Origin of the sequence: Ruania albidiflava DSM 18029 (genome assembly GCF_000421225.1) — a bacterium.
GTDB classification, from domain to species: Bacteria; Actinomycetota; Actinomycetes; order Actinomycetales; family Beutenbergiaceae; genus Ruania; species Ruania albidiflava.
In genome coordinates, this window is record NZ_ATWL01000010.1 from 1 (window position 1) to 166,069 (window position 166,069).

General features: G+C 70.1%; 170 protein-coding genes, 1 pseudogene and 1 riboswitch. Of the genes and pseudogenes, 79 read left to right on the top strand and 92 right to left on the bottom strand.

Annotated features, from left to right (window positions below; genetic code table 11):
- Nucleotides 1-71 precede the first annotated feature (71 nt).
- Nucleotides 72-923, bottom strand: a complete 852-nt coding sequence (locus K338_RS22375) for a biotin--[acetyl-CoA-carboxylase] ligase (protein ID WP_022918441.1) — start codon at nucleotides 921-923, stop codon at nucleotides 72-74.
- A 135-nt stretch (nucleotides 924-1,058) separates the two neighbouring features.
- Between K338_RS22375 and K338_RS0112135 the strand changes: the two genes are divergently transcribed.
- Nucleotides 1,059-2,654, top strand: a complete 1,596-nt coding sequence (locus K338_RS0112135) for an acyl-CoA carboxylase subunit beta (protein ID WP_022918442.1) — start codon at nucleotides 1,059-1,061, stop codon at nucleotides 2,652-2,654.
- Entirely contained in the window at nucleotides 2,651-2,962 is a 312-nt protein-coding gene (locus K338_RS26230; protein ID WP_022918443.1) for an acyl-CoA carboxylase subunit epsilon, read from the top strand. The genes K338_RS0112135 and K338_RS26230 overlap by 4 nt, the downstream gene beginning before the upstream one ends.
- Before the next feature lie 92 nt (nucleotides 2,963-3,054).
- On the opposite strand, the gene K338_RS0112145 is transcribed toward K338_RS26230, so the two are convergent.
- Nucleotides 3,055-3,915 carry a sugar phosphate isomerase/epimerase family protein gene (locus K338_RS0112145; RefSeq protein WP_022918444.1) on the bottom strand — a complete coding sequence of 287 codons (861 nt, stop codon included), beginning with the start codon at nucleotides 3,913-3,915 and terminating at the stop codon, nucleotides 3,055-3,057.
- Nucleotides 3,916-4,175: 260 nt separating this feature from the next.
- On the opposite strand from K338_RS0112145, the gene K338_RS0112150 reads away from it, so the two are divergent.
- The 6 genes from K338_RS0112150 (at nucleotide 4,176) to K338_RS0112175 (ending at nucleotide 14,541) form a co-directional block, all read left to right on the top strand.
- Complete coding sequence (locus tag K338_RS0112150) at nucleotides 4,176-5,855, top strand: DUF885 domain-containing protein (RefSeq protein WP_022918445.1); 1,680 nt, start codon at nucleotides 4,176-4,178, stop codon at nucleotides 5,853-5,855.
- Nucleotides 5,856-5,883: 28 nt separating this feature from the next.
- Nucleotides 5,884-6,648, top strand: a complete 765-nt coding sequence (locus K338_RS0112155; protein WP_342662724.1) for a Maf family protein — start codon at nucleotides 5,884-5,886, stop codon at nucleotides 6,646-6,648.
- A gap of 190 nt (nucleotides 6,649-6,838) precedes the next feature.
- Nucleotides 6,839-10,123 (top strand): S41 family peptidase, encoded by a 3,285-nt coding sequence (locus tag K338_RS22380; protein ID WP_022918447.1) that lies wholly within the window; start codon nucleotides 6,839-6,841, stop codon nucleotides 10,121-10,123.
- Between the two features lie 250 nt (nucleotides 10,124-10,373).
- Nucleotides 10,374-12,203, top strand: a complete 1,830-nt coding sequence (locus K338_RS0112165; protein WP_022918448.1) for an acetyl/propionyl/methylcrotonyl-CoA carboxylase subunit alpha — start codon at nucleotides 10,374-10,376, stop codon at nucleotides 12,201-12,203.
- Nucleotides 12,204-12,291: 88 nt separating this feature from the next.
- Nucleotides 12,292-13,542: a glycosyltransferase gene (locus K338_RS0112170; protein WP_022918449.1), complete on the top strand. Its 1,251-nt coding sequence runs from the start codon at nucleotides 12,292-12,294 to the stop codon at nucleotides 13,540-13,542.
- A 123-nt stretch (nucleotides 13,543-13,665) separates the two neighbouring features.
- Nucleotides 13,666-14,541 carry an NUDIX domain-containing protein gene (locus K338_RS0112175; protein ID WP_245542957.1) on the top strand — a complete coding sequence of 292 codons (876 nt, stop codon included), beginning with the start codon at nucleotides 13,666-13,668 and terminating at the stop codon, nucleotides 14,539-14,541.
- A 12-nt stretch (nucleotides 14,542-14,553) separates the two neighbouring features.
- Here the strand turns inward: K338_RS0112175 and K338_RS0112180 are convergent, their stop codons facing one another.
- Nucleotides 14,554-15,234, bottom strand: coding sequence for a PepSY domain-containing protein (locus K338_RS0112180; protein ID WP_022918451.1), 681 nt, complete (start codon nucleotides 15,232-15,234; stop codon nucleotides 14,554-14,556).
- Between the two features lie 140 nt (nucleotides 15,235-15,374).
- Here K338_RS0112180 and dapD point away from each other — a divergent pair, with 140 nt between their 5' ends.
- Together dapD and K338_RS22385 are read left to right on the top strand one after the other, a co-directional pair.
- Nucleotides 15,375-16,331, top strand: coding sequence for a 2,3,4,5-tetrahydropyridine-2,6-dicarboxylate N-succinyltransferase (gene dapD, locus K338_RS0112185; protein WP_022918452.1), 957 nt, complete (start codon nucleotides 15,375-15,377; stop codon nucleotides 16,329-16,331).
- Nucleotides 16,321-17,214: a hypothetical protein gene (locus K338_RS22385; protein WP_051154802.1), complete on the top strand. Its 894-nt coding sequence runs from the start codon at nucleotides 16,321-16,323 to the stop codon at nucleotides 17,212-17,214. The genes dapD and K338_RS22385 overlap by 11 nt, the downstream gene beginning before the upstream one ends.
- 33 nt (nucleotides 17,215-17,247) lie before the next feature.
- On the opposite strand, the gene K338_RS0112195 is transcribed toward K338_RS22385, so the two are convergent.
- From K338_RS0112195 to fdxA, 4 genes are all read right to left on the bottom strand, one after another.
- Nucleotides 17,248-17,679 (bottom strand): hypothetical protein, encoded by a 432-nt coding sequence (locus K338_RS0112195; RefSeq protein WP_157612388.1) that lies wholly within the window; start codon nucleotides 17,677-17,679, stop codon nucleotides 17,248-17,250.
- Between the two features lie 28 nt (nucleotides 17,680-17,707).
- Complete coding sequence (locus K338_RS0112200) at nucleotides 17,708-19,003, bottom strand: citrate synthase (protein ID WP_022918453.1); 1,296 nt, start codon at nucleotides 19,001-19,003, stop codon at nucleotides 17,708-17,710.
- A gap of 134 nt (nucleotides 19,004-19,137) precedes the next feature.
- Complete coding sequence (dapC, locus tag K338_RS0112205) at nucleotides 19,138-20,295, bottom strand: succinyldiaminopimelate transaminase (protein ID WP_022918454.1); 1,158 nt, start codon at nucleotides 20,293-20,295, stop codon at nucleotides 19,138-19,140.
- Between the two features lies 1 nt (nucleotide 20,296).
- Nucleotides 20,297-20,614, bottom strand: a complete 318-nt coding sequence (gene fdxA / locus K338_RS0112210) for a ferredoxin (RefSeq protein ID WP_022918455.1) — start codon at nucleotides 20,612-20,614, stop codon at nucleotides 20,297-20,299.
- A gap of 160 nt (nucleotides 20,615-20,774) precedes the next feature.
- On the opposite strand from fdxA, the gene K338_RS0112215 reads away from it, so the two are divergent.
- Nucleotides 20,775-20,993: a putative acetyltransferase gene (locus tag K338_RS0112215; protein WP_027286774.1), complete on the top strand. Its 219-nt coding sequence runs from the start codon at nucleotides 20,775-20,777 to the stop codon at nucleotides 20,991-20,993.
- Nucleotides 20,994-21,079: 86 nt separating this feature from the next.
- On the opposite strand, the gene K338_RS22390 is transcribed toward K338_RS0112215, so the two are convergent.
- The 5 genes from K338_RS22390 to K338_RS22400 form a co-directional block, all read right to left on the bottom strand.
- Nucleotides 21,080-23,023, bottom strand: a complete 1,944-nt coding sequence (locus K338_RS22390) for a VanW family protein (protein ID WP_022918457.1) — start codon at nucleotides 23,021-23,023, stop codon at nucleotides 21,080-21,082.
- A 140-nt stretch (nucleotides 23,024-23,163) separates the two neighbouring features.
- Nucleotides 23,164-23,658, bottom strand: coding sequence for a flavin reductase family protein (locus K338_RS0112225; protein ID WP_022918458.1), 495 nt, complete (start codon nucleotides 23,656-23,658; stop codon nucleotides 23,164-23,166).
- Nucleotides 23,645-25,141, bottom strand: coding sequence for a PIG-L family deacetylase (locus K338_RS24535; protein ID WP_022918459.1), 1,497 nt, complete (start codon nucleotides 25,139-25,141; stop codon nucleotides 23,645-23,647). Before K338_RS24535 ends, K338_RS0112225 begins: the two co-directional genes overlap by 14 nt.
- A 58-nt stretch (nucleotides 25,142-25,199) precedes the next feature.
- Nucleotides 25,200-27,122, bottom strand: coding sequence for a translational GTPase TypA (gene typA / locus K338_RS0112235; RefSeq protein ID WP_022918460.1), 1,923 nt, complete (start codon nucleotides 27,120-27,122; stop codon nucleotides 25,200-25,202).
- Nucleotides 27,123-27,349: 227 nt separating this feature from the next.
- A complete protein-coding gene (locus tag K338_RS22400; RefSeq protein WP_022918461.1) occupies nucleotides 27,350-29,191 on the bottom strand; it encodes an ABC transporter ATP-binding protein in 1,842 nt (613 codons plus the stop codon).
- 71 nt (nucleotides 29,192-29,262) lie between these two features.
- Here K338_RS22400 and K338_RS24540 point away from each other — a divergent pair, with 71 nt between their 5' ends.
- Entirely contained in the window at nucleotides 29,263-29,844 is a 582-nt protein-coding gene (locus K338_RS24540) for a PH domain-containing protein (RefSeq protein ID WP_022918462.1), read from the top strand.
- Nucleotides 29,845-29,897: 53 nt separating this feature from the next.
- Here the strand turns inward: K338_RS24540 and K338_RS0112250 are convergent, their stop codons facing one another.
- From K338_RS0112250 to K338_RS0112260, 3 genes are all read right to left on the bottom strand, one after another.
- Nucleotides 29,898-30,968, bottom strand: a complete 1,071-nt coding sequence (locus tag K338_RS0112250) for an ABC transporter permease (protein WP_022918463.1) — start codon at nucleotides 30,966-30,968, stop codon at nucleotides 29,898-29,900.
- Complete coding sequence (locus tag K338_RS0112255; protein ID WP_022918464.1) at nucleotides 30,965-32,497, bottom strand: ABC transporter permease; 1,533 nt, start codon at nucleotides 32,495-32,497, stop codon at nucleotides 30,965-30,967. The genes K338_RS0112250 and K338_RS0112255 overlap by 4 nt, the downstream gene beginning before the upstream one ends.
- A gap of 166 nt (nucleotides 32,498-32,663) precedes the next feature.
- On the bottom strand, nucleotides 32,664-34,550 hold the full coding sequence (locus tag K338_RS0112260) for an ABC transporter family substrate-binding protein (RefSeq protein ID WP_022918465.1): 1,887 nt from the start codon (nucleotides 34,548-34,550) through the stop codon (nucleotides 32,664-32,666).
- A 612-nt stretch (nucleotides 34,551-35,162) separates the two neighbouring features.
- Here K338_RS0112260 and K338_RS0112265 point away from each other — a divergent pair.
- Complete coding sequence (locus K338_RS0112265; RefSeq protein ID WP_022918466.1) at nucleotides 35,163-37,382, top strand: NADP-dependent isocitrate dehydrogenase; 2,220 nt, start codon at nucleotides 35,163-35,165, stop codon at nucleotides 37,380-37,382.
- A gap of 106 nt (nucleotides 37,383-37,488) precedes the next feature.
- On the opposite strand, the gene K338_RS0112270 is transcribed toward K338_RS0112265, so the two are convergent.
- The 7 genes from K338_RS0112270 to K338_RS0112300 all read right to left on the bottom strand — a co-directional run bounded on the left by K338_RS0112270 (nucleotide 37,489) and on the right by K338_RS0112300 (nucleotide 42,585).
- On the bottom strand, nucleotides 37,489-38,082 hold the full coding sequence (locus K338_RS0112270; RefSeq protein WP_022918467.1) for a DinB family protein: 594 nt from the start codon (nucleotides 38,080-38,082) through the stop codon (nucleotides 37,489-37,491).
- 42 nt (nucleotides 38,083-38,124) lie between these two features.
- The gene (locus K338_RS0112275; protein WP_027286776.1) at nucleotides 38,125-38,508 is read right to left on the bottom strand and encodes a type II toxin-antitoxin system death-on-curing family toxin; all 384 of its coding nucleotides are present in this window, start codon (nucleotides 38,506-38,508) and stop codon (nucleotides 38,125-38,127) included.
- The gene (locus tag K338_RS0112280) at nucleotides 38,505-38,702 is read right to left on the bottom strand and encodes a CopG family transcriptional regulator (RefSeq protein WP_245542958.1); all 198 of its coding nucleotides are present in this window, start codon (nucleotides 38,700-38,702) and stop codon (nucleotides 38,505-38,507) included. The genes K338_RS0112275 and K338_RS0112280 overlap by 4 nt, the downstream gene beginning before the upstream one ends.
- Nucleotides 38,703-38,761: 59 nt before the next feature.
- On the bottom strand, nucleotides 38,762-39,895 hold the full coding sequence (locus tag K338_RS0112285; protein ID WP_022918469.1) for a methyltransferase domain-containing protein: 1,134 nt from the start codon (nucleotides 39,893-39,895) through the stop codon (nucleotides 38,762-38,764).
- A gap of 72 nt (nucleotides 39,896-39,967) precedes the next feature.
- Nucleotides 39,968-40,900, bottom strand: coding sequence for an aldo/keto reductase (locus K338_RS0112290; RefSeq protein ID WP_027286778.1), 933 nt, complete (start codon nucleotides 40,898-40,900; stop codon nucleotides 39,968-39,970).
- On the bottom strand, nucleotides 40,897-41,463 hold the full coding sequence (locus tag K338_RS24545; RefSeq protein ID WP_051154803.1) for a methyltransferase family protein: 567 nt from the start codon (nucleotides 41,461-41,463) through the stop codon (nucleotides 40,897-40,899). Before K338_RS24545 ends, K338_RS0112290 begins: the two co-directional genes overlap by 4 nt.
- Before the next feature lie 30 nt (nucleotides 41,464-41,493).
- On the bottom strand, nucleotides 41,494-42,585 hold the full coding sequence (locus K338_RS0112300; protein WP_245542959.1) for a tellurite resistance/C4-dicarboxylate transporter family protein: 1,092 nt from the start codon (nucleotides 42,583-42,585) through the stop codon (nucleotides 41,494-41,496).
- Between the two features lie 119 nt (nucleotides 42,586-42,704).
- Between K338_RS0112300 and K338_RS0112305 the strand changes: the two genes are divergently transcribed.
- From K338_RS0112305 to K338_RS0112315, 3 genes are all read left to right on the top strand, one after another.
- Complete coding sequence (locus K338_RS0112305) at nucleotides 42,705-43,937, top strand: NAD(P)-binding domain-containing protein (protein WP_084481111.1); 1,233 nt, start codon at nucleotides 42,705-42,707, stop codon at nucleotides 43,935-43,937.
- 121 nt (nucleotides 43,938-44,058) lie between these two features.
- Nucleotides 44,059-45,357 (top strand): MFS transporter, encoded by a 1,299-nt coding sequence (locus K338_RS22415; RefSeq protein ID WP_022918473.1) that lies wholly within the window; start codon nucleotides 44,059-44,061, stop codon nucleotides 45,355-45,357.
- A complete protein-coding gene (locus K338_RS0112315; RefSeq protein WP_022918474.1) occupies nucleotides 45,354-45,752 on the top strand; it encodes a VOC family protein in 399 nt (132 codons plus the stop codon). The genes K338_RS22415 and K338_RS0112315 overlap by 4 nt, the downstream gene beginning before the upstream one ends.
- On the opposite strand, the gene K338_RS0112320 is transcribed toward K338_RS0112315, so the two are convergent.
- From K338_RS0112320 to K338_RS0112335, 4 genes are read right to left on the bottom strand one after another with little or no spacing between them, the layout of a single operon-like run.
- Complete coding sequence (locus K338_RS0112320; protein WP_027286780.1) at nucleotides 45,745-46,203, bottom strand: hypothetical protein; 459 nt, start codon at nucleotides 46,201-46,203, stop codon at nucleotides 45,745-45,747. The genes K338_RS0112315 and K338_RS0112320 overlap by 8 nt on opposite strands.
- Nucleotides 46,203-46,604 carry a cupredoxin domain-containing protein gene (locus K338_RS22420; RefSeq protein ID WP_084481114.1) on the bottom strand — a complete coding sequence of 134 codons (402 nt, stop codon included), beginning with the start codon at nucleotides 46,602-46,604 and terminating at the stop codon, nucleotides 46,203-46,205. Before K338_RS22420 ends, K338_RS0112320 begins: the two co-directional genes overlap by 1 nt.
- Nucleotides 46,605-46,664: 60 nt before the next feature.
- Complete coding sequence (locus tag K338_RS0112330) at nucleotides 46,665-47,354, bottom strand: hypothetical protein (RefSeq protein ID WP_022918477.1); 690 nt, start codon at nucleotides 47,352-47,354, stop codon at nucleotides 46,665-46,667.
- Nucleotides 47,347-47,925: an RNA polymerase sigma factor gene (locus K338_RS0112335; RefSeq protein WP_022918478.1), complete on the bottom strand. Its 579-nt coding sequence runs from the start codon at nucleotides 47,923-47,925 to the stop codon at nucleotides 47,347-47,349. Before K338_RS0112335 ends, K338_RS0112330 begins: the two co-directional genes overlap by 8 nt.
- A gap of 165 nt (nucleotides 47,926-48,090) precedes the next feature.
- Between K338_RS0112335 and K338_RS0112340 the strand changes: the two genes are divergently transcribed.
- Entirely contained in the window at nucleotides 48,091-48,561 is a 471-nt protein-coding gene (locus tag K338_RS0112340) for a COG4315 family predicted lipoprotein (RefSeq protein WP_027286781.1), read from the top strand.
- Nucleotides 48,562-48,577: 16 nt separating this feature from the next.
- On the opposite strand, the gene K338_RS0112345 is transcribed toward K338_RS0112340, so the two are convergent.
- The gene (locus K338_RS0112345; protein ID WP_022918479.1) at nucleotides 48,578-49,534 is read right to left on the bottom strand and encodes an RNA polymerase subunit sigma-70; all 957 of its coding nucleotides are present in this window, start codon (nucleotides 49,532-49,534) and stop codon (nucleotides 48,578-48,580) included.
- Between the two features lie 162 nt (nucleotides 49,535-49,696).
- On the opposite strand from K338_RS0112345, the gene K338_RS0112350 reads away from it, so the two are divergent.
- Entirely contained in the window at nucleotides 49,697-50,407 is a 711-nt protein-coding gene (locus K338_RS0112350) for a GNAT family N-acetyltransferase (RefSeq protein WP_022918480.1), read from the top strand.
- A gap of 28 nt (nucleotides 50,408-50,435) precedes the next feature.
- Entirely contained in the window at nucleotides 50,436-51,170 is a 735-nt protein-coding gene (locus tag K338_RS0112355; protein WP_022918481.1) for a PIG-L deacetylase family protein, read from the top strand.
- 98 nt (nucleotides 51,171-51,268) lie between these two features.
- Here K338_RS0112355 and K338_RS25590 read toward each other — a convergent pair whose 3' ends face one another.
- The gene (locus K338_RS25590) at nucleotides 51,269-51,424 is read right to left on the bottom strand and encodes a hypothetical protein (RefSeq protein WP_022918483.1); all 156 of its coding nucleotides are present in this window, start codon (nucleotides 51,422-51,424) and stop codon (nucleotides 51,269-51,271) included.
- Nucleotides 51,424-52,032 carry a maleylpyruvate isomerase family mycothiol-dependent enzyme gene (locus tag K338_RS0112370; RefSeq protein ID WP_022918484.1) on the bottom strand — a complete coding sequence of 203 codons (609 nt, stop codon included), beginning with the start codon at nucleotides 52,030-52,032 and terminating at the stop codon, nucleotides 51,424-51,426. The genes K338_RS25590 and K338_RS0112370 overlap by 1 nt, the downstream gene beginning before the upstream one ends.
- Before the next feature lie 158 nt (nucleotides 52,033-52,190).
- Between K338_RS0112370 and K338_RS0112375 the strand changes: the two genes are divergently transcribed.
- The gene (locus tag K338_RS0112375) at nucleotides 52,191-52,874 is read left to right on the top strand and encodes a M23 family metallopeptidase (protein WP_022918485.1); all 684 of its coding nucleotides are present in this window, start codon (nucleotides 52,191-52,193) and stop codon (nucleotides 52,872-52,874) included.
- Nucleotides 52,875-52,882: 8 nt separating this feature from the next.
- On the opposite strand, the gene K338_RS22425 is transcribed toward K338_RS0112375, so the two are convergent.
- Nucleotides 52,883-53,341: a MarR family winged helix-turn-helix transcriptional regulator gene (locus K338_RS22425; protein ID WP_022918486.1), complete on the bottom strand. Its 459-nt coding sequence runs from the start codon at nucleotides 53,339-53,341 to the stop codon at nucleotides 52,883-52,885.
- 108 nt (nucleotides 53,342-53,449) lie between these two features.
- On the opposite strand from K338_RS22425, the gene K338_RS22430 reads away from it, so the two are divergent.
- The 5 genes from K338_RS22430 to K338_RS0112405 all read left to right on the top strand — a co-directional run bounded on the left by K338_RS22430 (nucleotide 53,450) and on the right by K338_RS0112405 (nucleotide 58,600).
- Nucleotides 53,450-54,898 carry an MFS transporter gene (locus K338_RS22430; protein ID WP_211218228.1) on the top strand — a complete coding sequence of 483 codons (1,449 nt, stop codon included), beginning with the start codon at nucleotides 53,450-53,452 and terminating at the stop codon, nucleotides 54,896-54,898.
- 48 nt (nucleotides 54,899-54,946) lie between these two features.
- A complete protein-coding gene (locus K338_RS0112390; protein ID WP_022918488.1) occupies nucleotides 54,947-55,399 on the top strand; it encodes a VOC family protein in 453 nt (150 codons plus the stop codon).
- Between the two features lie 364 nt (nucleotides 55,400-55,763).
- Complete coding sequence (locus K338_RS26005; protein WP_211218229.1) at nucleotides 55,764-56,246, top strand: hypothetical protein; 483 nt, start codon at nucleotides 55,764-55,766, stop codon at nucleotides 56,244-56,246.
- Between the two features lie 66 nt (nucleotides 56,247-56,312).
- Complete coding sequence (locus tag K338_RS0112400; protein WP_022918489.1) at nucleotides 56,313-57,557, top strand: MFS transporter; 1,245 nt, start codon at nucleotides 56,313-56,315, stop codon at nucleotides 57,555-57,557.
- Between the two features lie 41 nt (nucleotides 57,558-57,598).
- The gene (locus K338_RS0112405; RefSeq protein WP_022918490.1) at nucleotides 57,599-58,600 is read left to right on the top strand and encodes a LacI family DNA-binding transcriptional regulator; all 1,002 of its coding nucleotides are present in this window, start codon (nucleotides 57,599-57,601) and stop codon (nucleotides 58,598-58,600) included.
- A gap of 12 nt (nucleotides 58,601-58,612) precedes the next feature.
- On the opposite strand, the gene K338_RS0112410 is transcribed toward K338_RS0112405, so the two are convergent.
- From K338_RS0112410 to K338_RS0112430, 5 genes are all read right to left on the bottom strand, one after another.
- Nucleotides 58,613-59,848 carry an endo-1,4-beta-xylanase gene (locus K338_RS0112410; RefSeq protein ID WP_022918491.1) on the bottom strand — a complete coding sequence of 412 codons (1,236 nt, stop codon included), beginning with the start codon at nucleotides 59,846-59,848 and terminating at the stop codon, nucleotides 58,613-58,615.
- Nucleotides 59,845-60,699 (bottom strand): carbohydrate ABC transporter permease, encoded by an 855-nt coding sequence (locus K338_RS0112415; RefSeq protein WP_022918492.1) that lies wholly within the window; start codon nucleotides 60,697-60,699, stop codon nucleotides 59,845-59,847. Before K338_RS0112415 ends, K338_RS0112410 begins: the two co-directional genes overlap by 4 nt.
- 1 nt (nucleotide 60,700) lies before the next feature.
- Complete coding sequence (locus K338_RS22440) at nucleotides 60,701-61,672, bottom strand: carbohydrate ABC transporter permease (RefSeq protein ID WP_051154806.1); 972 nt, start codon at nucleotides 61,670-61,672, stop codon at nucleotides 60,701-60,703.
- A 3-nt stretch (nucleotides 61,673-61,675) separates the two neighbouring features.
- Complete coding sequence (locus K338_RS0112425) at nucleotides 61,676-62,983, bottom strand: ABC transporter substrate-binding protein (RefSeq protein WP_022918494.1); 1,308 nt, start codon at nucleotides 62,981-62,983, stop codon at nucleotides 61,676-61,678.
- Between the two features lie 304 nt (nucleotides 62,984-63,287).
- The gene (locus K338_RS0112430; RefSeq protein WP_022918495.1) at nucleotides 63,288-63,659 is read right to left on the bottom strand and encodes a cupin domain-containing protein; all 372 of its coding nucleotides are present in this window, start codon (nucleotides 63,657-63,659) and stop codon (nucleotides 63,288-63,290) included.
- Nucleotides 63,660-63,732: 73 nt separating this feature from the next.
- Between K338_RS0112430 and K338_RS0112435 the strand changes: the two genes are divergently transcribed.
- From K338_RS0112435 to K338_RS0112445, 3 genes are all read left to right on the top strand, one after another.
- Nucleotides 63,733-64,173 carry a MarR family transcriptional regulator gene (locus K338_RS0112435; protein ID WP_022918496.1) on the top strand — a complete coding sequence of 147 codons (441 nt, stop codon included), beginning with the start codon at nucleotides 63,733-63,735 and terminating at the stop codon, nucleotides 64,171-64,173.
- Nucleotides 64,174-64,256: 83 nt separating this feature from the next.
- A complete protein-coding gene (locus tag K338_RS0112440) occupies nucleotides 64,257-64,463 on the top strand; it encodes a helix-turn-helix domain-containing protein (RefSeq protein WP_022918497.1) in 207 nt (68 codons plus the stop codon).
- The gene (locus K338_RS0112445; protein ID WP_022918498.1) at nucleotides 64,463-64,978 is read left to right on the top strand and encodes a Clp protease N-terminal domain-containing protein; all 516 of its coding nucleotides are present in this window, start codon (nucleotides 64,463-64,465) and stop codon (nucleotides 64,976-64,978) included. The genes K338_RS0112440 and K338_RS0112445 overlap by 1 nt, the downstream gene beginning before the upstream one ends.
- 78 nt (nucleotides 64,979-65,056) lie before the next feature.
- Here the strand turns inward: K338_RS0112445 and K338_RS0112450 are convergent, their stop codons facing one another.
- Nucleotides 65,057-66,466, bottom strand: coding sequence for a NupC/NupG family nucleoside CNT transporter (locus K338_RS0112450; RefSeq protein ID WP_027286784.1), 1,410 nt, complete (start codon nucleotides 66,464-66,466; stop codon nucleotides 65,057-65,059).
- Nucleotides 66,467-66,573: 107 nt separating this feature from the next.
- Between K338_RS0112450 and K338_RS22445 the strand changes: the two genes are divergently transcribed.
- The 3 genes from K338_RS22445 to K338_RS0112465 all read left to right on the top strand — a co-directional run bounded on the left by K338_RS22445 (nucleotide 66,574) and on the right by K338_RS0112465 (nucleotide 68,084).
- A complete protein-coding gene (locus K338_RS22445; RefSeq protein WP_040653864.1) occupies nucleotides 66,574-67,275 on the top strand; it encodes a cyclase family protein in 702 nt (233 codons plus the stop codon).
- Between the two features lie 139 nt (nucleotides 67,276-67,414).
- Complete coding sequence (locus K338_RS0112460; protein ID WP_022918501.1) at nucleotides 67,415-67,633, top strand: hypothetical protein; 219 nt, start codon at nucleotides 67,415-67,417, stop codon at nucleotides 67,631-67,633.
- A 43-nt stretch (nucleotides 67,634-67,676) separates the two neighbouring features.
- Nucleotides 67,677-68,084 (top strand): hypothetical protein, encoded by a 408-nt coding sequence (locus tag K338_RS0112465; protein ID WP_157612390.1) that lies wholly within the window; start codon nucleotides 67,677-67,679, stop codon nucleotides 68,082-68,084.
- Nucleotides 68,085-68,130: 46 nt separating this feature from the next.
- Here K338_RS0112465 and K338_RS0112470 read toward each other — a convergent pair whose 3' ends face one another.
- The 4 genes from K338_RS0112470 to K338_RS0112485 all read right to left on the bottom strand — a co-directional run bounded on the left by K338_RS0112470 (nucleotide 68,131) and on the right by K338_RS0112485 (nucleotide 69,787).
- The gene (locus K338_RS0112470; RefSeq protein ID WP_022918503.1) at nucleotides 68,131-68,616 is read right to left on the bottom strand and encodes an SRPBCC family protein; all 486 of its coding nucleotides are present in this window, start codon (nucleotides 68,614-68,616) and stop codon (nucleotides 68,131-68,133) included.
- Between the two features lie 20 nt (nucleotides 68,617-68,636).
- The gene (locus K338_RS22450) at nucleotides 68,637-68,945 is read right to left on the bottom strand and encodes a hypothetical protein (protein WP_022918504.1); all 309 of its coding nucleotides are present in this window, start codon (nucleotides 68,943-68,945) and stop codon (nucleotides 68,637-68,639) included.
- Between the two features lie 12 nt (nucleotides 68,946-68,957).
- Nucleotides 68,958-69,326, bottom strand: coding sequence for a DoxX family protein (locus K338_RS0112480; RefSeq protein WP_022918505.1), 369 nt, complete (start codon nucleotides 69,324-69,326; stop codon nucleotides 68,958-68,960).
- A 191-nt stretch (nucleotides 69,327-69,517) separates the two neighbouring features.
- Complete coding sequence (locus K338_RS0112485; RefSeq protein ID WP_022918506.1) at nucleotides 69,518-69,787, bottom strand: hypothetical protein; 270 nt, start codon at nucleotides 69,785-69,787, stop codon at nucleotides 69,518-69,520.
- 384 nt (nucleotides 69,788-70,171) lie between these two features.
- Between K338_RS0112485 and K338_RS0112490 the strand changes: the two genes are divergently transcribed.
- Entirely contained in the window at nucleotides 70,172-70,837 is a 666-nt protein-coding gene (locus K338_RS0112490) for a mismatch-specific DNA-glycosylase (protein WP_342662725.1), read from the top strand.
- 94 nt (nucleotides 70,838-70,931) lie between these two features.
- Here the strand turns inward: K338_RS0112490 and K338_RS0112495 are convergent, their stop codons facing one another.
- The 4 genes from K338_RS0112495 to K338_RS26435 form a co-directional block, all read right to left on the bottom strand.
- The gene (locus tag K338_RS0112495; RefSeq protein WP_040653833.1) at nucleotides 70,932-71,723 is read right to left on the bottom strand and encodes an alpha/beta fold hydrolase; all 792 of its coding nucleotides are present in this window, start codon (nucleotides 71,721-71,723) and stop codon (nucleotides 70,932-70,934) included.
- Between the two features lie 73 nt (nucleotides 71,724-71,796).
- A complete protein-coding gene (locus tag K338_RS0112500; protein ID WP_022918508.1) occupies nucleotides 71,797-72,168 on the bottom strand; it encodes a carboxymuconolactone decarboxylase family protein in 372 nt (123 codons plus the stop codon).
- A gap of 73 nt (nucleotides 72,169-72,241) precedes the next feature.
- Nucleotides 72,242-72,775 (bottom strand): GNAT family N-acetyltransferase, encoded by a 534-nt coding sequence (locus K338_RS0112505; RefSeq protein WP_022918509.1) that lies wholly within the window; start codon nucleotides 72,773-72,775, stop codon nucleotides 72,242-72,244.
- A complete protein-coding gene (locus K338_RS26435) occupies nucleotides 72,772-72,903 on the bottom strand; it encodes a hypothetical protein (RefSeq protein WP_022918510.1) in 132 nt (43 codons plus the stop codon). Before K338_RS26435 ends, K338_RS0112505 begins: the two co-directional genes overlap by 4 nt.
- Nucleotides 72,904-72,930: 27 nt before the next feature.
- Between K338_RS26435 and K338_RS22455 the strand changes: the two genes are divergently transcribed.
- Nucleotides 72,931-73,302: a helix-turn-helix domain-containing protein gene (locus tag K338_RS22455; RefSeq protein ID WP_022918511.1), complete on the top strand. Its 372-nt coding sequence runs from the start codon at nucleotides 72,931-72,933 to the stop codon at nucleotides 73,300-73,302.
- Here K338_RS22455 and K338_RS0112520 read toward each other — a convergent pair.
- The 3 genes from K338_RS0112520 to K338_RS22460 form a co-directional block, all read right to left on the bottom strand.
- Complete coding sequence (locus K338_RS0112520; RefSeq protein ID WP_211218231.1) at nucleotides 73,286-73,879, bottom strand: GNAT family N-acetyltransferase; 594 nt, start codon at nucleotides 73,877-73,879, stop codon at nucleotides 73,286-73,288. The genes K338_RS22455 and K338_RS0112520 overlap by 17 nt on opposite strands.
- 118 nt (nucleotides 73,880-73,997) lie before the next feature.
- The gene (locus K338_RS0112525; RefSeq protein WP_022918513.1) at nucleotides 73,998-74,927 is read right to left on the bottom strand and encodes an RluA family pseudouridine synthase; all 930 of its coding nucleotides are present in this window, start codon (nucleotides 74,925-74,927) and stop codon (nucleotides 73,998-74,000) included.
- Between the two features lie 200 nt (nucleotides 74,928-75,127).
- Nucleotides 75,128-75,922 carry an alpha/beta fold hydrolase gene (locus tag K338_RS22460; protein ID WP_022918514.1) on the bottom strand — a complete coding sequence of 265 codons (795 nt, stop codon included), beginning with the start codon at nucleotides 75,920-75,922 and terminating at the stop codon, nucleotides 75,128-75,130.
- Nucleotides 75,923-77,262: 1,340 nt separating this feature from the next.
- On the opposite strand from K338_RS22460, the gene K338_RS24550 reads away from it, so the two are divergent.
- Entirely contained in the window at nucleotides 77,263-77,718 is a 456-nt protein-coding gene (locus tag K338_RS24550; RefSeq protein WP_022918516.1) for an excisionase, read from the top strand.
- A 40-nt stretch (nucleotides 77,719-77,758) separates the two neighbouring features.
- On the opposite strand, the gene K338_RS0112545 is transcribed toward K338_RS24550, so the two are convergent.
- The 6 genes and pseudogenes from K338_RS0112545 to K338_RS22475 all read right to left on the bottom strand — a co-directional run bounded on the left by K338_RS0112545 (nucleotide 77,759) and on the right by K338_RS22475 (nucleotide 82,925).
- Nucleotides 77,759-78,151, bottom strand: a complete 393-nt coding sequence (locus tag K338_RS0112545; RefSeq protein ID WP_157612392.1) for a hypothetical protein — start codon at nucleotides 78,149-78,151, stop codon at nucleotides 77,759-77,761.
- Nucleotides 78,152-78,356: 205 nt separating this feature from the next.
- Nucleotides 78,357-78,554 carry an abortive infection family protein gene (locus K338_RS26620; protein ID WP_425413844.1) on the bottom strand — a complete coding sequence of 66 codons (198 nt, stop codon included), beginning with the start codon at nucleotides 78,552-78,554 and terminating at the stop codon, nucleotides 78,357-78,359.
- A 645-nt stretch (nucleotides 78,555-79,199) separates the two neighbouring features.
- Nucleotides 79,200-79,832, bottom strand: coding sequence for a class I SAM-dependent methyltransferase (locus tag K338_RS0112555; RefSeq protein WP_022918519.1), 633 nt, complete (start codon nucleotides 79,830-79,832; stop codon nucleotides 79,200-79,202).
- 527 nt (nucleotides 79,833-80,359) lie between these two features.
- On the bottom strand, nucleotides 80,360-81,103 hold the full coding sequence (locus K338_RS0112560; RefSeq protein WP_211218232.1) for an SDR family oxidoreductase: 744 nt from the start codon (nucleotides 81,101-81,103) through the stop codon (nucleotides 80,360-80,362).
- 23 nt (nucleotides 81,104-81,126) lie between these two features.
- Nucleotides 81,127-81,903, bottom strand: a complete 777-nt coding sequence (locus K338_RS22470; RefSeq protein WP_157612394.1) for a dihydrofolate reductase family protein — start codon at nucleotides 81,901-81,903, stop codon at nucleotides 81,127-81,129.
- A pseudogene (locus tag K338_RS22475) lies at nucleotides 81,900-82,925 on the bottom strand (zinc-dependent alcohol dehydrogenase family protein). Before K338_RS22475 ends, K338_RS22470 begins: the two are co-directional and overlap by 4 nt.
- Before the next feature lie 138 nt (nucleotides 82,926-83,063).
- Between K338_RS22475 and K338_RS0112575 the strand changes: the two are divergent.
- Entirely contained in the window at nucleotides 83,064-83,990 is a 927-nt protein-coding gene (locus K338_RS0112575) for a helix-turn-helix transcriptional regulator (protein ID WP_022918521.1), read from the top strand.
- Between the two features lie 191 nt (nucleotides 83,991-84,181).
- Here the strand turns inward: K338_RS0112575 and K338_RS0112580 are convergent, their stop codons facing one another.
- The 4 genes from K338_RS0112580 to K338_RS0112595 all read right to left on the bottom strand — a co-directional run bounded on the left by K338_RS0112580 (nucleotide 84,182) and on the right by K338_RS0112595 (nucleotide 85,473).
- Nucleotides 84,182-84,601, bottom strand: coding sequence for a PIN domain nuclease (locus tag K338_RS0112580; RefSeq protein WP_022918522.1), 420 nt, complete (start codon nucleotides 84,599-84,601; stop codon nucleotides 84,182-84,184).
- Entirely contained in the window at nucleotides 84,592-84,813 is a 222-nt protein-coding gene (gene vapB / locus K338_RS0112585; protein WP_027286789.1) for a type II toxin-antitoxin system VapB family antitoxin, read from the bottom strand. The genes K338_RS0112580 and vapB overlap by 10 nt, the downstream gene beginning before the upstream one ends.
- A gap of 151 nt (nucleotides 84,814-84,964) precedes the next feature.
- Nucleotides 84,965-85,108, bottom strand: a complete 144-nt coding sequence (locus K338_RS25170; RefSeq protein WP_022918524.1) for a type II toxin-antitoxin system YoeB family toxin — start codon at nucleotides 85,106-85,108, stop codon at nucleotides 84,965-84,967.
- Nucleotides 85,109-85,131: 23 nt separating this feature from the next.
- A complete protein-coding gene (locus K338_RS0112595) occupies nucleotides 85,132-85,473 on the bottom strand; it encodes a winged helix-turn-helix transcriptional regulator (RefSeq protein WP_027286790.1) in 342 nt (113 codons plus the stop codon).
- Nucleotides 85,474-85,543: 70 nt separating this feature from the next.
- On the opposite strand from K338_RS0112595, the gene K338_RS0112600 reads away from it, so the two are divergent.
- On the top strand, nucleotides 85,544-86,554 hold the full coding sequence (locus tag K338_RS0112600) for a zinc-binding alcohol dehydrogenase family protein (protein WP_022918526.1): 1,011 nt from the start codon (nucleotides 85,544-85,546) through the stop codon (nucleotides 86,552-86,554).
- A 150-nt stretch (nucleotides 86,555-86,704) separates the two neighbouring features.
- On the opposite strand, the gene K338_RS22480 is transcribed toward K338_RS0112600, so the two are convergent.
- From K338_RS22480 to K338_RS0112625, 5 genes are all read right to left on the bottom strand, one after another.
- Nucleotides 86,705-86,953, bottom strand: a complete 249-nt coding sequence (locus K338_RS22480; protein WP_211218233.1) for a nucleotidyltransferase family protein — start codon at nucleotides 86,951-86,953, stop codon at nucleotides 86,705-86,707.
- A 7-nt stretch (nucleotides 86,954-86,960) separates the two neighbouring features.
- Nucleotides 86,961-88,046 carry a redox-regulated ATPase YchF gene (gene ychF / locus K338_RS0112610; RefSeq protein ID WP_022918527.1) on the bottom strand — a complete coding sequence of 362 codons (1,086 nt, stop codon included), beginning with the start codon at nucleotides 88,044-88,046 and terminating at the stop codon, nucleotides 86,961-86,963.
- Between the two features lie 66 nt (nucleotides 88,047-88,112).
- Complete coding sequence (locus tag K338_RS0112615) at nucleotides 88,113-88,400, bottom strand: DUF1905 domain-containing protein (protein WP_022918528.1); 288 nt, start codon at nucleotides 88,398-88,400, stop codon at nucleotides 88,113-88,115.
- A gap of 36 nt (nucleotides 88,401-88,436) precedes the next feature.
- Complete coding sequence (locus K338_RS0112620) at nucleotides 88,437-90,038, bottom strand: hypothetical protein (protein WP_022918529.1); 1,602 nt, start codon at nucleotides 90,036-90,038, stop codon at nucleotides 88,437-88,439.
- Entirely contained in the window at nucleotides 90,008-90,859 is an 852-nt protein-coding gene (locus K338_RS0112625; RefSeq protein WP_040653837.1) for an ABC transporter ATP-binding protein, read from the bottom strand. The genes K338_RS0112620 and K338_RS0112625 overlap by 31 nt, the downstream gene beginning before the upstream one ends.
- A 221-nt stretch (nucleotides 90,860-91,080) precedes the next feature.
- On the opposite strand from K338_RS0112625, the gene K338_RS22485 reads away from it, so the two are divergent.
- The 5 genes from K338_RS22485 to K338_RS0112650 all read left to right on the top strand — a co-directional run bounded on the left by K338_RS22485 (nucleotide 91,081) and on the right by K338_RS0112650 (nucleotide 96,801).
- Entirely contained in the window at nucleotides 91,081-92,589 is a 1,509-nt protein-coding gene (locus K338_RS22485; RefSeq protein WP_157612396.1) for a DNA recombination protein RmuC, read from the top strand.
- A 187-nt stretch (nucleotides 92,590-92,776) separates the two neighbouring features.
- A complete protein-coding gene (locus K338_RS0112635) occupies nucleotides 92,777-93,709 on the top strand; it encodes a carbohydrate ABC transporter permease (protein WP_022918532.1) in 933 nt (310 codons plus the stop codon).
- Nucleotides 93,709-94,623, top strand: coding sequence for a carbohydrate ABC transporter permease (locus K338_RS0112640; RefSeq protein ID WP_022918533.1), 915 nt, complete (start codon nucleotides 93,709-93,711; stop codon nucleotides 94,621-94,623). Before K338_RS0112635 ends, K338_RS0112640 begins: the two co-directional genes overlap by 1 nt.
- Nucleotides 94,624-94,679: 56 nt before the next feature.
- Nucleotides 94,680-96,059, top strand: coding sequence for an ABC transporter substrate-binding protein (locus tag K338_RS0112645; RefSeq protein ID WP_022918534.1), 1,380 nt, complete (start codon nucleotides 94,680-94,682; stop codon nucleotides 96,057-96,059).
- A 1-nt stretch (nucleotide 96,060) separates the two neighbouring features.
- Nucleotides 96,061-96,801 (top strand): glycerophosphodiester phosphodiesterase, encoded by a 741-nt coding sequence (locus K338_RS0112650; protein ID WP_022918535.1) that lies wholly within the window; start codon nucleotides 96,061-96,063, stop codon nucleotides 96,799-96,801.
- A gap of 101 nt (nucleotides 96,802-96,902) precedes the next feature.
- Here K338_RS0112650 and K338_RS0112655 read toward each other — a convergent pair whose 3' ends face one another.
- Entirely contained in the window at nucleotides 96,903-97,616 is a 714-nt protein-coding gene (locus K338_RS0112655) for an HAD family hydrolase (protein WP_157612398.1), read from the bottom strand.
- A 126-nt stretch (nucleotides 97,617-97,742) separates the two neighbouring features.
- Between K338_RS0112655 and K338_RS0112660 the strand changes: the two genes are divergently transcribed.
- From K338_RS0112660 to K338_RS0112670, 3 genes are all read left to right on the top strand, one after another.
- Nucleotides 97,743-98,696, top strand: a complete 954-nt coding sequence (locus K338_RS0112660; protein WP_157612400.1) for a sugar-binding transcriptional regulator — start codon at nucleotides 97,743-97,745, stop codon at nucleotides 98,694-98,696.
- Between the two features lie 132 nt (nucleotides 98,697-98,828).
- Nucleotides 98,829-99,776, top strand: a complete 948-nt coding sequence (locus K338_RS0112665; RefSeq protein WP_022918538.1) for a phage baseplate protein — start codon at nucleotides 98,829-98,831, stop codon at nucleotides 99,774-99,776.
- A 160-nt stretch (nucleotides 99,777-99,936) separates the two neighbouring features.
- Nucleotides 99,937-102,432: a S8 family peptidase gene (locus K338_RS0112670; RefSeq protein ID WP_022918539.1), complete on the top strand. Its 2,496-nt coding sequence runs from the start codon at nucleotides 99,937-99,939 to the stop codon at nucleotides 102,430-102,432.
- Nucleotide 102,433: 1 nt separating this feature from the next.
- Here K338_RS0112670 and K338_RS22490 read toward each other — a convergent pair whose 3' ends face one another.
- From K338_RS22490 to K338_RS22495, 3 genes are all read right to left on the bottom strand, one after another.
- Nucleotides 102,434-103,441 carry a 4-hydroxy-3-methylbut-2-enyl diphosphate reductase gene (locus K338_RS22490; protein ID WP_022918540.1) on the bottom strand — a complete coding sequence of 336 codons (1,008 nt, stop codon included), beginning with the start codon at nucleotides 103,439-103,441 and terminating at the stop codon, nucleotides 102,434-102,436.
- Nucleotides 103,442-103,489: 48 nt separating this feature from the next.
- Nucleotides 103,490-103,879, bottom strand: coding sequence for a hypothetical protein (locus tag K338_RS26010; protein ID WP_211218234.1), 390 nt, complete (start codon nucleotides 103,877-103,879; stop codon nucleotides 103,490-103,492).
- An 85-nt stretch (nucleotides 103,880-103,964) separates the two neighbouring features.
- The gene (locus tag K338_RS22495; protein WP_245542960.1) at nucleotides 103,965-106,007 is read right to left on the bottom strand and encodes an AAA family ATPase; all 2,043 of its coding nucleotides are present in this window, start codon (nucleotides 106,005-106,007) and stop codon (nucleotides 103,965-103,967) included.
- Here K338_RS22495 and xseA point away from each other — a divergent pair.
- The 4 genes from xseA to K338_RS0112700 are packed head-to-tail and all read left to right on the top strand — an operon-like array spanning nucleotide 106,006 to nucleotide 109,146.
- Nucleotides 106,006-107,277, top strand: a complete 1,272-nt coding sequence (gene xseA, locus K338_RS22500) for an exodeoxyribonuclease VII large subunit (RefSeq protein ID WP_084481162.1) — start codon at nucleotides 106,006-106,008, stop codon at nucleotides 107,275-107,277. The two genes, K338_RS22495 and xseA, sit on opposite strands and share 2 nt — an antisense overlap.
- Entirely contained in the window at nucleotides 107,274-107,558 is a 285-nt protein-coding gene (locus K338_RS22505) for an exodeoxyribonuclease VII small subunit (protein ID WP_022918542.1), read from the top strand. Before xseA ends, K338_RS22505 begins: the two co-directional genes overlap by 4 nt.
- Nucleotides 107,555-108,478, top strand: a complete 924-nt coding sequence (locus K338_RS0112695) for a carbohydrate kinase family protein (RefSeq protein ID WP_022918543.1) — start codon at nucleotides 107,555-107,557, stop codon at nucleotides 108,476-108,478. The genes K338_RS22505 and K338_RS0112695 overlap by 4 nt, the downstream gene beginning before the upstream one ends.
- A 38-nt stretch (nucleotides 108,479-108,516) precedes the next feature.
- Nucleotides 108,517-109,146, top strand: coding sequence for a carbonic anhydrase (locus tag K338_RS0112700; RefSeq protein ID WP_051154818.1), 630 nt, complete (start codon nucleotides 108,517-108,519; stop codon nucleotides 109,144-109,146).
- Nucleotides 109,147-109,295: 149 nt separating this feature from the next.
- Here K338_RS0112700 and K338_RS0112705 read toward each other — a convergent pair whose 3' ends face one another.
- From K338_RS0112705 to K338_RS0112715, 3 genes are all read right to left on the bottom strand, one after another.
- On the bottom strand, nucleotides 109,296-110,840 hold the full coding sequence (locus K338_RS0112705; RefSeq protein ID WP_022918545.1) for a UDP-N-acetylglucosamine 1-carboxyvinyltransferase: 1,545 nt from the start codon (nucleotides 110,838-110,840) through the stop codon (nucleotides 109,296-109,298).
- 112 nt (nucleotides 110,841-110,952) lie between these two features.
- Nucleotides 110,953-112,197, bottom strand: coding sequence for an RNA 5'-3' helicase PhoH2 (phoH2, locus tag K338_RS0112710; RefSeq protein ID WP_245542965.1), 1,245 nt, complete (start codon nucleotides 112,195-112,197; stop codon nucleotides 110,953-110,955).
- 439 nt (nucleotides 112,198-112,636) lie between these two features.
- Entirely contained in the window at nucleotides 112,637-113,398 is a 762-nt protein-coding gene (locus K338_RS0112715; protein WP_022918547.1) for an isoprenyl transferase, read from the bottom strand.
- A gap of 232 nt (nucleotides 113,399-113,630) precedes the next feature.
- Here K338_RS0112715 and trhA point away from each other — a divergent pair, with 232 nt between their 5' ends.
- On the top strand, nucleotides 113,631-114,332 hold the full coding sequence (trhA, locus tag K338_RS22510) for a PAQR family membrane homeostasis protein TrhA (RefSeq protein ID WP_022918548.1): 702 nt from the start codon (nucleotides 113,631-113,633) through the stop codon (nucleotides 114,330-114,332).
- Nucleotides 114,333-114,357: 25 nt separating this feature from the next.
- Here trhA and K338_RS0112725 read toward each other — a convergent pair whose 3' ends face one another.
- From K338_RS0112725 to mca, 3 genes are read right to left on the bottom strand one after another with little or no spacing between them, the layout of a single operon-like run.
- Entirely contained in the window at nucleotides 114,358-115,188 is an 831-nt protein-coding gene (locus tag K338_RS0112725) for a nitrilase-related carbon-nitrogen hydrolase (RefSeq protein WP_022918549.1), read from the bottom strand.
- Nucleotides 115,185-115,526 carry a hypothetical protein gene (locus K338_RS0112730; RefSeq protein ID WP_022918550.1) on the bottom strand — a complete coding sequence of 114 codons (342 nt, stop codon included), beginning with the start codon at nucleotides 115,524-115,526 and terminating at the stop codon, nucleotides 115,185-115,187. The genes K338_RS0112725 and K338_RS0112730 overlap by 4 nt, the downstream gene beginning before the upstream one ends.
- A complete protein-coding gene (gene mca / locus K338_RS0112735) occupies nucleotides 115,523-116,368 on the bottom strand; it encodes a mycothiol conjugate amidase Mca (protein ID WP_027286796.1) in 846 nt (281 codons plus the stop codon). The genes K338_RS0112730 and mca overlap by 4 nt, the downstream gene beginning before the upstream one ends.
- Nucleotides 116,369-116,497: 129 nt before the next feature.
- Here mca and K338_RS22515 point away from each other — a divergent pair, with 129 nt between their 5' ends.
- The gene (locus K338_RS22515) at nucleotides 116,498-116,923 is read left to right on the top strand and encodes a DUF4307 domain-containing protein (RefSeq protein ID WP_022918552.1); all 426 of its coding nucleotides are present in this window, start codon (nucleotides 116,498-116,500) and stop codon (nucleotides 116,921-116,923) included.
- Nucleotides 116,924-116,999: 76 nt separating this feature from the next.
- Here K338_RS22515 and K338_RS0112745 read toward each other — a convergent pair whose 3' ends face one another.
- Nucleotides 117,000-118,418: a hypothetical protein gene (locus K338_RS0112745; protein WP_022918553.1), complete on the bottom strand. Its 1,419-nt coding sequence runs from the start codon at nucleotides 118,416-118,418 to the stop codon at nucleotides 117,000-117,002.
- Between the two features lie 236 nt (nucleotides 118,419-118,654).
- On the opposite strand from K338_RS0112745, the gene greA reads away from it, so the two are divergent.
- The gene (greA, locus tag K338_RS0112750; protein WP_022918554.1) at nucleotides 118,655-119,134 is read left to right on the top strand and encodes a transcription elongation factor GreA; all 480 of its coding nucleotides are present in this window, start codon (nucleotides 118,655-118,657) and stop codon (nucleotides 119,132-119,134) included.
- A gap of 78 nt (nucleotides 119,135-119,212) precedes the next feature.
- On the opposite strand, the gene ilvA is transcribed toward greA, so the two are convergent.
- Nucleotides 119,213-120,421, bottom strand: coding sequence for a threonine ammonia-lyase (gene ilvA, locus K338_RS0112755; RefSeq protein WP_022918555.1), 1,209 nt, complete (start codon nucleotides 120,419-120,421; stop codon nucleotides 119,213-119,215).
- The gene (locus K338_RS0112760; protein ID WP_022918556.1) at nucleotides 120,418-121,764 is read right to left on the bottom strand and encodes an AI-2E family transporter; all 1,347 of its coding nucleotides are present in this window, start codon (nucleotides 121,762-121,764) and stop codon (nucleotides 120,418-120,420) included. Before K338_RS0112760 ends, ilvA begins: the two co-directional genes overlap by 4 nt.
- Before the next feature lie 153 nt (nucleotides 121,765-121,917).
- Here K338_RS0112760 and K338_RS0112765 point away from each other — a divergent pair, with 153 nt between their 5' ends.
- From K338_RS0112765 to msrA, 3 genes are all read left to right on the top strand, one after another.
- Nucleotides 121,918-122,937: an LLM class flavin-dependent oxidoreductase gene (locus tag K338_RS0112765; protein ID WP_022918557.1), complete on the top strand. Its 1,020-nt coding sequence runs from the start codon at nucleotides 121,918-121,920 to the stop codon at nucleotides 122,935-122,937.
- An 83-nt stretch (nucleotides 122,938-123,020) separates the two neighbouring features.
- On the top strand, nucleotides 123,021-123,275 hold the full coding sequence (locus K338_RS0112770; RefSeq protein ID WP_022918558.1) for a hypothetical protein: 255 nt from the start codon (nucleotides 123,021-123,023) through the stop codon (nucleotides 123,273-123,275).
- Between the two features lie 110 nt (nucleotides 123,276-123,385).
- Entirely contained in the window at nucleotides 123,386-124,075 is a 690-nt protein-coding gene (gene msrA / locus K338_RS0112775) for a peptide-methionine (S)-S-oxide reductase MsrA (RefSeq protein ID WP_084481130.1), read from the top strand.
- Between the two features lie 106 nt (nucleotides 124,076-124,181).
- Here the strand turns inward: msrA and soxR are convergent, their stop codons facing one another.
- Nucleotides 124,182-124,631, bottom strand: coding sequence for a redox-sensitive transcriptional activator SoxR (gene soxR, locus K338_RS0112780; protein WP_022918560.1), 450 nt, complete (start codon nucleotides 124,629-124,631; stop codon nucleotides 124,182-124,184).
- Nucleotides 124,632-124,721: 90 nt separating this feature from the next.
- Here soxR and K338_RS24555 point away from each other — a divergent pair, with 90 nt between their 5' ends.
- From K338_RS24555 to K338_RS25600, 4 genes are all read left to right on the top strand, one after another.
- A complete protein-coding gene (locus tag K338_RS24555; protein WP_084481133.1) occupies nucleotides 124,722-125,357 on the top strand; it encodes a DsbA family oxidoreductase in 636 nt (211 codons plus the stop codon).
- A gap of 98 nt (nucleotides 125,358-125,455) precedes the next feature.
- Nucleotides 125,456-126,286 (top strand): NADP-dependent oxidoreductase, encoded by an 831-nt coding sequence (locus tag K338_RS0112790; RefSeq protein WP_245542961.1) that lies wholly within the window; start codon nucleotides 125,456-125,458, stop codon nucleotides 126,284-126,286.
- Between the two features lie 77 nt (nucleotides 126,287-126,363).
- The gene (locus K338_RS25595) at nucleotides 126,364-127,179 is read left to right on the top strand and encodes an MFS transporter (protein WP_157612402.1); all 816 of its coding nucleotides are present in this window, start codon (nucleotides 126,364-126,366) and stop codon (nucleotides 127,177-127,179) included.
- Nucleotides 127,121-127,675 carry an MFS transporter gene (locus tag K338_RS25600; protein ID WP_342662728.1) on the top strand — a complete coding sequence of 185 codons (555 nt, stop codon included), beginning with the start codon at nucleotides 127,121-127,123 and terminating at the stop codon, nucleotides 127,673-127,675. The genes K338_RS25595 and K338_RS25600 overlap by 59 nt, the downstream gene beginning before the upstream one ends.
- A 140-nt stretch (nucleotides 127,676-127,815) precedes the next feature.
- On the opposite strand, the gene K338_RS0112805 is transcribed toward K338_RS25600, so the two are convergent.
- Nucleotides 127,816-128,067, bottom strand: a complete 252-nt coding sequence (locus tag K338_RS0112805) for a hypothetical protein (RefSeq protein ID WP_022918565.1) — start codon at nucleotides 128,065-128,067, stop codon at nucleotides 127,816-127,818.
- Between the two features lie 161 nt (nucleotides 128,068-128,228).
- Between K338_RS0112805 and K338_RS24560 the strand changes: the two genes are divergently transcribed.
- Together K338_RS24560 and thiD are read left to right on the top strand one after the other, a co-directional pair.
- A complete protein-coding gene (locus K338_RS24560) occupies nucleotides 128,229-128,426 on the top strand; it encodes a hypothetical protein (RefSeq protein WP_022918567.1) in 198 nt (65 codons plus the stop codon).
- 187 nt (nucleotides 128,427-128,613) lie between these two features.
- Nucleotides 128,614-129,429, top strand: coding sequence for a bifunctional hydroxymethylpyrimidine kinase/phosphomethylpyrimidine kinase (gene thiD, locus K338_RS0112815; RefSeq protein WP_022918568.1), 816 nt, complete (start codon nucleotides 128,614-128,616; stop codon nucleotides 129,427-129,429).
- Between the two features lie 9 nt (nucleotides 129,430-129,438).
- On the opposite strand, the gene K338_RS0112820 is transcribed toward thiD, so the two are convergent.
- The 8 genes from K338_RS0112820 to K338_RS0112855 form a co-directional block, all read right to left on the bottom strand.
- Nucleotides 129,439-130,749: an NtaA/DmoA family FMN-dependent monooxygenase gene (locus K338_RS0112820; RefSeq protein WP_022918569.1), complete on the bottom strand. Its 1,311-nt coding sequence runs from the start codon at nucleotides 130,747-130,749 to the stop codon at nucleotides 129,439-129,441.
- Nucleotides 130,749-131,573 carry a 3-oxoacyl-ACP reductase gene (locus K338_RS0112825; RefSeq protein ID WP_022918570.1) on the bottom strand — a complete coding sequence of 275 codons (825 nt, stop codon included), beginning with the start codon at nucleotides 131,571-131,573 and terminating at the stop codon, nucleotides 130,749-130,751. Before K338_RS0112825 ends, K338_RS0112820 begins: the two co-directional genes overlap by 1 nt.
- The gene (thiE, locus tag K338_RS22530) at nucleotides 131,570-132,250 is read right to left on the bottom strand and encodes a thiamine phosphate synthase (protein ID WP_022918571.1); all 681 of its coding nucleotides are present in this window, start codon (nucleotides 132,248-132,250) and stop codon (nucleotides 131,570-131,572) included. Before thiE ends, K338_RS0112825 begins: the two co-directional genes overlap by 4 nt.
- Nucleotides 132,247-133,071, bottom strand: coding sequence for a hydroxyethylthiazole kinase (gene thiM / locus K338_RS0112835; RefSeq protein ID WP_022918572.1), 825 nt, complete (start codon nucleotides 133,069-133,071; stop codon nucleotides 132,247-132,249). The genes thiE and thiM overlap by 4 nt, the downstream gene beginning before the upstream one ends.
- A 78-nt stretch (nucleotides 133,072-133,149) precedes the next feature.
- A riboswitch (TPP riboswitch) is annotated at nucleotides 133,150-133,244 on the bottom strand.
- 55 nt (nucleotides 133,245-133,299) lie between these two features.
- On the bottom strand, nucleotides 133,300-133,953 hold the full coding sequence (locus K338_RS0112840; protein ID WP_022918573.1) for a hypothetical protein: 654 nt from the start codon (nucleotides 133,951-133,953) through the stop codon (nucleotides 133,300-133,302).
- A 32-nt stretch (nucleotides 133,954-133,985) separates the two neighbouring features.
- The gene (locus tag K338_RS0112845) at nucleotides 133,986-136,676 is read right to left on the bottom strand and encodes a multicopper oxidase domain-containing protein (RefSeq protein WP_022918574.1); all 2,691 of its coding nucleotides are present in this window, start codon (nucleotides 136,674-136,676) and stop codon (nucleotides 133,986-133,988) included.
- Nucleotides 136,673-137,806, bottom strand: a complete 1,134-nt coding sequence (locus K338_RS22535; RefSeq protein ID WP_022918575.1) for a hypothetical protein — start codon at nucleotides 137,804-137,806, stop codon at nucleotides 136,673-136,675. Before K338_RS22535 ends, K338_RS0112845 begins: the two co-directional genes overlap by 4 nt.
- Nucleotides 137,807-137,852: 46 nt before the next feature.
- Nucleotides 137,853-138,167, bottom strand: coding sequence for a DUF2249 domain-containing protein (locus tag K338_RS0112855; RefSeq protein ID WP_022918576.1), 315 nt, complete (start codon nucleotides 138,165-138,167; stop codon nucleotides 137,853-137,855).
- Between the two features lie 137 nt (nucleotides 138,168-138,304).
- Between K338_RS0112855 and K338_RS22540 the strand changes: the two genes are divergently transcribed.
- The 6 genes from K338_RS22540 (at nucleotide 138,305) to mobA (ending at nucleotide 147,109) form a co-directional block, all read left to right on the top strand.
- Nucleotides 138,305-139,165 carry a helix-turn-helix transcriptional regulator gene (locus K338_RS22540; protein WP_022918577.1) on the top strand — a complete coding sequence of 287 codons (861 nt, stop codon included), beginning with the start codon at nucleotides 138,305-138,307 and terminating at the stop codon, nucleotides 139,163-139,165.
- A 280-nt stretch (nucleotides 139,166-139,445) separates the two neighbouring features.
- Entirely contained in the window at nucleotides 139,446-143,141 is a 3,696-nt protein-coding gene (locus K338_RS0112865) for a nitrate reductase subunit alpha (protein ID WP_022918578.1), read from the top strand.
- 30 nt (nucleotides 143,142-143,171) lie between these two features.
- Entirely contained in the window at nucleotides 143,172-144,866 is a 1,695-nt protein-coding gene (gene narH, locus K338_RS0112870) for a nitrate reductase subunit beta (RefSeq protein WP_022918579.1), read from the top strand.
- Entirely contained in the window at nucleotides 144,863-145,651 is a 789-nt protein-coding gene (gene narJ / locus K338_RS0112875) for a nitrate reductase molybdenum cofactor assembly chaperone (RefSeq protein WP_245542962.1), read from the top strand. Before narH ends, narJ begins: the two co-directional genes overlap by 4 nt.
- Nucleotides 145,652-145,739: 88 nt before the next feature.
- Nucleotides 145,740-146,477: a respiratory nitrate reductase subunit gamma gene (narI, locus tag K338_RS0112880; protein ID WP_027286799.1), complete on the top strand. Its 738-nt coding sequence runs from the start codon at nucleotides 145,740-145,742 to the stop codon at nucleotides 146,475-146,477.
- Nucleotides 146,474-147,109, top strand: a complete 636-nt coding sequence (gene mobA, locus K338_RS22545; protein ID WP_084481138.1) for a molybdenum cofactor guanylyltransferase — start codon at nucleotides 146,474-146,476, stop codon at nucleotides 147,107-147,109. Before narI ends, mobA begins: the two co-directional genes overlap by 4 nt.
- 140 nt (nucleotides 147,110-147,249) lie before the next feature.
- Here mobA and K338_RS0112890 read toward each other — a convergent pair whose 3' ends face one another.
- Both K338_RS0112890 and K338_RS0112895 read right to left on the bottom strand, forming a co-directional pair.
- Complete coding sequence (locus K338_RS0112890) at nucleotides 147,250-147,651, bottom strand: FKBP-type peptidyl-prolyl cis-trans isomerase (protein ID WP_022918584.1); 402 nt, start codon at nucleotides 147,649-147,651, stop codon at nucleotides 147,250-147,252.
- Nucleotides 147,652-147,854: 203 nt separating this feature from the next.
- Nucleotides 147,855-148,754 (bottom strand): Bax inhibitor-1/YccA family protein, encoded by a 900-nt coding sequence (locus tag K338_RS0112895; RefSeq protein ID WP_022918585.1) that lies wholly within the window; start codon nucleotides 148,752-148,754, stop codon nucleotides 147,855-147,857.
- Between the two features lie 356 nt (nucleotides 148,755-149,110).
- On the opposite strand from K338_RS0112895, the gene K338_RS0112900 reads away from it, so the two are divergent.
- From K338_RS0112900 to K338_RS22555, 5 genes are read left to right on the top strand one after another with little or no spacing between them, the layout of a single operon-like run.
- The gene (locus K338_RS0112900; RefSeq protein WP_022918586.1) at nucleotides 149,111-150,043 is read left to right on the top strand and encodes an ABC transporter ATP-binding protein; all 933 of its coding nucleotides are present in this window, start codon (nucleotides 149,111-149,113) and stop codon (nucleotides 150,041-150,043) included.
- A complete protein-coding gene (locus K338_RS0112905) occupies nucleotides 150,040-150,891 on the top strand; it encodes an ABC transporter permease subunit (RefSeq protein ID WP_022918587.1) in 852 nt (283 codons plus the stop codon). The genes K338_RS0112900 and K338_RS0112905 overlap by 4 nt, the downstream gene beginning before the upstream one ends.
- Nucleotides 150,892-150,941: 50 nt before the next feature.
- Nucleotides 150,942-152,306 carry a sensor histidine kinase gene (locus K338_RS22550; protein ID WP_022918588.1) on the top strand — a complete coding sequence of 455 codons (1,365 nt, stop codon included), beginning with the start codon at nucleotides 150,942-150,944 and terminating at the stop codon, nucleotides 152,304-152,306.
- Nucleotides 152,306-152,980 (top strand): response regulator, encoded by a 675-nt coding sequence (locus K338_RS0112915; RefSeq protein ID WP_022918589.1) that lies wholly within the window; start codon nucleotides 152,306-152,308, stop codon nucleotides 152,978-152,980. The genes K338_RS22550 and K338_RS0112915 overlap by 1 nt, the downstream gene beginning before the upstream one ends.
- Nucleotides 152,981-153,014: 34 nt before the next feature.
- Nucleotides 153,015-153,566 (top strand): GNAT family N-acetyltransferase, encoded by a 552-nt coding sequence (locus K338_RS22555; RefSeq protein ID WP_040653881.1) that lies wholly within the window; start codon nucleotides 153,015-153,017, stop codon nucleotides 153,564-153,566.
- Nucleotides 153,567-153,615: 49 nt separating this feature from the next.
- Here K338_RS22555 and K338_RS0112925 read toward each other — a convergent pair whose 3' ends face one another.
- On the bottom strand, nucleotides 153,616-154,452 hold the full coding sequence (locus K338_RS0112925; RefSeq protein ID WP_022918591.1) for a hypothetical protein: 837 nt from the start codon (nucleotides 154,450-154,452) through the stop codon (nucleotides 153,616-153,618).
- A gap of 86 nt (nucleotides 154,453-154,538) precedes the next feature.
- On the opposite strand from K338_RS0112925, the gene K338_RS22560 reads away from it, so the two are divergent.
- Entirely contained in the window at nucleotides 154,539-156,332 is a 1,794-nt protein-coding gene (locus K338_RS22560) for a serine/threonine-protein kinase (RefSeq protein ID WP_022918592.1), read from the top strand.
- Between the two features lie 40 nt (nucleotides 156,333-156,372).
- Here the strand turns inward: K338_RS22560 and K338_RS0112935 are convergent, their stop codons facing one another.
- Genes K338_RS0112935 through K338_RS22565 form a run of 3 tightly spaced genes read right to left on the bottom strand, consistent with a single transcriptional unit; the run spans nucleotide 156,373 to nucleotide 158,296 of the window.
- Entirely contained in the window at nucleotides 156,373-157,344 is a 972-nt protein-coding gene (locus K338_RS0112935; RefSeq protein ID WP_022918593.1) for a M56 family metallopeptidase, read from the bottom strand.
- Nucleotides 157,341-157,751 carry a BlaI/MecI/CopY family transcriptional regulator gene (locus K338_RS0112940; protein ID WP_022918594.1) on the bottom strand — a complete coding sequence of 137 codons (411 nt, stop codon included), beginning with the start codon at nucleotides 157,749-157,751 and terminating at the stop codon, nucleotides 157,341-157,343. The genes K338_RS0112935 and K338_RS0112940 overlap by 4 nt, the downstream gene beginning before the upstream one ends.
- Entirely contained in the window at nucleotides 157,748-158,296 is a 549-nt protein-coding gene (locus K338_RS22565) for a hypothetical protein (protein ID WP_022918595.1), read from the bottom strand. Before K338_RS22565 ends, K338_RS0112940 begins: the two co-directional genes overlap by 4 nt.
- Nucleotides 158,297-158,365: 69 nt before the next feature.
- On the opposite strand from K338_RS22565, the gene K338_RS0112950 reads away from it, so the two are divergent.
- Genes K338_RS0112950 through K338_RS26440 form a run of 3 tightly spaced genes read left to right on the top strand, consistent with a single transcriptional unit; the run spans nucleotide 158,366 to nucleotide 161,249 of the window.
- Nucleotides 158,366-159,118 (top strand): DsbA family protein, encoded by a 753-nt coding sequence (locus K338_RS0112950; protein WP_022918596.1) that lies wholly within the window; start codon nucleotides 158,366-158,368, stop codon nucleotides 159,116-159,118.
- Nucleotides 159,118-160,011, top strand: coding sequence for a cytochrome c biogenesis CcdA family protein (locus tag K338_RS0112955; RefSeq protein WP_022918597.1), 894 nt, complete (start codon nucleotides 159,118-159,120; stop codon nucleotides 160,009-160,011). The genes K338_RS0112950 and K338_RS0112955 overlap by 1 nt, the downstream gene beginning before the upstream one ends.
- Nucleotides 160,011-161,249 (top strand): hypothetical protein, encoded by a 1,239-nt coding sequence (locus K338_RS26440; protein ID WP_157612408.1) that lies wholly within the window; start codon nucleotides 160,011-160,013, stop codon nucleotides 161,247-161,249. The genes K338_RS0112955 and K338_RS26440 overlap by 1 nt, the downstream gene beginning before the upstream one ends.
- A 40-nt stretch (nucleotides 161,250-161,289) precedes the next feature.
- Here the strand turns inward: K338_RS26440 and lnt are convergent, their stop codons facing one another.
- Nucleotides 161,290-162,852, bottom strand: coding sequence for an apolipoprotein N-acyltransferase (gene lnt, locus K338_RS0112965; RefSeq protein ID WP_022918599.1), 1,563 nt, complete (start codon nucleotides 162,850-162,852; stop codon nucleotides 161,290-161,292).
- A 58-nt stretch (nucleotides 162,853-162,910) separates the two neighbouring features.
- Here lnt and K338_RS25855 point away from each other — a divergent pair, with 58 nt between their 5' ends.
- The 4 genes from K338_RS25855 to K338_RS0112985 form a co-directional block, all read left to right on the top strand.
- Nucleotides 162,911-163,240 carry an FAD-dependent oxidoreductase gene (locus K338_RS25855; RefSeq protein ID WP_022918600.1) on the top strand — a complete coding sequence of 110 codons (330 nt, stop codon included), beginning with the start codon at nucleotides 162,911-162,913 and terminating at the stop codon, nucleotides 163,238-163,240.
- 87 nt (nucleotides 163,241-163,327) lie between these two features.
- The gene (locus K338_RS0112975; protein WP_022918601.1) at nucleotides 163,328-163,903 is read left to right on the top strand and encodes a TetR/AcrR family transcriptional regulator; all 576 of its coding nucleotides are present in this window, start codon (nucleotides 163,328-163,330) and stop codon (nucleotides 163,901-163,903) included.
- On the top strand, nucleotides 163,900-164,841 hold the full coding sequence (locus K338_RS22570) for a DMT family transporter (protein WP_022918602.1): 942 nt from the start codon (nucleotides 163,900-163,902) through the stop codon (nucleotides 164,839-164,841). Before K338_RS0112975 ends, K338_RS22570 begins: the two co-directional genes overlap by 4 nt.
- A gap of 126 nt (nucleotides 164,842-164,967) precedes the next feature.
- Nucleotides 164,968-166,069 (top strand): cytochrome c oxidase subunit I (locus K338_RS0112985; protein WP_022918603.1); only part of this gene is annotated, 1,102 nt, incomplete at its 3' end.

A 166,069-nucleotide genomic window follows, 5' to 3' on the forward strand; every position in this document is an offset into this window, starting at 1 on the left:
GTTCAACGCCAAGCTCGTCGAGGAGATGGGCGAGGGCAAGCACGAGGGGCAGACCGCCTGACCGGCACTGGTCAGGCGGGCCGGAGGTGGGTGACGTCGCCGGCGTGCACCACCCGGTCGGTGCCGTCGGCCAGCCGGACCACGAGCGCACCGTCGTCGGCCAGGTCGACCGCCTCACCCTCCAGGGCGCTGCCGTCCGGTCGACCCACCCGTACGGCGGTACCGAGGGTCAGGCACAGCGGGGCGACGATCTCCTGCGGCCGCGTGCCGCTGTCCCAGTCGGTCAGCACGGCACTCAGCCGGCCGCGGACCGCCCGGGCGAGCCGGACCGGGTCGGTGCGCACCCCGAGCTCGGCAGCGGTGCCCGCCCAGGGCACCGGCAGCTGGTCACCGACCAGGTTGACGCCGATGCCCACGACCAGCGCACGACCATCAGGCAGCACCTCGGCGAGGATACCGCCGACCTTCCGCAGGCAGCCCCAGTCGGCGAGCACCTCCTCGCCACCGAGGTGGACCACGTCGTTGGGCCACTTCAGGCCGACCGCCACCTCGTGTCCCGGACCACCCCCCTGACCCGGTGCACCCGCCGGAGACCGGGGAGCTACGCCGTCACCGGCTGGCATGGCCGCACGCAGCGCCTGCACCACCGCCACCCCGGCGAGCAGCGGGAACCAGCCCCACTGCTCCCGCCCGCGGGTGGGGCGCAGCACGATGGAGAACGTCAGCGCCGCGTGCTCGTCGGTGTTCCAGCTGCGCCCGGACCGGCCTCGGCCGGCCAGCTGCTGGCGGGCCAGCAGTGCGGACAGGTGTGGCCAGGCGTCCGGATCGCTGCCGGCAGCCCGCGCCAGGTCAGCGTTCGTGGAGCCGGTCTCCTCCACGATCTCCAGCCGGGGTTCTTCCCGGTGCGACGGACCCGTTCCCATAGCACCTAGCCTGCCACCAGCACCGCAGCAGCGCCGAGCGGCGCGCCCAGTTGTGGACTTCCTACAACATCAGCGGCAACGCGCGCGGGACTGTCGCGCAGGAGATTGGTGGGTGGACACAACTACAGTGCCTGTGTGACCTCCGAGACCTCTATCGACACGTCGACCACTGCGGGCAAGCTCGCCGACCTGGCGCAGCGTACGGACACCGGCCCGCGCCAGCTCGCCGAGACCGCGGTGCAGAAGCAGGGCGCGCGCGGCAAGCTCTCCGCGCGGGCCAGGATCGACCAGCTCCTGGACGAGGGATCGTTCACAGAGCTGGACGCCTTCGCCACCCACCGGTCGGTGAACTTCGGCCTGGACGCCAAGCACGTCCCCGGGGACGGGGTGGTGGTCGGCTACGGCACCATCGACGGGCGGCAGGTGTGCGTCTACTCCCAGGACTTCACCGTGTTCGGCGGGTCTTTGGGCGAGGTGCACGGGGAGAAGATCACCAAGGTGATGGACCTGGCGCTGCGCACCGGGGTGCCGCTGATCGGCATCAGCGACGGCGGTGGGGCCCGGATCCAGGAGGGTGTGGCCGCGCTGACCCAGTTCGCGGAGATCTTCCGCCGGAACGTGGCCGCCTCCGGGGTGATCCCGCAGATCTCGCTGATCCTGGGCCCCAGTGCCGGTGGTGCGGTGTACTCCCCTGCGCTGACCGACTTCATCGTGATGGCCGACCAGACCTCGAACATGTTCATCACCGGACCGGACGTGATCCGCTCCGTCACCGGGGAAGACGTCGGGTTCGAGGAGCTCGGCGGCGGGCGCACGCACAACGAACGCTCCGGGGTGGCGCACTACCTGGCCGCCGACGAGGAGGACGCACTCGACTACGTCAAGGCCCTGCTGCACTACCTGCCCTCGAACAACCTGTCCGACCCGGAGACCTACGAGGCGCCAGCGGAGCTGGAGATCACCGAGGCGGACGCTGCGCTGGACGAGCTGGTGCCGGACTCGGACAACCAGCCCTACGACATGCACACCGTGATCGAGCAGGTCCTCGACGACGGCGACTTCCTCGAGGTGCAGGGGCTGTACGCGCAGAACGTGATCGTCGGCTTCGGGCACGTGGAGGGGCACCCGGTGGGCGTGGTGGCCAACCAGCCGCAGTCGATGGCCGGCACCCTGGACATCGCAGCCTCGGAGAAGGCGGCCCGGTTCGTGCGCACCTGCGACGCGTTCAACATCCCCGTCCTCACCTTCGTGGACGTACCCGGGTTCCTGCCCGGCACCGACCAGGAGTGGAACGGGATCATCCGCCGCGGGGCGAAGCTGATCTTCGCCTACGCCGAGGCCACGGTGCCGTTGATCACCGTGATCACCCGCAAGGCCTACGGCGGGGCATACATCGTGATGGCCTCCAAACAGCTCGGCGCGGACCTGAACCTGGCCTGGCCCACCGCACAGATCGCGGTGATGGGCTCCGGTGGGGCGGTGAACATCCTGCAGCGGCGCACGCTGAAGAAGGTCGCCGAGGACGGCGGAGACGTGGAGGCCGAGCGGGCCCGGCTGGTCGCCGAGTACGAGGAGGCGATCGTGAACCCCTGGGACGCCGCCCAGCGCGGCTACGTGGACGGTGTGATCCGGCCGGCGGAGACGCGGGTGCAGATCGTCAAGGGGCTGCGCGCGCTGCGCACCAAGCGGGCCTCGCTGCCGGCGAAGAAGCACGGGAACATCCCGCTGTGAACCCGGCCAGCGAGTACTCCGGGCACGGTGAGGTGCCGCCGGGCCAAGGGCGCCCGGGCACGAGCGGTTCCGGCGCCAGCGAGGCTGGTGCGGGCGACGGTGTCGCCGGGCTGGTCCGGGTCGTCAAGGGGACCCCGGACGAGGCGGAGCTGGCGGCGCTGGTCGCCGGGATCGTGGCGGCCCGGGCGGCGGACCCCGCGGACGCCGAGGAGCCGGCCGTCTCGGCCTGGTCCGACCGGGGCCGGCGGCTCGGGCTGCCCACCCAGCCAGGGCCAGACGCGTGGCGGTGGAGCGCCCGGCCGTACTGACCACCGCCCCCCTGTCGGCGAAACTGCTCGTCGAACCTGCTACGAATCGTGACCAGATCGACGAGCAGTTTCGGCGCTCGCGGGATGGCAGGTCAGAGCAGGTGCTCGTAGCCGAGGTCCGCCAGGGCCGCGCGCGAGGCCGCGAGCGCTTCGAACGGGTCCCGGCCGTAGGTGTCGTCCTGCTCGATGAACAGGTACTGCGCACCGGCAGCCAGCCCAGCCTCGATGATCGGGCCCCACTGAAGGTTGCCGGTGCCGACCTCGGCGAACTGCACCGGGTTGGACGAGAACTGTCCCCAGGCCTGCCGGTCCCCGGCTGCCACGGCGTCGAGCACCTCTAACGGTGGCAGGCTGACCCGGAAGTCCTTCAGGTGCACCAGGTCCACCTTCGGGGCGAACCGCTGCAGCGTGCGTACCGGGTCCGCCCCACCACGGGCCACCCAGTGCACGTCGATCTCCCACGCCAGCGACGGTGCCTCGGAGTTGATCATGTCCATCACCTGGCGGCCGTCCACCCGCGCGAACTCCAGATGGTGGTGGTGGTAGGAGAGCTGGATGCCGTCGTCGGCGAGGCGCTGTGCGACCTGCTCGGCCTGGGCACAGAAGGCGAGGATGGACTCCGCGTCGCGCATCGCCTGCAGCGGCATCATGCCGATCCGCACCCGGGAGGCGCCCAGCCGGCGACACTGGCTGACGACGTCGTCGTAGTCGTCCAGCAGGGACGGGTTCCCACCGGGCCGGGCTGGCTCCATCGTGCCGGACAGTGCGCCATACTCGATGCCGAGCTCGCCGCGGGCCCGCTCCATGGCGGCCACGTTCTCCTCGGTCATCGCCACCTGCGAGACCTCCATGACCGGTAGGCCCGCATCTGCGAGGCGGCGCAGCACCTCGGTCACGCCGAGCTCGCGGACCTGCTCGCGTACGGTCATCAGCTGCACACCGATCCTGGCCATCTCGTCTCCTTCGCGTGCGGGCGTCGTCTGCCAGTGTGCCGGGGCGGACGGCGGAGCGTGCGGGGTTGCGTCCAGTTGCCGTCCGTAGCCCTCGGGTGGCTGCCCGCGCCGGCCACCTCACCCGTGCCCTCGCACGCCCACCCCGCTGCGAGGCAGGTTCGTGCCACGGAGCCAGGTTGGCGCGCGCTGCAGCCCCACTCCGAGGCACCAACGTGCCTCCAACGCGAGCCAGCACGCCTCACAGCACGCATACTGGGCTCGTGACTGACGCACCCCGCACCCCCACGCCCACCGACGTGCTGGCCGACGAGTACGTGGCCACCCTCACCCGGCTGAGCCCGATGCTGGCCACCGAGATGGGGCTCCCCGGCGCCGAGGAGAGCCTGGACGACCTCTCCCCCGCCGGGCACCAGGCGATGACCGACGCCGGTCGCGCAGTACTCGCTGACCTGGACCAGGTGGAACCGGTCGACGACGTCGACCGGATCACCCAGCACGCGATGCGGGAGCGGATCGGGCTGGAGATCGAGCTCGCGGAGGCCGGTGAGGACCTGGCCGACCTGAACGTCATCGCCTCACCGGTGCAGGACCTCCGGGACATCTTCGACCTGATGCCCACCGACACCCCGCAGGACTGGGAGACGATCGCCGCCCGGATGCAGGCGGTACCGGAAGCCGTGGCGGGCTACATCGACTCGTTGCGGTACGCGGCCGGGCGCGGGCAGGTGGCCCCGATCCGACAGGTGGAGGCATGTATCACCGAGGCCGAGGGGCTGGCCGGGGAGACCTCCTTCTGGCGCACGTTCGCCGCCGGGGCGAGCGTGGACGGCAAACCGGTAGACAAGTCGCTCGCCGCGGCGCTGCGCGAGGGAGCCGAGGCTGCTGCGGGTGCGTACGCCACCCTTGCCGAGGCGCTGCGTGAGGTCGCCCCGCAGGCACCGACCGAGGACGCCGCCGGCCGGGAGCGGTACACCCGCTTCTCCCGGCTGTTCCTCGGCGCGGAGGTGGACCTGGACGAGACCTACGAGTGGGGTCTGGCCGAGCTGGCTGCGATCACCGCTGAGCAGGAGGCCGTCGCCGCGCAGATCTCCGGACCCGGCGCTACTGTGCAGCAGGCGATGGCCGACCTGGACGCCGACCCGGCACGCAGGCTGCACGGCACCCAGGCGCTGCAGGAGTGGATGCAGACCACGGCGGACGCCGCAGTCGCCGCCCTGGCCGGCACCCACTTCGACATCCCGGACCCGGTGCGCACCATCGAGTGCAAGATCGCCCCGACCACCAGTGGCGGCATCTACTACACCGGTCCGAGCGCAGACTTTTCCCGGCCAGGCCGGATGTGGTGGGCGGTGCCGGAGGAAGTCACCGAGTTCAACACCTGGCGGGAGACCACCACCGTGTACCACGAGGGCGTGCCGGGCCACCACCTGCAGGTCGGGCAGACGGTGTACCGCGCCGACCTGCTGAACACCTGGCGCCGGATGGCCTGCTGGGTGAGCGGCCACGGGGAGGGTTGGGCGCTGTATGCCGAGCGGCTGATGAAGGACCTGGGCTTCCTGGACGACCCCGGTGACCTGATGGGCATGCTGGACGGGCAGCGGCTGCGTGCCGCCCGTGTGGTGATCGACATCGGCGTGCACCTGGGCAAGCCGTGCCCTGCCGAGTGGGGTGGTGGCACCTGGGATGCGCAGAAGGCGTGGCCGTTCCTGAAGGCGAACGCGAACATGGCCGACGGGTTCTTGCGCTTCGAGCTGAACCGCTACCTCGGCTGGCCCGGGCAGGCGCCGTCCTACAAGGTGGGCCAGCGGCTGTGGGAGCAGCTCCGGGAGGAGACTCGGGCCCGGGAGGCAGCGGACTTCGACCTGCCCGCCTTCCACCGCCGCGCCCTGGACGTCGGCTCGGTGGGCCTGGACACGCTGCGCGCTGCGCTCCTGCCATGATCACCCGACCACCCCGCACCTTGATCCCGTGAATCCATTCAGACGTGAGCCGGTGAGCGTGGTGGAGCCGGCACCCAGACCGCCCGCCCGGCCGCGGCTGCTGCTCGCCTCCGCCTCCCCGTCGCGGGCGGCGCTGCTGCGCGCGGCCGGGGTGGAACCCCTGGTGCAGCCGGCAGACGTGGACGAAGACGCCGTGCTGGCCCGGCACACCGCCGCGCACGGGCCTGCGTCGGTCGCCGAGACCGTGCAGCTGCTGGCCACGGCGAAGGCAGAGGCGGTCGCCGCCCAGCTGTGGCCAGCCGGCGCCGATCCCAGCGAGATGCCGCCACCCACCGCAGCAGGCACCGGCCTCCGCCCCGAGACCGCCGCAGTGGACATCCCAGCCAGGGTGGTGCTCGGGTGCGACTCGCTGCTCGAGGTCGACGGTGCCGCACTCGGCAAACCGCACACCCCCGACCGGGCCCGGGAACGGTGGCGGCACATCCGTGGGCGCAGTGGTGTGCTGCACACCGGGCACCAGCTGATCAGCAGCACCGACCGCGCCGCCGGCACATCCAGCACGACCGTGTACTTCGCCGAGATCAGCGATACGGAGATCGAGGCCTACGTGGCCACCGGTGAGCCGCTGGAGGTGGCCGGTGCGTTCACCATCGAGGGCTATGGGTCCGCGTTCATCACCGGCATCGAGGGCGACCACCACGGCGTGCTGGGCCTCAGCCTGCCGCTGCTGCGCAACCTGCTGCCCGCTGTCGGGCTGTCCTGGACCGACCTCTGGCAGCCGCCGGCGCGCTGATGCCACCTGTGCGTGAGCGCGACTCGCCGGGACCCCTCTGTGAGTGATGAAAGTACCCGTGCAGCAGCGCGTAGACCTCCTCCACGTGCCACCTCGTCCTCAGATCCTCCAGCACGTCCAAGGCGCCGTTCGGCGGACTCTTGCGTCGCTTCAGCCAGATTCCGGTGGACACCCGGGCTAGCGTGGCCGCGTGACCTCTGCCTACCTGCGTGACCCCGATGTCCGTGCCGATCTGCTCACCTTCGTCGCCGCCGACGATGTGTGGCTCGCTCCCACCACCGGCGGCCGCGCCTGGCGGCTGACCCGGGACGCCGCCCCGGCGCGGACCCCACGGTTCTCCCCGGACGGGCGCCACCTGGCCTTCATCTCCTACGCCGACGGGCATCCGGAGGTGAGGCTCGCCGACGTGGACACCGGGCAGAGCCGGCGGCTGACCTGGTGGGCCGGGCAGACCACGCTGCTGCTTGGCTGGGCGGATGCGAGCACTCTCCTGGTCGCCACGAACGCCGGCGAGGCAAGCATCCGGCACACCGTGGTCCGCTCCCTGCGCACCGACGGCACCTGGCAGCGGCTGCGGATCGGCGCCGCAGGCGGGCTCGCAGTGCGCGCGGACGGAGCGATGGCGCTGAGCACCTACAACGCCCGCCCACCAGCGCACTGGAAGCGTTACCGCGGCGGCACCGCCTCCCGGCTGTGGCTGGACGCCGACGGCACCAGGGACTGGCAGCGGCTGCTGCCGACCGAGACCGCCGCGCTGGTCGACCCGCTGTGGCTGGGGGACTCGCTGGCGTTCGTCTCCGACCGGGCCGCCCGCTTCCCCGACCGCGCCGACGAGCAGGCGAACCTGTGGCTGTGGGAGACGCCGGGCCTCGGCGAGCCGCGCCAGCTCACCCACCAGGGCCCCGAGGAGGGCTACGTGCGCAGCGCGACCACCGACGGCACCCGGATCACCTGGCACTCCCGCGGGCAGATCTGGCTGCTGGAGGACCTCGAGGCCCAGCCGCGCCGGCTCGAGCTGACCCTGCCGGCCACGGACCCGGCCCCGGTCGCGCTCGAGCCGACCGAGCACCTGGAGGCCTTCGCCCCGGACCACACCGGCACCGCCAGCACCGTCAGCTGGCGCGGCAAGACCTTCCACCTGACCCATCGCGACGGCCCGGCCCGGGCACTGGTGGCCGACTCGGGGGTGCGCACCCGGGAGCCCGTGGCCCTCGGCCGCACCGGGCGGGTCGCACTGGCCACCGACGCGGAGGGCGCCGACGCCCTGGAGATCCACTCCACCGACGGCACCGCACCGCCCCGGCGTCTGCTGGCCGGCCGGCTGGGCCGGGTGCTGCACCTGGCGGCCGATCCGGCGGGCGAGCGTCTCGCCGTGGTCAGTCATGATGGCTGGCTGCGGTTGGTCGGTGTTGCCGACGACGGCGCAGCCCCCTCGGTCCGGGACGTCACCCGGTCCGGGCGTGGGGAGGTCCTCGGTCCGAGGTTCTCCCCGGACGGGCGGTACCTGCTCTGGTCCGAGCCCACCGGCACCGAGGGGCAGGCGCACCGGATCCTGATCCTGGACACGCGCGGCGGGCACGAACCGGTCGCCCTGACCAGCGGGCAGTTCCACGACCGGTGCCCGGCGGTGACCGACGACGGCAAGTTCGTGGTGTTCCTCTCCGACCGCACGCTCGACCCGCAGTACGACACCCAGGCGTTCGACCTGTCTTTCACCGGCGCCACCCGCCCCTGGCTGATCCCGATCGCCGCCGACGAACCGGCCCCGTTCGGGCCGAGCGTGACCGGATGGGCACCCCCTGCGGCCAAGGCGACCACCGACAAGGGCGAGACCGCCCCTGCCCCGGGGAGCTCCGCCGTCACCAGCCCAGACCTGGACGCCCAGGACGCCGAGCAGCGGATCACCCCGTTCCCGGTGCCCTCGGCTGGCTACCGGGACCTACGCGTGGCTGCGGGCGGCGTGCTGTGGATCCGGTGCGCGGAGGAGGTCGGGGTGCTCGGCACGCGGCGGGCCGGTGTGACCGGTGACGCCGCCACCGACAGCCTGCAGCGCTGGTCGTTGGCGGACCGGTCGGTGAGCACGATCGTGGACAAGGTGGACTCCTACGCCGTCTCCGGGGACGGGCAGCAGCTGGTGGTGCGGCACGAGAAGGCGGTCACGCTGACACCGGCCACCCGCAAACCCGAGGAGAAGGACCCGGCCGTGGTCAGCATCGACCTGAGCCGGTTGCGTTTCGAGCTGGACCCGGCAGCGGAGTGGCGGCAGATGTTCGCCGAGACCACCCGGTTGATGGCGGAGAACTTCTGGCGCGCGGACACCGACGGGGTGGACCTTGCCGCGGTGACCGACCGGTGGCGCCCGGTGGTGGAGCAGGTGCGCAGCCACGACGACCTGGTGGACGTGCTCTGGGAGACCGTCGCGGAGCTGAACACCTCGCACGCCTACGTGCTGCCGGCCGACCCGCCCGGCAACGCCGACCGTCGGCTCGGGCTGCTCGGTGCCGACCTGGTGCCGACCGAGGCGGGATGGCAGATCGAGCGGATCCTGCCCGGAGAGTCCAGCGACCCCGGTGCCCGTTCCCCGCTGCTGGCAGCCGGTGTGGGCGCACGTCCGGGCGACCTGGTGGTGGCGGTGGACGGTGCGCCGGTGGATCCGGTCGCCGGGCCGGCGCGGCACCTGGTGGGCGCGGCGGACAAACCGGTGGAGCTCACCCTGCGCACCGGCGGGACCGACCGGCGCGTGGTGGTGGTGCCGTTGGCCGACGAGGAGGCGTTGCGGTACCAGGACTGGGTGCGCTCCCGGCGCGAGTACACCCGCGAGCGCTCCGGTGGGCGGCTGGGCTACCTGCACGTACCGGACATGATGAGCGCTGGCTGGGCACAGCTGCACCGGGACCTGCGCTGGGCCAGCCGCGCCGAGGGGGTGATCGCCGACGTGCGCTACAACCGCGGCGGGCACACCTCCCAGCTGGTGGTCGCCAAGCTCGCCGCCCGGGTGGTCGGGTGGAGCCTGGCCCGGCACGAGGACCATCCCGCCACCTACCCGGACAGCGCCCCGCGTGGACCGGTGGTGCTGGTGGCCAACGAGTACTCCGGCTCCGACGGGGACATCGTGAACGCGGCCGCGCAGGCGCTGGGTGTGGGACCGGTGGTCGGTGTGCGCACCTGGGGAGGTGTGGTCGGCATCGACGGCCGGTTCGACCTGGTGGACGGCACCTCGGTGACCCAGCCGCGGTACGCCACCTGGTTGGCCGGCAAGGGCTGGGGTGTGGAGAACTACGGGGTGGACCCGGACATCGAGGTGGCGCACACCCCGGCGGACCTGTTCGCCGAGGACGACCCGCAGCTCGACCGGGCGATCGCCGAGGCGCTGGCGGCGCTGGAGGACGCGCCTGCAACGACTCCACCCCCACTGCCGGAACCCAAGGTCCGCCAACCCTCGCAGGACCGGTCACCTGCGCCCGGTCCTTCGTGACCTTGCCGGCGAGGCTTTGTGTGACCTGGACTACCTGCGGTCGGTCTGCGGTGACATCTGTCCGCCCGTCGTTGTAGGAACCCTACAACTCGCAGCGTGTGAGGTTGCCAGGCTGAACAGACTTGTCTGGCACCCGGTGCGGTGGTTGGGCGGGAAGGGTGTTGCGGTACTAGCGTGAACTGACGCCGGTGCGTCACCACCCGGGTCCACCCCAGCACCGGGCGGCCCCAGTGAGATTCGAGGAGAGTGCATGTCGACGAGCGCGGCGCCGCAACCAGCCCTCACCCCCGTGCGCAAAGTGCTCATCGCCAACCGCGGCGAGATCGCCGTACGGATCGTGCGCGCCTGCCGGGACGCCGGCATCGCATCCGTGAGCATCTACGCCGACCCGGACCGGGAGGCGCTGCACGCGGCGCTGGCCGACGAGGCCTACGCGCTGCACGGCTCCCGCGCCGCCGAGACCTACCTGGACATCGCCAAGGTCCTCGACGTGGCCCGCCGCTCCGGTGCGGACGCTGTGCACCCCGGTTACGGGTTCCTCGCCGAGAACGCGGAGTTCGCCCGTGCGGTGATCGGCGCCGGGCTCACCTGGGTGGGTCCGCCTCCGGAGGCGATCGACGCGCTCGGGGACAAGGTCAGCGCCCGACACATCGCCGAGCGCGCCGGTGCACCGCTGGTGGCGGGCACCGCCGACCCGGTCACCGGTGCCGAGGAGGTGCACGCCTTCGCCGCCGAGCACGGGCTGCCGGTGGCGATCAAGGCCGCCTTCGGCGGTGGCGGGCGCGGGTTGAAGGTGGCCCGCAGCACCGAGGAGATCGACTCGCTGTACGAGTCGGCCGTACGGGAGGCCACGGCAGCCTTCGGCCGCGGCGAGTGCTTCGTGGAACGGTTCCTGGACCGGCCCCGGCACGTGGAGACCCAGTGCCTGGCCGACGACCACGGCACCGTGGTGGTCGTCTCCACCCGGGACTGCTCGCTGCAGCGGCGGCACCAGAAGCTCGTGGAGGAGGCACCGGCGCCGTTCCTCACCAAGGAGCAGGACGCCCAGCTGCGGGAGGCGTCCAAGGCGATCCTGGCCGAGGCTGGCTACCGCGGTGCGGGCACCTGCGAGTTCCTCATCGGCGCTGACGGCACCATCTCCTTCCTGGAGGTGAACACCCGGCTGCAGGTGGAGCACTGCGTGACCGAGGAGATCTCCGGTATCGACCTGGTGCGCGAGCAGTTCCGGATCGCTGCCGGTGAGCCGCTCGGCTACGAGGAGGTCACCACCCGCGGTCACTCGATCGAGTTCCGGATGAACGGGGAGGACCCGCACCGCAGCTTCCTGCCCTCCCCCGGCACGATCAGCACGCTGCGCTGGCCGGGCGGGCCTGGTGTGCGGGTGGACTCCGGGGTGAGCGCCGGGGACGTCATCTCCGGGGCGTTCGACTCGATGCTGGCGAAGGTGATCATCACCGGCGCGACCCGCGAGGAGGCGATCCAGCGGGCCCGACGGGCGATGGCCGAGACCGAGGTCACCGGGATCCCCACAGTGCTGCCGTTCTTCCGCGCCGTGCTCGACGATGCGGACTTCACCGCCTCCGCCGGCGAGGACTTCGCCGTGTACACCACCTGGATCGAGAGCGAGTTCGCCGACCGGCTCGCTTCCCGGGCCGACGGTGTGGCTGCGCCTGCTCCGGCCAGCCCACCTGCCCCAGCCGAGGAGGAGGCGGTCGAGCGGGTGGTGGTCGAGGTCGGCGGGAAGCGGCTGGAGGTCGTGCTGCCGGCCGGGCTGAGCGTCGGCGGTGGGTCGGCCCGCAAGCCGAAGAACAAGCCTTCACGCCGCAACGGGCACCGGGCGGCTGCGGGTGCCTCCGGCGGGAACGCGCTCGCCTCACCGATGCAGGGCACGATCGTCAAGGTGGCGGTCGAGGACGGTGAGCTGATCGCCGAGGGTGACCTGGTGGTGGTGCTGGAGGCGATGAAGATGGAGCAGCCGCTGGTGGCGCACCGCACCGGGCGCATCCACGGGCTGGCCGCTGCCGTCGGGGAGACGGTCAGCGCGGGGACGGTGATCTGCCAGATCGACGCGGAGGCCTGACCGGTCTGCTCGCGGCGCCCACCGCTGCCTGACACCCTGACCGACCCGCCTCTGGGTGTGTCGCTGAGTGACCGGCGATACTGACGGCATGCGTATTGCTCTGCTGGCGGCCGGGAGCCGCGGCGACTACCTGCCTCTGCTCGCCGTGGGACAGAGTCTGGTCGCTCGCGGCCACGAGATCGGGGTGACCGCCACCAGCGAGTTCGCCGACCTGGTGCAGGACTCCGGGCTGCAGGTGGAACCGGTGGACGTGGACGCGATGGCCCTGTACCACCGGGGCCTCGCCGAGCACGGCGCAGCGCCGTCGTTCGCCGCCCAGGCTGCGCGGTTGCAGCGTCTCGGTGAGCAGATGGCTCCGGCCGTGGCAGCGACGATGCGGGAGGTGTGGCCGCGCTACCACGCTGTGGTCGCCACGGCGATGAGCACCTCGTGGGCCGGGCTGGCGAGCATAGGCGACCCGCGGCCCCTGGTGCAGCTGATGTTCGTGCCGGTGGTGCCCTCGATCCGCGGCGACATGAGCATGTTCTCCACCCGGCCCGGCCGCTCGCTGGCCAACCTCACCACGGGACTGCGCGCCACCGCCTCAGCGATGCGGCTGGTCCGCCCGAGTCCTGCCCAGCTGGACCGGTTCGGCCTGTCCCGCAGGGACGGGTGGCAGATCGTCCGCCGGATCATGACCGCACCGGTGGTGGTGGCGAACACACCTGTGGTGATCGCCGCGGGCCGGGTCGGCGGCCGACGGCTGCGGCCGGTGGGCTACCCGTTCTACGACCGCCTCGGTGCACAGCTGCCGCGGCCGGTGGTCGAGTTCCTGGCGACGGGTCCACCACCGGTGTACGTGGGCCTGGGCTCGCACATGCTGCCGCAGATGCGCACCGGGGTGCAGCACGCCGTGCAGGCCGCCCGGGAGGCCGGGTTCCGGGTGGTCCTCCAGCATGGCTCCGGAGCGGAGCAGGAGGTGCCGGCTGGCGACGACCTGCTCGTCATCGACGCCGCCCCGCACGAGCTGCTCTTCGGCCAGGTGGCGGCGGTGGTGCACCACGGCGGGGCCGGCACCGTCGCGCAGGCGCTCCGGGCCGGCGCACCTCAGGTCGTGGTCCCGGTGATGGTGGACCAGCCGTTCTTCGCCCGCCGCGTGCATGAGCTCGGAGTCGCCGGCCCGCCGGTGCCGCTGCCCGAGGCCGCCGGTCCGGACGGCACGGCGGCGATCCGTGCCGCGCTCGCTGCAGCACTGACCGAACCCACGCATGCTCGTGCGGCGGTGCTCGCCGATCGTCTGCGCCGCGAGGACGGGGCCACCGGCGCCGCCGAGGAGATCGAACGCATCCTCGGCGCCTGAGGTCTCCGGGATGCGGTGGCGGCACAGCGATCTGCTGGTCACCGCCAACCTGGCACAGAGCCGGGCAGACGTGTACGTCGCACGCTTGGGCTACTACCCCCGGTGTGCGGATACGGTGAGGTGGTGGACGGGGAGGAATGGGTCGAGTGCCGGTGCGGGATGCGGCACTGGGGTGCCTACGGGGCGGCCGGTCTGCTGCTCCTGGATAGCGTCCCGGCCCGTCAGGTCGTGCTGCAGCACCGGGCGAGCTGGACACACTTCGGCGACTCCTGGGGGATCCCCGGCGGGGCCCGGCACGCTGGTGAGGACGCCACCGCCGGCGCGTTGCGCGAGGCCGAGGAGGAGGCTGGGATCGCCGCCGAGCACGTGCAGGTGCTGGCAAGTCGCGTCCTGCAGCACCCGGACTGGAGCTACACGACCGTGCTCGCCCGGGTGGCCGGGCCGGTGCGGCCGCGCGTCACCGACAAGGAGAGTGCGCAGATCGAGTGGGTGGGCATCGACCAGGTCACCGACCTGCCGCTGCTGCCGGCGTTCGCCGATGCCTGGCCCGAGCTCACCCCGATGGCCGCCACCACCGCCGTCCTGGTGGTGGACGCCGCGAACGTGGTCGGCTCCCGGCCGGACGGGTGGTGGCGGGACCGCGCTGGTGCCACCGAGCGGCTGCTGCACCAGCTCGAGGACCTCGCCCGCCGTGGCGTGCCGGCAGAGCTGCTCGGCCTACCCGGCGACCGGTGGTGGCCGCACGTCGTGCTGGTGACCGAAGGGCAGGCCCGCACGGTGACCGCGGTGGAGGGGGGCCGGGTGGAAGTGGTCGCCGCCGAGCGGGACGGCGACAGCAGGATCGTCGCCGAGGCCGCCGAGCGCGCCCACGGCCCGGGCACCCGCGCGGTGGCCGTGGTCACCGCTGACCGGGAGCTCGGCCGCCGGGTGGAGGACACAGGTGCGCACCGGCTCGGTCCCCGGCTGCTGCTGGACCTGCTCGATACGCTGACCGACTGAGCGGCTGCGCACTCAGTCGGTCACGCGCACCGCACCGCTGGCGGCGTCCACCAGCACGTCCACGTCGTCGCCGCCGGACCGGACCACCTCCACCTCGTAGCGCATCGCACCGTCCTCCCACTCGAGCTTCCAGGCCCGCACACGTCCGTCCACCTCGGCGGTCGCCAGCTCCATCGCCCGCTCCGGTGTCATCGGGTCGGTGGCATCGACGGCGCGTTCCTGGTCGTCGCCGGAGTCCTGCTCGTGGTCCAGCACCTCGCCGGTGTCGGCGTCGATCTCCACGTCGTGGTCGGTGCCGCCGGCCAGGGTCTCGATGGTCCACACCCACGCGTCGTAGTGGCGGGAGAACTCCAGCTCGATCGTGAACACCACCTCTTCGGCCCCGGTCTCCTCCGCGGAGATCTGCAGTGCCCGGGCCACGTCGACGGCGAAGTTCGCCTCTCGCAAATCGGCGTCCGGGGGCATGCTGGTCTCCTGGGTGTCGCCCGAGCCGCTGGTCTCTTCCGCACTGGAGGTCTGGTCCTCGGCGGTGGCCTCCGCAGCGGACTCCTCCGTCGCCGTGCCCTCCTCCTCACCGCCCACTACGAGCGGGTCATCGGTCGAGGTCGGCGGATCCTCACCACCGCCGCAGCCGACCAGACCGAGTGCCAGCCCGGATGCCAGTAGTACCCTCGCCGCGGTCCTCGACCACATCGACGCACTCCTCCCGGTGGGCGTACCACCCAGACTATGCCGACGAGGCGCACGGCACCAGTCCAGCGGCCACAGGGCACCAGCAACCGCGACAGCCGGATCCCGCGGCTGCTGCCCGGGTGGGCACGTAGGCTACTCCTATGACCGCACGCACCGCTTGGGGTATCGGTCTGGCGACCGTCACCGACGACGACCAGACGCTGGACGTCTGGTTCCCACGTCCCGCGCTCGGCGCCCCGCCGCCGGAGGCGACCGGGCCCTATGGTGTGCCCGCCGACCTCGCCTCCCTCGCCGGCAACGACCGGGCACGGCGCACCCGGCAGGTGGTGCGGCACCTGACCATCGACCTCGATGCCACCCCGGTCGATGCCGCGGACGCCTACCTGCGCCTGCACCTGCTCTCCCACCGTCTGGTCCAGCCGAACACGATCAACCTGGACGGTCTGTTCAGCGTGCTGCCGAACGTGGTGTGGACCTCGGCTGGACCGTGCGCCGTCGACGGCTTCGAGCAGACCCGGCTCGCACTGCGGGTGGCCGCCAAGGGGGCACCGGTGCACGTGTTCGGCGTCGACCGGTTCCCCCGGATGACCAGCTACGTGCTGCCCAGCGGGGTGCGGATCGCGAACGCTGACCGGGTACGGCTGGGTGCCTACCTGTCCGAGGGCACCACGGTGATGCACGAAGGCTTCGTGAACTACAACGCCGGCACGCTCGGGGCAGCGATGGTGGAGGGCCGCATCTCCCAGGGGGTGTTGGTCGGTGACGGGTCGGACATCGGCGGTGGCGCCTCGATCATGGGCACCCTCTCCGGCGGCGGCAGCCACCGGGTGGCCATCGGCCGACGCTGCCTGCTCGGTGCGAACGCAGGGGTAGGCATCTCCCTGGGCGACGACTGCGTGGTGGAGGCGGGGCTGTACGTGACCGCCGGGACCAAGGTGAGCGTGATCGGCGGCGGCCAGCCGCAGGTGGTCAACGCCCGTGAGCTCTCCGGGCGCGCGAACCTGCTGTTCCGGCGGAACTCGGTCTCCGGGGCGGTGGAGGCGATCACCCGCACCGGCGACGACGTGATGCTGCGCACCGACCTGCATGCCCAGTAGCCGGCCCCGCCGGCCAGGCCGCACCCTGGCCACCCTGATCGTGGTGGCCCTGCTGGTGGCCGGTGGCCTGCTGGCCTGGAACAAGGTGACCGGCGCCGAGCGTTCGTTCACCGCCCGGTGCGTGGCCGGCACGGACGGTGATGCCGCAGCCCTGACCCTGGAGCAGTCCGACATCGCGGCGCTCATCGGAGCCATCGCGCTGGAACGGGAGCTGCCGGCACGGGCGTTGACGATCGCGATCGCCACGGCGATGCAGGAGTCGCGGCTGCGGAACCTGGACTACGGCGACCGGGACTCGTTGGGGGTGTTCCAGCAACGGCCCTCCCAGGACTGGGGCACCGCTGAGCAGGTGATGGACCCCTACTACGCCACGAACGCGTTCTTCGACGTGCTGGTCACGATCGAGGGCTACCGGGACCTGGAGGTCACCGATGCAGCACAACGGGTGCAGCGGTCGGCGTTCCCGAACGCCTACGCCCAGCACGAGTCGCTGGCGCGGCTGTTCGCCTCGGCGATGAGCGGCTACTCCCCCGGCACGCTCACCTGCCGGCTGCCTGCTGTGGACCCGGAGACGGCCAGCGGGCTCGGGGACCGCTTGGTCGAGCGGCTCGCCCTGGACCTGCCCAGCCTGGCTGCCCAGGCGGACAGCGAACGCTGGGTGATCTCCGCCGTCGCCCTGGGTGCGGGGGACCGGCACGCGGAGCGGATGGGCTGGGCGGTGGCCACCTGGGTGCTGATGACTGCGGAGCACACGGGTGCCTCCGTGGTGACCGTCAACGGGCAGGTCTGGCAGCGGGCCGACGGCGCGGAGGCATCCTGGCGGCCGCTGGCCGAGGGTGAGCCGGGGTATGACGACGCTGCCGGCGTGGTCGGCGTGCGCTGAGCGCCTGCACCGGTCACCCCTGCGGGAGGACGGTTACAGGTCCTGGCAGCTGTGGACGATCGCGGTGAGCGTCTCCTCGATCAGCGCCGCGTCCAAGCTCTGCGTCCCGGTCAGGAGGTCACCGCTGTGCGTACGGAGCTCGGCGTAGGTGTCGTCGGCGGCCGCTGCAGCCTGGGCATGCCCGCTGACCGCAAGCACCTGCCAGTGCACCGGCCCGTCGACGTCGATGACGGCATCCGGGTCGAAGTCCTCGGTCAGTGACGAGGCGTAGTCGCAGGCGAGCCTCAGGTCGGCGTCGACTCCGGGATCGTCCGCGCCACCACCGAGGATGCTGCCGACGAACCCGCCGACGACCAGTCCGACCGCTGCCCCGATCGCACCGGGCAGCAGCAGGGTGCGCGTCCGGCTACCACGCTGCGGTTCCTCTGCCTGCGGCCCTGGCACTGCGCCGCCGCCAGGAGGCATCGAAGATGCTCATAGTCAGGGCCCGGTCTCAGCGCTCGTCGACGGCCACGTAGTCGCGGGCGGCGTACCCGGTGTACACCTGGCGCGGGCGGCCGATCTTTGTGGCCGGGTCGTTGATCATCTCCCGCCACTGCGCGATCCAGCCGGGGGTGCGGCCGACGGCGAACAGCGGGGTGAACATGTTCGTCGGGAAGCCCATCGCCTTGTAGATCAGGCCGGTGTAGAAGTCCACGTTCGGGTACAGCTTGCGCTCGATGAAGTAGTCGTCGGAGAGGGCGATCTCCTCCAGGCGCATCGCGATGTCGAGCAGGTCGTCGCGCTTGCCGAGCTTGTTCAGCACGCTGTCGGCAACCTTCTTCACGATGGCGGCCCGCGGGTCGTAGTTCTTGTACACCCGGTGCCCGAAGCCCATCAGGCGCACACCCTTCTCCTTGTTCTTCACCCGGTTCATGAACGTGTCCACGTCGTCGTCGCTGGCGTGGATGTCGTTCAGCATGGCCAGCACCGCCTCGTTCGCACCACCGTGCAACGGGCCGGAGAGCGCGCCGATACCGGCGGCCACCGAGGCGTAGATGTTCGCCTGCGCCGAGCCGACGATCCGCACTGTGGAGGCAGAGCAGTTCTGCTCGTGGTCGGCATGCAGGATGAGCAGCAGGTTCAGGGCGTTGACCAGCTCCGGGTCCACCTCGTGGTCGCCGCCGTTGGCGAAGCTCATCCGGAGGAAGTCCGGCACGTAGCCCAGGGACTGGTCCGGGCCGATCATCTCCTGGCCGCGGGAGTGCCGGAAGGCGTAGGCAGTCATCGTGGGCAGCTTCGCCAGCAGCAGCGCGGTGGCCAGCTCCACCGCGTCGGTGTCGAACGGGTCGGTGCTCTCCGGGTAGTAGCCCGGGATCGCCGAGACTGCCGAGGTGAGCACCGCCATCGGGTGCGCTGACTCCGGGAACGCGCCGATGAGTGCCTTGAAGTTGTCGTGCAGGTGGGTGTGCCGTTCGATCCGCTCGGTGAACGCGGACAGCTGCTCAGCGGTGGGCAGCTCCCCCTTGATCAGCAGGTAGGCCACCTCGAGGAAGGAGGACTTCTCCGCGAGCTGCTCGATCGGGTAGCCGCGGTAGCGCAGGATACCGGCCGCACCGTCGATGTAGGTGATCTTCGACTCGCAGCTGGCGGTGTTCACGAACCCGGAGTCGAGGGTGACCAGACCGGTCTCCTTGAGCAGCTGGGAGATGTCGACACCATCGTTACCCTCCACCGCAGGGACTCGAGCGAACTCGAGCTGGTGGTCGTCCACCGTGAACGTGGCGGGGGTGAGCGCGGCGTCGGACATGTCGTCCCTTCCTCGGGTCTGAAACAGGACTTCTCGGGGTCAGGCAGATAGTGCCCGACTCCATCACTTCTTCACACAACATAACTGCCTGGTGCAGAAATCGAAAAATCCCTATCCACCCTTCGGTCGTCAGGTCAGGAGGGACCTGGAGCGCACTCCTGACCTGACGGCCCGGTGGTGAGGCGGTGGGCGGCGGCGGCTACACGTTCGTCGGTGGCAGTGAGGGCGAGGCGGACGTGGCCGCCCGCCGAGGGCCCGTAGAACGCACCCGGCGCCACGAGGATGCCCTGATCGGCGAAGGCGGCGACCATCTCCCAGCAGCTGCTCCTCCCCCGCGCCTGCCGGACCCACAGGTACAGCCCCGCTTCGGAGTGGTCGACGGCGTAGCCCGCCTGGACCAGTGCGCTCACCAGCATCTCGCGCCGGGTGTGGTAGACCTCACGCTGGGCGCGGGTGTGCGCCTCGTCGCCGAGCGCGGCGATCATGGCCGCCTGCACCGGGGCGGGCACGATCATCCCCAGGTGCCGGCGGAGCAGCAGCAACCGGGCGACCAGGTCCGGGTCGCCGGCGGCGAACGCGGCGCGGTAGCCGGCCAGGTTGGACTGCTTGGACAGCGAGTACAGGCTGAGCAGACCGGTATGGTCCCCGCCACTGACCTCCTCGGAGAGCAGGCACGGGACGCCGTCGGAGGTCCACGGCTGGGTCCAGGCCAGCTCGGCGTAGCACTCGTCGGAGGCGACCACAGCGCCCAGGCGGCGTGCAGCGGCGACCACCTGACGCAGGTGCGCTGCACCGAGCACGGCACCGGTGGGGTTGGCCGGAGAGCTCACCCAGACCAGGGCGACGGTCTCGTCGCCAGCCCAGGTTGCGACGTCATCGGCACGGCGCACCTGTGCGCCGGCCAGGCGGGCACCGACGGCGTATGTGGGGTAGGCGATCTCCGGTGCGACGACCACATCACCTGGGCCCAGGCCCAGCAGCGAGGGCAGCAGACCGACCAGCTCCTTGCTGCCCACGGTCGGCAGCGCTGCGCGTGGGTCCAGGTCGGCGACCCCGCGGCGGCGGGCGAACCAGTCCTTGATCGCCGACCGCAGCGCTGGCGTGCCGTGCGCGGTCGGGTAGCCGTGCGCGTCCGCGGCTGCCCGCAGCGCGTCCTGCACCACTGCGGGGGTGGGGTCCACCGGGGTGCCGACGGACAGGTCCACCAGACCGTCGGGATGGGCGCGCGCCCGCTCGGCGTAGGGGGCCAGCCGGTCCCAGGGGTAGGGCTCGTCGAGCGGCGCGAATCCCACGCTATTCCTGCGGCGGCAACGCGGCGACGATCGGGTGGTCCTTGGGGATCAGGCCGAGCTTGGCGGCACCGCCCGGAGAACCGATGTCGTCGAAGAAGTTGACGTTCGCCTCGTAGTACTCCGCCCACTGCTCGGGCGTGTCGTCCTCGTAGTAGATGGCTTCCACCGGGCACACCGGCTCGCAAGCCCCGCAGTCCACACACTCGTCCGGGTGGATGTACAGCATCCGGTGCCCCTCGTAGATGCAGTCCACCGGGCACTCGTCGATACAGCTCTTGTCCTTCACATCCACGCAGGGCTGCGCGATCACGTACGTCACTGCTGTCCCTTCATCGCTGGCGGAGTGGGCTGCGCGCCCAGGTCCTCCCTCCAGTATCGCGCATCGTCCACGGGTGGGGACAGCCGGGCAGGGGTGGCTCGGCCCGGCAGCCCGATCAGCGAGACTGGAGGCTCGTCCACGACAGGAGGTGCTTGGGGCGATGACGGTGCAGTTCTGGCGGCAGTGGCGGGTCGGCGAACGGGTGGTGGTGCGCTACCGGGTGGAGGGCGGCTACTCCGACGCGCTCGGTGAGCTCACCCGCGTGGACGCCGACGGGGTGGAGGTGAGCACCCGCCGCGGACCGGTCGCCGTACCTGCCGAGGACATCGTGCTCGGCAAGCACGTTCCCCCGCCGCCAGCACCGCGGCACCGCCGCTGACCCCTCCCCCGTCTCTCGCGAACGCTCCGGTTCGCGAGGTGAATCGGTTCAGCGGCCGCGAACCAGAGCGTTCGCGACGTGGGGGGTCAGTCGTCGTCGTTGTCGCTAGGCGGCGAACCACACACCACCCGGTTCCACGGGCTGTAGGCGTGGGTGTAGGTGCGCTGCTCCACGACCTCACCGCCCTTCTTCACCGTCCGGGTCACCTGCACGGTGAAGCCGCTCTCCCCGCCGCCCTCAGGGATGCACTGCGGGGACGTGTTGTACACCGTGCGGGGGGAGGTGAAGTCATACCGGTCACCGGTGCTGATGGACACGTCGAACACGTCGGTGCCCCACATCTTGACCACCACGTTGGAGTCGGTCACATAAGCCTGGATGAGCACGCCGTGTCCGGTGTTGTTCTCGAAGACCATGTCGATCGACGGGTCCCAGAGGGTGGCTTCGCGGCCCTCCGGGTAGCGGGAGAAGTACCGGGAGTGCGGCTGGTGGGTGACGTCCGCCAGACCCGCCTCGAACGCGGCGTTGAACGTGGTGGTGGACACCTGGGAGAGCCCACCACCCACGGCGTTGGACTCGAACCCGTTCTCCACCACACCAGAGGCGACGTACCCGTTGGCGGTGCTGATCGGGCGCAGCGCGTCCAGCAGGGAGAACCGGTCGCCCGGCATCACCAGGGTGCCGTTGATGTGCGCGGTGCCGGCCTCGAGGTTGGTCGTGCGCTGCGGGTTGTACGGGTACGGGGTCTCGTAGCTGCCGATCACCTCGGTGATGCCCAGGTCCTCGGCGTCCTGGGTGGAGAAGTCCGGTTCGGTCTCCGCCAGCTCGACGGTCGCGGTGCGCTCGTCCGGATCCACGGCGGCCTCTCGCACCGCCTGGGCGAGCTCGTCCGGGTCCAGACCCGTCCCGGTGACTGCCGGGATGATGTGCGGTTCACCGTCTCGGAGCACGATCCGCGCGTCCTGAGGCGTCTCCCCGATCGAGGACACCTTCTCCCCGACCAGCTCGGCCAGCCGCTCCCCGTCCAGGGTGAGGTTGAGGTGGTCGCCCTCCACCGGCATCGTGGCTGCGGAGACCATCTCGGCCGGGCTGAGCTCGGCCTCGGTGTCGTTCACCTTCAGGGTGACCGGGCCGCTCATCATCGGCTCCACCTGGTCACTCATCGCCGCATCGATCTGCTCCTGGTCGATCTCCGGCGACACGGCCGTGCTCGGCAGGGGCAGCGGGCGCTCGCCGGTGATCCACTCCTCGGTGAGGAGCTCACCGGCAGCCGGCACGTCCAGCTCGGCACCGTCCTCCGGGTCGGTGACCTTCGGCTCACCGTCGACGAACTCGATGACGCCCTCGGTGGGGGCGACGGCCAGCTGTTCGCTGAGCTCCTCGAGCGTGCTGTGCAGCTGGTCCTCGTCCACAGTGCTGATCGGGTCGCGGTCCCCGAGCCCGAAGAGGTGCCCGAGCACCACGTTCGGGTCGAGGGTGAAGCCGGTGAAGGAGGCGACAGTGGCCTCCGCGTCCAGCTGCAGACCGGCCTCCGCCGGGTCGATCTCAGTGGTGGAGTCGTCGAACGTGACCTCGATCGGCTCGGTGGTCTGGTCGGCCAGCCCCTCGGTGAGCACCCGCTCGGCCTCGTCGACCGGCAGGCCGGACAGGTCCACCCCGGCGACGCTGGTCTCACCGGGGACCCGGTCGCCGAGGAACCAGGCGCCGGCCACGTAGCCGCCGGCGAGCACGACGAGCACCACTGCCGCCCAGATGACGGCCCTGGCGCCGCGGCGTCGCTTCTTCGGGGTCACGCTGTCCTCGTCGGTGGTCGGTTCGTTGGCTTCGTCGGTGCCGGCTGCCGGGATGACCTGGGTGCTGTCCTCGCTGGTCTCGGGCGTCTCGCCCTGGTCAGGCCCGGCCTCGGCGTTTGCCTCAGGGTGCGGCTCAGCATGCTCGGACCTCAGACCCCAGCTGCTCGTCGCCGTGACGTCCTCGTCCGGCTGACCGCCCTGCGACTCCTCAGAGCCTGGCGTCTGCTCACCTCGCACCCGTTTTCCTCCACAAGTCGGCCACTGCTCCGACGTGGCCCCTGCCGGATTCTACCTGGCGTCCCGGGCTTCGGCGTGCACGCACGCGCCCACGTCGTCACTTTCAGTGACGCACGAGGACCGCAGATGGTTGTGTCCCGTCAGGACAACGCCCGCAGCCGGCCCAGATGGTGCACGATCGCCCCCGTCTGCTCCGGCTCCACCCCGGTGGTCAGCACCCGGCCGACCACCACGTCATGGCTCGCTGCGGCGCGCACCCACTCGGTCTCGCACTCCACCCAGGCCGCCGCAGCATCGAGCACGGCCGCACCGGAGACCTCGCCCCGCTGGTGCGGGATGCGGGCGAGCTGGTCCAGCGTCGGCCGGCCCGGTGTGGCCAGCCAGTCCGCTTCCGGCAGGCCCCGCTCGCCGAGGACGCTCACCGCCCACCGGCTGCCCTCGGCGACCGCCTCGGCGATCCGGGAGTCGGAGTGCACGCAGAACAGCACGGTCGGCGGGTCGAGGGAGACCGACACCACCGAGGTCGCGGTCATCGCCAGGTCGTGCCGACCGTCTCGGACGGCCACCACGCTCACCCCGGAGGCGAGCCGGGCCATCGCCGTCCGGAAGGCGTCCTGCTGGTCAAGGCTCGTCACGGAACCACCCTCGCGGTGCGGCCATCCCCACGACTCCGGCCAGCAGCGATCCGACCAGCCACACGTACCCGATCGGTTGCGCGGCCACCAGCACGTCGCCGCCGGGGCGCCACCAGGTGGCCAGGAAGATCGTCACCAGCACAGCGGCCGCATACCCCATCGCCCCTCTGCGGTCGGCAAAGCTGCGGGCGAGCACTCCCCCGGCGGCCACCGCCACCAGCGCCATGATCACACCCCAGGGCGCACTCCAGCGGTGGAAGGCGGTGCCGGCTGCGGCGAAGACTGCCCCCAGCACCACGGTGAACAGGCCCATCGCCATCAGGTACCAGCGGGGCGCCTCCTCGACGACGGTGCGCTCCGGTGGTAGGTGGTCCCGCCCGTCCGTACCGGCCGGGCCGCCGACGGCGGGTGCCGGGCCGGTCAGCTCCGTCACCGTGGCGCGCAGCGCCTCCGGGCTGCACCAGGCGGCGTCGGCCTGCAGCCAGGTGCGGCCGTAGATGGGTTGGAGGATGTCGTTGCTCAGCGCGAACCAGCCGATCGTCGCGTCCGGTCGCTGCCCGTCCGGTGGTACGTCCGGGCGCGGGCGGTCCTCGCTGTGGTCCGCCACTGGCTGCGCACCGCGGGCACCGGCAGGGGCGATCGCCGTGGCTTCCTGCACCTGGCTGCGGTGTGCGTGCATCGCAGCCAGCAGCCGCTCCGCCACGCTGGTGGTGTCCACCACGGCATCCACCTGCGCGTCCGGCACCACGATCGTGGGCTGCTCACCGTCGGCGTCGAGCACGTGCAGGGCGCGGCCGAGAGCGTTCAGCCGGGGCCGGGCCGGAGCCTGCTGCAACCAGGTGGCGGCGGCCCGCACCTGGGACAGGGGACGCACGATCCAGGCGAGGGCCGGGACCGACCATGCTTCGCCGTCGACGGCTGCCTGAGGATCGGCGGCAAGCCGAACCGCGCGCGCGGTGACGGTCGAGGCGTGCACGTGGTCGGGGTGGCCGTAGCCACCGTCCGGCTCGTCGGTGACCACCAGGTCGGGGCGCAGGGAGCGCACGTGCGCGGCAAGCACCTGGGCCGCGCGTTCGGGATCTGCCTTGCTGAATGCGCTGGGCTCGGCGTCCGGGTCGGGCAGGGCACGCACACGGGAGGCGCCGTCCCAGCGCATCCCGGAGTCGGTGTACCGCCCCGGGCCGGAGTGACCAGGCAGCTGGTCGAAGAACGTCTGCTCGGTGATGCCGAGGGCTCGGGTCGCCCCGGTGAGCTCTGCGACGCGCAGGTCGGCGAGCTCCTCGGCACGCCCCTCCAGGTGGGCGATGTCGGTGGGGATCACCTCGCCGCGCTCACCGCGGTTGCTGGTGACCAGGTGCACCTGAGCGGTCTGTGCCAGGAGGGCGAGCAGACCGCCGGCGGAGAGCGTCTCGTCGTCGGGGTGGGCGAACACGGCGAGCACGCGGCGCGGCTGGTCTGGCGGCTCGGTCGGCGTGGTGCTCACCCCTCCATCCTCTCCCATCTGCGGGCAGGGCAGCGCATGTGATGGCGCTGCGGGCGGGTCAGGTGTTCCGTCGGGCGGCCTTGTGCCGGTCGTGGGCGTTCAGGATCACCTTGCGGATGCGCACCGCCTCCGGGGTGACCTCCACGCACTCGTCCTCGCGGGCGAACTCCAGCGACTCCTCCAGGGTGAGGGTGCGCGAGGGGGTGAGGTTCTCGAACGACTCGGACGTGGCGGAGCGGATGTTGTTGAGCTTCTTCTCCTTGGTGATGTTCACGTCCATGTCGTCGCCCCGGGCGTTCTCGCCGACGATCATGCCCTCGTACACCTCCTCGGTGGGCTGGATGAAGAAGGTGCCGCGGTCCTGCAGGTTCAGCATCGCGAACGGGGTGGCCGCCCCGGGTCGGTCGGCCACCAGGGAACCGGTGGTGCGCAGCTCGATCGGCCCGGCCCACGGCTCGTACCCTTCGGCGATCGAGGCGGCGATGCCGGTACCGCGGGTCTCGGTGAGGAACCTGGTGCGGAAGCCGATCAGGCCGCGGGCGGGAACTACGAACTCCATCCGCACCCAGCCGGTGCCGTGGTTGGTCATCGTGGCCATCCGCCCCTTGCGGGCAGCGAGCAGCTGGGTCACAGCACCGAGGTATTCCTCGGGCACATCGATCGTCACCCGCTCGATCGGCTCGTGGGTGCGCCCATCGATCTCCCGGGTGACCACCTGCGGCTTGCCGACGGTCAGCTCGAAACCCTCTCGGCGCATCTGCTCCACCAGGATGGCCAACGCCAGCTCACCGCGGCCCTGCACCTCCCAGGCGTCCGGGCGGTCGGTGGGCAGCACCCGCAGGGAGACGTTACCGATCAGCTCGCGGTCCAGACGGTCCTTGACCTGCCGGGCGGTGACCTTGGCGCCCTTGACCTTCCCAGCCAGCGGGGCAGTGTTGATCCCGATGGTCATCGAGATCGCGGGGTCGTCCACGGTGATCAGCGGCAGCGGGCGGACGTCCTCGGGGTCGGTGAGGGTCTCACCGATGGTGATGTCCTCGATACCAGCCACGGCCACGATGTCCCCGGCGCTGGCCTCGGTGGCCGGAATGCGGTCTAACGCCTGGGTGCGCAGCAGCTCGCTGATCCGCACTGTGCGCACGGTGCCGTCGTGACGCACCCAGGCGACGCTCTGACCCTTGCGGATGGTGCCGTTGTGGATGCGCAGCAGCGCCAGGCGGCCCAGGAACGGGGAGGCGTCCAGGTTGGTGACCTGCGCCTGCAGCGGCGCCTCGGCGTCGTAGGAAGGGGCGGGGATGGTACCCAGGATGGTCTCGAACAGCGGCTCGAGGTCCTGCCCGTCCGGCAGGTCACCGTCGGCCGGCTGGGTGAGCGAGGCGCGGCCAGCCTTGGCGGAGGCGTACACCACCGGAACGTCCAGCACGGCGTCCAGGTCCAGGTCGCTGGCCTCCTCGGCCAGGTCCGCGGCCAGGGAGAGCAGCAGGTCCTGGGCCTCGGAGACCACCTCGGAGATGCGGGCGTCCGGGCGGTCCACCTTGTTCACCACCAGGATCACCGGCTTGGCGGCCGCCAGGGCCTTGCGGAGCACGAACCGGGTCTGCGGCAGCGGCCCCTCGGAAGCGTCCACCAGCAGCACCACACCGTCCACCATGGACAGCCCGCGCTCCACCTCGCCGCCGAAGTCGGCGTGCCCGGGGGTGTCGATCACGTTGATGGTCACGCCCTCGGGGTGGCCGGCGGCGACCGCGGCGGGGCCGGCGTAGGCCACCGCGGTGTTCTTCGCCAGGATGGTGATGCCCTTCTCCCGCTCCAGGTCGCCGGAGTCCATCGCCCGCTCGTCCACGTGCTCGTGGTCCCCGAACGCACCCGACTGCCACAGCATCGCGTCCACCAGGGTGGTCTTCCCGTGGTCGACGTGGGCGACGATGGCCACGTTGCGCAGGTCGGTGCGCAGCGCGGCGGGCAGGGTGGGCACGCTCATACGAGTTCTCTCTTCGTCCAGGGAGGGCGGCGCCACAGGTCGCACTCGACGCGCTGCGAGGCACAGGGCCGGCCAGGCAGCGGGAGACACGGGCGCCAAGGGGCAATCCTACCGCCGCGCGCGCCGTCGCGGGGAGAGCGCGGTCACAGCACGGTCCGTGTGCTTGGTCACCGCAGCAACGCCCCGGTCATCACGTCGGCACCCGGGTACTGCGGCAGCCGTGCTGGTCAGACGCCGGTGCCCGGGCCCCGCTGGGTGTCCATCCCAGCGAGCCGGTCGGTGCCGCCGTGCGTGGCGGCGTACTCCTCCTCGGCGGCGAGCTCCTCCGCGGCCGCGGCGAGCAGCTCGTCCCGGCGCTCCCGGCGGACCTTCTGCCGGGCCGGGTCGGGTACCGGCACGGCGGCGATCAACCGCTGCGTGTACGGGTCCTGCGGGTCGTCCACGATCTGCGCGGTGGGCCCGACCTCGACCAGCTTGCCGTGGTGCATCACCGCGATCCGGGTGGCGAGCATCTCCACCACTGCCAGGTCGTGGCTGATGAACAGGCAGGCGAACCCGTGCTCGCGCTGCAGCTCGGTGAACAGGTCCAGTACGTGCGCCTGCACGGATACGTCCAGGGCGGAGGTGGGCTCGTCGGCGACCAGGATCTTCGGCTCCAGGCTGAGCGCCCGCGCGATACCCACCCGCTGGCGCTGCCCTCCGGAGAGCTCGTGCGGGTACCGGTTCCGCATGGACCGGGACAGCTCCACCTGGTCCAGCAGCACGTCGATGCGCTTGGTCAGCTCCGCGCCCTTGATGCCGGTGTGCAGGTACAGGGGTTCGCCGATGGACTCCCCGATCGGCAGCCGCGGGTTCAGCGAGGAGCCTGGATCCTGGAACACGATGCCCACCTGCTTGCGCAGCGCGCGCAGCTCCTTGGGCTTGATGCCGACCATGTCCTGGCCGGCGATCGTCAGCGAGCCTTCCTTCACCGGCAGCAGCCCGACCACCGCGCGCCCGATCGTGGTCTTACCGGACCCGGACTCGCCGACCAGCCCGACCACCTCTCCGGCGCCGATGGTCAGGTCCACCTGGTCCACGGCCCGGAACGCGGGCACCCGCCCGTGCTTGGGGTACTCGATCACCATGTCCTTGGCGACCATCACCGGGGCACCGGCCAGGTCGGCGGCCTCTTCCCCCGCACCGGGGGTCGGTGCGACCCCCGGTGCGCGTTCACCCACCTGGACGGCGGACTTGCCGCCCAGGTGCGGCACCGCACCGAGCAGCTCGCGGGTGTAGGCGTGCTGGGGCCGGTTGAAGATGTCGTCCGCGGTGCCGTGCTCGACCACCTTGCCGCGGCGCATCACCACGATCGAGTCGGCCATGTCGGCGACCACACCCATGTCGTGGGTGATGAGGATGATGCCGGAGTCGATCCGGGAGCGCAGGTCGCGCATCAGCTTGAGGATCTCCGCCTGCACGGTCACGTCCAGGGCGGTGGTCGGTTCGTCGGCGATCAGCAGCTTCGGGTCGCACGCCAGCGACTGGGCGATCATGGCGCGCTGCCGCTGCCCGCCGGAGAGCTGGTGCGGGTAGGAGTTGAACCGCACCTGTGGGTTGGGCATCTCCACCAGCTCGAGCAGCTCGATCGCCCGCTCCTTGGCCCTGGTGGGGCCCATGTCGAAGTGCGTGCGCAGTGTCTCCACGATCTGGAAGCCGACCGGGTAGACCGGGTTCAGGGCTGTCATCGGCTCCTGGAAGATCACCGCGATCTCGTTGCCGCGGATGCGTCGCAGTGCCGGACCGGTCAGCCCGACCAGCTCGACCTCGCCCATCTTGGCGCTGCCGCGGGTGCGGCCGTTCGGCGGCAGCAGCCCGAGCAGGGACATCGAGGACTGGGACTTGCCGGACCCGGACTCGCCGACGATCGCGAGCACCTCACCGGGGTGCACGTCGTAGGAGATCTGGTCGGCGGCAGAGAACCACTCACCCTCGACGTAGAAGTCCACGCTCAGGTCGCGTACCTGCAGGATCGGTTCACCGCGACGCGACGTGGTGGAGGCAGTGTCCGTGGTGGTCGGCGTGCTCACGCGTCCTCACCGTTCCTTCCTACCGGGCCTGCTGCGTCCGCAGCGCAGCAGTTGTTTGGGAGCATAGGCCCATGGGTGAGACTCGCACGTTCCGCACGCCGATGGCACGGGTGCTGACGGTCGCGATCGCCGTGGTCGCCGCAGTGGCGCTGGGCTTCTTCGTCAGCCACAGCGGTGCGGGCGAGCTGTGGCGGTCCGGACCGACCGTGCTGTTCGTGGTCGTGGTCACCTGGGCGTTGTTCTGGCGTCCGCACGTGCAGGTGGCCGACAGCGGCATCACGGTGGCGAACATCTTCCGCACCGTGCACGTACCGTGGCCGGCGCTGCGCAGCGTGGACAGCAAGTGGTCGCTGACCGTGGTCGCCTCGGACGTCAAGGTCAGCGCCTGGGCGGTGCCGGCCAGCAGCGGGATGGCCGCCCGGACGCGCCGACCGGGGCGCGACGGTGCCGAACCGGGTCCGCTGCAGGGCACCGGTAACGCGGATGCCGCAGCACTGGCGATCGCCGAGCGTAGGGAGGCGCTCGCCGAGGCTGGTCACCTGGGTCGGCGCACAGTAGGCACCCTGCCCAGCACCACCACCTGGAACACGCGCGAGATCGCTGTGCTGGCCGGCTCGCTCGGGCTCGCCGTGGTCTCGCACCTGCTGGGCTGAGCCGTCGACGGCGGAGGCGTGCCGGGGGAAGCGATCCGTCACCTGCATGCCGGTCACGAGGTGGAGGCCCCGGTGCGCTGCTGGGCGATCCGGTCGGCGCGCTTCATCGCCCGGGCCGAAGGCAGCTTCTTCTGCCGTGGGTCGAACGCGTCCCGCAGCCCGTCGCCGATGAAGTTGACGCTGAGCACCACGGCGATGATGAACAGGCCGGGCCACCAGAACAGCCACGGTCGGGTGCTGAACGAGCTCTGGTACTCACTGATCATCGAACCGAGGGAGACGTTCGGGGAGTGGATGCCGAAGCCGAGGTAGCTCAGCGCGGTCTCCAGCAGGATCGCCGCACTCATCAACAGGGTGACGGCGACGATGATCACGCCCATCGCGTTGGGCAGGATGTGCTTGAAGATGATCCGCGAGTCGCTCGCACCGGCCACTCGGGCGGCGTCCACGAACTCTCGTTCCCGCAGGGAGAGGAAGTCACCGCGCACCAGCCGCGCCAGCGTGGTCCAGGAGATCAAGCCGAGGGCGAGGGCCAGCGGCAGTGCGCTCGCGCCACCGACCAGCTTGCCGAGCACGGCACCGATCACCAGCGTGGGCATGGTGATGAACAGGTCGGTCAGCCGCATCAGGCCGGTGTCCACCCAGCCCCGGTAGAAGCCGGAGAGGGCACCGATGATCACACCGATCACGGTGACCACGATGCCCACGACCACCATGATCATCAGCGAGGTCTGCACGCCCTTCATGGTGCGGGCGAAGATGTCCCGGCCCAGGGTGTCCTGACCGAACGGGTGGGAGCCGATCGCGAAGCCGGCATCGCCCCAGGGCATCGTCAGGGTCGGCGCACCGCCGGGGTTGACCAGTGCGGGGGTCTCGTACGGGTTCCACTGCCACCAGCCGCCGACGTACCAGCCGAAGACCGGGAACCCGATCGAGGACAGCGCGAGGATGGCGATCAGGATGAGCGCGACGAGGGCGGCCATGGCGCCCTTGTGGCCGAAGAAGCGTTCCCGGACGATCTGTCCCTGGGACTTGCCCTCGACAGCGTGCAGCTCGATGGCGTTCTCGGCCTCCCCGACCGGGGAGTCCTCAGGTGGTTGGGGAGTGTTCAGGTCGCTGGTCATGCTTCCACCCGGATTCGTGGGTCGAGGACGGCGTAGATGAGGTCGGCCACGATGTTCGCGACGATCGCCAGGAACGCCACGATGAGCAGGTAGGCCATCACCGGTTCGATGTCGTTGCCATCCAGATGTCGCAGGAACATCTGCCCCATCCCCGGTCTGCCGAAGATGTTCTCGGTGATGATCGCACCGCCGATCAGAGTGATGATGTCGATCGGCACGATGGTGGCCATCGGGATCAGGGAGTTGCGGAACCCGTGCCGCATGATCACCGTGCGCTCGGTGAGGCCCTTGGCTCGTGCGGTGCGGATGTAGTCCTGACCCATCACCTCCAGCATGCTGCCGCGTGCGTACCGGGTGTAGCCGGCGAAGGAGATCAGCATCAGCGAGATCGTCGGCAGGATGAGGTGGGTGTACTGGTCCAGGGTGACCACCCAGAAGTTTCCGCCCAGGTTCGGGGTGCGATCCCCGATGGTGGGGATCGGGCGACCGCCGATCGCGTTCGCGCTGGCGTACAGCGGCCAGACCTGCATCACCCGGTCGACGAAGATCAGCCCGGCCACGGGCACTGCGGTGAGTGCACCGGTGCGCACCGACTGCCGCCAGTCCGGTCCGCGGTAGAGCGCACCGATGACACCACCGACGACCGCAGCCACGATGCCGAGCCCGAGCACCACTGCCCAGTTCATCATCGGGGTGAGGTAGTAGAACGCCCACTGCATCGGTACGTAGAGCGCCACCCCCAGTGCGGCGACGGTCAGTGCGGTCAGCAACGAACGCCGGTTCTTCAGTCCGGTGGACAGCGTGGTGACGCCCAGGGCGATACCCAGGGACGTGACCGCCAGCAGCACCGGGCCGACGTTCGGTGTGCTCCACCAGTCGGTGAGCTGGATGTAGAGCAGCACCACGAACGTCACCCCAGCCGCGGCGCCGCCGTTGATCAGCCGGCTGCGCGGTGGGCCGCCGAGCGCCAACGACCAGAGCAGGCCGAAGAGCACGGCGATGCCGATCATCACCGGTAGGGCGATCACCGGGTCGGCGAGGAAGTCGTTGTACCCGATCGCCGCCCACTGCTTGAGCAGCACCGCCACCCAGAACGAGGGCAGCGAGTACAGCAGGAAGGAGATGAAGGTGATCAGGTAGTCGAAGGAGCTGTACTGGCGCAGCGCGGAGACGATGCCCACGCCGATGCCGAGCACGATCGCCAGCACCGTCGCTGCTGTGACCAGCTGCAGCGTGGAGACGATCGCGCTGGACAGGATCTCGGTAACCGGTCGGTTCGTCGTCCAGGCGGTGCCCAGGTCGCCGGTGACGAAGTGGCCCAACCAGACGAAATAGCGCTGGATGACGGGATCGTTCAGGTGCAGCTGCTCGATCCGCTGCTCGATCATCAGCTCCTTGTTCGGCGCTGTGCTGGTGCGCAGATCTTCCAGCGGGTCGATGGTCAGGTCGACCATCAGGTACATCAGCAGCGAGGAGACGAGCAGGATGCCCAGGCCGATCAGCACTCGGCGGACGAAAAATCTCAGCATAGGTGGGTTACCTCGTGGGGCCGGGTCGGCGGGCTCCGGACGTCAGCTCGGCGCAGCCGGCACCGCACCGGTCAGGGAAGGCGGGTGCAATCATCGCGCTCGTGGGGGGCGCCGAGCTCGGCGCCCCCCACGAGTGGTGGTCTCCTCGACGGAGCAGCTGCCTGGATCAGGCGTCTGCGGACTCGCCTCCTTCGTCATCGGTGAGGGTGGTGCTCCACTCCCAGAAGTTCCAGAAGATGGTCGGGTTGATCGTGATCGGATCGACACCCTGGAGCTCGGTGTTGTAACCGGTCACCGACGGGAACTGGAAGATGGTCACACCGAAGCCCTGCTCCACCAGGATCGACTCGACCTCGCTGAGGATCTCGATCTGGCGGTCTGGGTCGGTCTCCACCTGGAGCTCGTCGTACAGCTCGTCCACCCGGTCGCTGGAGAAGGCACCGAAGTTGTTACCGCCGCCGGTGCGGAAGTTCGCCGCCGACTCGGTCACCGCGGTGGACGTGGACTGCCAACCGAACATCGAGGCGTCGTAGATGCTGGGGTCGGACAGCTCCGAGCCCCAGTCGCCGCTGGACTTGTCATCGATCGTGAACAGGTCCTCCTGCTCCACGGAGTTCTGCACCAGCACCAGCGCGTCCTGACGGCGCACGTTGTCGGCAGCGGTGAGGAACCGCACCTCGATCGGGGTCTCCACACCGGCATCCTCGAGCAGCTGCTTGGCGCCCTCGACGTCGACCTCGAGCGGGTACATCTCCTCCATCCCGTTGGCCTCAGTCACCGGGCCGTAACCGGGCGAGTCGGGGATCTGGGTGTAGGAGTTGCGCACCTCAGCGTCCGGGTTCAGGGGGGTGATGATCCGCTCGACGATCTCCTGACGCGGGATGAGCTTGAGGAACGCCTGTCGCACGGCCAGGGCGGTGTCCTCGTCCCCGCCGTAGGTCGCCGGGTCGAACGGGCCGCCGTTGTCGAACATCAGGTCGATGTGCTCGTAGGTGCCCTCGATACCGGTGATGACGTCGAAGCCGTCACCGAGCTCCTCCAGCGCGGTCAGCGTGTCGGCGCTGGCCTGCGGCGAGATCAGGTCGAGCTCACCGTTGTCCAGGGCCTGCACCTGAGCCATCGGGTCCTCGTTGTACCGGATCGTCACCGTCTCGATCTGCGCAGCGTGGTCACCGGTGTAGTCCGGGTTGGCCTTCAGCGTGACGTACTGGTCCCGGACGAAGTCGGTGAGCAGGTAGGCGCCGTTGGACAGGTAGAGCGACTCGTCGTCGGGCAGGGTGTCGCCGAAGGCGAAGCCGGTGTTCCAGAAGTCCGAGATCGGGGCGAGCTTCTCGGCATCGTTGTTCTCGAAGGCATCGAGGAGCGCCTGGGTGGCCTCGGTCGGGTCCTCGATACCCAGCGCGTGCATCGCGACCACGTGCGCAGGCACGCCGACTCCGAGGTTGACCTCCCAGTCCGCGTACGGCTTGGTGTAGGTGAAGGTGACCGACTGGCCGTCCTCGGAGATCTCCGGGAACTCTTCGACCAGGCCCACGCTCGGGCTGGTGAAGTTGAAGAACACCGCGTTCGCGAGCTCGTCCTCGGGGATCGGGTCGCCGTTCTCGTCGATCGGGTTGCCCTCGTCGTCGAGATCGTACTCCTCGGTGTTGAAGTTGCCGCCCATGGCTCCCCAGTAGAGCACCAGGTCGGCTGCGGTCACCGGGGTGCCGTCAGACCACTGCTGGTCGTCGTTGATCGTGTACTTGACGGTCAGCGGGTCGTCGCTGAGCTTCTCGTAGCTACCGAACGAGCTGTCCTGCACCAGGTTCAGGTCGCCGTCGTAGTAGTTGAACCCGGAGTTCATCATGTAGTTGACGATCGAGTTCGCCGTGGCGTTACCGGTGGCGCTGTCCGTGTTGTACTCGTAGTACGACTGGTTCCAGCCAACCGTGACCGCCGTGCCCTGCTCGATACCGGCGTCGTTGTCTTCGGGTGCCGGCGTCTGGCACGCGCTCAGCACGAGCGCGCCCGCTGCAACCGTTGCAGCGGCGGCGGAAATTCGCCTGATCTTCAATGTTCCTCCTAGAGATGGCGTCGGTGCCCGGCCCCGGAATTCTCCGGGATGGCCTGGTGGGCCTGCCGAGCGATGCGTCCGCCATGGACACCGGAACTGTACACACGCCCCGTTGCTGTTGGACCCGCCAATCGCGATGTTGTAGCCGCATCGTTACCTAAGAGTGACCCCGATGTCTACTGTCCGCTCTTTCGAGCACCCCGCCGTGGCGTTCACAAGGGATTCTTGGTCAGCTGACCGATGCGGCGAATCCGCCTGAGTCCGGCTTCGTCCCACCCTGCGGACGGTGGAGCGAACCCGTTCTCCCTGCTCAGGTGGACAACTTACAGTTGATCTCATTTTGTGAGATAACTGTCTAAGAGGGCGAGACGCAAAGTAAGTGGCGTCATCGATCCGGCGAATTCATCGGTGCCTGAGCGCTTATCCGGAAGTGAAACGACACCGCTATTTCAGATCGCTGGCAGCCGGCCGGACACGATCGGCACGACCCGTCACCCAGGGGAGCGGAGCTGGCCGCGCCGCGTGGTCCCGGTCACTGCCCCGAAGGGCTAGGACCGATATCTTGATGTCGAGCAAACGAGACAGCCGAGACGAACGGGAACAACCTGCGCAATGTCCACCATCATCTACACCCACACTGACGAGGCGCCGATGCTGGCGACGCACTCGCTGCTGCCGGTGATCCAGAGCTATGCGGCCAGCGCGGAGGTGCAGGTGACCACCCGGGACATCTCCCTGGCCGGGCGGATCATCGCAGCCTTCAGCGACCTGCTGCCGGCTGAGCAGCGCACCGGGGACGCACTGGCCGAGCTCGGTGAGCTGGCCACCACGCCCGAGGCGAACATCATCAAGCTGCCGAACATCTCCGCGTCCGTACCGCAGCTGAAGGCCGCCGTCGCCGAGCTGCAGGCGCAGGGGTACGCGCTCCCCGACTACCCGGAGGAGCCGGCCACACCCGAGGAGAAGGACGTGCGGGCGCGCTACGACTCGGTGAAGGGCAGTGCGGTCAACCCGGTGCTGCGCGAGGGCAACTCCGACCGCCGCGCCCCCCAGGCGGTGAAGGCCTACGCCCGCAGCCACCCGCACCGGATGGGCCAGTGGAGTGCAGACTCGAAGACCAACGTAGCCACCATGGGAGCCGACGACTTCCGCAGCAACGAGCAGTCCGTCGTCGTGCCGGAGGCGGACACGCTGACCATCCGGTTCGTGGCCGCGGACGGGACGAGCACAGTGCTCAAGGAGAACGTCCCGGTGCTGGCCGGGGAGGTCGTGGACGCGACAGTGATGCGGGCGGCAGCGTTGGACGAGTTCCTCGCGGCCCAGGTCCAGCGCGCCAAGGACGAGGGCGTGCTGTTCTCCGTGCACCTGAAGGCCACCATGATGAAGGTCTCCGACCCGATCATCTTCGGCCGGGTGGTGCGCGCGTTCTTCCCCGAGCTGTTCGCCACCTACGGGCAGGAGCTCGCCGCCGCAGGCCTGGGCCCGGAGCACGGCCTGGCCGCGATCCTGGACGGACTGGACACGCTGGCGCCCGACGTGGCTGCCGGGGTGAAGTCTCTGATCGACAAGGGTCTGGCCGAAGGGCCGGCGCTGGCGATGGTGAACTCGCACAAGGGCATCACCAACCTGCACGTGCCCAGCGACGTGATCATCGACGCCTCGATGCCGGCGATGATCCGCACCTCCGGGCACATGTGGAACGCCGACGACCAGGAGCAGGACACTCTCGCGGTGATCCCGGACTCCAGCTACGCCGGCGTCTACCAGGCAGTGATCGAGGACTGCCGCGCCAACGGTGCCTTCGACCCGACCACGATGGGCTCCGTGCCGAACGTGGGTCTGATGGCACAGAAGGCCGAGGAGTACGGCAGCCACGACAAGACCTTCGAGATCACCGGCACGGGCACCGTGGAGGTGGTCAGCGGTTCTGGTGAGGTGCTGATGAGCCACCCGGTCTCGGCCGGGGACATCTGGCGCGCCTGCCAGACGAAGGACACCCCGATCCGGGACTGGGTGAAGCTGGCCGTGACCCGTGCCCGGGCCACGGGCAGCCCGGCAGTGTTCTGGCTGGACGAGACCCGTGCGCACGACCGGAACCTGATCGCCAAGGTGAAGGAGTACCTGCCCGAGCACGACACGGAAGGTCTGCAGATCGAGATCATGTCTCCGGCCGAGGCGACGGCCTTCTCCCTGGAACGGATCCGCCGTGGGGAGGACACCATCTCGGTGACCGGGAACGTGCTGCGGGACTACCTGACCGACCTGTTCCCGATCCTGGAGCTGGGCACCAGCGCCAAGATGCTGTCCGTGGTGCCGCTGCTCGGCGGCGGCGGACTGTTCGAGACCGGCGCAGGCGGCAGCGCCCCCAAGCACGTGCAGCAGCTGGTGGAGGAGAACCACCTGCGCTGGGACAGCCTGGGCGAGTTCCTCGCACTGGCGGAGAGCTTCCAGCACCTGGCCACCAGCACCGGCAACACCCGGGCGCAGGTGCTGGCCGACACCTTGAGTGCAGCCACTGCCACGTTCCTGAACGAGAACAAGTCCCCGAGCCGCAAGGCCGGGGAGATCGACAACCGCGGCAGCCACTTCTACCTGGCGCTGTACTGGGCCCGGGAGCTGGCGAACCAGTCCGCGGACGCCGACCTGGCCACCCGGTTCGCCCCGCTGGCCACAGCGCTGGCGGAGAACGAGGAGACGATCACTGCCGAGCTGCTCGCTGTGCAGGGTTCTCCGGCGGACATCGGCGGCTACTACCGCCCCGACGAGGCGAAGGTCAGCGCCGTGATGCGCCCGTCGGCCACCTTGAACAAGGTCCTCGCCACCCTGGGCTGAGCCGCCACCGCAACCACCTGGACGAAGAAGCTCGTCTGAGACGAAATTGCTCGTCGATCTGGTCACGATTCGCGGCCAGATCGACGAGCATTTTCACTTCCAGGGCTCAGGTGGGGCGGCCGGCGGCCCGCTCGGCGGCGCGCTGCACCCGGTCGTAGTACTCGGCCCACCAGGCGGCATCCCGGCTGGGCAGGTTGCTGTTCCGCTCGGCCAGGCCAGCGGCGGAGTCGATCAGCTCGCGGACGATGTCGGCATGTCCGGCGTGCCGGGCCACCTCGCTGACCACGTGCACCAGCACCCGCCCGAGAGTCACCTGCTGCCCCTCCGCGCCCCACCAGGACACATACCCAGGGGCATCCAGGTCGAGCGCGGCGATGGTCTGCCTGCCGTGCGCCCGCACCCGGGCGAAGAAGTCCAGGATCGATGCGGTGGACTCCTCGGCGGTGGCCCACATGTCCACGTTGTCCGGCTGCTCCTGCGCCACGAGCCAGGCCGGCGGGTCCGGGAACGGGCGGTCGAACACCAGCCCGAAGTACTCCGCCTCCACTGCCGCCACGTGCTTGACCAGGCCGAGCAGGTTGGTGCCGGTCGGCGTCAGCGGTCGGCGCAGGTCGTACTCCCCGAGGCCGTCGAGCTTCCAGAGCAGGGCGTCGTGCAGCTCGTCCAGATACCGGGTGAGGGTCTCCTTGAGGTCATCCATCCCGGAACAGTACTCCCGGACCCGGACCTCCCGTCAGGCCAGTCACGGCAGCACCCAGCGAGCCAGCAGTGCGGCGCTCTCGTCGATGGGCACGCGGCCGGTAGCAACGCCGATCACCAGCTCGTAGGCCTCATCCTCCGGGGCCCGAAGATTCCAGCCGTTGAGCCCGCAGAAGACGAACACCGACAGCCAGCCGAGCCGCTTGTTGCCATCCACGAGCGGGTGGTTCCTGGTGATGGACTCCAGCAGTGCCGCGGCCTTCTGGTGCACCGACGGATACGCCTCGCGGCCCCAGAATACGGCGGTCGGTCGATGCGCGGCCGCATCCAGCAGGCCGACGTCGCGCACCACGCACACGCCGAGGTCTTCGGCCAGAGCCAGCAGGTCCTCGACGGTGAGGTGGATGGCCGGCTCCGGGATGTTCACTGTGACAGGCGGTGCAGCAGGGCCGCATACCGATCCCGGCCCTCACCGGACAGTGCCTGGACCCGGTCCCGATGGCCCGAGCGCAGTGCCGCGTCCTCGATCGCCCGGACGGCGGCCTCGTGCTTGCTCACCCGGTGCGCGGCGGCGAGGGCGGCCAGCGCCTCGTCCTGCTCCGGTGTCAATCGCAAGGTCATCGCCATGGTCACGATGGTATCACTGTGGTATCAGCCGAGGAGGTCCCGGGCATGCAGAGTCAGTCGGTGCGGCGGGCGTGGAACAGCCAAGCACGCCCCGGCGCATATGCGGTGTCACCCACCTCGACCACCTCGAACCCGCACCGGACCAGCGAGGCCTCGATCTGCTCCCGGGAGCGGAACCGCAGCGTGGAGACCGAGGGGATCGTCACGTCCTCGTCCACCAGGCGCACCACCCCGCGGAAGGTGACCAGCTCCCCGCGCACGTCCAGCAGCTCGTTCCAGGTCTCCACCCGGCCGGTACCCGGCACATCCACCGAGGAGAACGTGTGCTCCTTGTTCCACCGCTCCCAGGCCCGCACCTCCGGGATCCGGGTCTCGAACACCAGGTGGCCACCGGGTCGAAGGGCCCGGCGGATGCCGGTGAGGGTGGCCTCCCAGGAGGCGTCGGTGGTGAACACCTGGGCGACGTTGGCGGTCATCGTGGCCAGGTCCACCTGCATCGGCGGCAGCGTGGTGGCATCCCCCACCAGCCAGGTGACCGCCTCGGCGCCAGGCTTGCCACGGGCCACGTCCACCGAGGCGGCCGCCGGGTCCACACCGGTGACCTGCAACCCGCGGCCGGCCAGCAGGCAGGGATAAGTGCCGGTGCCGCAACCGACGTCCAGCACACTGCTGACACCCAGCTCCGCGGCGATGGCGGCGTACTCATCCAGGTCGGAGCGGTCCGGGTCGAGCGGGTCGTACAGCGCGGCCAGCCGGGGGTCGCTGAACCCGCCGTCGGCGAAGGAGTCGGCCTCCGGCAGGGCGGCGACCGCCTCCACCTCCACGAGCTGGCCGGGGTAGCCGAGCACGGTCACGCCGAGCAGCGTGGAAGGCACGTCGTGGTCGCCGAAGGCGGCCCGGACCACGTCCCACACGGCAACCAGGTCGCCCCTGTCGCGCGAGGCGACCAGTACGCGAGTGAACGCGACGTCGCGAAGGCTCGCTCCGCCGTCGGCCAGGGCCTGGGTGAGGTTGCGCACGACGGCGTGGGCCTGGGCCTCGTAGTCGCCCTCGCCTACCGTTCGTCCCGACTCGTCCAGCGGGCAGGCGCCGGCCAGGAAGAGCAGCCGGTCGCCGGCGCCGGTGGCGGCGGCGTAGGCGTAGTCGGTGGGTGCGAGGGTGGCGGAACGGACCAGGCTGATCGGCATGGTGGGGACCGTAGCGAGGCCGTGCGGTCCGGGACAGTGATTATCGGCCCGCCACGGGATGGCCGGTGCTGGTCAGGGCACGTGGTGGCCGGCGGCCCGGGCGAGCTCGTACCACTCCGGGCGGGTCAGCGGTAGGTCGGAGCCCTCCGCTGCGGCGCGCACCCGGGCCGGGGTGGTGGTGCCGAGCACCACCTGCATCTGGGCCGGGTGCCGGGTGATCCATGCGGTCGCGATCGCCTCCGGCGCCACCCCGTATCCGGCGGCCAGGCGGTCGATCACCGCGTTCAGCTCCGGATAGTCCGGCGAGCCGAGGAACACTCCCCTGCCCTGGCCCGCCTGGAACGGGGACCAGGCCTGCACGGTGATCTGGTGCAACCGGCAGTAGTCCAGCACGCCGCCGTCGCGCTGGAGGGACTGGTCCAGACCGGTCATGTTCGCGGCCAGCCCCTGGGCGACCATCGGCGCGTGCGGCAAGGACAGCTGCAGCTGGTTGACCACCAGCGGCTGGTCCAGGCTGGCCCGGAGCAGCTCGATCTGGGCCGGGGTGTGGTTGGAGACGCCGAAGTAGCGCACCTTCCCGGCGGCAGCGAGCTCGTCGAAGGCGCGGGCCACCTCGTCGGGCTCCACCAGCGCGTCCGGACGGTGCAGCAGCAGGAGGTCCAGGTAGTCGGTGCCCAGTGCCGCCAGTGACCCGTGCACCGAGTCGACGATGTGGGCGGAGGAGAAGTCGAAGTACGGCCCGTCGGGCACGATGCCGCACTTGGACTGGATGGTGACCTGCTCCCGCTCGGCCGAGGACAGCCGCAGCGCCTCGCCGAACCGGCGCTCGCAGGCGTGCGGGGCGCCACCGTAGATGTCTGCGTGGTCGAAGAAGTCGATGCCGACCTCCCGCGCGGCAGCGACCAGCTCGCGGATCTGCTCGTCGCTGCGCTGGGCGATGCGCATCAGCCCGAGCACCACGTTCGGGGCAGTGATGGTGGTCCCGGGCAGGGTGCGTGCCCTCATCGCAGCAACCAGCGCGGCACCGTCTCGGTGTAGGTGCGGTAGGCCTTGCCAAACTTCTCCGCGAGCGCGGCCTCCTCCGCGGGCACCTGGTAGCGGTCGATCACCACCAGGAACACACCGGCCGGCAGCAGGGCGCGCTTGGAGCCCAGCCACAGGGCGTGGGCCACGAGCAGGCCGGTCAGGCCCAGGTAGAGCGGGTTGCGGGTGCGGGCGAACACGCCGGAGGTCACCAGTGCCGAGGCGTGGCCGGGGGTGCGGGCGTCCAGGCTGGTGCCCGCCTCGGTCAGCTCGCTGGCGCCGGCGGCCAGCAGCGCCACCGAGGCGCCGGCCACGCCGACACTGAGCACCTTGCGACCACCTGAGCATCGGCAGCCACGGCGGCGGGAACGGTCCGGCCGGCGGGGACCGGCCGCGCCCGGGTGGCGGCGCCCGCTCTCCTCGTCCCGGGACCGCTTCCTGCGGCGACTGAGCATCCGCTGGCCGGTGGCGGCGAGGCCGAACAGCACCGGTGGGATCGGAACCATACCGGTCGGTGCCTCGGCGTCGGGAGAAGATGTGGTCATACGATCAGCGCTCCAGTGTCGGGACCTCCATCATCGACCGCCAGCGGCATCGGCGCCACCGGCTAGGTCCGCCCCGGAGCCCGGCCGGCGCAGCACTGTGGTGTACAGGTGCCGCAGCATGGCGACGAACACCAGCAACCAGACCGCCATCGCCAGCCACAGCTCGGCCCGGCCGATCCAGCCGACGATCGGCAACATGTCCGCTCGACCCAGGTAGATGCCAGCCACCGCGTACATACCCAGCGGGAAGACCATCGACCACAGTGTGGCCTCGTACCGCAACGGGATGCGGTGCCGCCAGTGCCGCCACAGTCCCACCCCGAACAGCACCGGCACCAGCCAGGTGGCGAAGCTCCAGAACACCACCGCCAGGCCCGCCACCAGCCCCCGGGTGGCGTCGACCATCGGCGCTGCGGCCATCTCCACGATCCGGGCACCGGCGAGCACGGTGATGGCGCACGCCCCCATGGACACCCAGTACGGCGGGTTCAGGTCGACCGGCTTCAGCTCGTACAGCATCATCCGCAACGCCACCATCACCCCGGCAGCGGCGTACAGGAACACCCCGACCGACCAGCTGAGCACGGCCACGATCGCCAGCGCCCCGCGCATGCTCTCCCCGGTGGGCTCGAGCGTGGCGGCGGCCACGGCCACCGACTGGCTGGCCACCACCCAGATGAACCAGGTGCCGTTGGCGTACTTGACCACCGGCCGTTCGGTCTTGGACAGCACAGCGGTCCACGGCACCACGTAGCCGAGCACGAACCAGGCCAGCAGCGTCAGGGCGAGGAACACGGCGGTGATGGTGTGGTAGCCGGACATGAACAGCCGCACCCCGAGCACGTTGGTGCCGGCCACATAGGTGAAGAACCCGAAGGCGCGGGCCGGGTCGAGGAAGTCCTCGGCGATCCGGTCCCGGTGGCGCAGCAGCCGTAGCCCGGTGAGCGCCAGCAGCAGCACGAACACCACCGCGCAGAGCACGAGCAGCACCGTGGAGAGCACGGTGACGCCCTCCAGCTCCGCACCGATGGACAGGATGCCGGTGGCCATCACCAGGGCGAAGTACCCGGGGGTCAGGCCCGCGACAGCGTTGTCGGCACGGGCGGTCACGGTACTGCTCACCTGGCCGATGGTAGCGGCGGCGCGGGCAACCGCCGGTCGGGCGGTCGCCGGCCAGTCTGGGACACCGGACGTGCGCCAGGTCACTGCACTCCTGCGGCACCTCAGGTAATACTTGAAGCATGAAGCATTCGGTGGGTCCCGGACCTGAGCCCGAGGCGCCGCCCAGCTCCCCCTGTGCCCCGTTCCAGGTGGTGGTGATCGGCGCCGGCCAGGCGGGCCTGGCGGCGGCGCGCACGCTGGTGCAGGCGGGACTGCGCCCGGAGGCCGACCTGCTGGTCCTCGATGCCGGGGAAGGTCCGGGCGGCGCGTGGCGCAACCGGTGGGACTCCCTCACCCTGGGCCGCGCGCACGGCATCGCCGACCTGCCCGGGCTGCCGCTGGGCCCGGTGGACCCCGAGCGACCTGCCTCCCAGGTGGTCGCCGACTACTACGGCCGCTACGAGCAGGACCTGGACCTGCGGGTGCACCGGCCCGCTCAGGTGCAGGCGGTGCGCTCCGGGCCGGCCCCGGACCTGCTCACCGTGCACTACGAGACCCAGGGAACGCCGTCGGCCATCACCACTCAGCTGCTGATCAACGCCACCGGCACCTGGTCCCGCCCGTACGTGCCCTACGTGCCCGGGATCGAGACGTTCACCGGCGTCCAGCTGCACACCGTCGGTTTCCGGGCTGCGGAGGACTTCACCGGCCGGCGCACGCTGGTGGTCGGAGGCGGGCTGTCCGCCGTGCAGTTCCTGCTCCAGCTGGCGCCGGTGACCGACACCGTCTGGGCCACCCGCCGCCCGCCGAACTTCACCGACCGCACGTTCGACGCGCGCTGGGGGCTGGACGTGGAGGCCGCCGTCCGCGAGCGCACCAGCGCCGGGCTGGCGCCCGCGAGCGTGGTGCGCACGACCGGGATACCGATGCTGCCGGAGTACGTGGCCGGGGTGGAGTCCGGGGTGCTGGTCAGTCGCGGCATGATCACCCGCATCGGCCCAGGCAGCGTGCACTTCCCCGGGTATGCCCGCCAGGCTCCCGACGGCGCAGGTGGGCTTGGTCCGTCCGCTTCCGGTGCGTTGGCGCTTCCCGCGTCGTGGCAGCCGTTCGCCGAGCCGGTGGAGATGGACGTGGACGTGATCTTCTGGAACACCGGCTTTCGGGCCGCGCTGGACCACCTCGCCCCGCTGCGGCTGCGGGAACGCGGCGGCGGCATCCGGATGCGTTCGGAGGTGGAGGTGGCTGCCGACGAGCGGGTGCTGCTGGTCGGCTACGGCTCCAGCGCCTCCACGATCGGCGCGACCCGGGCCGGGCGGGCAGCGGGCCGGGTGGCGCTGCGGCGGCTCTCGAGCACGCGCACGCAGCAGGGCTGAGCGGCACAGGGCAGCGGCACGTTCCGCGCGCCCGCACACCGGATGTGACGCAGCCCCCTCTGGCAGGCCCACCCGGGTGAGGACATGATGGTGCTGTTCCCAGCAGAAGGAGCCAGTACCGATGCCCGCCACCGAGCCGCCGACCCGACAACCCGACTCCCGGGAGGCAGGGCGCGCCCCCTCCCCCTGGTTGATGCCGATCCTGGCCACGGTCGGGTTCGCGGTGAACTTCTGGGCCTGGTCACTGCTCAGCCCGCTGGGCCCGGTGTTCCGGGACAGCGGCATCATGGGCGAGCTCACCGAGTCGCAGGTGTCGCTGATCGTGGCCGTGCCGGTGCTGGTCGGTTCGCTGGGCCGTATCCCGGTGGGTGCCCTGACCGACGCCTACGGCGGGCGGGTGATGTTCGTGGTCGTGTCCCTGGCCACGATCGTGCCGGTGCTGTTCATCGGGTTCTTCGCCCAGACCAGCTTCGTGGCACTGCTGATCGGCGGGTTCTTCCTCGGCATCGGTGGCACCGCGTTCGCAGTCGGGGTGCCGTTCGTGAACTCCTGGTTCCCACCGGCCAAGCGGGGCCTGGCCGTGGGGATCTTCGGCGCCGGCATGGGTGGCACCGCGATCAGCGCGCTGACCACAGTGAGCCTGTACCAGAACGTGGGCAACCGGGCACCGTTCCTGATCGCGGCGGCGGTGCTGCTGGTCTTCGCCGCGGTGGCCTGGATACTGCTGCGGGACGCCCCGGGCCGGGTGGTGCCGAGCACGTCGATGGTGGCGCGGGTGCGGTCCAACGCGGTACTGCCGATCACCTGGCAGGCGTGCGTGCTGTACGCCGTGTCCTTCGGCGGGTACGTGGCGTTCTCGGTGTACCTGCCCTCCTACCTGAAGACCACCTACGAGCTGGCGCCCGGCGATGCGGCGGCGCGGATGGCCGGGTTCGTGGCCGTGGCGGTGGTGCTGCGCCCGGTGGGCGGCTGGCTGGCGGACAAGCTGGGCGCGATCCGGGTGCTGTCCGTGGTGTTCGTGGTGGTGGCCGTGGGAGCGGCGGTCTCCGCGTTCGAACCGGTGCTCGAGCCTGCGGGTGCGGCAGCGTTCCTGGCGATGGCCGCGACGCTCGGTGCCGGGTCCGGGGCCACGTTCGCGCTGATCGCCAAGGTCACCGACCCGGCCCGGGTGGGCGGGGTGACCGGGCTGGTGGGCGCTGCCGGCGGGCTCGGCGGGTTCGTCCCGCCGCTGATCATGGGGTACGTGTACGGGCGCACCGACTCCTACGCGATCGGGTTGTGGCTGCTCGCGGCGACGGCGGTGCTCACCTTGGTGCTGACCCTCACCGTGGTCCGGCGCACCGCGGAGGCCGCAGATGCTGCCGGTGCACCCGGTGCCGCGGGCGCTTCCGGTGCGTCCGGGGCTACCGTGGCGAAGTGAGGTCGCGACCAGCACGGATCGAGTGGGCGTCGGTGACCATCGGGGCGCCGGCGCCCCGTGAGCTGGCGGCGTTCTACGCCACCCTGCTCGGTGGTGAGGTCACTGCGAGCGAACCGGCGCGCCCCGGGGAGCCGGAGCAGGCCGGGTGGGCGCAGGTGCGCGCTGGCGGGCGGACGCTGAACTTCGAGTACGAGCGGTGCTGGTCGGCCCCGGTGTGGCCGGCCCGGCCCGGCCAGCAGCTGGCCAGCCAGCATCTCGACCTGTACGTGGCGGACCTGGCCGCGGCGAGCGCGTGGGCCTTGGAGTGTGGCGCCCGGCTTGCCGAGGAGCAGCCGCAGGAGGACGTGCGCGTATTCTTCGATCCGGCCGGCCACCCGTTCTGCCTGTTCACCTGAGGGACCTGCGGGCGCCGAGCACCAGTGCCGCCACGGCTGCGGCCACGGCGAGCGCCTCGGCGACCGCGGTGATCACCTTGGCCGAGTACCAGAACGGGTCGTACATGGACGGGATCGGTCCGATCGCCGGGATCGGCAGGTAGGCGTAGGCGAGCACGGCTGCGAGGGCGGAGCCGGCGACCAGTACGGCCAGCACGTAGGTGGCCCGTCGGGCGAGCAGGAGCACGAGCACGGCGGTGACCGCGGCGAGCACGGCCTGCCCACGGAACAGGGCGCCACCGCCGATGCCACCAGGGGCGTCCAGGTCCATCGCACCGGCAAGGCTCCAGTGCACCGCGGCATCGACCGCGAGCCCGGCCACGACAACCATCCGCAGGCCCACCAGCACTGCCCGTCTGCCGGTCCTGGCGACCGGCCGGAGGGCGGGGCCCGGGCCGGGTGCAGCACTCATCAGCTCTGCACCACCAGGGTCGCCGTCATCTGCGGGTGCGGAATGCAGTGGAACGGATACTCGTCCGGCTCCTCGGGTGCGGTGAAGCTGGTTTCCTCCCCCGGGCCTACGGCCACGTCGAAGATGCCGCTCTCGTCGGAGGTGACCGTGTGGCCGACCTCGTCCTCGTTCCGCACCGTCACGCTCGCCCCGGCCGGCACGGACTCCGGGACCTGGTAGCTGAACTCGGAGATGACGATGGTGACATCGCCCTCGTCAGGCCGGTCGGCCTCGTCCGGTCCGGTGGCTCCGCTCTGGTCGCCCGCGGCGGAGCAGGCCGGCAGCAGCAGGGTGAGCAGCACCAGCAGCGCGAGCACAAGACGGCGGCCGGTGCTGCGGGCTGGGGTCTGGATCCTGGTCATACCGGTGGTACGTCCCCGACGGGCGGTACAGATTGCTGACGCGGCCGACCCTCGACGCGCTCACAGCCGCGCGGTCGCCCAGACCTGGCCGTCCTCGGCGACCAGCTGCACCTGGTCCGGTTCCTGCCCACCGGTGTCGATCACCCAGCTGTTCGGCCGCTGGTCGCTGAGCTGCCAGTGGGCGATGTCCCGGGCCGTGCCGTCGGCGCCGACCAGCCGGCAGGTCAGCTCCTCCCCCGCGGCGCCGCCGGTGACCTCGAGCACCAGCACCGGGCCGTCCGCGGAGTAGCTGTGCGTCACCGCGCCCACAGGTCGCCCGTCGGCGGTGAGCAGTGCGGCGTGCCAGGCGGTGGTGCTGCTCGGCTCCGGGGTGGTGCTCGGCGCGGGCGCCGGCTCGCCCTCGGGCCAACCGAGCACCGCCCCGGCACCGAGGACCAGGCCGACCACGAGTATCGCGGCGACCCGGAGCGGCCGCACCCAGCCGCGGGCCGTGGCGCGGTTGCCGGTGCGGCCGGTGCCGGCGTGCCGGGCCCGATCGAGCCGGTCCAGGGCCTGTGCCGTGAAACCCGGCGGTGGTGCGGTTCGTGGGCTGGCCGGCAGCAGCAGCGCGATCGAGTCCGCGTACCCGTCGTAGGCCCGGCGGCACTGCGCACAGACCGTCAGGTGCGCGGCGAGATCCTCGGCCCGGTCGCCATCGAGGTGCCCGAGAGCGAGGGAGATGAGGTCGTCGGCGTCGGGGTGGTCAGTCATGGTCGACCTCCATGTGCTGGCGCAGCTGGCACAGCCCGTCCCGGATCCGGGTCTTCGCCGTGCCCAGCGGGATCCCTTCGCGCTCACCGACCTCGGCCGCCGTGCAGCCGCCGAGCACCGCGAGCACCACCGCCCGGGCCTGTGCCGGCGAGAGCCGGTGCAGGTGGCGGATCGCGCGCTCGGTCTCCACCCGGTGCAGGGCGGTCTGCTCCGGGTCGGGGCCGGTGCGCGCCGTCTCCTCGAGCAGCTGGTCCAGGATGGCGTCCTCGGTGGGGGTCTGCCGCCGCGCGCGGACCGCGTCGATGGCGGCGTTCCGAGTGATGGTGAGCAACCAGGTCAGCACCGACGCCCTGCGGATATCGTAGCTGGTCGCCGCGCCCCAGGCCCGCAGGAACGCCTCCTGGCTGACATCCTCGGCGAGCGCGGCGTCGCGGGTGATGCTCACCGCCATCCCGTACACCGCGCGCTCGAACCGGCGCACGAACGCGGCCGCGACGTCCGGGTCGTCCGTGGCCAGGCCGGCGAGCAGAGCCGCATCGTGCGCCCGGTCCGCGCGGGAGAGGACTGCCATACCCCACAGTACGTCCCGCGGCGGGTGCTGGGATTGCCCGGGCGGCAGACCCGCTCCAGACCGGTCGGCGGGGACCGGCAGGCAATCCCTGCACCGGGCTGCGGGCGTACCACAGATGTCCGGGTGTCGGCCGCCGGCTGGCCGGGACCGGAGAGGAGACTTCCGATGCGACGCCTGCTGCCAGCCCTGCTGCTGGCTGTAGCCGTAGCCCTGAGCGGCTGCGGCGGGAACGAGGAGGAGCCCGCGACCGAACCCACCGGGGAGGCGCCCACGCTGACCGTGGCGAGCTCCGCCGTCGGCGACATCGTGACCGACGCAGCGGGTATGACGCTGTACCTGTTCACCCAGGACTCCCCTGAGATGAGCAGCTGCACCGGCGACTGCCTGGAGGCGTGGCCGCCGCTGACCGGCGAGCCGAGCGCCGGGGACGGCATCGACGTCTCGCTGCTCGGCACGATCGAGCGCGACGACGGCTCCACCCAGGCCACCTACGCCGGCTGGCCGCTGTACTACTTCGCCCAGGACTCCGCCCCCGGTGACCTGACCGGGCAGGGTGTGAACGACGTCTGGTACGTCCTCACCCCCGACGGCGAGCAGGTCACCGATGCGGTACCGGTCGGCACCTCGGGCTACTGAGGCGCCCGCCCACCGGTCACAGCCGGTCCGGCAGCCCGAACTCGGCGAACCTGGACCCGCTGCCGAAGAAGGTGACCAGGTGCGCCACCTGACCCTCGCGCAGCTCCAGGGCGAGGAGCGCGAACGGGCGCAGCACGCCGCTCTCGTCCGGGCGGTACTGGCCGAAGCCCGCTGTGCCGTTGATCGCCGTCGGGACGAGTCGGTCCCCGGCGCAGGCGTCGCTGGCGGTCATCACGGTGGCGATCCGCTCCGCACCGGAGATCCACCAGAGGAACGGTGGCATCGAGGAGGCGGCGTCGATGCGCAGCAGCCGCACCAGCGCGTGCACGTCGTGCCCCTCGAACGCGGCGACGTACGCCTCGAGCAGCTCGCGCTGGTGTGGGTCGCCCTCGTCGCGCACGTCAGCGGGTGCCAGCGGCCGGTTGGCGAGCGTGGCCCGGGCGCGCTGCAGCGCGGAACTGACTGCAGCTTCTGAGGACTGCACGATCTCGGCGGTCTCGCGGGCGGAGAAGGCGAGCACCTCGCGCAGCAGCAGCACGGCCCGCTGCCGCGGTGGGAGCGTCTGCAGGACCGCCAGGAACGCTAGCCGGACAGTCTCCCGGGCAGCCACCTGCTCGGAGGGATCGGTGACCGCGAGCACCCGAGCGTCGGGCATCGGTTCGACGAACGCCTCCGGCGGCAGCGGCGCGCCGAGGTCACCGCCCTGGGCTGCCGGGCCCAGGTCGATGGCCAGCGCCCGGCGTCGGGCGCCCCGGAGCAGGTCCAGGCACACGTTCGTGGCGATCCGGTGCAACCAGGTGCTCAGTGCGGCGCGGTCGGGGTCGAAGCGGTCCGCATACCGCAGCGCCCGCAGGAACGTCTCCTGTACCGCATCCTCGCACTCCGCAGAACCGAGCATTCGGTAGCAGTAGCCGGTGAGCCGGGTCCGGTGCTCCTCCAGTACCGCCATGGTGACTTGCGCGGTGGCGGTCATCGGCCTGCCGCAGTGCCGGTCATGCCCACCCTCCTGGTCGGGACGCTGACACCAGAGTAGAACACGAGTGCGGGCACGAAAATGTCTGGCCGGCGGGTGACTGCGGCCCGATAGGCTCAGCCGAGTCCGGGCGGAAGGACCGCGGGGCGGAAAGGAGATGCGGTGTTCTCCGCCGTGGTCACCGACTACTGGGCGCAGGCCCTGCACGGACGTGTGCTGCTCGAGGAGGGCCGGTTCCGGCTGACGGTCAACCCCGACCTCGCTCCCGAGCGTCAGGTCGGCGTGCTGTCCACTGACGACTTCACCAAGATCTGCCTGCACCCGGACGTGGCGCAGGCCGCTGGGCTGAGCGAGCCGGCCAGCGGGACGAGCGCCGAGGACGTCCTGGACCGCCTACGTGCAGCGAAAGTCGAGCTCAACGGTGCCGACTACCTGCACTACCTGCCGGTCGCGGCCGCCGAGGCGGTGCGGGCCGAAGCCGACGACGCGGGAGTCCGTGAGCTCACCGGCGCCGATGAAGCCCTGTTCACCACGTTCACCTCCGCCTGCTCGGCCGACGACCTGGACGAGGCATTCGTCGAGCTGGACCACTGGCTGGTGTTCGGTGTGGTGGTCGAGGGCGTGCTGGTGGCCGCGGCGAGTGCGTATGTCTGGGACGGCTCCCGGCTGGCGGACGTCGGGGTGATCACCCACCCGGAGCGCCGCGGCCGCGGGCACGCCCGGGCAGTGGTGCGCGCGATCTCCCGCCGGCTGCTGCAGCTGGACTACCAGCCGCAGTACCGCTGCTACCACACCAATGCCGCCTCTGCGGCGGTGGCGCTGTCGGCGGGGATGGCACAGTTCGGGTCCTGGGACATGCCGCCGGAGGACTGAGGCCAGCACCGGGGGCTAGGGTCGGGACATGGCTACTGCGCAGGCACCGACACTGGAGCTGTTCACCGAGGAGGTCGACCGCGTGCTGTGCGTGGTCGCCCACCCCGACGACATGGAGTACGGCGGGTCCGCGGCGGTGGCGGAGTGGACCTCTCGCGGGGTGCAGGTCGGCTACCTGCTGCTCACCGCCGGAGAGGCCGGCATCCGGAACCAGGACCCGGCCGAGGTCGCACGGCTGCGGGCCGACGAGCAACGGCGGGCCTGCGAGCTGGTCGGGGTGAGCGACCTGACCATCCTCGACCTGCCGGACGGGCTGCTGCAGGCCGACGTGGCCACCCGGGAGCAGATCGCCCGGCAGATCCGGCAGTTCCGGCCGGATGCGGTCATGTGCACCACCTGGGAGATGGAACCGGGCTGGGGCCTGAACCATGCCGACCACCGCGCTGCCGGGATCGCCGTGGTGGACGCGATCCGGGACGCAGACAACCCGTGGCTGTTCCGGTCCCAGCTCACCGAGGAACACCTGGATGCCTGGGGCACCCGGTGGTTGCTGGTCAACGGTGCTGCGCCCACGCACGCGATCGAGCTCAGCGAGCAGTCGGTGGAGCGGGGCATCGCTTCGCTCGCGGCGCACGAGGTCTACCTCGCCGCGCTACCGGAGCACCCGGCACCGCGGGAGCTGATCACCGGGATCACCGACGGTGGCGGTGCGGCTGCCGGCGTTCCGCACGCGCTCCCGGTGCGGGTGTTCCCGATGTCATGAGTCGACGGCGGAGGCTCCCGGGTGCTGGTCCCGCACCAGGGCAGCCGGCACCCGGTCCGCCCAGGACGCGGGCAACCAGCGGTCGAGCTGCGCTGTGGTCAGCACAGCCCAGCCGTGGCTGCAGCCAGCCGTCCTTTGCTGATGCTGGCGAAGCCGCTGCCCTGCACGGCGAAGGCCGGCATGCCGAAGTGCGAGCCTTCAGCCACCTCGGGCAGGGCCAGAGCCCGCTCCCGCAGCTCGCTCTTGCTGACCATCAGATGCCCTCCCGCTCTCGGGCCTCGGCCAGGGTATGCCGCCCGGTGACCACGAGCAGGATCTCGTGGGCCGGCAGTGGCACGTTGGCACCGGTACCGATGGCTGCGTCGGCATCGGTGGCGACCAGCCGGCACCCGCTGAGGTCCACGCCGAAGTAGGCGAGGCTGCGCGGGCTGGTCAGCCCGAGCACCCGTGCGACCCGTGCAGCGGGGACCCGTTCCAGCCCGAGCGGCTCGGTGATGTCCAGACCGTGGATCACGTCGTGGCTCAGCCCGCCGACAGCGCCCCCGGCGGAGCGTGGCCACGGGGTACGAAGGTTCTGCTGCACGATCTGCAGCAACCGCTCGTCGTCCATCCGGGCGGTGTCCGCCCGGGCGGCGCGAGCGGCGTACCGGTCATAGCTCAGACCGGCCCGCAGGATGCCAGCGAGCATCCGCAGCGGCGCAGTGTGGAACGGCGCGGTCATGTGCGCCACCACCTCCCGCACCCGCCAGCCGCTGCACAGCGTCTGCTGCGCCCACTGCTGGGGGCACAGCGTGGCGAGCAGGGCGGCCAGCCTGGCCCGCTCGGCGTAGGTCTCCTCGGTGATGCTGGTGGTGTCGGTCATCTGTTCCTCCTCACCAGTAGTACGTCCGGGTGCACCAGAACTCATCGGTCCAGTGTTCGCGAACGCTCTGGTTCGCGCTGTGAATCGGTTCAGCGGCCGCGAACCAGAGCGTTCGCGTAGGGGGGATGGGTGGGTAGCATCATCGGGCAGGAGGTGGGATGGGCGCAGAGGTGGTGCTGCAGCTACCGTTCCGGGGCCGCTGGCTGACCCAGATGAGCCCGGCGCGGCGCGTGCCCAGCCACGGCACCCACCTGATGGGCTCGACCTACGCGATCGACTTCGTCGGCGTGGACCAGGCGCACCGGCTGGCCACGACCACCGACTGGCGTACCTGGCTGGGCACCGAACCGCCGGAGCGGTTCGTCGCCTTCGGCCGGCAGGTGCTGGCGCCGTGCGCCGGTGCGGTGGTGGCCGTGCACGATGGTGAGGACGACCACGAGGCCCGGCGTTCCCCGATCACGCTGCTCGGCTACGCCCTCACCCAGGCCTCCCGGGTGCGCGCGGGCATCCCGGCCATCGCCGGGAACCACGTGGTGATCGCCGACGAGGTCAGCGGCGCGTTCATCACCCTGGTGCACCTGCGCCGCGGCTCGCTGCAGGTACGTCCCGGACAGCAGGTGGTGCCCGGCCAGGTGCTGGCCGAGTGCGGCAACTCGGGCAACTCCACCTCCCCCTGCGTGCACGTGCAGGCCACGGACCGGACCGACTTCGGCTCCGCCGTCGGGCTCCCTCTGGTCTTCCGGGACTTCCGGGTGTGGCAGACGACCACGACGAGCACTGTGCGCACCCGCGGTCTCCCGGCAGAGCGCAGCGTGGTCGAACCGTTGTCCGGTCCGGGCTGAGGGTCGGGCTAGGGGGTGTCCTCCGGGCGCACCACGTGCTGGTAGGCGTCGATGAACTCTGCCAGCAGGTCGGTCAGCTCGGCGGTGCGCGCCGGCCCCATCCGCTCCAGCGCGTCCCCGTAGCTGGCCAGGATCCGGTCGACATCGCTGCGGTAGGCGGCCACGCCCTCGTCGGTGGCCCGCACCTGCCGGGCCGGATGTCCCTCGGCGATCTGCACCAGCTGGGTGCGTGCGGCGCCGTTCACCTGCCGGTTCACCGTGGACTGCTCCAGCGCGAGGTCCTCGGAGATCTCCCGGAACGTGCGGGCTCGCCCGTCGGACAGCAGCCACAGCAACCGCATGTCGGCAGCGTTCAGCTCCGCTCGACGCAGGACCACACGGCGCAACGTGTCCAGCCGTTGCAGCAGGGCCGCTAACGACGCACCCTCACCACCGGGTTCGGCGCGGCTGGCCGGGTCCTGTGACATCGCTCCTCCTGATTGACCTGCTGCCTCTCCTCCATGTACCTTACACACCAGATATGTAAGTTACATACACGATTCTGGAGTCCGATGCCCTCGTTCGCATCCACACGTGTGCCACTGCCCCCTGCCCTGGTCATCGCCGTGCTCTGCTTCGGCAGCCTGTCCGGGGCGTTGATGCAGTCGCTGGTGATCCCGATCCAGTCCGAGCTGCCCGAGTTGCTCGGCACGAACGCCTCGAACACCTCCTGGGTGGTCACCGTGACGCTGCTCGCCGGCGGGATCGCGATGCCGGTCTCCGGTCGGCTGGCGGATATGTACGGCAAGAAGCGGGTGATCCTCGTCTCCGCAGCGATCCTGCTGGTCGGGTCGGTGGTCACCGCCGCCGCCAGCACGCTCGGACCGGTGCTGCTCGGCCGGGCACTGCAGGGGGTGGCGATGGGGTACATCCCGGTGGCGATCTCTCTGGTGCGCGAGGTGGCCCCGCCGCACCTGCGAGCCGGGGCAGTGGCGGCGGTCAGCGCCACTCTCGGGGTCGGCGGTGCGCTCGGGCTGCCGCTGGCGGCATGGATCGCCCAGTACCGCTCCTGGCACGACCTGTTCTGGGTCTCCGCAGGTCTGGCGGCCGTGGTGATCGTGGTCTCCTGGCTGGTGGTGCCGGAGCAGGACGAGCGCTCCCCCGGTCGGCTGGACGTGGTCGGCATGCTCGGGCTGGCGCTGGGGCTGGCCGCCCTGCTGATCGGCATCTCCAAGGGCTCGGCCTGGGGCTGGGGCTCGCTGACCACCTGGGGCTGCATCGCCGGCGGTCTCCTGGTGCTGCTCGTCTGGGGTGGTTACGAGCTCCGGCAGAGCGCCCCGCTGGTGGACCTGCGCACGATGGCCCGCCCGGCGGTGCTGTTCACGAACCTGGCGGCCGTCCTCATCGGTTTCGGCATGATGGCCCAGTCGATCGTGGTACCGCAGCTGTTGGAGGCACCGGCGGCGACCGGGTACGGCCTGGGGCAATCCATCCTCATGGTCGGTGTGTGGATGGCGCCGGCCGGGCTGATGATGCTGGTGATGGCACCGGTCTCCAGCCGGATGATCACCCGGCTCGGTCCCCGGCTGACGATGGCAGCCGGTGCCGTGGTGCTCGCCGCCGGATACGGGGCGGCGCTCGGGTTGATGGCTGCACCGTGGCAGCTGATGGTGGCCACGATCGTCGCCTGCTCCGGAGTGGGTATCGGCTACGCGGCGATGCCGACCCTGGTGATGGACAACGTGCCCCGCAGCGAGTCCGGTTCCAGCGTCGGCGTGAACAGCCTGATGCGCTCGCTGGGCACCACCACTGCCGGTGCGGTGATGGCCGCGCTGCTGACCAGCCAGACCCAGGTGCTCGCTCCCGGGACGCCACCGATCCCCACCGCCACCGCCTTCCAGCTCTGTTTCGCGGTCGGCGCGCTGGCCGCGCTGGTCGGGGCGGGGATCACCCTGCTGGTCCCGCGGGACCGGCCGCAGCGCAGCATCCCGCCGGTCCGCACCGAGCAGGGAGACCGGACGGCGGAGGATTCGTTGGCGGGCTGACCGGGCGCCGCCTCGACCTGCGCCAGGCGCGGATGGGATGCTGGACCGATGACCGACCCGGACGTTCCGACCGAGGCCAGTCCCGCCGTCGGCAGCCTGCACCACCTGGAGCTGTGGGTGCCGGACCTGGACCGGGCCCGGCGGGAGTGGGGCTGGTTGCTGGGCCGGCTGGGTTACCAGCCGTTCCAGGACTGGCCGGAGGGGTGCAGCTGGCGGCGGGGCACCTCCTACCTGGTGGTGGAGGCCTCCCCCGCGATGAGCGGGACCGGCCACGACCGGCTCCGCCCAGGGATGAACCACCTGGCGTTGCACGCCGGCAGCGCTGCGGACGTGGACACCCTGACCGCCGAGGCGCCCGCCCACGGCTGGACGCTGCTGTTCCCCGACCGGCACCCGTTCGCCGGCGGGCCGGAGCACTACGCCGCCTACCTGGCATCCTCGGACGGCTTCGAGGTGGAGCTCGTGGCTACACACGGCTCCGCCGCCACGAGCACTCACTGAGCACCTCGGGCGACGAGCGCTAACGGCTGACCGCCCGGTCGGCGGAGTAGTACATTGCTGCTCGCCCGCGGCCATGGTGCGATCGCTCATATGGATGGATTCGACCCGACGACCAGCTTCGGCCCCGATGTGGCGGCGCGGTACGACAACGCGCTGCGCGGCGACGAGGAGGAGGCGGTGGCGTTCCGGGCCGAGCGTGCCGGCGCCGGACCCGCACTCGAGCTGGCCGTGGGCACCGGGCGGATCGCCTTGCCACTGGCGGCCACCGGCATCCAGGTGGACGGGATCGAGCAGTCCGCCGCGATGGCAGCGGTGCTGGCCGGCAAGCCAGGCGGATCACAGGTCGCCGTGACCATGGGGGGACATGTCTCGCGCCGACGCTCCCGGCGGCCTGTACGAGCTGGTCTACCTGGTCTACAACACCATCGGCAACCTGCTCACGCAGGACGACCAGGTGCACTGCTTCAGCAACGCCGCCCGGCACCTCAGCCCGTCGGGCTCGTTCGTGGTGGAGACCGGTACCGGCTGGGGCTGGTTCTCTGGGCGCACCAGCTACGTCGATGCCGAGCAGGTCTCCGCCCGGGCAGTGGTGCTGGACGTGAACAGGTTCGACCCGGCGAGCCAGATCCTGGAGGAGAACCATGTGCACATCAGCGCCGAGGGCATCCGGATGGACCCGATCGCCCAGCGTGTGGCCCCGCCCGGGGAGCTGGACCTGATGGCGCGGATCGCCGGTCTGCAGCTGACCGAGCGGTACGGCTGGTGGGACGGCCGACCCTTCGAGGCCTCCTGCCCCTCGCACGTGTCCGTCTACCGCCGCCCGACGGCGGAACCCGAGGCGGAGTAGGTCACCCACCCTGCTCCGGGGTGCTCAGGCGGCCCTGGGCGCCGGTGGTTGTGGCAGAGTGCCCTCATGGCGGAGATCCCGGGGCATGCTCTGCCTGCCGCATTCCGGCGGTTCTGGGCCGGTGAGGCCATCTCCGACCTCGGTTCCTGGGTCACGCTGCTCGCTCTGCAGGCCCTGGTGGTGACCAACCTGCAGGCCGGTGCGACCGGCACCGGACTGCTCTCGGCGGCTCGGTGGCTGCCGTATCTGACGTTCGGGCTGGTGCTCGGCGCCCTGGTGGACCGCCGGGCGCGCCGGCCGGTGATGATCAGCACCGACCTGGTCCGGGCCGTGCTGCTCCTGCTCATTCCGCTGTGCTGGTGGGTCGGGGTGCTCTCGCTGCCGTTGCTGCTGGTGATCGTGGTGGTCTTCGCCACGGCGACACTGATCAACGACAGCGCCTCATTCGCGTTCCTGCCCCGGCTGGTGCCACCGACGCAGCTGCAGGCCGCGCACGTGCGCATCGACGGTACCGGGGCGGTGGCGGAGACTGCCGGTCCGGCCGCCGGTGGCGGGCTGCTCGGCCTGGTCGGTGCCCCGGTGGCGGTGCTGGCGAACTCGGTCACGTTCCTGGCCTCGGCGGTGCTGGTGGCGCTGACCAAGGTGGACGAGCCGCCTCGGCCGGACGGTCCGCGGCCGAACCTGCGCGCCGAGATCGCGGCCGGGCTGCGGTGGGTGTACCGGACCGGCAGCCTGCGGCACCTGGCGGTGTGGACACACCTGTGGTTCGCCGCGCAGGCGATGCTCGGGGCGGTGCTGGCGGTCTACCTGCTCAGCACGATGGGGCTGAGCTATCTGTGGTTCGGTCTGGTGACAGCGGCCTCCGGGGTGGGCGGGCTGGGCGGTGCCCTCCTCTCCCTGCCGTTGGGGCTGCGCCTGGGCAGCGGCCGCACGGTGATCGTGGCGCACCTGCTCAGCGCCACCGGGGTGGTGGCCCTGCTGGCCGCGGCGGCGGCCGGGCCGCAGCCGTTGGTGCTCACCCTGCTCTGCCTGGGGCAGGGGCTGCACGGGTTCGCGATCGGGGTGAGCAACTCCCACGAGATGGCCTACCGCCAGCAGATCACACCGGATGAGCTGCAGGCTCGCACGAACACCACGATGCGCTCGATGAACCGGGCCGTGGTGGTGCTGCTGGCTCCGGTAGCCGGTGTGCTGGCCGAGCAGGTGGGGGTGCTGCCGGTGCTCGCCGCGGCAGCCGTGGTGTTCACTGCGGCGGCGCTGGGGTTGTGGTTCAGCCCGTTCCGGCACGCCGACCTGGTGCGCACCGGCTGAGCATGCCCGGCGACTGCCGGCAGGTGCTCTAGGGTCAGCTCATGACGAAGCAGGCGACCTTGGCGCAGATCGCGCAGGAGGCCGGGGTCTCCCTGGCCACGATCTCCAAGGTGCTCAACGGCCGTAGCGACGTCGCCGCCAGCACACGGGAGCGGGTGGAGCACCTGCTCGCCGCGCACCAGTACCGGCGCCGGTCCTCCGGAAAGCACCGGTCGCACCTGATCGAGCTGGTCTTCCACGAGCTGCACAGCGGCTGGTCGATGGAGATCATCCGCGGAGTGCAGCAGGCTGCCAAGGAGAACGGGCTCGGCGTAGTGCTCACCGAGAGCGGCACGCGGCACGCCCCCGGGTCGGACTGGCTGGCAGCGGTGCTGCAGCGCCGCCCGGACGGGGTGGTGCTGGTGTTCTCCGAGATCCCCGCGGCGATGCGGGAGACGCTCGCCGCCCGGTCCATCCCGTTCGTGGTGATCGACCCGGCCGGCGACCCGGATCCGGGTATCCCGGCGATCGGGTCGGCGAACTGGTCCGGCGGCCTGGCAGCCGTTCGGCACCTGATCGAGGCCGGGCACGAGCGGATCGGGGTGATCAGCGGGCCGAAGGACATGATGTGCTCGCACGCACGGGTGGACGGCTACCGTTCTGCGATGGCCGCTGCCGGGCTGCCGGTACGCCAGGAGTGGGTCACCTTCGGTGACTTCCACATCTCCGGTGGTGCCGAGCACGGAGCGCGGCTGTTGGACCTCCCGGAGCGTCCAACCGCCATCTTCGCCGGCAGCGACCTGCAGGCCCTGGGGATCTACGACATCGCCCGGGACCGAGGCCTGCGCATCCCGGAGGACCTCTCCGTGGTGGGCTATGACGACATCCCGCTGGCGCGCTGGGTCAGTCCCCGGCTGACCACCATCCACCAGCCGTTGGTAGAGATGGGTCGGGAGGCGACGCTGCTGGCGCTGCGCCTGGCTGACGGCGCAGCCGAGGCGGGACCGCGGATGGACCTGGCGACCAGCCTGGTGCAGCGTGAGTCCACGGCGCCACCGGCCTGAGGCGTGCGCCGGTCAACGCTGCTGCACCGGCACCAGCCGCACCTGGCTGGGGGTGGGAGTGATGGTGAACGTGGCTGAGGCGGGACCGCACACTACCCGGTAGTCCCCGTGGGCTCCCGTCACCGGCACCCGGCCCTCAGCATCGGTACGCACAGTGGTCGGTGCCAGCCACCACTCCTGGTTGATCAGCCGGTCCAGCGCGGCATAGGCAGGCTTGCGGGAGCCGTCGGCGCGGAGCAGCCCGATCGGTGCACCGAGCCATGCGCCGCGGTCGGAGATGCCCCAGTAGGTGATCGCGGCGACCGCCGGGTGGGCGAACAGCGTGCGGTAGTGCCGCTCGATCTCCTCAGCCTGCCGCTCCTCCCCCTGCGGGGTGGACGGCCAGTGGTCCACCACGTGGTCGTTGAGGTCGACCACGTCGGCCGGCATCAGGTCACCGGAGACCAGGCTGGTCTCGGTGAAGTGCAGCGGCAGACCGAACCGGGCGAACCGGTCGGCCACCTCGAGGAGCTGCGCCTCCCCACGGAAGCCCTGGTGCATGTGCGTCTGCAACCCGATCGCATCCAGGCGCACACCCGCTGCGAGGATCTCGCTGATCAGCTGCTCGTACCGTTCGGACAGGTCGAAGTCGTTGATCAGCAGCCGGGCAGCCGGGTTTGCCTCCCGCGCCGAGCCGAAAGCGAGCCGGACCATACCGACCCGGCCGACCTCTCGGGCGAGACGGGAGATGGCGTTCGGGACGCCGTCGGGCTCGTTGCAGAACTCGGGCATGATCACCACCTCGTTGATGGCGTCCCAGGTGTCCACGAGCCCGGCGAAGTCGTGCGTCTCACGGCGCACCCGGGCCCGCAGCACCGCCTCCACCTCACTGGTGGGCAGCGGATCCAGCCACGGCGCCTTGACCGTGTGCCAGACCAGCGGATGGCCCTTCAACCGCACCCCATGGTCGGTGAACCACTGGGCCGCAGCGGTGAGCCGGGCGGTGTGCGGGCGTCCCCGCTCCGGTTCGAACCGGCCCCAGTAGAACGGCAGCGTGGCGGTGTTGAACAGCTTCAGCCAGTCCGCGGCGAGCTGCTCCTGGTGCCGCTCGCCGGTGGCGTGCTCTATCAGGTCGAAGCCGATGTTGCCGAGCTCGAACGCGTGCCGGGTCTGCTCGATGACGACGTCCTGGTCGGCCAGGACCTCGCCGGTGGGGCTGGTGAGGGTGAGCTGGGCGGTCCCGGTACGGGCGCTGGGCAGGTTGGTCATCCCTTCACCGCCCCGGTGAGGCCACCCACGATACGACGCTGGGCGAAGGTGAAGAACAGCAGCGCCGGCACCATCGCCAGGGAGGTGAAGGCGAGCACGCCGGCGGTGTCCTGGGAGTAGGCGGTGGAGAAGTACTGCACCCCTACCGGCAGGGTGGCCGTGGCGGGGTTGCCGAGCATGAGCAGCGGCAGCAGGTAGGCGTTCCAGCTGGTGACGAAGGCGATCACCCCGACGGTCACCAACCCGGGGCCGGACAGCGGCAGCAGGATGCGGCGGAAGAAGCCGAACCGGCTCGCCCCGTCGATCGATGCCGCGTCCTCCAGCTCGGCAGGCACCGAACGCAGGAAGGGCACCAGGATGATGATCGTCATCGACATCTGGAACGCGACCTGCGGGACGATCACCGCAAGCAGGTTGCCGAGCAGCCCGAGGGTGCGCAGCATCGTGAACAGTGGCAGCACGGCGACGGTCAGCGGGAACATCAGTCCTGCGGTGAACAGCGTGAACAGGGCGGACCGGCCACGAAAGTCGTACCGGGCGATCACGAACGCCGCCATCACCCCGAGCACGACCACTCCGGCAGTGGTGGCCACGGCGACGATGGTGGAGTTCAGGAACTGGGTCCAGAACATCTCGTTGCCGAGCACCCCGGCGTAGTTGTCCCACACCCACGGGGTGGGCCAACCGCTGGGGTCGCGGTTGATCTGCGCGGTGGAGCGGAAACCGTTCAGCACCACGTAGACCACGGGTGCGACGGTCACGGCGACCACCACGAGGGCCACCAGGTAGACGAAGGGTTGGGCCCAGTCGAACCGGGTCTTGCCGGTCGCGGGAACAGTGGCACTGGCCATGTCAGCCTCCCCGGGTGACGGCGCCGGCCATGTCGCGGCGCAGGACGGCGCGCTGGTAGATCAGCGCGATGACCAACGAGACGAAGAACAGGATGACGGCCACTGCGCTGCCGAAGCCGATCTGGCTGCGCCCGTTGCCGATGTCCACCATGTAGGTGGCCATGGTCTGGGTGGCGTTCAGCGGTCCGCCACCGGTGAGGATCCAGACCATGTCGAAAAGCTGCAGCGAGCCGATGATGGACAGGAACGCCCAGATCCGCACTGTCGGGCCGAGCAGCGGGATGGTGATGCGCAGCTGCGTCTGCCACCAGCTGGCCCCGTCCAGGGCGGCGGCCTCGTGCAGCTCCTCGGGGATGCCTTGTAGCCCGGCGAGCATGAGGATGATCGCCAGACCCAGGTACTTCCAGGTGAGCACCGCGAACAGCGTCCAGAACGCCACGTCCGGGTCCGCCAGCCACTGCGGCTTCGTCCCGGTCCAGCCGAGCGAGGTGAGGAAGGTGTCGAACGGCCCACCGGGCGGCAGCATCAGCCGGAACGCCAGACCGGCGACCACCTCACTGAGCACGTAGGGCACGAAGATCAACGTGCGGATCAGCGTGCGCCCGCGAAGGCGGCGGTTCAGCAGCAGGGCGATGCCGATCGCCAGCGGCCCCTGGATCACCAGGGACAGCACCACGATGGTGATGTTGTTGCGCAGTGCGCCGAGGAACACCGGGTCGGAGAACGCGCGCACATAGTTGTCCAGACCGATGAACCGATCCAGCGGGCCCAGTCCGTTCCAGTTGAAGAAGCTGAACACGGCGGCCAGGACGACCGGCAGGATTACGAAACCGATGTAGACGACCAGGGCCGGTGCTGCGAAACCCCAGACCAAGGCGGTGTCCCGCAGCGGACGCCGGCGCCGGCGGGGCGGGGCGGCCGGGGCCGGGCGCGCCACCTGGACGCGCCCGGCCGTCACTTCTGGTGCAGCCACGGATCAGAGCGTGGCTGCTGCGCCGGACATCGCGTCCACGATGTCCTGCGGAGAGCCCTGGTCGCCGAACATCTGCACGATCGCGTCGTTGAGCGCCCCGCCCACGGTCGGGCCGTAGGCGGTGTCAAACCAGAGCTGTACGTAGCTGGCGTCACGCAGGCCGCCGAGCACCAGCTGCAGGTTCTCGTCCTCGACACCAGGCTCAGAACCCGGCGTGACCGGCACGCCTGCGCCGCTCTCGCCGAACCGGGTCTGCACGTCCACGCTGGAGATGTAGGCCAGCAGCTCGGCGCACTCCGGCGGCGCCCAGGCGGAGCAGGAGAAGCCGTCGCCGCCGCCGAGTGCCGCGGTCGGGTCACCGGCAGCCCCGTCGATGGCCGGGAAGTTGAACCAGCCGAGGAACTCCGGCGGGGTCGCGTCCTCGTCGCCGGTCTCCTCCTGGAGGATGCCGCCCATCACGCCCGGGTTCCAGTGGCCCATCAGCTCCATCGCTGCCTCACCGGTGGCCAGCATTCCGGCGGAGCTACCGGCTCCCTGTTGGGCGCTGGTAGCCAGGAACCCTTCCTGGAAGGGGTCGGAGTCGATGAACTCCGCGAGCAGCTCACCCGCTTCGACGAAGCACGGGTCGTCCCAGGTGAGCTCGGCCTGCGCGGCCTGCAACACCTCCGGGGAACAGGACTTCAGGGCGAAGTTGTACCAGTAGTGCGCTGCCGGCCAGCCGTCTCCTGCGCCCACGGCGATCGGCGTGATGTCCGCGGCCTTGAGCTTGTCGATGGCCTCGTACAGCTCGTCCAGGGTGCTCGGCGGCTCGTCGATCCCTGCCTCGGCAAACAGCTCCGTGTTGTACCAGAAGCCTTCGATGCCGAAGTTGTACGGCAACCCATAGGTGCTCTCCTCGTACTGCCAGGGCGCCACCACACCACCGAGCGCCTCGACCTCCTCGGCCAGCTGGTCGGAGACGTCCATGACGTAACCCGCCTGCACCTGCGCGGCCAGCTCACCAGCACCCCACTGCTGGTAGAGGTCCAGACCGCTGCCGGTGCGCAGCTGGTTCGGGATCAGGGTGCGCTGCAGCTCTTCGTTCTGATACCCGGTCACCTCTATGGTGACGCCTGGATGGTCCTCCTCGAACTCGGCTGCCACGTCCTCCCAGAAGCCGCTCAACGGCTCACCGGTGGCGTTGTGCCACCACACGATAGTGACGTCACCGTCCTCGCCGCCCTCACCGGAGCCGCCGCTGCAGCCAGCGACCGCACCCAGCGCGAGTGCCGAGGTGGCTGCGACTGCAGCCCACCTCATCTTGCTGTTCATCGAACTCTCCTCCTCGAAAGTTTCGACTTCGACGTCGAAAGTCTTACGGACGGCCTCAGCGTAGGCAACGACTGTTCGGGTGTCAACAGCAGAATATTCGCGGACAGACTGTTCGCGGGGCTGACGACACTTAGCGGTGGGCTGGATATTGTCCGGCCGAGCAGCGCGGAGAAATGCATCGGAGGGTATGTCGAGAGTTTCGCGGTCGCGCCCGGGGCGTGCGCGGGCACCCCTGAGCCGTGGGGGACGGCGGGCACTGTGGGCGCTCCCGCGGCCACCGCTCGAGCCTCGGGAGCGCCCGCGCTCACTGCGCCCAGGGCGGATCGATCCGCTCCCCCGCCTCGGTGATGGCGTGCAGTCCGACGGAGGTGGTCACCCAGGCGGTCGCACCGCGCTCTCCGCCGTCGATGCGCACCTGCGCACCGGCCGGGACATGCAGCACCTCCCCGGGCCGGAGCGCGAACGCGGCGCCGTCCAGCTCGCCGCACAGCACGCCCTCGAGGACCAGGAGCACCTCCTCGTTGCTGGGACGGTGCGGCAGCCCGGGGAGCGCCGGGCGGACCTCGAGCCGCCAGGCGCACAGCTGCTCCGCCCCGGTGGACGGGGCCACGTACGTGTCGAACGTGCTGCCACCGAGCTGGTGACGGGCCGCCTCGGTGGGGTGGATCGTGGGCATGATGGTCCTCCATGTAGTCAGGTTGGTTGACTATATGGTCAGGCTACTTGTCCACCTCTGTCAAACTAGGCTCATGGACCAGGACTGGACGACCGCGGTGGCGACTCTCCGGGTGGCGGGCCAGCTGGTGCAGGGCATCCAGCGCGGGATGCGCGCGCGGGGGTTCGCCGACCTGCGACCGGCGCACGGGTTCGCGTTCGTGCGGCTGAGCCACGGACCAGCGACCACGGTGCAGCTGGCCGAGCACCTCGGCGTGACCAAGCAGGCGGCCAGCGAGATGGTCCGTCACCTGACCGAGGGCGGCTACCTGCGCCGCCGACCCGACCCCTCCGACCGGCGGCAGGTGCTGCTCGAGCTCACCGCCGCGGGCCGCACCGCGACCGATGCGGCCGCTGCGGCGGCCGCCGAGACCGTGGCCGCCTGGCGCACCAAGCTGCCGGCGGACCAGCTCGACCAGCTGTCCGCAGCGCTGCACGCACTCGCCGAACCGGGCCCGCTCCGCCCGGTCTGGTAGCCAAGCCAGTATCCGCCAGCCAGCCCCACCAGTCCGTCAACCTATGTTGACACACGCACAATGCGTCAACTATGGTTGACCGCATGATCGACGACCCCGCCACTGCGGCGACCAGCGAGGACCCCGTCACCGGGCTGCGGGCCGTGCGCTCCCTTCGCGAGCTCGCCGACCGGCTGGAGACCCTCCAGGTCGCCCGGGCCCGGCAGCTGGGCCTGTCCTGGCAGGAGATCGCGGACGCACTGGGCGTCACCCGGCAGGCAGTACACAAGAAGCACCGGAAGGAGCTGTGATGTTCGAGAGGTTCACCCGCGAGGCGCGGGCCGCTGTGGTCGGCGCCCAGGAGGAGGCCCGCACCCGCGGCGCCCGGCAGATCGAGACCACCCACCTGCTCGCCGCGCTGCTGCGCAGCAGCGCGACCGCGGGCGCGGTCACCGCAGCGGGCGGGGACGTCCAGGCGCTCGTCCGTACCCCCGACCACGGCGACCTGGACGCGGAGGCGCTCTCCGCCGTCGGCGTGGATCTGGACGCGGTGACCGCCCAGGCGGAGAAGACCCTCGGGCCCGGCGCACTGGCCCGCTCGGCCCGCTCCCCCAAGCACCTGCCGTTCGCCCGGGAGGCGAAGAAGGCCCTGGAGCTGGCCCTGCGGGAGGCGATCCGGTTGCAGGACCGGAGCATCGAGAGCCGCCACCTGTTGCTGGCCGTGCTCCGCGCGGAGTGCTCGGCGCGGGAGCTGCTGGTTCGCCACGGCACGGACCTGACCGCGCTGCGCTCCACCCTGGAGACCCCACAGCCCCGGTCCGCCTGACCACCACCCCTGAGGTCGTCATGCTCAGGGTGCGCTATCGCGCACTCCTGGCATGACGACCCGGGGGCGATCTGACAGTCAGCCGATCAGCATGCCGACGATCGCGGCGCTCATCAGGTTCGCCAGCGTGCCGGCGAGAACGGCCCGGACACCGAGCTGGGCGATGTCACCGCGCCGGCTCGGGGCGATCCCGCCGAGACCACCGAGCAGGATGGCGATCGAGCCCAGGTTCGCGAAACCAGTGAGGGCGAAGGTGATCACCGCCTGTGCCTTGGCGGAGAACTCCCCCGCCTGCGGCGCGAAGTCGCTGAACGCCACGAACTCGTTCAGGACCACCTTCTGGCCCAGGAAGCTGCCCGCCTCCAGCGCTTCCGGCCACGGGGTGCCGACCAGGAACATCACCGGGGCGAACACGTAGCCGAAGACCTGCTCGATGGTCAGCTCGGCGCCGAACCAGCCGCTGACCACACCCAGCAGGAGGTTGCCGAGAGCGATCAGGGAGATGAACGCCAGCAGCATGGCGCCCACGTTCAGCGCCAGCTTCAGCCCATCCCCGGCGCCGCGAGCGGCCGCGTCGATGACGTTGCGCGCCTCGCCCGGCTCGTCCTCGTCCGCCGGCGTGTCCGCTGCAGCGGGGCGCCCGGTCGCCGCGTCGGTCTCCGCCCTGGAGGCGGGTGCACGCGCAGCGTCGGTGGAGTCAGCCTCGGCGGCGTCGGTGCCGGTGGCAGTGGTGGTGGCCGTCCGTCGCCGGTAGCGCTGCCCGCCGAGCGCGGAGGCCTCCGCCACCTCTTCGGGCACGGCGCGGTGGCCCGAGGGTGTCTCGGCCGCCTCCTGCAGCGCTCCGGCCGGCACCAGCAGCTTGGCCATCGCCAGCGCACCGGGGGCCGCCATGAAGCTCGCGGCGATCAGGTAGTCCAACCGCGCACCCAGGAGCGAGTACCCGACCAGCACCGAACCGGCGACCGTGGACAGCCCGCCGACCATCACCGCGAACAGCTCCGAGCGGGTCATCGCCTTGACGTAGGGGCGGATCACCAACGGGGCCTCGGTCTGCCCGACGAAGATGTTCGCGGCGGCGTTCATCGACTCCGGGCGCGTCGTGCCGAGGATCTTGGCCAGCCCCCCGCCGATGATGCGCACCACCCACTGCAGCACGTTCAGGTGGTAGAGCACTGCGGTGAGCGAAGCGAAGAACACGATCACCGGCAGCACCTGGAACGCGAACACCGACCCGTCCTCGGGCAGCACCGGCCCGAAGAGGAAGTCGATCCCGTCGGCGGAAGTGTCGATCACCGCCTGGACGGCGGTGGAGACACCGTTCAGGACGGTCGCTCCCCACGGGACGTACAGCACCAGGACACCGACCAGGACCTGGGCTGCCAGGGCGAGGCCGACCGTGCGCACCCGGATCTTGCGACGGTCGACGGAGAGCAGGACGGCGAGGCTGAGCAGCACCAGCATGCCGCCCAGCCCCCAGAGCAGATCGATCACGGAACACCCCCATGTTGTGCGCGATGTGCTCCGGACAGCCTGACACGCGCTGTCAAGACCAGGATCCCCGTGCACCCCACCGGTGGTCCGTATCATCGGTGTCGATGACCGACGACGCTCCCCGCCCGCAGCGTCTGGTGGACCTCAGCCACACGATCCGAGCAGGCATGATCACCTATCCGGGGCTGCCCGGGCCGCAGATCAGCACGCACCTGAGCCGCGAGGCCTCCGCCGACCACTACGCGCCAGGCACCACGTTCGCCATCGATGCCATCACGATGGTCGGGAACACCGGAACCTACCTGGACAGCCCGTTCCACCGGTACGCCGACGCCGCCGACCTGGCAGCCCTCGAGCTGGAGACCCTGGTGGACCTGCCCGCCGAGGTCTTCCACCTGCAGGATGTCCACACCCGGGGCATCACCGCTGCTGCTCTGACCGGCCGGGACCTGCGCGGCAGGGCGGTGCTGCTGCACACCGGCTGGGACACCCGTTTCGGCACGCCCGGCTACGGCGAGCCTGCGCCGTTCCTTGCCGCCGACGGCGTTGCTCACCTTCTCGCTGCTGGGGCCAGCCTGGTAGGGATCGACTCGGTCAACCTGGACGACACCGCACCCGCGGCTTGCGGTGAACGGCCCGCGCACAGCGGGCTCCTGGGCGCCGGTGTGCCTGTGGTGGAGCACCTGACCAACCTCGGCCAGCTCCCGGCGTCCGGTGCCCGGGTGACGGTGGTGCCACCGAAGATCGAGAGCTTCGGCACGTTCCCGGTGCGGGCGTTCGCCACTGTGCCGGTCGGTACCGACTGACCGGTCGACGCTCCCCCGGGCACACCGCCAGGCCGGGGCACCGGCGGTCACCGGTCGGCCCGGCGGACCATCGAAGGAGACCTGTCGGTCAGAGTTTTGGCCGATGAAGGCCCGGCGTGGTGCTTCCTAGTGTGCCCGGATGACCTCATCGACCGACTCCCGCCAGCAGCTCCCGCAGGCCGCCACAGCAGCGGGCGCCCGACCGCCCCGGTTGCACGGCCTGGACGCCCTCCGCGGCGGCGCACTGCTGCTGGGCATCGTGCTCCACGCCCTGATGCCGTTCCTGCCCGGCGGTGGCTGGCTGGTGGCCGACTCCCAGACCTCCGGGCTGGCCGATCCGGTGGTGTTCGTGGGCTGATCGCGGGGTGCTGCTCGCTGCGGCGCCCCACGCCGTCGGGCTCATGCTTCAGGCAGGGCCGGCCGGAGGCATCCGCGAACCGCACACGCTCATCCCGGAGCCGTCCTCGCTGACGTGCTACCTAGGGGCGTTCACCCTCGGGTGGCTGCTGTTCGCCCGACCGGACACCCTCAGCCGGTTGGCCGGTCAGTGGCGGGTCCACCTGGGCGCAGCCGTGGTCGGCTCCGGTCTCGGCCACCTCGCGGTGAACCAGTGGCCATCGGGGCTGGCCACCGCCACGGTGGTGGCGGTGGCCGACTGGTGCTCGGTGGCCGACCTCGGCTGGCCGGTGCCGGTCAAGCTGGGACTGACTCTGATCGTCACGATGGCGTTGCTGCTGTCCAGCTATCACCTGCTGGTGCGACCACGGGCGCTGGGGGCCTGGCTGAACGGCCGGCGCTACCCCACCTGAGCAGGAGACGACGAGCGCGGCGGTACCCGACTGGTCGCACGAGCGCTCAGGGGAAGCGGGCCAGCCGCCGGCGCAGCCCGGCCTGCCCGGCGGCCATGGTCCGCCCGTGCGCCCAGCGGGCTACCGGTCGCAGCACCCGCAGCAGTCTCCGCTCGGTGACGACGCACCACACGATGGTCATCCGGGTGCCGTTGCGCTGGTCCTGGGCCGTCCAGGTCCCCGTCCCGCGCAGGTCTCCGCGCACGGTCAGCGAGGTTCGGTACGGCGCCGCAGCGCCGGTGAGCTCGACCTGCAGGGCGAGACGGTAGCCGAGCACGCTGCGCACCACCAGCGCAGCGCACCGCCCGAGCCCGTCCGCGGAACCTGGCCGGACCACCCGGGCCGACGCGATACCGGGCCACCAGCTCGGCCACCGGACCACGTCGACCAGCACGGGCCAGGTGAGCTCCGCCGTCGTGGGCACGGTCCAGACCGAGACCAGGTGGAACGGTGCGGACTCGCCCGGGCCGGGGACGGTGTGCGCGTGCGGCATCGGCCTGCCAGGACGGCTGCTCAGGCGCCCTGGTCCCAGTTCACCCGCATGGTCGACTCGCTGATCGCCATCCAGGCGGCGAAGGTGGCCGCGCCCGCGTCGAAGGCCACCAGGCGCACGTCCCAGCGCCCCTGACCGCGCGCCGTCGCCCGGAGCAGCGCCAGGCCTGCGGCCAGGTTCATCGCTGCCCAGAGCGCATTCACCCCGGGCGCGGAGTCTCGTCCGCGCAGCGGGGTGAGGTGCCCGTGGCCGGTGACGGCCGTGGCCAGGTGCGGCAGGCTGTTCGCGCACAGCACGCCCGCGGCGAAGGCGCCGACGCTCTTCCTCACCGGCTCACCGGCTCACCGGCCGTCGCGGCTGGCGTAGGCGAGCAGGGCACCGGCCAGACCGACATTCTTCATGAACTGGATCTTCTGCGCGTTGCGCTGCGCCGGGTCGTCCGTCTCCCAGAACGGGTGCCCGGCCAGTGTGGTCGGGACCAGGGAGGCGACCAGACCCACGGCAGCCGCACGGGGCAGGACGCCGACGGCAAGAGCGGCGCCGCCGGCGACCATCGCGGCACCGTTCGCGCGAACCACCAGGTCGGGGCGGGGCAGGCCGAGCTTCTCTGCGGCCTTGACCCGACCGCCCGGCTCCTTGGCGGAGCCGTAGCCGAGCACGATGAACGGGAGCCCGAGTGCTGCGCGGCCGAGTACGTGCAGGACCTTCATGGGCATCCTCTCGCTGGGCGGGCGCGGTGCACCCTGGGGCCGCGCTTCGTTCTCGCTCTCACTCTATAGCCACGCGGTGAGCACGGCGGAGCCGGACATGACACAGGCACGGGTGCTGCGCACTGGCAGCACCCGTGCCTGGCCGCGAGCCGTCCGACCGCCCGACGGGCTCGGCGCTCACCCGGCCATGGTCAGCTGGCCGTCGGCAGCTGGTCCGCGTCCCGGCGGGCTGCGCGGCGACGGCGCAGGCTGAACTTGCGCTCGCCACGTGCCGGGTTGATGGTCCGGGCGAAGCCCGGCCACGGCGGGACCGGTGCGGCCGGCAGACCAGCACCCGTGCAGGGAACCCCGGTGGAACGAACGGTGTGCGGGGACACCGTGCCGTAGGCGGTCACGTCGACCTGGTTACGGCAGTGTGGGCAGACGTTCGGCGCACCGAACGAAGAACCGAAGACGCTCATGTGTGCCTCAGCTTTCAGACGGAACGCTGCGCCCAGGGAGGAACGAGGCTAAGCAACGTGCCATGCACGTGGGTCACCACGCCACCTTGTCGGCAGCGATGCGGGGGATAGAAACAGGCGATGCCGTGCGGACCCCGTCGGTTCATCGACCACTTCCGATACTACCTGTTCAGGCGGCTGAAAGCGAGTCACCAGATCGCCCACAAACCGCAGTATCGCGGTGATTTGAGCCACCCGGACCACCTGTCGATGTACGGGTGGTCAACGGTGGGCAAACGGGGGTGCGACACCCGATGACGGCGACCGCCACAACCGGTGCGACGTGTCCGCAGAGACTCGGTGCGCACCGCTCTGGTCGAACCGCCCGGGGCTATCGTGGTGGGTGTGGTACCGATCCTGCGCGAGGACTGGCGACCGTGGCGCACACCGTCACCGCTCGACGGGCGCAGGCCCGGGAGAGAGGACCTCGCCGCGGCGGCCCGCTCGCAGCTCGGTCGGCAGGACGTGCTCCCCTACCCCACCGACGAGGCGTGCACGGGCCGGCTCCGGCTGCTGGTGGTCGGGATCAACCCGGGCCTGTGGACGGCGGCAGTCAATGCCCCGTTCGCACGACCGGGCAACCGGTTCTGGCCCTCGCTGCACCGCGCTGGGGTCACTCCGAGGCTGGTGGACGCCTCCCGCGGGTTGGCGCGGTGCGATGAGCGGATGCTCGCCGAACGCGGCGTCGGCGTCGTGAACCTGGTCCAACGCGCCACAGCACGAGCGGACGAGCTGACCGGAGACGAGCTGCGCACCGGGGCACAGCGTCTCATCGCACGGGTGCGCGTGCTGCGACCGCGGCTCGTGGCGGTCGCGGGAGTGACGGCGTTCCGGACGGCGTTCGACCGGCCGCGGGCAGCCCTGGGTGCCCAGCAGGCCGGTGACATCGACGGCTGGCAGGCGCAGGTGGCACTGTGGGTGCTGCCGAACCCGAGCGGGCTGAACGCCCATGAGACAGTCGAGTCGCTGGGACAGTGGTGGCGGCGGGTGTGGGCCGCAAGCCCCACCTGAGGGAACGTGCTCGCCCTCGGGCCCGATCGAGACGGGTCCGGACGCGCCGCCGGCAGCCACCCGCCTACACCGGCAACGGGCGGCTGGTGGCCGACTACGCCGCCTCCACTCGAGACGCCCAGTCCCGCACCAGCTGCCCGGCGATCGCCGGCTGCTCCAGGTGCACGTTGTGCCCTGCACCATCGAGGGCCACGTACGTCGCAGCAGTGAAGTGGTCCAGCAGGACGAGCTGGTCGGCATGACCGACGATGTGGTCCTGCTTGCCGGTGATGATCAGGGTCGGCCGGTCGAACGACGCTGCAGACCCCGGTGCGGGATCGAGGAAGTAGCGTTGGGAGAGACGTGCCATCGCCTCCGGGTGCGCCGTGCGGATTCCCGGTAGGGCATGGTCGCGGAAGGCGTGCCAAGAGTCGGCGGTCTGCCGTGCGGCGATGGTGGTGAACTGCTCCCGTTCGCCGCTGTCCAGGTGGGCCAGGAGAGCCTCGTCCCGCTCGATGACGGTCCGATCGGGCAGGGCGCGTTCGGCTGGATCGGGGAAGACGACGGGAGCGACCAGTGCAAGGCCGGCCACCTGGGTACCGAACTCTGCGAGAAGATGTCGGGCCAGCAGACCACCGAGGGAGCTCGCCAGCACTGCGAACCGCCGTTCGCCGACGAGCTGCGCCACCTGGTCCACGAGCCAGTCGGCGAGCTCGGGCAGACCGCCGGGGTCGGGAAGCGGGGGTGTCCTCCCGAACCCAGGCAGGTCCAGATAGAGCCGTTCCCACTCCGCTACGACGAAGCAACCGTCGAGCGGCAGGAGGAGCCGATGGTCGACGCCGTTGCCGTGCAGGCCGATCAAGGGCATGCCGCGGCCACGGCGCACGATGTGGGGGGCGGGTTCCATGACACCTCTCGATATCGCGCAGGTACGTGCTGGTGGGCGCACCGTTGCTGCGCACTCGCCGAGCTGGATGGGGTCAGTCCTCGAGCGCGGCCTTCATGCAGCGCATCGCGGCGAGGGTCTTGGGCACGCCGATGTAGGGCATCAGGTGCACGAAGCATTCTGCGACGTCTGCTGCGCTCATTCCGGCGACGTCGACGGCGGTCCTGATGTGACCGGCGAGCTGCGGCTCGGTACCGCCCATGGCCGCCAACGCCGCCATGTTGAGCATCTGACGGTCGCGCAGCTCGAGACCCTCGCGCTGGTACGTGCCACCGAACACGGCGCCGACCACCCAGTCGGACGCGCCCGGAGCGTACTCGTCCAGCTGCTGCTTCCACGCCGCGGCACTCTCCGGGGACTGAGTCGCTGCGACGAACTCATTGCCCTTGGACATGCTCAGTTCCACGTCTTCCTCCTCGCGACACAACACAGCACCAGGCTCAGGCTAGCCTCGGTGCCGCCTGGGACGACAACCGTCGCTAAGCATCGACCATCGGGATGGCCTCGACGACCGGCCACGGGTCGGACCGCAACCTCCCGTAGGTATCCACGTCGATCCGGCGCCCGTCGACGAGGAACTTCTCGCGCTCGGTCCCCTCCTTGATGAATCCGGCGCGCCTGGCCACCACACCCGAGGCCGGATTGTTCACCCGGTGCCCGAGCTCGAGCCGCTCCAGCCCGCGCCCGGTCAGCGCCCAGTCCGCGACCGTGGCCGCTGCTCGGCTGGTCCAGCCGCGACCACGCGCAGCTGCTGTCATCCAGTACCAGAACCAACCGTTCTGGTTCTCCTCATCGACGGTGACGCACACGAGGCCCACCAGTGTGTCGTGCTCGGCCACGGCCCATGCCTCGTGCGGTGCGTCTGTCGCGATGAGCCGCGAGACATACTGCTGAGCATCGGCCCGCGTGGTGACGTCACCCTGACGGGCCATATCGGCTTCGGACTGAAAGGCTTCCAGGACGGCGGTCACATCCGCCATGCGCGGGCGACGCAGTCTCACGCGAGTGCTCACCGGCTCTCCAGCGCCGCAGGGACGGCAAAGCTCTCGTGCCGCAGCCGGCGCTGCCGGGGCGGGTCGTGGTCTGTCTGCGGGGCCATCCCGGCCTCGGACGTCGTGGTGCTACCGAACGCTCTGGTCACAGGACCACTCTGCACCAGGAGGCGTGCGTGCGACCAGACGTCACGTCCGCTGCGGAACACACCACCGCGGCAGCCCTCTGCCCGGGCGGTGCTGCCGGCGGCCGTGCCGCCACGGAGGCGTTCAGCGACCATGGCTACCGCGGGGCGTCGTTGGCGGCGATCGGCCGGTCGATCGACATGACCCAGCAAGGAGTCCTCTACCACTTCCCCACCAAGGTCAGCCTGCTGCTGGCAGTCCTCGAAGAACGCGACCGGCGCGGGATGCAGACGTGGCCGCTGGATCGCCCGCTGGTCGGTACCGAGGTGCTGGACGAGTGGGATGCCACCGTCGCACAGAACGTCCAGCGCTACGGGCTGGTGCGTCTCGCCACACCCTGCCGGATCACGCCGTCGACCTGATCACGGACGCGGCTGCACGGCCAGGGCTGAGCCGGAGCCGGTACACGTAGTGCAACGGCGGGTCGGCGGGGTTGTCCGGGTCGAGATCACCTTCGGCGACGCGAGTGAACCCGGCCGACTCCAGCAGCCGCCAGGACACCTCGTTGCCGGCCGGGACCGGGACGACGAGCTCCGTGGCCTCCGGGTGGTCGTGCCGAAGGTCGTCGACGGCGGTGCGAAGCATCCCGCTACCCAGTCCCTGGCCACGGTGAGCGGCCCCGAGCAGGTAGTCCACGGTCCAGGCGTGCGGGTCCAACGGCAGCACCGCTGCTAGCGCGGTGGCGTACTCCGGGTAGTCAGCGAGCCGGCAGCGCTGCACCACACCTGCGGGAACGTCCTGGTGCAGTGCGAGGAGGTCCTCACCCGGTTCGAGGCCGTCGATCCCTGGTCCGAAGTCACGCTCCAGGCCTTGATCGCTGGTGTCGTGGTTCCACCAGCGCGCCACCACCGGATCCGAGAGCCACGCACGCAGCTGATCGAAGTCCTCGCGGCGCAGTGGGCGGAACGTCCAGGTCAGCCTCGGCTGCTGCTTCTCCACGGTGAGAACGCTACCGGTGGGACGGGGTGGTTCGAGCAGCGGCCCGCGGACTACGGCACGCAGCACACCGGACCGGTCGTGAGCCCGGGTGCCGGTCCGTGCTCGTCGGCGCTGTCGGTCACCAGCGCGCGGTCAGGAGCTCGGCCCATCGCTGGGGCATCGGCGCTGTGATGGACAGGGGCGAACCGTCGGGTCTAGGGATCACCAACCTGGCGGCATGCAGGTAGAGCCCGGTGCCGCCCATGCTCGCCACCTGCTGGTTGAAGATCGGGTCACCGTAGCGGTCGTCGCCGGCGATGGGGTGACCAGCATGCCGCAGGTGGACACGGATCTGGTGCTTACGTCCGGTCACCAGCTGGACGTTCAGGACGGTCGCCCGCGCTCCGACCCGCTGCTGCACCCAGACGCGGGTCACAGCGTGCTGACCGTCGGCGTCGACGACCACGCGATCCTCACGGCGTCGCAGTGGCGCGGCCACGACGTTGGTCTCGGCACGCCAGCTGCCAGCGACGAGGGCCAGGTAGTGGCGTTCCATCTCCGCTTCCCGCTCGCGCAGCAGCTGGTGGATGTACCGCAGCATCGAGGCAGACTTCACCAGTGCGAGGACCCCCGAGGTGTCGCGGTCAAGACGGTGACCGAGCTCCAGCTCCGGAAGATCGGGGCGCAGCTGGCGGAATGCTTCGATCACACCGGCGGGGACGTCTGTGCCCTGATGGACCGCCACACCGGCCGGTTTGTCCACGACCAGGAAGTCTTCGTCCTCGTAGAGCACGGCATCTCTCAGCTGCTCGATCACAGTCGACGGTACTGTCCGTGCCGGCAGACGGGCGGGTGCGGTCTGCAGCCTGGGAACGTCGATGACATCGCCTTCCTGAAGGCGATAGTTCGGTGTCGTCTTGCGCCCGTTGATGCGCAGCTTTCCCTGCCGCAAGAGCCGGAACAACAACCCGGTCGGCACACCTTTGAGCCGGGAGCGCAAGAACTTGTCCACTCGCCGCCCGGCATGCTCGCTGTCGACCGTGATCGTGCCGGCCGGTCGGACGGTCACCGATCCGCATCCGCGCGCCTGCTCCCGGCTACGACCACCGCGTACCTCAGCCACTCACGTCACTCCACCACGCAGACGACAGCATGACCATGTCGACGACCTGCCCGCAGACCTCGGCGGACGATGCCCAGCGCAGTCCCTCTGGCGCTCCGCCCTGTCCGGCCGGGGCTGCGGCGCGACGACGGATGGGCCGGGACGCCTCATGGCACCAACCATCGCCGGAGCGCACCGGTCCACTCCTCGAGGGCATCAAGATGGGCATCATGGCTCCCGCCGGTCAGGTCGATCCGCTCGGTCTCGGGGCGGCGGCGGATCAGCTCGTCCTTCTCGGCGTCGCTGAACATCCCGCGCTTGGCAAAGATCACCAGGGTCGGCGTCGGGAGCGATTCCCACTCTGCCCAGCGGGGTACATGCACGGCCTCGATCGTGCGTTGCATGACGTCGGCGTCGAAGCGTGGACACAGCCCGTCGGACGTCGCCTCGAGGTCGGCGACCCACGCGTCGGCGATGGGCGCCGTCCCGAGGTAGGCACGTGCCTGCGCCCGGTCGGCGAACGGTACGGGCCACGAGGCGAAGAACTCTCCCAGCCGCGCGGCTTCGCCCGGGTCGTCGCTGCCGGCTACGTGCCCTTCGAGCATCACCAGCCGATCGACGAGATCGGGGCGCATCGCAGCGGTGAGGAACCCGGTGTGCGCTCCCATCGATTGACCGACGAGGATGCCGCGCTCCCCCGACGCGTGTGTCTCGAGCACACGCACGACATCGGCGACGAACGCCTCGCGCGAGACGTCAGCCGGTCGCCTCGTGCTCGCACCATGTCCGCGCTGGTCGACGACCAGCACGCGGAACGCGTCCCGCAACGCGTGTGCCGTCGGCAGCATCTCCCGGGAGCTCCCGGCCAGGCCGTGCAGCAGGATCACAGGCGGGCCATCACCGCCGAGATCGGTCACCGCGATAGCAGCTTCGCCCCCACTGCACCCCAGCGCAGCCAGCATTCCACTCACCCCAACGCCGATAGTGGGTCTGACAGACGATCCGATCATGGCGCACCGAAGCGATCACGTCACGCCGGTCCGTGTCGCCCACCACGTGCGGACCTGTCGATCAGCCAGCCCGTCACTCGCCATGCGTCAGCCATGGTGTCGTCTTCCTCGTCGCCTCGTCACGGGATCGACGGACGGTGTCGGGCGGAACACTGCCGCTGCGCCACGACGGGCACGACGTCGTCGTCCATGCTCCCACCAGGAGCCTGCCCGTCATCAGCAAGTCCGCAGGCCATAGCTCGCCAGCCTTCACGCTCCTTCGGTACAGCTCGAGCCTGCCGACCGAAGAGTTCGGGCTCGAGTGATTCGTCCGGGCCCTGAAAACCAGTCGACGGAGACCACCGGTAGGTCTCACGCCCTCAGCTGCTACCGCAAGGGTTTCCTCGAACAGCGAGAGAAAGTCTTACGCAAGCAGCCAAAGTCTTGCGGGCACGCACGCCGCCCGTCCACTGAGATTGGGTTACGTAGCGCAGTCTGCCCCCACGGGCTCAAAGACAACGTGGCGGACGGATAACCATCCCGGTTGACCGCGGGAACCGCTGGGAACCGCTGGGAATCGCTGGGAACCGCCGGAACCGGTTCCCAGCGGTTCCGATCACTTTCCGGGGGGCGAACTGGCCCTGTCGCGGAGTCAGTTGGCGAGGGACACCCACCGACTCCTCCCTGCATCGTTCCTGGTCAGAGCGATTTCAAAAGTCTTTCGCCAAAACCCTTGTGTGCCGAACGGCAGCCGACACGGTACCCGGTGAGCCACAGACGTGGCTCGGGTCGCCAGACCTGGTGGCCCACCACTCACACAAGGAGACCCCAAGGTGCACAACACCACCATCATCATCAAGAACATCGTCAAGAAGACCGCCGCTATCGGAGTAGCCGGGATCGTAGGCCTGGGCGCTCTTACTGCTTGCAGTGACACAACACCTACGCCAGGAGGGCAGGGCTCCGAGAACCCTGAGTTCATGGAGCCAGCCCGTGACCGTCCAGGGCCTCGAGGGGATCGTCGACGACGACCGCTACTGGGTGGCCCAGGACTCTCGCGTGCCGCTGGCTGGTCATCACCTGCCTTGGCTTCCTCGCCAACCCGTGGTTGGTCGCGGCCCTGGGCGCGCTGGTTGCCTCCGCTGTGGCCTCACCAGTCCTCTGGCGTGCGATGAGCGGATCGATGACCCAGAAGGTCACCGCCAACTGAGAAGTCTCGCCAAGAGCCCGCCAGCAACGTCCTGGCGGGCTCTTCGGCTGTCTGGACCAGAGCTGTCGCGCTAGCCTGACAGCGGACACGAAAGGACTCGGAAATGCAGCCGTTGGACTCGACCTGGCCGGAATTCATCATGCCTGTCGACTCAGATGCTGAGCTGTACCGCGCAGTGGTGGCTGCTGCAGGTTCGTCGAGATCAGACCCGGAGCAGAGCGAGACTGCCCCATTGAGGCTCTCAACAAACGACGGGAGCGACGAGGTCGAACTTCCCGCTGACCTCGTCGAGGTTCTCTTTCTTGCTGCCTCGGCGTTCGCAGAGGGTCGAGCCGTCTCGATCATCTCCGTGCCGGAGATCATCACGACCTTTCAGGCGGCCGAACTGTTGGGACTACGCCATGCGGAAGTCGTCGAGCTACTCGATGCCGGTGAACTCACTCCCGTGGCCTCAGGAGCTACACGTCCCCGCCTACGCCTGGCTGATGTGCTGGCACTCCGGGATGAGCTTCACGAACGCCAATCGCAGTCCATCGCCGAGACCTCGGAACTTGAGTAGCCTACGGGGTGCCTTCCCTGACGGGTGATGGACCGCAGGATCACTGGTGGCGACGCTCCAGCTGGTGCTTGAGGTACAGGATGTGGAACACGTCCACGGCGTCATCCAGGTTGTCATCCACCGGTGTCGTCTCGACCAGGCGAGGACCGTCCGGGAACACCTCCGCCAGCTGCTGGGCGTCCCCGACCTCGCCTTCGGCCACCTCACCGGTGATGCGCTCGATCAGCTGCGCAGCCGTGGGCGGCTGTACGCGTGCCGGCGGGCCCACCGTGAGCCCGGCCCTGCGACCGCGCCAGCGAAAGTAGAAGCGGTCCCCGGATGGAACGCTCCCCCAGGCCTGCACCGGCACCGCCCCTGCGAAACCGGCCTCGAACCGCAATCCCGGGTAGGACGCCTCCAGGTCGCGCGTGCGCGCAGTCAGCCCATCACTCACTGCCCTAGTATCGCATGGCGCAGGACTTCGGTCACGGACGCCAGAACCAATCGGGCAGGCCTCCGCTTGTCCCAAAGTCAGTCATGTCACTGAGGCTGCAGCACCGTCGCGAGATGGAGAGCGAGAGCCCTCCGGCCTCACGCGCGTCCTGACTGCCTGTCGTGGGTGGCCAGGAGCATCTCGGCCACCATCGTTGCTTGCCGAATCATGAAACGTGCGGCCTCAACACTGACCCCGTGGGCAGCGTCCGGCCATGGCCCGTTCCGTGAGCGTTCCGAAGGTCGTTAACCGCATCAATCACGGTCCGGACGGCTTGGTAGACCTTGCGGACTTGCTTCCCGCCCGCCGTAGAGGCGTCAACCTGCGCTGGCAGCACACCAAACTGCTCCATGGAGAGGGTCATGATCTCGGGGAAGTCCGACCTGCGGTTCGGCAGGCGATGGCCTTCCTCCAGTACGAACTTGCCCACAGACTCGAGCAGTTCCTTGGCAGCCCCAGGAGAAGAGCCGCATCTTCAGTGTTTCGACGAAGCCGATTGAGTTGGTCGTTCAGCGCATGCCGGTCGCCTACTTTCGAGGTGGATCTCTCGCAGTGGTTCGAGACGTCCCTCGTCGTCGAGTGCCCAACCACGCTCACGCAAGGCGTTCCTCAGCGCGGTCTTCTCCATACCCAACTCTGAGTCAGCAAACACCCCATCGGCTCGATACACACTCAGCAGTTCTTCCACGAATCGCCGCCCACGAGATGACTCGCGCCACACCGACCGTCCAGCCTCTGCGATCCTCTCGACCTTGTTTCGGTTCTGCATCGAGCCTGGGACGTATGGGGTCAGCCCGGCAGCCTTCACGGGGAGGTCGGGAAGGCCGCTAGTGGAGGATCTGCGTAAACGTGGCCGCAATGAGGTTGCCGCTGCGTGCGTCACAGCAGAACGCTACGCAGGAACGCCCTCGCGCAGGTCTAGATATGGGCCTGCACTTCTGCAATTCGCGATCGGTTCCGCAACGCACTCCCTAACTGTGCCGCGCGAGTGGCACCGAGTTCGGCAGATCTAAGCCAGCGGACCTTGGTGGCGTAGCGCACTGATCGCGCCGTGCCGCCGTGCTCCAGGATCGGTACGTACTTCGGTGTGGGTGACGGTGAAGCCGACGGCTTCGATTGCGTCGGCCAGCCGCTCCATCGGCCAGTACCAGGCGGTGATGATGGCATGTTCGAAGGGCTCGAGCTCGGGTCCTTCGAAGAACCCGAGCGCGAGGCCACCACCGGGGCGGATGATCCGGTGGAATTCGCAGAGAGCTTTCCCAATTTCAGACGGTTCTGTGTGGATCAAGGAATACCAGGCGAGAACACCGCCAAGAGATCCGTTGGCCTGGCGTGTGTTCTCGGCGCGACCCACTTCGTAGGTGACATCGGGATATGCGGTTCGGGCGAGTTCGACGAATTCGGAAACTGGGTCGATGCCGGTAGCAGGAACGCCTAAGCCGTTGAGGTACTGGGTCCACTGACCGGGCCCGGATCCCACGTCGAGCACCGGTCCTTCGATGTTCTTTGCCCATCCCGCGACGAACTCCAAGTCGGCGTCGGCGAGGCTTTCAACTGTGCCCAGAACACCAGCGTATTCGGCGGCCCGTGCTCCGTAGGCCGCTTGGACCCCGTCGATGCGCGCCATGCTCTGATCCGTCATGCCTCAACCGTACTGAACCGAGGGATGGCATTGCCCTCGCTGCACCGCGCTCCTCGATCATGTTTCGACCACGCCAGGTGAAGCAGCTACCGAGCGGACAAGGGCGACGTGGTCGTGCAGGATGGCGGGGCGTTGAGGCAGGCCTCCTGGGTTTCCTGCTCGGTGTCGACGAGTACGGCCAGGCGGGCGACTTCGGCCTGTTGGTTGGTGCGTGCGGCGGCGACGTAGGCGACCTCAGTGGGGGGTGAGGGTTGGCATGTGGGGGGTCTCCGGTGTGAACGGCAGCGGGCCCGCCCACCAGGTTGTGGTCGATGCGCCGGGTTTCATGCTCGGGCTTCGACCAGGCGAGGACCGTCCGGGAAGACCTCCGCCAACTGCTGGGCGTCCTCGAACTCGCCTTCTATGGCGTGGAGCCCAACAAGGCGGGCATCGCCACGCCACCCCTCAGTTCGTCGCCCGAGACGGATTCTCCTGCCAAACCGGCTAGGACTCCCAGATGGGCGATCGGGTCGATCGTCAGCCCAGTGTCAGCTGATGCCGACGGTCTGGCCGCCGTCGACGACGAGGGCGTGGCCGATGGTGAACCCGCCGTTGTCCGAGGCGAGCCAGAGCGCGGCGGAGGCGATCTCCTCGGGCCTGCCCATGCGGCCGATGGGCTCTTGGGCGATGACGCGGGCCCGGCCCTCGGGCGTGCCGCCGGAGAAGCGGCCCATCATCGGGGTATCGATGATGCCGGGGCAGATCGCGTTGATCTGGATGCCGTCTGCTGCGTACTCCAGGGCTGCGGACTTGGTCATGCCGATGATGCCGTGCTTGGTCGCCGCGTAGGCGGCCTGGCCCGAGATGCCGACGACGCCGGCACCGGAGAAGAGATTGACGATCGATCCGCCGCCACCAGAGCTCATGGCCCGGATCTCGTACTTCATCGACAGGAACACCCCTGTCAGATTCACCCCGATCAGGCGGTTCCAGTCCTCCTCGGTCGTCTCGGCCAGCGGGGTCGGGGGCTGCTCGATGCCGGCGTTGTTGATCGCGACGTCGAGCCGTCCCAACTTCTCGATGGTCGAGGACACGGCTGCGGCGATGTCGCTGCTGCGGGCGACGTCGCAGACAACGGCGTGGGCAGGACGTCCTCGCTCCTCGACCAAGCGGGCGGTCTCCAGCAGGTCCGTCTCCCCGATGGACGCCAGTGCCAGGTCGGCTCCGGCATCGGCGAAGGCCAGCGCGGTGGCCCGTCCGATGCCGACGCCGGCCCCGGTGATGAAGGCCACCTTCCCTGAGAAATCTGCCGTACTCATGAGCCTCCCATTCCGTCCTTGGTGTCCGGGATGTAGCGCAGCCACACCACACCCTGCCCCAAGTTCTCCACGTGGGTGAGTTCGAACTGGGTGTCCCGGATCGAGCTGTAGGGTTCCTTGGCGGTGAAGAAGCGAGGTGCCTCCGGGTCGCCGTTGGCGACCGGGGCGAGGATCATGCTGACCTCGTCCACGAGTTCCTGCTGGACGAACGACCAGTTGATGGTGCCCCCGCCACCGACCATGAGCCGTTCGATGCCGAACCCGACCAACTTGTGCAGCATCACCCCGTAGTCGATCTGCTCGCTGCCGGCGATGATGTAGGACATCCCCTGGCGACGCAAGAAGTCCTTGTACGCGTTGCCCGCAGCCTCGGTGAGGACCTCGATCACGTGGGCGGGCACGCCACCGTAGCCGAAGCTGTTGGATTCCCAGGCGAGCTCTCCTCGCGGGTCGATCGAGACGTAGTACATCTCCGCATCCTGGGCAGCGTTGAAGTCGCCGTCCGGAACCGGGGCGGCGTTCTCGTCGACGTCGGGGCCCCGGTAGTGGGTGATGTTGTCCTCGGTCGAGATCTTGCCGTTGAGGTAGGCGTCGATGTCCAACTTCTGCTTACCCGGAGTCAGGGCGATGTCCTGGTAGTGCTGGCTGCCCGCGTGAAACCCAGGCTGGTCGATGGTGTTGATGTTGCCGTCGATGGCAGTGTGCGTGTGTGGATGATGACGTAGGGGCGAGTCACTGCTATTTCCTCTCGTTGTCTGCGTGTCGTGGCTCATGGGGTGAGCATGACCTTGATTGCGGTGCGCTCGGCCATCGCGGCGTAGCCCTCGGCGGCCCGATCCAGCGGCAGAGTCAGGTCGAAGACCTTGCCGGGATCGATCGTGCGGTCCCAGATGAGCCGGATCAGCTCCGGCAGGTAGCGGCGCACCGGGGCGGGGCCGCCGTGGAGGTGGACCTCGGCGAAGAACACCTCGTCCATCGGCAGATGCACGCCTTCGTGGGCGACGCCGACGAAACCGACATGACCGCCTCCCCTGGCCGAATGGATGGCCTGCATGAAGGACTCCTGGGTGCCGACGGCCTCGATGACCGAGTCTGCACCGAGTCCGTTCGTTAGGTCCTTGACCTTGGCGACGGCGGCCTCGCCGCGCTCCTCGACGATGTCGGTGGCACCGAACTCGCGCACCAGCGCCTAACGGTCGGCGTGACGCGACATGGCGATGATCCGCTCCGCGCCCATCTGCCGGGCGGCAAGCACGCCCATCAGGCCGACCGCTCCGTCACCTACAACGGCGACGGTGTTCCCAGGACCCGCCTGGGCGGCGTCGGCGGCGAACCAGCCGGTACCGAGCACGTCGGAGGCCGCCAGCAGCGAAGGGATGAGGTCGTCGTCCGGCTGACCGGGGGTGGCTACCAGCGTGCCGTCGGCGTAGGGGATGCGGGCACGCTCGGCCTGGGTACCGATGGTGCCGTGGACGAACTCAGCGTTCACGCACTTCGACTGATACCCCGAGCGACACAGCTCGCAGGTGCCGTCGGAGATGACGAAGGACCCGACGACGAAGTCACCGGGCTGGACAGTTAGTACCTCGGAACCGACCTCTTCGACGACGCCGATGTACTCATGTCCCATCAGTAGGTGGTCGGCCAGCTCGACGCCACGGTAGGGCCACAGGTCCGACCCGCAGATGCAGCTCGCGGTCAGGCGGACGACCGCGTCGGTCGGTTCGATGACCCTCGGGTCCTCACGCTCGGTGACGCTGACCTGTCCGGGGGCGTCCATGCTGACTGCGCGCATGGTGGTGGCTCCTTTCACCGTCATCCTTCGATGCAGTTCCTCCAGTGCACCACTGATCCACCGGTCGTGGGAGTCCCAGCAGATAGGGGTACCGCGAGAGACTCCCTGCCCCCGGCTGGCTCATCTACCGTTGCGCGCATGGACAACCGAGCCGAGGTCCGCGAGTTCCTGACCTCGCGGCGCGAAAGGATCCGCCCCGCCGACGTCGGATTGCCTCCCGGGGGTGGAAACAGGCGTGTGAAGGGCCTGCGCCGCACCGAGGTCGCCGTGCTGGCCGGCATCAGCGTCGAGTACTACACCAAGCTCGAACGCGGCCAGATCGGCGGCGCGTCCCCGGAGGTGCTCGAAGCCCTGGCCACGGCTTTGCGGCTCGACGAGGCCGAGCGCGCCCACCTGCTCGACCTCGCCCACGCCGCCAGTCCCGTTGCCCGCCCACACCGGCGTCGCAGCCCGAAGCACTGGACGCCGCACGAGAGCCTGCGGTGGATCCTGGACGCCGTCACCGGTGGACCCGCATTCGTGCGCAACGGCCGCATGGACATCCTCGCGGCCAACACACTGGCGCGGGCGTTCTACCGCGACGTCTTCGACAGCCCCGGGCGTGCCCACGGACAGCCGCCGAACATTGCCCGGCACGCCTTCCTCGACGAGCGTGCCCTCATCTTCTACCCCGACTGGGAGGGGTTCGCCGACATCACCGTCGCAATCCTGCGCACCGAGGCCGGCCGCGACCCGCACAACAAGGACCTCCACGACCTCATCGGCGAACTCTCCACCCGCAGCGACGAGTTCCGAACACGTTGGGGCCAGCACAACGTCCGCCACCACGGCTCCGGTTTCAAGACCTTCCACCACCCGGTGATCGGCGACATGACGCTGGCCTACGAGGGTATGAACCTGGAGGCCGAGCGGGGTCTGACGCTGACCATCTACACTGCTGAGCCCGACACTTCGTCCGCCGACCGCATGCAGCTGCTGGCCTCCTGGGCCGCCAGCGAGTACGGCACCACCGATGGCGGTCTTCGCAATTCAGCATCGGTCGAGGCACAAGACAGCAACAAGTAGCGGCGTCGGCACCGACACTTGTGCTTTCGCGGACGATGTGGTGCCGGAAGGGCCGAGATCGTGGTCCCGGACGTGCGCTCTGTCCGTTGGAATCCTCGTGCTCAGCCCGAGATGTCAGGTTGAAAATCTGAACTCCACCACGTTCCGGCACGTACGGCCGTCTCATGACCTGGCAGCACGACCTCGAGGAGTCAGACCAGCGAGAGCGTCTCCACGGGCTGACCGGTGATCTCGGCGATGAGGCCGAAGTCCTTGTCAACGGCCAGTACCGTCAGTCCGGCCTTCTCAGCGGTCGCTGCGATGAGCAGATCCGGGATGGACGGAGCGCGATGCTGGCCACGGTCGGCAAGGAGCATCTGCACCTCGAAGGCTCGGTCCTCCATAGCGGGCGTGAGGTGCTCGATTGGCATCAGCACTAGCGGAGGCATGTCGAAGATCATGCGGCCGGACTGACCAGTGCGCACAGAGAAGCCGATCTCAAGCCTCGTAATCGTCGACACCCGCACGAGACCTCGCTCGATTCGCGAGTTCCATTGTTCGGCGTCCGCTGCCTGCCCCAACTGCATCCGCACGTACGCGGACCTGTCGATGAGCCAGTTCGTCAGCGCCATGCGTCAGCCATGATGTCCGGATCGGCGAGGTCGGCGAGAACCTCCGCCGATCGCTTCCAGCTCTCTTCTGTGACCTTCGCCGCCGGACGGGGTCCGTCCCCCTCGAGACGGCGGCGCAAGTACTCGTTCCGGGATAGGCCCAACTCCTCGGCACTCCGATCAATCCGAGCGACCGTCTCGTCGCTGAGTCCACGAATCAGCACGTTCGTCATGGTGACCACCCTCCACAGCCGGATGACATCATGATATCGCTCCATGCCTGCCGGGGTAACGATCACACGTTGAAGCGGAACTCCACCGACTTCCGTGACAGACCAACCTCTGAGAGCCAGACCGATATCGGGACCCCGACGGGCGATCCGGTCAATAGTGGTATCGGGCCTGCAGGATGACGAGGTCGTCGTCCACAACGTGGTGGACCAGCCGACGCTCGTTGGCGGTGCCCCGCGACCACGCACCCTGCAGCCAACGCTGCGCATCCGAGCGCCGAGTGACACCACAGGCCATGCGGGCGGGACCGACGGAGACAGTCAGGCGGCGTTGCTCTCCACCCAGTCGCGAAGGTGCTTCAACGGCACCGCAGCGCCAGCACCCAGCTCCGTCAGCTCGTACTCGACGCGCAGGGGCACTTCGGCATAGGCCGTGCGGGTGATCAGCTCGCGATCCTCCAGGCGTTTCAACGTCTGGGACAGGACCTTCGGGCTGACACCCTCCAGTCTCAGCCGGAGCTGTCCGAACCTTCGCGGCCCATCCTCGAGCGCACCGATCACGAGTGCACTCCACTTGCTCGCCAGCAGGTCGAGCATGTCCCGGCACGGGCACATCGCGGCGTACACGTCGTTACGATCGCAGGAGTCAGTCGTCGTCGCCATGCTCCGACAGTACCCGATAGGAACCAGCGTGCCTTGCGGGTAACTAGGGTCGATGGGGAACCATCGCGGTATGGACACCAACATCGCTCTGGGATACGAGCAGAACCTTCCCGCTTCCGATCCCGCCAGCATCCTCTCTCGTCACGTCGACATGCCGGATCCGGCTCCTCATGATCTGATCGTCGAGGTGCGCGCAGTCTCGGTGAACCCGGTCGACGTCAAGCTCCGGGCCAGCGCACCCTCCGAAGGGTTCCGCGTTCTCGGCTTCGACGCCGCGGGCGTCGTCTTACGTGTCGGCAGCGAGGTGACGCTCTTCTCTCCCGGCGACGAGGTCTTCTACGCCGGGTCGATCGACCGCCCCGGTACCAACCAACGCTTCCACGCCGTCGATGAGCGCATCGTCGGACGCAAGCCGGCGTCACTGTCGTTCGCCGAAGCTGCTGCACTTCCGCTCACCTCGATCACCGCGTGGGAGACGCTGTTCGACAGGTTCCGCCTGACCCAGGAGAGCAATGGCACCCTGCTCGTCGTCGGAGCCACCGGCGGAGTCGGCTCCGCCGTGGTCCAGCTCGCTGAGGCGCTGCTGCCCGGTGTCTCGGTGATCGCGAGCGCGTCGGATGCAGAGCGCGCAGCATGGGTCACCGAGCTCGGCGCGGAGCACACGATCGACCACCGCCTCGATCTCGCCTCGCAGGTGCAGGAGATCGCGCCACAGGGAGTCGACTGGCTCTTCACCGCGCACTCGGACGAGCAGATCCCGACGTACGCGGACATCGTGCGGCCGTTCGGCCAGATCACCGCCATCGATGACGGACCCCGAGACGTGTCGCCGCTGAAGGCTAAGAGCATCACGTGGCACTGGGAGCTCATGTTCACCCGCCCCGTCCAGCGCACCGCCGACATGATCGAGCAGCACCGCCTGCTCAACGCGATCGCCGACCTCGTCGACACAGGGCGCCTACGGAGCACGGTCACCCGCTCACTCTCACCGATCACGCCTGAAACGCTCCGAGAGGCGCATGCGCTCATCGAGGGCGGCAGAACTCTCGGCAAGATCGTGCTCCATGACTGGGCGTCCTGAGAGCAGAACGCCGAGTTCCGGTACGTACAGCCATCTGGAGTGCCGGACACTCCGGCGACCCAGTCGGAGCCCCGCCGAGAGCAGCGACATACCGCTCGCAGCGCTCGATCGCTGCCAGAACGTCAGTGATCCGCTGAGCAGGGTCGCGCCTCACAGGGCGACCGCATCCGCGAGAGCCGAGTCCGAGACCGGGCGCTTGAGAAGCTGGACAGGGAACACGTCGATATCGTCGCGACCGAACAGTGCTCGCGTCTCCTCCATCAGACCGGAGGCCCGCATCAGCAGGTTCCCGTCCGCAGGATCCATCTCGACGAGAATGTCGATGTCCGACCCCGAGTACGCGGTGCCGCGCGACGGAGCCGAACAGCTTGGGGCTGGTCGCGCCTGCGTCGATGGCACCGGAGCATCACACGTTGAAGCGGAACTCCACCACGTCGCCGTCAGCCATCACGTAGTCCTTGCCCTCGATGCGCACCTGGCCGCGTGACTTGGCCTCCGCCATCGACCCGGCGTCCATCAGCTCCTCGAAGGAGACCACTTCGGCCTTGATGAAGCCGCGTTCGAAGTCGGTGTGGATCACTCCCGCCGCCTGCGGCGCCTTCCAGCCCTTCCCGATGGTCCAGGCACGGGACTCCTTCGGTCCGGCGGTCAGGTAGGTCTGCAACCCGAGGGTGTCGAACCCGACGCGGGCGAGCTGGTCCAGACCGGACTCGCTCTGCCCGGTCTCGGCGAGCATCTCGGCGGCCTCCTCCGGCTCCAGCTCCACGAGCTCGGCCTCGAACTTCGCGTCCAGGAAGATCGCCGGTGCCGGGGCGACCAGCTCGCGCAGCCGGACCTGCATCGCCTCGTCGGCCAGCCCCTCGTCGTCGGTGTTGAACACGTAGATGAACGGCTTGGCGGTGAGCAGCTGGAACTGGGCGAGGATCTCCGGGTCCAGCCCGGCCGTAGCCGCACCGGCCGACACGGTCTGCCCGGACTCCAGCAGCGCCATCGCACCCTTGGCGGTGTCCAGCACCTGCGGCTCGATCTTCTTCCCGCGCAGCTCCTTCTCCAGCCGCGGCAGCGCCTTCTCCAACGTCTGCAGGTCGGCAAGGATGAGCTCGGTGTTGATCGTCTCGATGTCGTCGGCCGGGGAGACCTTGCCGTCCACGTGCACCACGTCCGGGTCGGCGAAGGCACGGGTCACCTGGCAGATCGCGTCCGCCTCGCGGATGTTGGCGAGGAACTTGTTGCCCAGCCCCTCCCCCTCGCTGGCGCCCTTGACGATGCCGGCGATGTCCACGAAGGACACGGTCGCCGGGATCTCCTTCTCGCTGCCGAACACCTGCGCGAGCCGGCCGAGGCGCTCATCGGGAAGCGGCACCACCCCGATGTTCGGCTCGATGGTGGCGAACGGGTAGTTCGCCGCGAGCACGGTCGCGCGGGTGAGGGCGTTGAAGAGCGTCGACTTGCCCACGTTGGGCAGGCCAGCGATACCGATAGTCAGGGCCACGGGAGTCCAGTCTACGGGCGGAACGGACCGGTCCGGACGCGCCGGCCCTCCCCCGGCGGGTCCCGCTCAGCGCTGCAGCAGCGCCAGCCAGACCCCCACCACGTCACCCGCACCGATTCCCTCCGCACGCTGCACCATCGCCTTCACCGGAAGCAGATACCGTCCGTCCTTCGGGAACAGCGCGGTGGCGAACCGGGTCCGCCCGATCCGCGCCTCCACTGCGACCTGGCCCCAGTACTCCAGACCCCGGGCCGCATCCTTGATCTCGGCGGAGGTGTCCGGATCGATGTCGACGAAGTAGAACGGCGCCGGGCCGCGCCACTCGATGATCTCGCCGTCGAGCTCCCACTCCATCCGGATGAGTCTACGGCGCCACCCGACGCACGCCGCTCAGTCCTGGGCCACCACCTGCTGCAACAGCTCGGGCGTGCGCCGGTCATACCACCGGCCCCCGTACCGGATCCCCAGCAGGCACACCGCCACGCCCCAGGCCAGACCGAGCAGCAACGTCACCCAGCCGAACACAGGTGAGACGGCGATCGTCAGGATCGCGGTCACGATCACCGGCAGCGCCAGCACCACGACGGCCGCGAAACCGATGCCCTGCGCGATCATCGTCGGCAGCACCGCACCCTGGGGCTGGCGCAGCGGGCTGTCGCCAGGCTTGACCGCCGGGTAGATGAGCCGTGCTGAGGTCACCGAGGACACCCCGGCAGTGATCCCGAACAGCCCGGCGGTCAGGCCCACGAGCATCGGCGCCAGGTCCCATCGCCCACTCACTGCGAGAGACCCGACCAGGAAGATCGCCAGCACCGGTACCGACAGCACGCTCAGTGCCACCACCCTGCCGGTCCGGTCCGCCCGCCCGGACACCCCGGTGGCCACGTGCAGTGCGAACGCAGTGTGGTCGTAGGCGATGTCGGCGGAGATGACGAAGCCCAGGATCCACCCGGTCAACGGCGCCAGGACGAGCAGCAACCTGGACCCTCCTTCGCCACCACCGATCCCGCCACCGGCCACGGCCAGCACGATCGGCAGCAGCGGGATGATCGCGATCGAGGCAGAGTAGCGCGGGTCGCGGAACCAGTACGTCAGGCAGCGGGCGGTGACAGCCCCGGTCGAGGTGGAGGGGACGCGGTCGAACCAGCCGAGACCCTTGGCCTTGCCGCCCCGCGCGGTGGAAGTCGGCGGGGTGACCAGCGACCGGGCGAGGGTCACGTCCCACACCCGCCACGCCACGCCCAGGGCGACCACAGCGACAGCGAGACGGGCCAGAGCCAGCAGCCAGGCGCCGTCGTGCACTGCGGCCGGGATGGCCCAGGGAGCCCCGAACGGGGTCCAGGCGAGCACACCGCCGATCGACGCCAGCGCAGCCCGCACCTCCTCGGCATCGATCGTGCCGCCGTCGAACCGCTGCGCGACGGTGGAGATCATCGGCCCGATCATCACGATCGGCACCAGCGCCGCCACGGTGAGCACCTCGCGGGAGCGGCGCGAGTCCAGCAGCGGCACCAGGGCCGTGGTCAGCGCGCGGGAACCGACCACGCACAGCGCCACCGCCAGCGCCGAGCCGAGCAGCGCGAACGGCAGCACCAGCGGCGTGCGCCACCAGGCCAGCGCCACCCCGGCGCCGGCCAGCAGCGTGGCCGCCCCGGGGATGGAGGTCAGCCCTGCGGCGGCCAGGCCGGCCAGCAGCGAGCGGCGAGGGATACCGAAGGTGACGAACCGTTGCGGGTCCAGGGTGGCGTCCACGCCGAAGGCGAACACCGGCACCAGCCACCAGGCGAGCACCACCAGCGCACCGACCACGATGATCACCTGCCCGGCGACCACCGCATCCACGCCACCCCCGGCGACCGCACCGATGACCGCCATCGAGACCACGAACAGCGCATACAGGGCGCCGAGGATGAACCCGATCGCCTGCCACACGCTCTTGCGGAACGTGTTGGCCAGCAGCGTCAGGCGGAGTCGGACGAGGTGCGCAACCATTCCAGTCCCTCCGTGTGCTGACGGCCGCCGACGAGCTCGACGAACCGGTCCTCCAGGCTGGCCCCGGCGCGGACCTCGTCCACTGTGCCGGCGGCGCGGATCTGTCCGGCGGCGATGATGGCCACGTGGTCGCACATCCGCTGCACCAGGTCCATCACGTGCGAGGAGACGATCACGGTGCCCCCGGAGCGGACGTACCCGGCGAGGATGTCGCGGATGTTCGCTGCGGAGACCGGGTCGACCGCCTCGAACGGCTCGTCCAGCACCAGCACCCGCGGGGCGTGGATCATCGCACAGCCCAGGGCGACCTTCTTCGTCATCCCGGCGGAGTAGTCGACCACGAACGTCTTCGCGTCCGCGGTCAGGTCCAGCGCACGGAGCAGGTCCTGGGTGCGGGTGGTGACCGTCTCCCGGTCCATCCCGCGCAGCAGTCCGGCGTAGGTGAGCAGCTGGGCGCCGGTGAGCCGGTCGAACAGGCGCACCCCGTCCGGGAGGATGCCGAGCTGGGCCTTGCCGGCGGCCGGGTCGGCCCAGAAGTCCTTGCCGTTCACGGCGACGGTGCCGTAGTCGGGTCGGAGCAGCCCGGTGGCCATCGACAGCGTGGTCGTCTTGCCGGCGCCGTTCGGGCCGACGAAGCCGAAGAAGCTGCCCCGCGGCACGTCCAGGTCGATACCGGCCACCGCGGTCTTCTGCCCGAACCGCTTCCACAGGCTGCGGATGGAGATCGCCGCATCCAGGTCGGGCGGCTGCGGACTCACCGGAGCCGGCGCGGGCTGCTGGGGCATGCCGGCCGGCGACGGCGGGCCTTGCAGTTCACTCATGTGCGTCACCCTATGCGGGGGCTGGGTCAGGCCGGATCGGCCTCGGGAGGGAGATCGTGGTGCTGTCCGTCTCCCCCGGTCGGAGGAGATGGACGGCCCGCTGGTCAGTCATGACCGAGCGCGTCGACGTCCTCGGAGAACCTCAGCAGGGCGCTGAGCACACGAGCGAAACCCACGAAGGCCCGCGGCTCACTGTCAGTGCTGGCTGGCACGCTGTGGCCATGGACATCATCTGGCTGATCTGCGGACTGCTGCTGGGCCTTGCTCTGGGCGGGGTCGGCGGGGTCGTGCTCACCCGGCGCGGTAGTCACGCCACCGGTGGTCCGAGCGCGCAGCAGGTGGCGGCGGCCCGGGCGGAGGCCGCGCGGTTGTCCGAACGGCTTGCCGCCGAGGCAGAGGCGCACCAGCGCGAGCTGGTCGCTGCGGAGCGGGCTGCGGACGAGCGCGCCGACCTGCAGCAGGCCGCGCACGAACGGGAGCTGGCGGCCGAGCAGCGCCGAGCGGCCGAGCGGGTCGCCGAGCTGAAGTCGGACACCCAGCGGCTCAGCGACGAGTTCGAGGCGCTCTCGGCGAAGCTGCTGGAGCGCACCAGCACGTCGTTCCTGGAACAAGCAGAGCAGCGCTGGGCGCTGGCACGCCAGCAGTCGGAGGCCGAGCTGGCCAAGCGGGAGGAGGCGGTGCGGCACCTGGTGGAACCGTTGACCCGAACGCTCGGGGAGGTCAAGCAGGAGATGACCACAGCGGAGAAGGAGCGCCTCTCCGCGCATGCGGCGCTGTCCGAGCAGGTGCAGGCGATGCGGTCCACCTCCGAGCACCTGCGCACCGAGACCAGCCAGCTGGTCAGCGCACTGCGTGCACCGCAGGTGCGGGGCCGGTGGGGCGAGCTGCAGCTGCGCAACGTGGTGGAGTCGGCGGGGATGGTCGAGCACGTGGACTTCGTGGAGCAGGCCACCTACCAGAGCGACGACGGCCCGCTCCGCCCGGACCTGGTCGTCACCCTGCCCGGTCAGAAGCACGTGGTGGTGGACGCGAAGGTGGCGTTCAACGGCTACCTGGAGGCGATGGAGGCCACCGACGAGCAGGTCCGTGCGAAGCGGCTGGCAGCACACGCCCGGCACGTGCGCGAGCACATCGACTCCCTGGGCTCGAAGTCGTACTGGGAGCACGTGCCGCACACGCCGGAGTTCGTGGTGATGTTCCTGCCGGCCGAGGTGTTCCTGAACGCGGCGCTGGAGGAGGACCCGAGCCTGCTGGAGCGTGCCTTCGCCCAGGACGTGGTGCTGGCCACGCCGGCGACCCTGGTGGCGCTGCTGCGTACTGTGGCCTACACCTGGCGTCAGGAGCGGCTCGCCGAGGACGCCCAGCAGGTGTTCACCGTCGGTCGAGAGCTGCACAAGCGGCTCGGCACGCTCGGCAAGCACCTGACCACGCTGGGCAAGCGGCTGAACTCCACCGTCGAGGCATACAACGCGTTCAACGCCTCGTTGGACTCCCAGCTGGTCACCCAGGCGCGGCGGTTCTCCGCGCTGCAGGGTCTGGAGCCGAACCTGGCTGCTCCCCCGCCGCTGGAGGTGCTGGCCGTGTCGGCGCAGAAGGAGGACGTGCACGGTGTGGAGCTGGCGACCCTGGTGGACCGGGCGGCGCAGGACGCGGACCGGGCAGCGCGGGACGCGCACTGGGCAGGTGGCGGCGACAGCGACGTCGGGCCGGAGCGCGGTACCGGAAGCTGAACCTGCGCGGGAGCGATCCGGCGCCTGTGTCCAGCCGGTCCCGGGCTGCACAACTGCTCCCTTCTTGACCAAAGCGCGCTCTTAAGAGCACCTTCACCTGCCCCCTCCTCGCCATGGTTAGCGTGCTTGACGTCTGCCGCTGCTGGCTCGCTCTAGGGCAACGGTGCTGTGTGGAAGGAGGGTCCGCGTGCCAGATCTCGTCGTTTCCCAGGGACGTTCGCACCAGCGTGTGTCGACGGCTTACCGCCGGCGGTACCGGCGCGGTGTAGCCCTGTTCGCGCTGTTTGCCTTCCCAAACCTGGCGCTCATTGCGGTCTTCGCCTACTGGCCGGTGCTGGAGAACGTCTACCTCAGCCTGACCAGCTGGGACTTCATCAGTCCGGCACCTCTGTTCATCGGGCTGGAGAACTACATCCAGATGTTCACCTCCGGCACCTTCCTCGGTGTCCTGAGAATCACCCTCATCTGGGTTGTCGTAGTCGTTGGCGTCTGCCTCGTGCTCGGCATCGCCCTGGCTTCACTGTTCTCGATGAAGCTTCCGGGCACCACAGTGGTCACCGGCATCGTGTTCACGCCGCACGTCATCGCCGGTGCGGCCATCGCAGCCGTCTGGCTGTTCATCTTCGATCAGAACTACGGCCTTGCGCGGGTAGTCTTCAACGCTGTCGGCCTTTCGTCGCCGGCCTGGACGACCGATGCCAGCTGGGCGCTGCCTGCCCTGATCATCGTCTCGATCTGGAAAGGCGTCGGGTTTGTCTCGATCGTCTACCTGGCTGGGATGCAGGGAATGCCCTCAGACGTGCTTGAGGCTGCCCGCCTGGACGGCGCAAATCGCTGGCAGCTCTTTCGCCGAATCATTCTGCCGCTGCTGTCCCCGACCACATTCTTCCTGGTGATCACGCAGACGATCAGCGCATTCCAAGCATTCGACATCATCGCGGTGATGACCGGGGGCGGCCCCGCTTCCGCTACCACCACACTGAGCTGGTTCATCTACGACCAAGCCTTCAACCGCTCCAACGTGGGCTACTCAGCAGCGGCCGGCACGGTGATGTTCGTGATCCTCATGTGCATCACCGTCCTGCAGTTTCGATTCGTGGAGAGGAGGGTGCACTACTGATGTCCACCACCACGGTCCGCCCGCGACCCACAGACAGCCCAGCCGCGTCGCCTCCGAGCACCGGTGCGCGTGCCGGCCGGCCGAAGATCAGGCTGCGCCGCACCTGGTGGGCCTTCCTGCTGCTGGTCGCCACCGCGCTGGTCTTCATCGTTCCCCTCTACATGCTGGTCACCACCGCCTTCAAGACCAACGGCGAGATCTACGCCTGGCCGATGAAGTTCCTTCCTTCAGAGCTGACCTGGGCCAACTTGTCCACGGCCTGGGAGCTTGCACCGTTCGGCGCCTTCATCAAGAACTCGCTCCTCGTCACGGCCGTCGGTGCGGCCGCCAAGGTCGTGCTCGCCGTGTTCACCGCCTACGCGTTCGCGTTCTTGCCCTTCCCGGGGAAGAAGGGCCTATTTCTCGTGATGCTCGGCGCACTGATGGTGCCCGGCCACGTCACCCTCCTGGTCAACTACATCACGATCGGCAATATGGGCCTGATCAACACCTACGCCGGCCTCATCCTCCCCGGCGTCGCATCCGCATTCGGCACTTTCCTGCTCAGACAGCACTTCCTGACGTTGCCCGGGGAGGTGTTCGAGGCAGCTGAGCTCGACGGCGCCGGTCACTTCCGCAAGCTTGCTTCCTTCGTGGCGCCGATGTCCGTTCCCGCCATCGCCACCGTCGGCCTGGTCGCCGTCATCGACGAGTGGAACAACTTTGTGTGGCCCTTGATCATCACCAACTCGGTGAACATGCGCACGCTGCCGATCGGACTGATGTACCTCAAGGCAAACGACGGCCTCACCTCCTGGGGCGTGCTCATGTCCGGGACGCTGATCGTCGTCCTGCCGATGCTGCTCGTCTTCCTCTTCGCCCAGCGCTACATCGTCACCGGACTCACCGGGGCCGCAGCCGGCGGCGGCCGGTGACAGGAAGCGACGCAGATCTCCTAGCCACCATCCACAGCAGACACTCAAGGAGAGACATGACACGCGAACGACCGCTCCGTCACGACCGGAGGCGACTCACTCGCCGACAGGCCCTGGGTGCGGGCCTGCTTGCCGCGTCCTCACCAGCCCTCGCAGCGTGCTTCAACGGCGGCACCGGTGCCGACGAGGACGCCGTGTACGACCAACCCAGCGGTGACATCCCGGACGAGTTCAAGGACCGTCAGCGAGTCGTCTTCTGGAGCAACTGGACCTCGCACAATGCGGAGGTCCTGCAGCGCAACGTGGACGCCTTTCACGAGGCACAAGACGACATCTTCTGCGAGATCCAGATCTTCGAGGGCTACGACAACGTCGAGTCCAAGCTCGCCGCGAGCCTGCAGGCCCAGCAGGTTCCCGACATCGCTGTACTCAGCGACGTGGTCTGGAACCGGTTCTACCTCAACGAGGCCCTGGAACCGCTCACCGGCTACTTCGACGACTCCTTCAGCACCGAGGCCTTCCATGAACAGTTCATCACCGAGGGCACGGTGAAGGGCGACGTCTGGTGGGTTCCGTTCGGCCGGTCCACGCCGTTGTTCTACTTCAACCGAGACATCTTCGCCGACGTTGGCCTGCCAGACCGGGCACCGGAGACCTACGAGGAGCTCCGCGAGTGGGGCTTGGAGCTCAAGGGCTACCGGGCGAACGGTACCGACGTCGCGATGCGTGCCTATGCGGGTACCGACGACTGGTACTTCCAGGGCTCCACCTGGGCATTCGGCGGCGGATACTCTGACGGCCTGGACCTGCTCCTGACCGCGGAGGAGACCATTGCCGCCCTGGAGTACGACCGAAAGTTCATCCATGAAGACGGGCTCGGCTACCTCGCCTCCGACACCTCCGGCGACTTCATCTCCGGCGTGGCCGCGACGCTCACCCAGTCGACCGGATCACTGACCGGCATCGACGAGGCCGCCGAGTTCGAGTACGGTTGCGGCTTCTTGCCGCAGCAGGTCACCACCGGCGTGCCCACCGGTGGCGGCGGGCTCTCCATCCTCCGCTATGCCTCCGAGCAGCGGAAGCAAGCCGCCTGGGAGGTGCTGAAGTTCCTCTGCACCGGCGACGCAACAGTCGACTGGACGCTCGGTACCGGCTATCTGCCCACGACGACCGACGCCCTGGAGTCGGACGAGGTCCGACATCGCGCCGAGGAGAACCCCAACTACCAGGTGGCTCTCGACCAGCTGGAGATCGCCCAGGGCCCGGACATCGTGCGCCGATACGTGCCGGAGTGCGTACCCGAGGCGATCACCGCGATCGAGGCGGTCTACTCGGGCGGCAGCGACGCGGAGTCCACACTGACAGCCATGCAGGAGACACTCGAGCCAGCCATCGACCGGATCCGGCCACTTTACGAAGAGCGGGTGGAAGGCTGACATGTCCCTGCTGATCGTCGGCCACCGCGGAGCGATGGCCCACAAGCCCGAGAACAGCCTCGCCTCGTATGCGCTCGCCGAAGAGATCGGGGTCGACGAGATCGAGCTCGACGTGCGGCTGAGCAAGGATCGCCAGCTCTTCCTGCTGCACGATTCGACTCTAGATCGCACCGCCGGGGACGACTCCGCCCGCAACCGGGGACCGGCGGCCGGGCTCACGCTGGCAGAGCTGCAGGCCGTGGTGCTGGACTCCGGGCGAGGGGTGGTCAGCCTGGCGGAGATGTACGACGCGACCACCACCGCCATCCAGCTCGAGGTGAAGGACCCGGCAACCGTACCGTTCTTGGCGGACTTCTTCGCCCAGCGCACGAAAGATGCTGCCCGCACGATCCTCACCGGCTTCGACGCGAACGCTCTCCGGCAGGCCGCAGAGCTGATGCCCGGTATCCCACGGTGCATCATCGTGAAGACGATCGCCGACGCACAGAGATTCGACGGAGGCTGGCAGGGCTTGGTGGACTACACCCGCTCGACCCGGTTCGCTTGCGGCTTCCCGGGGCTGGATGCCGAGTTGGTGCAAGCCATCCATGCTCGTGGCCTTGAGCTGCACGTGTGGCCGATGCGCACCCTGGACGACATGCGTACCGCGATCAGCCTTGCTGTCGACGGCACCACCTCCGACGACCCCGCACAGGCACAGCAGTGGCTCCGGCAGGTGCTCAACGAGCACGCGGGAGCATGAACTCCGCACCGCCTGCCCCCGCTGGGACGCGAGATCATGAATGAACCCCACGTCACGACCTCCGGCTGCGTCAGGCCCACCCCGTGCCGCCGGGCACCCGGTCAGGATGGCGCCAGTGCCAGGCCGACACCCGGGCTCGTGGTCATGGTGCAGAGCTGGTCGAAGGACCGGATCACCAGGTGGGCCTCGGGTGCCAGCTCCGCCATCGTGCAGGTGCCGGTCACACCGACCGTGAGACAGCCGGCAGCGCGCGCAGAGCGCACTCCGGCCACTGTGTCTTCCACAGCCACGACCACACCGGAGACACCACGCCGGCCCAGCTCGGCCATCCCCTTGCTGAACGGCTCCGGGTCCGGTTTGCTGGCAGTGACGTCATCTCCGGTCACGAAGAATGCTGGCGGTGTCAGCCCAGTCGCCCCGTACCGCGCTCGTGCAACCGGCCGCGGCGCCGAGGTGACCACACCCCAGCAGCCGGCGGGCAGCGACTCGACGAAGACCTGCACCCCAGGGAGCGCCTTCAGCCGCTGGCCAGGTCGGGACTCGATCTCGACCAGCCGTGCGATCGCGTGCGCGTGCTGGTCCCCGCGGACCCCGGCAGCGGCAACCACCGCCTCAGCGGTCTGCCCGTGCAGAGTAGCCGGCAGGGCCGGCACACCGAACTCCTCAGCCATCAACCTCCAGGACTCTTCCACCGCGGGAACCGAGTCCACGAGCGTGCCATCCATGTCGAAGAGCACACCGGCAACCCGAACCTCACCCCCGTCACCCAGCATGGCAGCATGCTCAGCGAGCTGCCCGCCCGTGGTCGATGACACGTTCACACCATCACCTCAGGGCTGTGGGCTGCGAGTCGATCGCCGAGGCGGCGAGTGCCGAGGTGCATGGGTTCCTCCAGGTTGGTTGGTCAGGTACCGGGACGAGCGTAGTTATCTCGCTCATTAGTGGAACGGCGCGCACTTATGAGCAAACCGATGACGATCGATCAACAGGTCCTGCACGTGTATGTCGCACTGCAGAACCTCGCGCACGGCAGACCGGTGAACGAGATCGCAGAAGACATCGGCAAGTCACGATTCGCCACCGCGCGGATGGTCAAGCGCGCTCGCGCTCTCGGTCTCATCGAGGTCCGGGCCACGGTGTCCGCACCGGTCGATGTCGGCTTGTCAACCGAGTTAGCTCAGCGGTACGGACTGCGTACAGCGTTGGTGGTGGCCACGCACAGCCCCGATGCAGCCGCGGCCCGGGAGGCGATCGCCAGGATCGCAGCGCGGTTCATCGTCGACATCGTCGAAGAGGACGACATCCTGGGGTTCGCCCCAGGGCGAACGCTGGTGCTGGCCTCCCGCATTATCGAGGCGCTGCCCCGCGCCGATGTGGTGCAGCTCAGTGGTGTGGGGGCGCCGCGGCTTGAGGACGGGGTCGAGGTCATCTCGAACATCGGCCGACTGAGCGGTGGTGCAACTCACCCGCTGTACCTACCAGCGGTGCTGATGAAGGACCCAGAAGCCCGTGTCATCCTCCGGCACCCATCGATCCAGCGAACTCTGCGCAAGTTCGATCACATCGACAAAGCTTTCCTGACCATCGGTGGGTGGCCGGAGGCTTCGATGATGGCCAGCCAGCTGTCCGATCTGGGCGAACGGTCGGAGTATGAGGCCAAGGGTGTGATAGCGGAGATGGGCACCATGCTGCTGGACGCCGAGGGCGGCATGGTCTCGGGGCTGGAAGACCGGTTCGTGGGCATCTCAGAAGAACAGCTGCGACGCGTCGCGCTGCGAGTGGCCATCGGTGGGGGCCCGGGCAAGGAACGTGCGGTGCTGGCGGCCCTGCGCTCGGGCATACCAGACCACCTGATCACCGACATCCGCTGTGCGAAGGCAGCTCTTGCCGCGTGAGGCCGAACGGACGGACCCTGGCACCATCCTCCTCACCGCTCGTCCGAGCGCACCTCCCCGCCACCTCGTCCGTGACCGTAGCGTGACGCACTGGTGGCTGCCGAAGGGCAGACGCACGATCGGGAGAGTGAGATGAACACGAAGTTGTGGGACCGTCGAAATGCCCTGCGCCTGGGTGCGCTGGGCGGCCTGGCGGCAGGTGTCCTCGGCGCCGGCGCACTGCCGGCATCAGCACGGCCGCGGTTCTTCGATCTCCGCACCGACGCGCGCACCCTGTACACGGGCGCGCCGTTGTCGTCGGAGACCATCCAACAGTCGTTCGCCTTCGACCCAGACCGCGGCCGGCTCTTCGTAGCCCAGCTGCTGGCTGGCTCCCCTGGGAAGGCCGGAGACCTGCGAGTCACAGAGATGGACCGGCGTGGTCGCATCCTCGGATGGATGACCCTGCTGGGGTACGGCCACGCGGTCTCCTTCGGCGTGCATCGCGGTCCCCGGGGCCTCGACCTGTGGATCGAAGGTCGCGTCAACGACAACGGCTATGGCACTGTGCTGAAGCAGGTGCCCTGGCGACACGGGACGACCCTGGACCAGGAGGACCCGCGGGCCTGCGACCACCTGCCCGTTCCGGGCGCCAGGGAGTACACCTGCGCGATCGACCATCAGCACGGTCGGATGGCGATCGCCTACTGGAGCGGTGTGGACAAGCGGGTGGCCGTGCTGCCGCTGGAGGAAGTTCTCCGCGGTCGCGCACCGGACCCGATTGCCGACTTCTCCCGACCAGAGGGCCTGGGTACCTTCCAGGGGTACGCCCTCGATGGTGACGCGCTCTACACCCTGGACGGAAACAGCTACAGCGACACCAATCCCACCCCCGGCAACACCTATCTGGGACGCATCGACTGGCGGAGTGGCGAGCTGGTGGAGCGGGTGCACAACCGGACCGCCCTCGATCTGGACTTCCGCGAGCCCGAGGGCCTGGCGATCGAGTATTCACGTCACCGTCCGCCTCGGCTCTACCTGGGCTTCGCCTCCGGCGTGGTCGGCGACCGACGTTCGAACATCTACTACCTGGAACGCTGAACGGTCAGCCCCAGGCACGCTGCGGCGACCACCGCACGCCTGTTGGTAGGTTGCCGCCGTGCCTGCCGAACCACCTGAGCCCCCGTCGCCTGCACCTCCACCACCAGCAGCTGAGCGTTCTCGGCGCAGGCGTCGCACCCTCCTGGTCGCGGGCGCGTGCGTGGGCGCGCTGGTCGCCGGTCTGATCGCCTGGGGCATCGTCGCGCGCCAGGACGGCGGTGGCGCGGCACAACCCCTGGGGTCGCCCGAGGCCGTGGCAGCGGGCGAGGACCGTGCAGCAGATCTCGCCGGGGACCGGCCCGAGATCGCTGCACAGCAGCACGTCGAAGGCCCGCAGCTGTTCAGCTACCAGTTCACCGCGGAGGACGTGCTCACCACCGACGGCCAGGCACCGATCATCGCCAACCAGCTGCTGGTGACACCGACCGAGGAAGGCGGCCTCACCGCGGTCCAGGCTCTGGCCGAGGACCTCGATGCAATGATCGTGGGCGTCAACGAGCTCCTCTCCGACTACCAGCTGCTGCTGCCGGAGGCTCTCGATGCCGACCAGCTGGAAGCGCTCGGCGAGGAGACGGCATCCCGCGCGGGTATCCGTGCCGCCGGGCAGAACGCACTCATCCCGCTGGAACCGGCCGCCACCCGGCCACCGCGGGTGACCGGCGCCCAGGACGCCTTCGACGAGGCTGCTGGGAGTGCCACGTTGCAGGAGGGCAGCTGGGGCATGCAGGCCGCCGGAGTACCCGTGCTCTGGGACTACGCCGACACTGTCGGGCTGGGGGCCACGACCGTGGGCGTGTTCGACACCTTCCGGTACTTCGACCTCCCGGGCGACCTTGCGCACGCCGAGCGACACATCCCTGCTGGTACCGCCACTGCGACACCGTCCGCTCATGGTCTGCACGTCGCCGGCACCGTGGGCGCCAGAGGGACCATCCGCGGCGTCGCATCCGAGGCCGACCTGGTGCTGGCGGGCTGGCCGGCGACCTTGCTGCCGGCCGAATGGTGGCCGGTCATCCGTCCCGGGTACAACACCGACCCCGAGGAGATGATCGAGGTCACCGACGACAACGCGCTGCGCGGCGGAATCACTGTGCTTGCCGAGAGCGGGGCCAGCGTGATCAACGTCTCCCAAGGTGCGCCGTCGGCAGCTGCTCAGCTGGACGTCGACGGCGCGCAGGAGTCGGCTCGACGCCTCGGCGAGACGGTCGGCCATGCGCTGACCAGACTCGTCGAGGTCTACCCGGACACGCTGATCGTCGCAGCCGCGGGGAACTCTGCCTGCACCCCGAGTGCCTGTTTCGATGCGACGAAGGAGCTGCTGGAGGAGAACGATGCGAGCAGCCAGCTCCTGCGCACCGAGGCACAGTGGGGGATGTTCGCGCAGGCGAGGGAGCAGTTCCCCGAGCTGGCCGACCACGTCCTCACCGTCGGCAACCTCGACGCACTCTTCGACACCGACGACACAAGAACCGGCTTCGAGATCCACGGCACCTCGCAGTGGGGTGCGGACGTGCTGGCACCAGGCACGCAGATCCTGTCCACGGCAAGCTGCGCGGACGAGGACATCGACTGCCAGGAGGGCTACGGGTACATGACCGGCACCTCGATGGCGGCCCCGTACGTGGCCGGGGTGGCTGCTGTGCTGCGCGGGGTCAACCCGGACCTGACCGCCGGTGAGCTGAAGAGCGTCATCATCGGCACGGCCAACAGCACCCAGGAGCTCGTCGTCGACCTGGGCGCAGACCGCTCGGAGTCCCCCGGGACCCCGGTGCTCGATGCGGCCGCAGCACTGCTGGTCTCCGTGCGTTCGCTGGACGCGGAGGTCGTCGATCTCCTCGACTGGCCGTTCCCGGCGCAGCTGCGTGGCGCCTGGTGCCCGGCCTCGCAGGCCGATGCCACCGCAGAGGCCTGCCTGGACCTCGAGCAGTTCCTCGAGGCGCACCCGGATGCCGAGCTGGAGTCGGACGCTCTCACGCCGGTCGATGCGACCGGCCGGTCCTCCACCGTGGCGACCACGACGCTGTGCGTGGATGGTCCGTGCGAGTCCGCCGCACAGACCATCGAGCTGCGCTACTACCCGCCGGGCGCTGCCTGGGAGTGCACCGACGGGGTGGCTGCTGCCGACTTCTGCACCGAGGAGACGATCCAGGAGTGGGCAGGCTCGGACGCGCCCGTCGCGCACGATGTCGCCTGGCCGCGCCTGGTGCAGGTGTACCGCGACGGCGGCATCGTGCAGAGCGAGCCGTTGCGGCTCGACGTCGTGGCCGAGGGCGAGCTCACCGGGCTCCCGGCGTCGATGTCCGCAGACCGCCAGCCCACCGAGCTGACCGCGGAGAGCACCAACGGCACCTACTGTGCCGCTCCTGATGGCGTCGACGCCGAGTGCTACACCATCGACTTCCCCACCCTCACCTATGCCGGCGGGGATGTCTACGACCTTCGCGCCGAGGACCCCACAGCCGAGGGCTGCCTCCCGCTCTCGGTGGAGTACGAACCGACCGGCGACGACCCGGGTGCCGGGTTCCCGCTCGGCAGCTTCTGCCCCGCTGGTACGTCGATCACGCTGCCTGACTATGTCGACGGCGAGGATCACCCGGACCGTGCCCGCATCTTCAACAGCCAGGACGGGTCGATGATGCTGCGCGAGCGAGAGTGACTCAGACCGGGGTGACGTCCAAGGTGCGTCGGCCGCCGGGCCGGGCGCTCTGGCCCGCCTTCTTCAGCTCCCCACGCAGCTCCTTGGGCAGGGAGAACATCAGGTCCTCAGTGGCGGTGCGCACCTCCACCACCTCACCGAAACCCCACCCACCGAGGCGCTCGACCACCTCGCGCACCAGGATCTCCGGGACCGACGCGCCCGAGCTCAGGCCCACCCGGGTGGCGCCGTCGAACCATGCGCGGTCCAGCTCACCGGCGGCGTCCACCCGGTGGGCGGAGCCAGCGCCCGCCTCCAGGGCCACCTCCACCAGCCGCACGGAGTTGGAGGAGTTCGCCGAGCCGACCACGATCATCACGTCGACCTCCGGGGCGATCTTCTTCACCGCGACCTGTCGGTTCTGGGTGGCGTAGCAGATGTCGTCGCTGGGCGGGTCCTGCAGCTGCGGGAACTTCTCCCGCAACCGGTGCACCGTGGTCATCGTCTCGTCCACCGACAGCGTGGTCTGAGACAGCCACACCACCTTTGCCGGGTCGCGCACGGTGACCTGGTCCACGGCGTCGGGGCCGTCCACGAGCTGCACGTGCTCAGGCGCCTCCCCGGCGGTGCCCTCCACCTCTTCGTGCCCGTCGTGGCCGATGAGCAGGATGTCGTAGTCGTCCCGGGCGAACCGGACGGCCTCCTTGTGCACCTTGGTGACCAGCGGGCAGGTGGCGTCGATCGTGTCCAGGCCGCGCGAGGCCGCCTCGGCGCGCACTGCCGGGGAGACCCCGTGCGCGGAGAAGATCACCCGGGCACCCTCGGGGACCTGCTCGGTCTCGGAGACGAACACCGCACCCCGCTCGGCCAGCGTGGCCACCACATGCTTGTTGTGCACGATCTCGTTGCGCACGTACACCGGCGGGCCGTAGTGCTCCAGGGCACGCTCGACCGCCTCGATCGCCCGGTCGACCCCGGCGCAGTAGCCGCGCGGGGCGGCGAGCAGGATCTGCTTGGTCGAGGTGGCCACGCGCTCCAGTGTAGGTGTCCGGCACCATCGGGGCGCGGGTCCGCCGGATCAGTCCGGGACCGGCACCTCCCGGGCGGCCAGCCAGGCCAGGAGCTGACCGGCATCGAGCACCGGCTTGCCGTACTCGCGGGCCTTGCGGGCCTTCCCGGACTGGGTGCCGGCCTCCGCGGTGACCAGCACATCGGTACGGGTCTTGGTCATCGACGGCACCGGGTGCAGCCCGCCCGCCCGGGCGAGGTCCTCCATCTGCGGGCGGCCCAGGGATCGTCCCGACGGCGTGAGCACCTCTCCCGTGAAGCACACCCGGGCGCCGGGGTACAGCACCTCGTCCGCCCCGACCGGCTCGGGCGCACGCATCGCGGCCTCCTCGGCCAGGCCGGCACCCACCAGCTCCTCCAGCCCGCGCAACCGGTCCAGCACCGCTGCGGTCGCCGGCACGCGCCCAGCAGCGGTGAGCACCTGGGACCGAGCGAGCGCTGCCGTCGGTCCGTCCGGCTGCGGCGCCCCGCCAGCATCCCGGCCGTCACCGCCGAGCAGTGCCGCCGAGATCTGGCCGCTGATCGCCAGCAGGTCCGCGAGCGCCGGCAGGTGCTCCGGCCTGGGCGCGCGCCGCAGGGTCCCGGGTGAGCAGGTAGCCCGGACCGCCGGTGGCCAGGTCGGTCTCGCCCGGGTCCAAGAAAGCGTCCACCGCCGGGGCGCTGCCGCCATGGGTCTGGAACGCGGTCAGCGCCGCCTGCGCGCGCGCCAGGGCGGAAGCACCACCGCGCGGCGCGCCAGCACCAGCCGCACCAGCACCACCGTCCCCGGTCCGCACCGGGACACCGAGCGGCAGCGGGGCGACCACACCGAGGCGTTTCAGCTCGAAGTCGACCAGCGCCAGGACCTCCTCCACGTCCGGACCGACCGGTGTGCACCCCTGGAGCACCGGGGCGAGCACCGTCCACGCCTCGGCGAGAGTCGGGGCCAGGGCGACGTCCGCCGTCGTGAGACCGAACCGGCTGCGCGCGTCGGCGAGGTCACGCTGCGGGTTGACCAGGGTGCTCAGCGCGGTCCCGTCATCGAAGGCGACGGCGATCTCCACCGGACGTGGGCGGCTCCTGCGCCCTTCCTGGCCCACGACCAGGGCGGCGATCCCGCAGAACCGGGTCTGCGCCGTCGACCCGCGTGCGGAGGCGAGGAACCGCAGGATGCGCCGGTCGGACTTCAGGTCCCTGGGCAGCACCGGGCGGCGCAGCACCAGCCCGGCCATCGACGTGCACCGGCTGAGCGCCACGTACACCTGCCCGGCGGAGAAGGTGCCACCGGTCAGGTCCACCACCACGTTCTCCAGGGTCTGCCCCTGGCTCTTGTGGATGGTGATCGCCCAGGCGAGGCGCAGCGGGAGCTGGGTGAAGGTGCCGACCACCTCGTGCCGCAGCCGGCCGCCGTCGACCATCGGGCGGGTCGCCTCCCAGGTGTGCGGGGCCACCTCGGCCGCGGAACCGTCGGTGAAGGTGACGGTCACCACCAGCTCACCCTCGTCCTCGGCGATGTGCTCGATCCGGCCGAGAGTGCCGTTCACCCACCGGTCCGCCGGGTCGTTGGTGAGCATCATCACCTGCGCACCGACCTTCAGGTGCAGCACGGCGTCGGCGGGCTCCTCCAGCGCCGACAGGTCACCGGTGCGGACGGCGGTGCTCAGGTGTTCCGGGGTGTCCAGCTGGGCCAGGCGCTGCTTGTTCCGGGAGGTGGCGAGCCGGTTGGTAGGGGTCAGGGTGAGCCAGAGCTGGTCGGGTGGGGGCTGGAAGTCGGGGTCGGTGCGGGCGTTCAGCTCCGCCATCGCGTGGCCGAGCAGCGCACCCTCGCGCAGCGAGTTGAGGATCGCGGTGAGCCGGTCGTCACCGGCCTGGCGGAACACCGTGGTCAGCTCGACAGTCGGGAACGCCTCAGCCCGGTAGCTGTCCGCGGAGAAGAAGTACGGGGTCTCATACCGGGTGGCGAAGTAGGTGGCGTCGCGGGGGGTGACCACCGGCGGCAGCTGGTGCAGGTCCCCGACCAGCACCAGCTGCACACCGCCGAACGGGCTGCCGGGGTGGGGGCCGAAGCGTTCCAGGGCGGCGGTGAGCATGTCGAACAGGTCGGCGCGGACCATCGAGGCCTCGTCCACCACCAGCGTGTCCAGGGAGGCGATCGCCTTGGCGAACCGGCCGGGGCGGTAGCGCCCGTGCCGCACGTCCTCCAGGGTGGTGGTCGGACTCAGGCTGAGCAGCCGGTGCAGGGTGTAGCCGCCGACGTTCAGTGCGGCGATCCCGGTGGGGGCGGCGACCACCACGGACCGCCGGGTGCTGGCCAGGAACTGCCGCACCAGCGTGGACTTGCCGGTGCCGGCCCGGCCGGTGAGGAACAGGTTCTCCCCCGACTCCAGCAGTGCCAGGGCGCGGGTGAGCTCCTCGGTGCGCACGAGGGCGGTGGTCATGGCCACCACCGTAGGCGTACCGAGCCGGCTGACAGGCCAGAGCCGGTCGAAGGCAGCGGACGTGGACAGCGGTGCCGCGATGTCCCCGGTGTGCGGCACAGTAGAGGTCATGACCGCCGAGCCCACCAGCGCCGACCTGCCGGCCAAGGCCATCGAGACCACTGCCGAGCGGCCGTGGCCGGTGCGGTTGCTGAGCACGAAGATCGCCGAGTACGTGAACCGGATGGCCCCGGTGTGGGTGGAGGGGCAGCTGGTGCAGCTGAACACCCACAACGCGTCGGCCACCGCGTTCCTCACCCTGCGGGACACCGATGTGGACATGTCGCTGAACGTGACCATGCTGAAGCGACTGCTGCAGGCTGCACCGGCCCTGACCGAGGGCGCGCACGTGGTGGTGCACGCCAAGCCCTCGTTCTGGACCAAGCGCGGCACGCTCAGCCTGCGCGCCACCGACCTGCGTGCGATCGGCATCGGGGAGCTGCTCGCCCGGATCGAGGAGCTGAAGAAGGTGCTCGCCGCGGAGGGGCTCTTCGACGTCGACCGGAAACGGCCGTTGCCGTTCCTGCCCGGGCGGGTCGGGCTCATCTGCGGCCGGGACGCCAAGGCCAAGCACGACGTGCTGGTCAACGCCCGCGCCCGCTGGCCGCACGTGCACTTCGAGATCCGCGAGGTGGCGGTGCAGGGACCCAGCTGTGTGCCGCAGGTCAGCCGCGCGATCGCCGAGCTGGACGCCGATGAGGACGTGGAGGTGATCGTGGTGGCCCGCGGCGGCGGGTCGGTGGAGGACCTGCTGCCGTTCTCCAACGAGACGATGGTCCGGGCGGCCGCCGCGTGCAGCACCCCGCTGGTGGCGGCGATCGGGCACGAGACCGACTGCCCGCTGCTGGACCTGGTCGCTGACTACCGGGCCTCCACCCCCACCGATGCGGCGAAGCGGATCGTGCCGGACGTGGCCGGTGAGCTGACCAACATCGCTGCGGCCCGCACCCGCATGGCTGAGGCGCTGACTCGGCGGCTGCACGTGGAGCAGGACCGGCTCACCGCACTGCGCACCCGCCCGGTGCTGGCCGACCCGATGACGATGGTCACTACCCGCACCGAGCAGGTCGACCGGCTGCGCGAGGCGGCCCGGACCGCGTTCGGCACCCGGCTAGAGCGTGCCCACGGTGAGGTGAATGCGTTGCGCACCGCCCTGCGCACACTCTCCCCGGAGGCCACCCTCCGGCGCGGGTACGCCGTGCTGCGCACCGAGGATGGCGCCGTCGTGCGGGATCCTGGCGAGGTCACCGACGGACAGCACCTGGAGGCCCTGGTGGCCCAGGGCAGGTTCGACGTAGAGGTCCGCCCCGGGCGGAACGAGCAGAAGGACGTGGTTGGATGAGCACCGTGAACGAACAGGCACCCGACGTGGCCACGCTCAGCTATGAGCAGGCCCGCGACGAGCTGGTGGACGTGGTCGGCAGGCTGGAGAGCGGCGCCGCCTCGCTGGAGGACTCCCTCGCCCTGTGGGAGCGGGGTGAGGCGCTGGCGGACCGGTGCCAGGGCTGGCTGGATGCCGCCCGGGACCGGCTGGCCGCCGCGAAAGGCGACTCGGTGGTCACCGCTGAGGAGACCGAGGCGGGCGGCACGGCGGAGCCCAGCGAGCGCGAGCCGGCCTCGTGAACCAGCGCGCGCTGGTGATCGGTGAGGCGCTGGTGGACGTGGTGCACGCCGCGGACGGCACCGTGGTCGAGCACCCGGGCGGGTCGCCGGCGAACGTGGCCCTCGGTCTGGCGCGGCTGGCGCGCACCGCCGAGCTGGCTACCTGGTTCGCCGACGACGCCCATGGCGAGCTGCTCCGGGAGCACCTGACCTCCAGCAGGGTGCACCTGGTGCCCGGCTCGGACGGTGCCGAGCGCACCTCCTCGGCAGTGGCCACCCTTGCCGCGGACGGCGGAGCCTCCTATGTCTTCGACCTCACCTCGCACGTACCGGAGGTGGTGCTGGACGACTCCATCGCCGTGCTGCACACCGGCTCGATCGCCGCAACCTTGCAGCCGAGTGCGGACGAGATCACCAACCTGTGCGCCGCCGCCCGCCCCCATGCCACGATCAGCTACGACCCGAACGTCCGACCCACGATCATGGGCGAGCCCGATGCGGTGCGCCGCAGGATCGAGCGGCTGGTAGCCGGGGCAGATGTGGTGAAGGTCTCCGACGAGGACATCGCCTGGCTCTACCCCGGTCAGGACGTGACCGATGCGGTGCGCCGGTGGGCCGCCGCGGGCCCTGCGCTGGTGGTGCTCACCCGGGGCGCATCCGGGTCCCTGGGGTTCACCTCCGGCGGGGTCGAGGTGATCGTGCCGGCACCGCTGGTGCGGGTGGTGGATACCGTCGGTGCTGGGGACGCCTACATGGCCGGGCTCATCGACGGGCTCTGGTCCGCCGACCTGCTCGGCGCCGACCGCCGGGAGCAGCTGCACGCCATGCAGGCCGAGACGGTGCAGACGGCGATGAGCCATGCTGCCCGGATCGCGGCGATCGTCGTCTCCCGCGCGGGAGCCAACCCACCCACCCGCAACGAGCTGGAGGAGCCCGAGTGACCAGCACCCTCACCCCTGCCGAGGCCTATGCCGCGCTGATGGAAGGTAACACCCGGTTCGTCGCCGGGGCTTCCGACCACCCGAACCAGAACGTGGAACGGCGCGCCGAGCTGTCCTCCGCCCAGGCTCCGTTCGCGGTGCTGTTCGGCTGCTCGGACTCCCGTGTGGCTGCCGAGATCATCTTCGACCGCGGGCTGGGGGACCTGTTCGTGGTCCGCACTGCCGGGCACGTGGTGGACACCACGGTCACCGGGTCGATCGAGTTCGGCGTGGACCTGCTGCACACCCCGCTGGTGGTGGTCCTCGGGCACCAGGGCTGTGGTGCGGTGGGGGCGGCTGCTGAGGCGCTCGCCACCGGCACGCTGCCGAACAACTTCGTGCGCGCCATCGTCGACCGGGTGATCCCCAGCCTGGTCACCGGGACGGCGGAGCGCGACGGCGCCGACGGCACGGTGAACAAGGACTCGCTCACCCTGCACCTGGTGGACCAGCGTCATCTGCTCACCGAGCACGTGCGCTCCACGGTGCGGATGCTGCACGACTACTCCGCAGTGCTGGAAGAGGCCGTGGCGGCCGGCCGGTGCGCGATCGTGGGCATGGAGTACGACCTGGCCGACGGCACCGCGCGCACGGTCGAGGTGATCGGCAACATCGAGCCGCAAGGCTGAGGACGGGCAGCACCGGCCCGTCCGGAGCGGGCAGCAGCCCCACGGGCGGGCACCGGACCAACCACCGCCGCCACCGGTCGCGGTGTTCCTCGACCGCGAGCCGGTCACGATGGCGGACGACCACGAGACCCGCCTGCGCCGGTAGCCGGTCAGTCCCGGAACGTCTCGATCTGCGCGCCAAGCTCGATCAGCCGCTCCTGCAGCTGCTCGTAGCCGCGGGAGATGATGTCCACACCGCGCAGCACAGAGGTGCCCTTGGCGGCGAGCATCGCCAGCAGGATCACCACCGCAGGGCGCAGCGCCGGCGGGCAGCTCACCTCGGCGCCGGACCAGCGGGTCGGTCCGGTGACGTCCAGGCGGTGCTGGTCCAGCAGGCGCACGTCCGCACCGAGCCGGGTCAGGTCGGTCAAGTGGATCGCCCGGTTGTCGTACACCCAGTCGTGGATCGTAGAGGTGCCGGCAGCACAGGCGGCGATCACCGCGAAGAACGGCAGGTTGTCGATGTTCAAGCCTGGGAACGGCATCGGGTGGATCTTGTCGATCGGCGCCCGCAGCTCGCTGGGATGCACAGTGACGTCCACCAGCCGGGTGCGGCCGTTGGCGGCCGGGTACTCCGGGGAGGTCGTGTACCGCAGCCCCATCTCGGCCAGGGTCGCCAGCTCGATCTCCATGAACTCGATCGGCACCCGGGTGACGGTGATCTCCGAGCCGGTCACGATACCGGCGGTGAGCAGGCTCATCGCCTCCACCGGATCCTCACCCAAGGAGTAGGTGACGTCGGCGTCGATCTCCGCCAGGCCGTGCACGCGCAGCGTGGTGGTGCCGATGCCCTCGACGCGCACACCGAGCAGCTCCAGGTAGAAGCACAGGTCCTGGACCATGTAGTTCGGGCTGGCGTTGCGGATCACGGTCACGCCGGGGTGCCGGGCGGCGGCCATCAGGGCGTTCTCGGTGACCGTGTCGCCCCGCTCGGTGAGCACCACGGACAGCTCCTGCGGCTGGCCGGTGGTGACTGCGGCCTGGTACCAGCCGCCGGTGGCGAGCACCTCCAGTCCGAACGGCCGGAGCGCGATCATGTGCGGCTCGACCGTGCGGGTGCCCAGGTCGCAGCCGCCAGCGTAGGGCAGCTGGAACGAGGTCTCCCGGCCGAGCAGCGGTCCCAGGAACATGATGATGCTGCGGGTGCGGCGCGCGGCGTCCTCGTCGATACCGGCCAAGTTCAGCTCCGCCGGCGGCACGATCTCCAGGTCCTTGCCATCCTCGGACCAGGTGGCGCGTACCCCGATGGAGCGCAGCACGTCCACGATCCGGTCCACCTCCACGATCCGGGCCACCTGTCGCAGCGTGGTGCGGCCCCGGTTCAGCAGCGAGGCGCACAGCAGCGCCACCGCCCCGTTCTTGGAGGTGTTCACCCGGATGGTGCCGGACAGCTGCTGCCCGCCGGTGACGCGCAGGTGGGTAGGCCGTGGGGCACCGATGGACAGCAGGTCGGCGTCCAGGGCCTCGTTGATACGGGAGAGCATCTCCACGGACAGGTTCTGGCTGCCCTGCTCGATCCGTGCGATCGCGCTCTGGCTGGTGCCGAGCACCTCGGCGAGCTGGGTCTGGGTGAAGCCCCGGTTCTGGCGGGCCCCCCGGATCAGGCTGCCGATCTGCGCGATCGTGGTCTTCGGATCCTCAATCACCGTCGTCATATCAGCACCGTATCTCACATCTGAGATACGGCGAAGCTGGCGAGGCGACCATGATCGTAATCTTGGCCACTCATTCGTGCCGAACATGCGGATGGTGACTTTTCGGTCTACTCTACGCACCCTCGAGGAGCTCGGTGACCAACGCAGCGACCGGGGACCGCTCCGAACGGGTGAGGGTCAGGTGCGCGAACAGCGGGTGCCCCTTGAGCGACTCGATCACTGCGGCGATCCCGTCGTGCCGCCCGACGCGCAGGTTGTCCCGTTGGGCGACGTCGTGGGTGAGCACCACCTTGGACTTCTGCCCGATCCGGGACAGCACGGTGAGCAGCACGTTCCGCTCCAGGGACTGCGCCTCGTCCACGATCACGAACGCATCGTGCAGCGACCGGCCGCGGATGTGCGTCAACGGGAGCACCTCGAGCATGCCGCGGTCCATCACCTCGTCCACCACGTGCGAGGAGACCACCGCGCCGAGGGTGTCGAACACCGCCTGGGCCCAGGGGTTCATCTTCTCCGACTCGTTGCCGGGCAGGTAGCCCAGCTCCTGGCCGCCGACGGCGTACAGCGGCCGGAACACCACCACCTTGCGGTGCTCTCGGCGTTCCAGCACCGCCTCCAGACCGGCGGACAGCGCCAGAGCGGACTTGCCGGTGCCGGCCCGGCCGCCCAGGGAGACGATGCCGATATCGGTATCGGTGAGCAGATCGATGGCGATCCGCTGCTCGGCGCTGCGCCCGTGCATGCCGAACACCTCCCGGTCGCCGCGCACCAGCTGGACCTGCTTGTCCGGGGTGGTCCGCCCGAGCGCCGATCCTCGTGGGGAGGAGAGCACCAGCCCGGTGTGGCAGGGCAGGTCGCGCAGCATCTCCCCGCTGGTCAGGTCCGCCACCGCAAGGTGCTCCGTAGCGAACAGCCGACCCATCTCCGCCTCGGTCAGCTGACCCTCGGCCATGCCTGACCAGCCGGACTCTACCGCGAGCTGGGCGCGGTACTCCTGAGCGCTGATGCCCACGGCGGAGGCCTTCACCCGCATCGGCAGGTCCTTGGAGACCACCACCACCGCTTCGCCCTCGGCGCGCAGGTTCGCGGCCACGGACAGGATGCGGGTGTCGTTGTCCGCCAGCCGCATCCCCGAGGGCAGCACTGCCGGGTCGGAGTGGTTCAGCTCCACCCGGAGGGTGCCGCCGGCCTCCAGCGGTACCGGCTGGTCCAGGAAGCCATGCTGGCACCGCAGGTCGTCCAAGAGCCGCAGCGAGCTGCGGGCGAAGTAACCGAGCTCGGGGTGGTGACGCTTGGCCTCCAGCTCGGTGATCACCACGATCGGCAGCACCACGTCGTGCTCGGCGAACCGGAACATCGCCCGCGGGTCGGACAGCAGCACCGAGGTGTCCAGCACATAGGTGCGGCGACCGTCGGGGGCACCAGGAGCGGGGCCGGTGAGCTCCTCACCTCCCGGACCGGTCCCCGTCCCGACGTCGGACGGCGTGGAGGTGGTGAGGGACTCACGACGCACGGCTAGCTCCTGCTGGTCGGCCGCACTCGCCGGCGGCGGGGCCGCGGTGAGTGCGGGGTGCGGACCGTCGGCCCGAGGGGCCGGCGGCCCCTCACCCACAAGTCGAGTTCCATGGGCTGGCCTTCCGGTGGGTGGCAGGGCTGCCACCCGATGGCCTCAACGTACGACGCGCAGAGCGCGTTGGCGCGCACGCGCTCGGGCGTGGCGCAGATCACACGAGATGTTCATCGCCCGTTCACCCCCAAGACCCCGGTGCGCGGGCCGACCACGGTGAGCTTCGCCGTCAGCGGCCCATGCGGCGTTCTCGGCCGGCGTAGTCGCGCAGGGCGCGCAGGAAGTCCACGCGGCGGAAGTCCGGCCAGAACGCTTCGCAGAAGTAGAACTCGCTGTGCGCGCTCTGCCAGAGCAGGAACCCGCCCAAGCGCTGCTCCCCCGAGGTGCGGATCACCAGGTCCGGGTCGGGCTGCCCCTTGGTGTACAGGTGCTCGGCGATGTGCTCCACCGTGATCGACTCGCCGATCTCCTCGAGCGTCCTGCCCGCAGCGACGTACTCGGCGATCAGGGAGCGCACTGCCCCAGCGATCTCGTGCCGACCGCCGTAGCCTACGGCGATGTTCACGTGCAGTCCGGCCACGTCGCTGGTGAGCTCCTCTGCGGCGCGCAGCCGGTCGGCGATCTCGGCCGGCAGCAGGTGCAGCTCGCCGACCAGCTGCAGCCGCCACCGCCGGGTGGTGGCCAGCTTGGCGACCGTGGCTGCGATGATCTCCAGCAGGTCGGCGACCTCGCGCTCGTCCCGGCGCAGGTTGTCGGTGGAGAGCATCCACAACGTCACCCGTTCGATGCCCACGTCCTCGCACCAGCCGAGCAGGTCGGCGATCCGGTCTGCTCCGGCCTGGTGACCCTGGGCCGTGGCCAGACCGGCCGAGCGTGCCCAGCGCCGGTTGCCGTCCAGCATCAGACCCACGTGGTGCGGGAGCTGTGCACCCTGCAGTGCCCGGGTGAGCCGTCGCTCGTACAACCCGTACAGGAACGCGGGTGGGCGCATCGAGCCTCCTGGGGTGGTGCGAGCAGCAACAGCGGCCCGCGGGTGCGCGCGGGTCGGTTGCCACCGTAGTCCCCAGAGCCACGGCCACGGCAGCGTTCGGGCCGGTTGCACCGAGCCCACACATCTTCTCTACACGAACGGTGGCACACCTACGAGTGCGTAACTTACGATGGCGTAGGAATCCCGTCGCCGGGCCAGCATCCCGTAGCCGGGTCTCAGCACAGGAGGCGTCATGCCCAACCCCCGCCCGCACACTGCCGTAGCCAGCGCCGATGCGGTGGACGAGGCGGTGGCCCAGACGCCGCCGAAACCCCGACTGCGCGGCTGGATCCACGCCGTGATGGCGCCGCTGTCGCTGATGGTCGCCCTGGTGCTGGTGATCGGTGCACCGACGCTGACCGGGAAGGTCACCACGGCGATCTTCGGAGCCGCGACGATCATCCTGTTCGGCACCAGCGCCGTGTACCACCGGGGTACTTGGTCCCCGCAGGCGACCGCCGTGCTCCGGCGCCTGGACCACTCGAACATCTTCCTGGTGATCGCCGGCACCTACACACCGCTGGCAGCACTGCTGCTGCCCGAGGGCACGGCGCGGCTGCTGCTCTGGCTGGTCTGGGGCGGGGCGGTGCTCGGGCTGCTGGCCAGGGTCTTCTGGTTGTCCGCACCGCGGTGGCTGTACGTGCCGATCTACATCGCCCTCGGGTGGGTGGCGGTCGGCTTCCTGCCGGCGTTCTGGTCCTCCGGCGGACCAGCGATCGCGCTGCTGGTGATCATCGGCGGCCTCGGATACACCCTCGGGGCGGTGGCCTACGGGGTCAAGCGGCCCAACCCGGTGCCGGGCTGGTTCGGGTTCCACGAGATCTTCCACACCGGCACGGTGATCGGCTACGGCTGCCATGCAGCGGCGATCTACCTGGCCGCGTTCAGCACCTAGCCCCGCCTAGCCTGCCGCACGCCGCTCAGCGCTCGAGCGGCTCGAGCGACCCCGGCGCCCCGGGCACCACGTGGAACTGACGGTGGATGAGGCTGGGCAGGGTGGTGCGTGCCTGGGCCACAGCATCCGCATCCAGCTCCGAGTGCAGGATCACCGCATCGTTGGCGGCACCCTGGTCGATCACTGTTCCCCACGGGCTGATCACTGCAGACCGGCCGACCCGCCCCTCGCCGGGCTGGCTAGCCAGCAGCAGGTAGCTGGTGTTCTCCAGCGCACGGGAGCGGGCGAGCACCTCGAGCTGCTCGACCTTGCCCGGCCCGTCCGCCCAGGCGGCGATCACCACCAGCACCTGCACGCCGGAGTCGGCGAGGAGCCGGAAGATCTCGGGGAAGCGCAGGTCGTAACACGTAGCCACCCCGATGCGCAGCCCGCCGACCTCGGCGGTGAGCAGGTTGCCCGCCCCGGGAGGACCGCCGTCGAGCAGGTCTGACTCACGGACCCCGAAGGCATCGAACAGGTGCACCTTGCGATACTCCCCCACCACCTGCCCGTCCGGGCCGACCAGCACGGCGAGGTTCTCGCACCGTCCCTGGGCACCGGTGGGCACCATCGTGCCGGCGACCACCCAGACGCCGACCTCGGCCGCTGCGGCGCGCACAGCGGTCAGGAACAGCCCGTCCCGCGGTTGTGCGAGCTCGCGGGTGAGGCGCGGCGCCCAGCCGGAGGCATACTCGGGCAGCACCACCAGGTGGGCACCTCCACGGGCAGCGTCCCGCACGGCGGCCGCGCTGCGCTCGGCGGCCGCGGCGGCGTCAGCTCCGGCGGCTAGCTGCACGACAGCGACCGGGAGCCTCATCGCGTTCTCCCGCCGCCCTCGTCGGTCGTGGAGCGATCCGGCACCTCCGGGGACCCTGCCGGGGGCGGGTCGCCCGGCTCCGTACCGGTGGCGGTCGACCCGGCACCGCTGGCGTCGGACGCCCCGTGCTCGGTCTCGGCCTCCTGCCGCTGCTGCTCACGGGCCGCGGCGTTCGCCTGGATCCTGCGCTGGTGCCGGGTGAAGGACCAGGCGAGCAGCACGATCATCACCGCCAGGACGAGGAAGGCGATGAACGCACCGATGCCGGGGCTGGCGTCCTCCGGGTCGATACCGCCGGCCAGGACCAGCGGCCGGGTGAGCAGCACCGCCGCGCTCATCGCCGGACCCCGTGGAACAGGTCGTCCTCCGGAGTCTGCACGTCCACCCGGGACTGGGCCAGCTCGAACTCCTCCACCGGCCAGGCGACCTTCTCGATGTCCCGAGGCACGGCGAAGAAGAAGCCGTCCGGGTCGATCTGGGTGGCATGCGCCAGCAACGCCCGGTCCCGCTGGTCGAAGTAGTCGGCGCACTCGATCCGGGTGGTCACCTTCTCCGCCCGGTCGTCGCGGTCCCAGCGGTCCATCCAGTCAGCGTACGGCGACTGCCTGCCCGCCTCGACCAACGCCTCGTGCAGCGCCCGGATGCGGCTGCGGGAGAAGCCGTGGTCGTAGTACAGCTTGGACACCTCCCAGGCCGGGCCGGCCGTGGGGAAGGCGTCGGGATCGGCAGCAGCGTCGAACGCTGCCACCGACACCTTGTGCGTCATCACGTGGTCCGGGTGTGGGTAGCCACCGTTCTCGTTGTAGGTGGTCATCACCTGCGGGCGGAACTCGCGCACCACCCGCACCAGCGCCTCGGTGGCCACCTCCAACGGTTCCAGAGCGAAGCAGCCGGGGGGCAGCGGCGGCAGCGGGTCACCTTCGGGCAGCCCGGAGTCCACGAACCCGAGCCACTGCTGGGAGATGCCGAGCGCATCGGCAGCAGCAGCCATCTCTCGGCGCCGGAACCCGGGCATGTCCCGCAGCACCTCCGGGTCGCCCTGCAACCGGGGGTTGAGGATGTCGCCGCGCTCACCGCCGGTGCAGGTGACCACCAGTACCTGGACGCCTTCGGCGGCGTACCGGGCCATCGTTGCCGCTCCCTTGCTCGACTCGTCGTCGGGGTGGGCGTGCACGGCCATCAGCCGCAGTTCCTGTGCGCCGGCCACTGAGGATCTCCTGGGGATCGTGGGAGTGTGACAATAGGGACGGACGCTCGCCGACGAGGCAGATCGCGTCCGTCAGACAGGTCCAGTCTAAGGATGTCACGCGTGGTGGACTCGACGACCCCCTCCGACCGCACGGCCCAGGTGCTCGCCGAGCGGTACGGCGCCCCTGTCCCCGCGCGGCGGCGCCGCCGCGCCCTCTGGTTCACTGCCGGCGGGCTCGCAGCGGTCGGGGTGGCCGCGCTGGTGATGATCGGCATCGGGTTCTTCGAACCGGACGCGACCGCCAGCCAGGTGGGCTTCGACGTGGTAGACGACTCCCGGGTGCACGTGATCTTCGACGTCACCAAGCCGGAGGAGGCCACCGCCACCTGCACGCTGGAAGCGCTGACCGAGGGCTACGGGCAGGCCGGCATCGTCGACGTGACCATCGGCCCGCAGGACCGCCACACCACCCGGATCTCCGCCGACATCGCTACCACTGAGCTGGCCACCACGGGAGTGATCCGCGAGTGCCGCCTGGTCGACTGAACCGGCAGGCCCGGGATGATCTGCGGGGGCGCGTAGCTCACGCCGTCTGCCTCGGTCAGGTGGGTGGTGACCAGACTCACCCGTAGGTCGAACCCACCCAGTCCGCCCAGCCCTCCTGCGTCAGGGGCCGCCCGTCGAGCTGCCGGCTCACCTCACCCAGGGACGCTCCCGTGCTCCGGGCACGGCGGGCGAGCTCGAACGGGTCCAGCCCGATCGTCTCGGCGTAGCCGTATACGCTGGCGCTGAGTGCGTAGGCACAGAGGATCTCCTCACCGGGAGTGTCGAAGTCGGCGTCGGTGGGATAGTCCCAGCCGTCGGCCAGGCACTCGGTGATCCGTTCGGCCCGCCAGGAGCCAGGTGGGGCGAAGGAGCCGTCGGAGTCCCACAGCTCCTGGCTGTACTCGGCCCACCCCTCGCTGACCACCCGGGAGCGGTTCTCCGGGACGGGCAGCCAGGCGAAGGCTACGGCGTGGGTGAGCTCGTGGGCGGCCAGGGACCGTAACGCCTCGGTGGAGGTGAGCCCCTCCGGTCCGACCGTGACCACGCTGGAGCCCCAGGGGGTGGCCGCACCGGTGGCGGGCTCGGTGGCGATCTGCGGGTCCAGACCGGGGGCGGGCTCGAGGCGCAGCAGCGGGATGGTGAAGCCGGCGAGCTGCTCGTTGCTGCCGCCGGTGTCGAACCAGGTACCGGCGCGGTCCTCGTCCTCGGTGAGGAAGACGGTGAACCGGTCCACCGGTGCCCTGCCGGTGGCATCCGCGTACCGCTGCAGCACCCAGGATGCTGGTTCCTCCAGCTCCCCGCCCAGCTCCTCCAGCAGGTGCGCCTCGGAGTCAGCCACCGCCACCAGCACGTGGTCGGTGTGGCTGGCCCGCAGCGGGCCGGCATCCCAGGGCTTGACCGGCTCTGTGGTCTGCCACCCGGTGATCTGGCCTTCGCCGCCCGGGGTCACCGAGACCGTGATCCGGTACTGGGCGGCGGCGAGCAGGTAGTCGCCGGCTTCGGCGTAGTCGGTGGTCGCTCCCGCCTGCGGGGTACCCGGCGTGATGGCACCGAGCCGGATGGTCAGGTCAGCCGATCCACCGGGTCCGAGGCTCTCCAGCGTCCCGGACTCCACGGAGAGACCGCCGCCGCTCATCCCCAGGGCCATCATGTTGTCCCACCACAGGTTCGCCCCGTCCGCGGCACCGGGGCCCACCTGGGCGAAGAAGGCCTGCCGGTCCACCTCGGCCAGTGCCTGGTTCAACGTGGCCAGGAACCTGTCGGCGGTGAAGGGTGCGTCCCCTCCGCTGACCTCTGGCGTGCTCGCGGTCGGTTGCGGAACCTGGGTGACCACGGGAGTGGGCACTGGGTGAGCCTCCGTGCTGCCGCTGATCAGCACGGGCAGGTAGCGCAGCCCACCGAGCACGACCGCAGCCACGGCGAGCACCACGAGCGCGGTTGCAGCCACCCGGCGCCACCGCGGGCGGGGCAGCGCCGCCGGTTCCTCACCCGTCATCGTGTCCTCACCTGAGCATTCTCGCCCAGGTGAGCATAACCATCGTGCGGAGCGTAGAATTGCGCTCAGCGAGGAATGACGTTGACCATCAGCGTCGCTCGATCGGTATGATGGCTGTTTCCGCCGCCCCGGCGCGGCCGCATCGGTAGCCAGCCCGGGGACCGGAACTTTCCCGCACCCACCCGAGCTTGCGCCGTCGCAGCCGGCGGGCGGCATGACGAAACGAAGGAGGACTCGTGTCCGAAACCACATGGCTCACTCAGGATTCCTATGACCGCCTGAAGGCCGAGTACGACCACCTCGTCGGTGTGGGCCGGACCGACATCGCCGACAAGATCGAGGCTGCCCGTGAGGAAGGCGACCTGAAGGAGAACGGCGGTTACCACGCGGCCCGCGAGGAGCAGGCCAAGCAGGAGGCCCGGATCCGGCAGCTGGACGAGCTGCTGCGCAACGCGCAGGTGGGGGAACCGCCGGCCGACGACGGTGTGGTCGAGCCTGGCATGGTGGTGACGGTCTCGCTGGCCGGCGAGGAGATCACCTTCCTGCTCGGTTCCCGCGAGGTCGCCGGGGACACCGACCTGGACGTCTACTCCTCCGGTTCGCCGCTCGGTGCCGCCATCCTGGACCGCAAGGTCGGCGAGACCGCCGAGTACACCACCCCGAACGGGAAGTCGCTCCAGGCGAAGATCCTCAAGGCCACGCCCTACGACGGCTGACCCGCACGCTTCGCGGTGCCCGCCTGACCCTCGGTCCGGCGGGCACCGGCGTCTGGGCGCACCCGCAGACGGGCACGTTCAGGCGGGCAGCACGCAGTAGTCGGCCTGCTCCAGTGCGGCGAGCACCTCGGAGCAGTGCTCCGGTCCCTTCGTCTCGCACTGCACGGCGATGTCCACCTCGTCCACGGCCAGCTCGACGGCGGTGCGTGCGTGGGCGATCTCCAGCACGTTGGCATCCAGGTCGGCCAGGCGGGCCAGCAGTGCGGCAAGGTTGCCCGGGGTGTCCGGTACCCGCACCTTGAACTGCAGGTACCGGCCGGCGGCGGACATGCCATGGCGGAGCACCTTCATCAGCACCAGCGGGTCCACGTTCCCACCGGAGAGGATCACCACCACCGGCCCGTCCCAGCCGCCGGGGCGGCGCATCAGCTCGGCCACCCCGGCGGCGCCGGAGGGTTCGACCACGAGCTTGGCGCGTTCGGTGAGCACCAGCAGCGCCCGGGAGAGGTCCTCCTCGCTGACCGTGTCCACCCGGTGCACGTGCTCGCGCACGAGCTGCAGTGGCACGACTCCGGGCCTGCCGATGGCGATCCCGTCGGCCATGGTGTGCATCGTCGTCAACGGCACCGGACGCCCGGCGGCCAGGGAGGCCGGGTAGGCGGCCGCGCCCTCCGCCTGCACGCCGACCACCTGCACGTGCGGGCCGAGCGTGGCGTGCGTCGCGGCGGCGACGCCGGCGAGCAGGCCACCGCCACCGGTGGGCACCACCACAGTGCGCGCTGTGGGCACCTGCTCGGCCACCTCGAGCGCGAGCGTGGCCTGTCCGATCACGATGTCCTCGTGGTCGAACGGGTGGATCACCACCTGCCCGGTGCGCTCCGCCTCGGCGCGGGCCTCGGCGAGCGCTTCGTCGACAGTGCGCCCGTGCAGTCGCACCTGGGCGCCATATCCGCGGGTGGCGGCCAGCTTGGGCAACGCAGCACCCTCGGGCATGTAGATGGTGGCGGAGATGCCGAGCATCCGAGCGGCCAACGCCACACCCTGGGCGTGGTTTCCGGCGCTGGCGGCGAGCACCCCGGCGCGTTGCTGCTCCTGGCTGAGCCGGGACATCCGGGTGTAGGAGCCGCGGATCTTGAACGACCCGCCGGTCTGCAGGTTCTCGCACTTGAGCCACACCTCCGCCCCGGCGATCTCGCTGAGGGCGCGGCTGTACTGCACCGGCGTGCGCTGCACCACCCCGCGCAGCGCGTCGGCTGCCGCCTGCACAGCCTCGAGGGTCAGGCTCATGTACGTCTGGCTCGCACGCGTTGGATCAGCCGGGGCACCTCGCGGTGCGGGTCTCGCCCGCCGTTGAGGTAGTGCAGCACCGTATTCGCCACGGCGATCACCGGCACTGCGAACAGGGCACCTACGATCCCGCCGACGATCGTGCCGGTCGCCACGGCCAAGAGGACCGCCACCGGGTGCAGCTTCAGCGCACGGCTCATCAGCAGCGGCTGCAGCAGGTGGCTCTCCGCCTGCTGCACCAGCAGCACCACGCCGAGCATCGCCACCGCGATCCACACGCCCTGGTCGACCAGTGCCACGGCTACCGCCACCGACCCGGTGACCACGGCACCCACGATCGGGATGAACGAACCGACGAACACCAGCACCCCGAGCGGCAGCGCAAGCGGTACACCGAGCAGCCAGGCGCCGACGCCGATGCCCAGACCGTCGATGAAGGCCACCATCACCTGGGTGCGCGCGTAGCTGCCGAGGCTGGTCCAGGCCTTCTGTCCGGCCACGTCCACCCGGTTCCTGGCGGTCAGCGGGAACAAGCCCACCAGCCAGTGCCAGATCAGCGAGCCGTCCTTGAGGAAGAAGAACAAGCAGAACAAGGTGATCAGCGAGCCGGCGAACACATGGCCCACCGAGGTGCCCACGGACAATGCTCCGGCGGCGATCGTCTCCGCGTTGGACTCCAGCTGCTGCTGGATCTGCTGCACGTAGGTGTCGATGTCATCCTGGCTGAGCTGCAGCGGACCGGTGGACAGCCAGCTGAGCAGTTCCTGGAAGCCTTGCCAGGCGGTGTCGGCCAGGTCCTTGATCCCCGACCCGATCGAGGCACCAGCCAGGGTGAGCAGCCCGCTGAGCAGGATGATCGAACCGAGCATCGTGAGCCCCGCTCCGGCAGCTCGGGGGATGCGATGCCGCTGCAACCAGTTCACCACGGGCACCAGGAGCGCAGTGAGCAGCGCTGCGACCAGGATCGGCACCACCACGGTCTTGATCTGGATCAGCCCGACGATCGCCACTGCGGCCGCCAGCACGATCACCAGGAAGCGCCAGGACCACGCCGCCATCCCGCGCACTGCCGGGGTGACCGGTGACCGCTGCTGGTCGGACTCGACCACGGCGATCAGCTCACCGTCCTCGTCGCCCTGCTGTTCGGCGGCGAGCGCCGCAGCGGCGCTGAGGGTGACGTCGTCGGCATCGGTGCCGGCGCCACCGGCCGGCCCGGTCCGCTCCTGCCCGGCGGCAGTCGCACCGTCGCTGCGAACGGCCTCGTCGGGGCCTGCCTCCGGCTGCTCCGGCCGGGCCCGGCCGGAGCCGTGGCCCTCGTCCGGTGCTGACTCGTCCCTGCGCATCGCACCACCCTCCCTGGACTGGGTTCAGCGTACCTGGCGCAGGCGGTTTCACCAGGCGACGCCCGGGGCTCAGGTCGCGCTTGCCGGACGAGCGGGGCCAGCAGCTCGCCGCTGGATCTGGAATACGCCACCGGAGGAAGCGTTGAGGCAGAGGTGAAGAACATCGGTTTCCTGTCCTTCGGGCACTGGACGGACCACCCGCAGTCGATGGTGCGCTCCGCCCGGGACGCCCTGGTGCAGTCGATCGAGCTCGCGGTGGCGGCCGAGGAGCTGGGCGCGGACGGTGCCTACTTCCGGGTGCACCACTTCGCCCGTCAGCTCGGCTCCCCGTTCCCGCTGCTGGCCGCGATCGGTGCACGTACCGAGCGGATCGAGATCGGCACCGGTGTGATCGACATGCGGTACGAGAACCCGCTGTACATGGCCGAGGATGCCGGCGCAGCGGACGTGATCGCCGGCGGACGGCTGCAGCTGGGCATCAGCCGCGGCTCACCGGAGCAGGTGGTCCGGGGTTATGAGTACTTCGGCCATGTGCCGGCCGAGGGCGAGACAGACGCGGACCTGGCCCGCCGGCACGCTGCCCGGTTCCTCGAGGTGATCGAGGGCGAGAAGTTCGCCGAGCCGAACCCGCGGCCGATGTTCCCCAACCCGCCGGGCAAGCTGCGCATCGAACCGCACTCCCCCGGCCTGCGGCGGCGCATCTGGTGGGGTGCCGGCTCACGTGCGACCGCCGAGTGGACCGCCCAGCAGGGGCTGAACCTGATGAGCTCCACACTGCTCACCGAGGACACCGGCAGACCGTTCCACCAGCTGCAGGCCGAGCAGATCCAGCGGTTCCGCGATGCGTGGGCGGCAGCCGGGCACGACTGGCAGCCGCGGGTCTCGGTGAGCCGGTCGATCTTCCCGCTGGTCACCGATCTCGACCGGCAGCTGTTCTGGCGCGACCAGCACAGCAGCGACCAGGTCGGCCAGCTGGAGGGCGGTCTGGCCCGGTTCGGCAAGTCCTACGCCGGTGAGCCGGACCAGCTGGTCGCCGAGCTGGCCAAGGACGAGGCGGTGGCAGCGGCGGACAGCCTGCTGCTCACCGTGCCGAACCAGCTGGGCGTGGACTACAACGCGCACGTGCTCGCGAGCGTGCTGCAGCACGTGGCACCTGAGCTCGGCTGGCGCTGACGCTGCGGAATCCCCCGCGCCGAGGAGGTCCGGGGCATCGTGGGCGCCTACGCTCAAGGGCACGCAACTATCAGGAGGCACTCGTGCAGAGCCGCTTCGCTGCGTTGCTGCTCGGCGATCGGGAGGACCCGCGGCTGAGGCTGGCGGCGCTGTTCGGTGGCGAGGTGCCACGCGGTGGCCAGCCACCAGAGCCGGCGCTGGCCTGGGCGCGCGAGGTGCTCGCCGGGCGTCCGGGCCCGGTCTCGGAGGTCGAGGCCGTCCGGCTGCTGCGCGTGGCCGAACCACGCCTGCTGCTGAAGCCTGCGCAGTTCCTGGCCAGGCACGCCGTCCACGGCTGAGCGCTCTGGCGCGGCCGGAACACCACAACCAGGCGTAGCGTTGTCGATGACGGCGGAGCGCGTCTCGCGCAGGACCGTCACCGTTCTACCAGCGCCAGGGAGTCAGGCAGATGTTCGGCATGAGGATGAGTCACGCGATGGTCGCCGCCGAGGATGCGCTCCCCGGCCGGGAGGAGCCGATGCCCGTACCAGCCACGCACGCGGTGCTCGGCACCCCGATGCAGGGACCGTGGCCGGAGGGCAGCCGCACGGTGTACGTGGCGATGGGCTGCTTCTGGGGTGCGGAGCGGATCTTCTGGCGCGCCCCCGGGGTGATCAGCACAGCAGTGGGGTACATGGGGGGCTACACCCCGAACCCCGCCTACGAGGAGGTGTGCACGGGCCTGACCGGGCACACCGAGGCGGTGCAGGTGGTCTACGACCCGCAGGCGACCGACCTGGAGCACCTGCTCAAGGAGTTCTGGGAGAACCACGACCCGACCCAGGGGTTCCGGCAGGGCAACGACCGCGGCACCCAGTACCGCTCGGCGATCTACTGGAGCGACCCGGCGGACGAGGAGCTGGTGCGGGCCACCCGGGAGGCGATGAACGCCGTCGCTCACGACAGCGGCTTCGGTGAGATCACCACCGAGCTGGCCCCGGCCGGAGAGTTCTACTACGCCGAGGACTACCACCAGCAGTACCTGCACAAGAACCCGGGCGGCTACTGCAACCACGGACCGAACGGGATGACCTGCCCGGTCGGCGTGCTGCGCCAGGACGAGCTGCCCAGCCAGGAGTCGGTGCTCGGCCGGGAGTAGGAGCACGCGCGAGGGCGCGCCACAGCTGGCGAGCAGCTCAGCCCGCATTGCGCACGTAGCTCATAACACGACTGATGCGGCTCGCATGGCAACACTGCCGAACTCGTCAGGGGAATCGGAGCGCTCCTTGGCCCTGGGTGCCAAGGATGTCGTCGGGGTTGGAGTAGGGGCAAGACTTCAGAGAGAGGCAACCGCAGCCGATGCAGTTCGAGAACCGGTCGCGCAGTGCGGTGAGATATTCGATCCGGTCGTTGAGATCCTCGCGCCACTGACGCGAGATCCGAGCCCAGTCCTTCTTGGTGGGCAGCCCTTCTTCGGGAAGCTGATCGAGCGCATCCTTGATGCGGTCCAGGGAGATGCCCACCCGTTGTGACGCTCGGATGAAGGCAAGCACTCTGAGGGTGTCGCGACGGTACTCGCGGCGATTTCCTGCCGTTCGTCGGCTACGGATGAGGCCCAGCGACTCGTAGTAGTGCAGCGTGGAGACAGCCAGACCCGCTCGCTCAGCGACCTGGCCGGGCTTCAACCAGACGACGTCCTCGTGAATCTGAGCCACCAGTGCGCCCTCCCACGACCTCTTGACATGAAGTTCCCTTGATGTAGTCGACTCTACATCAAGGGAACTTCATGAGATGGGAGAAGATGCATGCTCACAGTTGATGTGTGGGCCGACGTACGCTGCCCGTGGTGCTGGATCGGACTGCGGCGTCTGCAGCGAGCCAGAAGCATGATCGACGAACCAGTGACAGTACGTCGGCGCAGCTTCCTCCTCGAACCACAGGGACCGGCGAGCCCAGGGCGTCCCACGGCACAGGTGGCGACCACTGAGTGGGGGATGTCGAACGAGCAGTGGAACAGCAGGCGGCAGGCCATCGAGGCCGAAGCTCGCAGCGAAGGTCTGCGCATCCGGATGGACAGCGCCCTCATGTTCGACTCCAGCCCGTTGCACCGGTTGCTCAAGCTCGCTGCCGAAACCATGGACGACGATCGCGCCGAGGACGCTTGGGAGTCTGCTTTCGCTGCGCACTTCGAACGTAACGAGGATCTCGGCGATCCTGACGTCCTGCACCAGCTGGCATCACAGTGGGGCTTGGAAGAGGCAGATGTTCGGCGGGCCCTGCTCCGGGAGCGCTTTACCGACGAGATCGCTCACGATCTTGACGAAGCCCGACGACTGTCGGTCAGCTCCGTCCCCACGGTGGTCGCAGCCGACGGTCGGCGCATGCGGGGCCATGCACCCACCGCTGAGCTCGCTCAGTTCCTCAGGGCAGGAGCTCTGTGATGAGCAAGATGATGCGAGCCGCAGCGATCGACGAGTTCGGGCCGGCGGACGTCCTGCGGGTTCGAGAACTACCCCGGCCGACGATCAGCGCCGATGAGGTGCTGGTGCAGGTCATGAACGCGGGAGTTCAGGTCACGGACGCCGCCATCCGTGCCGGGTGGGCACCGCCAGGAGCCACCATCGAATTCCCGCAGATTCTTGGCAACGAGTTCTCCGGCATCATCGACCAGGTGGGAGACGAGGTCCGAGGGTTCAGCCCTGGCGACCCGGTGGCGGGCTTCAATCTGCTGGGCTGCTACGCGGAGTACGTGGCAGTGCCGCAAGCGCAGATCGTCGCCAAACCGCAGGCGGTCTCGTGGCAGGCCGCCGGCGCCCTCTCCGCGTCCGGACAGACCGCACACACGGCCTTCGAGGATCTTGCGGTGGGAGCGGGCGACGTGGTGCTGGTCCACGGTGCCGCCGGCGGGGTGGGCACCATCTTCACCCAGCTCGCCGTCCGCACCGGCGCGAGCGTCATCGGCACCGCCAGCGAAGCCAACCACGGCTACCTCGAGAGCTTGGGCGCTACCGCTGTCACGTACGGCCCCGGGCAGACCGACAGGATCCGGGATATCAGCCCCCGCGTGGACGTCGCCTTCGACGCAGCCGGACACGAGAACCTGCGCACGGCGGTGGAGCTGGTCGCCGATCGCGGCCGGATCGCGACCATCGTGGACATGCCTCTCGCGCAAGAGCTGGGCTGCCGGATCGTGAGAAGCCGTCGCTCCGGGCGCCGCCTGGCCGATCTCATGGGTCTGCTGGCCCGCGGAGACCTCCATGTCCACGTCCGCGACCGCTACCTGCTGGACCAGGTCGCGGACGCCCACCGAGACGTCGAGTCGGGGCACGGGCGCGGCAAGGTCGTCCTCGACGTCCGGCCGGCGCAGTGACGGCCATCTCGTCAGCTACTCGGGAGAAGCTCTGGACGTCGAGAACCTGGCCATTCATCGCCAGCGTCCTGGTGCTGATGACGTCCATCGCCTTCGAGTCCTTCGCGGTCACCACCGTTCTGCCGGTCGCGATGACCGATCTCGACGGTGCCCAGTGGTACTCACTCGCCTATGCCGCCACCATCACCGCGGCCCTGGTCGGCATGGTCATCGGGGGCAACTGGTCCGACCGCTCTGGTCCGCGCAGGCCTCTCGTCGCCGGTGGAAGCCTGTTTCTCGGCGGCCTGGCTCTGTGCATGGTCGCACCGGAGCCGTCGACATTCGTCCTTGGCCGACTCCTGCAGGGCATCGGCGGCGGGATCGACTCCGTCGTCCTCTACGTCCTCATCGCGCGACGCATTCCCGAACGGCCCCGTCCACGGATGTTCGGCCTGCTCACCACAGCCTGGCTCGTCCCTTCCCTGGTTGGCCCGGTCCTCGCCGGGGCACTCACCGATCTGATGACCTGGCGCGTGGTCTTCGGGATCGTCCTGGCCGGTGCCGCGATCTCCCTAGGTGGCCTGCTCCACGTCACGCGAGATCCCGGGATGCACAGCACCGAGCCCGTGGGCGATGGCCCAGCACGCCCCATCATCGGCCGCAACGGCACTCTGTCGCTCGTCGCGGCACTGCTGCTGGTTCTCCTGCACCTGGGTGGACAGCTCGACCCCCCCAGCATCGATCCTGGCCGTCATTGCAGCATCGATCGGCCTGGTCGTCGTCGCGCAGGGCATCCTTCCCTCGGGCACGCTCCGACTGCGCGGAGCTGCCCAGCGGCTTGTCGCGCTGCGAGCCATCCTTGGCGCCACTGTCACCGCTACGGACCTCTACCTCACCCTCTACCTTCAAACTGAACGTGGACTCCCTCCTACCAAGGCCGGGCTGGTGATTGCCATCGGCGCGCTCGGCTGGGCCTTCGGCGCATGGGTACAAGCACGGTTCACCAGCGAGCACGCGATACACCGAAGACTGATCCTGCTTGCAGCACCCCTTGTCGGGGTCGGGCCAGTCAGTGTTCTGCTGTACACAGCCGCTGGGCTGCCGCTCTGGCCAGTTGTCGCAGGGTGCATCGCGATGGGCACCGGGATGGGAATGGCCTACCCGCGCCTGTCCAGCGCGACTCTGGCCCTGGCCAGCGCCGACGAGCAGGGCGCGTACAGCTCTGCCCTGCAAGCAGGCGAGAGCATGAGCGTGGGTGCAACGACCGCACTGACGGCGGTCGTACTCACCTCCGCACTCTCCGCCAGCATCTCCTTCACCCTCGTGTATGCGATCCTCGTCGCCCTGGCCTGCCTAGCCATCGCAATCTCCTCAACCAGCGGCCCGCTGAACCCTGCCAGCCGCTCGTGACGCGTGGGCGCAACGCACCAGCTCTGTTCAGCGGTACTCCAGCCCGGTCATCAGGCCCACTGGTCGGCTGGGAGCAGTCGTCTGGGCGGGCTGGCCGGCGCACTGCCGCCCCCGGCGAGTCCGGGCACAGCAGCGGCCGGTCAGGGCACCAGGACGGTGCGCACCCCTGAGCTGGTCGGCTCCACCCACGCCTCGGCTACCCCAGCCAGCGGCCGCACCACGGTCTCCACGCTGAGCACACCGCGCTCCAGCAGGCCGAACACGGCGGGCAGGATCTCTGGCAGCACGCGGGCGAACGCCTCCTTGGGCACGCTGCCCGCTCCCTGGCCGAGCAGCTGGACGCCCCCGCCGCCCAGCGAGCACTGGACGAGCTGAGCGTGGCTGGGCTTCATCTGCTCGACCAGATCCCCGGTCCCGGCTCAGCGGAGACGGTGAACATCGTCGGGCTGTCCCAGATCAGCGGGGTGGCCAAGGGCACAGTGTCCAAGACCGTGCAGCGGCTGGAGTCCGCCGGACCGTCTCCCGGCACCGGCTGCCGGGCAACTGCAAGGAGGTGCACCTGCGCCTCACCGAGGTCGGCGTGGAGATCCAGCGCGCGCAACGGGGACTGCACGAGCAGGTGGGCAGCAGCGTCTCTGCGTTCCTCGGCCGCTACTCGGATGCGGACCTCGAGGTCCTCACCCGCATGCTCGGTGACCTGCTGGCGATGCCACGGGAGGGCCTGCGGTTCCGGCCGGACCTGCTGCCCTGATCCCCGACCTGCCGCAGTAGACTCTCTCGAGACACGGGGTGCCCCGACGGGGCTGAGAGCACACCCGAGAACCTGAACGAGTTCGGACTCGCGGAGGGATGTCGACCCGAGGTGGTGCCTGGTGCGCCCGCCGCCGGCTGCACGCCTCCTCGCGATCCGGATTCTCCGAGATGACGAGGCGAGGCAGATGAGGACCATCCCGAACGTGCTGACGATCGCGGGAACCGACCCGACCGGCGGGGCCGGCATCCAGGCGGACCTGAAGGCGTTCTCCGCACACGGCGCCTACGGGATGAGCGTGATCACCGCCGTGGTCGCGCAGAACACCCGCGGGGTCCGGGGGTTCGTCCCGCTCGAGGCCGGGTTCGTGGCCGACCAGCTGGCTGCGGTGTGCGAGGACGTACGGGTGGATGCGGTGAAGATCGGGATGGTCGCCGATGCCGCGATCGCCGAGGCGGTCGCACACGCGCTGGACGCCTACCCGCACGGGCCGGTGGTGCTCGACCCGGTGATGGTTGCCAAGAGCGGACACCACCTGCTGGAGCCGGACGCTGTCGACGCGGTCCGGGAGCTGCTGATCCCACGCTCGACGATCATCACCCCGAATCTCCCGGAGGCCGCAGTGCTCCTCGGCTCGGGCGGTGAGGCGCAGAGCATCGAGGAGATGCGGCGTCTCGTCCCGGACCTCCGCGCGCTCGGTCCCGCATGGGTGCTGCTCAAGGGCGGACACCTGGGCGGCGCGGACAGCACCGACATCCTCGACGGCGAGACCAGGGTGGAGCTGACCGCAGCGCGGGTGTCCACGGTCAACGACCATGGCACCGGGTGCACGCTGTCGGCGACGATCGCGGCGCTGCTGCCCAGGCACGATCTGGTCACGAGCGTCCAGCGCGCCAAGGACTATCTCACCGCGGCGCTGCAGCACGCGGACGAGCTCGACGTGGGTTCCGGCCACGGACCGGTGCACCACTTCCACGAGCTCTGGGCCGACCCACAGCGGTGAGCGACGGCGTCAGGCCGCGGACTCGGCGAGGTGGGAACGGAGGGTCGTGCCCTGGTAGTCACGGCGGAACCGGCCCCGGGCCTGCAGGATCGGGACGACCTGGTCGACGAAGTCCTCCAGCCCGCCCGGGAGGGTCGGCGGCATGAGGTTGAAGCCGTCGGCGGCCCCGGCGTCTACCCAGCGCAACATCTCGTCGGCCACTGTCTCCGGTGTGCCGACGACGGTGGCATGTCCGCCGCCGGCGGTGAGCAGCCCGAGCAGCTGCCGGACGGTGGGCTGCTGGCTGTGGATGATCTGCAGCACCGTCGCGTAGCGCCCTTTCGGCCCGGGGAACTCCGCCAGCGGTGGTAGTGGCGGCACCGGCGCGTCGAGGTCCCACCCGGAGGTGTCGCGGCCGACGAAGAACGCCAGCTGGCGCAACGCGTCCGCCACCGGGAGGCGGGCGTCCAGCGCCTGTTGGGCACGTCGTGCCTCGGCGTGCGTGGCGGCAACATAGGGGACCAGGCCCGGCATGACGACGACCTGGTCGGGGTTACGACCGGCGGCGGCAGCCCGTGCCCGGATGTCGCGACGATAGCTGCGGGCGGACGCGAGGTCCCAGGCGACCGCGTAGATGCCCTCGGCACACTGCGCCGCGAGGTCCCGACCTGGTTCGGAGGCACCAGCCTGGAACAGGACTGGTCGCCCCTGCGGCGGGCTCGGGATGTTCAGCGGTCCGGCGACGTCGAAGAACCGCCCCTGGTGGTTCAACGGCCGCAGCCGCGTCACGTCCACGTACGCCCCCGCGGGGTCGGCAACGATCGACTCCGGCGGCCACGAGTCCCACAGGCCCTGCAGCACGTGCACGAACTCTGCGGCATTCGCATAACGTTCCTCGTGTCCCGGCAACGCGGGCATACCGTGGTTGCGCGCCTCCTCGTCGGTCATGGAGGTGACGATGTTCATACCGGCGCGGCCGGCGGAGATGTGGTCCAGGCTGGCGATCAGCCGGGCGGCGTGGAACGGGTCCCAGAACGTGCTCGAGACCGTCGTGACCAGCCCGATCCGCGAGGTGGCGCGGGCCAGCGCGGTCAGCACGGTGATCGGCTCGAGGTACCAGGTCGGACCACGTGCGATCCCACCGCCGATGGACTGGCCGTCAGCGAGGAAGATCGCATCCAGCCGTCCGCGCTCAGCGGTCCTGGCGAGCTCCTCCCAGTAGCCGATGTCACCGTGCCGGGACGAGCTGGAGCCAGGCGCCCGCCACGCGGCCGCGTGGTGACCGGCGCCGTGGGCGAACAGGTTCAGGTGCAACTGTGCGGGTCCGGCAGCCGTGCTCATCAGTTCGCGACCAGACCACCGTCGACGAGAAGATTCTGGCCGGTGATCGCCCTCGACCACGGGGAGGCGAAGAACAGCACCGCGTCGGCGAGCTCGGCCGGAGTGGTCACCGAACGCAGCGGGGTGCCCGCGGCGATACCCTCGAAGACCGCGTCCGGGGTCGCGGCGCTCGCGTCGGTCGTGCGCAGCAGCCCGCCGCTGACCATGTTCACGGTGATCCCGCGCGGGCCGAGGTCGGCGGCGAACGTGCGGGTCAGCGACAGCAGCGCTGCCTTCGCGGCGGTGTAGTCGTGGTAGGGCACCACCGGGTGCTGGAACAGGTTCGTCCCGATGTTGATCACACGCCCCGACCCTGCTCTGGCGAACCCGGGCAGGGCCGCCTGGATGACGTTGAGCGCACCCTGCACCGCTCCGGAGAACTGCCCGGCGAACGCGGCATAGCCGATCTCGTCGGCCTTCGCCCGCGCGTCGCCGTCGAAGGAGAAGTTCACCAGCGCGTTGTTCACCACGGTGCAGACCGGCGTGCCGAACGCGGCCTGGGCAGCGGTGAACAGCGTCTGGACCTGATCACGGTCGCGGACATCGGCCGGTACCGCGGTCGCACGGTCCGGATGTGCCGCCGTGATCTCCTCCGCCGCAGCTGCGCTGGTGACGTAGTCGACGACCACCCTTGCCCCTTCGCGCAGGAAGGCCTCGGTGATGGCGCGGCCCAGACCGCGCGCTCCCCCGGTGACCAGGACCACCTGCTCAGCAAGCGGCGGTGCGACATGCCCCGAGGACGGTGCAGCTGCAGTGTCCGCGATGGGCGCGGTGTGTGCGGTCATGCTGGCGATTTCCTCTCAGTATGGTTTTCTTGCCGAGCGCTGGCCTCCCACGCCCGGACGAGGGTGCGTGCGGCCGCAGCCGGGTCAGGGGCGGCGCAGATCGCCGAGACCACTGCGACACCTGCCGCACCGGCCCTGCGCAGACCCGGCACGTCCGGTGCACGGATGCCGCCGATGGCGACGCAGGGCAGCTGCGTGGCGGTGGTCAGCCGCGCGAACCCGTCCACACCGAGAGCCGACGGATGATCAGGCTTCGTGCTCGTGGGGCGGATCACCCCCACGCCGAGATAGTCGACGGTGCCGGCAGGGAGGCGAGCGAGCCGGTCCAGGTGCTCCTTGGTGTTGGCAGTGATCCCGATGGTGGCCTCCGGACCGAGCGCTGCTCGTGCCGCTGCGGCCGTAGCGTCGCCCTGCCCGAGGTGGACGCCGTCCACCGGGATACCGCAGCTTCGGGCCTTGACGACGACGTCCAACCGGTCGTTGACCAGCAGCAGCGCCCGCCCGGCGATCACCTCCGCCAGCTGCTCCACCTGCCGCAGCTGGCTTGCTGCATCTGAGGTCTTGTCCCGCAGCTGCACCGTACGGACGCCGCCGTCGACCGCGGCGCGCACCGTCTCCACCACGCCGCGCTCGCCGCACAGCGCAGCGTCGGTCACCAGGTAGATACCGTCGGTCACGCGAGATCGTCCCCCGCGTCGGCCTCCCGGACCCGGGCGAGGGCCGTGACGTCGGCCGGGGTCACCGTGGACAGCCGGTCGAGGAGCCGTGCTGCGAACGTGCCCGGGCCGGAGGCGCCGTCGGCGGCGTTCTCGGCAGCGATGCCGTAGACCGTGTGCGCAGCGGTGACCGCGGCCAGGACGGAGTGCTCGCCGCGGACCGCGAGGAACGCAGCGACCAGCGCCCCCAGGGCGCAGCCACCACCGGTGACCTTCGTCAGCAGCAGGTGCCCGTTGGTCACCCGGTGACCGCTGTGCCCGTCGGTGATGAAGTCCTCTGGCCCGGAGACGGCGATGACAGTGCCCAGCTCGCGTGCCAGTCGTGCGGCGACGCGGACTGCACGGTCGGTGGAGTCGGTCGCCTCCACGCCCCTGCCGCCGGCTCCGGCCCCGGCCAGGGCGAGGATCTCCGAGGCGTTGCCGCGCACCGCGGCAGGCTGCCGACCGGCGAGCTCCATGGCTAGCGAGGTGCGGATGGGCAGCGAACCGATCGCTACCGGGTCCAGCACCCACGGCGTACCGGCGCGGACCGCGGCGCCCACCGCCTCCCGCGCGGCCTCCCGCTGCTCCGGGTTGGGTGTGCCCAGGTTCACCAGCAGCCCGCCGGCAACCTGGGCGAAGGCCCCCGCTTCCCCCACGATGTCGACCATCGCGGGGGCCGCCCCGGCTGCGAGCAGGACGTTGGCGGAGAAGTTCGTCACCACGGAGTTCGTGATGCAGTGCACCAGCGGAGCGGACTCGTGCAGCTGCTCGAGCAGTGTTGCGACGTCAGGTACGGCCATCTCGGTGCTTCCCTCCACGGCGGAGGGACATCCCGCTGCATCGCTCACCGTGGGAACGAGTGACCGTTCCGGTGCACACCGCGAGGATCTGGACCATCCCTTCGCCAGTACGAACTGGATCAGGTTCGACGGGTGTCATCTCAGCCGGTCTCCCGGCACCCCGTGTCACTGCTCCGATCATAGCCACACCGTGTCATGAGCTCCCAACACGTCCCGGCGACGAGCGGCTCAGCGGTACTGCGCACCGGTGATCGCAGCCACCAGCCCGACCACCACCGCGGCACCGGTCAGGTACACCCAGCCCCGGCGGCGCGGGCCGCCGCGCACCAGCCAGGTCATCCAGCGCAGGTAGGCGAAGGAGTACACCAGCAGCGCCAGCGTGGGGTAGGCGGCCTGCTGCAGCAGCTCGGCACCTGCGGGGGACACGTCGCCGATCCGGTCGGCCAGCTCGGCGGGCAGCAGGCGGGCCCGCCGCCCGCCGATCGTCCCGAACGCCACCATGATCGTGTAGGCGCCGGCCAGGCCGAGCAGCACCCACCGCCAGCGCGCCACCTGCGGCCGGCGCGTGCCGGGCCGCGGCACCCGGCGCCGCACGGTGGCACCGCCGCGCACCGTGAGCATCACCCCCACCACCAGCGGTGCGGCGAACAGGAACGCGAGCACGCCGTGCACCAGCGCCACCCCGGTCCTGGCATGCAGCCGCTCGTCCACGGCGAACAGGCGGGCGAGCACACCTAGGTAGAGCGGCGCGAGCACTACGTACACCAGCAGCAGGGCACCGATGGTGCCCGCGCTTGCGACGACCACCGTGAGCACCAACCGCACCCGCGACCAGGTCCGGCTGGCTCGGTTCGTCTGGTTCTCGTGCTGGGGTCCGCGCATGTCCTCTGGCACCCTACGCGGCGCTGGCCTGCTCAGTCGGTGACCGCCAGGATTCCGTGCGCCCCGCGCTCGGCGTCGACCATCACGTGCGAGATGAACGGGTAGTGCCCGGCCTCGGGCAGGGTCAGCTCCACGAACCCACCCTGGGCGGCTGCCAGGGCGAGCGCCTGCGCGCCCCCGTGACCTGCGCCGTCGAGCGGGCCCTGCCCGTCCTTGAGCAGATAGGCGCCCTCGGAGTAGACGGTGTCGAACTGTCCACCGACCACGTGGAAGCTGCTCGGCCGGTTCGGACCGGCGTCCAGCACCCAGAAGCGCACCGTCTCACCGGTGCGGGCGGTCAGCGGTTCCTGGTCGTACTGGCCGGCGATGCCGTTGAAGGTCACGTAGTCCGGGTCCTCGGCGAGCACCTTGTCCGCATCCACCTCCGAGGCCTCCCCGGCCTCATGATCCGCCCCCAGGAACGTCTCGGACTGCACCAGCACGTAGCTGCGGTCTACCTCGGGCAGGTCGTCCGGTTCGATCACCACCGCGCCGAACATGCCGGCCCCGATGTGCACCGACATCGGCTCGGTGGCGCAGTGGTACATCCAGATCCCGGCACGTTCGGCGGTGAAGGTATAGGTGAGCGACTCCCCCGGCGCGATGGTGCGCATCGGTTCGTCCGGGGCCAGCGCACCGGCGTGGAAGTCGATGGAGTGGCCCATCGACCCGTCGTTGACCAGGGTGATCTCGAAGGTGTCCCCCACCCGGCCGTGCAGCGTGGGCCCGGGGACCGTACCGCCGAACGTCCACCGCCGCTGCCACACCCCGGGGGCCACCTCGAGCTCTACCTCTTCCACCGCCAGGGTGAGGCGGTGGGTGGTCTCGTCGGTCAGCGGCGGCAGCTCAGCGGGCACCACCGCTTCGATCGGGGTGTCGACGGCGGAAGGCCCTTGGTCCTGTGCGTCACCGTGGTCGGGGCTCGTCCCGGCTGCATCGCCGGTGCCCGCGGTCGGTTCCGGTGCGGCGGCTGCGCCGCCTTCGGCGAGCACGGTGAAGACCATGCCCATCTGCCGGTGCCCGGCCACGGTGCACCAGCCGTCCAGGTCCTCGCCGACCACGCCGACGTCGAGGGTCTGGCTCTCCCCGGGGGCGAGCCGGTCGGAGGTCACCCCACCGACGGTCAGGTCGTGCACGGTGGTGGGGTCGTCGTTGGTGAGCTCGATCACCAGCCGGTCTCCGGCCGGCACGGTGACGGTGTCCGGGACGAAGCGCATGTCCTGGGCGGAGACCTGCACGGTGGTGGTCTCCCCGGTGGCGGCCACCGCGGCCGAGTCCGCGCCGCTGTCCGAGGTGGTGCCCAGCCCGGCCGCCGCCGGGTCTACCGCCACCCCGACGCTGACCGCGAGCAGCACCGCCACCAGGGCGCCCATCAGCTGCCCGCGTCGCCAGAACGTCGTCTCCTGCTCCGCGGCGCGCGGCGGTGGGGCCAGCGTGCCTGGCTCACCGGCCTTGCGGCGGGCGGCGAGCGCCACCCCCACCAGCGGCAGGAACCAGGCGAGGGCCACCAGCACGAGCACGGAGCAGACCACCAGCACCCAGCTGGGCACCGGTAGCAGGCACAGCACGAGAGCCGCGTTGGCCATCATGATCCGCAGCGCACCGTAGGAGTCGAACGCGGCCGTGGCGGCCTTCACCTTCGCCGGGCCGCCGCCGATGGCCACCGGCAGCAGGTAGGACAACGCACCCAGGAGCACCTGTGCGGCCACCCCGACCACGAAGATCGCAGTCGCCGGAGTGAAGGCGTTGGCCACCTCGGCCCAGGAATCGGCTCGCGCCACGGTGATGGCCACCACCACCAGCCCGACGAGCAGCCAGACCAGCCCGGCCGCCACCGAGGCAGCAGCGAAGGAGCGCGGCGGGCGGGTGCGCGCCGGACGCAGCAACGCCCGGCCCCACCAGCAGATCCCGAGCGCGTAGACCACGATGCCGGCAAGAGCCAGCGGGCGCTGGTCCACCAGGGTGCCGGCGAGGGTGAGCAGCAGGGCGCCGGCCAGCACCGGCAGCGCTTGCTTGGCCCACCGTTCGGCGCGCTCGTCGATCCGGGTGCGCAGGATGGTCGGCCACAGGGTGAGCAGCGTGCCGGTCACCGTCAGCCCCACCCAGCCGAGCAGGTTGACCATGGTGTGCGCCACCAGCAGCCGCCCGTGCCAGTCACCAGGCAGGCCGCGCGCGAGCAGCACCCCGGCGGTGATGCCCACCGGGAGGAAGGCGCAGGCGGCGAGGTAGTAGCGGATGGTGATGCGGAACCGGCCGGGCAGCGCCCGGCGCAGCCGGCGCACGAGCTGCACCGCGTGCCAGACCACAGCGACCACCACGGCCGCCGCACCGGCGACGACCAGGGCGAGCTGCGCCGTCGGCACTCCGACGAGCACGGCCAGGACGCCCAGCAGCAGCAACCAGAGCCGCCTGGCCTGCACCCTCCGGTCGTCCAGCGTGGGCGGGGTCTTCAGCAGCGCCTGGGTGAAATAGGTGCTCCACACCATGATCGAGTGGGTGATCGCACCGAGCAGCACCAGGTGCACCATGAGCCACCGGGCCGAGGGCACCGCCTGGTGGGCGATGGCGACCACCACGGCGGCCAGCAGCCAGACCACGGCCGGGTAGTCCCGCAGCGGCCACCGGCCACGGGACGCGTTCGGGCGGCTGGGTGCTGGCGGTGGGGTTCCGGTGGAGACCTTCACCGTGCCTCCCCGGCGGTGCTCTGCTGGCCGGCGGTGGTCGGCTCGCTGGTCGTGGCCGGCACACCGGTGACCACACGGTGCGCGGGCAGCCGGGAGGAGGTGACCACGCCGAGCACGAGCAGCAGCATGGCCACGATCGTGCCCACGGCACCGACCCGGTAGAACGGCGCCTGGGCGAGCGACCCGGCCACCCGTACGGCCAGTGTGACGTGCAGCGCCACCAGCGGCAGCCACAGCACTGGGTGGTAGGGCAGCCTCACCCGCAGCACCGAGGGCAGGATCACCGGGGCGTGCGCCATCACCATGGACATCGCGAAGCCGACGAAGACGGCGTGCACCACCGTGTCGTAGGCCCAGCCGGTGCCGGCCGTGCCGGCGGCCACCCAGGTGCAGGCGGCGACCAGCAACCAGGCGTAGCCGGTGAGCATGGCGGCTGCAGCGAACCGCGGCAGGCCGCGGGCCCGGATGGTACGCACTGCGACGTCGTGCGTGGCCAGCCAGAGCGCGCAGACCGCGAGCAGCACACCGAACATCCGCCCACCGACAGCGGGCCAGACCAACGACACGGCGCCGGCGGCGCCGATCGCGGCAGTGCCAGCCAGCAGCAGGTCACCCGAGGCGGCCGGCAGGGTCAGCCGGGCGAGCTCGACCCGTTCGGCGGCGATCGTGACCACGATGAAACCGCTGAGCAGCACCAGCACGGTGGGCACGTCGGTGCGGATCCATACCGCCACCGCCGCTGCGGCCAGCACAGCGCCGACCAGCTGGGCGAGCACCACCGAGTCGTGCGCCCGCTGCCACAGCGCCGCGTACACGGCGACCAGCAGCACCGCTCCGGCCAGCAGCACGAGCTGGCCGAGGAGCACCGGGGCCGGGCTGAGGGTCAGCAGCGCGCCGACACCCAGCGCCGCCGGGGACAGGTACCCCCACCGGCGGCGCAGCGCGACCGAGCGTTCCAGGGAGATCACGGTGCCGAGGAAGCCGAGCACCATGAGGATGCCGTGCATCTGCCCGAGCCGGTCGGTGCGGATCGGTGCCGGCAGGCCGAGCAGCAGCAGAGCAGCGTCCAGCCCGGCCAGCATGCACAGGCCGCCACCGGCGATCAGGGCAGCACGCACCGGGCGGTTCACCGCTCGTCCCTCCTCCGGACCGTCCTTGCTGACCTGCCCCGCAGCCTCAGGCCTGGCGGGTCAGGCGCAGCGTCCAGGCCTGAGGACCGGACTGCAGGTAGGACACCTGCACCGGGTCCCGGTCGGCGATCTGCGCAAGCAGCGGCTTCGGGTCGTGCGGCGCGACCAGGTCCAGCGAGCCGCCGGCGGGCACCGCGCCGAGCGCCCCGAAGACCGTGGCGTGCCGGATGGCGTGCGGGATCTCCCGGACGTCGAGCACCGGCACCCCCTCGTCGGTGCACCCACAGGCGCACCCGGACCCGCTCACATCGGTGACGGGCAGCTCTTCGGCACCGGCGGGCAGCGGCTGGGACTCGGTCATCGTTCCTCCAGGCTTTCGGGCGCGCACGGCGCTCATAGGTGGGTGCTGTGGCCGGCCTGCCGCCGTGTCTCGGTGGCGGTCGCACCACCGCCAATATTACACTCCGCATTGTGAATAAAACGACTCGTCTGGGGCCGGTGCCGACCCCTGAGCCGTCGCTCACCCCCGGCCCGGCGCAACGGATCCTGTCCGCTCTGGGCAGGCCGGGCGGTGCACGGTCCGTCACCGAGCTCAGCGCAGCGCTGGGCGTGCACGCGAACACGGTGCGCACAGCACTGGCCGAGCTGCGAACCGCGGGCCTGGTGCAGCGCCGCCGAGCCCCGGCCACCGGCCGAGGGCGACCCAGCTACGACTACTCTCTCACTCAGGCAGGCCGTCACGCGCGGCCCAGCGGTCGCGCGTTCCGCGAGTACCGCAGCCTCACCGAGGCATTCGCCGCCCACCTGGCCAGCCGGTCCGGCGACCCCAGCGAGGAGGCCCGATCGATCGGGCGCACCTGGGGAGCGTCCCTGGCCGGTGAGCATCCGGGGCGGCCGACAGGGAGCGACGAACCAGACCGCAGCACCGCAGCCGCCGAGGGCCGGTCCTCAACCGACACTGGGACCACAGCCGATGCCGATGCCGATGCCGATGCCGCGATCGTGGACCTGCTGGCCGAGCTCGGCTTCGGCCCAGACCTGGACGGTGACGGCATCGCCCTGCGCACCTGCCCGCTGCTGGCGCTGGCCGAGGAGATGCCGGAGGTGATCTGCCAGGTGCACCGGGGACTGGTGGAGGGCGCGATGGACCACTACGGCACGCCGAGCGACGGGGTGGAGCTGCTGCCGTTCGCCGAGGTCGGTGCCTGCCGCCTGCACCTGCACGGCACCCCCGCCGAGGGGGCGCAGCAGGTCGAGACGCCCGCTGCCGCAACCGGTGGGACAGCGGTCGCCGCACGGTCCGCGACCACGCCCGCCGGTGCGCCCAGGAGCGTGAGCCAAACAGTTCGTGACCAATGATTCCCGCCCCAAAGTTTCCCACCATATGCGCCCGTATTAGCGCACATGAGCGTGCGGAAATTCCGTCGCAAAAATGGCGCCCCGTCGTAGTTGCTGGCCCATTTGAGTGGGGTTATGTTAGGAGCAAATTCCTGCCCCATTGCAGCTCCTCAGGAGGGCACATGCTCACCTCAGCATTGGCTGACCCGCCGAACCCGACAGGTTCCGGTCGCACCGACAGGGGCAGGGCCGCAACCGGTCTACCAGCCGGGCGCACCGGCCAGAGCACACGGAGCCGGCGATGACCCCCAGCAAGGTCTCCATCGAGGGGCCGCTGGAGTCCGCACTGGTGTCCACCCGGCGGTTCTTCGTGCCGCACGCCGAGGTCTCCGCCGACAACCGGACGCTGAACCTGCAGGGCGGCCGGTCTGGCGACTCCTTCTACCGGGACCGGTGGAGCCACGACAAGGTGGTCCGCTCCACGCACGGAGTGAACTGCACCGGCTCCTGCTCCTGGAAGGTGTACGTCAAGGACGGGATCATCACCTGGGAGGCGCAGCAGACCGACTACCCCTCGGTCGGTGACGACCGGCCCGAGTACGAGCCCCGCGGCTGCCCGCGTGGGGCGGCGTTCTCCTGGTACACCTACTCCCCCACCCGGGTGCGCTACCCGTACGTGCGGGGCACGCTGCTGTCGATGTTCCGGGAGGCACGCCAACGCCTGGGCGACCCGGTGCTGGCCTGGGCGGAGATCGTGCAGGACCCGGAGAAGACCAAGCGGTACAAGTCCGGGCGCGGCAAGGGCGGACTGGTGCGTTCCACCTGGGCGGAGACGGTGGAGATGATCGCCGCCGCGCACGTGTACACGATCAAGCGCTGGGGCCCGGACCGGATCGCCGGCTTCTCCCCGATCCCGGCGATGTCGATGGTCAGCTACGCCTCCGGCGCCCGCTTCAACGAGCTCATCGGTGCCCCGATGCTCAGCTTCTACGACTGGTACGCGGACCTGCCAGTCGCCTCTCCCCAGGTGTTCGGCGACCAGACCGACGTGCCCGAGTCCGGAGACTGGTGGGACGCGGCGCTGCTGATGATGTGGGGCTCGAACGTGCCCCTGACCCGCACCCCGGACGCGCACTGGATGATCGAGGCCCGGTACCGCGGTCAGAAGGTCGTGGCGGTCGCACCGGACTATGCCGAGAACGTGAAGTTCGCCGACGAGTGGATCTCACCAGCACCTGGCACCGATGCAGCCTTGGCCCTCGCCATGGGTCATGTGGTGCTGAAAGAGTTCTTCGTGGACCGCAGCACACCATTCTTCGACGATTACGTGAAGACGTTCACTGACCTACCATTCCTGGTCCGGCTGGACCGCAGTGACGATGGTACGTGGCGTACCGGAAAATTCCTCGTTGCTGACGACTTCGAGAATCCCGAGTCGGGTTCGCAGAATGCAGAATTCAAGCCCGCTGTGCTCGACCGCGCGACCGATTCCCCCGCGGTCCCGAACGGCACCCTGGGCCACCGGTTCGGCGAGGAGGGTGAAGGCCGCTGGAACCTCGACCTCGGCGAGATCGACCCGATGCTGAGCCTGTACACCGAGGGCGGGCCGAGCGAGGAGGTGCTGCTGCCCCGGTTCGACGCCCCGGACGGGAAGGTGGTCTACGAGCCGCGCGGAGTCCCGGTGCGGCAGGTCGGGGAGCACCTGGTGACCACGGTGTTCGACCTGATGCTCGCCCAGTACGGGGTGTCCCGGCCCGGGCTCGGCGGCACGTGGCCGACTGGGTACGACGACCCGTCCACGGCCTGCACCCCCGCGTGGGCCTCGGAGATCACGTCGGTGCCGATGGCCAAGATCGTCCGGCTGGGCCGGGAGTTCGCGCAGAACTCCGAGGACTCGGGCGGTCGCTCGATGATCCTCATGGGCGCCGGGACGAACCACTGGTACCACTCCGACCTGATCTACCGGGCGATGCTGATGCTCACCACGATCACCGGCTGCCAGGGCCGCAACGGTGGCGGGTGGGCGCACTACGTGGGCCAGGAGAAGGTGCGGCCGCTGACCGGTTTCCAGCATGGGGCCTTCGCCCTGGACTGGAGCCGCCCGCCCCGGCACATGAACCAGACCGCCTACTGGTACGTGAACACCAGCCAGTACCGGTACGACACCTACAGTGCCGACACTGTCGGCGCAGGCACCGGCGCCTTCGCCGGCCAGTCTGTGATGGACCTGCTGTCCCTGTCGGTGCGGCTGGGCTGGACCCCCTCCTACCCCACGTTCGACCGGAGCTCGCTGGCGATCGCGGACGAGGCAGCCGAGGCGGGCACGGACCCGGTGAGCTACGCCGTCGAGGAGCTGAAGAGCGGACGGATGCGCTTCGCCGTGGAGAACCCCGAAGCGGAGGAGAACTTCCCGCGGGTGCTCACGCTGTGGCGTTCGAACCTGTTCGGCTCCAGCGCCAAGGGCAGCGAGTACTTCCTCAAGCACCTCCTCGGCACCGACCACGCGGTCGCTGCCACCGAGGCGCCGGAGGGGCAGCGTCCGACCAGCATCGAGTGGCCGGACGAGGCCCAGCAGGGCAAGCTCGACCTGCTGATGACCATCGACTTCCGGATGACCAGCTCGACGATCCTGTCCGACGTGGTGCTGCCCGCAGCCACCTGGTACGAGAAGCACGACATCAACACCACGGACATGCACCCGTTCATCCACTCCTTCAACCCGGCGATCGACCCGCCGTGGCAGTCGAAGACCGACTGGGATGCGTGGAAGGCGATCGCCAAGGAGTTCTCCTCTCTTGCCCGCACCCACCTGGGCACCCGTACCGACCTGGTCGCCAAACCGCTCTGGCACGACACCCCCGAAGCGATGGCCACCCCGCGCGGGCAGGTCAAGGACTGGCGCGCCGGGGAGTGCGAACCCGTACCCGGCAAGACCATGCCGGTGCTGGTCCCGGTGGAACGGGACTACACCGCCGTCTACGACAAGATGACCTCGGTCGGGCCGCTGCTGGACACCTTGGGCACCACCACGAAGGGCGTCACCTGCGACGTGAAGCCGGAGATCGAGCGACTGGCGGTGCGCAACGGGCGCCGGCACGGCGGACCAGCGGACGGGCGGCCCGCGCTGGACACCGACGTGCAGATGGCCGAGATGATCATGATGCTGTCTGGCACCACGAACGGTCGGCTGGCCACCGAAGGCTTCAAGAACCTGCAGAAGCGGGTGGGCCGGGACGACCTGCACCACCTGGCGGGCGAGCACGAGGGCAAGCAGATCAGCTTCGCCGACATCCAGGCCGCACCGGTACCGGTGATCACCTCCCCGGAGTGGTCCGGTTCGGAGAGCGGGGGCAGACGGTACTCCCCGTTCACCATCAACATCGAGCACCTCAAGCCGTTCCACACCCTCACCGGCCGGCAGCACTTCTACCTCGACCACGACTGGATGCAGGCGATGGGTGAGGCGCTACCGGTGTACCGGCCGCCGTTGAACATGACCGAGCTGTTCGGCGAGGCGAAGATCGGCGAGCAGAACGAGCTGGGCGTCTCGGTGCGCTACCTCACCCCGCACAACAAGTGGTCGATCCACTCCGAGTACCAGGACAACCTGTTCATGCTGAGCCTGTCCCGGGGCGGGCAGACCGTGTGGATGTCCGACCGGGACGCAGCCAAGGTCGGCATCGCCGACAACGACTGGATCGAGCTGACCAACCGCAACGGGGTGGTCGCCGCCCGGGCGGTGGTCAGCCACCGGATGCCGGAGGGCACGGTGTACATGCACCACGCCCAGGACCGGTTGATCGACGTGCCGCTGACTGAGCGGGACCGCAAACGTGGTGGGATCCACAACTCGATGACCCGGATCATGGTCAAGCCCAGCCACATCATCGGCGGCTACGCCCAGCTCGCCTACCAGTTCAACTACATCGGCCCGACCGGCAACAACCGCGACGAGGTCACGATGATCCGCAAGCGCACCACCCCGGTGGAGTACTGACGTGGCCGCGCAGCTCGGGAGGGAGTCAGCATGAAGGTCATGGCGCAGATGGCCATGGTGATGAACCTGGACAAGTGCATCGGCTGCCACACCTGTTCGGTGACCTGCAAGCAAGCGTGGACGAACCGGTCGGGTATGGAGTACGTCTGGTTCAACAACGTCGAGACCCGGCCGGGTCTGGGCTACCCGCGTGGGTATGAGGACCAGGAGAAGTGGCAGGGCGGGTGGGTGCGCGGCAAGGACGGCCGGCTCCAGCTGCGTGCTGGTGGGCGGCTGAAGAAGCTGCTGACGATCTTCTCCAACCCGAAGATGCCGTCCATGCAGGACTACTACGAGCCCTGGACGTACGACTACGAGACGCTGCTGAACGCTCCCGCCCAGGACCAGGTGCCGGTCGCCCAGCCGTACTCGCTGATCTCCGGCAAGAAGCACCAGATCACCTGGTCGGCGAACTGGGACGACGACCTGGGCGGCAGCCAGGAGCACGCCGCCCACGACGTCATGCTCAAAGGCCTGGAGGACAAGGTCAAGCTCGAGTTCGAGCAGACGTTCATGTTCTACCTGCCGCGCATCTGCGAGCACTGCCTGAACCCCAGCTGTGCCGCTGCCTGCCCGTCCGGCGCGATCTACAAGCGCAGCGAGGACGGCATCGTGCTGGTGGACCAGGACAGGTGCCGCGGCTGGCGGATGTGCGTGACCGGCTGCCCGTACAAGAAGGTCTACTTCAACCACAAGACCGGCAAGGCGGAGAAGTGCACGTTCTGCTACCCACGGATCGAGGTCGGCATCCCCACGGTGTGCGCCGAGACCTGTGTGGGCCGGCTGCGGTACATCGGCCTGATCCTCTACGACGCCGACAAGGTGCTCGAGGCCGCCTCGGTGGCCAACGAGCACGACCTGTACGACGCTCAGCGGGAGGTGTTCCTGGACCCGCACGACCCGCAGGTGCAGCGCGAGGCGGAGGCGGCCGGTATCCCCGTCGACTGGATCGAGGCCGCCCAGCGGTCCCCGATCTACACGCTGATCAACAAGTACAAGGTCGCCCTGCCGCTGCACCCGGAGTACCGCACCATGCCGATGGTCTGGTACATCCCGCCGCTGTCGCCGGTGGTGGACGTGGTCGCCGAGACCGGTGCCGACGCTGAGGACGCCGACACCCTGTTCGCGGCGATCGAGAAGATGCGTATCCCGATGGAGTACCTGGCGAACCTGTTCACCGCCGGGGACACCGCCCCGATCGAACGGGTGCTGCGCACGATGGCGGCGATGCGTTCCTACATGCGCGACCTCAACCTGGGCAACGACCCGCAGCCGGAGATCCCCGCCTCGGTCGGGATGACCGAGGAGGAGATGTACGCGATGTACCGGCTGCTCGCGCTGGCCAAGTACGACGAGCGCTACGTCATCCCCAGCGCGCACGGGGAGGAGGCGCACGCACTGGAGGAGCTTGCCACCGACTGCCCGGTCAGCGGCTTCGACGAGGAGCTCACCCGCGGCTCCGGCCCCTTCGGCGAAGGGTCGGGCGGGTACTCCACCGTGGCCGTGGAGAACTTCCAGATGCTGCAGAACCGGCAGACCTCCGACCAGCTGGTGGGCGGAGGTTCCAAGGCCGGTCGGGTCAACCTGCTGAACTGGGACGGCAAGGGCATGCCCCCTGGGCTGTTCCCCGAGCGCAACGGCGACACTGCCGGCTCGGGCGCCGCTGACGGTCCGGAACAACCATGATGCGCATCTGGCGCCGACACCGGCGCGCCCGACCGGCGATGGACCCGCAGCAGCAGTCGGCGATCTGGCAGAGCGTCTCCTTGCTGCTGGAGTACCCCGAACCGGAGCTGATGGACCGGCTCGACCTGCTCGCGCGGGTAGCCACGGAGCTTCCGGCCCCGGCCGCGGATCCACTCGCCGCGCTCGTGACCGAGATGCAGCACCGGGACCTGCGCGAGCTGCAGACGCAGTACGTGGACACCTTCGACGTGACCCGCAAGTGCAGCCTGCACCTGACCTACTTCACCGACGGCGACACCCGCAAGCGTGGGGTGTCCCTGGTGCAGTTCAAGCAGGCCTACCGGCGGGGCGGGGTGGACCTGGCCGACGAGCAGGCCGAGCTGCCGGACCACCTGTGCGTGCTGCTGGAGTTCGGTGCCGTGCACGATCCGGACGGGGCCTGGCGGCTGCTGAACGACCACCGGGTCGGTATCGAGCTGCTGTACCGGGCCCTGGAGCAACGGGAGTCGCTGTGGCGGTACGCCATCCAAGCGTTGCGGGCCACGCTGCCTGAGCTTGCCGGAGACGACGAGCAGGCGCTGCGGCGGCTGATCGCCGAGGGTCCGCCGACCGAGCAGGTGGGCCTGGACTCGGCACCGTACGCTGCCTTCGACCCAGCGCTGGACGAGCCCGCGCAGCGGCACCCGTTGGCGCTGCCGCCCGGGATGGCCCCGCCTGCCGGGGTGCACGCCACCGGGCAGGTGGCCGACCTGGGTGCCACGATCCGCGTGGGAGCACCGCGATGAGGTCGAGCCGTCCGAGGACCCCCAGCCGGTCGATGCGCCCACGCCGACCGGCGCCCCGTTGCCGACCTTGCCCGATCGGAGCCTGGCGATGAGCACCCTGTTGTGGATCATGTTTCCCTACGTCTGTCTGGCCGTGTTCATCGGCGGGCACGTCTGGCGATACCAGTACGACAAGTTCGGCTGGACCACCCGCTCGTCCCAGCTGTATGAGCGCAAGCTGCTGCGGATCGCCAGCCCGTTGTTCCACTTCGGCATGCTCGGCGTCTTCGTCGGGCACGTCATCGGCCTGGTGATCCCGCAGTCGTTCACCGACTGGTTGGGCATCAGCCCCGCGGCCTACCACATCATCGCCATGGCTGGCGGTATCCCAGCGGGGGTCGCAGCGCTGATCGGGCTGGCGCTGTTGATCTACAGGCGGCGGACGGTCGGGCCGGTCTTCCGTGCCACCACGGTCAACGACAAGGTGATGTACCTGATGCTCGCCCTGGTGATGGTGCTGGGGATCTGGAACACCATCGCGGGTGGCATCTTCGAGATCGGTGGCGAGTACAACTACCGGGAAGGGGTCTCCCCGTACTGGCGGTCGATCTTCTACTTCCAACCGGACGTGTCACTGATCGAGAACGCCCCGCTCGGCTTCCAGCTGCACGCACTGACCGCGTTCCTGCTGTTCGCGATGTGGCCGTTCACCCGGCTGGTGCACGTGTTCAGCGCACCGATCGGCTACCTCACCCGGCCCTACATCGTCTACCGCAGCCGGGATGTCCGCCCGGGTGCCGGCACCGGCAGCCGCGCCCCGAAACGCGGCTGGGAAAAGGTGCAGTGACCGCTGCCGACCGGTCGGGCGCCGCGCCGCAGCAGCCGCGCGACACCCGCACGTCTGGGCCGGAGTTTGACGCAGTGATCCTCACTGGTGGACGGGGGACGCGGCTCGGCGGCCGGGACAAGGCCGCGCTGCCGGTGGCCGGGCGCCCTCTGCTCGAGCGGGTGCTGGCCGGCTGCACCGGTGCCCGGCGGGTGGTGGTCGCCGGCCCCGCGCCGGTGCCCGACGGCGTGCTGCGGGTCCAGGAGGACCCGCCCGGTGGTGGGCCGGTGGCCGGGATGGTGGCCGCGATGACTCAGGTGGTCAGCCCGTGGGCGCTGGTGCTCGCAGTGGACCAGCCGGACGCCGCCCGGGCCACCCCGGCGCTGCTGGCCGCGCTGGCCGCCGACCCGGAGGCGGACCTGCTCTGCCAGCGGGACAGCACCGGGCACCCGCAGTGGCTGCTCGGCGCCTACCGGTCCGCTGCGCTGCACGCCGTGCTCGCCGGAGTGGGCAGCGGGCACGGCGTGCCGGTGGCTCGGGTGGCCGACGGGCTGCGGATGGTGGAGGTGACCGACGGCGCCGCGCACGTGGGCGACGTGGACACCTGGGCCGACCATGCCGAATGGGAGCAGCGGCTGGCCGACGACCCTTGACCGGGTAGCAGGGAGGGGTCCGGTACCGGGGGGCGGCCTCAGCGCACCTGAGGCACCCGCGGCGATCTGAGGTAGTCCGCGACGACCTCAGACCGCCTGCGTGCCCTCAGAGGAGTGTTCACCCGAGAGACGGGCGTGGTTCAGCGGGCGCCGAGGATGTCGACGACGAACACCAGGGTGTCCTCGCCGCCGATGCCCGCCTGCGGCACACCGCGCGGACCGTAGCCCTCGTGCGGCGGGATGGCCACGAGCACGCGGGAGCCGATCGGCTGCCCGACCAGGCTGTTGTCCCAACCGGCGATCACAGTGCCCACGCCGATCGGGAACTCGATGGAGGAGCCGCGGTCGTAGGAGTTGTCGAACATCGACCCGCCCCATACCTGACCGTAGTAGTTCACCTCGATGGTCTGACCGGCCTCGACGAGCGGGCCGTCACCGGGGCTGAGCACCTGCACGGCGAGCTCGGCCGGCGCCTGGCTGTCCGGGAAGGTGAGGGTCGGCTTGTCGCCGAAGGAGCCGGAGGCGGTGGGCAGATCGGTCATGGCGGGTTCCGTTCCTGGTCGGGGGCAGACCCGCCCTACCCTACGGTCCTGCCCGCGCCAGCCACCAACCCCAGCCCGGAAATTCCTCGTCGATCTGGCTACCCACTTCGACGAGCAGCTTCAGCTGTCGGGGCGGACACAGCAGCAGGGGCGCCCGGCTGGTGCCGGACGCCCCTGCTGGGAGGCTTCGATGAGTCGGGCCGTCAGTCGCCGCGCAGGATGGCCAGGATGCGCAGGAACTCGATGTACAGCCAGATCAGGGTGACGGTGAGACCGAACGCCGCCGCCCAGGCGTACTTGCGCGGGGCGCCGGACTGCACACCGCGCTGGATCGCGTCGAAGTCCATGATCAGGCTCATCGCGGCCAGCACCACGGCCACCAGACCGATCACGACACCGATCGGTAGCCCCATGATCTCGTAGCTGCGCACACCGAAAGCTCCGCCGTACGGCGTGAACCACATGATGCCCAGATTGATCAGGCAGAAGATGCCGTAGCTGATCATGCCGATCATCAGGACCTTGGTGAACTTCGGGGTGACCCGCACCTTGCCGGACTTGAACAGCGCCAGCGTCACCCCGAAGGTGATGAACGTCGCCAGCACCGCCTGCACCACGATCCCGGAGAAGATCGTCTCGAAGACTCCCGAGATCATCCCAAGGAACACACCCTCGAGCGCCGCATAGGTGAGGATCAGACCGGGGCTGGGCTCCCGCTTGAACGCGTTCACCAAGCCGAGCACGAACCCACCGATGAGCCCGACGATCATCGCGCCCATCTTCAGCCCGTCCGGCACGATGAACCAGGAGGCGACAGCCACGCCGACCACCACGGCGAGCACGCCGACGCTCTTCATGATCACGTCGTCATACGTCATCCGCCCGGTCTGCATCGAGCCGGCTGACGGGCCGTAGAAGGACTGCTCCACACCGGCGAACTGCTGGTCGTAGCCCGGGGCTGGTGCCGTGGCCTGCCCGGCGCCCGGCTGCGGACCCCACGGGCCCTGCGCCTGGTTCGGGGCCTGAGCACGGTTCGGGTACGGGTTGGCGGGCCTTCGTTGCTCGCCGAAGATCTTGCTGTTGCTGAAGTACGGATTGCTCATCGTGCCTCCTGGTCGCGGCAGCCAGGCCGCGGTCGCGGACTGACGGGGGCGTTCCGACAGCCCCATCCTATGTGCATCACCCGCGCGACCCGAGCAGACCCGGCGGGGATATCTCCCCGTCTGGACCGTCGACGCCACAGCAGGTGCGTCTACCGGTGCAACGACTGACCAGCCGCCGGTGTTCCCACGGGCCCACCCGGGTGCTGCCTGCGGCATCGGACCTCCACCTTCAGGATGAGTCCTCCCCCGCCGGGCCGAGGGTGCCGCGGCCGCAGAATCCACCCGTAGCAGGTGTTCGGCCCCGGCCGACCGCAATAGCGTGGGACACGATCGGCGAGAAGAGAGCGAGCAGATCCATGATCGAGGCGCAAGGCCTGACGAAGAGATACGGCGACAAGCTCGCCGTCGACAACGTGTCCTTCACTGTCCAGCCCGGCCGGGTCACCGGCTTCCTGGGGCCGAACGGTGCCGGGAAGTCGACCACGATGCGGATGGCGGTCGGCCTGGACCACCCCACCGGTGGCACCATCACCGTGAACGGCAAGCCGTTCGCCGAGCACACGGCTCCGCTTCGCGAGGTCGGGGCGTTGCTGGAGGCCAAGGCAGTGCACACCGGCCGCAGCGCCACCAACCACCTGCGCGGACTGGCCGCCACCCACGGCATCAGCCGCAAACGGGTGGACGAGGTGATCGAGATGACCGGCCTGCACGCCGTCGCCGGTAAGCGGGTGGGCGGGTTCTCCCTGGGTATGGGCCAGCGCCTGGGCATCGCTGCGGCGATGCTCGGCGACCCACGCACACTGATCCTGGACGAGCCGGTCAACGGTCTGGACCCCGAGGGCGTGAAGTGGGTGCGCACGCTGGTGCGCTACCTGGCCGACGAGGGGCGCACGATCTTCCTCTCCTCCCACCTGATGAGCGAGATGGCGATCACCGCCGACGAGCTGATCGTGATCGGCCGAGGCAAGATCCTCACCCAGGGCCCGGTGCAGGAGATCATCGACTCCTCCACCCGCGCCAGTGTGCGCGTGCGCTCCCCGCAGGCGAGCGACCTGGCTGCTCGACTGCAGCGCGACGGTGTGACCGTCACGTCCGTGGAGGAGTCCCTGCTGGACATCGCCGGCCTGACCGCCCCGGAGATCGGCGAGGCGGCGGCCTCTGCTGGGATCGTGCTGCACGAGCTCACCCCGCAGCGCGCCTCGCTGGAGGACGCATTCATGACCCTGACCGCGGACGAGGTGGAGTACCACTCCGCCGATGTCGCCCACTCCGAAGGAGCCCTGCAGTGACTGCCGCCGCCACCTCCCACCGCGCCGACCCGCTGGAGAGCGCCCACCTCAGCTTCGCCCGGGTGCTGCGGTCAGAGTGGATCAAGTTCACCACTGTGCGCTCCACACCGTGGACCATCGGGGTGACCATCCTGGCGATGGTCGGAATCGCGCTGCTCGGTGCGATCAGCCTCGCCGCCACGGCTGACATGGTCGCCTCCGGGGAGATCCCCGCCGACGCCGGCGTCCCCGACTTCGGTCCGCGCGACGGCACCGAGATGCTCAACCTCGGCTGGATCTTCGGGCAGATCGTGATCACCGTGCTGGGCGTGCTGACCATCACCGGGGAGTACTCCACCGGGCAGATCCGCTCCACGCTCGCCGCTGTGCCGACCCGGCTGCCGGTGCTGTGGGCAAAGGCGCTGCTGGTGGCCGTGGTGGCGTTCGTCACCGGCCTGGTGAGCGTGGCCATCTCCTACGCTGCCACGCTGCCGATCCTCGACCCGCACGGCGCTGTCCCGGACCTCGGCGACGGCGAGACGATCCGGGTGCTGCTCGGCGTGCCGCTGTACCTGACGATGATCGCGCTGTTCGCCCTGGGCATCGGCGCGCTGCTGCGGCACGCGGCCGCCGGTATCAGCGCTGTGCTCGGCCTGTTGCTCATGCTGCCGCTGTTGGGACAGTTCATCACCGTCGAGTGGTTCCAGGACATCGCGGAGTACTTCCCGATGTCCGCCGGCAGCATGATCACCACCTATGCCACCGACGGGCCGCACCTCTCCCCCTGGGAGGGATTCGGGGTGCTGGCCATCTACGTGGTCGTCATCATGGCGGCCGCTGCCGTGCTCCTGCGCCGGAGGGACGCCTGAGCACACACGGAGGGCAGACGCCGGCGAGCAGCAGCTCGCCGGCGTCTGGTGTGCCCACCCAGCACGACGGCGGTGCGCACCCGGGCACCGCCCCGACACCTACCGCTCAGGTCGCGAGCGACGGCACCCCGCACCCGGGCATTGCTCCTCCCCCGCCGCGAGCGGTCGAGCAGGACTTCGCCCGCCGCGGGCCTATCCGACGGTTCGTGCGCGCCCACCCCTGGGTGATGGACCTGGTGGTGGTGTTCTTCTTCCTGCTGCCGGCGGTGTTCAGCAGCTCTGTGGTGGGCTACGGCTGGCCCCAGGTGGTCCTCACCCTGCTCACGGCAGCCGGGCTGATGTGGCGCCGCAAGTACCCGATCATCCTGCTCGGCCTGCTGCTGGTGCTCGGGCTCGTCGGGATGGCGCTCCTCAGGTCGATCGGGGACGTCGACCTGGGGATCGCGTTCACCCTGTATGCGGTGGTCACCGTGCGCGGGACCCGGGCCGGCTGGCTCAGCCTGGCCGGTGCGACTGCCGTCTACACTCTCGGCCTGGTGCTGTGGGCGGATCCGGCAGTGCTCGGCGTCGTGGACATGGCGCCGATGGGACGCACCCAGTTCCTGGTGAGCAACATCGCCTCGCTGCTGGTGATCTGGCTGATCGCCGTGGCGATCGGGCTGAACGTGCGCAACCGCCGGGAACAGATCCAGCGGCTGGTGGACCAGGCGAACCAGTTCCGGCTGGAGCGCGACCAGCGGGAGCTGCTCGCCGCGGCCTCCGAGCGTGCTCGGATCGCCCGGGAGATGCACGACGTCGTGGCACACAGCCTGTCGGTGATGATCGCCCTGGCCGACGGTGCCCAGGCCAGCCTGGCGAAGACCCCGGACCGGTCGGCCACGGCACTCACCGAGCTGTCCCGCACCGGTCGCTCGGCGCTGACCGACATGCGCCGCATCCTCGGCGTGCTCCGGGCCGAGCCCACCGAGGCCGAGGCGGCGCTCAGCCCGCAACCCGGTGCTCCCGCGCTGGAGGACCTGATCGACCGGTTCCGCGCCGCCGGCCTGGAGGTCGCCTACAGCCACACCGGACCGCCGCTGCCGGAGGACACCGGGTTGCAGCTGACCGCCTACCGGGTGGTGCAGGAGGGGTTGACCAACGTGCTCCGGCACGCCCCGGGCGCCAGCGGGATCGGGGTGGCAGTGACCCGCCGGGTCGGTCGAGTTACCGGCGATCCCGGCACGGTCACGATCACGGTGCGCAACGACCCACCGACCCGGCCAGCGGACGCTCGGGCGGGCAGCGGCCAGGGGCTGGTCGGGATGCGCCAACGTGCCGCCGTCTACGATGGCACGGTGGAGGCCGGACCGGACGGGGGCGGATGGACGATGACCGCACGTCTGAACGTTCCCGACGACGCCCAGGAAGGCAGCTGATGATCTCTGTGCTGCTGGTCGACGACCAGTCGCTGCTGCGCCTCGGTTTCCGGATGGTCCTCGAGGCCGAGGACGACCTGCACGTGGTCGGCGAGGCAGCGGACGGAGCCACCGCGGTGCGCATGGCCCGCGAGCTGCATCCGGACGTGGTGCTCATGGACGTGCGCATGCCGGGTACCAACGGCATCGAAGCGACCGCGCAGATCACCACGGACCTGCCCGACTGCAAAGTGATAATCCTCACCACCTTCGACCTGGACGAGTACGCATTCTCCGGGCTGCGCGCCGGCGCCTCTGGGTTCCAGCTGAAAGACTCCGAGCCGACCGAGCTGGTCGCTGCGATCCGCACCGTGCACAGCGGCGATGCCGTGGTTTCGCCCAGGATCACGCGGAGGATGCTGGAGATGTTCGCCGACCGGCTGCCGGCGCAGAGTGCTGCTGCGGGCAGCACAGCAGCGCTCGCGGAGCCTGCCGCGGGCCTCACCACACGCGAGCACGAGGTGCTCCTGGCGATCGCCGAGGGCCTGTCGAACTCAGAAATCGCCGCCCGCTTGTACGTGTCCGAGGCGACAGTAAAGACTCATGTGGGTAAGGTGCTGGCAAAACTGGGGTTGCGAGACCGCGTCCAGGCAGTGGTGTACGCCTACGAGACCGGAGTGATCCGCCCCGCGTAGTCGCATGGTGCACGCGCACCGGGAAGGGCATGAATTGGCTGAGCAGGTCCGCCAGGGACCCGTCGGCGTCCGGCCTGCCGGCCCGGAGGACGCCGAGTTCCTCGTCGACATGCTCCTGCAGTGTGTGAACTGGTCCGGTGAGGAGCGCTACACCCGCAAGCAGGTGCTCAAGGACAAGGCCACCTCGTTGTACGTCGCCGGCTGGCAACGTGAGGGGGACCTCGGCCTGATCGCCGTCGACCTCGCCGGTCCGAGCGGGCTGCAGATCCCGATCGGCGCTGCCTGGCTGCGCCGGTTCCCCGCCCGTAACCCCGGCTTCGGGTTCGTCGCCGAGGACGTGCCCGAGCTCGCCATGGCGGTCGCCCCGCACCAGCGGGGCCGCGGCATCGGCGCTGGGCTGCTCCGCTCGCTGGCGACCAAGGCCCGCGAGCAGGGTATCGAGCGGATCAGCCTGAGCGTGGAGCATGGCAACCCGGCCAAGGACCTCTACACCTCGCTAGGGTTCACCACGTACTCCGAGCAGGAGAAGGCCACCACGCTCGTGCTCGACCTGCGCACCTCTCCGCTGGGCCAGCCTGCACGCTGACCAGCCGGCCTCGCGCGGCCACGGGTCGGCACCCTCGGCCGCCATGGGCTCACACGGTCCGCTGGAAGACCACGAGACGCTCGGTAGTGTCCACGCTGAACTGCGCCACCACCTGGTTGATCGCGGTGACCGCGTAGACCCGGCGAGTGCCGTCGTCAGCAGGCACCGGCATCTCCACCAAGGTCAGGTCAGGGGACGCCTCGATCACCGACCGGAGCACCTCCAGCTCGGTACGGTCGGTGTTCTGTCCGTCGGAGAACCGCGCCAGCGCCGACCACTGCGACTGGCGCACCAGCTCGAGGTATCGCTGCACCGACCCGGTGGTCGAGTCCAGGCCGACACCAGAGTCGATGACCACCTCACCGTCGGATGTGACGAGCGGGGCGAGGTACTGCAGGGTACCGTCGGCCCAGGTGAGCACGTACTCGTACTGCTGCTGCGTGGTCGGTCCGTGGTCCTGGGTCACCGCCACGTCGATGGTCACCTGCGCCAGCGGGTCACCGTGCCAGGTACCGACCACCTCTGCGTCGCCGGCTTCCACCGCCACGGAGGTCACCGGCTCGCGGTCCGCCCAGTCCTGCGCCCATGCTGCTGCGACCGCGGCCACCTGGTCGCTGAGCTGGAGCTGGGACCGCAGGTCGGCCACTGCCACCTGCACTGTGGAGTCCGGGTCGATCAGCTGGTTGCCGCGCGGCTCCTGCGTACCGAACGCCGTCGCGACCTCGCTGAGCATCTCGGTCAGCTGTGCCGTGGGGGCGGCGACCGAGGGCACCGGCTCCGGTGGTGGGTCCAACGCCCGGTAGGCCTGCATGGAGCAGCCGGTGAGGGCGGCAGAGAGCAGGGCAGCACCGAACAGGGCCGCTGTCCGGGGGCGGCGGCGTGGCATCGTCGTCCTTCCCCCTAGGATCGGTGGCAGCCTGAGCATGTCGGTCCTGATGGTAGACCATGACCCCGGAGCGAAGAGGAGGGTGGATGCCGGAGCACGTGCCCCCGGACATCGAGGGCTTCACCTTCCAGCGACTGATCGGTCGGGGTGGGTTCTCCGACGTCTACCTGTACCGCCAGCACATGCCGGGCCGGGACGTCGCGATCAAGGTGCTGCGCACCGAGGCCGTCGAGGAGGTGGGCCGCACCCAGTTCGCAGCGGAGGCGAACCTGATGGCCCGGGTGTCCAGCCATACTGCGATCGCCTCGATCTTCACCGCTGACGTCGACGACGAAGGTGAGCCCTACCTGGTGATGGAGTACTGCCCGGGCGGCAGCCTGGGCGAGGAGTTCCGCAGCTCGCCGCTGTCGGTGCCGCGGACGTTGCGGCTGGGGGTGCGGCTAGCCAGCGCCCTGGAGTCGGCGCACCGGGCGGGCATCGTGCACCGGGACGTGAAGCCGTCCAACATCCTGCTCACCGAGTACGGCGTAGCCGTGCTCACCGACTTCGGCATCTCCACCATCGACGAGGAGTTCCCGGAGGCCACGCTGGCCCGCGCCCAGGTGTACTCCGAAGGCATCGAGGACTCCACCACGGTCGGGATGAGCCTGCCGTGGGCGGCACCGGAGTCCCTCGCCTCGCCGCCGGTGGCAGACACCCGGTCGGACCGGTTCAGCCTGGCGGCTACGCTGTACTCCCTGCTCGAGGGCAGGTCACCGCGCGAGGTGCCGGACGGGCCGAACGGTGCGACCGCGATCCGGGCTCGGATACGTACCGGTTTCATCGCGCAGATGCAGCGTCCGGATGCCCCGGAGTCGCTGCAGGAGCTGTTGCGCCGTGGGATGGCCTATGACCCGGCCAGCCGCTTCGACAGCTGCTTGGCGATGGCCCGCGCCCTGCAGCAGGTGCAGCGCGAGCTGAGCCTGGAGGTCACTCCGGTCGAGGTGCCGGGTGTGGAAGACCTGGAGGATCTGGACGGCGGAGCCTCCTCGGTCGGTCCGGGTCCAGCTTCAGGCAGCTCGCCCGGGGCGGGAGCAGCGACGGCAGGTGTGTCCGTGAGCCCAGCGCCGCAGCCCGGGGAGGCGACCTGGCTGCCGACCGGTCAGACCGGTCTCGCACCGACCAGCACCGAGGCCCCGCAGGCGGCCAGCCAGTTCACGCTGAGGGGGGACGAGCTGGCACCGCCGGTCCCGGCCGAGCGGCTGCCGCTGCCTCCTCCCCCAGGCACGCTTCCGCCGCCGGCGGCCGCCGTCCCGCAGCCCCCTGGTCTGGTGTCCATGGCTCCGGGGCCGATGCCCGCGCCAGCACGCTCGGAGCGCTCTCGGCGGGCAGAGCGCGTGGGCCTCGTCGCTGCCGTGGTGTTCGTGGTGGTGGGTGTGGTGGTCGGGGCAAGCTGGTTGATCAACGTCGCCCGCGACCCGCACTTCACCGGAGCGGAGATCGACAACCTCACCATCACCGAGACCAGTGCCGGGGCGTACGAGATCAGCGTGCCTGAGGGGCTAGAGCTGCCTGAGGACCTGCAGGTGCGGGTGCTCGACCACGGCGACGGCGACGCCCTCGGGGAACATGCGGTCGCCATAGTCTCCACCGACGAGACCACCTGGTCTCCAGGTGAGGCGGTCACGCTGAACCCGTGGGCGAGCAACATCGTCGGTGAGGACGTCTACATCCCGGTGGATGACCTGCGTAGCCAGCTGCACCTGGAGTCGGCGACGGACCTGCGGCCGGGCACCGTGCTGCTCGCCGTGGCGCCGCGCGCCTACTTCGCCAACCGCACCCCGGACCTGGAGATCACCGCCGGCGAGAGTGTGCTGGCGCTGGTCTCGATCGTGCCCTGACCAGACAGTGCCGGAGCGCTCTGCCAGACTCACCGGCCCCTCAGAGGCAACCGTCCCAGGCGGCCAGCAGCAGCGGCAGGTGGACAGCCGCGTTCACGACCGCCAGACCGGCCAGCAGCGCTGCCACTGCCACAGCGGGCCCGCGCCCTCCCGCTTCCGGTGGGCAGACCAGGTGCCGGATCCGGTCCGGACCGGCAGCGTGCAGAGCCTCCGCGGTGCTGCCGCCGAAGGGCGCCGAGTCCTCCCGATTCCCCAGCCGCAGCAGAGCGCTCGCCAGCGCGGGCGTGCCGACGCTGCGTCGCGCAGCGTCGTCGGCGGCGATCTCCAGGTACAGCGGCAGCGCGGTGCGGACCGCGGCCAGCAGGGGCACCCAGCCCAGGCCGCGCACGAGCGCGGCGGTGAGCAAGGTGATCAGGTGGTGGTGCTGACGCAGGTGTGCCTGCTCGTGCGCGAGCACGGCCGCGAGCTCCTCGGGTGCCAGCGCGGTGCGGCAGCCTTCGGAGAGGATGATGCCACCGTGCCGCGCGGGCAGGGCGAACACCTGCGCACGGTCGTCGGGCACCAGCAGCACCTGGTGCCCGAGCACAGTGGCGGGCACCCCGGTGATCCCGGCGGCGACCGCTTTCGTGCGGCGGCGGCGACGGCGCGCCTCGGCCACCCCGGCAGCCACCAGCGCCACACCACCGAGCAGCGGGATGCCGAGCAGCGCCACCGTAGGCACGACCGTGGTCATCGTGGTCCCCCCGAACGGGTTGGCCGAGGCGAGGCAGCGCTGGCACACCTCGCCCGCCGCACCGGTCAGCACTGCCGGACCGTCGTTCACCCAGGAGAGCATCGGACCCAGCGCGAGCAGGGTGAGCACCCAGAGCGTGGCCGTGGCCAGGAGCAGGCCGGCCGCCAGGCGCGGCACCCGCACCAGCACCGGTGCGGACCGGCGCACCACCCAGGACCCACCGGCACCCACGGCGACCAGCCCCAGGCCGAGCAGCAGCACGAGCAGCAGCGCCGTCACGACTGGTCCCGCTGCTCGTGCTGGTCGAGGTAGGCCCGGAGCAGCTCGAGATCGCCAGCCGGCATGGTCTCTACGAAGTGCAGGATCGAAGCCTCCCGGTCCTTGCTGGCAGCCAGGGCGTGGCCCATCACCGCAGCCGTGTGCTCCGCCCTGGTCAGCGCCGGGTGGTACCGGGTGGAGTGTCCCGACCGCTCGGCCACCACCAGCTCCTTGCGGCTGAGGTTGGACAGCACTGTTGCGATCGTGGTGTAGGCGGACGTACCGCCGAGACGCTCGATCAGCTCCCGGACGCTCAGACCGGCCTCGTCCCAGAGCGCGTCCATCACCTTCGCCTCCAGGGCACCCAGGCGCGGCGGCTCAGGGCCATAGCCGGCGGACCCAGCTGGCCGCCCGGGCCCGGCGCTCATCGGGCCACCTGCGCCGTGCGCGGCGCGACCGGGCAGGCCACCTGCCCGCGCAGCCGCCAGTACAGCGCCAGACCGGTGAGCAGCAGCGCACCCGCGGCCAGCACGGGCTGGAACGGCGCGAACCAGGTCAGTGCGCCGGTGTAGCCCAGAGCGATCAGCGCAATCTTGTTGCACACCGGGCAGCCGACGGCGAACCAGCCCAGCACGGCACCGATGACGCCGAACCGGCTGCTGCGCCGGTCCTCCTTCTCCTCTTCTTCCTCGGTACGCACGTAGGTGCCGACCAGCATGCCGGCGAGCAGCGAGGTGAGCAGCCAGACGGGGTAGTCCCACCACACCGGCGGGATGTCCCGCATGAACAAGGAGTTCGGGATGAGCACAGTGGCCACCCCCATCAGCAGCGCGATCACCACGGTCGCCACTGCTGCGGTCAGCACCTGCTTGCGGGTCCAGCTGCGTAACGCGAGCACCACCTGCCCGAAGGTGGGCCGTCCGGCACGGACCGGCGAGCGGTCAAGGGCATCAGGTCGGTCAGGAGCGGTCATCGAACCAGTATGCCATGTTCTACTATGGCCCATAGTTACTATCATTCATAGTCGTTCTGTGGAGGTCTCATGACCGACAAGCCCGAACGCCGTTCCCTCCTCCTGCCCATCCTGGTCAGCGGAGTGGCGATCGCACTGATCGTCCTGGTGCTGGCCCTGCGCAGCGGTGAGGGCTCCTCGCCCCGCACGTTCGAGGAGGCGGCCAGCACCGCCGACAGCGGCGAGGACAGCGGCGAGGCGCCCACCGCCGTCGACAATCCGGACGAACCAGACCTGACCATGGTGGAGCGCCGAGATCCGGACGACCCGCTCGCCGCTGGACCGGTGGAGGCCCCGGTGACCCTGGTGGTCTTCTCCGACTATCAGTGCCCGTTCTGCGCGAGCTGGAACGCCGACACCCTGCCTGCGCTGCTCCCCTATGTCGAGGCCGGTGACCTGCGGATCGAGTGGCGGGACGTGCAGGTGTACGGAGAGGACTCGGAGCGCGCTTCCCGCGCCGCCTACGCCGCCGCACAGCAGGGGGAGTTCTCCGCCTACCACGATGCCTTGTTCGCCGGGGGCGAGACGCGCTCGGGCAGCGGTCTGAGCGAGGGCAGCCTGGTGGATCTCGCGGCGGAGCTGGGGCTGGACGTCGACCAGTTCACCACCGACCTGGGCTCGGAGGAGACCACCACCGCAGTGGAGGAGAACGCTGAGGTCGGGTACAGCCTCGGGGTGTACAACACCCCCGCATTCCTGATCGGCGGCGAGCCGATCCTCGGCGCCCAGCCCACGGACGTGTTCGTCTCCGCCTACGAGCAGGCGCTGACGGAGGCAGGCTGATGGAGGTCGGCCTGATCGCGGCGTTCCTCGGCGGCGTGCTGGCACTGCTCAGCCCGTGCGGCGCGCTGCTGCTCCCCGCGTTCTTCGCCTCGTCCGTGGGCGGCGGTCTCCGGCTGGGCATGCACGGGGCAGTCTTCTACGTCGGGCTGTTCCTGGTGCTGGTGCCGCTCGGCCTGGGCGCAGGTGCGGTGGGCGCCTTCTTCGTCACCTACCGCACGGCGATCGTGGTGGTCTCCTCTCTGCTGCTGATCGGCTTCGGTGTGCTGCAGCTGCTCGGCTTCGGGTTCGATGCGTCCCGGCTGGTGCCGGGCGCGAGCGGACTGCACGACCGCGCGGCACGGCGGACCGGGCTGACCAAGACCCTGCTCCTGGGTGCGGCCAGCGGCCTGGCCGGGTTCTGCTCCGGCCCGATCCTCGGGGCGGTGCTCACGCTGGCTGCCGCGCAGGGCGACCTGCTGCTCGCGGGCGCGCTGCTGGCCGTGTACGCAGCCGGGATGGTGGTACCGCTGCTGGGCCTCGCCTGGGCCTGGACCCGGATGAGCGACCGGGCGCGGAGCAGGCTGCGTGGTCGCACGTTCACCGTGCTCGGCCGGCAGCTGCACACCACCTCGGTGGTCACCGGGCTGCTGCTGATCGGGGTCGGGGTGCTGTTCTGGGCCACGAACGGGCTCCTCACCGCACCGGCCCTGGTGCCGACCGGTGTGCAGATGTGGCTGCAGGAACGTAGCGCACTGCTCAGCGGGCCAGTGGTCGACATCGTGGTGATCGTGGTCGCGGCCGGAGCGATCCTGGCCGTGTGGGCGCGCCGGGGCCGGACCCGGCGACCGACGGCGGAGCAGTCCCGTGGTGCGCCGGAGCGGGCCGGCAGGACCGAGGGAAGGGGCAGCCGGTGATGCGGCGCCGCTGGGCAGCCGTCGCCGGGATGGCGGCGCTCGCTACGGTGCTGGCGGCCTGCTCCGCGCCGCCGGAGCAGACCGAGTCCGGCACACCGGCCGAGCAGCTCGATCTGCAACGGGAGCCGCAACCGGATGGGGATCGGCTCCCCGAAGCCATGGCGGAGGACCTGTGGCTGCCCTACCAGGTCGACCAGCGCGCCCTGGTGGACCCACCCTGGCCGGCCGAGTCGGTCCAGGAGCTGGGCGGTGTGTTCGTCGCGCCGGCGGAGTCGGAGGCGGCGCTGGAGTTCCGCACGGTCGACGCCGAGGGGACGATGCTCTGGTGGGCCGAGCGGCCACCCAGCTGCACCGGGTTCGTGCTGACCTCCACCAGCGACGACCAGGACGTGGCCGTGCTGGCCGACCTGGAGGGCTCCTCGGAGGGGGTGTCCACGACGGTCAGCGGGTACGGCCTGCACACCGGTGAGCCTGTGTGGGGGCCGGTCGACGTTCCGGGACCGCACCTGGGCCCAGGGCTCGTCTTCGCAGAGATGCCGGCCCAGTTCGGGCAGCCGACCGGTGCCGTGGCGCTGGACGCGGATACCGGCGAGCCGCTCCCGGTACCCGACGACGACCGGGTCGTCGGCGAGTACGGCGGCACCGTGCTCACCGTCGATGACACCCAGCTGACCGCGCTGGCAGCCACCGGCGGGGAGGACCTGGAGGTGCGCTGGCAGGTGCCGCTGACCGAGCAGGGCTGGTCGGCCGAGGAGGTCGCCGCGGCCGCGGGCACCCGTCCCGGAGCGGCGGTGGCCCTGCTGGATGTCGGCACCGACGGGCACGTGCTGGTCAGCCTCGCCGACGGCGCGGTGCTCGCCGAGGGCATCCGGGACGCGGCCACCGATGCGGCGACCGGCACCGTGGTGCTGCTGGAGGAGCAGGGCCTGCGCGGCGTCGACGCCGACGGTGCGGACCTCTGGTCGGCAGGCACCGGGCCAGAGGCGGAGATCCAGTCCGTGGGTGGTGCGCTGGTCTACCTGGTCGACGACGGCGAGATCCGCGTGCACAACGTGCTCACCGGGGAGGTCGCGACCGCCTATGACCCGATGGACTCCGGCGAGCTCGCGATCCCGGAGCTCATCGCTCCCACCGGCGCCGTGCTGCTCTCCGCAGGGGAGGCAGCCGTGCTCGCCACCACCCGGCCCGCCGACCCCGGCGCTGACGAGGAGGCTCCCACCACCGGCGAGGACTCCTGATCCCGGCGCTGACCATCGCGGCCTCAGGGCCCTCGTGCGGCTACCGGCCGAGCCGAGCGGCGATGCCCAGGCCGGCCAGTGCGGTCACAGTGCCTAGCGGCAGGAACCAGCGCAACCAGGGGCTGAGCACAGTACCCGGGGTGCGCCCGTCGCGGAGCTCGACCTCGACGACGATCAACCCTGGCTGGTCGGCTGGGAGCGCCGCGAGCACGCTGCCGTCGGGGGCGAAGGCCTGGCTGGTGCCGGTCGTGGACAGGTTGAGCACGCTGCGTCCGGTCTCGATCGCGCGCATCCGGGCGATGTCCAGCTGTTGCAGGTTCTCGTCGGTGCCCCGGAAGTCCGCGTTGTTCGTCTGGAACATGAACACCTGCGCCTGGCTGCGGATCGCCGCCAGGAGGACGTCGTCGAAGGCGACGTCGAAGCAGATCGCCAGGCCGACCTGCCCGCCGTCGACCTCCAGCAACGGCGGGTCGGTGCCGTGGGCATACTCCCGCTCCAGCAGGTTGACCAGGTCGGGGGCGATCGCCTCGTAGAACCAGCGGTGCGGGACGTACTCGCCGAACGGCACCGGATGGTGCTTGGCGTGGCTGGCGACCGGGCCGCGCTCGGTCCACAGGAACGAGGTGTTGTAGATGCTCCCGCCTGAGGCCGAGGCGGCGTTCATCAGGATCGGCGCACCGTACTGTCGGACAGCGGCATCGAGGAGGTCCGCGGTCTCCGGGTCGGTGATCGGGTCACGGTCGACGCTGCCCTCGGGCCAGAGCACCAGGTCCAGCGACTCGCGCTGCAGCGGCTCCGATGCCACCAGCTGCGACTCCAGGACGGCGAGCGGGCCAGCGCGGTCCACATAGGCCGCCGGACCGTCCCCCTGCACCGCACCGACCCGAAGGCTGCCAGCGGGACTGGTCGGGAAGGCTGGCACGGTGAGCGCGACGACGACCAGCACCAGCACGGCGCCCAACGCCGCAGTCGCCTGGGTGGGTCGACCCCTGCTGGCTTGCTGTCGGCGCGTGCTGCGATGCCACCAGCCCACCGCCTCCAGCACTGCGGCGCACAGCAGGACCATCAGCAGTCCCAGACCCGTCACACCGGTCCATGAGGCGACCGGTGCGATCGGGCTGTCCGCCTGGCTCATCGCCAACCGCCCCCACGGGAAGCCGCCGTAGGGCCAGGCGCTGAGGATCAGCTCACGGGTCGTCCACGCACCGGCGACCAGGCCAGGCAGGACGACCAGGCGGACCGCCGCAGTTTCCCGCCACCGTGGCGCCCAGCGGTAGGCCAGGGTGATCATCGGCGCCAGCAGGGCCCCCAACATCGCCTCCGCTCCGGCCAAGGCCACCCAGGGCACCCAGGCGAGTGGATGGTCGCCGAGGAACTGCCCGGCCCAGGACACGTGCGGGAGGTAGAACGCCAGCCCGAAGACACCGCCGACGAGCACTGCGGACCAGAACCGTCGGCCGACCAAGGACAGCAGCACGAGCATGATCGCGGGAAAGGCGAGCGGCCACCACCCCAGCGCCGGGAAAGCGGCGTCGAGCAGGAACCCGGCCCCGGCAGCAGCCAGCACCGCCCAGCGGAGGCGGAGACGAGGAGCTCGGCTCATCGCACCTCTTTCCTCATTACTATCCGACCACTGCGGCCCAGGCGGTATCCCGGCCGCGGTGTTCGGCTTCGCGCCGGCCGCCACGCTCGCCGGCGCCGGCGACGACCGGGTGGCGACGCTGTTCACCGACCAGCTGGTCCGCCTGTTCGGCCACCGCGGCCGGGAGGTGAGCTCTGTGCACGTGGTGGACTGGAGCCGGGAGCCGTGCACCCAACCGCGGCGCGCCGGGGCACGCAGCTCGGCGACGTTCGGGGCGCCGGAGTATCAGCGCCCGGTCCACGACCGGGTGCACTGGGCGTCCACCGAGACAGCTACCGCCTACGCCGGGCACGTCGAGGGGGTGATCCGGGCCGGCCTGGCCGCTGCACGCGCAGTCGACCTGCCCTGAGCGAGCAGGTGCACCGGTCACCGGCGTCGGCACAGCGGCAGCACCGCGGCAGTAGGTAGACTGGTCTACCTACTCGAGGAGGCGCTGATGACGACGAGGAGCCGGCCTACCCCGGCACGCGAGAAGTTGCTGGACGCCGCCGGTCAGCTGTTCTACGCCAGCGGCACGACAGCCACCGGTATCGATGCCATCACCGCTGCGGCCGGGGTGGCGAAGAAGAGCCTGTACAACAACTTTGCCTCCAAGGACGAGCTCGTGCTCGCCTACCTCGAGACCCGGCACGCCGAGTGGCTGGACCTCTACTCCCACCGCCTGGCCCAGGCGAGCGCACCTGAGCAACGGGTGCTCGCCGTCGTCGACGCCTACCTGGACCACGCACGCCTCCCCTACCCCCGCGGCTTCCGAGGGTGCGGCCTGCTGAACGCCGCTGCCGAGCTGCCGACCGGTGCCCCTGGGCGGGAGGCTGTGCGCCGGCACAAGGAGCAGGTAGAAGCGTTGCTGGCCACCCACCTGACCGAAGCGGGCGCCACCGACCCGCAGGGCATGGCCGAGCACCTGGCGTTCCTGCTGGAAGGTGCGATGGTCCGGGCCGGGCTGGAGTGCAGCGACGAGCGTCTCGTCCGCGCGCGGCAGATCGCTGCGGCCCTGGTCAGCCGCAGATGATCCACGGCTACCGCGTCGGCGTGCTGGCGATCATCATCACGGCCGTGCTGTGGGGCACGACCGGCACCGCTGCGACGTTCGCCCCGGAGGCCGGGCCGCTGGCGATCGGGGCAGCGGCGCTCGGCCTGGGTGGGCTGGCGCAGGCGGTGATCGCCGTCCCGGCGCTGCGTGCGGCCCGGACCGGCCTGCGCGCGCACGCACGGCTGGTCGCTGTCGGTGCGGGAGCGGTCGGGGTCTACCCGCTGGCGTTCTACTCCTCGATGCACCTGGCCGGGGTGGCGATCGGCTCGGTGGTCTCGTTGGCCTCGGCGCCGCTCGCCTCCGGCCTCCTGCAGCACTTCGTGCAGCGGCGTCCGCTGGGCCGGCCATGGGCGCTGGCCGCTGCGCTCGGCATCGCCGGGAGCACGGTGCTGTGCCTGGCAGCGGCGTCCGCACCTGTCGCCTCGGGACGCACGGCACCGGCCGTCGTGGCCGGTGTGCTGCTCGGTCTGGTCGCCGGCAGCACCTATGCCACCTACTCCTGGGCAGTGGGCCAGCTGATCGGGGCCGGGGTGAGCCGGGCCGCCGCAATGGGGGCGGTGTTCGGGGCCGGCGGGGCGCTGCTGGTGCCCGTGCTGCTGCTCACCGGCGCTCCGCTGCTGGCGAACGGGCAGGCCACCCTGGTGGCCGGGTACATGGCCGTCGTGCCGATGTTCGCCGGCTACCTGCTGTTCGGGTTCGGGCTGGCTCGCGTGCCGGCGGCCACGGCCACCACGATCACCCTCGCCGAACCAGCGGTGGCCACGGTGCTGGCCGTGCTGGTGGTCGGCGAGCGGCTGCCCTGGCTGGGGTGGGCCGGCATGGTGCTGGTCGCCGCGGCGCTGGTGCTGCTGGCAGTGCACCGACCACGCCGGAGCCCGCGCGGGCAGCCCGCACTGCAGGACGCCGGCCAGGCGTAGCCGGATGGGCGCTGGCCCCGGCTCGTGGCCATCGCAGCAGAGACGGGGTGGGGCAGAGGTTTACCGCTCCCAGCTCTGGGTACCTCACTGGTGTGGCGGTGACCCGGCGATGTCGAGGAGCGGACGATGGCGATCCAGGACAAGTCCACGCCGGGGGCGACAGCTGAGCAGCCCACCCTGCCAGGGCTGGGCGAGGAGCACCGGTCGCTAGGCAAGACCGTGGTCTCCTGGGTCACCACCACCGACCACAAGGTCGTCGGCTACCTGTACCTGATCACCTCGTTCCTGTTCTTCTGCCTGGCGGGTGTGTTCGCCGTGCTGATCCGGGCGGAGCTGTTCGAGCCGGGCGTGCAGATCGTCAACAGTGCCGAGCAGTACAACCAGCTGTTCACGATGCACGGCACGATCATGCTGCTGCTGTTCGCCACCCCGCTGTTCATCGGCTTCGGCAACGTGCTGGTGCCGCTGCAGATCGGGGCACCGGACGTGGCCTTCCCGCGGCTGAACATGTTTGCCTACTGGCTGTTCCTGTTCGGCGGGCTGATCACGCTGGCTGGTTTCCTCACCCCGCGCGGTGCGGCCAGCTTCGGCTGGACGGGGTACGCCCCGCTCTCCGATGCGACGTTCACTGCGGGCACCGGTGGGGACCTGTGGGTCGTGGGCCTGATCATGTCCGGGTTCGGCACCATCTTCGGGGCGGTCAACTTCATCACCACGATCGTGTGCATGCGCATGCCGGGGATGACGATGTTCCGGATGCCGATCTTCACCTGGAACGTCCTGCTCACCGCGGTGCTGGTGCTGATGGCGTTCCCGGTGCTGGCCTCGGCGCTGTTCGGACTGGCCGCGGACCGGATCCTCGGCTCTCAGGTGTTCGCCCCGGAGAACGGTGGGGTGATGCTCTGGCAGCACCTGTTCTGGTTCTTCGGCCACCCCGAGGTGTACATCATCGCGCTGCCGTTCTTCGGCATCATCACCGAGATCTTGCCGGTGTTCTCCCGCAAGCCGGTGTTCGGCTACCTGGGGCTGGTGATCGCCACCATCTCCATCGCCGGGCTGTCCACCACGGTGTGGGCGCACCACATGTTCGCCACCGGCCAGGTGCTGCTGCCGTTCTTCTCGGTGATGACGATGCTGATCGCGGTGCCGACCGGGGTGAAGTTCTTCAACTGGGTGGGCACCATGTGGCGCGGGAAGCTCACCTTCCAGTCGCCGATGCTGTGGTCCA

Excerpts from the sequence above, each read along its gene's own strand:
- K338_RS24540 (WP_022918462.1), top strand. The coding sequence starts at position 29,263 with ATGGGTGAGACTCGCACGTTCCGCACGCCGATGGCACGGGTGCTGACG.
- thiM (WP_022918572.1), bottom strand. The coding sequence starts at position 133,071 with ATGGCCGTACCTGACGTCGCAACACTGCTCGAGCAGCTGCACGAGTCC.
- lnt (WP_022918599.1), bottom strand. The coding sequence starts at position 162,852 with ATGAGCCGAGCTCCTCGTCTCCGCCTCCGCTGGGCGGTGCTGGCTGCT.
- K338_RS0112915 (WP_022918589.1), top strand. The coding sequence starts at position 152,306 with ATGATCTCTGTGCTGCTGGTCGACGACCAGTCGCTGCTGCGCCTCGGT.
- msrA (WP_084481130.1), top strand. The coding sequence starts at position 123,386 with ATGTTCGGCATGAGGATGAGTCACGCGATGGTCGCCGCCGAGGATGCG.
- K338_RS0112400 (WP_022918489.1), top strand. The coding sequence starts at position 56,313 with ATGGCGGAGATCCCGGGGCATGCTCTGCCTGCCGCATTCCGGCGGTTC.
- K338_RS0112865 (WP_022918578.1), top strand. The coding sequence starts at position 139,446 with ATGACCCCCAGCAAGGTCTCCATCGAGGGGCCGCTGGAGTCCGCACTG.
- K338_RS0112745 (WP_022918553.1), bottom strand. The coding sequence starts at position 118,418 with ATGACGGGTGAGGAACCGGCGGCGCTGCCCCGCCCGCGGTGGCGCCGG.
- K338_RS0112900 (WP_022918586.1), top strand. The coding sequence starts at position 149,111 with ATGATCGAGGCGCAAGGCCTGACGAAGAGATACGGCGACAAGCTCGCC.
- K338_RS0112730 (WP_022918550.1), bottom strand. The coding sequence starts at position 115,526 with ATGAGCGCGGCGGTGCTGCTCACCCGGCCGCTGGTCCTGGCCGGCGGT.
- narI (WP_027286799.1), top strand. The coding sequence starts at position 145,740 with ATGAGCACCCTGTTGTGGATCATGTTTCCCTACGTCTGTCTGGCCGTG.
- K338_RS22570 (WP_022918602.1), top strand. The coding sequence starts at position 163,900 with ATGATCCACGGCTACCGCGTCGGCGTGCTGGCGATCATCATCACGGCC.
- phoH2 (WP_245542965.1), bottom strand. The coding sequence starts at position 112,197 with ATGTTCCGGTTCGCCGAGCACGACGTGGTGCTGCCGATCGTGGTGATC.
- K338_RS0112195 (WP_157612388.1), bottom strand. The coding sequence starts at position 17,679 with ATGCCTCCTGGCGGCGGCGCAGTGCCAGGGCCGCAGGCAGAGGAACCG.
- K338_RS0112465 (WP_157612390.1), top strand. The coding sequence starts at position 67,677 with ATGCTTCAGGCAGGGCCGGCCGGAGGCATCCGCGAACCGCACACGCTC.
- K338_RS0112725 (WP_022918549.1), bottom strand. The coding sequence starts at position 115,188 with ATGAGGCTCCCGGTCGCTGTCGTGCAGCTAGCCGCCGGAGCTGACGCC.
- K338_RS0112805 (WP_022918565.1), bottom strand. The coding sequence starts at position 128,067 with ATGAAGCCCAGCCACGCTCAGCTCGTCCAGTGCTCGCTGGGCGGCGGG.
- K338_RS0112855 (WP_022918576.1), bottom strand. The coding sequence starts at position 138,167 with ATGACCGAGTCCCAGCCGCTGCCCGCCGGTGCCGAAGAGCTGCCCGTC.
- K338_RS0112375 (WP_022918485.1), top strand. The coding sequence starts at position 52,191 with ATGGGCGCAGAGGTGGTGCTGCAGCTACCGTTCCGGGGCCGCTGGCTG.
- K338_RS0112615 (WP_022918528.1), bottom strand. The coding sequence starts at position 88,400 with ATGGAGTGGGAGCTCGACGGCGAGATCATCGAGTGGCGCGGCCCGGCG.
- K338_RS0112355 (WP_022918481.1), top strand. The coding sequence starts at position 50,436 with ATGGCTACTGCGCAGGCACCGACACTGGAGCTGTTCACCGAGGAGGTC.
- K338_RS0112620 (WP_022918529.1), bottom strand. The coding sequence starts at position 90,038 with ATGGTTGCGCACCTCGTCCGACTCCGCCTGACGCTGCTGGCCAACACG.
- dapD (WP_022918452.1), top strand. The coding sequence starts at position 15,375 with ATGACCGCACGCACCGCTTGGGGTATCGGTCTGGCGACCGTCACCGAC.
- K338_RS22385 (WP_051154802.1), top strand. The coding sequence starts at position 16,321 with ATGCCCAGTAGCCGGCCCCGCCGGCCAGGCCGCACCCTGGCCACCCTG.
- K338_RS0112895 (WP_022918585.1), bottom strand. The coding sequence starts at position 148,754 with ATGAGCAATCCGTACTTCAGCAACAGCAAGATCTTCGGCGAGCAACGA.
- K338_RS0112700 (WP_051154818.1), top strand. The coding sequence starts at position 108,517 with ATGGAAGGTAACACCCGGTTCGTCGCCGGGGCTTCCGACCACCCGAAC.
- K338_RS0112415 (WP_022918492.1), bottom strand. The coding sequence starts at position 60,699 with ATGGCCAGTGCCACTGTTCCCGCGACCGGCAAGACCCGGTTCGACTGG.
- K338_RS0112305 (WP_084481111.1), top strand. The coding sequence starts at position 42,705 with ATGAAGCATTCGGTGGGTCCCGGACCTGAGCCCGAGGCGCCGCCCAGC.
- K338_RS0112640 (WP_022918533.1), top strand. The coding sequence starts at position 93,709 with ATGTCCACCACCACGGTCCGCCCGCGACCCACAGACAGCCCAGCCGCG.
- K338_RS0112975 (WP_022918601.1), top strand. The coding sequence starts at position 163,328 with ATGACGACGAGGAGCCGGCCTACCCCGGCACGCGAGAAGTTGCTGGAC.
- K338_RS0112435 (WP_022918496.1), top strand. The coding sequence starts at position 63,733 with ATGGACCAGGACTGGACGACCGCGGTGGCGACTCTCCGGGTGGCGGGC.
- K338_RS0112340 (WP_027286781.1), top strand. The coding sequence starts at position 48,091 with ATGCGACGCCTGCTGCCAGCCCTGCTGCTGGCTGTAGCCGTAGCCCTG.
- ilvA (WP_022918555.1), bottom strand. The coding sequence starts at position 120,421 with ATGAGCCTGACCCTCGAGGCTGTGCAGGCGGCAGCCGACGCGCTGCGC.
- K338_RS22375 (WP_022918441.1), bottom strand. The coding sequence starts at position 923 with ATGGGAACGGGTCCGTCGCACCGGGAAGAACCCCGGCTGGAGATCGTG.
- K338_RS0112705 (WP_022918545.1), bottom strand. The coding sequence starts at position 110,840 with ATGACGACGGTGATTGAGGATCCGAAGACCACGATCGCGCAGATCGGC.
- K338_RS0112165 (WP_022918448.1), top strand. The coding sequence starts at position 10,374 with ATGTCGACGAGCGCGGCGCCGCAACCAGCCCTCACCCCCGTGCGCAAA.
- K338_RS0112405 (WP_022918490.1), top strand. The coding sequence starts at position 57,599 with ATGACGAAGCAGGCGACCTTGGCGCAGATCGCGCAGGAGGCCGGGGTC.
- K338_RS0112925 (WP_022918591.1), bottom strand. The coding sequence starts at position 154,452 with ATGCCACGCCGCCGCCCCCGGACAGCGGCCCTGTTCGGTGCTGCCCTG.
- K338_RS0112330 (WP_022918477.1), bottom strand. The coding sequence starts at position 47,354 with ATGACTGACCACCCCGACGCCGACGACCTCATCTCCCTCGCTCTCGGG.
- K338_RS0112215 (WP_027286774.1), top strand. The coding sequence starts at position 20,775 with ATGACGGTGCAGTTCTGGCGGCAGTGGCGGGTCGGCGAACGGGTGGTG.
- K338_RS26440 (WP_157612408.1), top strand. The coding sequence starts at position 160,011 with ATGCGGCGCCGCTGGGCAGCCGTCGCCGGGATGGCGGCGCTCGCTACG.
- mca (WP_027286796.1), bottom strand. The coding sequence starts at position 116,368 with ATGGCCGTGCACGCCCACCCCGACGACGAGTCGAGCAAGGGAGCGGCA.
- K338_RS0112825 (WP_022918570.1), bottom strand. The coding sequence starts at position 131,573 with ATGACCGCACACACCGCGCCCATCGCGGACACTGCAGCTGCACCGTCC.
- K338_RS22420 (WP_084481114.1), bottom strand. The coding sequence starts at position 46,604 with ATGACCAGGATCCAGACCCCAGCCCGCAGCACCGGCCGCCGTCTTGTG.
- K338_RS25590 (WP_022918483.1), bottom strand. The coding sequence starts at position 51,424 with ATGGTCAGCAAGAGCGAGCTGCGGGAGCGGGCTCTGGCCCTGCCCGAG.
- K338_RS22425 (WP_022918486.1), bottom strand. The coding sequence starts at position 53,341 with ATGTCACAGGACCCGGCCAGCCGCGCCGAACCCGGTGGTGAGGGTGCG.
- K338_RS25170 (WP_022918524.1), bottom strand. The coding sequence starts at position 85,108 with ATGGCCTGTGGTGTCACTCGGCGCTCGGATGCGCAGCGTTGGCTGCAG.
- K338_RS0112445 (WP_022918498.1), top strand. The coding sequence starts at position 64,463 with ATGTTCGAGAGGTTCACCCGCGAGGCGCGGGCCGCTGTGGTCGGCGCC.
- K338_RS0112285 (WP_022918469.1), bottom strand. The coding sequence starts at position 39,895 with ATGCCGATCAGCCTGGTCCGTTCCGCCACCCTCGCACCCACCGACTAC.
- K338_RS0112270 (WP_022918467.1), bottom strand. The coding sequence starts at position 38,082 with ATGGATGACCTCAAGGAGACCCTCACCCGGTATCTGGACGAGCTGCAC.
- K338_RS0112715 (WP_022918547.1), bottom strand. The coding sequence starts at position 113,398 with ATGCGCCCACCCGCGTTCCTGTACGGGTTGTACGAGCGACGGCTCACC.
- typA (WP_022918460.1), bottom strand. The coding sequence starts at position 27,122 with ATGAGCGTGCCCACCCTGCCCGCCGCGCTGCGCACCGACCTGCGCAAC.
- K338_RS0112170 (WP_022918449.1), top strand. The coding sequence starts at position 12,292 with ATGCGTATTGCTCTGCTGGCGGCCGGGAGCCGCGGCGACTACCTGCCT.
- K338_RS22560 (WP_022918592.1), top strand. The coding sequence starts at position 154,539 with ATGCCGGAGCACGTGCCCCCGGACATCGAGGGCTTCACCTTCCAGCGA.
- K338_RS0112440 (WP_022918497.1), top strand. The coding sequence starts at position 64,257 with ATGATCGACGACCCCGCCACTGCGGCGACCAGCGAGGACCCCGTCACC.
- K338_RS0112250 (WP_022918463.1), bottom strand. The coding sequence starts at position 30,968 with ATGACCAGCGACCTGAACACTCCCCAACCACCTGAGGACTCCCCGGTC.
- narJ (WP_245542962.1), top strand. The coding sequence starts at position 144,863 with ATGATGCGCATCTGGCGCCGACACCGGCGCGCCCGACCGGCGATGGAC.
- K338_RS0112950 (WP_022918596.1), top strand. The coding sequence starts at position 158,366 with ATGACCGACAAGCCCGAACGCCGTTCCCTCCTCCTGCCCATCCTGGTC.
- K338_RS0112180 (WP_022918451.1), bottom strand. The coding sequence starts at position 15,234 with ATGTGGTCGAGGACCGCGGCGAGGGTACTACTGGCATCCGGGCTGGCA.
- K338_RS0112595 (WP_027286790.1), bottom strand. The coding sequence starts at position 85,473 with ATGGCGACGACGACTGACTCCTGCGATCGTAACGACGTGTACGCCGCG.
- K338_RS0112265 (WP_022918466.1), top strand. The coding sequence starts at position 35,163 with ATGTCCACCATCATCTACACCCACACTGACGAGGCGCCGATGCTGGCG.
- K338_RS0112575 (WP_022918521.1), top strand. The coding sequence starts at position 83,064 with ATGGACAACCGAGCCGAGGTCCGCGAGTTCCTGACCTCGCGGCGCGAA.
- K338_RS25595 (WP_157612402.1), top strand. The coding sequence starts at position 126,364 with ATGACGTCCATCGCCTTCGAGTCCTTCGCGGTCACCACCGTTCTGCCG.
- K338_RS0112820 (WP_022918569.1), bottom strand. The coding sequence starts at position 130,749 with ATGAGCACGGCTGCCGGACCCGCACAGTTGCACCTGAACCTGTTCGCC.
- K338_RS0112470 (WP_022918503.1), bottom strand. The coding sequence starts at position 68,616 with ATGCCGCACGCGCACACCGTCCCCGGCCCGGGCGAGTCCGCACCGTTC.
- K338_RS0112335 (WP_022918478.1), bottom strand. The coding sequence starts at position 47,925 with ATGGCAGTCCTCTCCCGCGCGGACCGGGCGCACGATGCGGCTCTGCTC.
- K338_RS0112580 (WP_022918522.1), bottom strand. The coding sequence starts at position 84,601 with ATGGCGCTGACGAACTGGCTCATCGACAGGTCCGCGTACGTGCGGATG.
- thiD (WP_022918568.1), top strand. The coding sequence starts at position 128,614 with ATGAGGACCATCCCGAACGTGCTGACGATCGCGGGAACCGACCCGACC.
- K338_RS0112430 (WP_022918495.1), bottom strand. The coding sequence starts at position 63,659 with ATGCCCACGATCCACCCCACCGAGGCGGCCCGTCACCAGCTCGGTGGC.
- K338_RS22460 (WP_022918514.1), bottom strand. The coding sequence starts at position 75,922 with ATGCTGGCTGCGCTGGGGTGCAGTGGGGGCGAAGCTGCTATCGCGGTG.
- K338_RS0112955 (WP_022918597.1), top strand. The coding sequence starts at position 159,118 with ATGGAGGTCGGCCTGATCGCGGCGTTCCTCGGCGGCGTGCTGGCACTG.
- xseA (WP_084481162.1), top strand. The coding sequence starts at position 106,006 with ATGACCGCCGAGCCCACCAGCGCCGACCTGCCGGCCAAGGCCATCGAG.
- K338_RS0112480 (WP_022918505.1), bottom strand. The coding sequence starts at position 69,326 with ATGAAGGTCCTGCACGTACTCGGCCGCGCAGCACTCGGGCTCCCGTTC.
- K338_RS0112390 (WP_022918488.1), top strand. The coding sequence starts at position 54,947 with ATGACCGACCCGGACGTTCCGACCGAGGCCAGTCCCGCCGTCGGCAGC.
- K338_RS0112290 (WP_027286778.1), bottom strand. The coding sequence starts at position 40,900 with ATGAGGGCACGCACCCTGCCCGGGACCACCATCACTGCCCCGAACGTG.
- K338_RS0112940 (WP_022918594.1), bottom strand. The coding sequence starts at position 157,751 with ATGAGCGCCGGGCCCGGGCGGCCAGCTGGGTCCGCCGGCTATGGCCCT.
- K338_RS0112555 (WP_022918519.1), bottom strand. The coding sequence starts at position 79,832 with ATGACGGATCAGAGCATGGCGCGCATCGACGGGGTCCAAGCGGCCTAC.
- K338_RS0112495 (WP_040653833.1), bottom strand. The coding sequence starts at position 71,723 with ATGGAACCCGCCCCCCACATCGTGCGCCGTGGCCGCGGCATGCCCTTG.
- K338_RS0112255 (WP_022918464.1), bottom strand. The coding sequence starts at position 32,497 with ATGCTGAGATTTTTCGTCCGCCGAGTGCTGATCGGCCTGGGCATCCTG.
- K338_RS22505 (WP_022918542.1), top strand. The coding sequence starts at position 107,274 with ATGAGCACCGTGAACGAACAGGCACCCGACGTGGCCACGCTCAGCTAT.
- K338_RS24545 (WP_051154803.1), bottom strand. The coding sequence starts at position 41,463 with ATGACCACATCTTCTCCCGACGCCGAGGCACCGACCGGTATGGTTCCG.
- K338_RS26620 (WP_425413844.1), bottom strand. The coding sequence starts at position 78,554 with ATGACCCTCTCCATGGAGCAGTTTGGTGTGCTGCCAGCGCAGGTTGAC.
- K338_RS0112200 (WP_022918453.1), bottom strand. The coding sequence starts at position 19,003 with ATGTCCGACGCCGCGCTCACCCCCGCCACGTTCACGGTGGACGACCAC.
- K338_RS0112485 (WP_022918506.1), bottom strand. The coding sequence starts at position 69,787 with ATGAGCGTCTTCGGTTCTTCGTTCGGTGCGCCGAACGTCTGCCCACAC.
- K338_RS0112345 (WP_022918479.1), bottom strand. The coding sequence starts at position 49,534 with ATGACCGCCACCGCGCAAGTCACCATGGCGGTACTGGAGGAGCACCGG.
- K338_RS0112600 (WP_022918526.1), top strand. The coding sequence starts at position 85,544 with ATGGACACCAACATCGCTCTGGGATACGAGCAGAACCTTCCCGCTTCC.
- K338_RS0112145 (WP_022918444.1), bottom strand. The coding sequence starts at position 3,915 with ATGGCCAGGATCGGTGTGCAGCTGATGACCGTACGCGAGCAGGTCCGC.
- K338_RS0112425 (WP_022918494.1), bottom strand. The coding sequence starts at position 62,983 with ATGAACAGCAAGATGAGGTGGGCTGCAGTCGCAGCCACCTCGGCACTC.
- K338_RS0112840 (WP_022918573.1), bottom strand. The coding sequence starts at position 133,953 with ATGCGCGGACCCCAGCACGAGAACCAGACGAACCGAGCCAGCCGGACC.
- K338_RS0112665 (WP_022918538.1), top strand. The coding sequence starts at position 98,829 with ATGAACACGAAGTTGTGGGACCGTCGAAATGCCCTGCGCCTGGGTGCG.
- K338_RS22565 (WP_022918595.1), bottom strand. The coding sequence starts at position 158,296 with ATGACCGCTCCTGACCGACCTGATGCCCTTGACCGCTCGCCGGTCCGT.
- K338_RS0112650 (WP_022918535.1), top strand. The coding sequence starts at position 96,061 with ATGTCCCTGCTGATCGTCGGCCACCGCGGAGCGATGGCCCACAAGCCC.
- K338_RS0112320 (WP_027286780.1), bottom strand. The coding sequence starts at position 46,203 with ATGAGTGCTGCACCCGGCCCGGGCCCCGCCCTCCGGCCGGTCGCCAGG.
- K338_RS0112645 (WP_022918534.1), top strand. The coding sequence starts at position 94,680 with ATGACACGCGAACGACCGCTCCGTCACGACCGGAGGCGACTCACTCGC.
- K338_RS22485 (WP_157612396.1), top strand. The coding sequence starts at position 91,081 with ATGGACATCATCTGGCTGATCTGCGGACTGCTGCTGGGCCTTGCTCTG.
- K338_RS22470 (WP_157612394.1), bottom strand. The coding sequence starts at position 81,903 with ATGAGCCACGACACGCAGACAACGAGAGGAAATAGCAGTGACTCGCCC.
- K338_RS22445 (WP_040653864.1), top strand. The coding sequence starts at position 66,574 with ATGACCGACGACGCTCCCCGCCCGCAGCGTCTGGTGGACCTCAGCCAC.
- vapB (WP_027286789.1), bottom strand. The coding sequence starts at position 84,813 with ATGACGAACGTGCTGATTCGTGGACTCAGCGACGAGACGGTCGCTCGG.
- K338_RS0112625 (WP_040653837.1), bottom strand. The coding sequence starts at position 90,859 with ATGAGTGAACTGCAAGGCCCGCCGTCGCCGGCCGGCATGCCCCAGCAG.
- K338_RS0112760 (WP_022918556.1), bottom strand. The coding sequence starts at position 121,764 with ATGCGCAGGGACGAGTCAGCACCGGACGAGGGCCACGGCTCCGGCCGG.
- K338_RS0112370 (WP_022918484.1), bottom strand. The coding sequence starts at position 52,032 with ATGACCGACACCACCAGCATCACCGAGGAGACCTACGCCGAGCGGGCC.
- narH (WP_022918579.1), top strand. The coding sequence starts at position 143,172 with ATGAAGGTCATGGCGCAGATGGCCATGGTGATGAACCTGGACAAGTGC.
- K338_RS24550 (WP_022918516.1), top strand. The coding sequence starts at position 77,263 with ATGCAGCCGTTGGACTCGACCTGGCCGGAATTCATCATGCCTGTCGAC.
- K338_RS22415 (WP_022918473.1), top strand. The coding sequence starts at position 44,059 with ATGCCCGCCACCGAGCCGCCGACCCGACAACCCGACTCCCGGGAGGCA.
- trhA (WP_022918548.1), top strand. The coding sequence starts at position 113,631 with ATGCCCAACCCCCGCCCGCACACTGCCGTAGCCAGCGCCGATGCGGTG.
- K338_RS0112280 (WP_245542958.1), bottom strand. The coding sequence starts at position 38,702 with ATGACCTTGCGATTGACACCGGAGCAGGACGAGGCGCTGGCCGCCCTC.
- K338_RS24555 (WP_084481133.1), top strand. The coding sequence starts at position 124,722 with ATGCTCACAGTTGATGTGTGGGCCGACGTACGCTGCCCGTGGTGCTGG.
- K338_RS26005 (WP_211218229.1), top strand. The coding sequence starts at position 55,764 with ATGTCTCGCGCCGACGCTCCCGGCGGCCTGTACGAGCTGGTCTACCTG.
- K338_RS22495 (WP_245542960.1), bottom strand. The coding sequence starts at position 106,007 with ATGACCTCTACTGTGCCGCACACCGGGGACATCGCGGCACCGCTGTCC.
- K338_RS0112890 (WP_022918584.1), bottom strand. The coding sequence starts at position 147,651 with ATGACCGATCTGCCCACCGCCTCCGGCTCCTTCGGCGACAAGCCGACC.
- K338_RS0112410 (WP_022918491.1), bottom strand. The coding sequence starts at position 59,848 with ATGACCAACCTGCCCAGCGCCCGTACCGGGACCGCCCAGCTCACCCTC.
- K338_RS0112460 (WP_022918501.1), top strand. The coding sequence starts at position 67,415 with ATGACCTCATCGACCGACTCCCGCCAGCAGCTCCCGCAGGCCGCCACA.